The 230,686-nt window shown below is 58.7% G+C and carries 192 protein-coding genes, 1 tRNA gene, 2 other RNA genes, 9 pseudogenes and 1 riboswitch; of the genes and pseudogenes, 92 read left to right on the top strand and 112 right to left on the bottom strand.

All coding sequences use genetic code 11. The annotated features are described in order from the left end of the window. The first annotated feature begins 50 nt into the window (after positions 1-50). The 3 genes from glpA to glpC are packed head-to-tail and all read left to right on the top strand — an operon-like array spanning position 51 to position 4,233. Positions 51-1,724: an anaerobic glycerol-3-phosphate dehydrogenase subunit A gene (gene glpA / locus ACTG2W_RS01020; RefSeq protein ID WP_106843835.1), complete on the top strand. Its 1,674-nt coding sequence runs from the start codon at positions 51-53 to the stop codon at positions 1,722-1,724. Beyond that, a complete protein-coding gene (gene glpB / locus ACTG2W_RS01015; RefSeq protein ID WP_440015976.1) occupies positions 1,714-2,979 on the top strand; it encodes a glycerol-3-phosphate dehydrogenase subunit GlpB in 1,266 nt (421 codons plus the stop codon). The genes glpA and glpB overlap by 11 nt, the downstream gene beginning before the upstream one ends. Before the next feature lie 51 nt (positions 2,980-3,030). Beyond that, positions 3,031-4,233 (top strand): anaerobic glycerol-3-phosphate dehydrogenase subunit GlpC, encoded by a 1,203-nt coding sequence (glpC, locus tag ACTG2W_RS01010; protein ID WP_158111129.1) that lies wholly within the window; start codon positions 3,031-3,033, stop codon positions 4,231-4,233. A gap of 100 nt (positions 4,234-4,333) precedes the next feature. Here the strand turns inward: glpC and ACTG2W_RS01005 are convergent. Next, positions 4,334-15,036 (bottom strand): annotated as a pseudogene (locus ACTG2W_RS01005) (retention module-containing protein). 731 nt (positions 15,037-15,767) lie between these two features. On the opposite strand from ACTG2W_RS01005, the gene nrfA reads away from it, so the two are divergent. The 10 genes and pseudogenes from nrfA to ACTG2W_RS00955 all read left to right on the top strand — a co-directional run bounded on the left by nrfA (position 15,768) and on the right by ACTG2W_RS00955 (position 24,888). After that, positions 15,768-17,204 carry an ammonia-forming nitrite reductase cytochrome c552 subunit gene (gene nrfA, locus ACTG2W_RS01000; protein WP_420093703.1) on the top strand — a complete coding sequence of 479 codons (1,437 nt, stop codon included), beginning with the start codon at positions 15,768-15,770 and terminating at the stop codon, positions 17,202-17,204. Positions 17,205-17,257: 53 nt separating this feature from the next. Next, positions 17,258-17,857, top strand: coding sequence for a cytochrome c nitrite reductase pentaheme subunit (gene nrfB / locus ACTG2W_RS00995; protein WP_106843831.1), 600 nt, complete (start codon positions 17,258-17,260; stop codon positions 17,855-17,857). Next, complete coding sequence (nrfC, locus tag ACTG2W_RS00990) at positions 17,854-18,546, top strand: cytochrome c nitrite reductase Fe-S protein (RefSeq protein WP_440015975.1); 693 nt, start codon at positions 17,854-17,856, stop codon at positions 18,544-18,546. Before nrfB ends, nrfC begins: the two co-directional genes overlap by 4 nt. 87 nt (positions 18,547-18,633) lie before the next feature. Next, positions 18,634-19,587 carry a cytochrome c nitrite reductase subunit NrfD gene (gene nrfD / locus ACTG2W_RS00985; RefSeq protein ID WP_440015974.1) on the top strand — a complete coding sequence of 318 codons (954 nt, stop codon included), beginning with the start codon at positions 18,634-18,636 and terminating at the stop codon, positions 19,585-19,587. 316 nt (positions 19,588-19,903) lie between these two features. Then, the gene (gene nrfE, locus ACTG2W_RS00980) at positions 19,904-21,871 is read left to right on the top strand and encodes a heme lyase NrfEFG subunit NrfE (RefSeq protein WP_106843828.1); all 1,968 of its coding nucleotides are present in this window, start codon (positions 19,904-19,906) and stop codon (positions 21,869-21,871) included. Next, a complete protein-coding gene (locus tag ACTG2W_RS00975; RefSeq protein ID WP_106843827.1) occupies positions 21,868-22,458 on the top strand; it encodes a DsbE family thiol:disulfide interchange protein in 591 nt (196 codons plus the stop codon). The genes nrfE and ACTG2W_RS00975 overlap by 4 nt, the downstream gene beginning before the upstream one ends. After that, positions 22,455-23,659, top strand: a pseudogene (nrfF, locus tag ACTG2W_RS00970) (heme lyase NrfEFG subunit NrfF). Before ACTG2W_RS00975 ends, nrfF begins: the two are co-directional and overlap by 4 nt. 91 nt (positions 23,660-23,750) lie before the next feature. Then, positions 23,751-24,173 (top strand): DUF2268 domain-containing putative Zn-dependent protease, encoded by a 423-nt coding sequence (locus ACTG2W_RS00965; protein WP_272939159.1) that lies wholly within the window; start codon positions 23,751-23,753, stop codon positions 24,171-24,173. 22 nt (positions 24,174-24,195) lie between these two features. Further along, positions 24,196-24,381 carry a DUF2268 domain-containing putative Zn-dependent protease gene (locus ACTG2W_RS00960; RefSeq protein ID WP_272939158.1) on the top strand — a complete coding sequence of 62 codons (186 nt, stop codon included), beginning with the start codon at positions 24,196-24,198 and terminating at the stop codon, positions 24,379-24,381. A gap of 54 nt (positions 24,382-24,435) precedes the next feature. After that, a complete protein-coding gene (locus ACTG2W_RS00955) occupies positions 24,436-24,888 on the top strand; it encodes an NUDIX hydrolase (protein ID WP_106843825.1) in 453 nt (150 codons plus the stop codon). A 97-nt stretch (positions 24,889-24,985) separates the two neighbouring features. Here ACTG2W_RS00955 and phnX read toward each other — a convergent pair whose 3' ends face one another. From phnX to phnW, 3 genes are read right to left on the bottom strand one after another with little or no spacing between them, the layout of a single operon-like run. Next, on the bottom strand, positions 24,986-25,825 hold the full coding sequence (gene phnX / locus ACTG2W_RS00950) for a phosphonoacetaldehyde hydrolase (protein ID WP_106843824.1): 840 nt from the start codon (positions 25,823-25,825) through the stop codon (positions 24,986-24,988). Next, positions 25,818-27,242, bottom strand: coding sequence for an aspartate aminotransferase family protein (locus ACTG2W_RS00945; protein ID WP_106843823.1), 1,425 nt, complete (start codon positions 27,240-27,242; stop codon positions 25,818-25,820). The genes phnX and ACTG2W_RS00945 overlap by 8 nt, the downstream gene beginning before the upstream one ends. Further along, positions 27,242-28,381 carry a 2-aminoethylphosphonate--pyruvate transaminase gene (gene phnW / locus ACTG2W_RS00940; protein ID WP_106843822.1) on the bottom strand — a complete coding sequence of 380 codons (1,140 nt, stop codon included), beginning with the start codon at positions 28,379-28,381 and terminating at the stop codon, positions 27,242-27,244. The genes ACTG2W_RS00945 and phnW overlap by 1 nt, the downstream gene beginning before the upstream one ends. Before the next feature lie 277 nt (positions 28,382-28,658). On the opposite strand from phnW, the gene phnR reads away from it, so the two are divergent. The 5 genes from phnR to ACTG2W_RS00915 all read left to right on the top strand — a co-directional run bounded on the left by phnR (position 28,659) and on the right by ACTG2W_RS00915 (position 35,031). Further along, positions 28,659-29,366, top strand: a complete 708-nt coding sequence (gene phnR, locus ACTG2W_RS00935) for a phosphonate utilization transcriptional regulator PhnR (RefSeq protein WP_005300236.1) — start codon at positions 28,659-28,661, stop codon at positions 29,364-29,366. 120 nt (positions 29,367-29,486) lie between these two features. Beyond that, a complete protein-coding gene (locus ACTG2W_RS00930; protein ID WP_106843821.1) occupies positions 29,487-30,506 on the top strand; it encodes a putative 2-aminoethylphosphonate ABC transporter substrate-binding protein in 1,020 nt (339 codons plus the stop codon). A 272-nt stretch (positions 30,507-30,778) separates the two neighbouring features. Continuing rightward, the gene (locus ACTG2W_RS00925; protein WP_128835603.1) at positions 30,779-31,873 is read left to right on the top strand and encodes a putative 2-aminoethylphosphonate ABC transporter ATP-binding protein; all 1,095 of its coding nucleotides are present in this window, start codon (positions 30,779-30,781) and stop codon (positions 31,871-31,873) included. Then, a complete protein-coding gene (locus ACTG2W_RS00920; RefSeq protein WP_440015973.1) occupies positions 31,870-33,606 on the top strand; it encodes a putative 2-aminoethylphosphonate ABC transporter permease subunit in 1,737 nt (578 codons plus the stop codon). The genes ACTG2W_RS00925 and ACTG2W_RS00920 overlap by 4 nt, the downstream gene beginning before the upstream one ends. A gap of 18 nt (positions 33,607-33,624) precedes the next feature. Beyond that, positions 33,625-35,031, top strand: a complete 1,407-nt coding sequence (locus ACTG2W_RS00915; RefSeq protein ID WP_440015972.1) for an FAD-dependent oxidoreductase — start codon at positions 33,625-33,627, stop codon at positions 35,029-35,031. Between the two features lie 151 nt (positions 35,032-35,182). On the opposite strand, the gene ACTG2W_RS00910 is transcribed toward ACTG2W_RS00915, so the two are convergent. From ACTG2W_RS00910 to sdhC, 9 genes and pseudogenes are all read right to left on the bottom strand, one after another. After that, positions 35,183-36,547 carry an autotransporter outer membrane beta-barrel domain-containing protein gene (locus ACTG2W_RS00910; RefSeq protein WP_106843817.1) on the bottom strand — a complete coding sequence of 455 codons (1,365 nt, stop codon included), beginning with the start codon at positions 36,545-36,547 and terminating at the stop codon, positions 35,183-35,185. A 277-nt stretch (positions 36,548-36,824) separates the two neighbouring features. After that, positions 36,825-37,697: a succinate--CoA ligase subunit alpha gene (gene sucD, locus ACTG2W_RS00905; RefSeq protein ID WP_005346088.1), complete on the bottom strand. Its 873-nt coding sequence runs from the start codon at positions 37,695-37,697 to the stop codon at positions 36,825-36,827. After that, a complete protein-coding gene (gene sucC / locus ACTG2W_RS00900; RefSeq protein WP_005361097.1) occupies positions 37,697-38,863 on the bottom strand; it encodes an ADP-forming succinate--CoA ligase subunit beta in 1,167 nt (388 codons plus the stop codon). The genes sucD and sucC overlap by 1 nt, the downstream gene beginning before the upstream one ends. Positions 38,864-39,034: 171 nt before the next feature. Continuing rightward, on the bottom strand, positions 39,035-40,225 hold the full coding sequence (gene odhB, locus ACTG2W_RS00895) for a 2-oxoglutarate dehydrogenase complex dihydrolipoyllysine-residue succinyltransferase (RefSeq protein ID WP_106843816.1): 1,191 nt from the start codon (positions 40,223-40,225) through the stop codon (positions 39,035-39,037). Positions 40,226-40,258: 33 nt separating this feature from the next. Further along, a pseudogene (sucA, locus tag ACTG2W_RS00890) lies at positions 40,259-43,068 on the bottom strand (2-oxoglutarate dehydrogenase E1 component). A gap of 115 nt (positions 43,069-43,183) precedes the next feature. Then, positions 43,184-43,900, bottom strand: coding sequence for a succinate dehydrogenase iron-sulfur subunit (locus ACTG2W_RS00885; RefSeq protein WP_005333549.1), 717 nt, complete (start codon positions 43,898-43,900; stop codon positions 43,184-43,186). A gap of 16 nt (positions 43,901-43,916) precedes the next feature. Beyond that, positions 43,917-45,682, bottom strand: a pseudogene (sdhA, locus tag ACTG2W_RS00880) (succinate dehydrogenase flavoprotein subunit). 1 nt (position 45,683) lies between these two features. Continuing rightward, the gene (gene sdhD, locus ACTG2W_RS00875) at positions 45,684-46,028 is read right to left on the bottom strand and encodes a succinate dehydrogenase, hydrophobic membrane anchor protein (protein ID WP_106843814.1); all 345 of its coding nucleotides are present in this window, start codon (positions 46,026-46,028) and stop codon (positions 45,684-45,686) included. Next, positions 46,022-46,399 (bottom strand): succinate dehydrogenase cytochrome b556 subunit, encoded by a 378-nt coding sequence (gene sdhC / locus ACTG2W_RS00870; RefSeq protein WP_021231296.1) that lies wholly within the window; start codon positions 46,397-46,399, stop codon positions 46,022-46,024. Before sdhC ends, sdhD begins: the two co-directional genes overlap by 7 nt. Positions 46,400-46,841: 442 nt before the next feature. Between sdhC and ACTG2W_RS00865 the strand changes: the two genes are divergently transcribed. Both ACTG2W_RS00865 and ACTG2W_RS00860 read left to right on the top strand, forming a co-directional pair. Then, a complete protein-coding gene (locus tag ACTG2W_RS00865) occupies positions 46,842-48,128 on the top strand; it encodes a citrate synthase (RefSeq protein WP_005333572.1) in 1,287 nt (428 codons plus the stop codon). A gap of 92 nt (positions 48,129-48,220) precedes the next feature. Beyond that, positions 48,221-48,541 (top strand): DUF4377 domain-containing protein, encoded by a 321-nt coding sequence (locus ACTG2W_RS00860; RefSeq protein ID WP_106843813.1) that lies wholly within the window; start codon positions 48,221-48,223, stop codon positions 48,539-48,541. Between the two features lie 77 nt (positions 48,542-48,618). Here the strand turns inward: ACTG2W_RS00860 and ACTG2W_RS00855 are convergent, their stop codons facing one another. Beyond that, entirely contained in the window at positions 48,619-49,059 is a 441-nt protein-coding gene (locus ACTG2W_RS00855) for an acetyltransferase (protein WP_106843812.1), read from the bottom strand. Between the two features lie 57 nt (positions 49,060-49,116). Next, entirely contained in the window at positions 49,117-49,962 is an 846-nt protein-coding gene (locus ACTG2W_RS00850) for a DUF5718 family protein (protein ID WP_106843811.1), read from the bottom strand. Between the two features lie 338 nt (positions 49,963-50,300). Here ACTG2W_RS00850 and ACTG2W_RS00845 point away from each other — a divergent pair, with 338 nt between their 5' ends. From ACTG2W_RS00845 to ACTG2W_RS00835, 3 genes are all read left to right on the top strand, one after another. After that, a complete protein-coding gene (locus ACTG2W_RS00845; protein WP_069529935.1) occupies positions 50,301-50,693 on the top strand; it encodes an NUDIX hydrolase in 393 nt (130 codons plus the stop codon). A 91-nt stretch (positions 50,694-50,784) separates the two neighbouring features. Beyond that, the gene (locus ACTG2W_RS00840; RefSeq protein ID WP_106843810.1) at positions 50,785-51,279 is read left to right on the top strand and encodes a GNAT family N-acetyltransferase; all 495 of its coding nucleotides are present in this window, start codon (positions 50,785-50,787) and stop codon (positions 51,277-51,279) included. A gap of 310 nt (positions 51,280-51,589) precedes the next feature. Then, a complete protein-coding gene (locus tag ACTG2W_RS00835) occupies positions 51,590-52,708 on the top strand; it encodes a glycerol dehydrogenase (protein WP_106843809.1) in 1,119 nt (372 codons plus the stop codon). Between the two features lie 106 nt (positions 52,709-52,814). On the opposite strand, the gene pdxY is transcribed toward ACTG2W_RS00835, so the two are convergent. The 3 genes from pdxY to ACTG2W_RS00820 form a co-directional block, all read right to left on the bottom strand. Continuing rightward, complete coding sequence (gene pdxY / locus ACTG2W_RS00830) at positions 52,815-53,678, bottom strand: pyridoxal kinase PdxY (RefSeq protein ID WP_019446110.1); 864 nt, start codon at positions 53,676-53,678, stop codon at positions 52,815-52,817. A gap of 172 nt (positions 53,679-53,850) precedes the next feature. Further along, complete coding sequence (locus tag ACTG2W_RS00825; RefSeq protein WP_106843808.1) at positions 53,851-54,627, bottom strand: DUF429 domain-containing protein; 777 nt, start codon at positions 54,625-54,627, stop codon at positions 53,851-53,853. An 84-nt stretch (positions 54,628-54,711) separates the two neighbouring features. Then, positions 54,712-55,275 (bottom strand): VC2662 family protein, encoded by a 564-nt coding sequence (locus ACTG2W_RS00820; RefSeq protein WP_005352548.1) that lies wholly within the window; start codon positions 55,273-55,275, stop codon positions 54,712-54,714. Positions 55,276-55,535: 260 nt separating this feature from the next. On the opposite strand from ACTG2W_RS00820, the gene ybcJ reads away from it, so the two are divergent. Then, on the top strand, positions 55,536-55,769 hold the full coding sequence (ybcJ, locus tag ACTG2W_RS00815) for a ribosome-associated protein YbcJ (protein ID WP_005361116.1): 234 nt from the start codon (positions 55,536-55,538) through the stop codon (positions 55,767-55,769). 33 nt (positions 55,770-55,802) lie between these two features. Here ybcJ and ACTG2W_RS00810 read toward each other — a convergent pair whose 3' ends face one another. The 4 genes from ACTG2W_RS00810 to ACTG2W_RS00795 form a co-directional block, all read right to left on the bottom strand. Further along, the gene (locus tag ACTG2W_RS00810) at positions 55,803-56,276 is read right to left on the bottom strand and encodes a DUF4442 domain-containing protein (protein ID WP_005352552.1); all 474 of its coding nucleotides are present in this window, start codon (positions 56,274-56,276) and stop codon (positions 55,803-55,805) included. Positions 56,277-56,443: 167 nt separating this feature from the next. Beyond that, positions 56,444-58,195 (bottom strand): ABC transporter transmembrane domain-containing protein, encoded by a 1,752-nt coding sequence (locus ACTG2W_RS00805; RefSeq protein WP_106843806.1) that lies wholly within the window; start codon positions 58,193-58,195, stop codon positions 56,444-56,446. Then, positions 58,192-59,928 carry an ABC transporter transmembrane domain-containing protein gene (locus ACTG2W_RS00800; protein WP_106843805.1) on the bottom strand — a complete coding sequence of 579 codons (1,737 nt, stop codon included), beginning with the start codon at positions 59,926-59,928 and terminating at the stop codon, positions 58,192-58,194. Before ACTG2W_RS00800 ends, ACTG2W_RS00805 begins: the two co-directional genes overlap by 4 nt. Before the next feature lie 166 nt (positions 59,929-60,094). Then, positions 60,095-62,899: a hybrid sensor histidine kinase/response regulator gene (locus tag ACTG2W_RS00795; protein WP_106843804.1), complete on the bottom strand. Its 2,805-nt coding sequence runs from the start codon at positions 62,897-62,899 to the stop codon at positions 60,095-60,097. A 187-nt stretch (positions 62,900-63,086) separates the two neighbouring features. On the opposite strand from ACTG2W_RS00795, the gene trxC reads away from it, so the two are divergent. Beyond that, positions 63,087-63,521, top strand: a complete 435-nt coding sequence (gene trxC, locus ACTG2W_RS00790; RefSeq protein ID WP_069555989.1) for a thioredoxin TrxC — start codon at positions 63,087-63,089, stop codon at positions 63,519-63,521. 161 nt (positions 63,522-63,682) lie between these two features. Beyond that, positions 63,683-65,064 (top strand): annotated as a pseudogene (locus ACTG2W_RS00785) (SLC13 family permease). Between the two features lie 63 nt (positions 65,065-65,127). Here the strand turns inward: ACTG2W_RS00785 and ACTG2W_RS00780 are convergent. After that, positions 65,128-67,602, bottom strand: coding sequence for a glycogen/starch/alpha-glucan phosphorylase (locus tag ACTG2W_RS00780; protein ID WP_042083396.1), 2,475 nt, complete (start codon positions 67,600-67,602; stop codon positions 65,128-65,130). Between the two features lie 375 nt (positions 67,603-67,977). Continuing rightward, positions 67,978-68,175 (bottom strand): DUF4250 domain-containing protein, encoded by a 198-nt coding sequence (locus ACTG2W_RS00775; RefSeq protein ID WP_005333612.1) that lies wholly within the window; start codon positions 68,173-68,175, stop codon positions 67,978-67,980. Positions 68,176-68,405: 230 nt separating this feature from the next. Here ACTG2W_RS00775 and ACTG2W_RS00770 point away from each other — a divergent pair, with 230 nt between their 5' ends. Then, positions 68,406-68,891: a cell division inhibitor gene (locus ACTG2W_RS00770; RefSeq protein ID WP_106843803.1), complete on the top strand. Its 486-nt coding sequence runs from the start codon at positions 68,406-68,408 to the stop codon at positions 68,889-68,891. A gap of 160 nt (positions 68,892-69,051) precedes the next feature. Here the strand turns inward: ACTG2W_RS00770 and ACTG2W_RS00765 are convergent, their stop codons facing one another. The 3 genes from ACTG2W_RS00765 to sixA form a co-directional block, all read right to left on the bottom strand. Next, a complete protein-coding gene (locus tag ACTG2W_RS00765) occupies positions 69,052-69,969 on the bottom strand; it encodes a DMT family transporter (RefSeq protein ID WP_106843802.1) in 918 nt (305 codons plus the stop codon). Positions 69,970-70,133: 164 nt separating this feature from the next. After that, complete coding sequence (locus ACTG2W_RS00760) at positions 70,134-70,340, bottom strand: DUF1107 domain-containing protein (RefSeq protein WP_005336998.1); 207 nt, start codon at positions 70,338-70,340, stop codon at positions 70,134-70,136. A 133-nt stretch (positions 70,341-70,473) separates the two neighbouring features. After that, a complete protein-coding gene (gene sixA / locus ACTG2W_RS00755; RefSeq protein WP_101531712.1) occupies positions 70,474-70,941 on the bottom strand; it encodes a phosphohistidine phosphatase SixA in 468 nt (155 codons plus the stop codon). A 162-nt stretch (positions 70,942-71,103) separates the two neighbouring features. Between sixA and ACTG2W_RS00750 the strand changes: the two genes are divergently transcribed. Then, the gene (locus ACTG2W_RS00750) at positions 71,104-73,890 is read left to right on the top strand and encodes an insulinase family protein (RefSeq protein ID WP_106843801.1); all 2,787 of its coding nucleotides are present in this window, start codon (positions 71,104-71,106) and stop codon (positions 73,888-73,890) included. Between the two features lie 331 nt (positions 73,891-74,221). On the opposite strand, the gene ACTG2W_RS00745 is transcribed toward ACTG2W_RS00750, so the two are convergent. Together ACTG2W_RS00745 and ACTG2W_RS00740 are read right to left on the bottom strand one after the other, a co-directional pair. Continuing rightward, positions 74,222-74,869, bottom strand: coding sequence for a thiopurine S-methyltransferase (locus ACTG2W_RS00745; RefSeq protein WP_106843800.1), 648 nt, complete (start codon positions 74,867-74,869; stop codon positions 74,222-74,224). A 281-nt stretch (positions 74,870-75,150) separates the two neighbouring features. Continuing rightward, complete coding sequence (locus ACTG2W_RS00740; RefSeq protein ID WP_106843799.1) at positions 75,151-76,521, bottom strand: leucine-rich repeat-containing protein kinase family protein; 1,371 nt, start codon at positions 76,519-76,521, stop codon at positions 75,151-75,153. 321 nt (positions 76,522-76,842) lie between these two features. On the opposite strand from ACTG2W_RS00740, the gene ACTG2W_RS00735 reads away from it, so the two are divergent. The 12 genes and pseudogenes from ACTG2W_RS00735 to ACTG2W_RS00680 all read left to right on the top strand — a co-directional run bounded on the left by ACTG2W_RS00735 (position 76,843) and on the right by ACTG2W_RS00680 (position 86,188). Further along, a complete protein-coding gene (locus ACTG2W_RS00735) occupies positions 76,843-77,607 on the top strand; it encodes an SDR family oxidoreductase (protein ID WP_106843798.1) in 765 nt (254 codons plus the stop codon). Between the two features lie 51 nt (positions 77,608-77,658). Further along, on the top strand, positions 77,659-78,486 hold the full coding sequence (locus ACTG2W_RS00730; protein ID WP_106843797.1) for a bifunctional transcriptional activator/DNA repair enzyme AdaA: 828 nt from the start codon (positions 77,659-77,661) through the stop codon (positions 78,484-78,486). A 350-nt stretch (positions 78,487-78,836) separates the two neighbouring features. Next, positions 78,837-79,810: pseudogene (locus ACTG2W_RS00725) on the top strand (IS3 family transposase); the annotation flags it as partial. Between the two features lie 357 nt (positions 79,811-80,167). Further along, positions 80,168-80,734, top strand: coding sequence for a recombinase family protein (locus ACTG2W_RS00720; protein ID WP_106843796.1), 567 nt, complete (start codon positions 80,168-80,170; stop codon positions 80,732-80,734). Between the two features lie 1,184 nt (positions 80,735-81,918). Further along, positions 81,919-82,401, top strand: a complete 483-nt coding sequence (locus ACTG2W_RS00715) for a hypothetical protein (RefSeq protein ID WP_128835573.1) — start codon at positions 81,919-81,921, stop codon at positions 82,399-82,401. A 27-nt stretch (positions 82,402-82,428) separates the two neighbouring features. Continuing rightward, entirely contained in the window at positions 82,429-82,686 is a 258-nt protein-coding gene (locus ACTG2W_RS00710) for a hypothetical protein (RefSeq protein ID WP_106843795.1), read from the top strand. Then, complete coding sequence (locus ACTG2W_RS00705; protein ID WP_106843794.1) at positions 82,686-82,949, top strand: acetyl-CoA acetyltransferase; 264 nt, start codon at positions 82,686-82,688, stop codon at positions 82,947-82,949. The genes ACTG2W_RS00710 and ACTG2W_RS00705 overlap by 1 nt, the downstream gene beginning before the upstream one ends. Before the next feature lie 364 nt (positions 82,950-83,313). After that, on the top strand, positions 83,314-84,117 hold the full coding sequence (locus tag ACTG2W_RS00700; protein WP_106843793.1) for a Rha family transcriptional regulator: 804 nt from the start codon (positions 83,314-83,316) through the stop codon (positions 84,115-84,117). A 27-nt stretch (positions 84,118-84,144) separates the two neighbouring features. Next, positions 84,145-84,396 carry a hypothetical protein gene (locus tag ACTG2W_RS00695; protein ID WP_128835571.1) on the top strand — a complete coding sequence of 84 codons (252 nt, stop codon included), beginning with the start codon at positions 84,145-84,147 and terminating at the stop codon, positions 84,394-84,396. Between the two features lie 2 nt (positions 84,397-84,398). Further along, a complete protein-coding gene (locus ACTG2W_RS00690) occupies positions 84,399-84,608 on the top strand; it encodes a hypothetical protein (RefSeq protein WP_106843792.1) in 210 nt (69 codons plus the stop codon). 78 nt (positions 84,609-84,686) lie between these two features. Next, the gene (locus ACTG2W_RS00685; RefSeq protein ID WP_106843791.1) at positions 84,687-85,682 is read left to right on the top strand and encodes a hypothetical protein; all 996 of its coding nucleotides are present in this window, start codon (positions 84,687-84,689) and stop codon (positions 85,680-85,682) included. Between the two features lie 2 nt (positions 85,683-85,684). Continuing rightward, positions 85,685-86,188: an HNH endonuclease gene (locus ACTG2W_RS00680; RefSeq protein ID WP_420093702.1), complete on the top strand. Its 504-nt coding sequence runs from the start codon at positions 85,685-85,687 to the stop codon at positions 86,186-86,188. 83 nt (positions 86,189-86,271) lie between these two features. On the opposite strand, the gene ffs (ACTG2W_RS00675) is transcribed toward ACTG2W_RS00680, so the two are convergent. Further along, positions 86,272-86,365: signal recognition particle sRNA small type (gene ffs / locus ACTG2W_RS00675), an RNA gene on the bottom strand. A 269-nt stretch (positions 86,366-86,634) separates the two neighbouring features. Here ffs (ACTG2W_RS00675) and ACTG2W_RS00670 point away from each other — a divergent pair. Further along, on the top strand, positions 86,635-86,817 hold the full coding sequence (locus ACTG2W_RS00670; RefSeq protein WP_021230269.1) for a hypothetical protein: 183 nt from the start codon (positions 86,635-86,637) through the stop codon (positions 86,815-86,817). A gap of 278 nt (positions 86,818-87,095) precedes the next feature. Here the strand turns inward: ACTG2W_RS00670 and ACTG2W_RS00665 are convergent, their stop codons facing one another. The 8 genes from ACTG2W_RS00665 to ACTG2W_RS00630 all read right to left on the bottom strand — a co-directional run bounded on the left by ACTG2W_RS00665 (position 87,096) and on the right by ACTG2W_RS00630 (position 93,200). Then, a complete protein-coding gene (locus tag ACTG2W_RS00665) occupies positions 87,096-87,902 on the bottom strand; it encodes a hypothetical protein (protein ID WP_016350878.1) in 807 nt (268 codons plus the stop codon). 26 nt (positions 87,903-87,928) lie between these two features. Continuing rightward, the gene (locus ACTG2W_RS00660; protein ID WP_060389232.1) at positions 87,929-88,480 is read right to left on the bottom strand and encodes a recombinase family protein; all 552 of its coding nucleotides are present in this window, start codon (positions 88,478-88,480) and stop codon (positions 87,929-87,931) included. Between the two features lie 240 nt (positions 88,481-88,720). Further along, on the bottom strand, positions 88,721-88,864 hold the full coding sequence (locus tag ACTG2W_RS00655) for a hypothetical protein (protein WP_181281642.1): 144 nt from the start codon (positions 88,862-88,864) through the stop codon (positions 88,721-88,723). Beyond that, positions 88,861-89,001: a hypothetical protein gene (locus ACTG2W_RS00650; RefSeq protein ID WP_181281641.1), complete on the bottom strand. Its 141-nt coding sequence runs from the start codon at positions 88,999-89,001 to the stop codon at positions 88,861-88,863. The genes ACTG2W_RS00655 and ACTG2W_RS00650 overlap by 4 nt, the downstream gene beginning before the upstream one ends. A gap of 5 nt (positions 89,002-89,006) precedes the next feature. After that, on the bottom strand, positions 89,007-89,375 hold the full coding sequence (locus ACTG2W_RS00645) for a DUF2787 family protein (protein ID WP_005345165.1): 369 nt from the start codon (positions 89,373-89,375) through the stop codon (positions 89,007-89,009). Beyond that, complete coding sequence (radC, locus tag ACTG2W_RS00640; protein ID WP_106843790.1) at positions 89,372-89,839, bottom strand: RadC family protein; 468 nt, start codon at positions 89,837-89,839, stop codon at positions 89,372-89,374. The genes ACTG2W_RS00645 and radC overlap by 4 nt, the downstream gene beginning before the upstream one ends. A gap of 837 nt (positions 89,840-90,676) precedes the next feature. Then, positions 90,677-92,407 (bottom strand): Ig-like domain-containing protein, encoded by a 1,731-nt coding sequence (locus ACTG2W_RS00635; RefSeq protein ID WP_440015971.1) that lies wholly within the window; start codon positions 92,405-92,407, stop codon positions 90,677-90,679. Positions 92,408-92,495: 88 nt separating this feature from the next. Further along, on the bottom strand, positions 92,496-93,200 hold the full coding sequence (locus ACTG2W_RS00630; protein ID WP_106843787.1) for an EAL domain-containing protein: 705 nt from the start codon (positions 93,198-93,200) through the stop codon (positions 92,496-92,498). Positions 93,201-93,347: 147 nt separating this feature from the next. Here ACTG2W_RS00630 and ACTG2W_RS00625 point away from each other — a divergent pair, with 147 nt between their 5' ends. Both ACTG2W_RS00625 and ACTG2W_RS00620 read left to right on the top strand, forming a co-directional pair. Beyond that, entirely contained in the window at positions 93,348-94,244 is an 897-nt protein-coding gene (locus tag ACTG2W_RS00625) for a LysR family transcriptional regulator (RefSeq protein WP_106843786.1), read from the top strand. Between the two features lie 515 nt (positions 94,245-94,759). Beyond that, positions 94,760-97,411, top strand: coding sequence for a phage/plasmid primase, P4 family (locus ACTG2W_RS00620; RefSeq protein WP_429103702.1), 2,652 nt, complete (start codon positions 94,760-94,762; stop codon positions 97,409-97,411). Between the two features lie 130 nt (positions 97,412-97,541). Here the strand turns inward: ACTG2W_RS00620 and ACTG2W_RS00615 are convergent, their stop codons facing one another. From ACTG2W_RS00615 to ACTG2W_RS00575, 9 genes are all read right to left on the bottom strand, one after another. Continuing rightward, positions 97,542-98,681 (bottom strand): site-specific integrase, encoded by a 1,140-nt coding sequence (locus ACTG2W_RS00615; RefSeq protein ID WP_106843783.1) that lies wholly within the window; start codon positions 98,679-98,681, stop codon positions 97,542-97,544. A gap of 84 nt (positions 98,682-98,765) precedes the next feature. Next, an RNA gene (gene ffs / locus ACTG2W_RS00610) (signal recognition particle sRNA small type) lies at positions 98,766-98,862 on the bottom strand. Positions 98,863-98,964: 102 nt separating this feature from the next. After that, a complete protein-coding gene (locus tag ACTG2W_RS00605) occupies positions 98,965-99,753 on the bottom strand; it encodes a sulfite exporter TauE/SafE family protein (protein WP_040068144.1) in 789 nt (262 codons plus the stop codon). A gap of 105 nt (positions 99,754-99,858) precedes the next feature. Further along, entirely contained in the window at positions 99,859-101,295 is a 1,437-nt protein-coding gene (arcD, locus tag ACTG2W_RS00600) for an arginine-ornithine antiporter (protein WP_005336921.1), read from the bottom strand. A gap of 358 nt (positions 101,296-101,653) precedes the next feature. Continuing rightward, on the bottom strand, positions 101,654-102,433 hold the full coding sequence (locus ACTG2W_RS00595) for an SDR family oxidoreductase (protein ID WP_440015970.1): 780 nt from the start codon (positions 102,431-102,433) through the stop codon (positions 101,654-101,656). Positions 102,434-102,485: 52 nt separating this feature from the next. Further along, positions 102,486-103,388, bottom strand: coding sequence for a 3-hydroxyisobutyrate dehydrogenase (mmsB, locus tag ACTG2W_RS00590; protein ID WP_440015969.1), 903 nt, complete (start codon positions 103,386-103,388; stop codon positions 102,486-102,488). A gap of 51 nt (positions 103,389-103,439) precedes the next feature. Next, on the bottom strand, positions 103,440-104,552 hold the full coding sequence (locus ACTG2W_RS00585; protein ID WP_440015968.1) for an enoyl-CoA hydratase/isomerase family protein: 1,113 nt from the start codon (positions 104,550-104,552) through the stop codon (positions 103,440-103,442). Between the two features lie 18 nt (positions 104,553-104,570). After that, positions 104,571-105,353: an enoyl-CoA hydratase gene (locus ACTG2W_RS00580; RefSeq protein ID WP_005345131.1), complete on the bottom strand. Its 783-nt coding sequence runs from the start codon at positions 105,351-105,353 to the stop codon at positions 104,571-104,573. A gap of 140 nt (positions 105,354-105,493) precedes the next feature. After that, positions 105,494-106,651: an acyl-CoA dehydrogenase family protein gene (locus tag ACTG2W_RS00575; protein WP_440015967.1), complete on the bottom strand. Its 1,158-nt coding sequence runs from the start codon at positions 106,649-106,651 to the stop codon at positions 105,494-105,496. 319 nt (positions 106,652-106,970) lie between these two features. Between ACTG2W_RS00575 and ACTG2W_RS00570 the strand changes: the two genes are divergently transcribed. From ACTG2W_RS00570 to ACTG2W_RS00530, 9 genes are all read left to right on the top strand, one after another. Then, positions 106,971-108,113, top strand: coding sequence for an isovaleryl-CoA dehydrogenase (locus ACTG2W_RS00570; RefSeq protein ID WP_323891763.1), 1,143 nt, complete (start codon positions 106,971-106,973; stop codon positions 108,111-108,113). Continuing rightward, positions 108,110-109,720 (top strand): carboxyl transferase domain-containing protein, encoded by a 1,611-nt coding sequence (locus tag ACTG2W_RS00565; protein ID WP_335838006.1) that lies wholly within the window; start codon positions 108,110-108,112, stop codon positions 109,718-109,720. Before ACTG2W_RS00570 ends, ACTG2W_RS00565 begins: the two co-directional genes overlap by 4 nt. Before the next feature lie 11 nt (positions 109,721-109,731). After that, positions 109,732-110,586, top strand: a complete 855-nt coding sequence (locus ACTG2W_RS00560; RefSeq protein ID WP_335838007.1) for an enoyl-CoA hydratase-related protein — start codon at positions 109,732-109,734, stop codon at positions 110,584-110,586. After that, positions 110,583-112,553 carry an ATP-binding protein gene (locus ACTG2W_RS00555; protein ID WP_440015966.1) on the top strand — a complete coding sequence of 657 codons (1,971 nt, stop codon included), beginning with the start codon at positions 110,583-110,585 and terminating at the stop codon, positions 112,551-112,553. The genes ACTG2W_RS00560 and ACTG2W_RS00555 overlap by 4 nt, the downstream gene beginning before the upstream one ends. Beyond that, positions 112,550-113,518 (top strand): hydroxymethylglutaryl-CoA lyase, encoded by a 969-nt coding sequence (locus ACTG2W_RS00550; RefSeq protein ID WP_440015965.1) that lies wholly within the window; start codon positions 112,550-112,552, stop codon positions 113,516-113,518. Before ACTG2W_RS00555 ends, ACTG2W_RS00550 begins: the two co-directional genes overlap by 4 nt. A gap of 2 nt (positions 113,519-113,520) precedes the next feature. Next, positions 113,521-113,931: a MerR family transcriptional regulator gene (locus ACTG2W_RS00545; protein ID WP_088869132.1), complete on the top strand. Its 411-nt coding sequence runs from the start codon at positions 113,521-113,523 to the stop codon at positions 113,929-113,931. A gap of 36 nt (positions 113,932-113,967) precedes the next feature. Further along, positions 113,968-114,729 (top strand): substrate-binding periplasmic protein, encoded by a 762-nt coding sequence (locus ACTG2W_RS00540; protein WP_106843775.1) that lies wholly within the window; start codon positions 113,968-113,970, stop codon positions 114,727-114,729. 52 nt (positions 114,730-114,781) lie between these two features. Next, positions 114,782-117,784 carry a DUF748 domain-containing protein gene (locus ACTG2W_RS00535; protein WP_106843774.1) on the top strand — a complete coding sequence of 1,001 codons (3,003 nt, stop codon included), beginning with the start codon at positions 114,782-114,784 and terminating at the stop codon, positions 117,782-117,784. Between the two features lie 224 nt (positions 117,785-118,008). After that, a complete protein-coding gene (locus tag ACTG2W_RS00530; RefSeq protein ID WP_005336948.1) occupies positions 118,009-118,605 on the top strand; it encodes an acetate uptake transporter in 597 nt (198 codons plus the stop codon). Between the two features lie 81 nt (positions 118,606-118,686). Here the strand turns inward: ACTG2W_RS00530 and ACTG2W_RS00525 are convergent, their stop codons facing one another. Next, positions 118,687-119,451 (bottom strand): zinc-dependent peptidase, encoded by a 765-nt coding sequence (locus ACTG2W_RS00525; RefSeq protein ID WP_307896860.1) that lies wholly within the window; start codon positions 119,449-119,451, stop codon positions 118,687-118,689. Between the two features lie 76 nt (positions 119,452-119,527). Next, a complete protein-coding gene (locus ACTG2W_RS00520) occupies positions 119,528-119,965 on the bottom strand; it encodes a GNAT family N-acetyltransferase (RefSeq protein WP_019445255.1) in 438 nt (145 codons plus the stop codon). 348 nt (positions 119,966-120,313) lie between these two features. On the opposite strand from ACTG2W_RS00520, the gene ACTG2W_RS00515 reads away from it, so the two are divergent. Further along, complete coding sequence (locus ACTG2W_RS00515) at positions 120,314-121,813, top strand: alanine/glycine:cation symporter family protein (RefSeq protein ID WP_005360093.1); 1,500 nt, start codon at positions 120,314-120,316, stop codon at positions 121,811-121,813. 70 nt (positions 121,814-121,883) lie between these two features. Here ACTG2W_RS00515 and ACTG2W_RS00510 read toward each other — a convergent pair whose 3' ends face one another. Continuing rightward, complete coding sequence (locus ACTG2W_RS00510; protein WP_106843771.1) at positions 121,884-122,690, bottom strand: crotonase/enoyl-CoA hydratase family protein; 807 nt, start codon at positions 122,688-122,690, stop codon at positions 121,884-121,886. A gap of 168 nt (positions 122,691-122,858) precedes the next feature. Between ACTG2W_RS00510 and ACTG2W_RS00505 the strand changes: the two genes are divergently transcribed. The 5 genes from ACTG2W_RS00505 to ACTG2W_RS00485 all read left to right on the top strand — a co-directional run bounded on the left by ACTG2W_RS00505 (position 122,859) and on the right by ACTG2W_RS00485 (position 129,101). Continuing rightward, entirely contained in the window at positions 122,859-124,631 is a 1,773-nt protein-coding gene (locus ACTG2W_RS00505; RefSeq protein ID WP_106843770.1) for a DUF294 nucleotidyltransferase-like domain-containing protein, read from the top strand. A gap of 2 nt (positions 124,632-124,633) precedes the next feature. Beyond that, positions 124,634-125,260, top strand: coding sequence for a 3'-5' exonuclease (locus ACTG2W_RS00500; RefSeq protein WP_106843769.1), 627 nt, complete (start codon positions 124,634-124,636; stop codon positions 125,258-125,260). Between the two features lie 105 nt (positions 125,261-125,365). Further along, positions 125,366-125,677: a DUF485 domain-containing protein gene (locus ACTG2W_RS00495; RefSeq protein WP_005336970.1), complete on the top strand. Its 312-nt coding sequence runs from the start codon at positions 125,366-125,368 to the stop codon at positions 125,675-125,677. 11 nt (positions 125,678-125,688) lie between these two features. Further along, positions 125,689-127,341, top strand: a complete 1,653-nt coding sequence (locus ACTG2W_RS00490; RefSeq protein ID WP_026035062.1) for a cation acetate symporter — start codon at positions 125,689-125,691, stop codon at positions 127,339-127,341. 167 nt (positions 127,342-127,508) lie between these two features. Further along, on the top strand, positions 127,509-129,101 hold the full coding sequence (locus tag ACTG2W_RS00485) for an ABC-F family ATPase (RefSeq protein ID WP_005336974.1): 1,593 nt from the start codon (positions 127,509-127,511) through the stop codon (positions 129,099-129,101). 250 nt (positions 129,102-129,351) lie between these two features. Here the strand turns inward: ACTG2W_RS00485 and ppiD are convergent, their stop codons facing one another. The 6 genes from ppiD to tig all read right to left on the bottom strand — a co-directional run bounded on the left by ppiD (position 129,352) and on the right by tig (position 137,790). Further along, a complete protein-coding gene (gene ppiD, locus ACTG2W_RS00480) occupies positions 129,352-131,265 on the bottom strand; it encodes a peptidylprolyl isomerase (RefSeq protein WP_181281640.1) in 1,914 nt (637 codons plus the stop codon). Positions 131,266-131,415: 150 nt separating this feature from the next. Then, positions 131,416-131,688 (bottom strand): nucleoid-associated protein HU-beta, encoded by a 273-nt coding sequence (hupB, locus tag ACTG2W_RS00475; RefSeq protein ID WP_005315375.1) that lies wholly within the window; start codon positions 131,686-131,688, stop codon positions 131,416-131,418. Positions 131,689-131,928: 240 nt separating this feature from the next. Continuing rightward, positions 131,929-134,283, bottom strand: coding sequence for an endopeptidase La (gene lon, locus ACTG2W_RS00470; protein ID WP_106843768.1), 2,355 nt, complete (start codon positions 134,281-134,283; stop codon positions 131,929-131,931). Between the two features lie 141 nt (positions 134,284-134,424). Beyond that, entirely contained in the window at positions 134,425-135,699 is a 1,275-nt protein-coding gene (gene clpX, locus ACTG2W_RS00465; protein ID WP_005336977.1) for an ATP-dependent protease ATP-binding subunit ClpX, read from the bottom strand. A 70-nt stretch (positions 135,700-135,769) separates the two neighbouring features. Further along, positions 135,770-136,393 (bottom strand): ATP-dependent Clp endopeptidase proteolytic subunit ClpP, encoded by a 624-nt coding sequence (gene clpP / locus ACTG2W_RS00460; RefSeq protein WP_005336979.1) that lies wholly within the window; start codon positions 136,391-136,393, stop codon positions 135,770-135,772. Between the two features lie 86 nt (positions 136,394-136,479). After that, positions 136,480-137,790 (bottom strand): trigger factor, encoded by a 1,311-nt coding sequence (tig, locus tag ACTG2W_RS00455; RefSeq protein ID WP_106843767.1) that lies wholly within the window; start codon positions 137,788-137,790, stop codon positions 136,480-136,482. A gap of 440 nt (positions 137,791-138,230) precedes the next feature. Between tig and ACTG2W_RS00450 the strand changes: the two genes are divergently transcribed. Continuing rightward, positions 138,231-138,665, top strand: coding sequence for a YccF domain-containing protein (locus tag ACTG2W_RS00450; protein WP_106843766.1), 435 nt, complete (start codon positions 138,231-138,233; stop codon positions 138,663-138,665). A 92-nt stretch (positions 138,666-138,757) separates the two neighbouring features. Further along, complete coding sequence (gene yfbR, locus ACTG2W_RS00445) at positions 138,758-139,348, top strand: 5'-deoxynucleotidase (RefSeq protein WP_021230589.1); 591 nt, start codon at positions 138,758-138,760, stop codon at positions 139,346-139,348. An 87-nt stretch (positions 139,349-139,435) separates the two neighbouring features. Here the strand turns inward: yfbR and lolE are convergent, their stop codons facing one another. The 3 genes from lolE to ACTG2W_RS00430 form a co-directional block, all read right to left on the bottom strand. Beyond that, on the bottom strand, positions 139,436-140,677 hold the full coding sequence (lolE, locus tag ACTG2W_RS00440) for a lipoprotein-releasing ABC transporter permease subunit LolE (protein ID WP_005360064.1): 1,242 nt from the start codon (positions 140,675-140,677) through the stop codon (positions 139,436-139,438). Further along, positions 140,677-141,375, bottom strand: coding sequence for a lipoprotein-releasing ABC transporter ATP-binding protein LolD (lolD, locus tag ACTG2W_RS00435; RefSeq protein ID WP_181281639.1), 699 nt, complete (start codon positions 141,373-141,375; stop codon positions 140,677-140,679). The genes lolE and lolD overlap by 1 nt, the downstream gene beginning before the upstream one ends. Before the next feature lie 88 nt (positions 141,376-141,463). Further along, on the bottom strand, positions 141,464-142,699 hold the full coding sequence (locus tag ACTG2W_RS00430; RefSeq protein WP_106843764.1) for a lipoprotein-releasing ABC transporter permease subunit: 1,236 nt from the start codon (positions 142,697-142,699) through the stop codon (positions 141,464-141,466). A 76-nt stretch (positions 142,700-142,775) separates the two neighbouring features. On the opposite strand from ACTG2W_RS00430, the gene ACTG2W_RS00425 reads away from it, so the two are divergent. Both ACTG2W_RS00425 and mfd read left to right on the top strand, forming a co-directional pair. Further along, positions 142,776-143,351, top strand: coding sequence for a hypothetical protein (locus ACTG2W_RS00425; protein WP_005336991.1), 576 nt, complete (start codon positions 142,776-142,778; stop codon positions 143,349-143,351). 56 nt (positions 143,352-143,407) lie between these two features. Then, on the top strand, positions 143,408-146,875 hold the full coding sequence (mfd, locus tag ACTG2W_RS00420) for a transcription-repair coupling factor (protein ID WP_181281643.1): 3,468 nt from the start codon (positions 143,408-143,410) through the stop codon (positions 146,873-146,875). Positions 146,876-146,975: 100 nt separating this feature from the next. On the opposite strand, the gene fbp is transcribed toward mfd, so the two are convergent. Continuing rightward, positions 146,976-148,010: a class 1 fructose-bisphosphatase gene (gene fbp, locus ACTG2W_RS00415; RefSeq protein WP_005336993.1), complete on the bottom strand. Its 1,035-nt coding sequence runs from the start codon at positions 148,008-148,010 to the stop codon at positions 146,976-146,978. Between the two features lie 382 nt (positions 148,011-148,392). Between fbp and ACTG2W_RS00410 the strand changes: the two genes are divergently transcribed. Beyond that, positions 148,393-150,009: a peptide ABC transporter substrate-binding protein gene (locus ACTG2W_RS00410; RefSeq protein WP_106843762.1), complete on the top strand. Its 1,617-nt coding sequence runs from the start codon at positions 148,393-148,395 to the stop codon at positions 150,007-150,009. Between the two features lie 247 nt (positions 150,010-150,256). Here ACTG2W_RS00410 and ACTG2W_RS00405 read toward each other — a convergent pair whose 3' ends face one another. The 5 genes from ACTG2W_RS00405 to ACTG2W_RS00385 form a co-directional block, all read right to left on the bottom strand. After that, positions 150,257-150,691, bottom strand: a complete 435-nt coding sequence (locus ACTG2W_RS00405) for a YcgN family cysteine cluster protein (protein WP_075112995.1) — start codon at positions 150,689-150,691, stop codon at positions 150,257-150,259. Positions 150,692-150,847: 156 nt separating this feature from the next. After that, the gene (gene pflB / locus ACTG2W_RS00400) at positions 150,848-153,130 is read right to left on the bottom strand and encodes a formate C-acetyltransferase (protein WP_005352571.1); all 2,283 of its coding nucleotides are present in this window, start codon (positions 153,128-153,130) and stop codon (positions 150,848-150,850) included. 46 nt (positions 153,131-153,176) lie between these two features. Next, positions 153,177-154,025: a formate transporter FocA gene (focA, locus tag ACTG2W_RS00395; protein WP_005333620.1), complete on the bottom strand. Its 849-nt coding sequence runs from the start codon at positions 154,023-154,025 to the stop codon at positions 153,177-153,179. 381 nt (positions 154,026-154,406) lie between these two features. Next, a complete protein-coding gene (gene ycaO / locus ACTG2W_RS00390; protein WP_421308791.1) occupies positions 154,407-156,167 on the bottom strand; it encodes a 30S ribosomal protein S12 methylthiotransferase accessory factor YcaO in 1,761 nt (586 codons plus the stop codon). A 193-nt stretch (positions 156,168-156,360) separates the two neighbouring features. Continuing rightward, a complete protein-coding gene (locus ACTG2W_RS00385; protein WP_421308789.1) occupies positions 156,361-157,794 on the bottom strand; it encodes a glycoside hydrolase family 1 protein in 1,434 nt (477 codons plus the stop codon). Positions 157,795-157,960: 166 nt separating this feature from the next. Between ACTG2W_RS00385 and ACTG2W_RS00380 the strand changes: the two genes are divergently transcribed. Then, a complete protein-coding gene (locus tag ACTG2W_RS00380; RefSeq protein WP_337075103.1) occupies positions 157,961-158,824 on the top strand; it encodes a LysR family transcriptional regulator in 864 nt (287 codons plus the stop codon). Between the two features lie 36 nt (positions 158,825-158,860). Here ACTG2W_RS00380 and ACTG2W_RS00375 read toward each other — a convergent pair whose 3' ends face one another. Beyond that, a complete protein-coding gene (locus ACTG2W_RS00375; RefSeq protein ID WP_440015964.1) occupies positions 158,861-159,610 on the bottom strand; it encodes a substrate-binding periplasmic protein in 750 nt (249 codons plus the stop codon). 175 nt (positions 159,611-159,785) lie between these two features. Next, positions 159,786-162,050 (bottom strand): 5-methyltetrahydropteroyltriglutamate--homocysteine S-methyltransferase, encoded by a 2,265-nt coding sequence (gene metE / locus ACTG2W_RS00370; protein WP_120414107.1) that lies wholly within the window; start codon positions 162,048-162,050, stop codon positions 159,786-159,788. Positions 162,051-162,326: 276 nt separating this feature from the next. Here metE and ACTG2W_RS00365 point away from each other — a divergent pair, with 276 nt between their 5' ends. After that, positions 162,327-163,235, top strand: coding sequence for a LysR substrate-binding domain-containing protein (locus ACTG2W_RS00365; RefSeq protein WP_304520838.1), 909 nt, complete (start codon positions 162,327-162,329; stop codon positions 163,233-163,235). 6 nt (positions 163,236-163,241) lie between these two features. Here ACTG2W_RS00365 and ACTG2W_RS00360 read toward each other — a convergent pair whose 3' ends face one another. After that, positions 163,242-164,177: a LysR substrate-binding domain-containing protein gene (locus ACTG2W_RS00360; protein WP_120414105.1), complete on the bottom strand. Its 936-nt coding sequence runs from the start codon at positions 164,175-164,177 to the stop codon at positions 163,242-163,244. A gap of 192 nt (positions 164,178-164,369) precedes the next feature. Between ACTG2W_RS00360 and ACTG2W_RS00355 the strand changes: the two genes are divergently transcribed. From ACTG2W_RS00355 to ACTG2W_RS00340, 4 genes are all read left to right on the top strand, one after another. Next, positions 164,370-165,107, top strand: a complete 738-nt coding sequence (locus tag ACTG2W_RS00355) for an isochorismatase family protein (RefSeq protein WP_041210334.1) — start codon at positions 164,370-164,372, stop codon at positions 165,105-165,107. Between the two features lie 59 nt (positions 165,108-165,166). Continuing rightward, positions 165,167-166,066, top strand: a complete 900-nt coding sequence (locus ACTG2W_RS00350) for a pirin family protein (protein WP_120414104.1) — start codon at positions 165,167-165,169, stop codon at positions 166,064-166,066. Next, a complete protein-coding gene (locus tag ACTG2W_RS00345) occupies positions 166,063-167,322 on the top strand; it encodes an MFS transporter (protein ID WP_120414103.1) in 1,260 nt (419 codons plus the stop codon). Before ACTG2W_RS00350 ends, ACTG2W_RS00345 begins: the two co-directional genes overlap by 4 nt. A 100-nt stretch (positions 167,323-167,422) precedes the next feature. Continuing rightward, complete coding sequence (locus ACTG2W_RS00340) at positions 167,423-168,325, top strand: LysR family transcriptional regulator (protein ID WP_013723653.1); 903 nt, start codon at positions 167,423-167,425, stop codon at positions 168,323-168,325. A gap of 125 nt (positions 168,326-168,450) precedes the next feature. On the opposite strand, the gene ACTG2W_RS00335 is transcribed toward ACTG2W_RS00340, so the two are convergent. Continuing rightward, positions 168,451-169,341, bottom strand: coding sequence for a LysR family transcriptional regulator (locus ACTG2W_RS00335; RefSeq protein WP_005361146.1), 891 nt, complete (start codon positions 169,339-169,341; stop codon positions 168,451-168,453). A 101-nt stretch (positions 169,342-169,442) separates the two neighbouring features. Between ACTG2W_RS00335 and ACTG2W_RS00330 the strand changes: the two genes are divergently transcribed. The 3 genes from ACTG2W_RS00330 to ACTG2W_RS00320 all read left to right on the top strand — a co-directional run bounded on the left by ACTG2W_RS00330 (position 169,443) and on the right by ACTG2W_RS00320 (position 172,853). Further along, positions 169,443-170,081 carry an NAD(P)-dependent oxidoreductase gene (locus tag ACTG2W_RS00330; protein WP_421308783.1) on the top strand — a complete coding sequence of 213 codons (639 nt, stop codon included), beginning with the start codon at positions 169,443-169,445 and terminating at the stop codon, positions 170,079-170,081. Positions 170,082-170,506: 425 nt separating this feature from the next. After that, the gene (locus ACTG2W_RS00325) at positions 170,507-171,550 is read left to right on the top strand and encodes an isopenicillin N synthase family dioxygenase (RefSeq protein ID WP_421308781.1); all 1,044 of its coding nucleotides are present in this window, start codon (positions 170,507-170,509) and stop codon (positions 171,548-171,550) included. 139 nt (positions 171,551-171,689) lie between these two features. Beyond that, positions 171,690-172,853, top strand: a complete 1,164-nt coding sequence (locus tag ACTG2W_RS00320) for a trans-sulfuration enzyme family protein (protein ID WP_421308779.1) — start codon at positions 171,690-171,692, stop codon at positions 172,851-172,853. Positions 172,854-172,962: 109 nt separating this feature from the next. Here the strand turns inward: ACTG2W_RS00320 and ACTG2W_RS00315 are convergent, their stop codons facing one another. The 3 genes from ACTG2W_RS00315 to ACTG2W_RS00305 all read right to left on the bottom strand — a co-directional run bounded on the left by ACTG2W_RS00315 (position 172,963) and on the right by ACTG2W_RS00305 (position 176,219). Next, complete coding sequence (locus tag ACTG2W_RS00315; RefSeq protein ID WP_042052884.1) at positions 172,963-174,627, bottom strand: AMP-binding protein; 1,665 nt, start codon at positions 174,625-174,627, stop codon at positions 172,963-172,965. Positions 174,628-174,725: 98 nt separating this feature from the next. After that, entirely contained in the window at positions 174,726-175,004 is a 279-nt protein-coding gene (locus tag ACTG2W_RS00310) for a YfcL family protein (RefSeq protein ID WP_005333639.1), read from the bottom strand. A 99-nt stretch (positions 175,005-175,103) separates the two neighbouring features. Continuing rightward, a complete protein-coding gene (locus tag ACTG2W_RS00305) occupies positions 175,104-176,219 on the bottom strand; it encodes an ATP-NAD kinase family protein (protein WP_106843754.1) in 1,116 nt (371 codons plus the stop codon). A 120-nt stretch (positions 176,220-176,339) separates the two neighbouring features. On the opposite strand from ACTG2W_RS00305, the gene ACTG2W_RS00300 reads away from it, so the two are divergent. After that, a complete protein-coding gene (locus ACTG2W_RS00300) occupies positions 176,340-177,077 on the top strand; it encodes a TerC family protein (RefSeq protein WP_005352619.1) in 738 nt (245 codons plus the stop codon). 94 nt (positions 177,078-177,171) lie between these two features. On the opposite strand, the gene ACTG2W_RS00295 is transcribed toward ACTG2W_RS00300, so the two are convergent. The 11 genes and pseudogenes from ACTG2W_RS00295 to pspA all read right to left on the bottom strand — a co-directional run bounded on the left by ACTG2W_RS00295 (position 177,172) and on the right by pspA (position 186,802). Further along, on the bottom strand, positions 177,172-177,660 hold the full coding sequence (locus ACTG2W_RS00295) for an OmpA family protein (protein ID WP_005333642.1): 489 nt from the start codon (positions 177,658-177,660) through the stop codon (positions 177,172-177,174). 35 nt (positions 177,661-177,695) lie between these two features. Next, the gene (locus tag ACTG2W_RS00290; RefSeq protein WP_106843753.1) at positions 177,696-178,925 is read right to left on the bottom strand and encodes a diguanylate cyclase domain-containing protein; all 1,230 of its coding nucleotides are present in this window, start codon (positions 178,923-178,925) and stop codon (positions 177,696-177,698) included. Next, complete coding sequence (locus ACTG2W_RS00285) at positions 178,922-179,479, bottom strand: YfiR family protein (protein WP_106843752.1); 558 nt, start codon at positions 179,477-179,479, stop codon at positions 178,922-178,924. Before ACTG2W_RS00285 ends, ACTG2W_RS00290 begins: the two co-directional genes overlap by 4 nt. 189 nt (positions 179,480-179,668) lie before the next feature. After that, on the bottom strand, positions 179,669-181,216 hold the full coding sequence (tyrR, locus tag ACTG2W_RS00280; RefSeq protein ID WP_005333656.1) for a transcriptional regulator TyrR: 1,548 nt from the start codon (positions 181,214-181,216) through the stop codon (positions 179,669-179,671). A gap of 148 nt (positions 181,217-181,364) precedes the next feature. Next, positions 181,365-181,853, bottom strand: a pseudogene (locus tag ACTG2W_RS00275) (4a-hydroxytetrahydrobiopterin dehydratase). A gap of 63 nt (positions 181,854-181,916) precedes the next feature. Next, positions 181,917-182,711, bottom strand: a complete 795-nt coding sequence (phhA, locus tag ACTG2W_RS00270; RefSeq protein ID WP_106843751.1) for a phenylalanine 4-monooxygenase — start codon at positions 182,709-182,711, stop codon at positions 181,917-181,919. A gap of 158 nt (positions 182,712-182,869) precedes the next feature. Further along, a complete protein-coding gene (locus tag ACTG2W_RS00265; protein WP_106843750.1) occupies positions 182,870-183,901 on the bottom strand; it encodes a YcjF family protein in 1,032 nt (343 codons plus the stop codon). Positions 183,902-183,966: 65 nt separating this feature from the next. Then, positions 183,967-185,373, bottom strand: a complete 1,407-nt coding sequence (locus tag ACTG2W_RS00260; RefSeq protein WP_181281638.1) for a YcjX family protein — start codon at positions 185,371-185,373, stop codon at positions 183,967-183,969. Between the two features lie 101 nt (positions 185,374-185,474). Then, positions 185,475-185,879, bottom strand: a complete 405-nt coding sequence (gene pspC, locus ACTG2W_RS00255) for an envelope stress response membrane protein PspC (RefSeq protein ID WP_005333670.1) — start codon at positions 185,877-185,879, stop codon at positions 185,475-185,477. Further along, positions 185,876-186,112: an envelope stress response membrane protein PspB gene (pspB, locus tag ACTG2W_RS00250; protein WP_005333672.1), complete on the bottom strand. Its 237-nt coding sequence runs from the start codon at positions 186,110-186,112 to the stop codon at positions 185,876-185,878. Before pspB ends, pspC begins: the two co-directional genes overlap by 4 nt. A 3-nt stretch (positions 186,113-186,115) precedes the next feature. Then, the gene (pspA, locus tag ACTG2W_RS00245; protein ID WP_106843749.1) at positions 186,116-186,802 is read right to left on the bottom strand and encodes a phage shock protein PspA; all 687 of its coding nucleotides are present in this window, start codon (positions 186,800-186,802) and stop codon (positions 186,116-186,118) included. Between the two features lie 196 nt (positions 186,803-186,998). On the opposite strand from pspA, the gene pspF reads away from it, so the two are divergent. From pspF to ACTG2W_RS00215, 6 genes are all read left to right on the top strand, one after another. Then, a complete protein-coding gene (gene pspF / locus ACTG2W_RS00240) occupies positions 186,999-188,027 on the top strand; it encodes a phage shock protein operon transcriptional activator (protein WP_005333674.1) in 1,029 nt (342 codons plus the stop codon). 108 nt (positions 188,028-188,135) lie between these two features. Beyond that, a complete protein-coding gene (gene sapA, locus ACTG2W_RS00235) occupies positions 188,136-189,731 on the top strand; it encodes an ABC transporter substrate-binding protein SapA (RefSeq protein ID WP_041202111.1) in 1,596 nt (531 codons plus the stop codon). Between the two features lie 2 nt (positions 189,732-189,733). Beyond that, positions 189,734-190,693 carry an ABC transporter permease gene (locus ACTG2W_RS00230; protein ID WP_005333676.1) on the top strand — a complete coding sequence of 320 codons (960 nt, stop codon included), beginning with the start codon at positions 189,734-189,736 and terminating at the stop codon, positions 190,691-190,693. A 35-nt stretch (positions 190,694-190,728) separates the two neighbouring features. Beyond that, positions 190,729-191,622: an ABC transporter permease subunit gene (locus tag ACTG2W_RS00225; protein WP_005333677.1), complete on the top strand. Its 894-nt coding sequence runs from the start codon at positions 190,729-190,731 to the stop codon at positions 191,620-191,622. Continuing rightward, positions 191,622-192,620: a peptide ABC transporter ATP-binding protein gene (locus tag ACTG2W_RS00220; protein WP_005333679.1), complete on the top strand. Its 999-nt coding sequence runs from the start codon at positions 191,622-191,624 to the stop codon at positions 192,618-192,620. Before ACTG2W_RS00225 ends, ACTG2W_RS00220 begins: the two co-directional genes overlap by 1 nt. A gap of 34 nt (positions 192,621-192,654) precedes the next feature. Continuing rightward, positions 192,655-193,440, top strand: a complete 786-nt coding sequence (locus ACTG2W_RS00215) for a peptide ABC transporter ATP-binding protein (protein ID WP_005333681.1) — start codon at positions 192,655-192,657, stop codon at positions 193,438-193,440. Positions 193,441-193,545: 105 nt separating this feature from the next. Here ACTG2W_RS00215 and htpG read toward each other — a convergent pair whose 3' ends face one another. From htpG to ACTG2W_RS00195, 4 genes are all read right to left on the bottom strand, one after another. Beyond that, entirely contained in the window at positions 193,546-195,459 is a 1,914-nt protein-coding gene (gene htpG / locus ACTG2W_RS00210; protein WP_106843748.1) for a molecular chaperone HtpG, read from the bottom strand. A 176-nt stretch (positions 195,460-195,635) separates the two neighbouring features. Further along, positions 195,636-196,238 carry a recombination mediator RecR gene (gene recR / locus ACTG2W_RS00205; RefSeq protein ID WP_005352677.1) on the bottom strand — a complete coding sequence of 201 codons (603 nt, stop codon included), beginning with the start codon at positions 196,236-196,238 and terminating at the stop codon, positions 195,636-195,638. Between the two features lie 184 nt (positions 196,239-196,422). Next, positions 196,423-196,510: transfer RNA gene (locus ACTG2W_RS00200), tRNA-Ser, on the bottom strand. Positions 196,511-196,644: 134 nt separating this feature from the next. Continuing rightward, positions 196,645-197,100: a YbjN domain-containing protein gene (locus ACTG2W_RS00195; protein ID WP_005337119.1), complete on the bottom strand. Its 456-nt coding sequence runs from the start codon at positions 197,098-197,100 to the stop codon at positions 196,645-196,647. Positions 197,101-197,256: 156 nt separating this feature from the next. Here ACTG2W_RS00195 and ACTG2W_RS00190 point away from each other — a divergent pair, with 156 nt between their 5' ends. Further along, positions 197,257-198,594: a flavohemoglobin expression-modulating QEGLA motif protein gene (locus tag ACTG2W_RS00190; protein ID WP_106844485.1), complete on the top strand. Its 1,338-nt coding sequence runs from the start codon at positions 197,257-197,259 to the stop codon at positions 198,592-198,594. 78 nt (positions 198,595-198,672) lie between these two features. Here the strand turns inward: ACTG2W_RS00190 and ACTG2W_RS00185 are convergent, their stop codons facing one another. Both ACTG2W_RS00185 and ACTG2W_RS00180 read right to left on the bottom strand, forming a co-directional pair. Beyond that, complete coding sequence (locus ACTG2W_RS00185) at positions 198,673-199,254, bottom strand: thymidine kinase (protein ID WP_005337121.1); 582 nt, start codon at positions 199,252-199,254, stop codon at positions 198,673-198,675. Positions 199,255-199,345: 91 nt separating this feature from the next. After that, positions 199,346-200,926: a Na+/H+ antiporter NhaC family protein gene (locus ACTG2W_RS00180; RefSeq protein ID WP_058057429.1), complete on the bottom strand. Its 1,581-nt coding sequence runs from the start codon at positions 200,924-200,926 to the stop codon at positions 199,346-199,348. A gap of 88 nt (positions 200,927-201,014) precedes the next feature. Further along, positions 201,015-201,186: riboswitch (Lysine riboswitch) on the bottom strand. Between the two features lie 302 nt (positions 201,187-201,488). On the opposite strand from ACTG2W_RS00180, the gene ACTG2W_RS00175 reads away from it, so the two are divergent. After that, the gene (locus ACTG2W_RS00175; RefSeq protein WP_075115902.1) at positions 201,489-201,893 is read left to right on the top strand and encodes an H-NS family histone-like protein; all 405 of its coding nucleotides are present in this window, start codon (positions 201,489-201,491) and stop codon (positions 201,891-201,893) included. A 69-nt stretch (positions 201,894-201,962) separates the two neighbouring features. Here the strand turns inward: ACTG2W_RS00175 and ACTG2W_RS00170 are convergent. The 5 genes and pseudogenes from ACTG2W_RS00170 to ACTG2W_RS00150 all read right to left on the bottom strand — a co-directional run bounded on the left by ACTG2W_RS00170 (position 201,963) and on the right by ACTG2W_RS00150 (position 204,850). Further along, positions 201,963-202,537, bottom strand: a pseudogene (locus tag ACTG2W_RS00170) (cob(I)yrinic acid a,c-diamide adenosyltransferase). Then, positions 202,534-202,764, bottom strand: a complete 231-nt coding sequence (locus ACTG2W_RS00165) for a DUF3820 family protein (protein WP_005337126.1) — start codon at positions 202,762-202,764, stop codon at positions 202,534-202,536. The pseudogene ACTG2W_RS00170 and the gene ACTG2W_RS00165 overlap by 4 nt, the downstream one beginning before the upstream one ends. 1 nt (position 202,765) lies before the next feature. Next, a complete protein-coding gene (gene queE / locus ACTG2W_RS00160) occupies positions 202,766-203,437 on the bottom strand; it encodes a 7-carboxy-7-deazaguanine synthase QueE (RefSeq protein ID WP_181281703.1) in 672 nt (223 codons plus the stop codon). A 61-nt stretch (positions 203,438-203,498) separates the two neighbouring features. After that, positions 203,499-204,206 (bottom strand): 7-cyano-7-deazaguanine synthase QueC, encoded by a 708-nt coding sequence (gene queC / locus ACTG2W_RS00155; RefSeq protein WP_005359893.1) that lies wholly within the window; start codon positions 204,204-204,206, stop codon positions 203,499-203,501. 20 nt (positions 204,207-204,226) lie between these two features. Beyond that, positions 204,227-204,850: a tRNA-uridine aminocarboxypropyltransferase gene (locus ACTG2W_RS00150; protein ID WP_106844488.1), complete on the bottom strand. Its 624-nt coding sequence runs from the start codon at positions 204,848-204,850 to the stop codon at positions 204,227-204,229. Between ACTG2W_RS00150 and rrtA the strand changes: the two genes are divergently transcribed. Beyond that, positions 204,849-205,442: a rhombosortase gene (gene rrtA / locus ACTG2W_RS00145; protein ID WP_440015963.1), complete on the top strand. Its 594-nt coding sequence runs from the start codon at positions 204,849-204,851 to the stop codon at positions 205,440-205,442. The two genes, ACTG2W_RS00150 and rrtA, sit on opposite strands and share 2 nt — an antisense overlap. Here the strand turns inward: rrtA and pyrF are convergent. From pyrF to cmk, 6 genes are all read right to left on the bottom strand, one after another. Further along, positions 205,417-206,118: an orotidine-5'-phosphate decarboxylase gene (gene pyrF / locus ACTG2W_RS00140; RefSeq protein WP_040069331.1), complete on the bottom strand. Its 702-nt coding sequence runs from the start codon at positions 206,116-206,118 to the stop codon at positions 205,417-205,419. The two genes, rrtA and pyrF, sit on opposite strands and share 26 nt — an antisense overlap. 18 nt (positions 206,119-206,136) lie before the next feature. Beyond that, positions 206,137-207,303 carry a lipopolysaccharide assembly protein LapB gene (gene lapB, locus ACTG2W_RS00135; protein WP_005351163.1) on the bottom strand — a complete coding sequence of 389 codons (1,167 nt, stop codon included), beginning with the start codon at positions 207,301-207,303 and terminating at the stop codon, positions 206,137-206,139. Positions 207,304-207,312: 9 nt separating this feature from the next. Next, entirely contained in the window at positions 207,313-207,597 is a 285-nt protein-coding gene (locus ACTG2W_RS00130) for a LapA family protein (protein ID WP_005337143.1), read from the bottom strand. Positions 207,598-207,755: 158 nt separating this feature from the next. Beyond that, entirely contained in the window at positions 207,756-208,040 is a 285-nt protein-coding gene (gene ihfB, locus ACTG2W_RS00125; protein ID WP_005299934.1) for an integration host factor subunit beta, read from the bottom strand. A gap of 92 nt (positions 208,041-208,132) precedes the next feature. Then, entirely contained in the window at positions 208,133-209,803 is a 1,671-nt protein-coding gene (gene rpsA, locus ACTG2W_RS00120) for a 30S ribosomal protein S1 (RefSeq protein ID WP_005337148.1), read from the bottom strand. A 94-nt stretch (positions 209,804-209,897) separates the two neighbouring features. Continuing rightward, positions 209,898-210,590 carry a (d)CMP kinase gene (gene cmk, locus ACTG2W_RS00115; protein ID WP_019444698.1) on the bottom strand — a complete coding sequence of 231 codons (693 nt, stop codon included), beginning with the start codon at positions 210,588-210,590 and terminating at the stop codon, positions 209,898-209,900. A 248-nt stretch (positions 210,591-210,838) separates the two neighbouring features. Between cmk and ribA the strand changes: the two genes are divergently transcribed. Then, entirely contained in the window at positions 210,839-211,432 is a 594-nt protein-coding gene (gene ribA / locus ACTG2W_RS00110; RefSeq protein WP_106844489.1) for a GTP cyclohydrolase II, read from the top strand. A gap of 81 nt (positions 211,433-211,513) precedes the next feature. Here ribA and ACTG2W_RS00105 read toward each other — a convergent pair whose 3' ends face one another. Together ACTG2W_RS00105 and ACTG2W_RS00100 are read right to left on the bottom strand one after the other, a co-directional pair. After that, positions 211,514-212,470, bottom strand: a complete 957-nt coding sequence (locus ACTG2W_RS00105; RefSeq protein ID WP_106844490.1) for a LysR substrate-binding domain-containing protein — start codon at positions 212,468-212,470, stop codon at positions 211,514-211,516. A gap of 63 nt (positions 212,471-212,533) precedes the next feature. Beyond that, positions 212,534-213,408: pseudogene (locus tag ACTG2W_RS00100) on the bottom strand (LysR family transcriptional regulator). Between the two features lie 95 nt (positions 213,409-213,503). Here ACTG2W_RS00100 and ACTG2W_RS00095 point away from each other — a divergent pair. Then, complete coding sequence (locus ACTG2W_RS00095; RefSeq protein ID WP_106844491.1) at positions 213,504-214,727, top strand: MFS transporter; 1,224 nt, start codon at positions 213,504-213,506, stop codon at positions 214,725-214,727. A 145-nt stretch (positions 214,728-214,872) separates the two neighbouring features. On the opposite strand, the gene ACTG2W_RS00090 is transcribed toward ACTG2W_RS00095, so the two are convergent. From ACTG2W_RS00090 to ACTG2W_RS00070, 5 genes are all read right to left on the bottom strand, one after another. Then, positions 214,873-215,427, bottom strand: coding sequence for a VOC family protein (locus ACTG2W_RS00090; protein ID WP_181281704.1), 555 nt, complete (start codon positions 215,425-215,427; stop codon positions 214,873-214,875). Further along, on the bottom strand, positions 215,421-216,185 hold the full coding sequence (locus ACTG2W_RS00085; RefSeq protein WP_005337161.1) for a hypothetical protein: 765 nt from the start codon (positions 216,183-216,185) through the stop codon (positions 215,421-215,423). Before ACTG2W_RS00085 ends, ACTG2W_RS00090 begins: the two co-directional genes overlap by 7 nt. A gap of 191 nt (positions 216,186-216,376) precedes the next feature. Continuing rightward, positions 216,377-217,018: an oxygen-insensitive NADPH nitroreductase gene (gene nfsA / locus ACTG2W_RS00080; RefSeq protein ID WP_429195653.1), complete on the bottom strand. Its 642-nt coding sequence runs from the start codon at positions 217,016-217,018 to the stop codon at positions 216,377-216,379. 71 nt (positions 217,019-217,089) lie between these two features. After that, positions 217,090-218,655, bottom strand: a complete 1,566-nt coding sequence (locus ACTG2W_RS00075; RefSeq protein ID WP_106844494.1) for an AbgT family transporter — start codon at positions 218,653-218,655, stop codon at positions 217,090-217,092. 143 nt (positions 218,656-218,798) lie between these two features. Then, a complete protein-coding gene (locus tag ACTG2W_RS00070; RefSeq protein ID WP_013723827.1) occupies positions 218,799-220,751 on the bottom strand; it encodes a putative bifunctional diguanylate cyclase/phosphodiesterase in 1,953 nt (650 codons plus the stop codon). Between the two features lie 861 nt (positions 220,752-221,612). On the opposite strand from ACTG2W_RS00070, the gene ACTG2W_RS00065 reads away from it, so the two are divergent. The 3 genes from ACTG2W_RS00065 to ACTG2W_RS00055 are packed head-to-tail and all read left to right on the top strand — an operon-like array spanning position 221,613 to position 224,068. Beyond that, on the top strand, positions 221,613-222,551 hold the full coding sequence (locus ACTG2W_RS00065) for a LysR family transcriptional regulator (protein WP_047438361.1): 939 nt from the start codon (positions 221,613-221,615) through the stop codon (positions 222,549-222,551). Positions 222,552-222,605: 54 nt separating this feature from the next. Continuing rightward, entirely contained in the window at positions 222,606-223,628 is a 1,023-nt protein-coding gene (locus ACTG2W_RS00060) for a response regulator (protein WP_106844495.1), read from the top strand. An 8-nt stretch (positions 223,629-223,636) separates the two neighbouring features. Beyond that, positions 223,637-224,068, top strand: coding sequence for a PAS domain-containing protein (locus ACTG2W_RS00055; protein ID WP_005337175.1), 432 nt, complete (start codon positions 223,637-223,639; stop codon positions 224,066-224,068). 89 nt (positions 224,069-224,157) lie between these two features. On the opposite strand, the gene ltaE is transcribed toward ACTG2W_RS00055, so the two are convergent. From ltaE to ACTG2W_RS00040, 3 genes are all read right to left on the bottom strand, one after another. After that, complete coding sequence (gene ltaE / locus ACTG2W_RS00050; protein ID WP_106844496.1) at positions 224,158-225,177, bottom strand: low-specificity L-threonine aldolase; 1,020 nt, start codon at positions 225,175-225,177, stop codon at positions 224,158-224,160. Positions 225,178-225,289: 112 nt separating this feature from the next. Then, positions 225,290-225,991: a short-chain dehydrogenase gene (locus ACTG2W_RS00045; protein WP_106844497.1), complete on the bottom strand. Its 702-nt coding sequence runs from the start codon at positions 225,989-225,991 to the stop codon at positions 225,290-225,292. 87 nt (positions 225,992-226,078) lie between these two features. Further along, positions 226,079-226,486, bottom strand: coding sequence for a helix-turn-helix domain-containing protein (locus tag ACTG2W_RS00040; protein ID WP_005351138.1), 408 nt, complete (start codon positions 226,484-226,486; stop codon positions 226,079-226,081). Positions 226,487-226,633: 147 nt separating this feature from the next. On the opposite strand from ACTG2W_RS00040, the gene ACTG2W_RS00035 reads away from it, so the two are divergent. Beyond that, complete coding sequence (locus ACTG2W_RS00035; RefSeq protein WP_106844540.1) at positions 226,634-227,533, top strand: aldo/keto reductase; 900 nt, start codon at positions 226,634-226,636, stop codon at positions 227,531-227,533. A 71-nt stretch (positions 227,534-227,604) separates the two neighbouring features. Here ACTG2W_RS00035 and ACTG2W_RS00030 read toward each other — a convergent pair whose 3' ends face one another. Together ACTG2W_RS00030 and ACTG2W_RS00025 are read right to left on the bottom strand one after the other, a co-directional pair. Continuing rightward, entirely contained in the window at positions 227,605-227,886 is a 282-nt protein-coding gene (locus tag ACTG2W_RS00030) for an RNA recognition motif domain-containing protein (protein ID WP_005337180.1), read from the bottom strand. 216 nt (positions 227,887-228,102) lie between these two features. Then, the gene (locus ACTG2W_RS00025; protein WP_106844498.1) at positions 228,103-228,645 is read right to left on the bottom strand and encodes a hypothetical protein; all 543 of its coding nucleotides are present in this window, start codon (positions 228,643-228,645) and stop codon (positions 228,103-228,105) included. Positions 228,646-228,751: 106 nt separating this feature from the next. Between ACTG2W_RS00025 and ACTG2W_RS00020 the strand changes: the two genes are divergently transcribed. The 4 genes from ACTG2W_RS00020 to ACTG2W_RS00005 form a co-directional block, all read left to right on the top strand. After that, a complete protein-coding gene (locus ACTG2W_RS00020) occupies positions 228,752-229,522 on the top strand; it encodes an amino acid ABC transporter ATP-binding protein (RefSeq protein WP_075115892.1) in 771 nt (256 codons plus the stop codon). Beyond that, positions 229,515-230,312: an amino acid ABC transporter permease gene (locus ACTG2W_RS00015; protein ID WP_106844499.1), complete on the top strand. Its 798-nt coding sequence runs from the start codon at positions 229,515-229,517 to the stop codon at positions 230,310-230,312. The genes ACTG2W_RS00020 and ACTG2W_RS00015 overlap by 8 nt, the downstream gene beginning before the upstream one ends. Positions 230,313-230,314: 2 nt before the next feature. Then, positions 230,315-230,497, top strand: a complete 183-nt coding sequence (locus ACTG2W_RS00010) for a hypothetical protein (RefSeq protein WP_440015962.1) — start codon at positions 230,315-230,317, stop codon at positions 230,495-230,497. Then, positions 230,473-230,686 (top strand): transporter substrate-binding domain-containing protein (locus tag ACTG2W_RS00005; protein ID WP_440015961.1); only part of this gene is annotated, 214 nt, incomplete at its 3' end. The genes ACTG2W_RS00010 and ACTG2W_RS00005, both read left to right, overlap by 25 nt.

Raw genomic sequence — 230,686 nt, 5'->3', positions numbered from 1 at the left:
TCAGAAGTAGGCCACACTGGCCTCATCTGGAAGAGATGAGACGGGCAACAATGAAAAGAATAACTACACAAGTCGTCATCATAGGCGGCGGTGCCACAGGGGCCGGCATCATGCGCGATTGCGCACTGCGCGGCATCGACTGCATCCTGCTCGAGCGCGATGATATCGCCGCCGGCACCACCGGCCGCAACCACGGCCTGCTCCACTCCGGTGCCCGCTACGCGGTGACGGATCAGGAGTCCGCCCGCGAATGCATCCAGGAAAACCGTATCCTCAAGCGGATCGCCAGCCACTGTGTCGAAGACACGGGCGGCCTCTTCCTCACCCTGCCGGAAGATGACATCAATTTCCAAACCACCTTTATGGATGCCTGCGCTCTGGCCGGTATCGAAACCCGCCAGCTCGATCCCGGTGAAGCCCTGCGCATGGAGCCCAACGCTAACCCGGCGATGATCGGCGCCATCCATGTACCGGACGGTACGGTCGACCCGTTCCGCCTCGCCGCCGCCAACGTGCTGGACGCCAAAGAGCATGGCGCGCGCATCTTCACCCACAGCAAGGTGCTGGGACTCTTGCGCACTCAGGATCGGGTACACGGCGTCAAGGCGATCAACACTCGCACCGGCGAAGCGTTCGAGGTGGAGTGTCAGGAGGTGATCAACGCCGCAGGCATCTGGGGCCAGCAAATTTGCGAATACGCCGATCTCGGCATCCGCATGTTCCCGGCCAAAGGCTCCCTGCTCATCATGGATTACCGCATCAACCAGTTGGTGCTCAACCGCGCCCGCAAACCGGCGGATGCGGACATTCTGGTGCCGGGCGATACCATCTCCCTCATCGGCACCACCTCCAGTCGTATCGATTACAACAAGATTGACCAGCTCACCGTCGAACCGGAAGAGGTCGAAGTGTTGCTGCGCGAGGGGATCAAGCTTGCCCCCATCATGGCGCGCACCCGTCTGTTGCGCGCCTACGCCGGCGTTCGCCCGCTGGTAGCGGTGGATGGCGACGAGAGCGGCCGCAATATCAGCCGCGGCATCGTGCTGCTCGATCACGCCGAGCGCGATGGCCTCAAGGGCTTCAACACCATCACCGGCGGCAAGCTGATGACCTACCGCCTGATGGCCGAATGGGCCACCGATCTGCTGGCCAAGAAGCTCGGCAACAACAAGCCCTGCCGCACTGCCGAGCTCAATCTGCCCGGCTCGCGGGATCCGGAGAAGGTCTCCGCCCCCGGTCTCTCGGTGCCTGCCGAAGGGTCGGCCCAATACCGCCACGGCGAGCGGGTCATCGCCTTCTTCCGTGACAATCCGAAAGCCAACGCCCTCATCTGCGAGTGCGAAATGGTCACCGCGGGCGAAATTGAATACGCCCTGCGCGAGCTGGATGTAGACAACCTCATCGACCTGCGCCGCCGCACCCGTCTGGGCATGGGCCCCTGTCAGGGCGAGCTGTGCGCCTACCGCGCCGCCGGTCTGATGCAGGAGTACGGCAAGGCCGATGGCCGTCAGGCCTGCGTCATGCTGCGCCAGTTCCTTGAGGAGCGTTACAAGGGAACCCGCCCCGTTCTGTGGGGCGATGCCCTGCGCGAGGCCGAGTTCACCTACTGGATCTACGAAGGGCTGTTTGGCCTGGGGGAATGGACGGCGCCACAACTGGTTGCCGATACCCCACGCGGCTCAACCAGCGCGACCACTCACAAGGAGAGCCGTCATGAAGTTTGACAATATCGTTATCGGCGGTGGCATGGCGGGGCTCTCGGCTGCCCTGCGGCTGGTGGAGGCAGGCCAGAAGACCCTGCTGATGGCATCCGGCCAGAGTGCCCTGCACTTCTCCTCCGGCTCGGTCGATCTGCTGGAAAGCGAGGGAGATCCCCGCGCCGCCCTGCCCGCCTTTATGGCTGCCCATCCGGATCACCCCTACAGCAAAGTCGGAATGCAGAATATCGAAGCGAGTCTGGCCGATCTGCAGCGCCACTGCGCCGAACAGGGATTGCCGCTGGTTCGCCACGACACCAATCACCTGCGCCTGACCCCCATCGGCACCCTCAAGCGGACCTGGCTCTCCCCCGATACCTGTGCCTGCGTGACCGATGCGCCGATCCCGGATGTACTGCTGCTGGCCACCCTCGAGGGCTTTCGCGACTTTCATCCGGCACTGGCGGCCGCCAATCTGGCGACCCATCCGCGTTTTGCCCACTGCCGCATTCTGACTGGCGAAATCCGCCTGCCCCAGCTGGCGGAATTCAGCCGCAATCCCCACGAGTTTCGCTCAGCCGACATCGCCCGTCTGTGTGACAAACATCATCTGGTGGCCGATCTGGCCCGCGAGATCAGCCGCATGGTGCAGGAGAGCGGTGTACCCGGCTGCCGCCATATCGTGCTGCCCGCCTGCCTGTCGCTGGGGCTGGTTGGCCCGCGTCTGGCGGAGCTGGAGCAGCGTACCGGCTGCACCATCAAGGAGGTGGCCACCATGCCGCCATCGCTGATCGGGATGCGGATGCAGGAGGCGCTCAAGCGCCGCTTTATGGCCCTTGGTGGCACCTTCCTCACCAGCGAGCGGGTGCTGGGCGCCCGTTACGAAGGTGACCGGGTGGTCGGCGTACACACCCAGAATGGCGATGATCAGCTGTTTGAAGCCGACAACTTCGTGCTCGCCTCCGGCAGCTTCTTCAGCCGTGGGTTGGAGTCCCGTCTGCGCGGCATTCGCGAACCCATCTTCGATGCTGATGTGCTGAGTCTGGAGGAGCGTGACGCCTGGGCCGGTCGCCGCCTGTTCGATCACCACCCTTTCATGGGCTTCGGGGTCAAGACCGACGACAAGCTGCGGGTGCTGCGTGGCGGCAAGCCGCTCGCCAACCTCTATGGCGCAGGCAGCGTGCTGGCGCACTATGACCCCATCAAGGAGGGGTCTGGTTCTGGTGTCGCCATTGCCACCGGCTGGCAGGCTGCCGGCCATATTCTGGGCGCGGCCCAATGATTACTACGTCCCATATCCCGTGTCTTCATCATCGCCGGGAGGAGAACTGACATGCTACTGGATCACGCCAACCAAACTTTCGATCAGTGCATCAAATGCACCGTCTGTACCGCCTACTGCCCGGTGGCCAAGGCCAACCCCGCCTACCCCGGCCCGAAACAGGCGGGCCCGGATGGGGAGCGGCTGCGGATCAAGAGCCCCGAGCTCTTTGACAGCGCCCTCAAGCACTGCACCAACTGCAAACGCTGCGAAGTAGCCTGCCCGAGCGGGGTGCGCATCGGCGACATCATCGCCAAGGCCAAGCACCAATACAGCGGCTTCAAACCGGGGATCCGCGAGTTCGTGCTCTCCCACACCGATCTGATGGGCAGCATGTCTACCCTGATGGCCCCGGTTGTCAACTTCACCACCGGCCTCAAGCCGATGAAGCTGGTGCTGGACAAGGCGCTGGGGGTCTCCTCCCACCGCGACCTGCCCAAATACTCCCAAGGCACCTTCCGCGGCTGGTACAAGAAGCAAAAAGAATCTCAGTCCCGCTTTGCGCGGCAGATCGCCTACTTCCACGGCTGCTACGTCAACTACAACCATCCGCAACTCGGCAAGGAGCTGGTACAGGTGCTCAACGCCATGAACATCGGCGTGCAGTTACTTGAGCGAGAGAAGTGCTGCGGCGTGCCGCTGATTGCCAACGGCTTCATGGACAAGGCCAAGCAGCAGGCGGCTTTTAATATCAAGCAGATGGAGAACTCCCTGCTGGGCAACGAGATGCCGCTGCTGGCTACCTCCTCCACCTGCGGCTTTACCCTGCGGGACGAATACCCCCACCTGCTGGAGCAGGATAACCACAAGGTACGGGATCGCATCTCGCTGGTGACCCGCTTCCTGTGGAACGAGTTCTACAAGGGCAACAAACCGGCGATGAAGCCGCTCAATCTGCACATCGCCTACCACACCCCCTGCCACATGGAAAAAATGGGGGGCGTCATCTACACCCTCGAATTGCTGCGCGCCATTCCCGGGGTCAAGGTGACGGTACTGGAGTCCCAGTGCTGCGGTATCGCCGGCACCTACGGCTTCAAGTCGGAGAACTACCAGACCAGCCAGACCATCGGCGAAGGGCTGTTTGATCAGATCAATCGCCTCTCCCCCGATCTGGTGATCACCGACTGCGAGACCTGCAAATGGCAGATCGAGATGAGCACCAGCTTCCGCTGTGAGCATCCGATCCACCTGTTGGCACAGGCGTTGGCCTGACTACTCCGGCCCTTGCGGCCGTATAAAAAAACAATCCACGCAGAGATAAACAAAGAGCCGGCAATTGCCGGCTCTTCTTTTTTACGCTTCACACACGCTATCAGGGGTGCTGGATGATCAGGCTATGTTGATCTTCCAGCATGCTCTGCAGGATATCGTGGGACGAGGTGCTGGTGAGATTCCAGCTGGTCAGGTCCACATCCTTCAGGGTGATCTGCTGAGTTATCTGGCCATCACCCGCGGGGGAAACCGAGAGATTCACATCGCTCAGGCCATTGCTCCCCGTGGTCACCGAGGCGGAGAGATGCTTGAGCAGATCATCGACACCATTGCCAGTGAGCCCTTGCAGCATATCAGCCAGATCGATCTTGTCCCCTTGCTCCGGATGGAAGTCGGTGATGGTATCGATGGCGGGCAGCCCCTGACTCCCCTCGTCCCCGTGCTGCCAAACGAAGAGATCGCTGCCAGCCCCGCCGGTGAGAATGTCGTTGCCATGGCCCCCCAATAGACGGTCATCGCCAGAGGAGCCAAACAGCCAATCCCCCTGATCGGAACCGACCAGCTCATGACCACTCTGGCCGTGCACCGTAATGGTCTCAAGGGGCGTACTGACTGTTGAGCCGCCGACACTCGACTCGGCACTGATCCCCAGCACATGGTCACCGTCGCCAAAACCGCTGAAGTAGAGCGGAACCGAGTGATCGGCCGGGATCAGCCAGTCGCCATTGCCATCGGCATGACCGACGCTCTGACCATGCTCGTCCTGCACCTGCGCCCCATTCAGGCCGCTGATGCGGATGGAGAGCTCGCCGGTGGCCGGATTGACCACGCTGGCGTTGATGCCAAGGGGGATAATGGCCCCCTGCAAGGCATGGAACGCATGCTGATCCACCGTCAGACCAGGCATATCCGGTTCGGGAGTGACAGTGATGGTCACCTGATCGGTGTCGCTCAGAGAACCGCCCGCACCGCTATTGCCCTGATCGGAGGTAGTGACGGTAAGGGTATCTTCTCCCCAGAAATCTTTGGCCGGTTCATAGTGCAGGTTGCTTGCCAGCAACTGGTTGAGATCAGCCAGCGACCCCACCAGGGTGATCTCGCTGGTACCCGCCCCCTGCACCATCACGGCACCGGTTGCACCCAGCAAGGTCAGTACACCATGCTCGACACGCAGCACCATGGAGACAGGCGCACTGCCTGCATCCACATCCTTCACGCTGACACCGGATAGCGACAGGGAGCCATCCTCCTTCACCGTCATGCTGCCAGGCAGCTGATTGACCGGGGCATCGTTGACCGGCTGCACCTCGATAGGCAGCACATCGGTATCGCTGAGTGCCCCGCCACTACCCGTGTTCCCCTGATCGTTGGTGACCATGGTCAGGGCGTCATTGCCGTAGAAATCACTGTTGCCCTGATAGGTGACCCCGCCAGAGAGCAAGGCATTGAGATCGGCCAGCGTGCCGGTCAGCACCAGCGAACCGGTGCCGTTGCCGACCACTGTCACGCCGCTGCCAGCAGGCAGCGTCAGGGTGCCATGCTCCACCGAGAGGGTGATCTTGATGGGGCTGTTGCCCGCATCCACATCTTTCACCTGCAAACCGTGGATGACGAAAGGCTGATCTTCCTGCGCGACTTGAGGGGTCGTTGGCAATACGTTGATTGGCGCATCGTTGACCGGGCTCACCTCCACATGGATGGTGCCATTGACCTCGGGGCCAAGGGCGCCGTTGTCGAGGCTCTGGGCGGTGATCTTGAGATCCAGTGCACCGTTGGCATCATTGGTCACCAGCTCGACCGTACCCAGCTTGCCGCCCTCGGTAGTGACCTGCCAGCGACCGCCACCCAGATCAACAACCGTCCCCGCCACGCCATTTGGCAAGCGGATCTCGGCACCATCAGGCACCCCTTCGATAGTGACCCGCACCTGCTCGGGCTTGTTCTCATGCACATTACCCGCACTGCCGCCGGTTGGCTGGGTATCCCGGGTCTCCAGCCCCAGATCAAGAGTAATCACATCCCCTTCGGTACCGCTTGCCTGACCCTGAATGTCAGCGATAAGGGCATCCCCCACCGGATTGACGGTGACGGTAAAGCTGCCACTGGTTTCGAGCGGAATGGTGAGCCCCTTGTCGAGGGTAAAGGCGCTCAGCGACAGCTCCACGGTGCCGCTGAAATCAGCTGGCGGGATCAGGGTCAGCTTGGCAAAATCGGTGCCTACAGGTACTTGCCAGACACCACCACCGTTATTCACGGCAGGGGCCGAGAGGGTGAAACCATCCGGTACCCCCTTGATCTGCAGCGCGACGATCTGCTCCGAGCCATCGTTATCGATAAGGGTTGCGCCAAATCCGGCAAGGTTGACCGTGCCATCCTCGCTCCCGGTGACGCTATGCACTGAGAGCTGGGCCGGATCGTTGACCGGCCTCACCTCAAAGCCGACCTGCCCGCTCCAGCTGCCGCTGTCGGTCACCTGCTGGCCACCAACCAGCGCGGTATCGACGATATCGACCTTGATGTCGAGCGGTATCTGACCGCTGAAGTGCTCTTTGGGCACAAACACCAAATCCTTGAGGGCAGCCACATCGTTGACCACCAGGGTGTTGACCGGCTTGCCACTGCCATCGAGGAAGTAGCCATATTTCGCATCCACCGTGATGGTGACCCGCTCAACGGTTTCGAGACCGCCGCCCGCGATGGAGGGGCTGATATCGGCCAGTTTCACCGAGAGATCGAGGTGGATCTCGCTATCTTCCAGATTGTCCGGCTGTCCATCCTGGTTGGTGTCCTGCACGGTCAGTGTCAGTTCCGGATGCTCGCCACGACCACCATTCACATCGACTACGGGGGCCACATCGACCCTAACCGTGCTGCTGTCAACCTTGATATCGCCACTGGCGGTATCGGTATTCACCACCTTCACCTCAATATTGAGCGAACCGGCAAAGTCCTGTGGCAAGCCAAGGGTCAACCCCTCCAGGCCCGCCAGTGACGGCGGCACCTTGATGACGTACTCACCGGTCGAGATGTTGTACTCGGCCCCGCTGATGGTCACGCCCGCCGGCAACCCCTTGAGGACAATGGTCACCTCGTCGCTCGCCTGGTCGGCGGCGCCGATATGGATCACGCCTTTGAGCTGCTGACCAAAATCAACCCGGATATCCTCCTTGCCCACCAGCACGGCGTTGTCGTCGATATCGACAGTCGCCGCCGGCGTCTTGGGCGTCACTGGCTTGTTTTCAAATTCGGCACTGGTTTCCAGGCTCACTTTGACATGGGCACTGGCATCGCCATCATCGCCCCGGTCGATCACCATGGCATCGATGCGGATCGGTTGAACCTTGCCGACAAACCCGTCCGGCGCATGCAGCTTGAAGCTACCGAGATTGCCCGCCGGCACGATCCAGCTGCCGTTACCGTTGTTGATACCGCCAACCACCACGAACTGATCGCCTGCACCACCGTTCAACACCGGCAGGTTGATCACCAGATAGTCGATCTCCTCCACGCTCGAGGGATCGAGGTCGGTAAAGATGAAGCGTCCACTCAGGTCTATACAGCCCCACTCTGCCCCACGAGAGCTCCACCGCTCTGGGTCAGCACGCCATCGGGCTCCACCACGGCCTGGATATCGACATGCAGATTGCCATCGATCACCTTCTCGGCCATCGCGCCAGAATCCACATCATGCTGGGTCACGGTAACATGGCTCTGGATAGTGGTATCCCGATCGCTATCCTCCGGCGCCTTCACCAGCAGTTGCCCCCCGTTGAGCAGGCTGTCGAGCTGGGCGGCAGTCAGGGTGACCTTGCCACTGACCACGGTCAGCTGGCTCTCCACGCCGCCGACTCGCAGCCAGATCTGGTAGCCATCCTCCACCCCGGAGAGACTCAGCGCCGTGACTTTCTCGGCGCCGTCAGTAAGGGTCGGATGCCAGTCCAGCACGGTGAACTGATCTTCCAGGCCATGGCTGGTCTTGCTGTAGTCGGTGGCGTCAATCTCGGGTTCCACCTTGATATGCAGCGGCACATCGAAGCTCTTGTGGTCGCCATCGTTCTCGGTCACCACCACCTTGGCGATCAGGTTCAAATCCGCCGTGCTGTTATGGGGCGGCTGAATAAGCAGGTTGCCAAAATCGGAGACATCGACTTGATAGGTCGGCTTGCCATGGGCGTCGAGTCCGGCAAAGGTGAGGGTCAGCTCCTTGCCATTGGCATCAAAGACCCGAGCACCTTCCGGCAGCCCTTGCAGCACCACGTTGAGGCTCTCGGAGGTGTCGTGCGGGGTATCGACCCACTCGCCCGAGGTGAGGGTAAAGTTGAGCGGTGCCCGTCCATCCTCACCCACTGTGGTGGCATAGCCTGTCCCTTCGGCCTCCCAGCCAGTATTGCCAAGCTCGAAGTGAGGCTGATCCACCACCCCCACCAGATCCACATGAAGGGTCTGGGAGCCCGTCTCCTTTTCGTTCACCACGGTATGGGTCTGGCCACTGGCATCGGTCAAGGTCGCCGTGTCTTTCACCACCCCCTTGATGGTCAGATCGAAATCGACGTTGCTGTTTTTCGGCGGTTGCAGCTTGAGTTCGCCAATCCGATCAAAAGGAACCTCATAGTAACCGGCTATGTTCTGTGCAACGGCGGAACCACCCAGCAACAAGGTTGCACCGTCAGGCAGACCACTGATGCGGACAAACATCTGCTCGGAGCCATCGAGTTTGTCACCCAGATGAGCAAGGGAGATCTTGCTGCCCAGATCGAGCAGGGTGTCTTCCTTGCCCTGAATGTCACGCACGGTGAGCTTGGCGTCATCGGCCACCGGATTGACGTTGATCACCAGATCAATTTTGTCTCCCTGCGCCGTACCCTGCCCCTGAGCGATCGGGTTCTTCTCGGTGCTGATCGGCGTCACCGACAGCTTGATGTCACCACTGAAATCCTTGCCCGGAACCACAGTCACCTTGTTGATGTTGCCGGCCGAAACTGTGTAGATGCCACTGCTATTTGGCTTGAGCTCGACTCCGTTGAGCATCAGGGTTCCCTTGCCCGCTTCCAGCTTGATCTGATAGGTCAACGTCTCGGATCTGTCTGTATCAGTCAGGCTCGCCTTGACGTCCAGCTTGATACCCGTGCTGTCTTCATTGGTGTCATAGTGGCGAGTGGTGTTGGCTGTGTCCCACAACGGCTTGTCGGCCACGCCGCGCACTGTCACAGCCAGATCGCCCGTTACAGCCGCAGGTGCTGCCCCTTCGGTGACACCGACCTGCAGTTGCACCTGGAAGTGCAGCGGCTGACCGCCAATGCTCCAGCTCGACCAGTTGCTTGAAGGCACAAAGGTCACCCCCTGAGTGGTGTAGTGAACATTATCACTGGTCACCATGGCCGCTGGCGGCACGATAAACCACTTGCCATCAGCCGTGGTGGTGAGGGCAACGCCGTTGTAATAGAAGGTGCCATGGGCATTGGCTGGCGCCTGGATAAGCAACTGATCCACATGCTCACCGCGATCGAAATCGCCAATATCGAGCTGCATGTTGATAGGGATACCCAGCCTCGGGTCTTGCGCCCCCTGATCTTCGTTACCAATGGCTGTGCTAACGGTAAAGCGCACCGCTTCATCCTGCAGATTGAGGGTCAGTGTGCTGTCTGCACGATCGCCATCGCCATCGACCAGATGGGCTGTCACCACCTGACTGAGCTGACTTGCATCGTGATTGAAACCGGCCGCAGGCTTGAAGGAGTAGGACCCATCGGCAGAGATGGTCAGGGTTCCCATCACCTGCTTGCCATCGGGGCTCAGCACATCTTGTATCAAAGAGCCATTGATGGCGTACGTCAGGCCATTGATGGTAATCGACTCGACGCGGGCACCATCCGCACCTTCATTGGCAGTAGGCAGCAGATCGCCGGTCACGGTACTGCTCCCTTCGCTCAGGGTATGTGCCAGCACAGTGCCGATAGGCATGTCATCTTGTACCGTCACGGTCACACTGACGTTCGGACTGCGATCGCCATCATGATCGGTGACAAACAGCGGCACTTCGATGGTCAACTCATCCTTGCCCTGTGCACCGTGATCAAGCTGGCCTACCAGATGGACGCTGTAACTGCCGTTAACATCGAGGTGGACCCAGAAAACGGGTTTGCCCCCCTCGGCCGTAGCCAGATACCAGCCGGTGCTGTGTGCCGCCAGCGTAACCGCTTTGCCACCCGACGTGAGATGATTGGCCTGATTGAATGCAGCCACATCCAGCTCAAGGGAGGCAACCCGATCCGAACCGGCAGTGATGGTCACCTTGCCACTATCGGTTTCTCCACTCTCTGCTGGTGTGGTCCCCGGATGCTGACCGTTCACTGCATCGAGATCAGACTCCTCGACCCGAACCGGTTCAATGGCGGATATGATCGGGTTGATGCCATCAGTCACCGTGACAGTGGCGGTGCCCTGATTTTTGCTGCCATCGCTGTCGGTGACTTCGACCGGAAGGGTCAGCTCCAGCTTGTTGTCTGCACCGTGATCCAGGTTGGTATGCACCGTCACCTGATAACCTATCTCTGCGCTGGTATGAGCGGCGATGGTGGCAGGGGCAGTGGGGATGGACACCGTCATCACTACCAGACCGCCACTGGTCACCGCCTGGAAGGTGTGACCATCGGTGCCAACCGCTTTCCAGGTCAGGGTTTCGCCGTTATGGGGGATGGGCTTGCCACTGGCATCCATGACCTGGCTGGAAAGGGTCAGCCGCACATCAGTCACCGGATCCGAGTCAGCTTTGATGGTGATCTTGCCGCTGGCTTGCTGATCATCCGCCGTCTGGTTATTGGCGGCGCCATCGAAGCGCCCTTCATTGAGGGTCACTCCGGTCAGGGTGAGGGTCGGTTTCCCCCCTTCCCCAATCTGGATATTGAGGGTGCCGCTGGTGCTGTCGTTGTTGCCGCCCGCCTTGTCGTAGTCGTTGACGATCACCTTGATGGGCAGCTCGGTCACGGCGTTGCTGCCCTGATGAAGCCCCTGATAGAGGGTCACCTGATAGTCAAACCCGTTCTTGCCCGCCTGCTCGAGGCTGCCAATCAGCTTGACGTCGAACACCTCGACCCGCTGGCCATCCACCATCACATACCCCTTGAGCAGCTGGCTGCCCGGGATCAGCGGGTCACCATCAACCAGCTCGTACTGCACCGGTTTACCCAAGGCGGTCAGCGCAGGTTGTTCGCTGGCATCGGCAAAGGCCACCTCCACCACCCGATCCGACCCGGCTTGCACATCGAAGTGACCGGTTTGGCTCAGGCTGTTGCTGCCGGTGAGGTCCCCCTCATCCAGGGACACGCCTTTGCCCGGGATAAAGCTCGGCGCCTTACCATCCACGGTGGTGAGCGGCAACGTGGTACCGATGCGATCGCCATCCTTGTCGGCCAGGGTGATGGCCAGCGGCAGGTTGAGGGATTCACTTCCCTTGTGATCCAGCTCGCCGCTCAGGGTGACCTTGGCGGTGACGCTCCAGTTGCCGTTGTTATCGACCAGGCTCAACTCGGCGCGCAGCACCACCAGCCCACCGGCGGTTCCGACCAGTTGGCCGGTCGCGGGATCAACGACGAAAGTGACCGGGTTACCGTGGCTGGTGAGTCCGGTCAGGGTGCTCTGGATAACGGCGATATCAAAGCCAAGGGAGTTGGGGTCAAGGGCATCGCTGCCGTGCGCGACCGAGAAACTCATGGTGCTGACGGCAGCCGTCTCCCCTTGCGCCATCTCGGTGATGGTGGTGCCAGTCACTGCGGAAATGGTCGGGTTGGCGCCATCCCCCACCGCCACGGTAATGGTAGAGGAGACCTTGTCACTATCGCTGTCGAGCAGGGTAAAGCCCGCCTTGAGCAGGCTGTCGGCACTGCCCTGATCCAGCGGTTGATGGAGGGTGAAGCTGTATTTGCCATCGTTGCCGAGGCTCAGCTCAAACACCAGCTTGCCATCTGGGGTACGCCCCTCGATACGATGATCGGCCACCGTGATGGTCACGGCCTGCTTGCCCGAAGTGAACCCTTGCAGCCCAGGCTGATTGGCGTCGAAGGTGATGCTGGCCAGCGGATCGCTGCCCGCGGTGATAGCCAGATCGCCGTTAAGGGTCTGGCCCTGCTGCCAGTTGCTATCTTCGGTGAGCGTGAGGGAGACAGGATCGACCTGCGGCAAGGCACCGTCGGTAATGGTGATATTGAGGGTGCCGAGGTTGCTCTTGTCACCGTCAAAATCTGAGCCCTGTACCTTCAGGCCAAGGTTGAGGCTGTTGGTCGCTTCCGGTTCGTCAAACACCCCGGTCAGGGAGACACTGTATTTGCCATCCAGTCCGATGGTAACGGTGAGGATTGCCTTGCCCTGCCAATCCTTGACGATCAGCTGGTTGTCCTGAACCTCGTAAGTCGTCGCCTTGCCCTGGCTGGTGAGCCCCGCCAGCGCCGGTTGGTTAGCCTCAAAGTTGAGGGAGACCAGACGATCGCTGCCCACCGTCACCGGCAGCTGACCATCGATGCTCTGGTTGCCCCCCTCTTGCAGGGCGACCCCCTTGTCGATGCCCAATGCGGGATCACTGCCATCATTGACAGTCAACGTCAGGTTGGCACTGGTGCTGTCGCCATCGATCTCGTTGGCGCTAACCTGCAAACCGAGGGAAAGCGTGTCGCTGCCCTGATGATCGAGCGGGCCGGTGAGGGTGACCACTACCCGACCAGCCAGATCGCTGCCCTGCTGCTGCGCATTCAATTCGGCGCGCAGCACCTCCACCCGTTGGCCACTGCCATCCAGGTAGTAACCCACCAGGGTGCGATCATCGGCAAATTCAAAGGTCAGCGGATGACCATCGCTGGCAAGACCCGAGCCGTTGAGGGTAGTCAGGGTGCTGCTCTGATTGCTGAACACCAGCGAATCCACCAACAAAGGATCGACACCGTGTTTGACTACAAAGCGACTCTCACCCACTACGGCAGCACCGTTGATAAAGGCATCTTCGGTCAGGGTAATGGGCGGGAGATCAACGTCAAAGTTGGGCGGATTGCTGTCCACCAGATTGATCACCAGCGGCGCCTTCACCAAATCGCCGTCGCTGTCTCGATATTCGAGGTTGAACGGCAGGCGCAACACGTCCTGACCGTGATCCAGGCTTTGACTCCAGACGATGCGGTAACTTCCGTCATTGTTGAGGGTCAGGGTGAAGACAGTCGCCCCACCAGCACTGGCGGTCAGGGTCTGACCGTTGATGGTGTAGCCAAGAGGCGCGCCATGGCTGACGAGCCCCAGCCCTTCCAAGGCACTCTGATCAGCGGAGAACTGGACTTGCAGATTGCCATCCTGGCCAGCACCGGTATTTAGACTACCGGTCGCGGTGATCGGGCCACCGGCCAATCCGGCTTCGGAGAGCGTCAAGGTTTCGCTCTGACCGATCAGCGGCGCCCCATCGCTGGCGCTGTTGCCCGCCAGATCGGTGACACTGGCACGCACTTCAAAGGATTGATTGATACCGGAGAGATCAAGACTGCTCACCTGCCAGCGGCCATCGGCCCCCACCAGTGCCGAGGTGGTCAGCAGCGGCTGGCCATTGCTGTCAACAAGTGTGATGGTGACACTCTGACCCGCTTCCACATTGCTGGTGGAACCACTCAGGATGGCGCTGCTGTTGCCAAACAGGGCTGCGGAATCGAGATCATCGATATCGATAAAGGCCTGGGTATCGACATTGATAACAAGGGTATCGCTGGCGCGGTTGCCGGCAATATCCACGGAATTGACCTGAAACTGGTACTGGCCATCGGCCAGGGTCTGCGGCAGCTGATATTGCCAGTTACCGGCGGCATCCACCGTCAGGATGGTGAGCACGCTGCCGCCAAGGCTCAGGGTTACGGTGGCGCCGGGCTCCCCCTTCCCTTGCAGCAGCGGGGTATTGTCACGGGTCAGATCATCGGTCTGGCTGGCGCCGGTGTCGCTCTCATCGGCGAGATCGAGGGTAATGGTGGTGATGGTATCGAGCAGGGTCTGTCCGGTATCACTGGCGTTGTTGCCCGCCTGATCCTGGGTATTAGCCACAATCTGCAACGGGCCATCCACCAGCTTGCCGGTCACATCGCCAAAATTGGCTTCCCACACCAGGCCGGGCAGCACCACGGTCGTCACCGTCAGTGAATTTCCCGCCTGATCGATAAGGGTCACAGTGACCGGCTGGCCCACCTCCACATCATCCACCACACCACGAATGATGACGCCAGCCGCTTCATCGGCGTTGATAATGTTGTCGCTGGTTTGGGGTTCGGTGATGGTGATGGCGGCAAAGAAATCACGCTCTTCGGAAAACAGCAGCTCATCGCCCACAGATTGCACCGCATGATCGGTATCAAAACCGGCCTCGGCCAGGGTGGCATCATTGGTACGATCGACCACCACAAAACCACCCGAGCTGGAACCGGCAACACCACCTATATTGCCAGCGGCTGCGGCAGCGTTACCGGCGGCGGTCTCCTTGAACAACTCGGTCGGGTCGATACCCTGACGGATCGCCTCTTGCAACGAGGCCAGTTCCGGATCGGCCGGTTGTCCATCAACTGCAGGTTTGGCGGGCACTGGTTTGGCGGCCATATCTTGCTCACCAGCAGGCTCACTGCCCGGCTTGGCTAGTTGAAAGTGGCCCCCTTGGGCAGCTTGCAGGCGATCCCCCGGCTGCAATGCCATCCCCACCTTTGCTCGTATGACAGATCCATCTGCACTGATGACAAACACGGAGCCCTCGAGTTGGGTGATCACCGTGGACTTTTCAATTTGCAACTCTGCCATACAACCTCCAGCAAAACCTTAACCACCAACATCAGTACCTACAGGGTACTTGTCTGTTCAATAATCATACCGCACCGCACCAGACTAAGTGGGTCTTTTCGCTATTTTCGACAATGATTGCCATAAAATGGCCATAACTTACAAGATTGTGCATCTAACAGGCCTTTTTAAATGAAATGAGATTTGGATGACCCCAATCGCATCACCTTTATTAACAGGTCTATCAGACTCCATGTGACTATTTCTGTCGTTTGACGATAAATCCACTGCAGCTTCAATAAATGGATCATAATCCGAAGGTCAAAAGCTCACACCACAACACCGATAATTTGCATATTTAGTCAATTATTGGCATAAGTCATTGCCAGAATCTATGAACAATACGGCAGCAATCAGGATCAGCAGCAAAAAGTGCCAGTACGTAACTGTATCGATCAAACTCCTGCCATCGAATGCTCGGCAGTTAACAAGAAGTTGAGTTTCCATAAAATTTAATCCAGATCTCATTTCAGCGATCAATCCTGTGCACCAATTGATCTGGCACAACTCTCCCTCCGATAAATCATCATTAAATTTACCTATTTGTTAGGGTAACCCTCGAGCAATCATATATTGCGCGGTTTTATTCACCCGCAAGCGAATGTCTGCCCACCCCGCCCGACGGGGGGAAGATCCACACCAAGATGGAACGGGTCAGACGAGACCAAAACATTTATCTGGGAGTGATAAACGTGGGTTCACAACACAGGCATATCAAACTGGGCCTCGCCGCCCTGCTGCTGACCAACTGGCTTGGCACCAGCGGCTGGGCACTGGCTGATGACGCAACCACCAAGGGCAAGATAGAGGCGCGCAGCGAGCTGTTCGCCAAGGATCACGCCGATCAGTTCACCAGCTGGCAAGCCACCAGCGAGAGCAAGGAGCGCACCGATGCGCTGGCGGAAGATCCCAATATGGTGGTGCTGTGGGGCGGTTACCCCTTTTCCAAGGATTACAACAAGCCGCGCGGTCACTTCTATGCGCTGACCGATGTGCGCGAAACCCTGCGTACCGGCGCCCCGAAAACAGCCGAAGATGGCCCCCTGCCCATGGCCTGCTGGAGCTGCAAAGGCCCGGATGTGGCCCGCGTCATCGACGAGAAGGGTGAGGATGGCTACTTCAAGGGGATGTGGGCAAAAGGCGGGCCGGAAGTAGTCAACACCATCGGCTGCGCCGACTGCCACGATACCGCCTCGAAGGAGTTCAAGGAGGGCAAACCTGCCCTGCACCTCTCCCGTCCCTATGCCGATCGGGCCATGACCGCCATCGGCAAGCCGTTCAAGGAGCAGGGGCGCTTTGATCAGCAGTCCCAGGTGTGCGGCCAGTGCCACGTGGAGTATTACTTCAGCGGCCCCACCAAGGCGGTCAAATTCCCCTGGGACAAGGGCACCACGGTTGAGCAGATGGAGGCCTATTACGATGAAATCGGCTTTGCCGACTGGACTCATGCCCTCTCCAAAACCCCCATGCTGAAAGCCCAGCATCCCGAGTACGAAACCTGGCGCGCCGGCATTCACGGCCAGAACAACGTCGCCTGTGTCGACTGCCACATGCCCAAGGTGCAGAACGAGCAGGGCAAGGTCTACACGGATCACAAAGTGGGGAACCCCTTCGATCGCTTCGAGCAGACCTGCCGCAACTGCCACACCCAGAGCAAGGAGATGCTGCAAGGGATCGTCAAACAGCGCAAAGAGGCGGTGATCGAGACCAAGCTGAAGGTCGAGAAGCAACTGGTACACGCCCACTTTGAAGCCAAGGCGGCCTGGGATGCCGGCGCCACCGAGGCAGAGATGAAGGATATTCTGCAGGACATCCGTCACGCCCAGTGGCGATGGGACTACGCCATCGCATCCCACGGGGTGCAGATGCACGCCCCCGAAGTGGCCCTCAAGGTACTTGGCAGCGCGCTGGATAAAGCCGCTGACGCCCGCACCAAGCTGGCGCGCCTGTTGGCCAGCAAGGGGATCAGCCACGAGATCGCCATCCCCGACATCTCCACCAAGGAGAAAGCGCAAGCGGCCCTTGGCATGGATATGAAGCAGTTCAACAGCGACAAGGCCCAGTTCCTCAAGACCACGGTCCCCGCCTGGGATGCCGAGGCCAAAGCGGCCGGACGGCTGGCACAGTAACGGCGCCTGCGGGCCCGGCGCCAAGTCGGGCCCGCAGCGGATGGAGGCTTCCTATGGGTGATTTAACGATGGATTTTTTACGACTGATGCTGATGGCAGCCATGCTGCTCACCAGCCTGCAGGGTCAGGCGGCCGAGCCGGCAGCAGCCCCTGTTCCAGCTACACATGAGGTGGAATTTTTACGCAATCCCGACAAGGCCTGCACCGACTGTCACAAGGAGCAGAGCGAGGGAATGCACGGCAAGCATGGTCAGGCGACCAATCCCAACAACCTCAAGCCGGTGACCTGCACCAACTGCCACGGCCAGCCCTCCCCCCAGCACCGGGAAGGGGTCAAAGATGTGATGCGCTTCAGCCACAGCCTGAAGGATAAAGAGAGCATCAAGCTTTATCCCATCAGCGAGCAGAATGGAGTCTGCATGAGCTGCCACGAGCCCAAACCACTGCGCGAGGCGCTCTGGGCCCACGACGTGCACGCTACCAAGCTCACCTGCACCAGCTGCCACCAGTTGCATCCGGCCAAGGAGCCCATGGTGGGGATCCCGGAAAAATCCCGCATCAAGCTCTGCGTCGACTGTCACAGCAAGCAGCATGAGGCCAGCAAGGCCCGGCAGGAGCAGTCCAAACCGGCTACCGGCAAGGAGGCATCATGAGCTGCTCTCGCCGTGACTTTATGGCGGGCATGGGCGCAGGGGCCCTTATCATGATGACGGGGACTGCTAGTGCCAACACCCGCTCCCTTGCCACCCCCCTTGCCCATAGCCAGACCATCGACGGGGTCCGCTATGGCATGATCCACGATGAGACGGCCTGCATCGGCTGCACCGCCTGCATGGATGCCTGCCGGGAGGTGAATCAGGTGCCACAGGGGGTCTCGCGCCTCGAGATCATCCGATCAGGCCCGGTCGGTGAATTTCCCGACGCCGAGTACCGCTTCTTTCGCAAGTCCTGCCAGCACTGCGACAACGCCCCCTGCGTGCATGTCTGCCCCACCGGCGCCTCCCATATCCGCAAGGAGGATGGCATCGTCGATGTCAACGCGGATCTCTGCGTCGGCTGCATGTATTGTCTGGCCGCCTGCCCCTATCAGGTGCGCTTTATCAACCCTGTGACCCGAGTGGCAGACAAGTGCGACTTTTGCCGCAAGACCAACCTCGCGGCGGGCAAGGAGCCGGCCTGCGTGGAATCCTGCCCCACCAAGGCGCTGGTGTTCGGCAATCTGGATGACCCGGACAGCCCCATCGCCAAACGGCTGGTGAAGGAGACCACCTATCGCTACAAGCAGGCGCTCGGCACCTCGCCCAAGATGTACCGCGTGCCCAAAGGGGAGATAACGTCATGACCATGCAAGCGGCATTTCACTACCCTTCCCTTGTCTGGGAATTTGTCCGATCGCCATCTACCGCAGTAACAGAGGGAGGAATGGATCATGTTGCATGACGCATTTCACTTCCCTTCACTTGTCTGGGACTGGCCCATCGCTATCTATCTCTTTCTGCTCGGCATCTCCGCCGGGGCCACCACCCTCTCGGTGCTGCTGCGCCGCAAGGGGGCCGGCAGCGAGAGCGGCATCATCAAGGCAACCGCCATTCTGGCGCCAGCGAGCGTGATATTGGGGCTGCTCATCCTTATCTTCCATCTGGCCCGCCCCTGGACCTTCTGGAAGCTGATGTTCCACTACCAGTTCGACTCCGTGATGTCGATGGGGGTCATGCTGTTCCAGCTCTATATGGTGGTGCTGTTCGCCTGGCTGGCTGTGGTGTTTCGCACCGAGATCGAGACAATGCGCTGCCGGTTGCTGAAAGAGAAGTTCGCTTTTGTGGATGGGCTGATTGGCTGGCTTGCCCGCATCGAGCGGCTGCTGGCGCCGCTGTTGCTGCTGCTCGCCGTGCTGCTGGGGGCCTACACAGGCTTTCTGCTCTCGGCGCTCAAGACCTATCCGCTGTTGAACAACCCGGTGCTGCCGGTGCTGTTTCTGGTCTCGGGCATCAGCTCAGGTATCGCCTCCACCATCTTGCTGGCGGTGACGCTCTTCAAGGAGAACCATCACAGCCAGGGGGTGAGCTTTGTGCACCGCTTCGAGCGGCCGGTACTGGCGGTGGAGGTGTTGCTGCTGGTCTGCTTCTTTACCGGCCTCTACTTCGGTGGCGGTCAGAAAGAGGTGGCCATGTGGGCCGCCATCGGCAGCGGCTTCTGGGCTCAGGTGTTCTGGCTCGGGGTGGTGGGGATCGGCATGCTACTGCCCCAGCTGCTGGCCCTGCTGACCCCGGCCCCCCTGCGGGAGCGAAACGGCCATCTGGTGCTGGTCTGCAGCTTGACCTTGGTGGGGATCCTGCTGCTGCGCTACTTCGTGCTCTATGCCGGCCAGATGACGGTAGTTTAAAAACCGGTTCACGCTCCTGTTGCGAGGCCGTGATCAAGGCTCATGTGCTGCTCGGAATCCTCATGTATTCACATACACTCCGGTTCCTGCGCTGCTCTTTACCTTGCTGACGACCTCTCACGACGGATCGTGAACCGGTTATTGAAACTGGGGATAAGCGCCAGCCACCCTCGGGTGACTGGCGCTGGTTTGTTGCTGGCCCAATGAATTTCTGGTGATGCCACACCCGTTGCTTGGCAATGTTCTCCGCCAAAGGGAGACGACGCGGCGTGTGTGCCATGACATGAATGAGATCAAAGATTGAACCGGAGGTTGTGTGCTGGCGGAGCTCGGCTATCTCTCACTGTTGCTGGCGGCGGCACTCTCTTTGCTGCAGGGCACACTGCCCTGGCTGGGATTACTGCTCGCCTCACGCCCGCTGCTCGGCTGCGTAAAGCCGCTGGCCCTCCTGGTCGCGCTCCTGCTCGGGGCCTCCCTGCTGCTGCTCGCCAGCTGCTTTGGCCAGGATGATTTCACCGTCAGCTATGTGGCCCAGCACGCCAACAGCGCCCTGCCCCTTGGCTTCAAGCTGGCGGCGGTGTGGGGCGGCCACGAGGGCTCCATGCTGTTCTTCGTGTTTGCGCTGGGGCTGTGGGGCGCCCTGGTGGCCCTTTGCTCCAGGCGGGTCGATCCGCTGATCACAGCCCGGGTATTGGCCATAATGGGGCTGATCGTCGGGCTGTTCGGCCTCTATACCCTGATCTTCTCCAGCCCGTTTGACCGCCAGTTTCCGGGGCCGCAGGAGGGGCGCGATCTCAACCCCATGCTGCAGGATATCGGCCTTATCATCCACCCACCCCTGCTCTATCTCGGCTACGTCGGCTTTGCGGTCAACTTCGCCTTCGCCATGGCGGCGCTCCATTCGGGCAGACTGGATGGCGCCGTTGCCCACTGGAGCCGCCCCTGGGCGCTCGGCTCTTGGGTGTTTCTCACCGCCGGTATCGTGCTGGGCTCTTGGTGGGCCTATTACGAACTGGGCTGGGGCGGCTGGTGGTTCTGGGATCCGGTAGAAAACGCCTCCCTGCTGCCCTGGCTGCTCGGCACTGCATTGCTGCACGCTCTTGTCGTCTGCGAGAAGCGCGGCGCCTACGGCCACGCCGTGCTGTTGCTCTCCATCTTCACCTTCGCCTTGAGCCTGCTCGGCACCTTTGTGGTGCGCTCCGGGGTGCTCACCTCGGTGCACGCCTTTGCAGTCGACCCCAGCCGCGGCCTCACCCTCTTGTTACTGCTCGGCTTGCTATTGACCTGCGCCCTCACCCTGTTTGCCCTGCGGGCGGACATTCGCGCCCCCTATGCCCGCTTTGGCTTGCTGTCAAAAGAGGGGCTGCTCGGCGCCGCCATCCTGCTGCTCTGCGTGGCCTGCGCCAGCGTGCTGCTCGGCACCTTCTACCCCATGGTGTTCCAGTCGCTCCATCTGGGTTCGCTCTCGGTGGGCGCCCCCTATTTCAATACCATCTTCGTGCCGCTGGCCCTCTGCCTGATGGCGCTGATGACCCAGCTGCCGCGCCTGCGCTGGCAGCAGCTTGCGCCACATTCCCGACTCAACGCTCTGTTGCCGCCGCTGTTTGGGCTGCTTGGCGGCGGGCTCATTAGCCTTGCCTATCTGGAACAGGGATCGTTTTCCGGTAGCTGGATTGGCATCCTCGCCAATATGGTGAGCCTCTGGCTGATGGCCAGTCTGTTGCTCCCGCTCTTGCAACCGACGTCGTTGCGCGAGCTCACCCTCAATCGGCTCGGCAGCTTGCTGGCCCACCTTGGGGTAGCGGTGTGCGCCCTTGGCATCGCGCAGGTGAGTGACCACAGTCAGGAGGGGGGCACTGTGCTTGGTGCCAACCAACCCTACCAACTCGGCGCCTTCGAGTTTCGCTATGAGGGGCGCGAGCCGGTGATCGGCCCCAACTATACCGCCGAGCGGATCACGCTTAGCGTGCACAAGAACGGTAAAGAGGTGGCGCGGCTGACGCCGGAGCGGCGCCATTACAGCGTTCGCACCATGAACATGAACGAACCCGGCATCGCGTGGGGAATGTTCGGCGATCTCTACGTGGTACTGGGTGAGAAGATGGGACCAGATGCCTATGCCATGCGGCTGCACTACAAGCCGCTGGTGCGCTGGATCTGGTTCGGCGGCCTGTTGATGATGGCGGGCGGCACCCTGCGCCTGCTCGCCCGTTGCCCCTTGCTTGCCTCTCGTTCCGTTGCGGTTCGCACCTCCCATCAACGGCTCGAACAGGAGGCGTTATGAGATCCCGCCTGCGTCTCTTTCTTCCCCTGCTCCTTACTCTGGGGCTCGGCACTCTGCTCTGGCTCGGCCTTGGCAACAATCCATATAGCCAAGATGAAGCGACGCTCGGGCGTACCCTGCCTGCGTGGCAGAGCGACAATCTGCTGGACGGGAGTCCGATCCAGACCGCCAGCCTCAAGGGCGAACCCTTTGTCCTTAACGTCTGGGCCAGCTGGTGCGCCAACTGCCGCGCCGAGCATCCGCTGCTGGGTGATCTGGCCAGCGCCGTGCCCCTCTACGGCCTCAACTACCGGGACAAGGGAGACGCCGCCCGAGCCTGGCTCGCACAGACGGGCAATCCCTATCGCGCTGTGCTGGCCGACCCCGACGGCCGACTCGCGCTGGAGCTCGGCGTCTACGGCACGCCGGAAACCTATCTGTTTGACGCCGATGGCGCCCTGCTTGCCCGCCATACCGGCGAGCTCACCCAGAACATCTGGCAACGCCAGTTTGTCCCGCTGCTGGACAAGGCGCGAGCGGATGCGCAAATGAAGGCCGCCACTACTGCACCAACTATTGCAATATCAGCTCGGGAGACACAGCCATGATGCGCCGTTCTCTTGCCTGCACCCTGCTGGCCCTCGGCATGCTGCTGAGTGCAACTGCATATTCCAGCGGGGTCGATACCTATCAATTTCGCCACCCCGAGTTGCAAAACCGCGCTCAGGAATTGGCCCGCGCCCTGCGCTGCCCCCAGTGCCAGAACCAGAATCTGGTGGAGTCCAACTCCCCCATCGCCCGAGATCTGCGGCTAGAGGTCTACCGCTGGGTGGACAAGGGACAGTCTGATGAGCAGGTGATCGCCCGCATGACGGAGCGCTTCGGCGATTTCGTCCGCTATGATCCCCCCTTAAAGGCCAGCACGGCGCTGCTGTGGGGCGGCCCCCTGCTACTGTTGGGGCTGGCGCTGTTGATCCTGTTTCGCCGCCTGACGCGCACAAAGGCGCAACCCATCCCTGCCGTTAAGGCCATCGTTGAGGCCTCCCCTCAACCCGCGGCCGATCCGCGCAGCGAATTGAATTTGCTGATCATGCACGGGGAGCAGACAGGCCTCTCCCCCGACCAACCACTCTACAGGGAGCTAAGCGCCGCCCGCCTGGCCAACGCCATCCCGGCGGCTGAGCTGACCCTGCGCGCGCAACTGGCCAGCCAGCATGACAATCGCGGCCGCAATCATCGGCACGGGCGGGCCTTGTTGCTGCTTGGCATCATGGCATGCGTAGCCGTTGCCGCTGTGTATCTCAGCACCGGCCGCTATCAGGCATGGCAGGATTATGCATCCCGTCCCGATCCGCTGGCGGGGTTGAGCCCGCGGGATCTGCAGGACAAGGAGCTGGGGAGTCTGCATCAGAAGCTTCAACGCAGCCCCGCCGATCTCGACAGCTGGGCGGCGCTCGGCCAGCTCTATCTCTATCGCGGCGAATATGACAACGCCCTGCTCGCCTACCAACGTCTCGCTCTGCTGGAGGGGGGGCCAGCGCGGCGACTCAAGCCGCGCAAGCCACCGTGCTCTACTATCAGGCGGGCCAGCAGCTGACTCCCGAGGCAACCCGCCTGCTGGAGAGCGCCCTCAAGCAGGACGCGGGGGAAGTGAGCGCCCTGATGCTGCTCGCCTCCGATCACTTCCTGCATGGCCGCTACAGCCAGGCCATTGCGCTGTGGCAGCAACTGCTCGATGGCGAGCGCCCTCGCATCAACCGGGCTGCACTGATCGAGGCGATCCAGACGGCAAGCATAATTGGCGGGTAACCCCTTGATTGAAGGAGGGTAATCGTGGTGATATGGCGCCGCGACCACGCAAGTGGCTCAGCCCCCTCTTTCAATAGACAAGGATGTCTGGATGCAACTCACCCTGTTAAACGACTCGGGCAAATTCGATGGGCTCGATGACACCATTAGGCACGTCTTTGCCGAGACGGCGCACAAACTGAATGCCTTGTTCGATCTCTCCCAACTGGATGTCACCTTCAGCCCTTTTGCCGAGGGGGATGCTCCCGGCTCGGGTATCGGTGGCTGGGCCATCAACATGTATCGAATAGAACTCCAGCTTGATCTGGAACGGCCCGATATCAAAGAGGTGATCATCACCGAATTGCCTGCCGTGCTGGCCCACGAAGTCCACCATATCGTGCAAAAGAAGAACAAGGTGGAAGCAGAAACACTGGCCGAAAACCTGATTTTTGAAGGGCTGGCCTGCTACTTTGAGCAGAGGTTCAATGGTGGCACCCCCCCCCTCGCTGTTCAAGGCGTCTCAGCACCATGACTGGCAAGCGCTCCTGGCAGAGATGACGCCCCATCTGTCCAGCAAGCAGTTCAACTTTTTTGACTTTTTCTACTGCCGTGATAACCGGCCATTTCCCAAATATGCCGGTTACTGGGTGGGGTTCAATCTGGTGGCCAACTATCTGGCCAAAAATGGCCTGAATGAAATAGAGGTCATGGGCCTGCCCGCCGAGGCGTATTTCAATTAACACGCCTTCACACTGTTCATGGCTATCACAGAGCCCAAACCCGGAGAGAAGATCATGATCCCCATTCGCTGCAAGGCCGTCTCTGGCGTTGCCCTTACCACTGTCGATGGCGAAACCAAATTGCTGGTGATGAAACGGGTCAAGGGGGGCTTCTGGTGTCATGTGGCAGGCACGGTGGAGGCGGGTGAAACCGGCTGGCAGACCATTATTCGGGAGTTTGGCGAAGAGACGGGGATCAGGGTCACCGAACTCTACAACGGCCAGTATCTGGAGCAGTTCTACGAGGCGAGCTTGAATACGGTGGAGGTGGTGCCGGTCTTTGTGGTCTATTGCCCGCCCAATCAGGAGGTGACCCTCAACGACGAGCACACAGACTATCGCTGGTGTTCTCTGACCGAAGCCAAGGCGCTGGTGAGTTTCCCCGGCCAGAAGGCGCTCTACGACCATATCTGGCACCACTTTGTCGACAACGCCCCTTCTCCCCTGATGCGGGTCGATATCCGCTGACCGCGCACGGCTTCCCCCTGTAAATACAACACGCCCCCGGATGGGGGCGTGTTGTATCTAAACCAGCCAAGCGCTTTTGATAGACCAAGCAGATGGCCTACGGCCGATCGCCAGCCGCCAGACGGCGGTTGATATCGGCGATAACCGGGGCGATGTCGGCCAGGGTATCAATCACATAGTGTGCCCCCGCCGCCCGCAGTTTGGCCTCGGCCGGTGCGCGCCGGGCGGCGATCTCCGCCTCGCTCATGGCGGCAAACTCTTCCCAAGTGGCACCAAATTCGTTGCCGGAAACCGACAATCCCACCGTCCACATGCCCGCGTTAAGCCCTTCGCTGATACCCGGCACGGCGTCATCCACCTTGATGCAGCGATGCACCGCACTCACTCCGAGCTCAATTACGTTGGCCAGCGCCATCCAGGGACCGGGGCGACCACCGGCTTTGAGGTCATCGGTGGCGACCCAGTGATCCGGCCGATAGCCGTGATCGGCCGCCGCAGGTACCAGCGCCTCCATCACCGGACGGGGGTAACCGGAACAGGAGCCGATTCGCAGCCCCTGCCCCCGCAAAGCATCCAGCACCGGCAGCACACCGGGGATGGGGGCGGCAAAGCGGGTCACGGCGGCAATCTGCAGCGGCATAAAGGTGTGATAAATGTGGTCCACCTCGGCGTGGCTCATAGGATGGCCGAAGCGAGCCTGCCAGCGCGCATCCACCGAGGGCAGACGGCCCAGCGCGGCGATATGATCCCACTTGCCAAGGCCCATGGGCTGGCGTGCTTCGTCCAGAATCACGGGGAAGTCATAGGCGCGGGCGAAGGCCTCGACGAAGATGGAGGTGGGGGCGAAGGAGCCAAAATCGACGACGGTGCCGGCCCAGTCGAGGATCAGCGCCTCTACGTCGGTGATCGGATCTACAGCAATCTGCAAGTCAGTCATGGTGGTGTTCCTGTTTCGGTGAAAGTGCGATCTCGCCCAATGCGCGATCGAGAATAGAAATGGCGCGCACCAGATCGGCGCGGGCGATATTGAGCGGTGGCGAGAGCTGGATGACGTTCCCCTGGGAGACCTTGAAGCTGAGCCCCAGCTCCAGACAGCGGTAGAGCAGCCGCTCGGCGGCCTGGCTATTGCGGGTGCGGCTCTGGTGATCGACCACCAGATCGAGCGCCCACAGGAGGCCGATACCGCGCACCTGCCCGATCAGCGGGTGACGTTCGGCCAACTTGCCGAGCTCGGCCGCCATAAAACGGCCATCCTCCTGCGCTTTTACCAGCAACCCCTCTTCGCGGATGGTCGCGATGGTAGCGAGCGCCGCCGCGCAGCCGATAGGGCTCTTCTCGTGGGTGTAGTGACCGAGCGAGATGGCCGCAGCCTGATTGAAACGGTCGCGGGTAATGAGAGCCGCAAACGGTACCACCCCGCCCCCCAGCCCCTTACCCAGACAGATGATGTCGGGTTCGATGCCGAACTCTTCAAAGCTGAACCAATTGCCGGTGCGCCCCAGGGCATTGGGGATCTCGTCGACAATCAGCAGCACCTTGTGGCGATCGCAGATCTCCCTTACCCGCTGCCAGTAGGCCTTCGAGGGCACCTGTACGTCGGTGTTGCGGATGGGCTCGGCGATAAAAGCGCCGAGCCCCCCCTCCTTCTCGATGACGTACTCCAGATAATCGGCGTAGTGCACATCATCCCCCTCCCCGCGATACCAGACGCCTCGATAACGGGTGGGCGGCGGGATGCGCTCCACTCCGGCCATCAAGGGGCCCATGCCGGCGCGAAAACAGGCCTCGCCGCCGACCGAGATGGCATCGAGGGAGGCGCCGTGAAAGGCATCCCACAGGGACACCACCTTGCTGTTGCCGGTGATGAAACGGGCGAGCTTCAGGGCAATCCCCACCACCTCGCTGCCGCCGGGGGCGAACAGCACCCTGTTGAGATCGCCGGGGGCCAGTTCGGCCAGAGTGCAGGCGCAGTCGATGGCAACCTGATGGGTGTAGCGGCGGGGCGCAAACGGCAGATCGGCAAGTTGCTGCTGCACCGCGGCTACCACCCTGGGGTGACCGTGCCCCAACTGATGGACGCTGTTGCCGTGAAAATCGAGGTAACACTTGCCCGATACGCTGGTCAGCCAGCTCCCCTGCGCCCCCTCAAGCAGATCGAGACAGGGGGTGGAGAGGGCCTGATGGAGGAAGTAGCGGCTATCCTCCGCCAATCCGGCCTGTACCTCTTCGCTCTGACCTGCCCACCAGAACGCCCGCCCCTCGCCAAGGTTGATATCCCCTTCGCTGTCGGCGCGGCCGCTGCCGTGCAGCTTATGGTCGTGCTGAACGCAACCGTGAGGCGCCATGCTGGTCATCACGCAGCCCCCTGCCAGTAGCAGGCGCTGGCCATGGCGGCGAGCAGATCGCGCACCCGCTCAGGGGTCACATCACCGATATTGCCGATACGGAAGCAATCGGCTTGCGAGACTTTGCCTGGATAGATGACAAAGCCCTGCGCCTTGAGCCGCTGGTAGAAGTCGGCGAAGCGGTAGTCCGGGTGGGTCGGAGAGTAGAAGGCGGTGATGATGGGAGATTGCCACTGCTCGGGCAGCAGCGGCGCAAAGCCGAGGGCAGCCATCCCCGCCACCAGGGTGCGCTGGTTCTCGCTGTAGCGCTGATGACGGGCAGCAATGCCCCCCTCTTCGTCCAGCTCGCGCAGGGCCTGGGCAAAGGCAAGCACGGTATGGGTGGGCGAGGTAAAGCGCCACTTGCCCCCCTGCTGCTCCATGGTCTGCCACTGGGCGTGCAGGTCGAGGGAGACCGAGCGGGCGCGACCGGCGCAGGCCGCCAGCGCAGCGCGGCGGGCGATGACGAAGCCAAAGCCCGGCACCCCCTGAATGCACTTGTTGGCCGAGCTGATAAGAAACTCGATGCCAAGTCGCCCCATGTCGATGGGGATGCCGCCAAAGCTGCTCATGGCATCGACGATCAGGCGGATGCCGCGGCGCTGGCAGAGCTCAGCTACCTCCTCAAGGGGGTTGAGCATACCGGTGGTGGTCTCGCAGTGCACCATGGCCAGATGGGTGATCTCGGGGTGGCGCGCCAGTATCGACTCGATGGCGGCGGGCTCCGGGCGGGTCGTCTCGCCGCAATCGAGCTCGTGGTGGCGCAGGCCAAGGCAGCGGGCCATCTCCCCCATGCGGGCACCGTAGGCGCCGTTGTTGATGATCAGCAGACACTCATCGACGCCTATCGCCGAGCCCAGCACGCTCTCCACCACATAGCTGCCACTCCCCTGCAGCAGCACGGCGCTGTAGTCACTTTCATATTCAGGGCCAGTGGCGAGGCGCACCAGCTCGCGGCGGATGGGCTCCACCACCCCCTGGTTGTAGTCCGCATCCCAGGTACAGCTGTCTTGCAGCATGGCGGCACGCACAGTCGCGGTGGTCGAGAGGGGGCCCGGGGTCAGCAGCAGGTAATCGACGGCGGCAGGGGCCGCAGGAATATGGGTCATGACTTCGCTCCTTTTGGTATATACCAGAATGAGCGCATTGTGGGTAACTCCCCCGTCAAGGTCAAAGGGGTGGCGCTACGTGCAACAAAAAATTCATTTTCAGCGCCGGGATCGCGATAATCTAGGAGGCCTGAACAACAGGGGCGATGCTGGTATCTACCAACGCATGTTGATGTTGCCGTGTAACGACCGGGTAGATGACCTGCCCTGTGCCCAGCCCATTGCCCAACTCATTGCACAACTTATTGCACAACTTATTGCAAAACCAGGGATTTTCATGAGCAAACCGCAATATCTGCAGATCAAGGATGCCCTCGCCAACCAGATCCTGGCGGGGGGTCTGGCCCCCAACGACAAGCTCCCCTCCGAGCGCCTGCTGGGAGAACTCTATGGCACCACAAGAGTCACCATCCGCGAGGCGCTGGTGCAGTTGGAGGCGAACGGCCTTATCTATCGGGAGGATCGCCGCGGCTGGTTCGTCACCCCGCCACGCTTTCGCTTGAACCCCAGACGCACCTCCAACTTTCACCAGATAGTGCGGGAGCAAGGGGGTGAGCCGCGTACCGAGCTATTGGAGAAAAGCCGCCAGGCGGTGCCGCCCGCGTTGATGGCGCAGTTGCAGCTCAAGCCGTTCGACAGCCTGTTTCTGCTAAAACGTCTGCGCTACGCCAACGGACGCGCCATCTGCTACTGCGAGAACCACTGCCTGCCAGAGCGGGTGCCCGGCCTGCTGGAGCTGGATCTCAACGGCAGTCTGACCGAGATCTACCAGGCCCATTACGATCTCCACTACGCCCGCATGCAGGTGCGTTTCTTCCCCACCGCCCTGCCGGACGAGGTGGCCAAGGCGCTGGGAGCCACTGCCGGTCTGCCCGCCCTGCGCCTTGAGCGACTCAACTTCGATCAGCACGGCCGGGTGCTCGACTTCGATCTGGAGTACTGGCGCCACGACAGTCTGGAGATAGAGGTGGATACTCAGGATTAGTCACGGATAAATCAGGAACGGCAAAACGTCACGGGGCTGTCACGGTCACGTCATAAAGATCCCCTAGCCTCTCTCTCGACCAATCTGGTTTATACCAAACCAATTTAACTGGAGAAGAGGATGAAACAGGGAACCCATCTGCTGGCCGCCGCCGTGCTGGCTGCCATGACCGCCCCGGCACTGGCCGCGACCGATCTCACCGTCTACACCGCCTTCGAACCGGAGCAGCTCAACGAGCTGAAAACCGCGTTCGAACGCCAGCATCCGGATATCAACATCAAGTGGGTGCGTGACTCCACCGGCGTGGTCACCGCCCGCTTGCTGGCAGAAAAAGCGCAGCCCAAGGCGGATGTGGTGTGGGGACTGGCCGCCACCAGCCTGATGCAGCTCGATCAGCAGCAGATGCTCAATGCCTATGCACCGAAAGGACTGGAGAAGCTCGACAGCCGCTTTCGCGACAGTAAGGCCGAGCCGCACTGGATCGGTCTGGACGCCTTCTTAAGCGCCATCTGCTTCAACAAGGTAGAAGCGGAGAAACAGGGGATCCCGGCCCCCACCAGTTGGGCCGACCTCACCAAGCCCATCTACAAGGGCAAGGTGATCATGCCCAACCCCAGCTCCTCCGGCACCGGTTACCTGAGCGTTGCTGGCTGGCTGCAGACCATGGGCGAGCAGCAGGGCTGGCAATTCATGAACGGCCTGCACCAGAACATCGACCGTTACACCCACTCGGGCTCCGCCCCCTGCAAGCTGGCCGCCAGCGGTGAAACGGTGATCGGTATCTCCTTCGACTTCCCGGCTACCAGCCTCAAAGCCAAGGGTGCCCCCATCGAGGTGGTGTTCCCGAAAGAGGGGTCGGGCTGGGATATGGAAGCTGCCGCCATCATCAAGGGCACCCCCAAGCTGGATGCCGCCAAACAGCTGCTCGATTTTGCCGCCACCGAACAGGCCAACGCCCTCTACAACAAGTCGTTCGCCGTGGTCGCCATCCCCGATGTAGCCCAACCGAGAGCGGGCTATCCGGCGGATATCAAAGGCCAGATGATCGACAACGACTTTAGCTGGGCAGCCCGCGAGCGTAACGCCATCCTGGCCCAGTGGAGCGCCAGCTTCGACGGCAAGACCGAAGCCAAACAGTAAGCGTGAAGGGCGGCGGTTTGTTCACGCCAGACACACCGCTGCCAATAAACTGCCAGTCGAAGGCCAACAGCTGTTGGCCTTCGCTTTTTGGTTTTAACTTCCCGAGTGTGTAGTGCCTTCAATTAGCGATGCTTAGTCCATCCACACAGGGCCCAACCACTTGCTGGCGACCCGATCTCATTTGACTGTCATCAAGCTGTCATCCCCCGATCACCTGACCGTCACACTTCACCCGCAAACTGGTATATACCAAATCAGTAGCGAGTCGAACCATGACCCAGCCCTATCTGGACATTCAACATCTCAACAAGCAGTTCGGTGCTTTTCAGGCCCTCAAGGGGATCTCTCTGACCATTGAGCCGGGGGCGTTTATCTGCTTTCTCGGCCCCTCCGGCTGCGGCAAGACCACTCTGCTCAGAGCCATCGCCGGACTGGATCTGCCGGACAGCGGCGAGATCTGGCAAGGGGGGAGCAATATCTCCCGCCTACCGCCCCAGGAGCGCGATTTTGGCATCGTGTTTCAGTCCTATGCTCTCTTCCCCAACCTGACGGTGGCCCAGAACATCGCCTTCGGCCTTGAGAATCAGGGGTTGGCGCGGGATCTCATCAAGGAGCGGGTGGACCACTGGCTGGGGCTGGTGGATCTCACTGCCCAGTCCCACAAATACCCGAGCCAGATCTCCGGCGGCCAGCAGCAGCGGGTGGCGCTGGCCCGGGCCTTGGCCCTCTCCCCCGGTCTGTTGCTGCTGGACGAACCGCTCAGCGCGCTGGATGCGCTGGTGCGCACCCACCTTCGCAGCGAGATCCGCGCCCTGCAGCAGCGCCTTGGCATCACCACCATCATGGTGACCCACGATCAGGAAGAGGCGCTGACCATGGCCGATCGCATCGTGGTGATGGAAGGCGGCCGCATCGTGCAGGTGGGCACTCCGCAGGAGATCTACCACCAGCCTGCCAGCCGTTTCGTGGCAAGCTTTGTCGGCACCATGAACTTCCTCGACACCCTGGTGCTGAGCCCTACTCAGGTGCGCCTAAACGAACAACCGCTGACTCTTGCCAACCTGGCGGCGGCCGGCAGCAAATTGCAGGTGGCGATCCGCCCCGAGGCAATCACCCTGAGTGCGCCGAGCGAGCCATATCTTGGCCAACATGGCGTTGAAGCAACCATCGATCAGGTGGAGTTTCTCGGCGCTGCCCAGCGTCTTATCTGCACCGCCGACACCTATCTGGGCCCGCAGCAAATTCTGGTGGAGCGCCCGACCCACGAGCTGCCCCGCCACGAACAGGGTGGCTGGCGCAGCGGCATGCGCTGCTCGCTGCACTGGCCCGCCGCGGCGATGCAGCTGTTTGAAGGAGATCGCCCATGACAGCCCCCTTTGCGACCTCCTCCCTGTTGCCGCCAGCGACAGCTCGCCAAGACTCTCGTTGGTCGCGGCTTTGTCGCGGCTGGAGCCGGGATCAGCTGCTGCAACTGATCCTGCTGGTGCTCGGCATCGCCCTGCTCACCGGCGGTCTGCTGCTGCCGCTGCTCACCATGCTGCAAAAGAGCCTGCAGGATGAGAACGGACTCTGGGTGGGCCTTGCCAACTTCAGCGCCTACTTCGACTCCCCTCATCTGGGGCGCACCATTGGCAACACCCTCTGGCTCGGGGTGCTGATCACCTCGCTGGTGGTGACCCTCGCCTTTGGCTACGCCTATGCCCTCACCCGCACCTGCATGCCGGGCAAGCCCCTGTTTCGCCTCATCGGTTTGATCCCGCTGTTGATGCCCTCCCTGTTGCCCGCCATCAGTCTGGTCTACTGGTTTGGCAATCAGGGGATCGCCAAGGGGCTGCTCGGCGGCGAGAGCATCTACGGCCCCATCGGCATCGTCATTGGCCTTGGCTTCTGGTGCTTCCCCCACGCCCTGATGATCCTTATCACGGCGCTCGGCCAGAGCGACGCCCGCCTCTATGAAGCCTCCCGGGTGCTGGGCAGCAGCGGCTGGCGCACCTTTGTCACCGTCACCCTGCCTACCGCCCGTTATGGCCTGCTCAGCGCAGCCATCGCGGTCTTCACCCTCACCATCTGCGACTTCGGGGTTGCCAAGGTGATTGGCGGCCAGTACAGCGTGCTGGCCACCGACATCTACCGGCAGGTGATCGGGATGCAGAACTTCTCGCTGGGCGCCGTTGCCAGCGTCACCCTGCTGCTGCCGGCGCTCGTGAGCTTTGCCCTGGAGCACAGAGTGCGCAGCAAGATGCAGGAGCAGAGCAGCACCAAGGCGGTGCCCTATCAGCCCAAACCCCATCGGCTGCGTGACCTGCTGGCGCTCGGCTGGTGTACCCTCTGGGCCCTGCTGTTTCTGGCGCTGGTGGGGATGGCGGTTTACGGCTCCCTGGTGCAGTTCTGGCCCTACAACCTCGAGCTGACGCTGGATCACTACGCCTTTGACAGCAATAGCGTCTACGGCTGGCAGCCCTTTACCAACACCTTGCAGCTGGGCCTCTATACCGCGCTTATCGGCACCGTGCTGGTGATGGTGCTGGCCTGGGCGCAGGAGAAGGGGCGCCACTTTGCGCCGCTGCGCCAATTGCTACATCTGCTTGCCATGCTGTCGCTGGCGGTGCCCGGCATGGTGCTGGGGCTGGGTTATATCTTCTTTTTCAACGGCAATCCGCTCTTTGGCGGCCTATACGGCACCCTGCCGCTGATGGTGCTCTCCTGCGTCATCCACTACTACACGGTGGGCCATATGACGGCGCTGACCAGCCTCAAGCAGTTGCCCAAGGAGCTGGAGCTGGTGGCCATCTCATTGCGCATTCCGCTCTGGAAGGCGTTCTGGCGAGTCACCCTGCCCGCCTCCCTGCCCGCGCTGCTGGAGATCTTCATTTACCTGTTCGTCAACGCCATGACCACCACCTCGGCGGTGATCTTCCTCTACTCGAGCGACAGCGTGCTCGCCTCCATCGCCGTGCTCAACATGGAGGATTCCGGCGATACCGCCGCGGCTGCCGCCATGGCCACCCTGATCCTGCTGGCCGCCGCCACCGTCAAGCTGCTCCAGCTCTTTTTGAGCCGCGCCCTGCTGGATCGCACCCAGCGCTGGCGCCACCAATAACCTTATCGAGGAGTCATCATGTCCACTCTCCCCTTCTGGCTGGCCGAAGCGCTCGCCGCCGAACAACCCGCACCGCCCACGCCCCTAGTCGGCAACCACGAGGCCGATGTCTGCATCGTCGGTGGCGGCTTTACCGGGCTGTGGAGCGCCATCGCCCTTAAACAGGCCGAGCCCCACCTGCACGTCATAGTGCTGGAAAAAGATCGCTGCGGCAGCGGCGCCTCCGGGCGCAACGGCGGCTGTTTGCTCACCTGGTCGGCCAAGTATTTGACGTTAAGGCGCCTCTTTGGCGAGCAGCAGGCAGCCTGGCTGGTACAAAGATCCGAGCAGGCGGTGCACGAGATCGCCCACTTCTGCGAAACGCACAACATAGAGGCAGAGCTGAGGGTCGAGGGCACCTGCTACACCGCCACCAGCGAGGCCCAGCGTGGCCTGATGGAGCCGGTATTGCGGGAGCTACAGCGCGCAGACCTTAACCAGTGGCAGGCGATTGAAGAGGGTGAACTGGCGAGCCAGTGCGGTTCCCACGTTCATCTGGAGGGGCTCTACAGCCCCCACGCGGGCTCGGTGCAACCGGCGCTCTTGGTGCGCGGCCTGCTGCGGGTAGCGCGGGAACTGGGGATCGAGGTCTATGAGCACTCCCCCATGCAGCGCCTTGAGGCGGGCCAGCCAGCGCGGGTGCAAACACCGCAAGGTGAGGTACGTGCCCGCAAGGTGGTACTGGCCCTCAACAGCGCCATGGTGCAGCACTTTCGCGAGTTTCGCCGCAGTATCGTGCTGGTCTCCTCCGATATGGTGATAACCGACCCCGCGCCGGATACACTGGCTGCCCAGCAGCTTGAGCACGGCCGCAGCGTGGTGGATGGCCGCACCTTTGTCCACTACTACCGCTCCACCCCGCAAGGGCGGCTGATGCTGGGCAAGGGGGGCAACACCTTCGCCTTTGCCAACCGCCATCTGGCCGAGTTTGATGCCCCCAGCCGTTATCTTGCCCCCCTCACCCGCACCCTGCGCCGCTTCTTTCCGGCGCTTAAAGAGGTGCCCATCGCCGCCAGCTGGTGCGGCGCCTCCGACCGCTCGGTAGATGGCCTCCCCTTCTTCGGCCACTGGCGAGGGCAGCCCAATATCGTCTATGGTCTCGGCTACTCCGGCAACGGGGTGGCGCAGAGCTGGATGGGCGGACAGATCCTGGCGGCCCTGGTGAGAGACGAGATGCGAGAGGAGGACAAGCCGTGGCGCGAATGCGCCCTGGTCAGCGGCCCGCGTGGCTATTTTCCGCCCGAGCCATTTCGCTGGCTGGGCGCCATGGCGGTGCGCAACGCCATCCGGCGCAAAGAGCGGGCGGAAGATGAGAACCGCCCGGTGGCCTGGTATGACAAACAGCTTGCCAAACTTGCCGATGCAGCGGGCAAGGCGGATAAATAAGTTATTGCACTTGACCTTGATATTGCACCAGGCTCTAACGCTTGGCCTCTCAGGCGACCTCATCGTGGATGAGCTATCCACATCTTCATCGGCAATCATCCATAACAATGTGCTGACCAGAAGGTCAGCACATATATAGTTACAACACTAATTAAAAATTCACTGCGGCGTTAAATCTAATATCCCAGAGGTCAAGGTCCTGACGCCCGATACTGTAATAACCGGTGATAACTTCAAAACGCTGATGACGCTGAGGGGCTACCGCCAGTGCAATCCGTGCAGATCCACTCCACGGGGTCGTACTTTCCATTGTTAGATTTTCATTCAGGATCTGACCATCATTGGGACGCTCAATATCATAACGAACCCCAAGACGCAGGGCCGGTATAATTTGAACACCATCGGTTGTGGTGAAAATACGACTGATATCCCCTGATGCTTCACTGGTGGCATATTCAAAAGAGTTTTCATTAACCCGCAATGTCACGTTATAAATCAGGTTTGCATAAGGCAATGAGCCTGTGTAATCAAACGCATCGGATTTATTGTGACTGTAAAAGAGGGCAAGCTTGGGCCGCAGCAGATATTCACCAACGTCGTAGCCACCGGTCAGGTTGGCTGAGATCAACCCGGTCGTTGTCTTGAAACTCCCTTTAAGGACATCGAGTTCGGTATCGTTATCAGTTCGTCCCCATGCAGCCCAGCCATCCAGCAGCCAGTGCGTATCCAGCCTATAGCCACCATATGGCCCAACAAAGAAGCTGTCCCCCTCATTTCGTACCGAACTGCCAAACGTGCCAAGAGAGGTTTTGCTATTGGCAAATGCAATACCGCCCAGCCCGTCTTTACCAAGGGATCTGTGTATACCGATCAAAAAGCTGTTGGCATGTCCAGATGTGTCTATCTCGTTACGATCATCGGAGACTCCGGTATGGCGTACATCAGTCCATACCTGCCACAACCCCTTTTGACTGGCAATATCTTCAAATTGGTCAAGCCCGACAACGACACGATCTGAAATACTGAGGGAACCGCTCAAATAGCCCATCAAGGCATCTGCACTGATACTGGTCACAATATTGCGGATCGGGTCACTCCCCCCGCCGGTTCCGCCACCAGTGCCACCGTTACTGTCTCCCCCATCGATCGGGGGAATATTTGGAAATACCGGATTGGTCTGGTTTCTCGAATCGAGGAAGCAGTTGAAAGAACCATCTGCATTGAGGAGATCCAGTTTGTGAGTCCCGTTAAGGTCATCAAGTACTACAGGTGAGACACTCAAGTGCAACGACGCGCGGTTTGCATTCCAACTATCGATTTCAGATACCCCGGGAGCAGAGAGGCGAAAATTACCGCCGGAACCTGGACTTGAAAGCCATAGTGATACCGAATTGTCAGCCGAACGCCCAAGAAACTCTAGATGCTGCCCCGGTTGCCTGTTCGGGCAATCCGCCGCCCATGCTGTTGGCAAGCAGATACTGGTAAGGCAGCCAATTCCCAAAATACGTGAAATCATTATGTCCTCCTGACACTACGTTATCTCACTGACATCCTTGCATGACTTTTAGCATTACCCACAAACAGGTCACTCGATGCAATGGGTAAAGGAACAAATCAATCTGACAAGTTCAAATCGCAGACTATTTTAGTATCCACACTGTTTCTGGTCTCCTGTAATAAAATTCGTTTAGCGCCTGACTCGCGATGATTGATTAAATCAAACCACTTTAAAACCCATAAAAAAAGCCGCCCATTGGGCGGCATTTTTATTAGAGATAACGGGCTAACAGGAATTACCAGCCGGTCACTTCGCGCAGAGCCTTGCCGATATCGGCCAGGGAGCGGACGGTTTTCACGCCAGCATCTTCCAGCGCAGCAAATTTCTCGGCGGCGGTACCCTTGCCACCGGAGATGATGGCGCCAGCGTGGCCCATCCGCTTGCCGGGAGGCGCGGTAACACCGGCGATATAGGAGACCACCGGCTTGGTGACGTGAGCCTTGATATAGGCGGCCGCGTCTTCCTCGGCGTTGCCGCCGATCTCGCCAATCATCACGATCGCTTCGGTCTGCGGGTCGTTCTGGAACATCTCCAGAATGTCGATAAAGTTGGAGCCCGGGATGGGGTCGCCACCGATACCGACGCAGGTGGACTGGCCAAAGCCCTCGTCAGTGGTCTGCTTGACCGCTTCGTAGGTCAGGGTGCCGGAGCGGGAGACGATGCCCACCTTGCCCGGCTTGTGAATGTGGCCCGGCATGATGCCGATCTTGCACTCACCCGGGGTGATCACACCTGGGCAGTTGGGGCCGATCATCCGCACGCCGGTCTCTTGCAGCTTCACTTTGACGTCCAGCATATCCAGCGTCGGGATGCCTTCGGTGATGGTGACGATGAGCTTGATGCCCGCGTCGATCGCTTCCAGGATCGCGTCCTTGCAGAACGGTGCCGGCACATAGATGACGGTGGCGGTGGCGCCGGTCGCTTCGACTGCGTCACGGACGGTGTTGAACACCGGCAGGCCCAGATGGGTGGTGCCGCCCTTGCCCGGGGAGACGCCGCCGACCAGCTGGGTGCCGTAGGAGAGCGCCTGCTCGGAGTGGAAAGTACCCTGACCGCCGGTAAAGCCCTGGCAGATGACTCGGGTGTCCTTGTTGATCAGTACGCTCATCAGTTGGCCTCCGCTGCTTTGACGACTTGCTGCGCGGCATCGGTCAGACTCTTGGCCGCAATGATGTTGAGGCCGCTCTCGGCCAGCTTGATACCACCCAGCTCGGCGTTGTTGCCTTCCAGACGGACCACGACGGGCACCTTGACCCCCACTTCCTTGACCGCACCGATAATGCCTTCCGCGATCATGTCGCAGCGCACGATGCCGCCGAAGATGTTGACCAGCACCGCTTTGACGTTGCTGTCGGAGAGGATGATCTTGAACGCCTCGGTCACCCGCTCTTTGGTGGCGCCGCCGCCGACGTCAAGGAAGTTGGCCGGCTTGCCGCCGTGCAGGTTGACGATATCCATGGTGCCCATGGCCAGACCCGCGCCGTTGACCATGCAGCCGATGTTGCCATCGAGGGCCACATAGTTGAGCTCCCACTGGGCAGCGTGCGCTTCGCGGGGGTCATCCTGTGACGGGTCGTGCATTTCGCGCAGCTTGGGCTGACGATAGAGGGCGTTGGCGTCGATGTTAATCTTGCCATCCAGGCAGTGCAGGTTGCCCTGCGCGGTGATCACCAGCGGGTTGATCTCCAGCAGCGCGAAATCGCAATCCAGGAACATTTGGCCCAGACCCATGAAGATCTTGGTGAACTGTTTGATCTGATCGCCGACCAGACCCAGTTTGAAGGCCAGTTCGCGGGCCTGATAAGCCTGCGGACCCACCAGCGGATCGATAGCCGCCTTGTGGATCAGATGGGGGGTTTCGTGGGCGATCTTCTCGATATCCACGCCACCTTCGGTCGAGGCCATGAAGACCACGCGGCGAGAGCCACGGTCAACCACGGCGCCCAGGTAGAGCTCTTTGGCGATGTCGGTGCAAGATTCCACCAGGATCTTGGTGACCGGCTGGCCGTTGGCGTCAGTCTGGTAGGTCACCAGATTTTTGCCAAGCCAGTTTTGGGCAAAAGCACGGATCTCATCCTTGCTCTTGGCCACTTTCACGCCGCCCGCTTTACCGCGGCCACCGGCGTGTACCTGGCATTTGACGACCCAGGTATTGCCGCCAATCTTGTCGGCCGCTTCGGCCGCTTCTTGTGGGGTAGCACAGGCATAACCTTCGGAGACCGGCAGGCCATACTCGGCAAACAGCTGTTTTGCCTGATATTCATGCAGATTCATAGATGCTCTATCCGTGTTGTAGGTATTTCCGTCCGGGGCTGGTGTTTCTCAATCCCCTGTGAATGGGGGCCTGGGCGGCCCCTCGTTATCTTTCAATCGCTCGGGTATTACTCAAACGTCCAGCAGCACATACGGCTCGGGGCACAAACCCCTTGCCCGGGTGCCACAGGCTTAGACGTCCAGCAACAGACGGGTCGGGTCTTCCAGCAGCTCCTTGACGGAGACCAGGAAGCCTACCGATTCGCGTCCGTCGATGAGACGGTGATCATAGGAGAGCGCCAGATACATCATCGGCAGGATCTCGACCTTGCCGTCAACGGCCATCGGACGATCCTGGATCTTGTGCATGCCCAGAATGGCGCTCTGGGGCGGGTTGATGATCGGGGTGGACATCAGGGAGCCGAACACGCCACCGTTGGTGATGGTGAAGTTGCCGCCAGTCAGTTCATCCACGGTCAGCTTGCCGTCACGGCCCTTGCCCGCCAGATCCTTGATGGCCTTCTCGATGTCCGCCAGGCTCATGTTGTCGCAGTCGCGCAGCACCGGCGTCACCAGACCACGGGGGGTCGAGACGGCGATGCTAACGTCGAAGTAGTTGTGGTAAACCACGTCATCGCCATCAAGCGCCGCGTTCACTTCCGGATAGCGCTTGAGGGACTCAACTACCGCCTTCACGTAGAAGGACATAAAGCCGAGCTTGATGCCGTGCTTCTTCTCGAAGATCTCGCCGTACTGCTTGCGCAGATCCATGATGGGCTTCATGTTGACTTCGTTGAAGGTGGTCAGCATGGCGGTGGTATTTTTCGCTTCCAGCAGACGCTCGGCAATGCGCTTGCGCAGACGGGTCATCGGTACCCGCTTGTCGGTGCGACCACCCAGCGGGGCAACCTTGGCTGCCGGGGCTGCAGTTGCGACCGGTGCGGCTGCCGCAGGCTGGCTCTTGGCCTTGATGAAGGCTTCCACATCATCCTTGGTGATGCGACCACCCTTGCCGGTACCGGTCAGCTTGGTCACGTCGATGTCGTGCTCACCAATCAGGCGGCGCACCGAGGGGCTCAAGCCATCTGCACCATCATCGGCCACCGCTTCAGTGGGTTTCTCTTTGGTCTCTTCACCGGCCACCGGGGCTGCGGTGAGGATGGCAATCAGTTGACGGGACAACACGGTCGCCCCTTCCCCTTGCAGAATATCCCCCAGCACACCGGCTTGCGGTGCCGGCACTTCCAGCACCACCTTGTCGGTCTCGATGTCGACCAGCACTTCGTCACGGGCAACCATATCACCCGGCTTCTTGTGCCAGGTGGCAATGGTGGCATCCGCCACTGATTCCGGCAGGTCCGGTACCTTGATCTCGATAGTCATCTAATCAGTTCCTTGTTACTTCTTGTTCAGGGCTTAGGCCAGAGTAAGGGCATCTTCCACCAAGGCTTTCTGCTGCTTGGCGTGGACGGACATGTAACCAACGGCCGGTGAGGCTGACGCAGGGCGACCGGCATAACGCAGGGTGGCTCCGGCTGGCAGCACGCCATCGTAGTGGTGACGGGTGCAGTACCAGGCGCCCTGGTTCTGCGGCTCTTCCTGACACCAGACAAAGTCGGTGACATGGCTGTAATCGGCCAGAATGGCGCGCACTTCCTCTTCCGGGAAGGGGTAGAGCTGCTCGATCCGCACCAGTGCCACATCTTGCTGCTCGGCCTTGCGACGGGCATCGAGCAGGTCGTAGTAGACCTTGCCGGAGCAGAACACCACACGCTTGACTGCTTTCGGATCCAGCGCATCGATCTCGCCAATGGCATTCTGGAAAGTACCTTCCGCCAGCTCTTCAAGCTTGCTCACCGCCAGCGGGTGGCGCAGCAGGGATTTGGGCGTCATCACGATGAGCGGACGGCGCATCGGACGCACTACCTGACGACGCAGCATGTGGAATACCTGTGCCGGGGTAGAGGGCACGCACACCTGCATGTTGTGCTGGGCACACATCTGCAGATAACGCTCCAGACGGGCGGAGGAGTGCTCCGGCCCCTGCCCTTCGTAACCGTGCGGCAGCAACATGGTCAGGCCGCACATCCGCCCCCACTTCTGCTCGCCGGAGGAGAGGAACTGATCCACCACGACCTGGGCGCAGTTGGCGAAGTCGCCGAACTGGGCTTCCCAGATGGTGAGGCCGGCCGGCTCGGCACTGGCGTAGCCATATTCAAAAGCCAGAACCGCGTTCTCGGTCAGTACCGAGTCGTAAATCTCGAACGGCCCCTGCTCGTCGTGCAGGTTGCACAGCGGGGTGTAGGTGCTGGCGTCGGTCTGGTTGTGCAGCACGGCGTGGCGATGGAAGAAGGTGCCACGGCCGGAGTCTTCACCGGTAAAACGGATGCGGGACCCCTTGTCCACCAGAGTGGCGTAGGCCAGGGTCTCGGCAAAGCCCCAATCCACCAGCTTCTCGCCGGCGGCCATCAGACGGCGGTCTTCGTAAATCTTCTCGACCTGGCGCTGCAGCACATGGGTAGCCGGATACTGGCTCACCCGCTCGCCGAGGGCTTTGAGGTGATCCATCGGCACTGTGCTGTCATAGGCCATGTTCCAGTCGTGGCCAAGATAAGGGGTCCAGTCGACGGAGTGTAGCTCCATCGGCCGCCACTCCTTGCTCACCCGCTCGCCGCGATCCAACGCTTCGCGATACTCGTTGACCAGTTCGGTCGCCCGCTCCTGGGCGAGGCTCCCCTCGGCCACCAGCTGATCGGCGTAGATCTTGCGCGGGGTCGGGTGCTGCTTGATCTTCTGGTACATCAGCGGCTGGGTTGCACTCGGCTCATCCGCTTCGTTGTGACCGTGACGACGGTAGCAGACCAGCTCGATCACCACGTCGCGTTTGAAGGTGTTGCGGTAATCCAGTGCAATCTGGGTAACCAGCACCACGGCTTCCGGATCATCCCCGTTGACGTGCAGCACCGGCGCCTGCACCGCCTTGGCGATGTCGGTGCAATATTCGGTGGAACGCAGGTCACGGATATAGGAGGTGGTGAAACCGACCTGGTTGTTGATGACGATGCGCACCGTCCCACCGACGCCATAGGCACGGGTTTGTGACATGTTGAAGGTCTCGGCCACCACGCCCTGACCGGCCATGGCCGAGTCACCGTGAATGGTGATGGGCAACACGCTGGAGCCATCTTTGTCACCGCGACGATCCATCCGGGCACGCACCGAGCCGATGACCACAGGGTTGACGATCTCGAGGTGAGAGGGGTTGAACGCCAGCGCCAGGTGGACGTTGCCACCCGGGGTGGCGAAGTCGGAGGAGAAGCCCATATGGTACTTCACATCACCGGTCCCCAGGATTCACCATGCTTGCCGGCAAACTCGTCGAACAGATCCTGAGCGCGCTTGCCCAGCACGTTGATCAGCACGTTGAGGCGACCGCGGTGGGCCATACCGATAACGGCCTCTTTGCAGCCCTGCTCACCGGCGCGACGGATCAGCTCCTTGAGCATGGGGATCATGGCGTCGCCACCTTCCAGCGAGAAGCGCTTGGCTCCCGGGAACTTGGCGCCCAGATATTTCTCCAGCCCTTCGGCGGCGGTCAGGCTCTCGAGGAAACGGGTCTTCTCTTCGAGGGTGTAGCTCCCCTTCCCTTCAATGGATTCGAGACGCTGTTGCAGCCAGCGCTTCTCTTCCGTGGAGGTGAGGTGCATGTAGTCGGCGCCGATGGAGCCGCAATAGGTCTTCTTCAGCGAGGCGTAGAGGTCGGAGAGCACCATGGTCTCGCGACCGATGGCGTAGGAGCCCACATTGAAGGTGGCCTCCATATCTGCGCCCTGCAGGTTGTGGAACGCGGGATCCAGTTCAGCGACGGTTTCACGCTGCCACAAGCCCAGCGGGTCCAGATTGGCATTCTGGTGACCACGGAAACGGAAGGCGTTGATCAGCTGCAATACCCGCACCTGCTTGGCATCCACTTGCGGATCGGAGACGGGGGCACTGTAGCGAGAGGGATCCTTGGCCAGACGACGGAAATAATCGCGGACCTGGGAGTGGGGTTGTTCAACCGCATGGCCATTGACCTGGGGCAGCTCGCTAAACAGGCTGCGCCACTCGTCGGACACGGAGTCAGGATTTTCCAGGAAGGATTCGTACAAATCCTCGATATAGCTTGCATTCGCACCAGCCAGGTGAGATGACTCCAACCAGGCCTTCATCACGCCGTTATGCATTTCTATCCCTTGTACTTCTTGTTACTGCTGCGCAGCTTGTAGGGGTCAAATAGCCATCCTGCCATGGGTCGGATGGCTATCCAGAGGTCGGGCCAGCACCTGGCCGGCCCTGATACTAAACAGCCCGATTGAGCAACATCGACTTGATCTGGCCAATCGCCTTGGTCGGGTTCAAGCCTTTCGGACAGACGTTCACGCAGTTCATGATGCCATGGCAGCGGAACACGCTGAATGCGTCGTCCAGATTCCCCAATCGTTCGGTGGTCGCGGTGTCGCGGCTGTCAGCCAGCCAGCGGTAGGCGGCGAGCAGCCCGGCCGGACCGATGAACTTGTCGGGATTCCACCAGAAGGAGGGGCACGAAGTGGAGCAGCAGGCACAGAGAATGCACTCGTACAGGCCGTCAAGCTTGGCGCGCTCTTCGGGGGATTGCAGGTGCTCACGCACCGGCGGCAACTTGTCATCATTGATGAGGAAGGGTTTGACCTTCTCCCACTGGGTGTAGAACTGGGTCATGTCGATCACCAGATCACGGATCACCGGCAGGCCGGGCAAGGGGCGGATAACGACGTTATTGCCCTTCTTCAGCAGGTCGGAGAGCGGGGTGATACAGGCAAGACCATTCTTGCCATTCATGTTGAGACCGTCTGATCCACAGACCCCTTCGCGGCAAGAGCGGCGGAAGGCGAGCGTGGGATCCAGCTCTTTCAACTGGATCAGTGCGTCGAGCACCATCATGTCGGAACCTTCAGGAATATCAAGACGATATTCCTTCATATGGGGGACGTTATCAACATCCGGATTGTATCTGTAGACAGAGAATGTGACGTTCATAGGGCTGGCTCCGCAATCAGTAAGTCCGGACCTTGGGCGGGAACGCCTCACGGGTCTTGGGTGACATGTTGACAGCGCGACGGGTCATGGACTCGGTGTCCGGATGATAGAGGCTGTGGCAGAGCCAGTTCTCATCGTCGCGATCCGGGAAGTCGAAGCGGCAGTGAGCACCGCGACTCTCGGTACGGAAGTTGGCGGCAACCGCCGTGGCAAACGCCGTCTCCATCAGGTTGTCCAGCTCCAGGCACTCGATGCGCTGGGTGTTGAACTCTTTGGAGGTGTCATCCAGACGGGCTGACTTGAGGCGCTCGCGGATAACCTTGAGCTCGGCCAGCCCTTCTGCCATCGCCGCACCTTCGCGGAATACGGAGAAGTTGTTCTGCATGCAGCGCTGCAGGTCTTTGCGGATCTGCACCGGGTCTTCCCCGTCACGGCAATTTTCCCAGCGGTTGAAGCGGGCCAGTGCGGCATCCAGATCCGACTCGGAAGCATCGCGGCCGTGATCCATCTCGCCCAGGGTGTTGACCAGATGCATGCCGGCAGCGCGGCCAAACACCACCAGATCCAGTAGGGAGTTGCCACCCAGACGGTTGGCACCGTGTACGGAGACGCAGGCAATCTCGCCCACCGCAAACAGACCGACCACCGGTACATCGTTGCCGTTCTTGTCCTGAGTCAGGCACTGGCCATTCACGTTGGTCGGCACGCCGCCCATCATGTAGTGGCAGGTCGGGATGATCGGGATCGGCTCTTTGACCGGATCTACGTGTGCGAAGGTGCGAGAGAGTCGCAGATGCCAGGCAGACGGGATTCCAGCACCTCTTTGCCGAGGTGATCCAGCTTGAGCTTGATGTGCGGGCCCCAGGGACCATCGCAACCGCGACCTTCGCGGATCTCGATCATGATGGAGCGGGCCACCACGTCGCGACCGGCCAGATCCTTGGCGTTGGGGGCATAACGCTCCATGAAGCGCTCGCCATCTTTATTGAGCAGATAGCCGCCTTCACCACGGCAGCCTTCGGTTACCAGCACCCCTGCCCCGGCGATGCCGGTCGGGTGGAACTGCCACATCTCCATATCCTGCACGCCGACGCCAGCGCGCAGCGCCATACCGACACCGTCACCTGTATTGATGTGGGCGTTGGTGGTGGACTGGTAGATACGACCGGCACCGCCAGTCGCCAGCACGGTGGCCTTGGCCTTGAAGTAGACCACTTCACCGCTCTCCATGTCGATGGCGGTACAACCCACCACATGGCCATCCTGGTTTTTCACCAGATCCAGCGCATACCACTCGGAGAAGACGGTGGTCTTGTTCTTGACGTTTTGTTGGTAAAGGGTGTGCAGCAGGGCGTGACCTGTACGGTCGGCCGCAGCGGCAGTACGGGCAGCCTGCTCGCCACCGAAATTCTTGGACTGACCACCAAACGGACGCTGGTAGACAGACCCGTTGTCGAAACGGGAGAAGGGCAACCCCATGTTCTCCAGCTCATAGATAGCCTCGGGGCCGGTTTTGCACATGTACTCGATGGCTTCCTGATCACCGATGTAATCGGAACCTTTTACCGTGTCATACATATGCCACTGCCAGTTGTCATCGTGGGCATTGCCCAGCGCAACCGTGATCCCGCCCTGGGCGGAAACAGTGTGAGAACGGGTTGGAAAAACCTTGGACAACAGAGCGCAGCTCTTGCCGGACTGGGCAATCTGCAGCGCGGCGCGCATACCGGCACCACCGGCACCAATCACCACCGCATCAAATTCACGAGTTGGAATAGTCACCTTACACACCCCACAGCACGACGAAACCCGTCATCAGATAGACAAACAGCACCACGACCAGGGCAAATTGCAGCGCCCCGCGCAGCCCTACCGGCTTGATATAGTCAGTCAGCACCTGCCACAGACCAATCCAGGCGTGGATCAGTACGCAGAGCAGGGTCAACAGGGTGAATACCTTGGTGAATGTTTTGGCGAAGAAGCCTGACCACACCTCGTAGGTGATGTCGTTGAACGCGACAAAGCCCACCAGATAGAGGACATAACAGGTCATGATGAGGGCGGTGGCGCGGATCAGGATGTAATCGTGAACGCCGCTGCGCCCGAAGGTTGCAGAATTGGTTACCATACAAGCACTCCCGCCAATACAGCCAGGATCGCGGTGATCACGAATGCCACGCGGGCGCTCTGATTGCCGGATTCCAGCTCTTCCCAATAGCCCATATCCATGACCAGATGACGCAAGCCGCCCACAATGTGGTATGCCAGCGCAGTCAGGATCCCCCACAGCACGAGTTTGACCAGGAAGTTGTCCATGATGGCAACCACGGTTGCAAACCCTTCGGGAGAGGCGAGTGAAGTACCAAGCATCCACAGCAAGATGCCCAGTGCAACAAAGGTAATGACCCCTGAAACACGGTGCAGGATGGATGCAATGGCAGTGACAGGAAAGCTGATCGTCTGTAGGTCGAGGTTGACCGGTCTCTGTTTGTTTTTCACGCTTGCCCACTCAGCTCCATTGAGCACGTTAGTTATTGTTTTAACTCACACTTGAGGGCACGGAATGGTGATTGTTGGTTTTTTGTTACCAAAACACTCTGAAAAAGCCAAAACGCGAGTTTTCGGTTTCACATCAGGCTTTGCCAAAGCGTTTCAAACACCCGCAGCCATGACCCACGTGGCGCAGTATATCGGCGGCCTTAACCGAAGACAATCAATTAGCTACAAAGAAAACACAAAACCGCAAACTCGATCGCATATTTAATTTAACATTTCATTAATGCCATTAATGGGGTTTCAGCAAAATTGACATTGATAAGGAACTCTGTTTCAAATAAGGCGCTCCAGCCACTTCGGTATGGGTAACAACCTTTGCCAGCGTCATAAAAGTCGTAATAGAGTAGGACTGGAACCAAATTATAAAGAGCAAAGGAGACGTGCTATGGCTGATAAGATAGCCACCCTACACCTGCCCGGAAAAGATCCGGTCGAACTGCCGATCCTCTCCGGCACCATCGGCCCGGATGTTATCGATGTCAGAAAATTGGGATCACAGGGGTATTTCACCTTTGACCCCGGTTTTATGGCCACCGGTTCTTGCAAATCTGCCATTACCTACATTGACGGGGATCAGGGTGTCTTGCTGCACCGTGGTTACCCCATCGCCCAGTTGGCCACCCAGGCCACCTATCTGGAAGTCTGCTATATCCTGCTGTACGGCGAAGCGCCGACCAAGGCCCAATATGCCGAATTCGAACGCCTGGTCACCCGCCACACCATGGTGCACGAGCAGATCGCCTTCTTCTTCCGCGGCTTCCGTCGTGACTCCCACCCCATGGCCATCATGTGCGGTGTAGTCAGCGCCCTCTCCGCCTTCTATCACGATGCCCTCGACATCAATAACGAGCAGCATCGCGAGATCTGTGCCTTCCGTCTGCTCTCCAAGATGCCGACTCTGGCAGCCATGTGTTACAAGTACTCCATCGGCCAGCCGTTCATGCAGCCGCGTAACGCCCTCTCCTATGCCGGTAACTTCCTGCACATGATGTTTGGCGTGCCGACCGAAGAGTACAAGGTCAACCCCATCGTTGAACGCGCCATGGATCGAATCTTTACCCTCCATGCGGATCACGAGCAGAACGCCTCCACCTCCACCGTTCGTCTGGCTGGTTCCTCCGGTGCCAACCCGTTCGCCTGTATCGCCGCGGGGATCGCCTCCCTGTGGGGACCGGCCCACGGTGGTGCCAACGAAGCCTGCCTGCGCATGCTGGAAGAGATTGGCTCGGTGGATCGCATCCCCGAGTACATCGCCAAGGCCAAGGACAAGAATGATCCGTTCCGTCTGATGGGCTTCGGTCACCGCGTCTACAAGAACCACGACCCCCGTGCCACCGTGATGCGCGAAACCTGCCACGAAGTACTGACCGAGCTGCAGATCAAGGATCCGCTGCTGGACGTGGCCATGGAGCTGGAACGTATTGCGCTCTCCGACCCCTACTTCGTCGAGAAGAAACTCTACCCGAACGTAGACTTCTACTCCGGTATCATCATGAAGGCGATCGGCATCCCGATGAGCATGTTCACCGTGATCTTCGCCATCTCCCGCACCATCGGCTGGATTGCCCACTGGAACGAGTTCCACTCAGACCCGGACAGCAAGATTGGTCGCCCACGCCAGCTCTACGTAGGCCACCCGCTGCGCGAGTTCACTCCACTCGAGCAGCGCTAACCACTGCGCTGATATGGTTTGTTACAAAGGCGGTCATTGACCGCCTTTTTGTTTGCCGCTCTAATGCCCCCTTTCGCGTTAAGGAGTCCATTATGAAACCACTGTTTATCAGCGCAGCCTTGCTGCTGACCGCCTGCCAGAGCACCCCCGCCTCGTCACAGGGGGAGACCCTCTATATCAACAGCCAGTTGGTCGATTGCGTCGGAGTTGGCCCAATGCAGTGCATGCAGGTTCGCAGTGATGAGCAGCAGCCCTGGACGCTGTTCTACCAAAATATTGAAGGTTTCCAGTTCGAGCCTGGCTATCGCTACCAGCTCACTGTCAGCAAGGAGCAGCTCACCGATGTGCCGGCCGATGCTCCCTCCGTGCGCTATCAGCTGATCCAGGTGGTGAACAAGGTCGCCAGCAAGTAACAAACACGATCAAAAAAACGGGGGATGGCTGATGCCCCCCCCGTTGGTTTATGGGTACTGCGCCTCATCAGGCACGATCAGGTCGGCGCCAGCGCCATATGCAGCAGCGGATAGGGCTTGCCCTGACCATCCAGCGGCGAACGACCCGTCACGGTGAATCCCATCTTCAGATAAAAGCCCACCGCCTGTTCGTTCTGCTCGTTGACGTCAACCTGCGTCGCGCCGCACTGGCTGATGGCATGTGCCACCAGCAAACGCCCCACACCACTGCCGCGCGCCTCGGGAGCCACAAACAGCATCTCCAGCTTGCCCTCGTACACTCCGCTAAAACCCGTAATCTGCCTCTCTTTTGTGCGGACACTGTGCAGTGTCACCGCATCGAAGTAGTGCTCCAGAATAAGCGGTTTAAGCGCGAGGATCTCGGCCTCTGGCAGGAAGTGGTGGGTCGCCCGCACCGAGGCCTCCCACAGATCGATCAGGGCCGGATAATCAGCCCGGGATACCGGAACAATCGTCATGAAATGACTCGATATGATAACCAGCGGGAAGAGACACCTTCCCGCTGGCAACGGTGATTAACGCGCCTGCACCGCCTGCAGCAGCACCGACATATCAGCGCCAAAGTTGCGGCTGCAGATCGCTTCGCGAATATCCGCTTCGCTATAACGGCTGCCCGGATAGACCACCACGCAGGAGGTGTCGCCCGGTTTGAGGAAGTGGGTCTCGCCAAACGGGGTATAGCGGGTGGCACCGATACTGATGAGCGCATGGGGAGGATGTCCCGCCTGCGCCAGCAGTCCCTGAATGTGCTCCGCCGGCCCTTCATCCTGCTGATGATTGAACTTGTCGATGGCCCAGTCGAGCAGCTTGCCGTGGAAGTAGCTGTAGTCGATGGCGGCGCTGTCTACCCCGTAGGCGTGCAGCTCGCCATCGCGCTCCAGATAGCAGGCGATACGATAGTCATCGAGCTCGCAACCAGCTGCAAAACTGGAAAGCGGCAGCAGCTTGGCCGCCAACCCCTTGCTCTCTTCGCCCCAGTTCTTCTTCTCGCTGATCTTCTTGGCGTTGGGACGACGGATGGAGCAGTCGTTATAGGCACCAAAGGCGCGGGGATGGATCGCCACCACCTGCTTGCCGGCATACTCCAGCTCGCACCAGAGGGCTACTTCCGGCTCGATCTGCACCTTCTCGTCACCGCTGACCGCCGCTTCCGGCAGGAAGATCGCCTTGTCGCTCAACGGGAATACCCCGAGCTGACCCGGATGGCCCGGCACAAAGAAGGGAAACAGCGCCTTGGGCGCCGTGGTGTCGCGCACGACTACCGCTACGAAGTCCGATGCTTCGCCCGCCTGCTCCAGATGACCGGCGAAATTGCCCGCGACCCCGAGTCCGATAAACTTGCTCTCTGCTGCTATCTGCATCTTGCTCACCTGCATCTTGCCAACGCAAGGTAGCAGGCTCGTCGCCTACTACCGCTAAAGTGGCAAGATTAAACCACAAGGACCCCGCCTTCGCCCAGTCCGGCCCTGTAGTGATGTGCGCCAGTGCGCTTTTTTAGGGACGAGAAGGCTGTGGTGAACCAGCCATTGCGCACTCATTCAGCTACGCGGTCACCGCGTTGGAAACAGTGCGTTTCCGGCATCTCCCCTCTTTCTCCTTGGGACTCAACTTCATCTTTGTTAGGCTGCCGGCATGCAAAACAACTGTGCGCTTGAATGCGCCACTGCTCATCACGGCAACCCCATTGGAGAGAAAACGGATGATAGACAAACTCGCCTGGCTCACCTTTAAAGATCAGCAACTGCTCTGCGCCCGCTCCCACGGCAAGGGCATCTATTACATCCCGGGCGGCAAGCGGGAACCGGGCGAGAGCGACGAGGCGGCGCTGATCCGCGAGATTGAGGAGGAGCTGGCTGTCACCCTGCAACCCGACACCCTGCGCTTTGCCTGCGAATTCAACGCCCAGGCCGATGGCAAACCGGCAGGTGTCGAGGTGAGACTGCGCTGCTACACCGGCGAAGCTAGCGGCACCCCAATCGCCTCGGCCGAAATTGCCGAGCTGCGCTGGCTCGATAGCTCTCACCTCGATGAGCTCTCCCCCGTCTCCCGCCTGCTGTTTACCTGGCTGGTTGAGCAGGAGCTGATCCGCTGACTAGCCGTACTCGCGGCGAGCATAAGTACCTACCGCATATGAACCAACGGTGGCAATCAGCCACATAACATCGCAACGACAAGGATGTCAGATGGATATTGTGGAAGTTAATAGCGCAGCGACCTACCAAAGCGCGCTCATCGCCCTGCTGCAAGATTGTGTCGATAGCGGCGCCTCGGTCGGTTTTTTACCGCCGCTGACCACGGAGGAATCTACCCGCTACTGGCAAGGAGTTGAAGCTGATCTGGCGGCAGGTCACCGCAAGCTGTGGCTTGCCCTTGAGCAACCACAGATTGTGGGAGCGGTTCAGCTCGCGCTCTGTGGCAAGGCCAACGGTCGCCACCGGGCCGAAGTGGAAAAATTGATGGTACTGCAAACGGCGAGAGGTAAAGGTGTCGGTCGTGCGCTGATGCTAGCAATGGAACAAGGCGCCCATGCCGCGGGCCGTTCGCTGCTGGTGCTGGATACTCGCGCCGGTGATGTGGCCTCCCACCTCTATCGTCAACTCGGCTATCTGGAGGCGGGCCAGATCCCGAGCTTTGCACGCAACGCCGATGGCTCCCTTGCTGCGACCGTCATCTTCTAAAAACCGCTCTGACCATCCCCTATCCCTTATCCAAATACAGCAGGGCCGCACCAAGCGGACCTGCTTGTTGCCAGCGTGACTGTTTGTTGCAGCAATATGGCTTGCGACGGATTGCCACGATACGGCCATTGCTCCTGCATGTCTCAACACCGCCAATTGCTCGCCCCAAAATACAACCAAACAAACAGAAAGATTAATTAATGATTAAAACGCCCCCCTTTTCTTCTTCATCTATTGCCTCATCAGGCGTATCGTGAGAGACCCATTTGATAATCAAATCTATGTTGTTCACTGCCTTGAGGAATAATGGATGCCCACTTTGCCCCGTACAGTTACCTCCCCCAAAAAGTTCATCATCGGTCAACACCTTCTCCCACAACTCCATGAGCACGTTAAAGATTTTGGTGACTATGCGTTGCTCATCAGCGATGAGTTCATTCTGGAGCGGGTACGGGAAGAAGCTTTGGCGGGGCTCCTGCAGGCAGGCCTCAGGGGAGTGGTCGACAAGTTTCGCTACGAATGCACCGAACAGGAGATCCACCGCCTGACCCACCTTGCAGAGCAATATGGTGCGAACGTGATTGTCGGGATCGGCGGCGGCAAGACGCTGGATGTCGCCAAGGCCGTGGCCTTCTATCTGCGCCGTCCGGTTGTGCTGTTCCCGACGATTGCCTCCACGGATGCCCCCTGTACGGCGCTGGCGGTGATCTACAACCAGGCGGGTGAATTTGAACGCTATCTGTTCCTGCCGCAAAATCCGGACGTGGTGCTGGCTGACACGGCCATCATTGCCGCCGCCCCTCCCCGCTTCTTTTCCGCAGGCGTTGGCGATGCCCTGGCCACCTATTTCGAGGCGCGCGCCTGCTATCGGGCGGACGGGCTCAATCTGGTCGGCAAGCGCCCTTCACGCACTGGCCTTGGTCTGGCACAGCTCTGTTACGAGCTGCTTGGTGAGAACATCGAGCTGGCCATGGATGCGATACGCCACCATGTCTCGACTCCGGCGCTGGAGCAGGTTATCGAGGCCACCATCTACCTCAGCGGGGTCGGCGCAGAAGCCGGTGGACTGGCCGCAGCTCATGCCGTCAACAACGGCATGTCACTGATCCCGGAGCTCCATCGTGCCCAGCATGGCGAGAAGGTGGTCTTCGGCCTGCTGACCCAACTCGTGCTTGAGCGCGCCCCACAACATGAACTTGATGAGGTGTTTCGCATCATCGACTGTGCAGGTCTGCCCATGACGCTGCAAGAGCTGGGGCTCACCCACTTTGATGAAAGCGAGTGGCGCAAGGTGGCGCAGCTGGCCTGCGATCCCCTCGATACCATGGGCAACATGCCGATGACAGTGAGTGAACAGGATGTCTACGCCGCCCTGGTAGCGGCCAATGCCATGGCTGAGCGTTATCGCCTCCGCCATCCCCGCATCTGATTGCTTGCCGCACTAAATAGGCAAACAGTAAAAAGGCTTGCCCATTGGCAAGCCTTTTTCATCTGCATCCCACCCCTTGTCGGGATAGACGAAAGTCCGCGTTGACTCAGGGCAGTTTCACCGCTCGCACTGCAACCTCTGGCAGGGCGAAGGCATCTTGCGCGGCGATGAGTTGCAGCTCGTAAGCCTGCTGGCGCCAGGTCTCCTGCAGCACCGCATCCACCGAGGCGTTGGTGCGCTCGAACGCGCTGACCGCATCGTGACCGGCCAGCAAATTGGCCAGCATCAGGGCGCTGATAAGATCGCCAACCCCCACCGGCTGGCGGGCAAAGTCATAAAGCGGACGGGCAATCAGGTAATCCCCTTGCGGGGTGGCCAGCAGCATCTCGAAGCGGCTGGAGTCCTGCGCCGCACGACCGAGATGCTTGACCAGCACCAGCTTGACGCCGCGGGCCAGCAGCTGATGGGCTGCCGCGCGGGTCTGATCCAGATCAGCCAGATGGGTATCACAGAGGGTCTCCAGCTCCAGCAGGTTGGGGGCCATCATGTCGGCCACCGGCAACGCCTGCTCGGTCAGGAAACGGGTGACGCCGGGAGCGACGATACACCCCTTCTCCGGATGACCCATCACCGGATCGCAGAAGTAGATGGCATCGGGGTTGGCCGCCTTGACGGCGTTGACCACGGTCAGGATTTCGTCCCCCTGCTCGGCGGAGCCAAGGTAGCCGCTCAGCACGGCGTCACACTGGCTCAACACCTCGATATTGCCCAATCCTTTCACCAGCGCACTGATATGACCCGCCGGCATCGCCATCCCCTGCCACCCCTGGGCATATTGGGTGTGGTTGGAAAACTGCACCGTGTTGATGGGCCATACATCCATACCAAGGCGGCGCATGGGGAAGACGGCAGCGCTGTTGCCGGCACAACCAAAGACCACGTGGGACTGAATAGAGAGAACGGATTTCATCGGGAATACCACAGCAAAGGATCAGCAAGGTGGGCAATATATCGGATGAAGATAACGATGCGCCACCTTGGCGCGGGATGAACAGGCAATTTCCTGACTAAAGACAGGTTTTTTACGCCATTTGGCCCACGTCGACAAGGTGAGCGGAGCCATGATGCGCCGCGTCCGTCCGTCACATGCCGCTCTGCTCTACAGCATGACGGGCAAAGTGATAGATCCATCCCTCATCACACGGCATGTCACCGGGTGGAGAAATAAGCTCAGGTAATACCGTCACCTTGCCACCAGCGGCATATTGCAGCGCCATCAGGGCGCAGAGCGCCGCATCATAGCGATCGGTGCCGACCAGCACATCCGCAGGCAGCAGCGCCGCCAGCTCGGGCCGTGCCGGGGCGGCCTTACCGCCCACTTTGGCCAATGCTGGATAGACCTCCAGCACGGCACGACTGGCCTTCGGGGCAACGGTCGGCACCAGTTGCAGATCCGAGAGCCGCGGCAGCATGGAGAGCGCCAGGGTTGCATTGTTACCGAGCCGATCGAAGGTGGCCGACAGCGGCTTCTTGCAGTACTGCTGATACAGCCAGCGCTCGCAGTCGCGATAGGCATAGGGGTTGTCTATCTCCCGCTCGGGCACGGCGCAGCTGTGTGGCTGGCCGTTGAGCAGATCCCGCAAGGCGCGGGGAAAGGCGAGCGGCGCATCGATACCGAGCGCCAGTTGCGGGCAGGCTTCTACCTGCATCAGGGTCAGCTCATTTTGCAGGGCGGGACGCAGCAGAGCGGCCAGATCTGGCGCCACCCGCGAGCTCAGACGAAACAGCGGCGACACCCCGAGCCAGTGCAGGCGGTTGGATTCGGCCTGCCAGCCCACCACGGCCACCGCCTGGGCACTGCCCTGCCAGCCACGCACATCCCAGCCGATCCCGATTGCGCTCATCTGCCCTGCCGTCATCAATTACCTCTGTTCGCCTGTCACAAGTTGCAAGAGGCACAGGGTAATCAGCAGATGCCTTTAACGCAAAGCGAACTGCCTTGGTCAGAACGATTTCTGGAAGTTCACCAGCGGCAGAATGGGGAACACGCCGTTGGCGGCATAGTTGGCCAGCCCGATCTGCAAGCCATCGAGGTGCTTGGTCGCATTGATAAAACCAATCTGGAAGGTGGTGCGCTCGGCATAGTTAACGAAGCCGACGTTGGCCAGCGCATTGCCCTTGGCGATATTGACCGCCCCCCAGTTAAGCCCCTGCACATTGTTGGTCAGGTTGACCAGCCCCAGATTGACGCCGGTATCCTGCCCTTCGTGCCAGTTGATGGCGTTGATGGCGACCCCGCCAAACTGGTGGCGCACCCGACCAGCCCCCAGGAATACCCCGAGCTGCAGGCCGCTGAACTGATCCACATCAGAGAGGGCGAAGATCGGCAGATCAATACCCTTCACCTGACCGGTCCGACCGTAGAGCAGCGAGGCGCGCGCTCCTTCCACCTGATGGGACGCGGGCAAATTGACCCCGGGCAGCGAGACCTGCACCGGAGTACTGGCCTGCGCAACACCGCACAGAGTAAGGGCGCTGCATGCCAGCAGCAGGCGGGAGAGTGTCATGGAAAGTTCCTTGGGCCATTGAGAGTGGCCCGATCCTAACAGTCAAGGGAGAGTGTGGGCACACCAGCAGGGACGAGGTGCGTCACGATACGTCACGGGTGGCCCTCTCACCTCTCCATCAGGTCTTGCGAAAGCGCCACCTTAAGGACAATCGGCCACTTTTTCGCAGCGAGTGGCCCCTCTTCCTTTCTTTGCCTGAGCGAACTGCCTAAAATAGTCGCCCTGCTGTATCCGGCATTCATCCATCTAGAGGATTTCCCATGGAGACGTTTCTGCTCGAAGGTCACCCCTTCGTTGCCTTGTGTGACCTTATCAAACATCAGGGGTGGGCCGATTGTGGCGGCGCCGCCAAAGCCCTCGTTGCCGAAGGGCTGGTCGAGGTGGACGGTCAGGTCGAGACCCGCAAGCGCTGCAAGATCGTGGCCGAACAGGTGGTCAACTTCAACGGCATGAAGGTCGTGGTGAAAGAGGGCGTCAGCCCGGAGATTGGCTAAACCCGGTTCAGGGAGCCACTCTCCGGCAACCCGCTAGCTGGCCTTGATCGACAGGGTCAGCACAAAACGCGCCATCGCCTCATCCCCGTTCAATGACGGACAGGTGGCCACCACCCGGATGGGGCGATTGATGCGCTGACCGCTTGCCAGCGATTCATCGATCATGGCGTCAATCTCCTCCCCCGCTGCGCAGTCGAACTGCACATCCCCCTCCGGTCGTTTCAAAAACTCCCCCTGCACATCCTTGAAGGCAAAGTGCACCTTCTTGCGCCGCTGCCGCCCCTTCTCCATCACCAGTAGACCACCTACCAGATCGGCGCCGGTCGCCAGCGCGCCAAAATACATGCTGCCCAGGTGGTTGCGGGTACGCCAGCCAAGGGGAATGCGAATGCGCAGCGCCTTGGCGTTCATCTCTTCGATGATCGGGGCACAAAACCCGATGACGGGAATGTAGCGCCAGGCAAACAGCCGAAGCGCCAGATTGGCTTTGAAGCGTTGCAAATCCATATGCGAACTGATCCGATGAGTTAATGTAAACAACATGTTGCCTGCATCTACGCCATTCGACAAGCACAGGGATCACGGTTACGACCTTTTGCCCAACCCAAAAAAACAGAGGGAACCGCACCGGTTCCCTCTTTTCGTTCATGTCGCCGTTACAGCAAATGTGCCGCTCAGGCGCGCTTCTCTTCCAGCCAGGCCCCCTGACTCTGCATCTCGAACAGCTGGGCATAATGGCCGCCGAGGGCCATCAACTCACCATGGGTACCCCGCTCATTCACCTGACCGCGGGAGAGCAGCAGGATCTCGTCCGCATCGACGATGGTCGAGAGGCGGTGGGCGATGGCGATGGTGGTGCGGCCACGACGGGCAGCAGAGATCGCCTGCGACAGCGCCAGCTCGGTCTGGGAGTCCACGCTCGCCGTCGCTTCATCCAGAATGAGGATACGCGGATCCCCCACCAGCGCGCGGGCAAAGGAGAGCAGTTGCCGCTGACCGGCGGAGAGGTTCTTGCCTCCCTCCTCCATCAGGGTGTTGATCCCCTGTGGCAAGCTGCGCACAAACTCGGCCAGCTGCACCTCGCTCAGCGCCTGCCAGAGCCGCGCGTCGTCTATTCCGGCCCGACCGAGACGCAGGTTTTCCGCCAGAGTGCCGACGAAGATAAAGGGATCTTGCTGCACCAGCCCGATGCTGCGGCGCACCGCCGCCAGCGACAGGGTATCCAGTGCGTGCTCATCGAAGCGGATCTGCCCCTGATCCAGCGGATAGAAGCCCATCAGCAAGCTGATGATGGTGGACTTGCCGCTGCCGGTATGGCCCACCAGCGCCAGCATCTGGCCCGGTTTTGCGGCAAAGCTGACCTCCCGCAACACCTGCTGCTCGCCATCGTAGGAGAAGCTCACCCGCTCGAAACTGACCCGCCCTTCCAGCGGGATCATCTCGCCCTCGGTGCTTTCGCGGGTTTCATCGAGCAGAGCAAAGACCCGCTCCCCCGCCACCATCGCCTGCTGCAACTGGTTGAGCTGGTTGGTCATCTCGATGAGCGGCTCGATCATCCGCCCCAGATAGCTGATAAAGGCGTAAAGCACCCCTACCTGAATAGCACCCGCGTGGCTCCCCCCCTCATGGGCAAACAGCGCCAACAGGCCGATCAGCACCATCATGTAGAAGAGATCGATGAGCGGACGCAGCAAAATGCCGTTGATCTTGAGGCTCTTGATCCGTGCCGACCAGTGTTGCTGGTTCACCTCGGCAAAGGCGTTGGCAAAGTGGCGCTCCTGCACCATCGCCTGGATCACCGGCATCCCCTGCAGCGACTCGTTGAGGCGGCTGTTGATGTCGGAGAGCAGACTGCGGGTCGCTCGCACCACCGGCACGCTCAGTTTCTGGTAGAGCCACATCACCCCACCCACTGCGGGCAGCAGCAGGGAGCAGACCAGCATCAGCCGCAGATCCAGCAGCGCCATCGAGATGAGGATGCCGCACAAGAGCACCACTTTTTGCACCAGCAAGCCGATCACCTGCACATAGAGGTTCATGATCGCCTCGGTGTCGTTGGTGATGCGGGAAATCAGCGAGCCGGAGCGATGCTTGTCAAAGTAGCGGGCCGGCAAGCGGATGGCGGTGGCAAACACCTGCTCGCGCAAGGTTTGCACCACCGCCTGGGCGATACGGTTAAAGCGCAGGGATTGCAAATAGAAGCCCGCCGCCGAGAGTACCTGCAAGCCCAGATAGCCCGCTGCAATCAGGGCTATGGTGGGCAGCACGATATTGCGAGGCGCCAGATAGTCATCGATAAAGAGCTTGATCAGCAGCGGCCCGGCCACTTCGGCGCCGGTGGCGAGCAGCAGGCAAATCCCCGCCTGGATCAGCCAGCGAGGATACTGGGCGCAGTAGGCGAGCAGTCGTTTAATGGTCGGATTCACAGGCTCTCCTCCACCGCTTCTTCGAGACGCTGATAACGCACCATATCTGCATACCAGCCATTGTGCGCCATCAGGGCACCGTGATGACCTCGCTCGCTAACGGCCCCCTGCTCTAGCACCAGGATCTCGTCGGCCTGCTCCACCGCCGTCATGCGATGGCTGACCAGGATCAGGGTGCGACGATGGGCTTTGAGGGCATGCAGAATTTGCTGCTCGGTGTGGGCATCTACCGCCGAGAGCGCATCATCGAGCACCAGAATGGGCGCATCCAGCAGCAGGGCGCGGGCAATGGCCAGCCGCTGTTTCTGGCCGCCGGAGAGGGTCACCCCTTTCTCCCCCACCTCGGTCTCATAACCCTTGGGGAAACGCACAATATCATCGTGGACACAGGCAATGCGCGCCACCCGTTCGACCTCCTCGCGGATCGCATCGGGTTTGCCCAGGGCGATATTGGCGGCGATAGTGGTGGAAAACAGGAATGGCTCCTGCGGCACATAGGCAAACTGGCTGCGCAGTGTGGCGAGCGGCAGCTGGTCAATCGGAACGCCACCCATGACAATCGAACCGTGAGTCGGATTGGCAAGGCGCATCAACAGCTTGAGCAGGGAGCTCTTGCCTGCCCCGGTGCGCCCCACCACCCCGAGCATCCCCCCTTGCTTGAGGGTAACGTCGATATCCGCAAGCAGGGTGCGCTGCTCGAGTTGATAGCTCACCCCTTTGATCTGCAAAGGAAAGGCAGAAGTAAACGCGGCCGGCTGGGCGGGCTCTTCGATATCGCTGCGCTCCCCCAGCAGGCTTTCGATACGGGAGTAGGCGGCGCTGCCCCGCTCGATGATGTTGAACAGCCAGGCGATGGCAAACATCGGCCAGATCAGCTGCCCAAGGTACATGGTGAAACTGGTGAGCTCACCCAGGGTCAACTCACCCTGCAGCACCAGCACACTGCCCCCCGCCACCGCGAGGAAGTAGGAGCAACCGATACAGAGATAGATGACCGGATCGAACTTGGCATCGATGCGGGCCACCGCCATATTGCGCTCCCCCGCCTGTTTGGTCAGCTCGGCAAAGCCTTCATCTTCCAGCGATTCAACCGCATAGGATTTCAACACCCGCACGCCGGAAAGGGCCTCCTGGGTCTTGTTGTTGAGCCTGGAGAAGGCCCCTTGCGCCGCCTTGAACTGGGTGTAGATCTGGGTGCCGAAGCGGTTCATGAAATAGGCCATCACCGGCAGCGGCAGCAAGGAGACCAGCGTCAACTGCCAGGAGTACTGGCTGCACATGATGGAGAGCACCAATACCCCGACCATGATGGAGTCCACCAGAGTCAGCACCCCTTCGCCAGCGGTCATCTCCACCGCCTGAATGTCATTGGTGGCATGGGCCATCAAATCGCCAGTACGGTGGCGCTGATAAAAATCGGGGCTCATCCGGGTGAAATGGCTGAAAAGGCGATTGCGCAACACATAGGCCAGACGGTAAGAGGCACCAAACAGCATCACCCGCCAGACGTAGCGCAGCAGATAAATCAGCACACCCAGACCAAACAGCCCCGCCAGATAGCGCATCAGGGTACCATTGTCGAGACCACCCTTGGTGATGCCATCCACCACCCAGCCCACCACTTTGGGCGGAATCACGGTCAACAGGGCCACCATCAGCAGCAGGGAGATGGCGGCCAGATAACGGGGCCACTGCTCCTTGAAAAACCAGCTCAATCGTAAAAATACGCTCACACCACCAACCTTTAGCGCTCTCTGCCCGTGACCGCTCCAAGGAGCGGCCATCAGAGAAGCCACGCAGAAATAGAAGAATGAAAACAATCGCCTCCGGCTGGAGGCGATTCGAACGAAAGCTCATCATATCCCGAACCGGGATGGTTGAGAATAATTACTATTTAATTCACTGTGACATGCGATCATCCCCTGATGAATAGGGATTATACGAATTTTCATGCTGCTCACCGGTCAACAGGAAGTGTGACACCTCTTCCCGGGTCTGGCTGAACACCTGTTGCAACTGCTCCAGATCTGACTCGCTTAGCACCTCGTTTTGCCGCAGGCGCCACTCCAGCTCGCCAGCCACCAATTGCAGACGGGCCGCCGAGATATTGGCCGACACCCCCTTGAGGGTGTGCAGCAGCTTGCTGGCCACCTCGGGCTGCTGACGGCGCAGGGCGGAGCGGATCTCCCACAGGTCGTCCTTGTGTTCCGACATGAACAGCTTGAAAAGGATCTGCAACGCCTCCTTGTCCTGCTCCAGCCGCTTGAGGGCATCCTGCAGATCGAGGATCCCGATCATGTCCGGCGGTTTAACCTCCATGATCCCCGCCTGCTCTACCCCTTGCGGCTTTACCCACTGCAGCAGGTTGTTGTAGAGATCCAGCTTGCTCACCGGCTTGGTGACATAGCCATTCATCCCCACCCCCAGGCAACGCTCCTTGTCACCGGGCATGGCGCTGGCGGTGAGGGCAATGATGGGCACATCGTGTTTGTCGACCATCTTGCGGATCTGGCGGGTGGCATCGAGTCCGTCCAGCACCGGCATCTGCAAATCCATCAGGATCACGTCAAAAGGCTGCTCGGCGACCCGCTCCACCGCCTCCCGACCATTGCTGACCACACACACCACCGCATCGACGCGCCGCAGATACTCGATGATGAGCTGCTGATTGACCCGGTTGTCTTCCGCCAACAGCACTCGGGTACCCTGCAACAGGGATTTGAAGTGTTGCTGATCCCCCTGTGCCTCGGCCTTGCGCAGGTTGAGCTCGTAAGAGCTACCGTTGAGCAGTTCGTCCACCTTGGCCAGCAGGGCATTTTCGGTCATCGGTTTGGGCAGAAAATGGGTCAGCCCCATGCTGTCCATCCGGGCGTGCAGCCCCTCTCTGGCCCAGGCGCTGATCATCAGGATGGGGATCCGCCGCCACTGGCTGTGCTGATACATCTCCAGCGCCAGATCGAGCCCATCCTCCTGACCCATGCGCCAGTCGAGGATCGCCAACCGCAGATTCGGTCCCTCTTCACGGAGCAGCTGACGGGCACGGGAAAGGGAGTTAACCGGCAGCACCCGCACTCCCGCGCGAGTCAGAATGTCCCGGGCCAGATCCAGCACCAGTTCGTTGTCATCCATCACCATCACCAGCGGCTGGTTTTCGAAGAAGACTTTCCGTCCAGCCACGCCGTAGACCGCCTGCGCCATCGGGATATCGAACTTGAACAGAGAGCCGACGCCAGGCTTGCTCTCTACGGTGATCCGCCCCCCCATCAGCTCCACCAGCCGCTGGGAGATATTGAGCCCAAGACCCGAGCCGCCATATTTGCGGGTATTGCCCGCCTCCAGCTGGGTAAACGCCTGAAACAGTTGGGTCTGCTTCTCTTCGGCAATGCCGATGCCGGTATCGCGCACACTGAAGCGGATCCGCATTGGGTGAGGATTGGCCAGCTCGATGCAGACTTCGACTTCACCGCGTTCGGTAAACTTGATGGCATTGTTCACCAGATTGACCAGCACTTGTCCCAATCGCAGGGGATCCCCACGCAAGAAGACCGGCACCTCCGGTGACTTGCGAATAACCACCTCCACGTGTTTGCGCTCCGCCAGATCGGCAAACATGCCCGCCAGCGAATCGAGCTGCTCGCTGAGATCGAAGTCGATCTCCTCCAACGTCAGCTTGCCTGACTCCACCTTAGTCAAATCAAGGATGTCGTTGATCAGCAGCAGCAGGGTATCGGATGAGGATTTGATCTTGCCCAGATAGTCCCGCTGTTGTTGATCCAGTTCAGTCTGCAGTGCAAGCGAGCTAAAACCTATAATGGCATTCATGGGGGTGCGGATCTCATGGCTCATGTTGGCCAGAAAATCGCTTTTGGCCTGGGCCAGCAAGCCGGTCTGGCGCGACAACTCGCTCAGCTTCTGGTTGCGGCGCCACAGGGTGAAGGCCACCAGCGCAAAGCAGATCAAGGCCCCGCACAACACCATCAGATAGAAGCGGTTCATCAAAGAGGAAGCGCGCTCCAGCTTGTCGAGTTTCCAGCGCACCAGACTCTCGATCACATGCATGTCGATGAGCTGGTAACGCAAGGTGTGATAAGCAATCACCTGCTGGCTCATCTCCTTGCTCAGGCGGATCAGGGTGGCGATCTCCGGCAAGTTGCCATAACGGGATTGCAACTGCTGTTGCAGCTGGTCCAGCGTAGTCTGTTCACGTTTGTCCCAACTGCGCTGCAGATAGTTGCTCAGTTGCGCCAACTCCTCCAGGTCGCGATGGAGAGCACTGTCTGACGGGCTTATCCCCCGCACCTTTTTAATCTGGGCCTGCAGGGGCGCATTGAGGTACTCGATAGCCATCTCAATGGCATGAAGCCTGGCCAGCGCCATCAGATAGTTGTCCATGTCATCAAGCAGAGCCTGGGAAAGGTCGTCTTGCACCAGCTCGGGATCGCTTCTGACTTCCCGTACAAAACCGTCAAGGGTGATGGATAACTGGTTCAGGCGCTGCTGGACATTGCTGTCATTGGCCTGCTCCCGCCCAAGCAGATAGAGGGTATCGGCGTTGATCCTGTTCAGCACCACCTCGGCCGCTTCGTTCAGGTTGTGGGCCTGCTGCTGCTGACTGAGCGACTGCCAGCAGTAGCCCGAAAAGGCAAGCAGCAGGGCAACAATCAGCCCTGGCACAGCACGGTTTTTCCGTGATCCTTTATTCATCCCGTCTCGACTCTCATCTGGTGGTCGCTGAATTATCCGGTCAGGCAATGAACCCAGGGGGAATTATCCACTCCCGCTGGGCACTGTGTTACCGTTATTGCTCTGATATTTCGCTATTGTTTCGCGATTGCTTCATTCTGGCTTTTCATCATATCCCCGGCCAGAGCTGATTTAGAAGGAACCAATTATGTCATTTATCACTACTTATTGTAGCCACTGCTTTACCAGGAACCGCCTGCCCGTTACCCATATCGATACATCTGCCAAATGCGGGCGCTGCAAAGCCCTCCTGTTCAGCCAGACCCCTTGCCTCGGGAAGGCGGATAACTTCGATACCCTGATCAACTCAGATATCCCGGTCGTGGTCGATTTCTGGGCCAGCTGGTGCGGCCCCTGCCAGCAGTTTGCTCCGGTATTTCATGAGGTTGCCCATGAACTCGAACCACGGATGCGCTTTGTCAAAGTCGATACCGAGCAGCAGAGCACCATTGCCGCCCGTTACGCCATTCGCAGCATCCCCACCCTGATGGTCTTCAAACAGGGTAAACTGGTGAACCAGATAAATGGATCCTTGCCCAAGAACATGTTCAAGCAGTGGCTGGAACAGTTCATGGATGTATGATTTATATTTCGCACATGTTTTATTTATGTGTTCATTTCCTCATTTTTATCAATGAGTATGTGAGTAGAGGCTGATTTTCAACATGTGAGTCTGTTTCAAACAAGTGAATGGATGTAATCTCGGCAACACAAAAACAACCATAAATTAACCGAGAGAACATTATGCACACATCAGCTGTACCCTCTGCTCCATCTCGCTGGCTGGACATCAAATCAGGGATCGTCATCCTGGATGTTTTGCTACTTTGTGCCATGCTCGCCTGGCTCCCGTTTGACCCCATGGTCAACAAGGGGCTGGGCATTCTGGTCTTTATCGCCATCCTCTGGCTGACCGAAGCACTGCACGTCACCATCACCGCGCTGCTGGTACCCCTGCTGGCTACCGTGCTCGGGGTGTTTGACATGAGCAAATCCCTCACCGATTTTGCTAACCCGATCCTGTTCCTCTTTTTTGGCGGTTTCGCCCTCGCGGCAGCCCTCTCAAAACAGGGACTGGATACCCTGATGGCAGGCAAGGTGATGCACCTGGCAAATGGTCATCTGGGTTGGGGCGTGATCCTGCTCTTTACCATCACAGCCGCCATGTCGATGTGGATCAGCAACACCGCTACCACCGCCATGATGCTGCCACTGGCGATCGGTATGCTGGCACGCCTCGACAGCAAAAAGAGCGCGCCACCTTCGTCTTCGTATTGCTGGGGATCGCCTACAGCGCCAGTATCGGCGGCATCGGTACCCTGGTGGGTAGCCCACCCAATGCCATCGCAGCCGCCCAGATGGGGATTGGCTTCACTGACTGGATGAAATTCGGTGTTCCAGTAGTGCTGATCCTGATGCCCTGCGGCATTGCCCTGCTCTATCTGGTAACCCGCCCGCGTCTCAGCCACCGCGTCGAGATCCAGGATGTCACCATCAACTGGACCCGCGAGCGTAAAGTGACGCTGGCAATCTTCCTGACCACCGTTGTGCTCTGGATCGGCTCACAACCCATCTCCAACGCCTTTGGCGGTATTCCGCAACTCGACACCCTGATTGCCATGGGCGCCATCGTAGCCATCGTGGTCAGCCGTGTCGCCAGCTGGGATGACGTCAACCAGAACACCGACTGGGGCGTGCTGATGCTGTTTGGCGGCGGTCTGACCCTGAGCGCCATTCTCAAGGCCACTGGTACCAGCGCCTTCCTGGCCAGCCATCTGTCGGCCGTGCTCTCCAACGCCAACATTTTTGTCGTGTTGCTTATGCTGGCCGCCTTCGTGGTGTTCCTGACCGAGCTGGTCTCCAACACCGCCACCGCCGCGCTGTTGGTTCCCCTGTTTGCCGGTGTCGCCGAGGCGCTGGGTGTATCACCTGTGGTGATGTCTGTGTTGATCGCTATCGGTGCCTCCTGTGCCTTTATGCTGCCAGTCGCCACGCCGCCCAATGCCATCGTCTTTGCCAGTGGCCACATCCGCCAGAGGGAGATGATGAAAGCCGGTATGGCTCTGAACGTGGTCTTTACCGTGCTGCTCGCCCTGCTGGCCTACTTCGTTGGCGATATCCTCTGATCCAGCTCCCCCCAATAAACAAAAACCCCCGCATTGCGGGGGTTTTCTCATTTATGAATCCGATTAGCCGATGTTGCAGGCCTTCAGATCCCAGATCCGATCCACATAGTCCTGAATAGAGCGGTCGGAGTTGAACTTGCCCATGGTGGCCGAGTTGATGATGGCCTTCTTCGCCCACAGTGCCGGATCCCGATACCAGGTATCGATCAGCTTGTGTGCATCCGAGTAGGACTGGAAGTCCGCCAGGGTCAGGTAAGGGTCTCCCCCTTCCAGCAAGGAGCGCTTGATGGAGGCCAGCTCACCCGGACGGCCAGGCGTGAAGTAGTCGGTATCAAACCAGTCCAGCACGGCTTTGAGCTCGGAGTTGGCATAGTAGAAGTCGTACGGGTTGTAACCACGCACCTTCAGCGACTTCACTTCGTCCACGTTCAGACCGAAGATGGCACAGTTTTCGGCACCCGCCTCTTCAGCGATCTCGATGTTGGCTCCATCCAGCGTCCCGATGGTGATTGCACCGTTGAGTGCCATCTTCATGTTGCCGGTACCGGATGCTTCATAACCTGCAGTAGAGATCTGTTCGGAGACATCTGCTGCCGGGATCAGCTTCTCGGCCAGACTCACGCGGTAGTTCGGCATGAACACCACTTTCAGCTTGCCCTGGATACGAGCATCGTTATTGACCCGATCCGCCAGCTTGTTGATGGCATAGATGATGTCTTTGGCCAGCTTGTAACCGGGCGCAGCTTTGGAGCCGAAGATAAACACGCGTGGGTGCATGTCATAGTCCGGGTTGGCCAGCAGGCGACGATAGAGCGCCATGATGTGAATAAGGTTCAGCTGCTGGCGCTTGTACTCGTGCAGACGCTTGATCTGAACGTCAAAGATCGCCTCGGCACTGACATCGATACCGGTTTCGTCTTTGATGACCTTGACCAGCTTCTCTTTGTTGTGACGCTTGATGGTCATGAACTGCTGCTGGAACGCCTTGTCGTCGGCAAACTTCACCACGCCACGCAGTTTGTCCAGTTGCAGCGGCCACTCCTTGCCCACTACTTCGTTGTAGAGGCCAGCCAGTTCCGGGTTGCACGCCAGCAGCCAGCGACGCGGGGTCACCCCGTTGGTCACGTTGCACATTTTTTCCGGCCACAGCTCGGCATACTCGGGGAAGAGATCTTCCTTCACCAGCTTGGAGTGGATCTCGGCCACACCGTTCACTTTGGACGAACCGATCACGCACAGGTTGCCCATGCGAACCTTGCGCACATCTCCCTCTTCGATGATGGAGAGCTTGGCCTTGATGGCATCGTTGCCCGGCCACTTGGGCTCCACCAACTCGTTCAGGAAGCGGGCGTTGATCTCGTAAATCACCTCCAGATGGCGAGGCAGTACTTTCTCGAACAGGCTGACCGACCACTTCTCCAGCGCTTCCGGCAGCAGAGTGTGGTTAGTATAAGAGAAGACCTGATAGCAGATAGCCCAAGCGGCATCCCAGTTCAGATCTTCCTCGTCAACCAGCACCCGCATCAGTTCCGGGATGGCGACAGTCGGGTGAGTATCGTTGAGCTGAATGGCAATTTGCGCGGCAAAGTTGCTGAAGTCACTGCCATGGACCCGCTTGTAGCGGCGCATGATGTCCTTGATGGAGCAAGCACAGAAGAAGTACTGCTGGATCAGACGCAGCTCTTTACCTGCATCGGTCTCATCGTTCGGATACAGCACCTTGGAGATGGTCTCGGCCTGGGCTTTCTCAGCCTGGGAGTCGATGTAACCACCGGCGTTGAACACGTCCCAGTCGAAAAACTCGGAGGCGCGGGATTCCCACAAACGCAGGATGTTGACGGTGTGACCGCCAAAACCGACCACCGGAATATCCCAAGGCACCCCTTTAATCTTGCGACCGGCGTGCCATACCTTCTTCAGGCCGCCATTGTCACCAAACACGGTCTCGACGTAGCCATAGAGCGGCACTTCTTGCACCGACTCGGGGCGGCAGATCTCCCAGGGGTTGCCATATTCACGCCAGGAGTCCGGACGCTCGATCTGGCGGCCATCCTGGATTTCCTGACGGAACAGACCGTGTTCGTAGTGGATACCGTAACCAACCGCCGGATAGTTCAGAGTGGCCAGCGAGTCGATAAAGCAGGCAGCCAGACGACCCAGGCCGCCGTTGCCAAGTGCCATGTCCGGCTCTTGTTCGCACAGGTCGGTCAGTTCCAGACCGAGTTCGCCCAGCGCCTCTTCGCAAGTCTTGTAGAGGGAGAGGTTGTGCAGGTTGTTGGAAGTCAATCGTCCCATCAGGAATTCAGCAGAGAGATAGTGAATCGCACGAGTATCTTTCTTGAAATGAGTCTGCTGAGTGCGGGTCAGGCGCTCGTACACCTGTTCATTGACAGCCGCAGCAGTGGCTTTCCACCACGCTTCGGGAGAGGCTTTCTGTTCGCTTGTTCCCAAGGTAGAACGCAGGTGACGCACGATACTCGCCTTGAGCTGATCTTTATCCAGTTGGAGATCCTGGTCTGTCTTCTTCTTGGTAGCCATAAACCATATTCCTTCGTTACAAATAAAATTGTTATCCCGCTTGCGGGACCGGCGCTGTTGTTATCTCAAAATATGTACCGGCGTGAGAATACTAACTAAAGCGGCAGAATTAAAAGTTAACGCAAGTCACACTTTAACCGATAAAAACAGCCTGAAAAGCTTGAAAACCCTTTCCTTTAATTGATCGCATAAAAACAAACATTTCCTTTATTATCATGAACTTAATGAAACAATAAAAATATTCTGGCATGAATAGGTTTTCAGAGATTGCCAAGCCTTGAAAATCCCTGAAAATAGGCAGCAAGACGGCACATTGAAACCGGTTTCAATGTGCCTGAAAAATTACCGTATAAATATGAAGCAATCATTGCACCCTTAAAGATGTGCTTTGAACTGATTGCTCAATGGATCGTAATGGTACCCAATCTGATCCAGACGTCCTGCCAACTGCTCTTCACTCATATCGTAATAGGCCAGCAACTCCTCCAACCCGTCACACTCAAGCCTTAGCTTCTCATTGATGATGCCCAGCAAGATGTTGGCATCAAGACGTTGCAAGGTACTGATATCCATGGCGGCACCTCCTGTAAATGACCTGTATAACCATGGGCGGTTACACAAGGTTTGTCCATAGTACGAAAAACACCCAACCAGCTTTATATTAAATAGTGTTTAAAAACATAACCTTACTAACGACACATGCCAACACCATCACATTTTTCAGCAAAAACACCTTGTCACTGCCACAGGATAGAACTACTGTATGCGCATACAGCTTGGATATTCATACAGGAAGCCCATATATGAACCAGCCCCTGCACTCACTGCCCTTTGCGATGAATCGTGTCATGAGCAAGCCCTGGCCAACCAGAACCGCCTGCAAAGCGGAGTTGGCTCATTATGGTGTGACTATCCAGTCTGATGATCAGTTTCTGAGCGAGCTGACAAAGCTTGGGGAGGCTCATACCGGCTGGATCTTGTTGATCGCCCCGCCGGGACGCCCCACAGTCAGCCGTCTGGAAGAGCGAGGTATCGATCCCAAGAGAGTGCTGGTGGTACATAGCCCCAAAATCAAGAACTGGCAGCAAACCCTGGAGCGCAGTCTGGGCAATGGTCACTGCGCCGCTGTATTTACCTGGCTGCCTGAGCAGATCGAGCTGGATCACGTCAAGCTGCAGCGACTGGGACAGCAATCTGGCGTACTCACCCGCTTCTTTGGCGCGAAACGGACTAAACTCGGCACACCTCTGCTGGCCTATTCAGAGCAAGATATCTATCTAAATCACTAAGTTAAAATTTGGCCCATTATTGGGCATGGCTGCAACGACAAAGCCATTGCCATCATTACTCAGTAAAATCCCAGCAAAATGAAAAGCGCCTGCATTGCTGCAGGCGCTTTTCATTGTCGGCCAAGCGGGCCATTGGGCCCATCTACGCTTTCGCGCAAGATTACTCTTCGGGGCAGGGTGCCAACACCACCCGGCGGCGACCCATCGCCACCGGACGCACCAGCAACTGTGCCAACAAGACACCCAGCAGGGTCAGCCCACCCCCGATCAGGTGATAGCTGGTCAACCGCTCACCCAGCAGGGTGATGGCAAGGCCAGCCGTCATCACCGGCAGCAGGTTCATAAAGATGGCGGTACGGTTGGCACCGAGCAGGGCGATACCCTGCATCCAGAGCCAGGGCGAGAGCGTCGAAGTGGGGATACCGGCATAGAGGATCAGCCACAGGGCCCGCCCATCTGGCCACTGGCCATCCACCAGCAAAAAGAAGGGGGTCAGGATCACCACACTGCAAATCACCTGACCGTAGAGCAGCGACCAGTTGTCGAGCCCCAGATCCCACTTCTTGAGCAGCACACTGTAAAGAGCGTAAGTTCCCGCCGAAATCAGCATATAGACAGAGCCGATATGAATGCCTTGGGTAAACAGCCGGGTCGGATCCCCCTGCCCCAGCAAGATAGACAAGCCTAGGATGGAGAGCAGCGCCCCCAGTACAGCGCCCCAGGTGGGCCGCTCGCGCAGCAGCCAGATGCTGAACAACACGGTCAACAGCGGCGTCAGACCCATCATCAACCCCATCTCGGTGGCTCCCAGGGTTTGCGCCGCGTAGTAACCAAAAGTCTGGTTGAGCACCATGCCCAGCGAGGCCAGCATGGCGATCTGCCAAAGGCCAGCGCGCAGACGGGCACGCGCACGCCATACCCGACGGGCCAGAAACGGACTTAATACCAGAGCAGCCACCACCCAGCGCGACCAGGCCAAGGCTGCAGGAGACAAAACGCCAACCGCCAGTTTGCTGACGATGCCATTGCCAGCCCAGATGGCAATGCAAGAGAAGGGAAACAGAAAGGCAAGGGGCATGAGAGGATCCAGACCGAAGAGACAACAGCGGGCCAGTATAGGGGGCGATGGGAAAGAAACAAAGGTGTGGGCCTGAACAGCCACATGGTGAACGCCAGTCGCCAGAAACAAATATGCCCGCAAAAGTGCGGGCATATAAGTGCAGAAACAGGTTCAGAAGCGCATCACGCGGCATCCATGTGCAGTCTGGAGATCAGCTCGTTGACCTCGGTGACTGTCTGGCGGTGGGGAATATCCGCCGGATTCGGCATCAGCAACAAACCGGATTGGAAATCAAACCGCCCCCGACCATGGATGTAAATCCGACCTTTAAAGAAGGTTTTGACATGCTTTGCCACCATCAGTGGCAGGTACTTCTTGAACACTCTCATCGTTTGCAACCTCTTGCAGTTGTATCCGTATGACAGCAGCTTCTGCGAATTAATTCCGTAAAATATTTATAAAAATCCGGAAAACTCGCCCATCTCTTCCCAAAAAATTCAATCTATAACTTTTTATTAACTTTTAGCCTATTGTATGTGGCCCTTCGAGCCAGAGCAAGGTTCCTTTGCCATCGTGCCACTCGATACAGGCGATCCCTGAGGTGGCGAACATGGGGGCTCCTGCGGCCGGGCAGAGGCTTTGCACCAGATAACCCACCAGCGGCAGATGGCTGACCATCAGGATCTGGTCATGTTGCTGCGCCAGGGTGGTGAGGTAGCTGGCCACGAAAGCGGGATCACCGTAAGGGGTAATGTCGCCACTCTCTTCAACGGCTGCTGCGTCAGGCAATTCACTGCATATGGCTTGCCAGGTCTGGCGTGCCCGCAGATAGTTGCTGTGGATCACCCGATCCAGCGGGCCAATCAGCTGAGGCGCCAGCCAGCGGGCCATCTGGATAGACTCTTCAATACCCTGCTCGGTCAATGGACGCTGTTCATCTGTTTTCGCATTCATGCCAGCCTGGCCATGACGCATGATATAGATCTTCATTACAACCTCGCCCAACGGGCCTGTTTTGATAGCCGGGGGATCTTACCCCGCCACGGGAGTGGAAACAATTGCGCTACCTCTCAGAAAAGGGTTTGCCTGACGGGATAGCGGGGTCGATAATCATGTTTAAATTCAAATAAATCCAACGTGAGTCACACGCCAATGAGCCCATATGCCAGTCCCAATGACCATCGGCAATACCATTTTCTGGAGCTGGCCAACCGGCTCAGGGTCTTGTTGATTTGTGATCCCGACACCGACAAATCTGCCGCCTCGCTGGCGGTCAATACCGGCCATTTTGACGATCCCGCCGACCGGCAGGGAATGGCCCATTTTCTGGAGCACATGCTGTTTCTCGGCACCTGCACCTACCCCAAGCCTGGTGAATACCAGCAATTTATGAGCCGTCATGGCGGCAGCAACAACGCCTGGACCGGCACCGAATTCACCAACTTCTTCTTCGAGATCGACAACGGCTTCTTCGAAGCAGGGTTGGATCGCTTCTCCCAGTTCTTTATCTGCCCCACCTTTGATCCGAAGTGGGTGGACAAGGAGCGCAACGCGGTCGACTCCGAGTATCGCCTCAAGCTGCAGGACGACATGCGCCGCAGCTATCAGGTGCATAAAGAGACGGTCAACCCGGCGCACCCCTTCTCCAAATTCTCGGTGGGCAACCTCGATACCCTGGCCGATCTGCCGGGACGGGATCTGCGCTCCGACCTTATCCGTTTTTACGAAAGCCACTACAGCGCGGATCGCATGGCGCTGGTGATGATCTCGCCGGAATCCATCGATACCCAGTTGCAGTGGTGCTGTCGCTACTTTGCTCCCATTTTGAATCGCAATTTGGGAACCCCGACCCTCACCATGCCGCTCTACCGGCTCGACGATCTCGGCGTGCGCATCCACATCAATCCGGTCAAGGAGACCCGCAAGCTTTCGCTCAGCTTCCCCCTGCCCAATGTGGACGAGTTTTACGACAAAAAGCCGCTCACCTTCCTGAGCCATCTGATTGGTTATGAGGGGGATGGCAGCCTGCTCTCCCTGCTCAAGGCGAAAGGCTGGGTCAACCAGCTCTCGGCGGGCGGTGGCATCAGCGGCGCCAATTTCAAGGATTTTGGCGTCAACTTCGGCCTCACACCTCTGGGCCTTGAGCATGTGGACGACATCCTCGCCGCCCTGTTTGGCTATGTGAAACTGATCGGCCGCGAAGGGCTGCAGAGCTGGCGCTACGACGAAAAACGGACCGTGCTCGAATCGGCGTTTCGCTTTCAGGAGCGCGGCCGCCCCCTCGATACGGTGTCAGGGCTGGTGCTCAACCTCTTTAGCTACAAACCAGAGGATCTGCTCTACGGCGACTACATGATGCGCGAATATGACGAGGGGCTGATCCGCCGCTTCCTCGCCAAGCTCACCCCGCACAATTTGCGTATCACCATCACTGCGCCGGAAGTGGCGACCGATCGGCTGGCCCGCTGGTATCAGACCCCCTACAGCGTGACGGCCATTACCGAGGCCGAGAAAATTCGCTGGCAACAGAGCGAGCCGGACTCGGCGCTGGCGCTGCCCAAGCCCAACCCCTTTATCAGCAGTAGGCTCGATCCGCGCACACCCGAGCTTGCCGCCGACATGCCCGCCTGTCTTATCGATCGCCCCGGTTTTCGCCTCTGGCACCTCCATGAGCACCTGTTCAGCGTGCCCAAGGGCAATCTCTACATCTCCATCGATAGCGAACATGCGGTCAAAAATCCGCGCAATATCGCCATGGCGCGCCTCGCCGTGGAGCTGTTGGCCGACCATCTCAACGCCCTCACCTATCCGGCAGAGCTGGCGGGGCTGGGTTACCAGATCTATGCCCATCAGGGGGGCTTTACCATCAACCTGAGCGGCTTTGCCGACAAGCAACCGCTGTTGCTCGACATGATCCTCGGCAACCGCACCCTGGGGTATCCGGATCCGGGTCGCTTCGCCGAGATCAAGGAGCAGCTCATCCGCAACTGGGACAACCAGTCCAAGGCGCGCCCCATTTCCCAGCTCTTTAACCAGCTCACCAGTTTGCTGCAACCGAACAACCCGCCGTTCGAGCAGTTGCTGCGCCACCTGCGCACCGTCGAGCTGGAGGAGATGCCAGGCTTCGTGGCCCAGCTGTTTGGCGAGGTGCATGTCGAGGCGCTGGTGCATGGCGACTGGACTGCCGCCGAGGCGCTGGAGCTGGCCGCCCTGATGGAGCGCCACCTGAGCGACATCAATGGCACCAGCAGCAAGCCGAGCGGCGAGACCCGTCGTCCGCTCATCTCCATTCAGGACAGGGGCACCCTTATTCGCGAGCAGGGTTGCGATCACGAAGACTCGGCACTGCTGGTCTACTACCAGTCCCGCACCACCCGAGCGCGGGATCTCGCCTGCTTCACCCTGGCGAACCACATCATGTCCTCTACTTTCTTCCACGAGCTGCGTACCCGTCAGCAACTGGGGTATGTGGTGGGTGCCGGCAACCTGCCCCTCAATCGCCACCCGGGCCTGATCTTCTATATCCAGTCGCCGGTGGCAGGGCCGCAGATCCTGCTCGATGCGGTGGAGGAGTTTATCGACCTCTTCCCGCTCGCCATGCTCGAATTTACCGAGCAGCAGTGGCAGGAGAGCAAGGCGGGGCTGCAAGCCCAGCTGAGCGAGCGGGATGCCAATCTGCGCAGTCGCGGCCAGCGGCTGTGGGTCAGCATCGGCAACAAGGATCTGGGGTTTGATCAGCGCGAAAGAGTCTGCGATGAGGTGGGCAAGTTGAGCCGCGCCGATCTGGTGCGCTTTATCACCCAACTGCGCTCGCGCACCTCCGATCGACTGATCCTCTGCAGCTATGGTCAGGGGCACGAACATGACGAGCGGATCACCGGCCAGTTTATCGACGATCCACGGGCATTTCGGCTCAATGCCGCCACCTTCGAGGCCTGATCAGGCCTCGACATCCCCCGTTTTTCCTTCCCACCGCAAATCACAGACAATAAAAAGCCGACCCATCGGGGTCGGCTGGAAAAACCATAACAATTGCGACCAAAGCCGCCAAAAGTGAACATGAGCGTGAAAATCAGACACTGAGTTGCTGATCAGCAAGCGGGACAGACCCGATACTCGCTTTGCAATGCCAACAGTGATTGAGAAACAGCCTCATATTAGGCACTCCCCCCGTCAGTCACGTTGATCTACGTCAAAGGAGGTAGCGAAGAGCGCACAGCCCGACGATTTGTCGGCGCAGATCACCCTTTGGCCGCCCGTTAGCTGCCCGTTAACCCCGGCGAACCAGTCGGTAGGCCACCTCATCGAAGTAGGAGAGCTGACCCGACAGCACCCGCGGGTGATCCACCTCGGCGGCGCGCCCCAACACCTCGATACGAAAGTCCCGTTCGAACAGCGCCCGCACTTCCATCTCCCCCACCGAGAAGGGGGGCTGACTCTGCTGCTCCGGCTGATATTCAAGGGTCACCAGCAGGATCTGGCCACCGGTCTCGACCAGCGAACTGATCAGGGCTGCATACTGGCGGCGCATCGCGGTCGGCAGGGCGATCAGCGCCGCGCGGTCATAGACCAGCCGGTAACGGCGACCCAACTCGGGGGCGGCGAAAAAATCCCCCTGAAAAATGCGCAGGCTGTCCACCTGATGGCACTGATAAGGGCCCACTTCACTCACGGTCGCGGCGAGCTGGTTTTCACTGAAGAACTGGCTGACGGCAAGGCTCGATAGCTCGAAACCGTCGACCGGATGGCCCTGAGCGCTCAGCCAGAGCATGTCACGGGACTTGCCGCACAGGGGAACCAGCACCGGCTCGTCCGCTTGCTGGGCTGACCACCAGGATTGCAGCCAGTGGTTGAAGTCCGCCTGATGAAAGCCAATCCGGTTCTCTTCCCAACGCTGATGCCAAAACGCAGCTTCCATCGTTATTACCCTTCTGTACTAAAGATGCCTCAATATCACAACTTAACCGGCACCGCGCAACCCTCTGCCCTCCCCTTTTTGCCGCGCTGCCTCTGCGTGTATCGGGCGAATGGCGGGACGTCCCCTTGCCCTGCGCCTCGCAGTCGCAATGATCGCTATTGGGTGCGTTTATAACGGACAAGGCATACCAACTCATGCAAAAACGTCATGGGTGTATGGCGATGAATGAATAAAGGGAATGACGTTGGCAGGCCAAAACCTGCCTGCCAACGCCAGAAAGATCACGACAGCGTGGCGCAAGCGGCCGCCAGCTGACGCTCGATATAAGCAAAATCGGGACGATCGGCGGGGAGTTCCGAGAGACAGGCCGCTTTGAGCTGATGCAACCCATCGAGCGGTGAGTCTTGCGTATCGCAATGGGCAAACAGCTCCTCCAGCAGGCAGCCAAAGGCGCGCACTTCCAAACGCTCAAGGCCCACGGCCCGCTCGCGGTCGCAGCGGTCATATAAGGAAGCGGCGCCAAAATCCCCCAGCAGGGCGTGGGCCGGAGCGTCAGGCCCGCGGGCAAACAGGATATTGTGGCCGTAGAGATCCCCGTGCATGATGCCCGCGCGGTGCAGATGGCCCGCCACCGAGGCGATGCCATGGGCCATCGCCAGCGCATCTGGCACACTCAGGCGCAGCCCCTCGGGATAGATATCCCGGGTGCAGGAGTCCAAGCTCGGCGGCCCGGCCAGATTGGCAAAGGCCGGGTCGATCAGCTCCATCACCAGCGCCGGAATGCCGGAGGGGTGATCCGCCACCTTGCCCATCACCTTGATAAGGTTGGGATGAGTGCCCGCCGCCAGCGATGCCGCCATCTCGCAGCGGGGCAACCCGTCGCTGGTCACCGCCCCCTTGAACAACTTGACAGCCACCTGACTGGCATCGCCTCTATCGCTCGCCTGAGTCACTTCATCAGAAGGATTAGCCACAAGGGTGGCGCGATGGATAACGCCGGATGCCCCCTGACCCAGCAGCTCGCCCAGCGCCAGCGTTTCCCAGGCAAGGGGAGCGACATGGGCATCATCGATAGCCCGCGCCTCCTCCCCTTCGCTAAAGGGGTTACCGGAGTAGGCAAGCCAGGAAAGGCGCGGCAGCGAGAGCAGCCACTCGGGGAAGCGTTCGATGCGATTGGCGGCGATGCGCAGCAGCTCCAGCTTGCGGCAATTGGCAAGGCTGGCGGGCAACTCGCGCAGGCGGTTGCCCGCCAGCATCAGCTTTTGCAGGGCGTCGCACTGGCCCAGCTCATCGGGCAGCTGCTCAATTGCGTTATCGGTCAGGATCAGCCAGCGCAAACCGGCGGGCAGCGCCTTGGCCGAGACGGTAGCAATCCGGTTGGCCTTAAAACCCACCATGGTGAGCGCCGGACAACGTCCCAGTACCTCGGGCAGCTCGGTAAAGCGGTTCTCGGAGCAGAAGATAATGCGCAGTTTGCCAAACCCGGCCAGCTCGTCGGGGATCGTGCTTAGCTGGTTGCCGGTCAAATCCAGCACCTCCAGCGTCTCTTTCAGGCTCAAAATCTCGGTGGGGAACTCCGTCAGGTTTTCAGAGAGCTTCAGATGGCGGGCACCGCACAGTTTACCTGCGCGCAGCTGTTCCAGAGTATGCATAACCGTTTCTCAATCCTGATGATCTGCCTGATGGCGTTGCCAGCCATCAGCGCGCGCCGAACCCGGGTCCGGCGATTTTAAAGGGGGGCATTATAAAGAATTCGGGGCGCAGTTCGCCCCTTTTGTTGCCGCAAAGGCCTGTATCGACATGTAGCAAAACGAGTTGGAGAGAAAGAGAGCAAGATTCGGGTCGTTCCAGCGAGGAGTGGTTGCCATAGTGGGGGCCAAACCCAAGTCGGTTGGAACCTATTGGAGTTCCAACCCACAGCCAACCCTGTGCCCCACTGATTTGGCGCACAACACACCTGCGAGGGAACTGCCATGTCATTACTGTCCAACAAGGTCGCCATCATCACCGGCGCCAGCTCCGGCATCGGTCGCGCCAGCGCCATCCTGTTTGCCCGCGAAGGGGCCAGCGTCGTCGTCGGCGCCCGCCGCCAGCCCGAGCTGGACTTGCTGGTGGAGGAGATCCGCCATGAGGGGGGCCAGGCGGTGAGTCTGGCGGGAGATGTGAAAAGCGAGACTTACGCCCACGATCTGGTGGATCTCGCGTTAACCCGTTTCGGCGGGCTCGATATCGCCTTCAACAACGCCGGTACCACAGGCATGCCGGGCAGCGTAGAGGAGCTTGAGCTGACGCAGTGGCAGGAAACGCTGGATACCAATCTCACCAGCGCCTTTGTGGGGGCCAAGTACCAGATCCCCGCCATGCAGGCTCGCGGCGGTGGCTCGCTTATTTTTACCTCTACCTTCGTCGGCCATACCCTGGGGCTGCCCGGCATGGCGGCCTATGCGGCGAGCAAGGCGGGCCTCATCGGCCTGACCCGGGTGCTGGCCGCCGAGTATGGGGCACAAGGGGTGCGGGTCAACGCCCTGCTGCCGGGAGGCACCGACACTCCCATGGGGCGGGCTTTTGCCAATACGCCAGAGAGCCTCGCCTTTGTGCAGAATATGCATGCCCTCAAACGGCTGGCCCAACCGGAGGAGATCGCCCGCTCGGCCCTTTATCTCGCGTCCGATGCATCCAGCTTTACCACCGGCATTGCCCTGCTGGCCGATGGTGGGGTATCAATTTGTCGCACATGATGTTGTCGCCCCCAACACACTGCGACCGCAAACTTATCGTGAGAACGCCTTATGTCTGATTACGCCCGCATCGCCGATGCCATCCGTTTTATCGCAAGTCAGGTGGAGCGACAGCCCACTCTGGACGAGATAGCGGCGCACGTTCACTTAAGTCCCTTTCACTTCCAGCGGCTGTTCAGCCGCTGGGCCGGAGTGACGCCCAAACGCTATCTGCAGGTGCTGACCCTGGAGCGGGCCAAGGTGCTGCTGCAGGAGTCGCGCCCACTGCTGGAAGTGGCCGATACTCTGGGCCTTAGCAGCGGCTCGCGGCTCTACGATCACTTTGTGCAGCTCGAAGCGGTAACGCCGGGCGAGTACAAACAGCGCGGGGCCGGGCTGGTTATCGATCACGGGGTGCACGACACCCCCTTCGGTCAGGCATTCGTCGCCCTGACCCAGCGGGGGGTGTGCAACTTTTCGTTTCTCGATGAAAAGGCCCCAGAGGCGCCACTGGCCGCCCTCGCCCAGCACTGGCCTGCGGCAACGCTGCAAGAAGCGCCATCACGCACCCTGAACGTCATCAACACCATGTTCGATGGCAGCAAGGCGCCGGATCGCCCTATCTCACTGCACGTGAGCGGCACCAACTTTCAGATCAGCGTCTGGCGGGCGCTGCTGCAGATCCCGCCCGCCAAGGTGGTGAGCTACGCCCAGGTGGCGAGCGCCGTCGGCAATCCCAAGGCCGCCCGCGCCGTGGGTCTGGCGGTGGGCGCCAACCCCGTCGCCTTGATGATCCCTTGCCACCGGGTCATCCAGCAAAACGGCAAACTCGGCGGCTATCACTGGGGCGAGATCCGCAAACAGGCGATACACGCTTGGGAAGCGGCGAGGTATGAGTGAAGGTGGCCTTTTCTGCTCGCCTGATGGGGGAGAAACAGAACTGTTGGTAGTGAGTCAGCAGGCAATCAGGCTGCGCCAGACAGCGTGCGGCGATATAAAGCGGGGAGACCTGAAGAGTCGGGGCGCAAATCGCCCCTTTTATTGCTTTGGCAAGACATGGCGCTTAGCAACAACACCACCCCAGCGGATTGACGAAACACGTAGGGTGCAATAAGCGCAGCGCATTGCACCATTTTCAAAGCGACTTTTGTGCAAGATATGAAGAAAAGTAGAGGTACTACGATACTTGTTGTACAGAGATGGAGAGGAACGAGGCGTGCACCGTTGGCCGTCTTGAGTTTCTGGTCTGGCCGTCCACTGCGAATATTCAGGAGCTGGAAGCCTGTATCAATCGACTCGAACGTGAAAAGGACATTCTAAAAAAGGCTACTGCTCTCTTGATGGCAGATGAGTTCACACGTACGCGCTGATAGACCGACTAAGGGAGCAAGCCCCCATCACTCTGGTCTGCTGCGCTTTCGATGTTCCAACATCCTGTTTTTACGACTATCTGGCTCGCAGGCGGACGATTAACCGTGAGCGCATGCGGCAGCGCGGTGAGTTACGCCGCTTGTTCAAAGAGAGCAGGTGCTCGGCAGGCAGCCGCGCCTTGATGTCGATGATGAGGGAGTTGGGGTATCAGATTGGTTGATTTAAAGTACGTAACCTGATGAAGGAAGCCAGGTTGGCATCCAAACAGCCGGGCGCACACCGTTATAAGGTGGCGCAGTCTGAACGACCGGACATTCCCAATCTGTTGGCCCGCGAATTTGATGTCCAGCAACCCAATCAGGTGTGGTGTGGCGATATCACCTACGTCTGGGCAGGTGGTTGTTGGAATTACCTGGCCGCAGTGCTCGACCTTCATACCCGGCGGGTCGTGGGCTGGGCGATGTCTGATAAACCTGATGCAGAATTGGCAATCAAAGCACTGGAGATGGCCTATCAGCAGCGGGGTTGCCCATCCGGTGTGCTGTTTCACTCTGACCAGGGCAGCCTATATGGCAGCCGGGCATTTAGGCAACGAGTGTGGCGCTATCGCATGACCCAGAGCATGAGTCGGCGTGGCAACTGCTGGGATAACGCCCCGATGGAGCGGTTGTTCAGAAGCCTGAAGTCAGAGTGGCTCCCGGCTATGGGATATATGAGCTTGCGAGAGGCGAAGCGGGATATCAGTTACTACCTGATGGCTCACTACAACTGGCGGCGTCCACATCACAACAATGACGGGATACCGCCAGCAAAAGCCGAAGATCGGCCTAACCAAGTGTCCGGATTTAGTTGACCACTACAGTATTGCTTGGGTCAGGGGCGCAGAAGAGCCGACTTTAAAATAGTCCGGACTTCTCTGGGGTGTTCTGCCCTGCCCTGCCCTGCTTCGAGTTTCCCCCATAGGGCCTAGGTGGCTTGTAAATACCTGACTGAATGAGAGGAACTGAGCAGATGCACTAGGAAAGAGCAGGCATCCAGAGGGCTAACAATGTGCTAGGTGAGCTGTCTAGCTGGTGTCATCAAACATCCGTATGTTGACACCAGATAGCTAATATCACTGGAGGTATCAACTAAATAGCAAGATAGACTTGTTGACACCAGATGCATTAATGATACCATTAGATGACACCACATCTTTTGGAGCTTAACTATGTCCCGCATCTTTGCTTACTGCCGCGTATCTACTATAGAGCAGACTGTCGAGAACCAAGTTCTTGAGATTGCTAAGCGTGGATACATTGTAGAGCCTAACCGGATTATCCCTGAGACCATATCAGGCTCGACCCAAGCCAGCACTCGCCCAGAGTTCAAGAAGCTGCTGGAGAAGATGGAGAAGGGCGATACCTTGGTTGTGCTGAAGCTAGACCGACTGGGCAGGGATAACATTGACGTTCAGACAACTATCAGCAACCTGACCGAGCAGGGGATAAAGGTTGTTTCCCTTGACTTGCCTGTGTCTGACCTGACATCACCAGAGGGAAAGCTCATGCTGCAACTAATGGGCGCCTTTGCCGAGTTCGAGCGCAACCGCATCAGAGAGCGCACTCAGGAGGGCTTACAGCGAGCCAAGGCCGAGGGCAAGCAGCTAGGCCGCCCAGTTGCTACGGACACCACTGAGGAAGTCCAGCGAGCCAAGGCGGATGGCCTGAGCCAGAGCAAAGCTGCCGAGAGACTGGGGCTATCCCTTGCAACCGTAAAGCGTCACTGGAACAAGTGAGCAGTGGCACGGCTAGGGGCCGTCATTGGGCCATAGGCAGCTTGAGGCGGCCAGCCCCTTGTCAGTGCATCAGGTGACAGAAGAAGTGCAGAGAGGGCCGTAGGCTGCTCTCACATGAAGCACGCCACTGACGTTCAACACTGGGTATCTGTCTGCACGTTCTACCTGTTCCCGACTGCTTGCCAGCCACTCCTCCCTACCCTCCAGACAACCCTCCATCAAGCCTCCTGCCACACCCTGAGCCGTTCCATTCTTCGGCTATGCCATGACATGCCCAGAGACGAAGGCGAGCCCTGAGCCCTCCCTGTGCGTCTCTTGTGTACTCCAGTAGACACCCGATGAATTGCACACAATAGATAGAGGCTGCCGAGCAGCAGCTTGAATACAACCGAATAAATATGCTCTATTGTCGAGTAAATGATTAAACACACACAATAGATATGACGCTAGAAATAGACCGCATGGCCAGCCCCTGCTGGTCAGGATTCATACAGCTGCAAGACCTGCCCGATGAGGGCTGAGCTACCGCAAGGTAGGCTTTCTCCATAAGCGCAATGGAGCAGCACAGAGACTTGAGCAAACCGTCTGTAACAAGATGGAGTGCTCATATTGATTAGAGTTTAGAAGAGACGGCATACCCAATTAAGTTGGATTGCTTGAGCGTAATGAACCGGCGCTTCTTCCTTTGGCTAATCAGTACCCAGATACAGCTACCACAGCCCAGCACCCTGCTGCAAGTTGATTGGTAACGAATATAGATGATACAGAGAATTGAGGCCCCTCTGTCACTCGCTATATTCGGGCTGTATCTGGGAGGCTTTGGTACTAGAAATAATAAGAAGAGTAAGAGCATTAAACTCATATACTCTTCTTCTTTATATTTCTTTTCTTTTCCCATCGTAGATGGAAAGCCATAAGTAATCTTTAGTAACCACTAGAGGTTTATATCGCACACCTGTCATGCAATATGGAATAGCTAACAACCTGCCATTCTCAAGAATGGTAACTCTCCATGCAAGCATGGGAAAAGAAAAGAGATATACGATGCAAGAGAAAGACCATAACATCAATAGCCTTATCGGCTGTTCCTGCTGGAGGGCTATACATGACTTATAAACTTACAGAATTACCGTCACTCCATGATTTGCTTTCCCGCATCGAGAAACTTGAGAAGGAGTTAGCAAATGTATCAACTAAATGAAATCCCAGAATATCGATTAGTATGGAGTAGCATATGGAGTAAAACCAGACCTAAACCAGAAATTGGTAATCTGCCACATGGCTTTACAGTTTGCGAAGAATGGCGAGAGTTATCTGATTTTGAACCTTGGTTCGAAGCAAACAAGATAGATGGCTATGAGCTAACTTGTGACATTTACGATAAGGACAATAAGCATTATTCACCAGATACAGTTTTATTTGTTCCACCACAACTAGCTATCTTACTTAGAAATAGAGGATCTGGACTCCCTATTGGTGTTTGGAAACATGGTGATGATTATCATGCAACTTACTGGTTTGGACAACGCCATTCTCTAGGTGGCTTTGTAGATGAGCCAAGTGCATGGAAAGCTTATGGACTACATGAGCTTAATAGATACCGAGGGAAGATAGCTGATGCGTTATATAACCACATCGAGAAGCAAATCACATTAGGTATTCGATAAGAAACCGCAACTTATAAGGAGCCCAATATGGCCATTAAAATGACTAACCCTGTAGCAGCACAGGCAGAGAAAGCCGCTGCATCTAGCAATCCTCAAATCCCTTCTCGCATGACCAAGGATGTCTATCAAGAAATGATGTCTCATCCGGCATATAAAGCAAACCTTAACTTTGCACAAAAGGTTGACCAAGTTCGTCGCAACTCAATTGGCATTGAACAGCGTGAATATGAAATTCAGCTTCGTAATGCTGCCCTCGGTCAAACTAATCTGCGAGGTGGTAAATAATGCCTGTAACTGGAGATAAGATTGGAAAGAGCGTTCAGACCTTTTCTGTTTCTGGTGCAGCGAATGCGCTAGTTACCGAGGTGAACCTCAAGAGTGCCACGCACCCCATCAATATTAAACACCTGTCCGGCAAGTACCCTGGCTGCTATGTCGCTGTGAAGTTGGCATCTGGCAAGATTACATTTGCTGTAGCTCAAGGTGATGCACCTACCGATGCATGGTCAATCCTTAGCCTAGTGGCTACCGATGTCGTACCCGTCTGATAAGGATCGCCAGTGGCTCAACAAGGCCAAGCAGTTACTGGCCCTTGCCTTAGCGTGGTCGAGGTTTCCCCTGCTCACATACACCCTCTGGTGGGCAATACAGCGCATTGCTAACAGGGGCAGCTAATGGCCCAACGATGGGAGCCAAACGCTATTAAACACACACAATAGAACAAGCACCAGAAAGCCTAATCGTTGCTGCTTCACCTCTGGCTGCTTGTTCACCCAATGACCCCGCAAGGTCATACATTCGACCGCTGAAAAGTCGTTGTCCTTCCTGCCCTCACGGTTACCGAGTGTAACGGTGGTCGAGGCCGGAGAGGGATGCGGCTTGAAAGGGCAACTACTTTTGAGGAAGTTACACATGAAGACCAAGATGAGTAAGACAGAGATGCTGGCAGCGATTAACCAGCAGCATGGGACGATGATTGAGCTGGGCCTTGATGGCGAGAATGCTGTTATCAGTTTGGTTAAGATTGCCGAGATTACTGGTCGTCGGCACGATGATTTGCTAAAGCGTGCTCGTTCATTCATTGCTGAACAGAAGTTAGGAGGGCTCGGAAATAATTCCGAGTCACCTTTCCGGTATGAGCTTACATCGTATGTGAATCAGCAAGGTAGAGAGCAGCCAACCTATAACCTTAACCGAGAGGCTTTCTACGACTTCACTCTGTCGATGAACGGAGAGAAAGAAGATGCAATCCGGAAGACTTACATCATTGCCTTCAAGGCACTTGAGCAGATGGCATTGGATGAAGCTCACCATGAAGTTGCTGACCTTCGATTGAAGTTGGCCCAGAAACTGGACACTGAGCAGTTAAGGGCCATTGCTCAAGAGATGGTGTGGCGCAAGGTAATTCCTAGCCGATGCTCTCGGGCTGATGCCTATCGTTGGCTCAAGGCTAACAGTGAAGACTTTCAAAGTTATTTCCGCACAATGAAAGAGTTTAACGAGGCTCTACATTGGGCTGAGATTATCTATTCTGAAAAAGGGAAAACTTGGCACGAGACTTGTGGTGATATAGCACTGAATAATGGTGTAGTTATTGAGGCATCCTTAACTAGGCAAGGTCACAAAGGCTCACCCCACCTAACTGCTTATGGAATCTTGTATATCCAAAAGAAAGCCAGTCAGTTGCACTCCCACTATATCAAGCATCGCCAGTAATAACCAAACTCATCTAGGAGATTCATAATGTTTAATAGTAAATATGTAGCCATTGTCAGCCTGCCATCAAATGAAGATTGTGAAATTGATTACGACATCTTTGAGGCTGATAGCTGTGACATCCGAATTGATGGCTCACTCCTTATTACCCTGCATGGTAAGCAAACCTGCTTGCTAGATTCTGGGTGCTGGTCTAACGTTTCTCTTGCCCCTGCATCTTCAATCAGTTGCAATAAGCCGAAAGATAATTCATTCCTGAGCAAAGACTTTCAGGAGTGATAATGGATAACGGCAAGCTCTTTAAGATAGAAGAAGATTTTCCAGATGACTTGCCAGCATCCACAATTAAGATGACAGAAATACCTAGCACAAGATGGGGGGTTAAAGGTAAACAGCTTTTACCAGAGACTAACCTAGGCCTTAGGAATATCTACCTCATTGCAGCACAGCAATACATTGAATACTGCAAGTCTCAGACACAACCAAGTTAACCACTATTATTTCCCTGCAACTCAGGTGCTCTATTTTCATCTGGGTTTTCTTATTCCATTTATTCAAGGAGACCGCACATGTCCTTTATCAATCTCGACCACAACACCCAGAAGCAAGTAATCATCAACATCCTGAATGCTAACCGAGCAGATATTAAGTCTGAGGCACTCGGCAAAGATTCCATGTCTATCGCCTCTTCTCTCTCCCCTATTGAGCTGCGCCATGATGGCGTTAACTTCGACCGTAACACCGTAGTCGATACTCTTGATTTCGAGATTCGTTGCCTACAGGTGACTGGCAAGTACAGCCATGATTCTGGCTTCCTGCCGAGCACCGAAGGAAAGACCCCAGCCCAATGGCTGATTGAGCTGGTAGCCCTTCGCCGTAAGGTTGATGGCTTTGCCAAGCCTGCCCGCACAATTGAGGAATGTGACCAACCCGCTGATAAGCGATTCGTTGAGAAGTTCGCTGGGTGGCGAGCACCGTTGCTTGTATCCCTGCACCCCACTTGGGCATCTTCTGTCTACAAGTGGCTGGCTGATGGCTCCGAATCTGACTATGCAAAGGTTCTGCGCTTCGATGCTGAGGCACCCAAGCAAGCCCTCGCTGACCTGAAGAAAGCGGCGGAAGCTAAGAACCCTGTTGCCGCTCATCGTCTGGTGACTACTGCCATGCACTCTGTGCGCCTGAGCCCTGCTGAAATTGAAGCGAACTATGCAATCATCAAGGCAGCTAGCATCACCCAGCCTGTCTACATGGAAGTTGAAAGCCAACTGTTCGGCATTGTAGGCACCCAGCAACTGCAAGTATCCCTTGCCAAGTATCTGGGCATCGACACCGAGAGCAAGCTGGGCCACCTGAAAGAGACTGTCTTTGCACAGAACAAGGCAGACTTTGATGCGCTGGTGCAGAAAGAGCTTGATGACGAACGAAAGGCAGCAGAAGCTGCAGCCCGCCAGTCAGAGATTGAACAGGCTATGTCACTGTCTGAGAAACTGGAGAAGGCCCGAGCTGCTGTAGCCGCAGGAACAGCAACCAAAGAGGAACTGGCCCTGTTCATGGCTAATTCCTGATTATGGTAACAGTAACCCAAATCAAGGGGGCGCTTTCACTGGCGCCCCAGTTTGCTAGGGGCGGTTCTGGCTTGGTCTGGCTAACAGGCCCGCGATGCGGACAGATGGCAGGGACAAGAACGAACCACGGTTACTATCAGGTTAAGTTCAAGGGGGAGCGCCTATATGCTCATCAACTGGTTGCCATGCTGGCTGACCTCAAGGACTGGAGATTACCAAGACGTGAGCCACTGAGATTTTGCATTGACCATCTAAACGGAATTAGGGATGACAACAGGCCAAGCAACCTTAGAGTGGTTACATATCGTCAGAATGCAGCCAATCAACAGTGCTACCGAGAGGGCAAGCTAATAGGTGCATGGTTTGAGAAACGAACTAGGAGATGGCGGTCACAGATAAGGGTGAAGGGTAGCCGGATTTGCTTAGGGACTTTCCCAACAGAGAAGGCTGCACACTGTGCTTATGTGAAGAAGTTAGGTGAACTTGGCATGACCTTAGCGAGCTGATAATCTTTGTAGGTCATCCACATAAGTTGGATCACCTAGCAGATATACATGCTAAGTAATTGATATATAAAGAAAAGTGGTGGCCCTACCAGCCACATCCCGGCACTCGAGTCCCCCGCCTTGGCTGCTACCTTCCGGTCCTGACCAGGTCGACGGGTTATCAATGCGAGCCCAAATAAATCAGGCACTTGGGGATGGAACTGATTGCCATCACAGTGTTCTGAAACCTCAACAAGCGAGAATCCGCCGGAAGTACGGTCATCCACATCAAGTGGACATGCTTAAGTTGGTAACAAACAGGCCAATCCTACCCGCCCTCTCCCGTACACTGCAAGCACCTCATTACAGGCCCCACCCCCGCCCTCAGCAGCTCAACAATCAACCCAATATTGAGCAAAATGAAATCTAATGGTAACTTTGGGTCTCACTTAAACCCGAGGTGACATATGGCTACGAACACAGGCAAAGGCTATCGACAAGGTTCCGTCAACGACCGTACCCAAGTTCAGAACCCGGTTAATGGGAACTGGACGAAACGCGATACGGATAGCGGCAAGTTTATCGAGCAGAAACAAGGTGGGGAGCCCTTCAAAGGGGTAGCCAAAGAAACCGACAACCGCCGGAAGTGAGTTTATCGATGACCGACCAGTGTTCTTGTGGCCAGCCCCTCAACCATTCAGTTGTGTTCCATCAAAACGGGCAGAAACTCAAAAGCTGCCCGAACTGTTCAGAACAGGCTGGCGTTCATGTGTTCTATCGGGCAGGAGAATTCGGATTCAGACGGATGGCTGGTGTAACCAGGATACAATCATGGTGCCGTGGTTGCCGAGCCAAGCACCGCTACCGGCTTGATGCCTTGCATACCTGCTAAAGAAAAGGAGCTCTGATGTGAGCTCCTTCAAGTCTACTAGGCCAGAATCGCCACTGCCGGAAACAGCAGAAGCAAATGGAACACCAACAGGATCGGGGTAGGATAGCCCTGTGCCTTCCCTAGCGCCTCTTTCGCCTCTTCTGCAAGGTTATCGCTGTTGCGGTAACTGGGGATCAGGAAGAGCAGAGCCAAGCCAATGTAGACCATCACTTGGCCTGCCAATATCCATGAATCGTAACCCATTGAGGACAGCTGCTCTGCTGTCTTGGCTTTCACATCAAAGCCCCGCCCATAGACCTCTGCATTAATTCTCGAATGTTCGGCAAACATTGTGAACCACGCTGACCGCTCAATGCTTAGGAACCACCCAAGGATCACCCCTGCAGCTGTCATCGCTACGGTCGCTACACCAATCATACGGCTCAGTGGGTCTGTGAGTGCGGCTGCCTGGAGGCGTTTCTCGTAGCCAATAAAGACCAGAATGGCCCAGTGCAATGTCCCAACGACAACTGTGCTCATGATGAGCCATAGCCCTGCTTTGTAGTTAATGCTTAACCCCATTCGAGGCAGCAGAAACTGCCAGGCGAGCACGAGAAGTGCCGTCAGCCACAACCCCCACAGGTGAGCCCTCAGCATGCCCGAGAGATAGGCGTTATAACTGCAGATCCCGCCCCGCAGATAAGGGTTGTTGTTGACCTCGCTTGAATTGGACGGAAGTTCCAGTCGCACAGATTGCTTTAGCCAATCGCGATAGCGGGCCCACTTACCTGCGACCTGTGCCGATGCAGTTTCCCGCTGCTCGAAGAACCGGCCGGACTCTTGTTTCGTCTTCTCTTGTTCCATGTCGTTTTCCTTGTTGTCAAAACTATTCATTCGCCAGACAGTCCACGCAAGATCCGCTGCACACTGGAGAGACTGATCCCCGTTCGACGTGCGATTTCGGCCTTGGCTAGTCCCCGTTCAGCGAGTGACAGCACCTCCTCCCCTTTAGCCATGGCGGTCGGCTTGCGACCTTTGTAGACCCCACGCTGTTTTGCCATAGCAATCCCTTCTGCCTGACGCTCCAGCATCAGCTCCCGCTCAAACGTGGCGATGGCACCGATCATGGTTAACATCAGTTTTCCGGTAGGTGTCGAGGTATCGATACCCAGATTCAAAATCCTCAGAGCAACCCGCTTAGCGTGCAGGTACTCCGAGATTTCCAACAGATGGCGAGTGTTGCGAGCCAAACGATCCAGCTTGGTCACCATCACCACGTCTCCCTCACGAACAAAATCCAGCATCAACGCGAGCTGCGGGCGGTCATCCTTGGCCCCGCTCACCTTCTCCCTGAATATCTTGCTGCACTCGGCCAGTGCCTGAAGCTGGGCATCCAGGCTCTGCCCCACAGTGCTGACACGTGCATATCCCACCAGTGCCATGGTCTCCTCCTGGTCAATAGGGCAAGGTACACTGACGCGACCGGTCAGAAGGTCGAAAGGAACCCATATGACCGGCAAAAAGTGGCACTTTCGCTCGCGTCACACGGGCTTGGTCTATTGACCTGTGCCAGTGATACAAATGAAAACGGGCCGCTCCGTGATGGAGGGCCCGCAGGGGTAGTCAACCAGATGCTCTGGCTGCTCTATCTATTGGTCATGCAGGGTGCCGACCGGGGGATCTCAATGACGTGTCGCCCCGCCCGGCATCCGTAATACCTTGGCCAGCTCCTCGGCGTGAGTCTTGTCACGGGCGATTAGGCGGATCATCAGGGTTCCCCCTGCAATGGCAACCAGCGTCACCGAGGTCAGGATCATTTTGTTCATAGGTAGTCCTCTTCGTTCATGTTGTAGAAGTGTGGCGGCATGTAGCGGGCCATCATCGCGTTGACGATGACAGACGCGAACGCCGTCAGGGCTGCTTTCAAGGCGTCCAGCAGCAGGGCTTTCGTGAAGTCGTTCATTTCGATTACTCAGGGGTTATCTTCAGGCGGTAGACCTCCATCCGGTGATAGTCGAGAAAGTTCCTCTCCCAGAGCCGGTAGAGGTCCATGGTGGTGGCCAGCGGCCGCTCTCCACACCAGAGCTGGGAGGCCAGCCCGGCGTTGAAGTCAAAATCGAGATCCTTGACCAGCTCGCCACCGAGGTAAGTGAACTCGGTGACGTAGGCCATCCCCCAGCTCCCAGCCCGTTTCTCCAGACGGATTTCGACCGGACGGTAACCGCCCGTGTCGGCGGAATAATCGGGACTACGGAAGTTGAGAGTCAGGGCGGTAGCATCGGGGTGGAGGTCGATTAACTTGGCGAACAGGGCCTGTAGCGGTTTGGATGGGGTCATAGCAGTCTCCTGTCGGCAAACGAGACGACGTCGTGCTGTCCCACCACAAAGTGGTCGAGCACTCGCACGTCTACCATCTCAAGCAGATCCTTGAGACGAGTGGTAATCGCTTTGTCTGCATCTGAAGGGTCGACCATACCGGAGGGATGATTGTGGGCCAGAATGACCGCTGCGGCGTTTTTGTTGAGGGCCGCCTTGACCACCTCACGGGGGTGAACAGTGCCCGCATTGATGGTGCCGAAGAACAGCTCCTGGTAATCGAGCAGTCGGTGTTGATTGTCGAGCAGCATGACGGCGAACACTTCCCGCTCGTACTCCCCCATCTTGAGCCGAAGGAAGTCTGCTGCCGCTTTGGGTTGAGTGAATACATGGCCCAGATGCCGCTGTCGGCTTTCCAGAATCGCCAATGCCTGATTGATGATGTGATCGCCCTGTCCGGGGTGATCGTCGTAGTGGTGTGACATAACAGTAACCTCGCGTCGTTTGGGTACATGAGTTACTTATGCCAGTATATTTTCCAATTATTGGAGCCGTTCGAAATCGATATAACAAGCGTATGCGAAATATATAAAAACTCTCATATTTTAAGATCTAAATCACGGATTTAACTATAACCAGATGATAGCTTTGACATCGTGGCGAAACATACTTTAAACTTTAGAGTAGTAGTTCGCTGAACCGATAATAAAATAACAAATTAATACTAAAATCTCTTTTCTGGAATGTGCAAACATCATGTAAATCATGTCACTAATCATACATGGGAGACATAGTATGGAATATAAATGCATCATTCCATCTCAATTTGAAGAGTTTGGTTTTATAATCGAAAAGCCGAATCAAAACCATGAGGTTACTCTCACTAAGACCCCCATCATTGGGTATTGCATCTATCTATCAGAGACGAAGAACGAAGAGATTAATGTATTCACATTACCTCTATGTACGGTCGGTGAAAATCGTGATCCTACGTTCATTCAGCGCTACGACAGGACATTCACAGATGTGAATGGAGAACAGCAATTTTATTCCTTGATCGAAGTTATGTCTTATTATGGTTACGAGCCAGACGACCTAGAGACTCCCTTTCCACTAAATTCTAACGACCTATCTAAATATATCTGGCGACCACAGAGAAATCCAACCGACAACTCGCCACAGATTTAACACCATATAGAAGAATAAATAGACCCTATCCTTAACAAAGGATATGGGTCTATCTAAATTATTGAATCATAATCACATCAATATCAACATAGCAGTCTGTAGCTCCAAGAACAAACTAACTTAGTTTTAATTCACTATTGAACACATGTAACATAACTATAATATGTATCACGTCCATGCCCAATGGTAACACCATTACGAAGATGAACATTATAATGCCCCTTTGAGGTGGCAAAAGTTGATGTCCAATAAACGACATCTGTTTTCCATCCAAGCAAGGTATTGACTTTATTGTCCGGATATGACGTGTATAATGTCTCTAATTCAATTCTAGTCGGTAATCGCCAGCCAGTCTCCAACTCCGTTGCACAATAATCATTCGCGCTAACCCAATTTCGAAAAACAAAATCCGGTACAGAAAACTTTCCCACAGAATCCACTACGACCCATTTATTTATCTCAACTGAGACACTATTACTTGTAATACCATCTTTACTAGCCGTAATGGTTGTTCTTCCGGCCTCACTCCCTCTTAGCAAGCCTTCTTGGCTTATCGTAGCAAGGTTTACATCTTCGACAAGCCAAGCAACTGAGTTAGTAATATCTCCCGTAGTACTATCACTGTATGTGGCAGTTGCTACTAATTGCAGACTTTGACCCTTCGCGATAGAAATCGTGACAGGTGTGACCTGAATTGAGTTTATCACTGCATCCGTTATCTCAACTGAGACACTATTACTTGTAATACCATCTTTACTAGCCGTAATGGTTGTTCTTCCAGCCTCACTCCCTCTTAGCAAGCCTTCTTGGCTTATCGTAGCAAGGTTTACATCTTCGACAAGCCAAGCAACTGAGTTAGTAATATCTCCCATAGTACTATCACTGTAGGTGGCAGTTGCTACTAATTGCTGACTTTGGCCCTTCGCGATAGAAGTTGTGACTGGTGTGATCTGAATTGAGTTTATCACTGCATCCGTTATCTCAACCGAGACACTATTACTTGTAATACCATCTTTACTAGCCGTAATGGTTGTTCTTCCGGCCTCACTCCCTCTTAGCAAGCCTTCTTGGCTTATCGTAGCAAGGTTTACATCTTCGACAAGCCAAGCAACTGAGTTAGTAATATCTCCCATAGTACTATCACTGTAGGTGGCAGTTGCTACTAATTGCTGACTTTGGCCCTTCGCGATAGAAGTTGTGACTGGTGTGATCTGAATTGAGTTTATCACTGCATCCGTTATCTCAACCGAGACACTATTACTTGTAATACCATCTTTACTAGCCGTAATGGTTGTTCTTCCGGCCTCACTTCCTATTATCAAGCCCTCTTGGCTTATCGTAGCAAGGTTTACATCTTCGATAAGCCACGCAACTGAGTTAGTAATATCTCCCGTAGTACTATCACTGTAGGTGGCAGTTGCTACTAATTGCTGACTTTGGCCCTTCGCGATAGAAGTTGTGACTGGTGTGATCTGAATTGAGTTTATCACTGCATCCGTTATCTCAACTGAGACACTATTACTTGTAATACCATCTTTACTAGCCGTAATGGTTGTTCTTCCGGCCTCACTCCCTATTAGCAAGCCCTCTTGGCTTATCGTAGCACTGAGTTCATTACTTGAGTACCAAAATACTTGCTTTGTGATTTTTTCTGTAGTGCCATTCTCATAATAAGCCATTGCAATAAATGGTTGAGAACCACCCTTTGCAACTTTAATATCACTAGTCCCTAAATTAATTAACGGGTGCGGTGTAATAGATATTTTCTGTAGTGCGCCTTTATTATCACCACCTTTATTTTCATCTCCACAAGCGCCCAAAAAAATGACAAGAAAAATTGACAAGATAATTTTTACGCCAACCATTTATAAAATCTCATACACTGTACCATTCATTATTTTTACATTAAAAAAACACTAAACTTGGAGGTAAAAACACAAGAAATACATAGTTTCAACAAATAATAATTTCCTTCCATAAATACCCCTGTCCAAGTGTACTTCCAGATTTGATAGAAAATTCATGCTGCTCTTTTGTTTCAATGCCTTCCATTATAATATTTTTTGTTATCTTAGATATGTAAGAATCTTTGTTTAAAAAATCATAGTTGCCCATCAAAAAAACCTTCCAAAAATACTTCCTATCAACCTTCACCCCTTCAATGTAATTACTGTTTATCACGAGAGGTCGGCCATAATAATCATCAATCCAGATACCAACTCCCATATCCTGCATTTTTTCAAAACATTTTTTTTCTGCATCACTTAATGGAGCACACAAATCATTAAATTCAGAGCAATCGAATTCCAAAGACATCTCATAAGTTCTGCAAAATGGTATAAGCATAGAAGTGAAATCATTGTCACTGACTAAGCTTCGCCTTATGTTAAAGTAGAATACTTTCCCAGAATATATCTCTGGATGCTGACCCACCCATTTTTGAATTACTTCAAATTGCCTTATCAAAATCGATAAAAACTCATCATCACTAAGAACAGCAAAAGTGCTTTCATAATCAAATCCATTAACTAAACCAACATTATATACTTCATCAACTTTTGATAAGACCTCAAAGCCATGAACTATACAATTTTTTAATGCAACTATTGGTTCCAGCCTAACGGACATATCTATATTATTAACAAGATATAAGCCCATCACTACTCCTGTATTGTTCAGCTCAAACTGAATCCTATTGACTTCTATTGATAATATGACAATGTACTAAAACACATTCAATCTACGTTTAATTGCAAGTGTGTTCAATAGCAAAAAATCAAAAACACTATTCGGAATAACTAAAAAATGCTTGATAATCTTAATGTATTTTTAACCATTGTAGAGAAAGGGAGTCTTTCTGCCGCAGCTAGAGAACTTGGATTGTCTCCTGCAACTGTATCTGAGAGATTATCCGCATTAGAGAGGTTTTATGAAGTTTCATTAATTCAAAGGACAACTCGCTCGATAAGACTGACAAATGAAGGCAGGCTTTTAGAAGAGGATAGTCGGAGGCTTTTACAGGATTTTGACCTGATAAAATCCAGATTGAGAGATCAAAATGAATCCGCGTCAGGCGTAATAAAGATAAGCGCCCCTATTGACTTTGGCTTATCCAGATTAGTACCGATGTTAGAGTCATTTACATCCTCAAATGAAAACATTGTAATTGACCTAAACTTAACTGATGAATATGAGGATCTTATAAGCAAAGGCATAGATTTGGCTGTTCGTTATGGGAACTTATCCGATAGCACACTTCGTAAAAAACTTCTCGCTGTAAATCAGAGAGTTGTTTGTGCATCTCCTGAATATTTAATAAAGAATGGTGAGCCAAAACATCCGAGCGAACTCATTAAACATGACTGTTTAGCTATGCGTTTTGGGTCTTATACAGAAAAACGCTGGGATTTCTCTGAAGATGGAAAACTTTTCACCATGGATTTAAATTGTAAAAAGTTAAGTAACAGCGGCTATTTGATCAGACATTGGTGTTTGCAAGGAAAAGGTATTTGCCTTAAATCTATATGGGATGTAGATGATGACATTCGTAATGGAAGACTTGTTGAAATATTATCTACATATAGGCAACCAACTAATAGCCTTCAACTTGTATATCCATTTTATGGAAGAATGCCAATTAGAATAAGGATGCTTATTGAACACATATCTAACTGTTTCACTGAACTGAAAAAAATAGCTTAACAGCGACTATAAATCCTAGACTTCGCTGGCAGAAGGTTTATCTTACCTTCAAACTACTGGCATAAGTTTCTACGATAGCTTATATCGAAGAGATACATACATATAACAACATAGTTATAATATAACTTTTGAAAAAATATTATACAATTAAACGTTTATGTTCAAAATGTCATGAAGTAGTCACAGGGATGGTGACTACTTCATTCTAATTACTTGGGTCACACTTCCAGAAAATCCCTTCATGATATTTATGAAAATAATTCATATTTAAAATTTCACGTAGTTAACAACAAAAACTCGATTACAGACCAGAATGGGGCTGAATACAACGATTGTATTACATCGGCTAATCCGTATAGTCGGGGTTATCGGCGGGCCGACGCCCCCGCACATGCACCTTGGCTCACGCCATAAGCCCTCGGGGGGCGCCAATTACCCGACCTGATTACCGCCGCTTGGAACGCCTACACAACTGATTTTAGTTCCACAGCAGCGGTCATCGAAGGAGAGACACCATGTCTCAAACCCAACAAGTTGACCTTGAATTTGCCTTGGCCGATGCTGGCCACTCCCTGACTATCGACTTTGCTGCCATCAAAGAGCACTTCCCCATTATGGATGTCGCCTCGGCCCTAACCGGGCAAGACGTCAAGAGAGTCGGCTGCAACACCTATCGACTGGACGATGCCAGTTGCCCACTGTGCGGCCATAACGACTGCTTCACCCTCTATCCTGACGACGATAGGTTTAAGTGCTTTAGCTGTGATGAACATGGGGATGTGCTCGATCTGGTCGTCAAGTGCGACAAAGCCCGTAGCCCTGCTGATGCAGCCCGCTTGCTTCTGCTGGGCGAACTGACCGTCACCCCGACCGTTCGCAAAGTGGTGAAGCTGGAGCAGCCGATCTACACGGCCCCACCTGCTCGCCTGCAAGAGCTCTTCAAGCTGGCCGCCAACCACTATCAGACTCGCCTGGATTTAGACGAACTGATGGAGCGGCGTGGACACTCTGAGGAGGTGTTGGTGGGGTTGGATATCGGCTTCTCCGGTGGCCTGAACAAGGCTCTGAAGGATGCCGGGTTCAGCCAAGAGGAGCGGCTGGCCTCCGGTCTGGTCAAGCCCCGCAAGGATGCCCCTGAGCAGCTTCGCGACTTCTTCCCGAGTGGCGTCTATGTGTTCCCGCACTTCGACCGCAACGGACAAGTCAGTCGCTTCACCTTCAAGGATCCAAACAAGGGTCAGCCGTACCAACTGCCGAGCCGTCATTGGCTTAACGGGGTTCAGTTCTACGGGGAAGATAGTCTGAATGCCCCTGGCCCTGTCGCCCTGGTAGAGGGAGAGAATGACCGACTGTCGCTGGTGGACGCCGGTTGGCCAGGCCCTGTGTTGGCTACCATTGGCACGCTGTCACAGACCCAGCTGGAGTGGCTGAAGCGTGAGCTGACTGACCGTGACGTCGTCACCTTCTTCGACACTGATGAAGCTGGCGACAAGTACCGTTCCAAGGTGGCTCGGCTCGGCCTCAAGCTGACTCAGGTCAAGCTGCCGGATAGCGTCAAGGACATCGACGAATATCTACACGGCGACAACCCGTTGCCTCTAACCGAGCTGGTGGCGTCATTCACTCTGGTTGAGTCTGTGGCTGAAGCCGAAGCCGAAGCCGAAGCCGAAGCCGAAGCCGAAGCCGTTCAGGACGATGATCAGCAGCCGGAAGTCGTCAAGGTCATGCCACGTACTGCCATCTTTGAAAACGAGCTCAACGATTCAGCCAACGCCGAACGGTTTGTGCAGATGCACGGGCATAACCTGAAGTTCGTCCCTGAGTTAGGTGGCTTTATCCACTTCGATGGTACGCACTGGACCCAGAATGACTTGATGCCCATGACCCTTGCCCAAACCGTGGGCAAAGAGATCCAGGAAATCGGGCAGGCCCTGATCAAAAAGGCGTGCAAGAAAGAAGAGTTCGCCTGGGCATATTCGGTACACAGACACGGTTCTAGCAGCCTTAACCGGGCAGGTATTCAGAACATGCTGGAGCTGGCCAAGCCGATGATGACGGCAAGACTGCACGAGCTGAACGCCAATCCGATGCTGTTGGGCACGGCCAATGGTGTCATCGACCTGAAGTCGGGTCGCCTGTTGGCACCGAGACGGGCATTCATGATGACCCACCACAGCCCAGTGGCCTATGACCCGACCGCCACCTGCCCACGATGGGAGCAGTTCATCGGCGAGATCACCTGTGGTGATGCCGAGTATGCGGCCTTCCTGCAACGTTGTGTGGGCTACTGGATCACCGGCCGCACCGACGAACAGCTCCTGTTCTTCCTCCACGGGGGCGGCTGCAACGGCAAGAGTACCTTCATGTCGGTCATCCAGCAGTTGCTGGGAGAGTTCAGTCGGCAGATCAGCAGTAACGTCTTGCTGTTCAACCGCAACGGCAATAACGGGCCGAACCCGTCCCTGACCAAGCTGGTGGATGCACGTCTCGTGGTCGCCAACGAGCTGCCAGAGGGTTCTCGCATGGATGAGAACTTGGTGAAGGCCATGACAGGGGATGACGTGATTGTCGCTCGTGCTCCCTACGCCAAGAAGGAGATGGAGTTCCACCCATCCTTCTCTCTGGTGATGGTGGGCAACCACAAGCCCGAGATCCGCGATACCAGCAATGGCATGTGGCGTCGGATGCTGATGCTGCCTTTCAATGCCGCCTTCACGAAGGCACAGCTGGACCCCATGCTGATGGAGAAGCTGCGGGCCGAGATGCCCGGCATTCTGAACTGGGCCATCCAGGGCTGCCAGATGTGGCAAGAACAGAGACTCAAGGCATCGATTCCTGCTCGCCTCAAGCAGGATGTCGAGACCTACCGTGCTGAGTCGGATATGGTCGGCTGCTTCCTGGAAGAGTGCACACAGGCCAGAGCAGTGGCCAAAGTACCCATGAGTGAGGTCTATGCAGTCTACAGCCGCTGGGCACAGCAGAACGGTGAATGGGCCATGAAGCAGTTGGCCCTCAAGAAGAAGCTGATTGAGAAGGGCTTTGCTGTCCCCCGCTACAACAGCAAGGCAACCGTCATCGGGTTGACCCTGCTCGATAGCGAGATGGCGGGCATGACGGTCTCAACCCACCGAGAGCAGCCGGAGACAGGAGCGAACTACACAGTATAACGAATGGGGGGCCTGTGGGCCCCTCTGCCGTTTTTGACTTTCCCGTTTTGCCCGCCAACAACGGAAAATGGACCAAACCAAACAGTCAATCTGCCGAAGTTTCAGCATCTCGGCAGACCCATCCTTCCCTTTATCCGGCATCAGCAAAGGATGAAAGGGCCGCCTCTATCACCTCTTTGAGCTTCTCCAGCGAGACATCCCCTCCGTATCGGTCATAGCTGATCGCCCCGTTGGTGTGACCCAGGATCGCCGCCGCATACTGCAATGGCACTCCGTGATCTTTGAGGGCTGTTCCCACGGTATGCCGCAGGCTGTGGAAGTCCTTATCTAGAGGGCGATGGCGGCTAAACCACTGCCCCCACAGGTGGCTGTATCCATCCTGGCGATGTGGCAGTTCAGGGAAGAGGCGTCCCCCTATCCTCCCCTTCACAAACTCGATGAAACCGTTCTGGAGGAGGTGTCGATGGAGAGGAACCAGACGAGCACTGTTGGCCGTCTTGAGTTTCTGGTCTGGCCGTCCACTGCGAATATTCAGGCACCATATACCGTCAACCTGTTGCACATCATCGGCATAGAGCTGGCAGATCTCGTTGGCTCGAGCCCCGGTGAACAGCCCCAGCAGAACAATCCACCTACGGTGGGGCTCTTGCTGCTTAGCCCACCCGATAAACTTGCGACGTTCTTCCGCTGTGTACCCACTTCGTGAGTTCACCTCCTTGGCTCGCTGTAGCTTCAATCCGGCGAAGTGATTGATGACCCCATCCTGATGGTTAGCCAGCCAGTTAAACAGCAGGGAGAGCTTCTGGAGATACTTGTTGATCGTCGTTGGGCTTTTGCCGGAGTTCAGCAGGTCCTCCTTGAACTTGACCACATCCGCTTTCGCATAGTCAGCGGCCGGTCTATCACCCAGCGCCTTGATGAAGCAGCCGATGTAGTTCTTCTGGTTGCTGAGCTCTTTCGGTGCCCAGGAGAGGGCCTTCTCTTTCAGATAGCGGTCACTCAAGACCGACAGGAGCGGAGCAAGCGGTTTGGCCGCCGGAACAGCAGGCTTGATATGCGGCTGAGGTTGAGGGTTCTCTGGCTCGCTTGCGGATTGTACGACTGGCTGAGCTCTGGAACGCACACAGGCAAGCAGTTTCGCAACAGCTGCACGGGCCGTCAACTTGTCTCGGGTATGCAGGGATTTTTTGATCTCTTTACGACGACCACAGGGGAGCGTGGTGACTTTCCGGTAATACCAGATGCCGTGGGGACTGAGCCAGAGATTCATCGATGAGCTCCTCGTCGTCCACACAAAGTGGATGACCAAGGGCTTTAGGAAGCTAACTTATTGAATTGCAGAAACAAGTGGTGGCCCTACCAGCCACATCCCGGCACTCGAGTCCCCCGCCTTGGCTGCTACCTTCCGGTCCTGACCAGGTCGACGGGTTATCAATGCGAGAGGACCAATAGGACCACCGGCGAGGAGAATAGGCAAACTGGGCGTTCAATGCAACGGCTTTCTACCATCCAACAGATCGTTTGCCTTATTTTTCAACAATCTGCCGAATGAATCAGCTAAACAGCATAAATTTCGCCCCCACCAGCAGCATCAGCAGAGCAAATGCCTGCTTGAGGCGTCTTGGTGACAATCGGTGTGCCAGCTTGGCACCAAGGCGGGCGAACTGGGTACTGGTCAGCACAATGCCCAGCAGGGCGGGCAGATAGATGTAGCCCACACTCCACTCGGGCAGATCCGCATGCCCCCAACCCGCATAGAGGTAGCTGAGGCTCCCCGCCAGCGCGATGGGCATGCTGCAGGCGGCTGAAGCCGCTACCGCATTGCGCATTGGCACCGAGTTCCAGCTCAGATAAGGGACGGTCAACGAGCCACCGCCAATACCAAACAGCGCTGACATCCAGCCAATGATGGTACCGGCGATGCCTGTGCCGAGCGCCCCCGGCATATGGCGCTCCGCTTTGGGCTTGAGATTGAGCCCCATCTGTAGCGCCATGCTCCAGGCGAAGCAGCCGATAATGATATTGAGGGTACTGGCACTGAGCAGATTGGCCGTCATACCACCGAGCCAGGCACCAACCAGCATGCCCGCCCCCAATCTGCGGATCATCACCCAATCGACGGCGCCCGCTTCCTGATGTGCTCTAAGCGAGCTGAATCCGGTAAAGATCATGGTGGGCAACGAGGTGCCAAGGGCCAGATGAGTAATGATTTCAGGGTCGATGCCCTGGGCGCGAAAGGTCATGACCAGCACGGGGACAATGATAAGACCGCCGCCGATCCCGAACAGTCCCGCCAGCATACCGGCAAAGGCGCCCAGCAGGAGGTAACCCATAAACAGCATAAAAATTCCTGTGTTAAACAAAAACTGGCCAACACGGCCGGGCAAGAGTGGATATCTGCATGAAAAAAAAGAGATGGCGTGAGGGCCATCTCTTCATTGTGCCGGTTAGTGCAGTGGAATGGTACCGTCCATCACCTTGTAGAAGGCCAGTACGGCACAGCCAAGCAGGGCCGCCGTCATCCCCTGCTCCAACCGGTTAAGGCCGCGCAGACCGTGATGCTGACGCGCCTTCCAGTAGATGAAGATGCCCGGACTATAGAGCAGCGCCACCAGCAACAGGTACTCCACACCGGCTGCGTAGACCAGCCAGCAGCCGTAAACCGTCGCCACCAGGGCCAGCAGCAGGTCACGCTTGCGCTGATGGGGTTGACCCTGATAAGTCTCCCCTTTCAATGCCAGCTTCAGGCCATAAGCGCCCGAAAAGACGTAAGGCACCAGCGCCGCCGAGGTTGCGATGTTGACCAGCGCCAGATAGGTGCTGCTCTGGAAGTAGATGATGATCAGGAAGATCTGCACCAGACAGGTGGAGCACCAGAGGGACACCTGCGGCGAGCCGTTCTTGTTCTCCTTGGCAAACCAACCCGGGAACACACCGGTCTTGCCTGCGATGTAGGGCACTTCAGCGGCCAGCACGGTCCAGCTGAGCAGCGCCCCCATCACTGACACCACCAGACCAATGTTGATAAGCCAGGCGCCCCAGGGGCCGACCACTGCCTCGAGGATCATGGCGGTCGAAGGGTTCTTGAGCGCCGCCAGTTGCGGCTGGCTCATGACACCAAGCGAGAACAGGGTCACCATCACATAGAGTGTCAGGGCGCCGAGCAGCGCCAGCACGGTGGCACGGCCCACATCCTTGCGATGACGGGCACGGGCAGAGACCACCACGGCCCCTTCAATCCCGATAAAGACCCAGAGGGTCACCTTCATGGTGGACTTGACCTGATCCATGACGGAGCCCAGCTCCATGTTGTTCTGGCCCCAGATATCAAGAGTGAAGGTATCCATGTTGAAGGCCAGCAGGATCGCGACACAGAAGACGATGAGCGGCACCATCTTGGCGATGGTGGTGACGATATTCACCAGTGCAGCAACCTGTACCCCGCGCAGCACCAGCGCATGCACTGACCAGATCAGGATGGAGGCCAGCGTGATGGCCACCGGCGTATTGCCGTCACCGAAGATGACGTTGTCAGGCGTATCGAAGAAGTAGCTCAGGGCGCTGAACACCACGATGGCGTAGGAGACGTTGGCCAGCAGTTGGCAGAGCCAGTAACCCCAGGCGGCGTTGAAACCGATAAAATCGCCGAAACCGGCTTTGGCATAGCTGAAGATACCGCCATCGAGATCAGGGCGGCGCATGGAGAGGTTCTGATAGACCAGCGCGAGACAGATCATGCCAAGACCGGTGATGGCCCAACCCAGGGCGACCGCCCCGGCACTGGCATGCGCAGCAATGTTTTGTGGCAGACTGAAGACCCCGGCGCCGACCATGGAGCCGATCACCAGCGAAATGAGGGCGCCCAGCCCTAGTTTCTTGTCCATTTCAATCCTGTTTATTTAGGCGGCGGCAGAGCGTCCGTATTCATACTGCGCGCAATATGGGAGGGGCTGGGAATCCTGACCCCGTGAAAAAGGCGGCAACTATATTGCATGACTATTCCGACCGCAATCCCTCGTCCCGTCAATCATGCACCGCCTTGACCACGCGCAATTTTACAGCACTGACCCATATGGCCTGTGAGCTGGCTCAAATTAACCAAGACCCATTGATATTTCTCATTTTTCTGCCAACACAACCTGACTCGCATGGTTCCTATGCATCGCCATTCAGGCACTCTCTGTATAAATAATCTGCATAAAAAAGCCCCGGTGGAAACACCGGGGCCCATTATGTAAATCCCTATAAACGCAAACCGCCATCCAGTTCAATCATCCGCCCCGACAGATAGTCGTTGGCAAAAATAAAGCTCACCGTCTCGGCCAGCTGTTGCACCTCGCCAAGGGTGCCGACCGGAATGGCCTGCTGCATCCGCGCCATCGCCTCCGGCTTCATCGCCGCCGTCATGTCGGTGGCAAACACCCCGGGGGCAATCCCCATCACCCGAATGCCATGGCGCGCCAACTCCCGCGCCCAGGTCACCACCAGCGAGGCAACCCCCGCCTTGCTGGCGGCATAGTTGCTCTGGCCAATATTGCCGGCGCGGGCGATAGAGGAGATGTTGATGATGACGCCCCCCTGCCCCCCTTGCGCCATCAGCGCCGCCCCCTCGCGACCGCAGAGGAAGGTACCGGTGAGGTTGACGTCAATCACGCTCTGCCACTGGGCCAGCGTCATCTTCTCCACCAGCTCACCCTCTTTCACCTTGATCAGCATGCCGTCGCGCAGAATGCCGGCGCAGTTGATAAGACCGTGCAGCACCCCAAAACGCTCCTTGATGGCAGCAAAAACCGACTCAACCTCGGCTTCGCTCGCCACATTGCAGACAAACAGCTCGCACTGGCTATCTTGATCGCACTGATCATTCTGGCTGCGCACCATGGCGGCGGTCGCCTCCAGATCGGCGCGATTGATGTCGAGCAGTGCCAGCGTCGCCCCCTGTGCGCCCAGGGCCAGCGCAATGGCCCGTCCCAAGCCACGTCCGGCGCCGGTAATAACGATGACCTTATCTTTGATATCCATCAATGCTCCTTGTAGCTGGTCGAAGGGAGATGCCTTGAAGAGAGGTGGCCCGTCAGGCGGGATCCTGTTTATCCAGATAGAGTTCGACGATGCTGGAGAAATCGCGGCTCCCCTGCCCCTTAGCGGCATGCAGGTTGAACAGGTTGCGGGCCAGCGCCCCCATGGGCACCGTACTGTGGCCATGCTCGGCCAGCGCCATGGCCAATCCCAAATCTTTCACCATCAAACGGGTCATAAAGCCCCCCTGATAGTTGCGGGCGGCAGGGACATTCTCCATCACCCCGGGCCAGGGGTTGTAGCGCTCCAGACTCCAGTTGTTGCCGGAGCTCTTGCCCATGATGGTGGAGAGCACGGCGGGATCCAGCCCCTCCTTCACCCCGAGGGCCAGCGCCTCGGCAGTGCCCGCCATATGGATCGCAAGCAGCATGTTGTTGCACATCTTGGCGATCTGCCCGGCACCCAGCGCCCCGGCGTGAAACAGGTTCTGCCCCATGCAGGCGAGCAAGGGTTTTGCCGCCTCGAAATCTGCCGCGTCGCCGCCAACGATAAAGGTGAGCGTCCCGGCGGCCGCACCGGCGACACCGCCCGATACAGGGGCATCGATAAAGCGCAAACCGCGGGCGCGGGCCGCCTCCCCGACCTGACGGGCAGAGTCGACATCGATAGTGGAGCAGTCGATCACCAGTGCGCCAACCGGCAGGGCTGCCAGCAGATCCTGCCCCTCAGACAACCAAAGGTCGCGCACATGCTCCCCCGCAGGTAGCATGCTGATCACCACCTCGCAGCCGGTCACCGCCTCACGGGCATCCCCCGCGGCTATGCAGCCAGCGGCGATAGCGCGCTCAATGTTTTGGGCAACCAGATCAAACACCTGCACCGTATGCCCGGCCCTGGCCAGATTGGCCGCCATGGGCCCCCCCATGTTGCCGAGCCCGATAAACCCTATCCTTGTCATCCCGCTTGCTCCTTGCGTTGCTGATGGCGGCTTCCGCCGGTTGCCAAGATGTTATTCCTTGCAGGCCAACGGATTGCGCCCCTGAGGCCAGCGATAGAAATCATTCAGCCACTCCCCCTCCGGTGGCAACTGTTGCCAGCGGGGATCTTTATCCTTGTCGATCAGCAGTGCCCGCACCCCTTCCACAAAATCCCCCTTCAGCACGCAGTTGACCGAGAGGGTCAGCTCCTCGGCAAATACCTCTGCCAGTGAGTTGCGGCGAGCCTGCCAATATTGACGCCACAAAATGGCGCGGCTGATGGGGCTGCCGGTGCGGCAGAGCTTCTGCGCCTGCTGGAGTAACGTCTCCTGTTCATCGAACTGAGCTTCGAACAACCGCGCCAATACCCCATGCAACGTGCGCCCCGCCAGCAGGGCATCGATCCTCTGTTGATGGGGCAGCAGCACAGGCGCTGGCAAGCGGGCCGCCACCTCACCATGCAACCCCGTGAGCAGCAGATCGATCTGCTCACGGGGATCACCACTGCCAGTCCAGTCGAGCACGGCGAGGCGTAATAACAGCGCACTGCGCTCGCCACTGGCGATGGCGTGATCCGCCAACCCAACCCCAAGGGCATCTGCGCCATTAAAGCGGGCGCCAGTCAGACCGAGCCAGAGCCCGAGCCGCCCTGGCATCCGGCTTAAAAACCAGCTCGCCCCCACGTCGGGGTAGAGGCCGATGGTCACCTCCGGCATGGCAAACAGGCTTCTTTCGGTGACAACCCGAAAATCGGCTCCGGCAAACAGGCCAATGCCTCCCCCCATGCAGATACCGTCCGCCACGCAGATCAGGGGCTTGCGGTAAGAGTGGATGTGGTGGTCGAGCCGGTACTCCTGCTCGAAAAAGTCGCGGGCATATTCGAACAGTTCCGATCCGCTTGCCTCCTGCTTGCGGTAATAGAAGGAGCGGATATCGCCACCGGCACAAAATGCCTTCTCACCCGCCCCCTGCAGCAGCACACAGACGATGGCGGGATCCTGCTCCCAACGGGTCAGCGTCTGTTGCAGGATCTGGATCATCGGCAGGCTTAATGCGTTGAGAGACGCAGGGCTGTCGAGGGTCAACACCCCGATCTGATGGCCATCTTCGGTGGGATAACAGCTAACCTTGACCGGCTCACTCATAAACGGCTCCGTATGGATTTATTCTGTTGGGCCATATTGCCAGCGCGGTAAGCGTTTCTCCAGGAAGGCGGCCACCCCTTCACGCTGGTTGGCATCGCTAAAGAGATCGAGAAACAGCGCACGCTCAAGGGGCAAGGCGGCATCCCGCGGGCCACTGCGGCCCTGATTGATCAGGGTTTTGCAGGCGCGCAGGGCGCTCGGGCTCTGGCGCTCCACCAGATGGGCCATCTGGTGCGCCGCCTCCCACGCCTGACCGGTTTTCACCACCTCCTCCACCAGCCCCATCTCGTAGGCCAGCGAGGCACTCACCTTCTCACCGCAGAGGATCATCCGCTTGGCCCAGCCCGGCCCCACCAGCTCGGTCAAACGCTGGGTGCCACCGGCACAGGGAAGCAAGCCCACCGAGGCTTCCGGCAGTCCCAGCAACGCCTGCTGCTCGGCGATGCGGATATCACAAGCCAGCGCCACTTCCAGCCCACCGCCCATGGCATAACCATTGATGGCGGCGATACTGACGCCGTGAAAACGAGCCAGCGCCTCGAAGGCCTTGCCAAAGGCCTCGGCTACTTCGCGGGCCAGCTCGACATTCCCCTCGACAAACATATTGAGGTCGGCACCGGCGCAGAAAAATTTGTCGCCCGCACCACGGATCACCAGTGCCACCACATCGGGACGACTGTCGAGCTCCACCATCATCTGCAAAAAGGCCTGCAGGCTGGCGAGGGTCCAGGTATTGGCAGGGGGATGGTCGAGGGTGATATAGGCCACGTGGCCATGATATTCGAGTCTGATCCTTGTCATAACATTGTCCTTGTCGATGAAGCTGCTGCCATGATGACAGGCTTGAATGACGCCAACCTGTGGCTGGCTCACAAAGCCGAAACCGGCATGGCACAGTGCAAATCGGGTGGCAGGCAACACACCCTTGATGCGACCACCGGTTAGCCCAGCGACAAACCGGGATCGGCCAGCAGGCGGCGCGCGATGATGAGTCGCATCACCTCGTTGGTGCCCTCCAGAATGCGGTGTACCCGGGTATCGCGCAGGTAGCGCTCGAGCGGATACTCGCGGATATAACCATAGCCGCCAAAGAGTTGCAGAGCCTCATCACAGATTCGATAACCCACATCGGTGGCAAACCGTTTGGCCATGGCACACCAGGCACTCTTGTCGGGTGCCCCGCGATCCAGCTTGTCGGCGGCCTGACGTACCAGCAGGCGGGCGGCAGCCAGCTCGGTCGCCATATCGGCCAGGCGAAACTGCACGCTCTGGAATTCGCTGATCGGGTGACCAAATTGCTGGCGCTGCTGCACATAGGCCAGCGCATCGTCCAGCGCCTGCTGGGCTGTGCCCACCGAACAGGTGGCAATATTGATGCGCCCCCCATCGAGGGCCTGCATGGCGAACTTGAATCCTTCCCCCTCTTCGCCCAACCGATAACAGGCAGGAATGCGAACCCCGTTGAAAACAACCTCCCGGGTCGGCTGGCTGTTCCAGCCCATCTTCTCTTCTGCCTTGCCATAGCTCACGCCGGGGGCATTAGCCGGCACCATAAAGGCTGAGATCCCCTTCGCACCTTCACCACCGGTGCGCGCCATCACCACCAGCACATCGCTGCTGCCCGCGCCCGAGATAAAGACCTTGGTTCCCTCAATAAGATAATTGTCACCCTCGCGCACCGCCCGGGTCTTGAGGGCCGCCGCATCGGAGCCAGCGCCCGGCTCGGTGAGGCAATAGGAGCCCAGCAGCTCACCGCTGGCCAGTTTGGGCACCCACTCCTTGGCAACCTCGGTGGGCAGCCAGCTGCCCAGCATCCAGCTCACCATGTTGTGGATAGTCAGATACGCCGTGGTCGAGGTACACCCCATGGCGAGGCGCTCGAAGATGAGGCTCGCATCGAAGCGAGGCAGCCCCAATCCGCCAAACTGCTCCGGGGTATAGAGGCCACAAAAACCTAGCCCGGCCGCCTGCTTGATGGTCGGGATCGGAAACTCATGCTCCTTGTCCCAGCGAGCGGCATGGGGTTTGAGCGCCTCATCGGCAAAGGCGGCGGCCGCCTCCACATACGCCTGTTGATCATCGGTCAGGGTAAAATCCATCTAGTCGTTCACTCCCTTGTTGCCCCACGCTTATTTTCCCGCGCTTACTTTCCTGAGTTAGTGCTTTATGACGCGGCGCCCACACACTGGTCATTCGGATCTGCCACTATGGCGCTGTTGTCGTGGTAGCTGATAACGCTCTCACTACCACCGCTTTATCGACACACAACAGATTAACAATTGATTTACGTTTACGCTAACGTAAACTTGTGGCAGAAGTGAAGTACAAAAATGGACCGACCACTGCCAGCCGTAACGCCGAGTCAGCCGGTCGAACCAACCTTCCTACCCGACTGTCATATCCGCAAGGAGAGCATGGATGCAGATGGATGAGACCCTGAATGCCCTGACCGAACAGGTTGCGGCCTTCTGCCAGAAAGTGATCGCCCCGCGCGCCAGCGAGATCGATCAGAGCAACGCCTTTCCCCGTGATCTCTGGCCCCGGATGGGTGAACTGGGGCTGCACGGCATCACGGTGGCGGAGGAGTATGACGGGGTGAACCTCGGCTATCTGGCCCATGTGCTGGTGATGGAGCAGGTAAGCCGCGCCAGCGCCTCGGTCGGCCTCTCCTACGGCGCCCACTCCAATCTCTGCATCAATCAGATCCACCGCCACGGCACGGCGGAGCAAAAAGCGCGCTACCTGCCCCCGCTGGTGAGCGGCGAGCATGTGGGGGCGCTGGCCATGAGCGAACCGGGCGCCGGGTCCGATGTGGTCAGCATGCGCCTCACCGCGGAGAGCGAGGGCGATCACTTCGTGCTGAACGGCAACAAGATGTGGATCACCAACGGCCCGGATGCCGACACCTTCGTCATCTATGCCAAGACAGATACCAGTGCGGGCCCCAAAGGAATTTCTGCCTTTATCGTTGAAGCCGGCACTCCCGGTTTTTCTACCGCCCAGAAGCTCGACAAGCTGGGGATGCGCGGCTCCAGCACCTGCGAGCTGGTGTTCGACAACTGCCGAGTGCCACAGGAAAACCTGCTGGGCACCCTGCACGGCGGGGTCAAGGTGCTGATGAGCGGGCTCGATTACGAGCGGGTGGTGCTGGCTGCGGGCCCCCTTGGCATCATGCAGGCCTGCATGGATGTGGTGCTGCCCTATGTGCGTGAGCGCAAGCAGTTTGGTCAAGCCATCGGCGAGTTCCAGCTGGTGCAGGGCAAGCTCGCCGACATGTATACTCGCCTCGCCAGCAGCCGGGCGCTGGTCTACTCGGTGGCGAGCGCCTGCGATCAGGGTCGCACCAGCCGTAAAGATTGCGCCGCAGCCATCCTGTTTGCCGCCGAAAACGCCACCCAGATGGCCCTCGACGCTATCCAGCTGCTCGGCGGCAACGGTTACATCAACGAATACCCCACTGGCCGCCTACTGCGGGACGCCAAACTCTACGAGATCGGCGCCGGCACCTCGGAGATCCGCCGCTGGCTCATCGGCCGCGAGCTGATGGGAGAAAATGCATGAGTCGTATCCACTCCCGCCTCGACACGGCGAGCCCGGAATATGCGGCCAATCGGGCCGCCATGCAGGGGCTGGTCGATGATCTCCATGCCCGCATTGCCGAGATCGCACAAGGGGGCGGCGCGGCCAACAACTCCCGCCATCAGGGCCGTGGCAAGCTGCTGCCCCGCGAGCGCATCAATCAGCTGCTGGACCCGGGCTCCCCCTTTCTCGAACTGTCGGCACTGGCCGGCTGGCAGGTCTATGATGAGCCGGTGCCCGCCGCCGGCATCATCACCGGCATCGGCCGGGTCTCTGGGCGCCTGTGCATGCTGGTGGTGAATGACGCCACCGTGAAGGGCGGCACCTACTACCCGCTCACGGTGAAAAAACATCTGCGCGCCCAGGCCATCGCCGAGCGGCTGCGCCTCCCCTGCCTCTATCTGGTGGATTCCGGCGGCGCCTTTCTGCCAATGCAGGACGAGGTGTTCCCCGACCGGGATCACTTTGGTCGCATCTTCTATAACCAGGCCCGCATGTCGGCCCAGAATATTCCCCAGTTGGCGGTGGTAATGGGGCTCTGCACCGCCGGCGGCGCCTATGTGCCCGCCATGGCGGACGAGTCGATCATGGTCAGGGAGCAGGCCACCATCTTTCTGGCCGGCCCGCCGCTGGTCAAGGCCGCCACCGGCGAGGAGATCAGCGCCGAGGCCCTGGGTGGCGCCGAGGTGCACTGCGCCCACTCCGGGGTGGCTGATCATATGGCCCGTGACGATGCCCACGCGCTGGCCATCGCCCGAACCCTGCTCACCCATCTGGGCAGTGACCATGTTCCGCTCTCGGGTTTGGCATCGACCTACGATGAGCCAAGCTACCCGATAGAGGAGCTCTACGGTCTGGTGGGCACCAGCCTCAAACGCCCTTACGACGCCCGCGAACTGATCGCCCGACTGGTGGATGGCTCTGACTTTGACGAATTCAAGGCGCTGTTCGGCACCACACTGGTGACCGGCTTTGCCCGTATTTGCGGCATGGAAGTGGGGATCCTCGCCAACAACGGCGTGCTGCACAGCGACAGTGCCCAGAAGGGGGCCCACTTTATCCAGCTCTGTAACCGGCGTGCCATCCCGCAGCTCTTTTTGCAGAACATCACTGGCTTTATGGTGGGCAGCACGGCAGAGCGCGAAGGGATCGCCAAGCACGGCGCCAAGCTGGTCACCGCAGTGGCCTGCAGCCGGGTGCCCAAGATCACCCTGATCGTCGGCGGCAGCTTTGGTGCTGGCAACTACGGCATGTGTGGCCGCGCCTATGAACCCGATTTTCTCTTTAGCTGGCCCAACAGCCGCATCTCTGTCATGGGTGGCGAACAAGCTGCCGGAGTGCTGGTGCAGGTGCGTCGGGACAAGCTGACTGCCGAGGGCAAAGATTTGAGCGAGCAGGAGGCGGCCGCCATCCGCGCCCCGGTGATCGAGCAGTATGAGCGCCAGGGTCACCCCTACTACGCCAGCGCCCGCCTCTGGGATGATGGCGTCATCGACCCGGCCCAGAGCCGCACCGTGCTGGCGCTGGCACTGGCCGCCTGTCAGGGTGCCCGCATTGAACCCGAGCAGTGCGGCATCTTCCGGATGTAAGGAGCAAGCATATGTCCGATCCACTCACTTCCCCTGCACTCAGCTCGTCAGCCCAGAACCCGTTTCGGCTGGAGCGGCACGGTCCGCTGGCCGAGCTGGTGCTGTCGCGCCCGGCCCACCACAACGCCTTTGATGCCGACCTGATGCTGGGGCTGCTCGACTGCCTCGATGACCTGGCCCATCTCCATGGTCACTCACTTGCCGAACGCCCCCACGCTCTGCTGCTGCGGGCAGAGGGCAAACACTTTTGCGCGGGCGCCGATCTCAACTGGATGCGCAATCTGGCCCACGCCGATTTCGAGCACAATCGCGAAGATGCCCGGGTACTGGCGCGGCTGATGCAGACCCTCGATGAGCTCCCCTTCCCCACGGTGGCGCTGGTGCAAGGGGCCGCCTACGGCGGGGCGCTGGGGCTGATCTGTGCCTGCGATCTGGTGCTGGCCAGCGATGATGCCCGCTTCTGCCTCTCAGAGGTGAGCCTGGGTCTGGTGCCTGCGGTGATCAGCCCCTACGTGGTGCGCACTATGGGGATGCGTCAGGCGCGCCGCTACATGCTCAGTGCCGAGCCGTTCGATGCCATTACCGCCTGTCGGCTCAATGTGGCACACCAACTCTGCAAACCGGATCAACTGCTGGCGGAGGGACGGGCACAGGCCTTGCGTCTGTGCCGCAACGGGCCAGAGGCAATGAAAGAGACCAAACGGCTGCTGGCGGCGATAGAAGCCCATCCTTCCCGCCTGCACGAAGAAAAAACCGTCGAGACCATCGCCCGGGTTCGGGTGGGGCTCGAAGCCCAGGAGGGGATGCAAGCCTTCTTTGACAAACGCCTTCCCGCCTGGCGTCCCCGTTTCAAGGATGAGACATGACCCATCACACTCAGATTAAACGCCTGCTGATTGCCAATCGCGGCGAAATCGCCGTGCGCATCATCAAGACGGCGAAACGCCTCGGCATTCACACCATCGCCCTCTACTCCGATGCCGACGCCCACGCCATGCACACCCACCTGGCCGATGAGGCCTGGCATCTGGGGCCCGCACCGGCCAGAGAGAGCTATCTCGACACAGGTAAGGTGCTGAAGATTGCCAAAGAGGCGCGCGCCGATGCCATCCATCCCGGTTACGGCTTTCTGTCGGAAAACAGCGATTTTGCCACCGCCTGCGAACAGCGCGGCCTGCGCTTTGTCGGCCCAAGCGGCGCCGCCATTCTCGCCATGGGCGACAAATCGGGCGCCAAGGCGCTGATGCAGGCTGCCGGCGTACCTGTGCTGCCCGGCTATCACGGCACGGATCAACGACCAGACTTCTTGCGCGATCAGGCGAGCCAGATTGGCTTCCCGCTACTTATCAAGGCGGCCAGTGGCGGCGGTGGCAAGGGGATGCGCCGGGTCGATCAGCTGGCCGACTTTGACGAGTCGCTGGCGGCAGTCAAACGGGAAGCCAAGGCTGCCTTTGGTGACGATCTTGTGCTGCTGGAGCGCTATCTGCCCCGGGCTCGCCACGTGGAGGTGCAGGTCTTTGCCGATAGCCTCGGCAACGCCATCTATCTGGGGGACAGGGACTGCTCCTTGCAGCGACGCCATCAGAAAGTGATCGAAGAGGCGCCCGCCCCCGATATCCCTCCGGCTCTGCGCCGCGCCATGGGGGAGGCAGCCGTGGCCGCAGCCAAAGCCATCCATTATCAGGGGGCTGGCACCATCGAGTTCCTGCTCTGCAAGGATGAGTTCTTCTTTATGGAGATGAACACCCGGCTGCAGGTGGAGCATCCGGTCACCGAAGCGGTGACCGGGCAGGATCTGGTGGCCTGGCAACTGGCCGTGGCCGAAGGCAAGCCGCTGCCACTCACTCAGGAGGAAGTTGTGCTGCGCGGCCATGCGGTGGAAGCGCGCCTCTACTCCGAGGATGTGGCGGCCGGTTTTCTGCCTGCCAGCGGGCCTATCCACTGGCTGCAGTGGCCGGATGACGTGCGCATCGACACCGGCGTTACCGTTGGCGATGAGGTGAGCCCCTATTACGATCCCATGATCGCCAAGCTGATCGCCCACGGCCAGAGCCGCACCGAGGCGTTCGCCAAACTGGCAGATGCGCTGGCGGCACTGGATCTCGGCCCGCTGGTGCACAACGGCCCGTTGCTGCTGCGCCTGTGTGAAGAGCCCGACGTCATGGCCATGGGCCACCATACCCAGTGGCCCATTCCCACCACAGCACAGCCCATTCCTGAGCTCGCCTGGCCGCTGGCAACCCTCTGGCTGGCGAGCCGCCCTGCGGGCACCTCCCCCTGGCAGCAAGCCTGCGGATTTCGGCTAGGGCCGGTTCGCTGCTGGACAGCGGCGGTGCGCATCGGTGATGAGCACCGGGTATTGACCCTTCACGATCATGGCAGCCAGTTTGAGTGGCAAGGGGAGACTCATTGCTACCAGAGAGGTGACGATCATATCCGGCTGCAGCAGGGTGGCTGCTGGCAACAGATCCCCATTCAGACGGTCGCAGGCCCGGAGGCAGCCTTCATCATGACCCTGGCGGGCCAGCGCATCCGCTTCGCAGCCGATGATCGGCAGCACAGCCACCACCATGATCAGGCAAGCGAGAAGGCGCAGGGCGCCATCGCCCCCATGCACGGCATAGTGGTAGCCGTGCTGGTCGAACAGGGACAAGCGGTCAACAAGGGGCAACCCCTGCTGGTGCTGGAGGCGATGAAGATGGAACACCAACTGCGTGCAGAGCAGAACGGGGTAATTGAAGCCCTGCAGTGCAAACAGGGCGAACAGGTAAGCCAGGGGGCCGTGCTGGTGCGCTTTGCCGAAGAGATAGCTTCACAGGAGGATCACCCATGAACCGATCACAGGACGTCCGTGACGACAGGGTCAGTCTGGTGGAGATGGGGCCGCGCGATGGTCTGCAAAATGAAGCCGCGCCCCTCTCCCTGGTGCAACGGCTGGAGTTGATCCAGCGCCTTACCGACAGCGGTCTGCAACGCATCGAGGTCGGTGCCTTTGTATCGCCCAAAAAAGTGCCGCAGATGGCAGACTCCGCCGCACTTTTTCAGGCACTGCCGCGCAAGGGCTCAACCCGTTACGGCGCTCTGGTGCCCAATCTGCAAGGCTTGCAGGCAGCCATTGCCGCCCGCGCCGACGAGATTGGCCTCTTCACCGCCTGCTCCGACGGTTTTACCCGGGCCAATATCGGCATCAGCGTGGAGGAGTCGCTGGTGCGCTTCGCCCCGCTGGTGCAGGAGGCTCGCCGCCTCGGCATCAAGGTGCGTGGCTACCTCTCCACCGTCATCGCCTGTCCGTTCGATGGCCCGACCCGCCCGAAACGGGTCGCTGCCATGGCCGAGCAACTGCTGGATCTCGGTTGCCACGAAATTTCGCTGGGGGACACCATAGGCGTTGGCACCCCGGGCACGGTGGCCCCCATGCTGGATGCGGTGCTGCACGAGATCCCGGCGGGGCGACTCGCGGTCCATTTTCACGACACCTACGGCCAGGGGTTGGCCAACCTGCTACCCGCGCTGGAGCGCGGCATTCGCACCATCGACTGCTCGGTGGCGGGACTTGGCGGCTGCCCCTATGCGCCGGGCGCCTCCGGCAATGTGGCGTCAGAAGAGGTGGTCTACCTGCTACACGGCCTTGGCATGACGACGGGGGTGGATCTCGACAAACTGGCGGCCACCGGCCAGTGGGTGAGCGAGCTGCTCGCTCGCCCCAACGGCTCGCGGGTCGGTCAGGCCCTGCACGCCAATGCCGAGCGGCTGCGTGCCCGCCTCTGCCAGCCACACGCCCAGCAACAGGAGTCATGACCATGTCCCGTTCCCTGCCCGGCAAGGAGATCACCTACAGCATTTCGGAGCTGGCCCACGAGTTCGATGTCACGCCGCGCACCATCCGCTACTACGAGGATGAGGGGCTGCTCACCCCGCTACGGGAGGGGCAAACCCGCATCTACAGCCATCGGGACAAGATCCGACTCAAGTTGACCCTGCGCGGCAAACGGCTGGGGTTTAGCCTGGCCGAGATCCGCGAGCTGTTCGATATGTACGACACCGACAAATCGAGCAAAACCCAGCTCCACTCCATGATCCAGCTGATCGAGGCAAAACGCGGCGCCCTGCGCCAGCAACTGGAGGATATCCAGATGGTGATGGCCGAGCTGGAAGCCGCCGAACAGCGCTGTGTTAATTCCCTTAACAGCTTGAAAAGCGGCGCAGATTAACCGAATCTGGGAGCAAGCTATTGCCCTGGGGATCCCATGAGATATTGGTGCTGGTTTTTGCTCTTGTTCAGCCTCTCTGGCTGGAGCCATCCCCTCATCAAGGTTGGTGGATACCCCTATGCCCCCTTTGTGGTCAAACTCCCCGATTCCCGCTATGAAGGACTGACGCTGGATCTTATCGACCAGCTCAATGCCGTACAGAAAGAGGTGACCTTCGTCTTTGTCCCTACCTCGGCCGCCAACCGTTACAAGGCGCTCGATCTGGGCCGTTTCTCGCTGATGCTGTTTGAAGACACCAAGTGGGGCTGGGACACCGATAAATTCAAGATGACAACCCCCTTCCTCGGTGGTGGCGAGGTCTATGTGGCCCTGAACAAAGCGGGCCGGGATCAGCGCTTTTTTGACGATCCTGCCAGCCATCACCTCATCGGGGTGACCGGCTATCACTACGGCGTCGGCCAGTTCAATGCCGATCCTCTCTACCTGCAGCGCAAGCTCAATATCACCCTGGTCAAAGACAACGTCAGCGCCCTGCAAGCGCTACTCAAAGGGCGCGGCGAGGTAGCCATTCTCAACGTTTCGTACCTTAACCAGTATCTGCAGGCCAATCCCGACACAGCCGACCAGCTGCTGATCTCGCAAAAATGGGATCAACAGTATCAACACCGCGCCATCCTTCACCCTGAGGCCCCCATTACCCCTGCCCAGCTGGAACAGTGGCTGGCAGTGCTGCAACAAAAGGGTGAACTGGATCGCCTTTGGACAAAGTACGGCGTACAACAGCACGCAACCCCATGATTACTATCCAGCTTTTCTGTACCATGGCGGGAACCAAATGGGAGTGCACCAAATGAATACCACCGAGCCCGCGTCCCCCAAGCTCCGCTTGCTGCGCTACCTTGCCTACGCTTTCCTGCTGCTTCTTATCCTGATGACCCTGCTGCTGTGGCAAACCCCCCGTCTGGTCCAGCGCTATCTGCCCGGCTGGCTGGCTGAGCACTATGGCCTGCAACTGACGCTGGGAGAGATTGACGTAGGGCTGCGCAACCCTTCTCTCACCCTCGGCGCGACTGCCCTGCTCGATGCCAAGCAGCAGCCCATCATCCGTTTTGAGCAGCTCTTTATCACCCCCGACCTGCAAGCCAGCTGGCAGCAGAAAGGGGTCGTGCTTTCCGCCGTCACCCTGACCAAACCCATGGTGCTGCTGCAACGGCTGACAGACAAAAAAGGGGATGTTCGACTCAATCTGACCGATGCGCTGGCCACCCTGCTCACCCCTGCGCCCTCCCCCGAGCCCGAAACAGCCAGCGCCCCGCTGCTGGTCGATATTGCCAGCGTCAATGTCACTGACGGGCATGTGCGCTATCAGGATCAGCGCAAGGAGAGCGAACCCGGCTGGTTGCCGCCCCTCAATCTGGAAAAAGTGACCCTCAAGCTCGATAACCTGCGCACCGAGGCAAATCACCCGACCGCCTATCAGCTGAACGCCGCCATCAACGGCAAAAGCAGCCTCGCTGCCCACGGCAAACTCGATGTGATGAGCGGCATGGGTCAGGGTAAGGTGAGCCTCAAGCAGGTCGACCTGAAACCCTTCGCCCCGCTCTGGGCACCCTATCTCAAGCTGGATCTGGCCAAGGGCCACGCCAATGCAGAGCTGGAGTACCAGCTTAAAGAGGGCAAGCAAGGGGTACTGTGGCAATTGTCCAAAGGCAAGCTGACGCTGGACAACTGGCAGCTTAAAAAACACAAGGGCGACGAATTTGCCCGCTTCGGCCAGTTGGCCCTTAGCGAGCTGGCGGTCGATGGCCAGAAACAGTCGCTCCAGATCGGCAAGGTGACCCTGCAACAGCCCCTGCTCAAGGCCACCCTCAACCCACAGCAGGAGCTTGATCTGGCTGACTTGCTGATTGAACAGGCTCCCGCCAAGCCCGTCAAAGGGGCCCACGCCGCAAACGAGGTGGCCAACAATGCGGCGCCCAAGTCGGCACAACAAGCAAAGACAGCCGGTAACAGCAAGAAGCACGGGGCAGACAAACCCTGGCAGTGGCAGATCAAGCAGATCCTTATCGACAAGGGCGATCTCACTCTCACCGAATCGAGCAGCGGCAAACCGCAGGCACGCCAGCTCTCCGGCCTCAAGCTGGCATTGGGGCCACTGGGCAGCAAGGGGGAGCAACCGAGCAAACTGACTCTGGCCACCCAGTTCAACCAGAGCAGCCCCCTCGCCTTTGATGGCCACCTGACCCTGACTCCTTTCACCTTAAGCGGCGACATCAACCAGCAGGGGCTGCCCCTGACGCTGGCACAGCCCTATCTGGCCGATCTGGTACGCATTAAGGTGCAAAACGGGCTGCTGAGCAGCAAGACCCGCCTTGATCTCGCCACCACCGCCCAGGGAGATCTCAGCAAACTGACCCTGCAGGGGGGGCTCGATATCAACGGGCTCAAGGTGGTCGATCGGGCAGACAATCAGCGGCTGCTGGAGTTCAACACCCTGGCTCTCACCGGTCTGACGTACGACGGCATCAGCCAGCAGATGCGGATCAAGGACATTGCTCTGAACAAGCCCTTCGCCCGCATCGAGATCAACGAAGATGGCACCACCAACCTGCAACAGCTGCTGTTGCCGCAACCGGCGGCAACCAAAAGTACTCACGCGACGGCAGGCAGCAAGGCTCCCGACTTTCGTTTCACCATCGACCAGCTGCGCACCGAGCAGGGCAACCTGCGCTTTGCTGATCGCAGTCTGAGTCAGGATTTTGTGGCCGATATCGCCTCGCTGGGCGGCCAGAGCCGCCATATCAGCAATATTCCGGGGCAACGCTCCGATCTCGCCTTCAACGGCAAGGTGGATCGCTATGCGCCGGTGACCATTCGCGGCGGTACCAACCTGCTGGTCGCCAACCCTATCCTCGACATCGCGGTCGCTTTCCACAATCTGGAGCTCACCACCTTTACCCCCTACTCGGGCACCTATGCCGGTTATGCCATCGACAAGGGGCAGCTCTCCATGAAACTGCACTACAAGCTGGAGGGCAATCGGCTGGAGGGGGATAACGACATCACCATCAAGAAGCTGCAACTGGGCGAGAAGATCAAGAGCGATCAGGCCAAGGATCTGCCGCTGGGGCTGGCCATCGCCCTGCTAAGCGATGCCAACGGGGTGATACAGATGAACCTCAAGGTGAAGGGCGATCTCGATCAACCGGACTTCAGCATCGGCAATATTTTCTGGGATGTGCTGGGCAACACTCTGAGCAAGGCGATCACCTCCCCCTTCTCCCTGCTCGCCTCGCTGGCCGATGGCACCGAAGATCTCGACGAACTTCCCTTCCTGCTGGGGGATCCCGATCTCACCCCCACACAGCAGGAGAAACTGGTCAAGCTGGCGCAGGCCCTCAAGGATAGACCCAAGCTCAGCATGAACATTCGCGGCAAGGTCAACTTCAACGAGGAGCGCCCCATCCTGCAACGGCAAAAACTGGAGCGGGTACTGGCCAAGCTCACCGGCAATCAGGCGGATCTCGACCTGCTGGAACAGGACCCCGCCCTGCAAGAGGCGCTGGCCCAAGCCTATGAAGAGCGCTTTGGCGAAGATCTGGATGATCTGGCCGATCGCCTCCATCTGGATGAAGAGAGCGCAGCACTGCGGGCCCAGGCGGTGATCCTGCTGCGGGATCAGCAGCTCATCACCGCCAAATCCCTGCGCAATCTCGCCATGCGCCGGGCGCAAAATACCAAGGAGTTTCTGGTCGACAGCCAGGGGATCGCCCCGGAGCGGCTGTTCGTGCTCGACAGCCAGGTCAAGGAAGAGGACAAGGAAGCCAAAGTGATCCTGACACTGGATCAGTAAGGCCGCCGCACTGCGCAAAAGCGTAAGAAAAATACAACCCCTCAACTATTTTGACACCTTTTGCTCACCAAACAGCCTGTCTTGGTGAGCATTTGGCCTCTGATGCAAATAATCACGTAGTTTTTTTACGATTTATCCCCCTTGCCCCCTTGCGGGCGCGCCACAGCCTGCCTAAAATCGCGCGTCTTTTGTTAACCCCCACCTCTATTTTTGGAGAACGCCACGTGAGCGAAAAATTGGCCAACCCTGCCCCTCTGGGTCTGATGGGTTTCGGTATGACCACCATCCTGCTGAACATCCATAACGCAGGTTTCTTCCCCATCAGCGCCATGATCCTGGCCATGGGCCTGTGCTACGGCGGCATCGCCCAGATCATTGCTGGCATCATGGAGTACAAGCGTGGCAACACCTTCGGTGTGACCGCGTTCACCTCCTACGGCCTGTTCTGGCTGAGCCTGGTGTTCCTGCTGATCATGCCGACCATGGGTCTGGCCGAAGCCACTCCGCACGCCTACATGGGTTGGTATCTGCTGATGTGGGGCATGTTCACCCTGTTCATGCTGGTTGGCACCATCAACTACCCGCGCGCCAAGCAGTTCGTGTTCGCCTCCCTGACCGTGCTGTTCTTCCTGCTGGCCGCCCGTGACTTCACCGGCAGCACCCTGATCGGCACCATCGCCGGTTTCGAAGGCATCATCTGTGGCGCCAGCGCCATCTACCTGGCCATGGCCACCGTGATCAACGAGCAGTTCGGCCGCACCGTGATGCCGATCGGCGATCACAAGAAAGCCGCCGCCGTACAGCTGAAAGCCGCTGCCTGATAGGCAAGCCACTCAGATTGTGAAAAAGGCACCCTCGGGTGCCTTTTTGCTATCTCGAATAACCATTCAACCGATCGGTTATCAGCTAAGTGACCCGGCGTCCACCTCCCCCGCCAGCAAGCGGGTCGCGGGAAAACGCTGCGCGGGATCCTGGCTAAAGAACTGGCTCAGTTGCCGGTATACCGCGGGATAGACCTGCTGCAGCCGCAGCGGATCAGTAAAGAAGCACTCGCAGCTGACGGCAAAAAACTCCGCGGGATGTTCGGCAGCATAGGGATCGATATCGGTCACTTCGTCCCGATCAAGCTGCTGGCACAGCGTATCGAAGGCGCTCTGAAATGCCTGTTGCCACAGCAGGCTGCTCATCTGCCCCGGCAACGGCGGCGCGCCGTCCGCCTCACCGCCCAGCATGTCGAGCTTGTGAGCCAGCTCGTGGATCACCAGATTAAAGCCGTCCCAGTCACCATCCTGCTGCAGTTCGCTCCAGGCCAGCACCAGCGGCCCTTGCGGCCAGGATTCACCAGCGTTCTCCTCTTCAAACTCGCTCACCAGCCCGAACTCATCCTGCACCTCCTGACGCCGGGTGACGGGTTCGGGAATGATGATGATTTCGTGAAAGCCGCGATACCAGTCGATACCGAGATGAAGAATGGGCAACGCCGCCTGTAGCGCCAGCACCGCCTGTTGGCGTGGGCTGAGCTCGACCCCGATCAGGGTCAGGGTCTTGCGCTTGAGCAGCTGTTGCCCCAAGCCGATAAGCGTTGTCTGCTCGGTGTCGCTGAGCCCTTGCAAGATGGGCACTGCCGCCAGCGCCTGACGCCACAGCGCCAACTCATCCTCACTCATGGGCGTTTGCGGGCGACCACCCAGCCATTTGAACCATCCCAGCACGCCTACTCCTTCTTTTGATGCAAACAACAGGTCACAACAGTTTGACGAACCGTTTCGGCCGCTCCTGATAATCCTGCGCCAGATAGAAACGGTGGGCCGCCTCGCGCTTGAGGCTGCTGGATAGCTCCAGCTGGGCGCAACCTGCGGCCCGCGCCATCGCTTCTGCTCCTTTGAGCAAGGCTGCGCCCACTCCCGCCCCTCTTGCCCCTTCATCGACAACCAGCGCCGAGATCAGGCCCCAAGCTGGTGCAACATGCAGCGGTGCCAGCTTGTGCCACACCAGCACGCCAACCACCTTGTCGGCCAGGGATGCGAGCAGCACAACGCTCGCGGGATCCGGCGCCAACAGGCGCGCCGTCACGTCAGCGCCTTCGGCAGGATACCCCAATTGGGTGAACAGGTGGGCGATGGCGCTCCCGTCGTCGGCCTCGGGGGGACGGATCGTCAACGTCTCAGGGTCATTTTTCATTGTTGGCCTCATGTTTGCTTTCCATTGTGTTACGCCCGTCACATTGTCCGGCGCAGATCAACAAGGAGGATCTCATCTTTACTCATAGAAAACGCTGCCTGCCATTATCCCCCCACCCTTGTCAATTCACAAATTTGCAACAAGGCAACATTTTTCGCTGGGAAGCACCGATACAACTCGATATGTTACAAGCCATGCATGGCGCGTGTTTGCGCTCTGCTTAACCCCTCAACCTCGCGCTCATTTGTTAACTGGATTGTTAACAAACAGGGCCGAAAACAGTGACAGAGAGCGAGGCCAAGATCTCGCCAAGACAGCGCCACAAACACAACAAAGGAGTTGTTGTACATGAATGAAATCGTCAATGCCATCAATGGTGTAATCTGGAGCCCTGCGCTCATCTACCTGTGTCTGGGGGTCGGTCTTTACTTCTCCCTGCGCACCCGTTTTTTGCAACTGCGTCATATCAAAGAGATGGTGCGCCTGATGTTTGATGGCAAGAGCACCGATGCCGGTGTCTCCTCCTTCCAGGCGCTGGCCATGACCCTGGCTGGTCGCGTTGGTACCGGTAACATCGCCGGTGTGGCCACCGCCATCACCTTCGGTGGCCCGGGCGCCCTGTTCTGGATGTGGATGGTTGCCTTCCTCGGCGCCAGCTCTGCTTTCGTGGAGTCCACCCTAGGTCAGGTTTACAAAGAGAAGATCAACGGTGAATACCGCGGCGGCCCGGCCTTCTACATCGAGAAAGGGCTTGGCATGAAGTGGTACGCCTGGACCTTTGCCATCGCTACCGTCTTCGCCTGCGGCGTGCTGCTGCCGGGCGTGCAGGCCAACTCCATCGGTTCCAGCCTGCAGACCGCCTTTAATATCGATCCGAACGTCACCGCCGCCGGTCTGGCGCTGCTGCTCGGCTTTATTATCTTCGGCGGCGTCAAGCGTATCGCCAGCTTCGCCAGTACCGTGGTGCCCTTTATGGCGCTGGGCTACATCATCGTGGCTTGCGTCATCATCGCCCTGAATATCGGCCAGCTGCCGGGCGTGATCCTGCTGATCTGGAAGAGCGCCTTCGGTCTGGATGCCGGTTTCGGTGCCATTCTGGGTCTGGCCATCATGTGGGGGGTAAAACGCGGGGTCTACTCCAACGAAGCCGGTCAGGGTACCGGGCCGCACGCCTCCTCTGCGGCGGCAGTGAGTCACCCGGCCAAGCAGGGTTTGGTTCAGGCGTTCTCCGTCTATATCGACACCCTGTTCGTCTGCTCCGCCACCGGCTTTATGCTGCTGATCACCGGGCTCTATAACGTACAAGGGCCGGACGGCGCCGCTATCTACACAGGTATTGCCGGTATCGCAGCAGGCCCGGGCTATGTGCAGACCGCTATGGAGAGCATGATGCCGGGCTTTGGCAGCATTTTCGTGGCCATCGCGCTGTTCTTCTTCGCGTTCACCACCATCGTTGCCTACTACTACATCGCCGAAACCAACATCGCCTACATCAACCGCAAGATAAATCGCCCCTGGCTCACCTTCTTGCTGAAGATTGCGCTGATGGCTGCCACCGTCTACGGCACCGTCAAGACGGCGGATCTGGCGTGGGGCATGGGTGATATCGGGGTTGGCCTGATGGCATGGCTCAACATCATCGCCATCCTGCTGCTGCAAAAGACCGCCTTCACCTGTTTGAAGGATTATGAAGCGCAGCAGGCACAAGGTATTGACCCCGTATTCCACCCGGAGAAGCTCGGCATCAAGAACGCCGATTACTGGGTGGGCAAGCGATCCGAAGAGAACCTTGAGCGGGAGAAATCGGGCCATCAGTTCGAACCGGATCAGGATCGCAAGACCTCCTGAACCAGAACGACATAAAACATCAATAGAAATGGCAGCCTCGGCTGCCATTTCTTTTTCCTGTCACCTCATCTCAGAGCGGATTGCGGCGCGGCCCGAAGGGCAGCCGCCAGCGAAACAGGCTGTTAAGGGTGGCCCGCCACTGATTGGGTCGCCCCAGGATCTGCTTTTGCAGGCGGGTCTCCTCTTTGAGCATGGCTTCATCGCTGCGGGCCCAGGCCTGGCTGTAGAGCTGCTTGATCCCCGCCAGGGCATCGGGCGACTTGGTGATGAGGGTGCGGGCAAACTCCCGCGCCTCCACCAGCGGATCGGCGCAGACCCGGCTCACCAGCCCGAGGGATTTGGCCTCGACGGCATCGAGCTCACGCCCGCTCATGGCCAGCTCCATGGCGGTATCCAGCCCCATCAGGTTGCGCATGGTGACACTGCCACTCATGTCGGGAATGATCCCCCACTTGATCTCCATCACCGAGAAGCGGCAATCGGGGGTGCTGAAGCGAAAATCAGCGCCGAGCGCAATCTGCAGACCACCGCCAAAACAGACCCCCTGGGTGACTGCAATCACCGGCATCGGCAGCTGGTGCCAACCATAGGCAACCCGCTGGGCCAGATTGGTCGCCTCGTCCGCTTCACGCTTGAGAATATCGAGCGCCGCCACCGGCTGTCTCAGCATGGATTTCACATCCAGCCCAGCGCAGAAGGCCCGCCCCTCGCCGTGCAGGATCACCGCCCGCAGCCCCTTGTGCCGGGCGAGTTGCGTCAGCGTCTCGTCGATGGCGCTGAACATGGCGCGGTCCAGCGAATTAAGTTTGTCCCCCCGCGTCAGCATCACTTCGGCAATCCCGTCGTGGATCTCGCACTTGACCCTTGGTTTTTCCATCTCCCTTGTCCTCTCCTTGATCCCTGAAACTGACTCACTGGTCATACCACCAAGTTATCAGAGTGTGAACAGGCGGTACAGCTGAGACTAAAGTCGGCTGGTCGCCTCCCCCTCCCTTTGTCACACTGGGAGCTGCATGAGTGCCGCAAGCCAGCAGAGGACGCTGTCATGTCAACCCTGTTCAATTTTGCCAGACCACCGTTCGACCGACTGGGCGAGGAGGCGCGCGAGCGGCTCTCCCGTCACCTTTCGCTCTGCTATTTTCGGGCCGGGGATCTGCTGCTAAAAGAGGGGGACGAGCCTCCCGGCCTCTATCTCATCATCAAGGGGGCGGTGGAAGAGTCGGCCCCTCACCACCAGTTTGGTGATTACGGGGTCGATGACCTGTTCGATGTGCGCGCCCAGTTTGATGGCCGCTGCCGCCACCGCTTCACCGCGCTGGAAGATAGCCTCTGTCAGCTCATTCCTCGCCACACCTTTCTTTCGCTCTGTGAGCAGGATCCGCAGTTTGCCAGCTACTTCACCGCCAATCTGGCCGAGCGTCAGCGCCAGCAAGAGCAGCGCGAACAGCTGGGTCAGAAGAATCTGGCGGAATTTATCCTGACCCGCATCGAACCCGGCCACCTGCAGGCACCGCTTATCGTCGACAGCAAGCTGTCACTGCTGGCGGCGACCGAAGCCATGGTGAGCAAGGGAACCGATTGCCTGCTCTACCCGGCCCACGACGGCTCCCTCACGCTGGCAACCCGCAAGACCTTGCTCCACGCCCTGACCCTCAAGGGATTGCCGCTGACGGCGCCCCTCTCGGTGCTGACCCCCACGCCCCTGATTGGTCTGCCGCTGGAGAGTTATCTGTTTGATGCCCTGCTGCTGATGACCCGCCATCGCATCAAGCGACTGGTGGTGTGGCGCGGCAACGAGGTGGCGGGGATCCTGCAACTGACTCAGGTGCTGGGGCTCTTCTCTACCCACTCCCACGTGCTGACCCTGCGCATTGCCCGCGCCGACAGCCTGCCGGCACTGGAGGCGGTGGCCCGCGAACAGCAACAATTGACCCGCTCCCTGTTTGCCCAGGGGATCCACACCGCCTTTTTGATGAAGCTCATCGCCACCATCAACGAGCAGCTGATCGCCAAAGCCTTTGCGCTGGTGATCCCCCCCGAGGTGCAGGATAAGGTCTGCCTGCTGATGCTGGGCTCGGAGGGGCGCGGCGAGCAGATCCTCAAAACAGATCAGGACAACGCCCTGATCCTGCCAGATGGGCTAGCATGGCCAACCCAGGCAGCCGCTCTCGCCGAATTCAGCGCCCTGCTGGAACGCCTCGGCTACCCGCTGTGCCCCGGGCAAGTGATGGTGAACAATCCGGCCTGGGTGAAAACGGGCAGCGAGTGGCAAAGCGCCATTGCCAGCGCCTGCACCACGGCAAAGGAGGATGAGCTGCTCTGGCTCGCCACCTTGGCCGATGCTCACCCCATCGCGGGGGATCGACAGCTCCATCTGCCGGTTGCCAGAGCGCTGCGCGAACAGTTGGCGGACAGACGGGATCTGCTGGCGGAGATGGTGCGACCGGCAGTGGCCTTCCATGCCCCGCTAACCCTCTTTGGCAGGCTGGAGCAGCCACCGGAAGGGCTGGATCTGAAGCGGGGCGGCCTGTTTCCGCTGGTGCACGGCATCCGGATGCTGGCCCTTGAGGCAGGCATTCTGGAGACCTCAACCCTGGGGCGTATCGATGCGCTGGTGGCCGCCGATCGGCTCAGTGCCGACTATGGCAGCAATCTGGCGGAGGCGTTCCGGCTCTTTATCCGGCTGAGGCTGCGCAGCCAGCTCAAGGGGGGCAATAGTCGGGTGCAGACAAGCGAGCGGGATCTGCTGCGTCAGGCGCTGCATCAGGTGAAGAAGTTCCAGCAGTGGCTCACCTTGCACTTTCGTCTGAGACAATAGACATGTTGAGCCGCGCTCGACGCTACTGGTATGGCCATGCGTTCCGAACGGGCGAGTTCGCGCCGCTCTTTGCCACCCCACCGAAAGATGAACGGATCGCCCTCGATTTCGAGACCACCAGTCTCGATCCCGAGCAGGCCGAGATCGTCTCCATCGGGGCGGTGCGCATTCAGGGTAACCGGCTGCTGACCGGCGAGGCCCTCGCCATCAAGGTACAGCCACCGGCCAGCCTGACCAGCCAATCGGTGGTGATCCACGGTCTGCGCCATCAGGATCTGCAACAGGGGATGGAGCTGGAAGCCGCGCTGCGCCTGCTACTCGACTTTATCGGCCCCCGTGAACTGGTGGGCTATCACATCGCCTACGACCTGCGCATTCTCAATCTCGCCTGCCAGAAATTGTGGGGATTGACCCTGCCCCAGCGAGGGATCGAGGTAAGCCAGCTTTATCATGACCACCTCTATCGCCGCTATCCCGATGCGGCCATCAACCTGCGTTTAAGTTCCATCTGCAGCCACCTTGAACTGCCATCCCTGCCCGCCCACGATGCCCTTGCCGATGCCACCACGGCCGCGCTCATCTATCTGCGCCTGACCTGCGGCTCGCCGCTGGCTTATCCCAAAGTCTAATTGTCGACAAATAACATTTAATTCACATTTTGCTTACATGAGCGGATTGCCTGCTCGTCGGGGTTACCCCATCCACCGCTGACACTCATGTCATGGAGAACTGCAATGGAACAGCAAAGCTATCTGAGGATCCAGCAAGATCCCAACTTCCAGGAGCTGGTCGCCAAGCGCCAGCGTTTTGCCTGGGCCCTCTCGGCTCTGATGCTGGGACTCTACCTGGCGTTTATTCTGCTCATCGCCTTTGCCCCCGGTTGGCTCGGCACCCCGCTCAGCGACAGCACCACCGTCACCCGTGGCATTCCGGTCGGGGTGGGACTGATCCTCTCCTCCTTCGTATTGACCGGCATCTATGTGTTTCGGGCCAACGGCGAGTTTGACGAGCTGAATCAGAAGATCCTCAAGGGAGTGCAGTCATGAGCGCAAAAAGCATGAAAGGCAAATGGCTGCTGTTGGCCTCACTGGCCTCCTCCCCCCTGCTGGCAGCGGATGCGCTGACCGGCGAAGTACAACGCCAACCTCTCAATGTGTCGGCCATCGTGATGTTCGTGGTCTTTGTGGCCGCTACCCTGTTCATCACCTACTGGGCCTCCAAGCGCAACCGCTCGGCTTCCGACTACTATGCGGCCGGTGGCCGTATCACCGGCTTCCAGAATGGTCTGGCCATCGCCGGTGACTATATGTCCGCCGCCTCCTTCCTCGGGATCTCCGCGCTGGTCTACACCTCCGGCTACGATGGCCTGATTTACTCCATCGGTTTTCTGGTGGGCTGGCCCATCATTCTGTTCCTGATCGCCGAGCGGCTGCGCAACCTTGGCAAATATACCTTTGCCGATGTCGCCTCCTATCGTCTCAAACAGACTGAAGTGCGCACCCTCTCCGCCTGCGGTTCGCTGGTGGTGGTCGCCCTCTACCTGATTGCCCAGATGGTCGGTGCCGGCAAACTGATCGAGCTGCTGTTTGGCCTGCAATACCATGTGGCCGTGGTGCTGGTCGGTATCCTGATGGTGCTCTACGTGCTGTTTGGCGGCATGCTGGCCACTACCTGGGTGCAGATCATCAAGGCAGTGATGCTGCTCTCCGGTGCCAGCTTCATGGCCATCATGGTCATGAAATCGGTCAACTTCGATATCGGTGCCCTGTTTAGCGAAGCGGTCAAGGTGCACGAGAAAGGGATCGCCATCATGAGTCCGGGTGGCCTGGTTGCTGACCCCATCTCCGCCATCTCGCTCGGTCTGGCATTGATGTTCGGTACCGCCGGTCTGCCCCATATCCTGATGCGTTTCTTCACCGTGAGCGATGCCAAAGAGGCGCGTAAATCGGTGTTCTACGCCACCGGCTTTATCGGCTACTTCTACATTCTCACCTTCATCATCGGCTTTGGCGCCATCTTGCTGGTGAGCACCAACCCGGCCTTCAAGGACGCCACCGGCGCCCTGCTGGGCGGCACCAACATGGCGGCAGTCCATCTGGCCAATGCGGTCGGTGGCAGCCTGTTCCTCGGCTTCATCTCCGCCGTGGCATTTGCCACCATTCTGGCGGTAGTTGCCGGATTGACCCTGGCCGGTGCCTCTGCGGTCTCCCATGACCTCTATGCCAGCGTGTTGAAGAAGGGCAAGGCTAACGAGACCGATGAACTGCGCGTCTCCAAAATGACGACTCTGGTGCTGGGTGTGGTTGCCATTGGTCTGGGGATCCTGTTCGAGAAGCAGAACATCGCCTTCATGGTGGGTCTGGCCTTCTCCATCGCCGCCAGCTGCAACTTCCCGGTGCTGTTCCTCTCCATGTTCTGGTCACGCCTGACCACCCGTGGCGCCGTCTACGGTGGCTGGCTGGGGCTGGTGAGCGCAGTGACCCTGATGATCCTGGGTCCGACCGTGTGGGTGAAAGTGTTGGGCCATGCCCAGGCCATCTTCCCCTACGAATACCCTGCCCTCTTCTCCATGGGGTTGGCCTTCGTCGGGATCTGGTTCTTCTCCATCACCGACAGCTCCCAGAACGCCGCCGACGAACATGCCAAGTTCCTGCCGCAGTTCGTTCGCTCCCAGACCGGGCTGGGTGCCTCTGGCGCCACCTCCCACTAACAGATCAAGTTCATACTTCCAAGCCGGCCTCGCGCCGGCTTTTTTTATTGCCCATCAATCGGCTGCACGCCCCGCTTGCCCCGATCAAGATCACACTTCTCGCTAAAACTTTCAGGGGATCTGTGCCATAATGCGCGCCATTTGACAGACCAATCGGGACACATACCTTGTTAAGTAGCAACAACATCACCATGCAGTTCGGCGCCAAGCCGCTGTTTGAGAACATCAACGTCAAGTTTGGCGGCGGCAACCGCTATGGCCTTATCGGCGCCAACGGCTGTGGCAAGTCCACCTTTATGAAGATCCTCGGCGGTGATCTGGAGCCCACTGGCGGTAATGTAAGCCTGGACGTCAACGAGCGCATCGGTAAGCTGCGTCAGGATCAGTTCGCCTACGAAGATATGCGCGTACTGGACGTGGTCATGATGGGTCACACCGAGCTGTGGGCGGCCATCGCCGAGCGCGATGCCATCTACGCCAACCTCGAAGCGACCGACGACGACTACATGAAGGCCGCCGAGCTGGAAGGTCTGGTCGCCGAGTATGACGGCTATACCGCCGAGTCCCGCGCAGGCGAACTGCTGCTGGGTGCCGGTATTCCCATCGAGCAGCACAACGGTCCAATGAGCGAAGTGGCCCCAGGCTGGAAACTGCGGGTGCTGCTGGCACAGGCGCTGTTCTCCAACCCTGACATCCTGCTGCTGGACGAACCGACCAACAACCTGGATATCAACACCATTCGCTGGCTGGAACAGGTGCTCAACGAACGTGAAAGCACCATGATCATCATCTCTCACGACCGTCACTTCCTGAACTCCGTCTGTACCCACATGGCGGATCTGGACTACGGCGAGCTGCGCGTTTATCCGGGCAACTACGATGACTACATGCTGGCCGCCACTCAGGCGCGCGAGCGTCTGCTGGCCGACAACGCCAAGAAGAAAGCCCAGATCGCCGATCTGCAATCCTTCGTCTCCCGTTTCAGTGCCAACGCCTCCAAGTCCAGCCAGGCGACCTCCCGCCTCAAGCAGATCGACAAGATCAAGATTGAGGAAGTGAAGGTCTCCAGCCGTCAGAACCCCTTCATCCGCTTCGAGCAGGAGAAGAAGCTCTACCGCAACATTCTGGAGATCGAAGGCCTGTCCAAAGGTTATGGTGAGGCGCCCCTGTTCAAGGGCCTCAACATGATGCTGGAAGTGGGTGAGAAGGTCGCCATTCTGGGTACCAACGGTATCGGTAAATCGACTCTGATCAAGACGCTGGTCGGGGATCTGGCACCGGATACCGGTACCATCAAGTGGTCCGAGAACGCCCAGATCGGTTACTACGCTCAGGATCACGCCGAAGATTTCGACACCGACCTCAACGTGTTCGACTGGATGGCCCAGTGGAAACAGGATAACGAAGACGAGCAGGCTGTGCGCTCCGTATTGGGTCGTCTGCTCTTCTCCCAGGACGACATCAAGAAGCCGGTTAAGGTGCTCTCCGGTGGTGAACAGGGCCGCATGCTGTTCGGCAAGCTGATGATGCAGCGCCCCAACATCCTGATCATGGATGAGCCGACCAACCACCTGGACATGGAATCTATCGAATCCTTGAACCTGGCACTCGAGATGTACAAGGGCACCCTGATCTTCGTCTCCCACGACCGCGAATTCGTCTCCTCTCTGGCGACCCGCATTCTGGAGCTGAGCGAAGATGGTATCCGCGACTTCGGCGGCACCTACGAGGATTACCTGCGCACCCAGGGCGTGGTATAACCCCGCACCTGCGCAAGTGCGCAATGCAAAACCGGCACTCAGGTGCCGGTTTTTTTATATCCCGTTTTTAGACGACTGAGATGGCGTATAACCGCGGTGTGACTACACGCCACAGAACAGAGCACAGGGCACAGGGCACAGGGCACAGGGCACAGGGCACAGGGCACAGAGCTTGAGTCTCCTCCTCTTGCCTACAGATAAAAAAACGGCTCCATCAAGGAGCCGTTTTCAATGGATTGCGCAGTGCCGATTACTCGACAGTCGCTTCCACACTGGTGAAGTACTCGATCTTGGCCGCTTTGCGCAGCTCGTCGATCAGAGACTTGTAATCCACTTGGGCTTTGCCCTGACCCAGCTGAGCTTGCAGCATGGCGGCCATGCCGGATGCGGCGGCAGGTACGTTGACCTTGTCCAGCGCAACCACAACGCGGTCACCATTGGTCTCGGCAACCAGAGCCACACTCGGCTTGCCGTCGATCGGATGGGGCAGCGTGAACGCCTGAGCAATCAGGTTCTGATCCAGCTCGCGATCGAAGCGGGCAACCCCTTTGTGGGTCTCCACTTTCAGACCGAGTGCAGTCAGATCGGCGGTGATGCTCTCACCGACTTTCAGCTTGTCCAGCAGGCCCTGGGCCTTGCCACGGGCCACTTCGCTAGCCTTGTCATGCTTGATGGCGGCAATCACCTGCTCTTTCACCTCAGCCAGCGGCTTGACCGCTTTGGGCTTGTGACCAGTGATGTGCAGCACCAGCGCCTTGCCGTCAGCCAGCTCGATCACGTCGGAGTTGGTGTTGTCATCGCGCAGCTGTTCGGAAAACGCCACGGAGAGCACCTTGGGATCGTTCAGCGGAGCCGGAGCAGTCGCCTGGGTGAAGAAATCGGAAGATTGAACCTTCATCCCCATGGCATCAGCGGTCAGATCCAGCGAGTCCGGGTTTTCGAAGCTGTTGTCAGCCATCTTCTGCTGCTCGGCGAAGAACTTCTCCTTGGCCTTGTCAGCTTGCAGACGAGTGATGGTCTCTTCTTTCACATCGGCAAACGGCTTGGTCTGGGCTGCTTCAACCCCCAGCAGCTTGATGATGTGGAAACCGAACGGGCTCTTCACCACGCCGGAGAGATCGCCAGCCTTGTTCAGGGCGAACGCGGCTTTCTCGAAGGCCGGATCCATCACCCCTTTCTCGAACCAGTCCAGCTCGCCGCCTTTTTGGGCAGAGAAGGTATCGGAAGAGTCCGCCTTGGCCAGCGCAGCGAAATCATCACCCGCCTTGGCTTTGGCCAGCACGGCTTCTGCTTTCTGCTCGGCCGCTTTCTCATCCTTGCCAAACGGGATAAGGATGTGAGCCACGTGGCGACGCTCGGCACGCTGGAACAGATCCTGGTGCTGATCGTAGTAATCCTGGGCATCCTGCTCGGTGACCTTGATATCCTTGGCGAGGTTGGCAGCGTCCAGCAGCAGATAGTCGACCTTGACCTGCTCGTCGTTCATGAAACGGGCGCCATTGGTCTTGTAGTACTGCTCCAGCTCGTTGTCGGAGACCTGAACGTCAGCCATGTAGTTGGCGGCAGCCAGACGCACCAGACGCAGATCGCGAGTCTGGTTGTAGAGCTTGTCGAGCTGCTCCGCTTCGCCCTTGAGGGAGAATTCGGTGCCCAGCAGGGCGCTCATCAACTGTTGACGCACCATGTCCTGACGCAGGGAGTCACGGAACATTTCAGGAGTCATGCCGGCACGACGGATCAGCTGCAGATAGCGGTCATTGTTGAACTTGCCATTCTCGGCAAACTCCGGCATGGCCACGATGGCTTGCTTGATCTGTTCATCGCTGATGCGCAGACCCAGTTCACGGGCCTTGCTGTCCAGCAGAGCCTGATCGATCAGCCGATCCAGCACACCGCGACGGAACTGTTTCATGTAATCGGGGTTCGCGGCCAGCTGGCTGAATGCCTCTCCCATCTGGGATTCCATGCGGGCGCGCTCGTTACGGTAGGCATTTTCCAGTGCCGCAGCACTGATCTCGGTGCCATTGACGGTGGCGGGGGCGGTACGGGCCGGGCCGTTCAGGTAACTACCTACACCAGCCAAGGCAAAGGAGAGGATGATCAGACCCAAGATAACCTTGGCTACCTTGCCCTGCGCCCCTTCGCGTAGTTTATCCAACATCATGTTTGTACTTATGCTCCCGAACTCGATGGGCGTAAACAATAAAAAGGCGCACCGATTGCGATGCGCCTTGGTCAATCAGTATGAGAGAAGACTCTCTAACTTGTCTGGTCTGCGACCAAGGACGGTAGCCGACGGATATCAGCGACCGACTTAGTTAACAGCGTCTTTCAGGGCCTTACCGGCTTTGAAGGCAGGAACTTTACCAGCAGCGATTTCGATGGTCGCGCCAGTCTGCGGGTTACGGCCTGAACGGGCAGCACGCTCGCGTACAGCGAAAGTACCGAAACCAACCAGAGCAACCTGGTCACCCTCTTTCAGCGCTTCACCAACAGCATCAATGAAGGCATCCAACGCACGGCCAGCGGCAGCTTTGGAGATATCGGCACCGTCTGCAATCTTGTCAATCAGTTGAGATTTATTCACTCTTATATTCCCCTTTTATCAAACACCGCTGCGGCGCTGATTTCCCTGGCCACAACAAGTGGAGGTTTTATAGCAAGCCTCCTGATCAGTTGCAAGTGACAATCTGGCGCAAACCCGCGCCACACAACGCATTGCGACTCATCACGAGTACCCGATCGGTGGTCAAGGCTACTTCCGTTATCGGGCGCATGCAAGCCTTAACCACCCGCCGAATGCGCCAAATTTGCGGCGCATCAACATTTACACGACAGAAACGCGCTCAAACCCCTGTGGATTGTCCTGCAACGCCAGTTCCAGCACCTCGTCAATCCAGCGAACCGGATAAATTTCAAGGTCTTGTTTGACGTTTGCCGGGATCTCCTCAAGGTCACGCTCGTTCTCTTTCGGAATAAGCACTCGCTTGATGCCGCCACGATGGGCTGCCAGCAACTTCTCCTTGAGACCACCGATGGGCAGCACTTCGCCGCGCAGGGTGATCTCCCCTGTCATCGCCACATCAGCACGAACCGGATTACCGGTCAAGCTGGAGACCAGGGCGGTACACATGGCGATACCGGCGCTCGGACCATCTTTCGGGGTTGCCCCTTCCGGTACGTGCACGTGGATATCGCGCTTCTCGTAGAAGTCGGCGTTGATGCGCAGCTTCTCGGCACGGGCTCGTACGACCGTCATGGCCGCCTGGATGGACTCCTGCATCACGTCACCAAGGGAACCGGTATAAGTGAGCTTGCCCTTGCCCGGCATGTTGGTGGTCTCGATGGTGAGCAGGTCGCCCCCCACTTCGGTCCACGCCAGACCACATACCTGACCAATCTGATTCTGGTCGGTCGCCTTGCCGTAATCGAAACGCTGCACCCCGAGGAACTCCTTGAGGTTGGCCTGATTGACCTGAACATGCTTGATGCTCTTGTCCAGCAGGATGCGCTTGACCGCCTTGCGACAAATCTTGGAGATCTCGCGCTCCAGACTCCGCACCCCCGCCTCGCGGGTGTAGTAGCGGATCACTCCGACCAGGGCAGAATCTTCGATGGTGATCTCGGACTCTTTCAGGCCGTTGCGCTGGATCTGCTTGGCAACCAGATGCTGCTTGGCAATGTTGAGCTTCTCATCTTCGGTGTAACCGGAGAGGCGGATCACTTCCATCCGGTCCAGCAAGGGGCCCGGGATGTTCATGGAGTTGGAGGTAGCCACGAACATAACGTCCGACAGGTCATAATCCACTTCCAGATAGTGATCGTTGAAGCTGTTGTTCTGCTCCGGATCCAGCACTTCCAGCAAGGCGGATGCGGGATCGCCGCGCATGTCCGAGCTCATCTTGTCGATCTCGTCGAGCAGGAACAGCGGGTTCTTCACGCCGACTTTCGCCATCTTCTGGATAAGTTTGCCGGGCATGGAACCGATATAGGTACGGCGGTGACCGCGGATCTCCGCTTCGTCACGCACCCCACCCAGAGCCATCCGCACATATTTGCGGCCTGTCGCCTTGGCGATGGATTGGCCCAGCGAGGTCTTGCCCACACCGGGAGGCCCAACCAGACAGAGGATGGGGCCCTTGAGCTTGTTCACCCGCGCCTGTACCGCCAGATATTCGAGGATGCGATCCTTGACCTTCTCTAGGCCATAGTGATCGGCATCCAGCACCTCTTGCGCCTTGCCAAGGTCTTTCTTGACCTTGGATCGCGCCTTCCACGGCACCTGTACCATCCAGTCCACATAGCTGCGAACCACGGTAGCCTCGGCGGACATGGGAGACATCATCTTCAGCTTGGCAAGCTCGGCCTGGGCCTTTTCACGGGCATCTTCCGGCATGCCAGCCTCTTCAATCTTGCGATTGAGGGCTTCAAACTCATCCGGGCTATCTTCCAGCTCACCCAGCTCTTTCTGGATGGCCTTCATCTGCTCGTTGAGGTAATACTCGCGCTGGCTCTTCTCCATCTGCTTCTTGACGCGAGTACGGATGCGCTTCTCGACCTGCAGCAGGTCAATTTCCGACTCCATCATCGCCATCAGGAATTCGATGCGCTCGGAGACCGAGACAATCTCCAGCACCTTCTGCTTGTCTTCCAGCTTGAGCGGCATGTGGGCCGCCATGGTGTCAGCCAGACGCGCAGCATCGTCGATCGCCGAGATCGAGGTCAGTACCTCGGGCGGGATCTTCTTGTTGAGCTTGATATAGCCTTCAAACTGGCCGATGGCGGAGCGAACCAGTACTTCCTGATCCTTCTCCTCAATGGCTTGGGAGGGGATGTACTGGGCCTCGCAGACAAAGAAATCCTTGTCGTCGATCATCCGCTCCAGGCGGGCACGCTGTCCCCCCTCTACCAGCACCTTGACGGTGCCGTCCGGCAGCTTGAGCATCTGCAGAATATTGGCCACTGTCCCGACGGTGAAGATCTCCTCCACCGTTGGCTCATCGGTTGACGCATCCTTCTGGGCCACCAGCAGAACTTTCTTGTCCTGCTCCATGGCCGCTTCCAGACAGCGAATGGATTTTTCCCGCCCCACAAAGAGTGGAATGACCATGTGGGGATAAACCACCACGTCACGAAGAGGCAGGACGGGAATCTCGATGCGTTCTGAACGCTCTAGGTTCATATATGTCCTCTCGGCTTGTTATACCGTTGGCAAAGCGCTTGGCTGAGTATATGGGGGCGCTGAGATGAGATTCAATCGCCGAAACCGTAAAAAGCATGAAAGGGGCAAAAAGCCCCTTCCATTTGATTAAAAATCAGACATTTACTCTGATGCAGCAGCCTGAGTTTCGGGATTTTCGTAAATCATCAAGGGCGCAGAGTCCCCTTTGATCACGGTCTCGTCGATCACCACCTTGCTGACCCCTTCCAGAGAAGGCAGGTCATACATGGTATCCAGCAGCACGGCTTCCACGATGGAACGCAGACCACGAGCACCGGTTTTACGCTCCATCGCCTTGCGGGCAATGGCGTTGAGCGCATCGTCACGGAACTCCAGCTCAACCCCTTCCAGATCGAACAACGCAGCGTACTGTTTGGTCAGCGCGTTTTTCGGCTCTTTCAGGATCTGGATAAGCGCGGATTCGTCCAGCTCGGTCAGGGTCGCGACCACCGGCAGACGGCCGATGAACTCGGGGATCAGACCATACTTGATCAGATCTTCCGGCTCTACCTTGGCGAAGGTCTCGCTCAGGGTGGCCTTGGCATCCTTGGATTTCACCTCGGCGCCAAAACCGATACCGGTTCCCTTCACGGAACGCTGCTCGATCACCTTGTCCAGACCGGCAAAGGCACCGCCACAGATGAAGAGGATCTTGGAGGTATCAACCTGCAAGAACTCCTGCTGCGGATGCTTGCGACCACCTTGCGGCGGCACGGAAGCGATGGTCCCTTCGATCAGCTTGAGCAGTGCCTGCTGTACCCCTTCCCCGGAGACATCGCGGGTGATGGAGGGGTTGTCCGACTTGCGGGAGATCTTGTCGATCTCGTCGATGTAGACGATGCCACGCTGAGCCTTTTCTACGTCGTAGTCGCACTTTTGCAGCAGCTTCTGGATGATGTTCTCCACGTCCTCGCCCACATAACCGGCTTCGGTCAGGGTGGTCGCATCGGCCATGGTGAACGGCACATCCAGCAGACGAGCCAGAGTCTCGGCCAGCAGGGTTTTACCGCTACCGGTCGGGCCAATCAGCAGGATGTTGGATTTGCCGAGCTCAACACCACTGTTTTCGCCGCTGTTGCGCAGACGCTTGTAGTGGTTGTAGACGGCTACAGCCAACACCTTCTTGGCGTACTCCTGCCCGATCACATAGTCATCGAGATGAGCGCGGATCTGATGAGGGGTCGGCAGCTCGTTACCATCGCGCTTGGGAGAGATCTCGCGGATCTCTTCGCGGATGATGTCGTTGCACAGCTCGACGCACTCATCACATATGTAGACGGAAGGGCCAGCGATCAGCTTGCGCACTTCATGCTGGCTTTTGCCGCAAAAAGAGCAGTAGAGCAGCTTATCACCCTCACCCTTGCGTTTCTCTGTCATTCAGCAACCTCGTTTTATCAATAGAGGATGGATCGGCCTGTTGAGTTTACAACAGACCGGGACACCCTGCTCAGCTACGCTGGCTCAGGACACCGTCTACCAAACCATAGGCCACAGCCTGCTCGGCGGACATGAAGTTGTCACGATCGGTGTCACGCTCGATGGTAGCCATGTCCTGACCGGTGTGGAACGCCAGGCGCTCGTTCAGGGTATTTTTGATCTTCAGGATCTCCTGGGCGTGGATCTGGATATCAGATGCCTGACCCTGGAAGCCACCCAGCGGCTGGTGGATCATCACGCGGGCGTTAGGCAGGCAGAAACGCTTGCCCTTGGCGCCACCGGCCAGCAGGAAGGCACCCATGGAGCAGGCCTGCCCCATGCAGACGGTGCTGACATCCGGCTTGATGAACTGCATGGTGTCATAGATAGACATGCCCGCAGTCACCGAACCACCCGGCGAGTTGATGTAGATATAGATGTCCTTGTCCGGATTCTCGGACTCGAGGAACAGCAACTGGGCAACCACCAGATTGGCCATGTGATCTTCAACCTGACCAGTCAGGAAGATCACCCGCTCTTTCAGCAGACGGGAGTAAATATCGTAGGAACGTTCACCCTTGGCAGTCTGTTCGACCACGATGGGGACCAGCGCATTGCTGGGAGAATCGGTCATATCGTTATAGTTCTTGTACATAAGGCATTGTCCCTAAAATAAAATGGCCCGAGTGGAGATCACACGAGCCATTATACTTAACAGTCTTGACCTTAAGTCAAATGTTCTTAGGCAGCGGCGCCAGACTTGTTGATCACTTCGTCAAAGGCAACTTCTTTTTCGGTCACTTGCGCTTTGGACAGGATCAGGTCGATGGCTTGATCTTCTACTGCCAGGTTACGAACGCCGTTCAGCATCTGTTCGTTCTTCTGGTAGTACTCGATCACTTCCTTCGGATCTTCGTAGGCAGTCGCCATGGACTCGATGATGCTGTTTACACGGGCATCGTCAGCCTTGATCTCGTTGGTACGGATCACGTCACCCAGCAGCAGGCCTACGCGTACACGACGCTCGGCTTGAGCCTGGAACAGTTCAGCCGGCAGCTCGGGAGCGTTGCCGCCCTGGAAGCCACCGAAGCGCTGCAGAGCCTGCTGACGCAGTACGTCGATCTCTTGAGCAACAGCTGCTTTCGGCAGGTCGATTTGGTTGGCTTCAACCAGACCGTTCAGAACCTGCTCTTTCACGCTGTTTTTCAGGGCTTGAGCCAGTTCGCGCTCCATGTTCTTGCGCACTTCGGCTTTCAGCTCTTCAACAGAACCGCTTTCGATACCGAAACGCTTCACGAACTCTTCGGTCAGCTCAGGCAGGATCTGCTCTTCAACCTTGATCAGCTTGGAAGCGAACTTGGCCTCTTTGCCTTTCAGGTTTTCAGCGTGGTAGTCAGCCGGGAAGGTCACTTCGATGGTGAACTCGTCGCCCGCTTTCTTGCCCAGGATGGCGTCTTCGAAGCCCGGGATCATGCGACCAGCGCCCAGCACCAGGTTGAAGCCTTCAGCTTTGCCGCCGTCGAACTCTTCACCGTCGATGGAACCGACGAAGTCCAGGGTCACACGCATGCCATTGGCAGCGGCAACATCGGCATCAGCCCAGGTAGCGTGCTGCTTGCGCAGGGTGTCGATCATGTTGGCCAGATCTTCATCCTTCACGGTCGCAACCGGCTTCTCGACCTTGATGGTCTCGAGACCAGCAACTTCGAACTCCGGGTACACTTCGAAGGTGGCGGTGAATTCGAAATCCTGACCTTCCTGGATCTCTTTCGGATCCATGGTCGGGGCACCGGCCGGGCTCAGTTTGTTTTCGATGATGGCTTTGATGAAGTTGCTCTGCATCATTTCATCAGCAACGCGGGCGTGAGCCATGGCGCCGAACATCTTCTTGATGATGGCAACCGGAGCCTTGCCAGGACGGAAACCGTCGATGCGACGAGTTTTGGCCAGGCCATTCAATTCTTTACGCACAGCGGCGTCTACGGTAGCGGCCGGTACAGTGATGGTAAGACGGCGTTCCAGACCCTGGGTTGTCTCTACAGAAACTTGCATTCTTCTACCTCGTTCAACTCAGCACTGTGTGCTGACCCTTATTGCCCCTGGGCAAAGCCCGGAGTCTTCCTGTTTATAAAGACAACAATATGTCTTTGTGATGAGAAAATATGACGCGGCATTATAGCGGCGCACTTTGGTCGAGTCGAGCCACACATCCCCCACATTGAGCAGCGTGAAAGCACAATTCGTGCAAAACTGCCCTTTATATGGGGAGAGAGGCACCCGACTTCAACTATCCGATGGCAATAATTTTGCGTTTGCTCACCTTTTTTCATCCGAACGCCGCTTTATTGCCCATCTTTCGCCGAAAAACAGCCCACCGTTGCGGGCGGCGACTCAATTTGACCAGCCAAATGGCGATTGGACCAATCAACCATTGCGTCCCTACCCCTCCCTCGTTATGGTGGCAACCAAATTGATGATCTGGAGTCACTCACATGGCCTTTTTCCGCTTCTTGTTCAATCTGCTCTGGTTTGTACTGGGAGGTGTCTTTATGGGCCTGGCCTGGTGGCTGGCCGGTCTTGTCTGCTTTATCTCGCTAGTAGGCATCCCCTGGGGACGTGCCTGCTTCGTGATCGGCACCTTTACCTTCTTCCCGTTTGGCAAGCAGGCGGTCAACCGCAAGACCATAACCGGCCAGAGCGATATCGGCACCGGCACTCTGGGGCTGATTGGCAATATCCTCTGGTTCGTGCTGATCGGTGTCTGGCTCGCCATCGGCCACATCGCTTCCGCGCTGGCCTGCTTCGTGACCATTATCGGTATCCCGTTCGGTATCCAGCACCTCAAGCTGGCACTCATCAGTCTGGCGCCCATCGGCCAGATGATTGTGACCAACCAAGAGGCGGAATCGGGCCGCTATATCCGCTAACTACGGGAAATGCGCGGGCAGACGCTGCCCTGCAACGAAAAAAAGGGCAGACTAGGGTCTGCCCTTTTCTATTCTCTTTTGTTGAGGCCATCATGTTACCCAGCCACTTTTTCGCCAATCTCGCCCGCATGAAACTCATCTACCGCTGGCCCCTGATGCGCAACATCCAGCCCGAAAATATCGCCGAACACAGCCTGCAGGTCGCCATGGTGGCCCATGCCCTCGGCATCATCAAAAACCGGCTGTTTGGCGGCAGCGTGAATGCCGACCGTGCCGCGGTGATGGCCCTCTATCACGACAGCAGTGAGGTGCTGACCGGCGATCTGCCTACCCCGGTCAAATACTTCAACCCCGAGATCGCCCGCGAGTACAAGAAGATCGAGCTGGCCGCCGAACAGCGTCTGCTCGGCATGCTGCCGCCGGAACTGGTGGAGGACTTTCGCCCCCTGCTCGATTCGGCAGCCCAGGATGGCGAGCTGGCCAGGCTGGTCAAGGATGCCGACACCCTCTGCGCCTATACCAAGTGTCTGGAGGAGATCAACGCGGGCAACCGGGAGTTCGAACCGGCTCGCAAGCGCCTTGAAGCCATGCTGGCAGCCCGGATGAGCGAGGAGATGCGCTACTTTATCGACACCTTCGTGGCCAGCTTCTCCCTGCCGCTCGATGAGCTGAACGCCCACTAAGCCACGTCACTCGACCTCAAAACAGAAGGGCCCGCCGGTTTGCACCGGCGGGCCCTTCGTTCTTTATTGCGCATTAGATGCAACGCATCAGTGACCCAGCTCGCGGGAGGGTACCAGACCGCTCGCCCGCCAGGCGGGATAGAGGGTCGCCACCAGACTCATCAGGATGGCGGCGCCCGTCACGATGAGCAGGTCCTGCATATGCAACTCGGTCGGCAAGAAGTCGATAAAGTAGATATCCGGATTGAGGAAGCGATGGCCGATGAGCTTTTCGACAACGCTCAGGATCTGGGTCAGCTTGCTCGAAAGCAGCCCGCCCAGCAGGGCGCCAAGCAGCGCACCGGCCACGCCGTTGACCATGCCCTGAATGACGAAGGTAAGCCGGATCTGGCCGGGGCTCGCCCCCATGGTCTTCAGGATGGCGATCTCGCTGCGCTTCTCGTTCACCGCCATCACCAGAGTGGAGACGATGTTGAAACAGGCGACGGCCACCACCATCAGCATCACCACATACATGACGGTACGCACCATCTGGATGTCCTGATAGAGGTAGCCCTGGCTGTTCATCCAGCTGCGGATGTAAACATGATGAGGGAACTGCTGCGCCGCGGCTACGGTGATGGATTGCGCCTTGAGCACATCGCTCACCCGCAGGCTGAAGCCCTCCACATCGCTGCCCATACCAGTGATCGCTTGCGCATCGGCCAGATGCATAAAGCCGAGCAACCCGTCGAGCTGACCGCCGATCTCCAGCAGCCCCACCACGGTCAGGGCTTCGCGCCGGGGATTCTTGATCCCGGTCTGATCACCCCCTTGTGGCAACAACAAACCAAGAGTGTCACCCACCTTGACGCCCAGTTTGTCGGCAATGGTCTTGCCAAGGATCACCCCACGCTCACCCGGTTGCAGCTCACGCAGGCCGCGGCCCGTCATGTATTTGCCCGCATCCGACAGATTGGCTTCCAGCTCCGGCAATACCGCGCGCAGTTGCACCCCCTTGAGGGCGGAGCCGTGCTCCAGCAGGCCATTGAGGCGAATGACCGGCGCAGCGGCCTCGACGCCCGGTTGGGCCAGCAGGTAGTCACGCAGACGGGGCCAATCCGGCAACGGCCGCTCGACGGCGTCCAGCTCACCTTGCGGCACCACGGAGAGCACCCGATCTTTGAGCTCCCGCTCGAAACCGTTCATGGCGGAGAGGCCCAGGATCAGCGCCATCACCCCGAGGGCGATACCGATCAGGGAAGAGGCAGAGATAAAGGCGATAAACCCGTTGCGACGGCGGGAGCGGCTGTAACGCAGGCCCAGAAAGAGGGGCAGCGGTTTGAACATCAGGCAACCTCCGCCATCACGCCGCTCACCAGGGTCACCCGGCGATGGAGCTTGGCCGCCAGGCTCAAGTCGTGGGTCACCACCACAAAGGCGGTGCCCAGTTCACGATTCAGTTCACACAGCAGTTCGTACACCGCAGTGGCACTGGCGTGATCCAGATTGCCGGTGGGTTCGTCCGCCAGCACCAGGCTCGGTTCGTTGACCAGCGCCCGGGCGATCGCCACCCGCTGACGTTCGCCACCGGAGAGCTCGGAGGGACGGTGGTTCAAGCGATGGGAGAGCCCCACCCGACCCAACATTCTGGTCGCCTTCTCGGTGGCAACCGCCACCGACTCACCGGCGATCAGCAGCGGCATGGCCGCATTTTCCAATGCACTGAACTCGGAGAGCAGGTGATGAAACTGATAGACGAAACCCAGCTCGCGGTTACGAAAACGGGCCTGGGTGCGGCTATCCCAATGGTGGATATCCTCCCCCTTGAACAGCACGGCGCCGCTGGAGGGGTTGTCCAGCGCCCCCATCAGATGCAGCAAAGTGGTCTTGCCGGAGCCCGAGCTCCCCACCACCGCCAGCATTTCACCGGGCGCGACACAGAGATCGATCCCCTTGAGCACCTGAGTCTCCAGTTCCCCCTCTTTATAGACATGATTGAGCGCATGGCAGCGCAGCAGAGGTTCACGGGATACGGCTTCATTCATAACAGGGGCTCCACTTGCCTCAGTAACAACGCTGGCACCCGCAACAACGGGGGCACCAGTCACAACAGAAGATGCATTATTCACGGCATTACTCATAACGCAGCGCCTCGGCCGGTTTCACCCGCGCAGCGCGTGCCGCCGGATAGAGGGTGGCACTGAAGCTCAGCAGCACGGCGCCCAGCAAGATGGTGATGACCTGAGCCGGCTCGACAATCACCGGCAGGCCACTGCCGCCCGCCGCCATATAGAGGTTGAGCCCCACCGCATTGAGCAGAGGGTTGAGACCCAAGGAGAGCGCAAGGCCTGCCAGTCCGCCAAACAGGGCGCCAATCACCCCGCTGGAGGCGCCAAGCACCATGAAGATTTTAACGATCCCTGATTCACTCATGCCCATGGTGCGCAGGATGGCCACTTCGCCCTCCTTGTCCGTCACCACCATCACCAGCGCGGAGAGGATGTTGAAGGTAGCGACGGCGATGATCAGCACCAGCATCAGCCCCATCATCCGTTTTTCCATGGCGACCGCTTGGAACAGCTCGCCCCGCTCGCGGCGCCAATCCTGCCACAGCAGCCCATCCGGCAACGGTGTCTTGATCACCTCGTCGGCGGCAAAGGGATCATCGAGCCAGAGGCGAATGCCACCGACGGTTTCTGTCGGCAAGCGCAGCAGCCGCTGGGCATCCCCCAGCGCGATCAGCGCAATCTGGTTATCCACATCAGCGCCGACCCCGAAGATGCCGGAGACGGTAAAGAGGCGCTGGGCCGGTACCCGGCCAAACGGGGTGAAGCGGGTCCCTTCGGTCAGGATCAGGCGAACCTGATCGCCGATGGAGGCATTGAGGCGGCGTGCCACCCCCTGCCCCAGCACGATGCGGTAGTGACCCACCTGCAGGGTATCGAGTCGCCCCCCCAGCATCTGGCTATGGAGGATGTCATCCTTGGGCCACTTAGCAGGGTCGATCCCCTGCACGCTCACCCCGGTCAGCTGGCCGGGGCTTTGCAGCATTCCTTCGCTGTCGAGCATGGGGGCCGAGGCGACCACATGGGGTAATTTGGCCAGATCAGGCAACCCTTGCGGGTCGGCATCAATGCGGCCAGCCTGATTGGTCACCACCACATGGGGGATCACCCCGAGGATGCGCCCTTTGAGCTGCCCTTCGAAACCGTTCATCACCGAAATGACCACCATCAGGGCGGCAACCCCGATGGCGATGCCAAAGGTAGAGAACAGGGAGATAAATGAGACGAAGCGATTGCTGCGCTTCGAGCCCGCATAACGCAGGCCGATGGCCAGCGAAAGGGGCTGAAAAAGTCCGGTCTTCAAGGATATGTACGTTGCCAACAAAATAAGATACCGGATAATAAAGGGAAACCGTCCATGACAACAAGGGATAGCCTCCATGCAGGAACAGTTCTTCAGCGTCACTCATGCCACGCCGGTCAATGTGATCCCCATGCCGGCCGACTTCCACCTCCCCTCGCTGGAGGAGCTGGACGCTGAGCTGCCGGAGCCCTTTCGGATCTCTTCGGCCATTACCTCCATCGATCTGGTGACCACCCGCCTGCTGCGCAACCAGAACGAGTCGATGCACGATCTGATCGAGATCGTCAATCAGCAGTCCCGCAAGATCGACATGATCATGGGCTATGTGCTCTCCCTGCAGGACCATCCGGAGCAGCGCTTTCACACCCTGCGCTTCGGGGCTGGCCAGCTCACCTACCTGCACCCCTATCATGATCACGGGGCTGCGCCGCACCTGCACCAGATAGTGCGCCTCAAGATCTTCCTGCGGGAAGAGGCGGCCGCCATCTACTGCTATGGCCAGGTCAAACAGCTCGACGGCGGTGAACATGGCACCCATGTGCAGCTCGACTATGTGCGGATCCGCGAAGATGACCGTGAACTGCTGGTTCGTGCCAGCCTCCACGTGCAATCGAAACAGCTCAAGCTGCGCGCCCAAGAGCGTCAGCGCTAACCATAGCGAACGTCAGCGATAGATAACGTCAACGTTAAAAGAATCGAACCATGCCAATGAAACTTCCCGCCTTGCCCGCCAAAGCGGGCCAAAAGATCGCGCTCGGCCAGCTGGTCGGCAGCAGCCTCTCGCTGATTGCAGCCCGTCTCACCAGTGAAGCCAAGGGGCCGGTACTGCTTATCACCGCCGATACCCCGAGCGCCCTGCGCCTGGAGCAGGAGCTTCAGTATTTGCTGGCAGACAAGCAGCTAGCCGATCAGTCCGCCCCCGTATTGCTGTTCCCCGATTGGGAGACCCTGCCCTACGACACCTTCTCCCCCCATCAGGACATCATCTCCCAGCGGCTCGAGACCCTCTACAAGCTGCCGCAGATGAACAAGGGGGTACTCATTGTCCCCATCTCCACCCTGATGTTGCGCTGCGCCCCCCGGGTCTATCTCGACAAATACAGCCTGATGGTGAAGGCCGGCCAGCGCCTCAACCTGCAACAGCTGCGCGGACGCCTGGCCGAGGCGGGTTATGTGGCGGTGGATCAGGTGCTGGAACATGGCGAATTTGCCGCCCGCGGCTCCCTGCTCGATCTCTTCCCCATGGGCAGTAGCAGCCCCTATCGCATCGACTTCTTCGACGATGAAGTGGACTCCATCCGCCCATTCGATCCCGAAACCCAGCGCTCCAGCGAACCGGTCAAGACGGTCAGCCTGCTGCCCGCCCGGGAATACCCCACCGACGAGGCGGCCATCGAACTGTTTCGCGGCCAGTTCCGCGAGCAGTTCGAGCTGTCGCGGGCCGAGGGATCCGTCTATCAGGAGGTGAGCAAGGGACGCTGGCCCGCCGGCATCGAGTATTATCTGCCGCTCTTCTTCAACCAGACCGCCAGCCTGTTTGACTACCTGCCGGAAGAGACCCTGCTGCTCACCGTGGGGGATATCTACCCCGCCGCCCAGCGTTTCTGGAACGATATCGGCCAGCGCTATGAAGACAGACGCTGGGACAACACCCGCCCACTGCTGCCACCGGCCCAGCTCTATCTGCCGGTGGAGCAGCTCTTTGCCTCTCTAGGCCAATATGGCGCGGTGCGGCTGCAAGAGGCCGCCACCGCCGGTGATGCAGGTCAGCACGATCTACCTATCTCGGCGCTGCCGGATCTGCAACTCGATCACAGCAAGGAGCAACCCTTGCTGGCGCTCAACCAGTTCCTCCAAGGCTTTGCCGGGCGCACCCTGTTTGCGGTGGAATCCGAAGGGCGACGGGAGGTGCTCGGCGATCTGCTGGCGCGTATCTCGCTGCAACCTAAAGAGTTCCCCTCCCTCGACGCCTTTATGGCGAGCCCGGATCGCCACGGCCTGCTGGTTACACCGCTTGAGCGTGGCTTCCTGTGGCAGGAGGTCGGTCAGGATCCATTGGCGCTGATCACCGAGACCGAACTGCTGGGCGGCAAGGTGCGCAGCAAGCGGGCGCGGGAGAAGAGCAAGAACCTGAGCTCCGATGCGGTGATCAGAAACCTGGGCGAGCTGACCCAGGGGCAGCCAGTGGTCCATCTGGATCACGGGGTCGGCCGCTATCTGGGACTGGAAACCATCGACGCCGGTGGCCTGCCCACCGAGTTTTTGACCCTCGAATATGCCGGCGGCGACAAGCTGTTCGTGCCGGTCACCAGTTTGCACCTTATCAGCCGCTACACCGGTTCTGATAACCCGCCCAGCCACAAGCTCGGCGGTGAAGCCTGGAGCAAGGCGCGGCGCAAGGCGGCGGAGAAGGTGCGCGACGTGGCAGCCGAGCTGCTCGATGTCTATGCCCACCGCGCCGCCCGCGCCGGTTTTGCCTTCAAGCACGACAAAGAGGCCTATCGCCAGTTTGCTGCCAGCTTCCCATTCGAGGAGACCGACGATCAGCTCAACGCCATCAATGCGGTGCTGGGGGACATGTGTCAGGCCAAGAGCATGGACCGACTGGTGTGCGGCGACGTGGGTTTTGGCAAGACCGAAGTGGCGATGCGGGCGGCGTTTGTGGCCGTGCATGGCGGCAAACAGGTCGCCGTGCTGGTGCCCACCACCCTGCTGGCGCAACAGCACTACGACAACTTCCGCGACCGCTTTGCCAACTGGCCGGTGCGGGTCGAGGTGCTGAGCCGCTTCCGCTCCGCCAAGGAGCAGAGCGCTGTGATGAAAGAGCTGGCGGAGGGCAAAGTGGACATCATCATCGGCACCCACAAGCTGCTCGGCTCCGAACTCACCTTCAAGGATCTGGGGCTGCTCATCGTCGATGAGGAGCACAGATTCGGGGTGCGCCAGAAGGAGAAGATCAAGGCACTGCGGGCCGATGTGGATATCCTCACTCTCACCGCCACCCCCATTCCGCGCACCCTCAACATGGCGATGTCCGGCATGCGGGATCTCTCCATCATCGCCACTCCGCCCGCCAAGCGGCTCGCCATCAAGACCTTTGTCCGCCAGCACGAACCGGCGGTGGTGCGCGAGGCGGTGCTGCGTGAACTCAAACGTGGCGGCCAGGTCTACTACCTGCACAACGACGTCGAGAGCATCGAGAAGTGCGCCGCCGATCTGGCGGAACTGGTACCCGAGGCCCGCATCGGCATCGCCCACGGCCAGATGCGCGAGCGCGACCTTGAGCGGATCATGTCCGACTTCTACCACCAGCGCTTCAACCTGCTGGTCTGCACCACCATTATCGAGACCGGTATCGACGTGCCGAGCGCCAACACCATCATCATGGATCGGGCGGATCACTTGGGTCTGGCCCAACTGCACCAGCTGCGGGGTCGGGTTGGCCGCTCTCACCATCAGGCCTATGCCTACCTGCTCACCCCCCATCCCAAGCTGATGACCAAGGATGCGGCCAAGCGGCTGGAGGCGATCGCCTCGCTTGAAGATCTCGGCGCCGGTTTTGCGCTGGCGACCCACGATCTGGAGATCCGTGGCGCGGGCGAACTGCTCGGCGATGATCAGAGCGGCCAGATCGAATCGGTCGGCTTCACCCTCTACATGGAGATGCTGGAGCAGGCGGTCGAGGCGCTGAAAAATGGCAAAGAGCCATCGCTGGAGCAACTGATGAGCCAGCACACCGAGGTGGAGCTGCGCCTGCCTGCGCTGCTGCCGGATGACTATATTCCGGACGTCAATATGCGCCTCTCCATGTACAAGCGGATCGCCAGCGCGGCAGACGAGCAGGAGCTGCGGGAGCTCAAAGTGGAGCTGATCGACCGCTTTGGCCTCTTGCCGGAGGCGACCAAAACCCTGCTGGAGCTGGCTGCCTTCCGTCAGCGTGCCACCGCCCTTGGCATTCGCCGGGTGGAGATGAGCGAGCGTGGCGGCTATCTCGACTTCACCCAGGAGACCAAGGTCAATCCGGCCTATCTGGTCAAGCTGCTCTCCAGCCAGCCACGGGTCTACAAGATGGACGGGCCGACCCGGCTGCGCTTCCAGGTGCCGACCCAGGATCGTGCGATGCGCCTGAAACTGGTGGATGGTTTGCTGGCTGATCTGGCCAACAACAGCCTGTGAATATCTGCAACGCTGGCGGCGAGCCAGCACGATAAAGCCAACTAAAACGGGAGCCAAATCGGCTCCCGTTTTTTATTCGCTATCAGTCAGCTGCGTACTATCAGCCCTGGTTAGCTGGATCCTCATGGGCGGAGAACTCGCGCATAAAGGCCTCGGCCCGCTCCACCATCTTGGTCGAGCCAACGAAGTAAGGGGTGCGCTGGTGCAGCGCGGTGGGCTGGATATCCATGATCCGGCCAAAGCCGTCGGAGGCCTTGCCACCAGCCTGCTCCACCAGAAACGCCATCGGGTTGCACTCATAGAGCAGCCGCAACTTGCCATTCGGCGAGTTGGTGCCGGACGGATAGATGTAGATGCCGCCCTTGAGCAGGTTGCGATGGAAATCAGAGACCAGGGAGCCGATATAGCGGGAGGTGTAGGGTCTGTGGGTCGCTTCGTCGCGCTCCTGACAATATTTCAGGTACTTCTTCACCCCGTCCGGGAACTTGATGTAGTTGCCCTCGTTGATGGAGTAGATCTTGCCCTCTTCCGGAATGCGGATGTTCTCGTGGGAGAGGCAGAAGCAACCGATGGAGGGGTCGTAGGTAAAGCCGTTGACGCCAAAGCCGGTAGTGTAGACCAGCATGGTGGAGGAGCCGTAGACCACATAACCGGCGGCGACCTGACGGTTGCCCGGTTGCAGGAAGTCCTCCAGGGTCACCGGCGAACCCTGCGGGCTCAAACGGCGGTAGATGGAGAAGATGGTCCCGACCGAGACGTTGACGTCGATATTGGAGGAGCCATCGAGCGGGTCGATCAGCACCACATACTTGGAGTTTTTGGAGAGTGGTGAGTCAAAGGCGACGAAGTCCTCTTCCTCTTCCGAGGCCATGCCGCACACCTCGCCGCGCGCTTCCAGCGCCGCCTTGAAGCGTTCGTTGGCGTAGACATCCAGCTTCTGCTGCACCTCGCCCTGTACGTTTTCAGCGCCCATGGAACCGATGATATCCGCCAGTCCCGCCTTGTTGATCTCCCGGTTCACCACCTTGGCAGCAAGGCGGATCGAGCTGAGCAACGAGGTCAGCTCGCCGGTCGCGGTAGGATAATCCGCCTGCTTTTTGACGATGAACTCACCCATGGTGATCATGTTTCGCATTTTTGTTCCTTTAGATCGCATCCGTTGGCATTGAAAACGTTTGCAGGCATCGGCAAAAAAAATGCCGATCACCGGCGGCCTTGATTTGTAACCTAATGTAACGTCTGTTTTTTGTTTTTGCAGCGAATTAAGCGGCCTATTAAATAGACTATTTCGCCTCACGTTATGGTAAAAGACGCGTTTTATTCGGTTTCATTCGATAAGTTTCGGCCCCTTAATTCGTGGCAATAACCTGCTGCGAGCCATGATCCGACTGGCCTTGGGCCATTAAAAATGGAGTCTGATGGGCCTGCTGCTCCCTTAGCCATTGCCTCTTGAGATCCGATCGCCAATCCAGCACACTGATTTCGCTTTGGAAGCAAATAAAACTCAAGGATTATCAATGAACAAGACTCTCATTGCCGGCATGGTAGCCGGACTGTTTGCCCTTCCCGCCTTGGCTGCCCAGGTGCCTGCCGGTACCAAGCTGCTGCCGGATGCCCAACAAATCTACGTGACCAATATCGGCACCGAACCCACCACCATCGACCCCCAGCTGGTAGAAGAGACCGCCGGTAGTGCCATCGTCAACGATCTGTTTGAAGGGCTCTATGAGCTGGATAATACCGGCAAGATCAAACCAGCAGGCGCCGTCAGCTACGAGGTCGACAAGACAGGTACCGTCTACACCTTCAAGCTGAGGCCCGAGGCCAAGTGGTCAAATGGTGAACCGGTCACCGCCGCCGATTATGTCTACGGCTGGCAACGGGCGGCCGATCCCAAGACGGCCTCCAACTACGCCTGGTTTATCGAATTGACCGGTGTGGTCAATGCAAGGGAGGTGACACAGGGCAAGAAGAGCCCGTCAGAGCTCGGGATCAAGGCGCTCGATGACTACACCCTGCAGGTCACCCTGAAAAATCCGGTTCCCTTCTTCCTGAAGACGCTGGCCCACTACACCACGTTCCCGGCCCCCAAGGCCACCATTGAAAAATTCGGCAAGGATTGGGTCAAACCGGGCAATATCGTCTCCAACGGTGCCTTTGTACTCAAGGAGTGGACCCCCAACGAGCGGCTGAGTGCCGAGCGCAATACCCACTACTGGAACAACCAGCACACCGTCCTGAACAAGGTGATCTATCTGGAGATCGTCTCGGAAACCGCCGCCTACAACCGCTATCGCACCGGTGAACTGCACTACACCACTTATCCGCTGGAGCAGTACAAACAGCTCAAGAGCAAGAGTCCGGAAGAACTGGTCAGCGTCCCCACGCTGGCCAGCTATTACTATGTCTTCAATACCCAGCGCAAACCGTTCGATGACCCGAAAGTACGCAAGGCGCTCTCGCTCGCCATCGACCGGGAGACCATCACCGACAAGATCCTGGGACAGGGACAAATTGCCGCATATAGCTTCACGCCCCCCATTGTGGACGGTTTTGAATTGAAAAAACCGGCCAGCCAGCTGCAGAGCAAAGAGGAGCGGATCAAGCAGGCCAAAGCCCTGTTGGCCGAAGCGGGCTATGGCCCGGACAAGCCACTCACAGTGGACATTCTCTACAACACCAACGAGAGCCACAAAAAGATTGCGCTGGCCGTCTCCTCCATGTGGAAACACAACCTGGGGGTCACTGCCACCCTCAACAACATGGAGTGGAAGACCATGGTCTCGGCACTCAACGAGGGGGATTTCGGGGTTAGCCGCTATGGCTGGAACGGGGATTATAACGATGCCTCCACCTTCCTCGACATCATGACCTCCAGCAGCAGCGCCAACAGCGGCAAGTGGTTCAACAAGGAGTACGACGCCCTGCTGGCCAAGGCCCACGACTCGCTGGATCCCGCTGAACGCAATGCCCTGTATCAACAGGCAGAGGCACTCATTGATGCGGATGCCCCCATCGCCCCCATCTATTTCTCGGTCAAATCAAGGTTGCTCAAACCTTTCGTGAAAGGCTATCCCCACCTTAACCCGCAGGATGTGGTCTACAGCAAGGAGCTCTATCTGGTTGCCCAATAGACACTGACTGAACAGATCAATCAGACTTGCTGACCTTTGTTGTTGTGATGGTCAAGAGAGGCAGCTTCAAGTCCAGGTAATCTGAGTTGGACCGCTGATATCTGCAACAAGCGAACGCCAGAACCGCCTTCTGAACGACAAAACCCCCGATACGCTGCATCGGGGGTTTTGAGGTAGAAAACACAAGCTAAAAATGGGTGACGTTTTCAGCTTCTAGCTCAGGCCACATTGCACTTGATCACTTGGCTCAACTGGCCCAAGTGATTATGTGATCAATCCACTCACCAGCCTGCTCCTCGTGAACCACTTTGCCACGTACAGATTGACCCGCCTGATGCATGGCAGAACGACTGCCGGTCAGCAGCGGATGCCACTCTGGCAGAGTATCCCCGTCAGCCAGTAAACGATAGGCGCAGGTAGAGGGGAGCCAATCATATTCGGCAATCTTGTCGTGAGTTATCTGCAGACAGTCAGGCTCTTTTTTGAAGCGATTAAGATAATCGGAACACTGGCAGGTCTTGGTATTGAGCAGGTTACAAGCCACATTGGTGAAAACCAGTTCATCTGTATCTTCATCAATGAGCTTGTTAAGGCAACATTTACCGCAACCATCGCAGAGGGATTCCCACTCGGATTCAGTCATCTGCTGCAGACTCTTGGTCTGCCAAAAGGAGGATTGCATCATACCGCTCACTTAATATGCCTTCTCAAACGCGTGGTTATACCTATTGTCATCCTGAGTTTCAAGGTTGGCATTGTCCACGGAGTTCTTTAGCAATAAAAACCAAACATAAAAAAACCGACGCCTTGGCGCCGGTTTTTGCTCACTATGTCTCGATTACAGAGAAGCAGTGAAGGTACGGGTGATGACGTCTTGCTGTTGCTCTTTGGTCAAAGAGTTGAAGCGAACGGCATAACCGGATACGCGGATGGTCAACTGCGGATATTTCTCCGGGTTTTCCATGGCGTCCAGCAGCATTTCACGGTTCATCACGTTAACGTTCAGGTGCTGACCACCCTCTACGTTGGATTCGTGGTGGAAGTAACCGTCCATCAGGCCAGCCAGGTTGGCTTTCTGGGCTTCCATATCTTTACCCAGTGCGTTCGGAACGATGGAGAAGGTATAGGAGATACCATCTTTAGCGTAAGCGAACGGCAGCTTGGCTACGGAAGTCAGGGAAGCAACAGCACCCTTCTGGTCACGACCGTGCATCGGGTTTGCACCCGGGCCGAACGGAGCACCAGCACGACGGCCATCCGGGGTGTTACCGGTCTTCTTGCCATATACCACGTTGGAGGTGATGGTCAGAACAGACTGGGTAGCAACAGCACCACGGTAGGTATTCAGCTTCTGAATCTTCTTCATGAAGCGCTCAACCAGATCACAGGCGATATCATCGACGCGAGCGTCGTTGTTACCGAACTGCGGGTATTCGCCTTCGATTTCGAAGTCGATGGCAACGCCATCTTCGTCACGAATCGGCTTGACCTTGGCGTACTTGATGGCAGACAGGGAGTCAGCGGCTACGGACAGACCAGCGATACCACACGCCATGGTGCGATATACGTCACGGTCGTGCAGCGCCATCAGAGAGGCTTCGTAGCTGTACTTGTCGTGCATGTAGTGGATGATGTTCAGCGCAGCAACGTATTGCTTGGCCAGCCAATCCATGAAGTGGTCCAGACGATCCATTACGTCGTTGTAGTCGAGGTACTCGGACTTGACCATCTCGGTTTTCGGACCGACCTGGATCTTGAGCTTCTCGTCCATACCACCGTTGATTGCATACAGCATGGTTTTGGCCAGGTTGGCACGAGCACCGAAGAACTGCATCTGCTTACCAACGATCATCGGGGATACACAGCAAGCGATGGCGTAGTCATCGTTGTTGAAATCCGGACGCATCAGATCGTCGTTCTCGTACTGAACGGAAGAGGTCTCGATGGATACCTTGGCACAGTACTTCTTGAAACCGACCGGCAGCTTCTCGGACCACAGGATGGTCAGGTTCGGCTCAGGGGACGGGCCCATGGTGTACAGGGTGTTCAGCATACGGAAGCTGTTCTTGGTAACCAGAGTACGGCCATCAACGCCCATACCAGCCAGGGTCTCGGTCGCCCACATCGGGTCGCCGGAGAACAGTGAATCGTATTCCGGAGTACGCAGGAAGCGAACCATACGCAGCTTCATGACCATGTGGTCCATCAGCTCCTGGGCTTCTTGCTCGGTGATCAGGCCTTTTTGCAGGTCACGCTCGATGTAGATATCCAGGAAGCTGGAGGTACGACCGAAGGACATGGCTGCACCGTTCTGGGACTTGACTGCCGCCAGGTAGGCGAAGTAGGTCCACTGTACGGCTTCTTTGGCGTTCTTGGCCGGTACGGAGATATCGCAACCGTACTTGGCAGCCATCACCTTCATCTGTGCCAGGGCACGGTGCTGCTCGGAGATCTCTTCGCGCAGACGGATGGTAGCTTCCAGGTTGACGCCGTTTTCCAGGTCAGCTTGCAGGGACTTGAACTGGGCCAGTTTGTCGGCCATCAGGAAGTCAACACCGTACAGGGCAACACGACGGTAGTCACCGATGATACGGCCACGGCCGTAGGCATCCGGCAGACCGGTGATAACACCAGACTTACGGCAGTTCAGGATGTCTTTGGTGTAAACGTCAAACACGCCCTGGTTGTGAGTCTTGCGGTATTCAGTGAAGATCTTCTCGACCATCGGGTCCAGTTGACGACCGTACACTTCGCAAGAAGTTTTAACCATCTTGATACCGCCGTTGGCGATGATGGCGCGCTTCAGCGGCTTGTCAGTCTGCAGACCAACGATCTGCTCCAGGCTCTGATCGATATAACCGGCATCGTGTGCGGTAATGGTGGAGGGCAGGTCAGTATCAAAATCAACCGGCGCATGAGTGCGGTTCTCGATTTTGATCCCTTCCATGACCTTGTCCCACAGCTTGGTGGTCGCTTCGGTCGCGCCAGCCAGGAAGGACTCGTCACCTTCATACGGGGTGTAGTTCTTCTGGATGAAGTCACGGGTGTTGACAGAGGTCTGCCATTCACCGGCTGCGAAGCCTTCCCATGCTTTTTGGAACTGTTCGTTAAGTTCTGCCATTTTTCATTACCTCACACGGTATTGATGTAGTATCCCGCAATCATCCTTAATGATGACGACGGAAGATAAACCAGTAAGTCAGACCAACCATCACGCCACCACCGATGATATTGCCGATGGTCACGGGGATGAGGTTGTGTAGGACAAAGTTGGATACGGTCAGGTCAGCAAAGGTTGCCGGATCCTGGCCGATGGCCTGCCAAAATTCCGGACTAGCCACGCTGTGGATAGCGATACCAACCGGAATCATAAACATGTTTGCGATGCTGTGCTCGAAACCTGATGCAACGAACATGGCAACCGGCAGCAGCATAACCACTACCTTGTCAGTCGCGCTGCGGGCACCAAAGGCCATCCAGGCAGCAAGACATACCATCAGGTTACAGAGGATACCCAGCGCCACCGCTTCAAAGAAGGTGTGGTGAATTTTGTGTTGGGCCACTTTGAGGGCGTTAAGGCCCCACTGACCGTCTGCTGCCGTGTACTCGGCAGAAACGATGATCAGCGCCACCATGAGCAGGCCGCCAATCAGGTTGCCGAAGTAGACCAGACCCCAGTTCTTGAGCAGCTGAGCCCAGCTGATGCGATTGGCAGCCTTGGCCACCAGCGTCAGGGTGGTGGAGGTGAACAGCTCGGCTCCGAGCAGCACACAAAGAATAAGTCCGAGAGAGAAGCAGAGACCGCCCACCAACTTGGCCATACCCCAAGGCATGGAGCCGGTTCCGGTCGTCACTGTGATGTAGAAGATAAATGCGATGGCGATGAAAGCGCCTGCGGTGATGGCCAGTGGAATGACCTTGTATGCCGGCTTGGTAGCCTTGGCATAGGTGATGTCTTCAGCCAGTGCAGCGATGGCTTCGGGCTTGAGACAATCGAATGGAGATTCAGCTTTCAATTATTTTCTACCTGAATGTTTTGCCTGTTGAAATCATAACAAAGGGCCAAATAGCCAAAATTGACATTGATCAAGTTTATCAGAGTGCGAATGTAATTTTACTACAAATATTTTAGTGCGATGGCTACGCCACTTTACACCAGGTATCAGCTGAAACAGAAATATCACATTTTTAATGCAATGATTTTAAAGAATTTATTCCAGAGCATGGAAATATGGTATTGGCAAGATATCTTTGCAGTTCAACAGCACATCCCCTGCCCTGCCATCAACTCCCTTAGGGGTATTTTTTGTTTTTTATTTCATCTTTGAATAACAATCCCGTGCTTTGCCGCACGATAAACAGAAGGGGCCACACGGCCCCTTCCTTTACAGCAACAATCACGCCCAGTGATGGGCTCGCTTGGCCTTCTGCAGCTTCTCGTAGGCCGCCAGCAGCTTCTGGTGCAGCGGGAACTGGGAGAGCGACAGGTCGGCCGCCTCCAGACCGTGGAAGCGAGCTTCGCCACTGGCGTTGGCCCATGCCTGTGCCAGCGTCTCTTCGCCATACATGCGGGTGAAGACGGCGCGATACTGCTCCGGATCCCGCTCCTCGTCGAGGAACAACTCGACGCAGGCACGCAGGGCGCGGTAGTAGCTAGCACGCTCGGCAGTGAACACCGACTGGTTGAACTCCATGGTCCAGTCGATGAGATCCAGTGCGGTCTCCAGCTCACCGGCGGCCAGCGCCAGCATGGCTTTCAGCTCGCCAACGCGCAGGGTGTGCAGCGCGGTCCCCTTGGCAGCGGCGATGCCCAGCAGCTCGCGTACACGGGTGCGCTCGTCGTGCCCCTCTTCATCCAGTTGATCAAACAACGCCATGTACTGCTCGGCATCCCAATCAAGTGATGGCAGTGCCAGGATCACTTCGCGCAGGTTGGCGCCCATGTTGTTGTTGGCCAGCAGCAGATCTTCGGCCGGATAGATGTCGGACATGCCCGGCACCAGAATGCGGCAGGCGTAGACACCTAGATGCTCGTAGTCGGCGATATAGACCGGCTGCTCCAGCTCATGGAAGATGCCGATCAGGTGATCGAACTCCTCCTGCGAGGAGCCACGGAAGTCCCAGTCGGCAAACTCGAAGTCCGCATCCTGCTTGAACAGATCCCAGCTGATAAGGCCCGAGGAGTCGATGAAGTGGGTCTCGAGGTTGTGGTGATCCGCCACCTGCTCGTTGTCGAATGACGGCGGCACAAACACGTCGAGATCCTTGAGACCGCGGCCCTGCAGCAGCTCGGTGACGGTACGCTCGAAGGCCACTTCGAAGCGCGGGTGGGCACCGAAGGAGGCAAAGCAGGTGCCATTGCTCGGATTGAGCAGCACCACGCAGATGACCGGATAACGGCCACCCAGTGAAGCATCGAAGCTGTAAATGGGGAAGCCTTCCGCTTCGAGCGCCGCGATGGAGGCGGCAATCCCCGGATAACGGGCAATGACCTCGCCCGGGATCAGCGGCAAGCTGATGGCCTCGGCGATGATCTTGTTCTTCACGTGGCGCTCGAACACCTCGGAGAGCGCCTGGGTGCGCGCTTCAGTCTTGGTGTTGCCAGCGCTCATGCCGTTGGAGACATAGAGGTTGCCGATGATGTTCATCGGGATGTAGACGGTCTCGTGATCGGACTGACGCTCGAACGGCAGCGCGACGATACCGCGCTCTTCGTTGTTTGACTGCAGATCCACCAGCATGTCGGCAGTCACTTCACCATCCGGGTTGTAAAACTTGCGGGTGAAGCTGTCGAGCAGACCGACCGGGAACTGGTCACCCTCGATGGGGAACCACTTTTCGTTCGGGTAGTGAACGAAAGCGCCGTTGGCGACCTGCTCGCCCAGATAGAAGTCGGCGAAGAAGTAGTTGGTGGAGAGACGCTCGAAATATTCGCCAAGGGCAGACGCGAGGGCCGCCTTCTTGCTGGCACCCTTGCCGTTGGTAAAGCAGAGGGCGCACTCTTTGTCGCGAATATGCACCGACCAGACGTTCGGCACGGGGTTGAGCCAGGAGGCCTCTTCAATATCAAAGCCCAAGGCTTGCAGCTTGGTCTGGAAGCGTTCGATGGAGTCTTCCAGCGCCGCGTCCTTGCCGGGAATAAAAGTGTGGTCAGTCATCACGATATCCTGATTTTTATTGGCTCATGTTCGGCCGCAGATAATAGCAGGGGTCGGCGGCTTTGGCAGGACAAAAATCAGCAAACAGGGATGAGTCGCACGTTGAGAAACCGGCTTATCCCCGCTCCCCCGTCACAAACAGCGCGGGCCCGGGGATTGCCCGGGCCCGCTGGTTACGCGACGCGATACATCGTCAGAGCTGCTTGCCCTGGCTCGCAATCACCTGGCTGTACCAGTGGAAGCTCGCCTTCTTGATCCGGCGAAGGGAGCCCCCCTGCTCGTCACGCTCCACATAGACGAAGCCGTAACGCTTCTGGTAGCCGTTGAGCCAGCTCAGGATGTCGGTGAACGACCAGGCGCAGTAGCCGAGCAATTCCACCCCATCCTGCATCGCCTCCTGGCACGCCTTGACGTGGCTGCGCAGGTAATCGATGCGGTACTCATCGTTCACCTTGTCGCCCGCCTCCAGCTTGTCGAACTCGCCAAGACCGTTCTCGGTGATCATCAGCGGCAGACCATAGCGGGAAGAGAGGCGACGCAGGGCGATACGCATCCCGGTCGGGTCGATGGCCCAGTCCCAGTTGCTGGTCTCAAGGTGCGGATTGGGCGCCGTCTTGTAGAGGCCGGGGATGCCGCTGGACGGGGTAGTGCCCTTCTTGCCGGTGGTGTTGATCCGCTGCAGGGTCTGACCGCCCAAGGGGTTATCTGTGTAGGTCAGGGTGTAGTAGTAGTTGACGCCGATGTAGTCTGGCGTCCCCTCGCGCAGCAACTCCATATCGCCCGGCAGGATCTCGGGCGCCTCGCCGTTTGCTCGCAAGTAAGCGAGCGACGCCTGGGGATAGCGGCCAAAGCAGTAGGCATCGAGCCACCAGAGGTTGCTGAACTCCTCGGCGTTCTCATAGGCCAGCATATCTTTCGGATCGCACGACGCCGGATAGGCAGGGGAGTAGGCAAAGCTCGGGCCGATGAGGCCATTTGGCACATGCTGGCGAAAGGCCTTGATCACCCGGGCATTGGCCAGAAACGCGATGTGGTTGGCGGCAAAAAAGCGCTTGCGATCCTGCACAGCGGGCGGATGGGTGCCGAGCTGATAGGCGTTGGTCAGGTTGTAGTTCTGCTCGTTAAGCGACACCCAGTACTTCACCTTGCCGGCAAAACGCTGATAGAGGGTCACGCAGTAGCGCTCGAAATCCTCGATAATGCGTCGGTCTTCCCAGCCGCCGTACTCATCTTGCAGCGCCTGCGGCAGATCCCAGTGATAAAGGGTCAGCACCGGTTCGATCTGGTGGGCCAAGAGGGTGTCGATCAGCTTCTCGTAGAAGGCCAGCCCCGCCTCGTTCACCTCACCGCGACCGGTGGGATAGATGCGCGGCCAGCTCACCGAGAAGCGATAGGCCTTGAGCCCCATCTCTGCCATCAGCGCCACGTCCTCTTCCATGCGGTGGTAGTGATCCACCGCCACATCGCCGTTGCTCCCCTCAAAGGTCTTGCCCGGCAGCTTGGTGAAGAGATCCCACACCGAGGGCCCCTTGCCATCGGCATTCCAGCCTCCCTCCACCTGATAGGCGGCGGAGGCGGCGCCCCACAGAAAATCGCTCGGGAAGTCGTTGAACTTGTGGTGATGCATCTGGTGTTGCTCCTTCTGCGCTGATGGTGTCAGCCATCTCTGATAACTCGGCGCCCCCTGTCTGGGCGCCCGAAATGAATTGGCATAAGCATCCATCACTTCTAAAATTCCGTCCAATGACAAATTTGACCACTCAACATTCCCAACAGGAATGAAAGGAGCCCTGATGGAGCTACGGGATCTGAAAGCCTTCGTCACCCTGGGGGAGGTACTGCACTTCGGCCAGGCGGCGGTGCGCCAGCATGTTACCCAGTCGGCCCTGAGCAAACAGATCAGGCGGCTGGAGGAGGAACTGGGCGGTGAGCTGTTCGAGCGCAACGCCAGCACCACTCGCCTCACCGGACTGGGCAGGGCGCTGTATGAGGATGCCCGCGCTGTGGTCATCCAGAGTGAGCAGCTCTCGCGCACCGCCCGCGACGTGCTGGCGGGCAATGTCGGCACCCTGCGTATCGGCTTTGGCGTAGCCACCAAGATCCTGGTACCCGCCGCCATCGCCCGCTTTCGCGCCGAGCGGCCGCAGGTGACCATAGAGCTCAACGATCTCTCCACCCACCACCAGCTACTGGCGCTCAGTGAAGGCAAGCTGGATCTCGGTTTTTGCCGCCTGCCCGCCCCCAAGGGGTGGCACGCCCTGCCGGTGGTCGAAGCCCACTTTGTCGCCGTGCTGCCCGCCAGCTATCGCGATGTGAGGGAGTTGGCGGATCTGGTGGACAAGCCGCTGGCGATCCTGCGTCGGGACAAGGCGCCGTCGTTTTACGATCACCTGATGAACTATCTGGCCCAGAGCGGGCTGCGTTTTCGCGATATCCAATACGTCAACGACTTCGCCGCTGGCGTCGCCACCGCGGCGGCAGAGATCGCCTGGACCCTGGTCCCCTCCTCCACCACCATAGAGCACCCGGATGTGCTCACCCTCCCCCTGAGAGACGGGGAAGCCTGCTGGACCATTGGCCTTATCCGTCCGCCCCACAGCAAGGGGCCCTTGATCGACGCCTTCTGGGCAACCATCGCCGATATGACGCCAAAATAGACACGCCCTTGGCAAACAGCAGATGACGGCAACGCATCAACGATAGCGTTCGACGATACGCGCCAACTCGCCGCTTTGTCGCAGCTGTTGCAGGGCACTGTTGAACTCGGTTATCCGGGTATTGAAGCGGGAGTGTTTGCCGATGCAGATATTGAACGGGGTAGAAGCAAGCTGCAGCGGCACCTCGACCACCAACCCGGAGAGACCCAGCTGGTTGAGTTTGAAGCGTGCCACCAGTGGGTCGGTCACCATCAGGTCCCCCCGACCCGCCGCCAGCATTTTGAAGACATTATCAACATTGATGGTGTGATGAACGGTGAAACCCGCCAGGTTCTCCTTGCCCCAACCGTTACCGAAATAGTCGAGAAAGGTAAGCGATTTGAAGTCGCTCAAGCGGCTGGCACGCTGAAAATCGCTCATCCGGGGGTGGCCAAGCCGGGTAAATACCGTCAAAACCGTCGTGGTAACGGGCTCCTCCACCACCAATGTGTAAGAGCGGCGCTCCCGGGTGGCGATGGTGACAAAGCCATCGGCCTGCGCCATCCGCACCAGTTTTTGCGCCCGTTGCCACGGATAACCTTCATGGCGCACCCGCAGCCCCATCTGCGCTGCCACCCGATCCATCACGTCTATCATCAGCCCGCGCATCCTGCCCTGTTCGTCACGCCACGAATATGGGGCAAAGTCGTCAAAGTAGACCATCTTCAACTCGGCCGCTGGCGCCGCCCATGCACTCTGCCACATCAGCAATCCCCACAGGATTGCGCTCCCCAGACTGACTCTCATGGCCGCGACTCCATCCACTTCTGCCAACTCTGAGCCTAGTGCAAAGCGGGCTGCGGCAAGGTTCAGGATCCAGTGGAAAAGTGGCCAACGAAAAAAGAGAGAGGAAGCAATGGCTTCCCCTCTCTCGTTCGTTTGTCAGCACGCCACCTTACCGATGGCGGTCACGGCTAGCCGGTTACGCCAGCTCGGCCCGCAGCGCCCTGGTGGCATCGACCATCACCTTGAGGGCGGCCTCAGTCTCTTCCCAGCCCCGGGTCTTGAGGCCGCAATCCGGGTTGACCCAGAGCCGCTCGGCCGGGATCTGCTTGGCCGCCTTGCGCAGCAACCCCTCAATCCAGCTCTGGCTCGGCACGTTCGGCGAGTGGATGTCGTAGACGCCCGGGCCAATCTCGTTGGGGTAGTTGAAGCGTTCGAACGCTTCGAGCAGCTGCATCTGGCTACGGCTGGTCTCGATGGTGATCACATCCGCATCCAGCGCCGCCACCGCCTCGATGATGAGGTTGAAATCGCTGTAACACATGTGGGTGTGGATCTGGGTGCGGTCCGCCACCGGGCTTGCGCTCAGACGGAAGGCCCGCACTGCCCAGTCGAGATAAGCCTGATGATCCTGCTTGCGCAGGGGCAAGCCTTCGCGGATCGCCGGTTCGTCGATCTGGATGATCTTGATGCCAGCGGCTTCCAGATCTGCCACCTCGTCACGAATGGCCAGCCCGATTTGCAGGGCAGATTGCTCGCGGCTCACGTCTTCGCGCGGGAAGGACCAGCAGAGGATGGTCACAGGGCCAGTCAGCATCCCCTTCACCGGCTTGTCGGTCAGGCTCTGGGCAAATCGGGTCCATTCGAGCGTCATGGGGGTCGGGCGGTCGATGTCGCGGGTGATCACCGGCGGCTTGACGCAGCGGGAGCCATAGCTCTGTACCCAACCGAAGCGGGTGATGGCAAAGCCATCCAGCAGCTCACCGAAATACTCCACCATGTCGTTGCGCTCGGCCTCACCATGAACCAGCACGTCCAGCCCGATGGCCTCCTGACGCGCGATGGCATCGCGGATCTCGGCCTGAATGCCCGCCTCGTAGGTGCTGTCATCGATGCGACCGGCGCGCCAATCCTGCCGCAATACCCGGATCTGCGAGGTCTGCGGGAAGGAGCCGATGGTAGTGGTGGGCAGCAGCGGCAGCTTGAGATCCGAGCGCTGCAGCTCGGCCCTGACCGGATAGGGGCTGTGGCGCTCAAAATCGCTATTGGTGAGGCTGGCGAGCCGTGACTGCACCGCTTTTTTGTGCACCCGGCTGTCGGACTCCCGATCGACGATGGGCTGGCTGTAGGCGGTGATTTTGTCGAGCTCGCCCCCATCCAGATACTCTCTGAGCAGCCCCAACTCGAAACATTTTTGCAAGGCGAAGGCGAACCAGCTGCGGGTCTGGGGATCCAGCTCCTGCTCCTGGGTCAAATCCACCGGGCTGTGCAGCAATGAGCAGGATGAGGCCACCCAGAGCCGCTCGCCGAGTTTGGCTTTCAGTGCCTTCAGAGTCGGCGCCAGCTTGGCCAGATTGGCGCGCCAGACGTTGCGGCCGTTGATCACCCCGGCGGAGATAACCCACTGGGCTGGCAGATGCGGCACCAAGGTCTCCAGCTGCTCGGGGGCGGCCACCAGATCCAGATGCAGGCCATCCACTTTCAGGCTGGTGATGATGTCGCGCTGATGAGCGACCGAACCGAAATAGGTGGTGAGCAGCAGCTTGCAAGGGCCAGCCAGACGCTCGTAGGCGTTGAGGTAGGCCAGCCGCCACTCGTCCGGCAAGTCCAGCGCCAGCGCCGGTTCATCGATCTGCACCCACTCCACCCCTTGGGCGGCCAGTTTGGCCAGGATCTCCTGATAGACGATGAGCAGGCGATCGAGCAGTTCAAGGCGGGAGAAGCCGCTCTCTTTCTCCTTGCCGAGCCAGAGGTAGGAGACCGGTCCCAGCAGCACCGCCTTGACCGGCAGCCCCAGCGCTTTGGCCTCTTCCACCTCGTCAAACAGCTGGCTCCAGCCCAGCTTGAAGCGCTGATCACGGCTGAATTCCGGCACCAGATAGTGATAGTTGGTGTTAAACCACTTGGTCATCTCGGCGGCGGCCGCCGCCGGGCCGGTCGGCGCACGGCCGCGGGCCACCCGGAACAGGGTGTCGAGATCGGTCTCGCCATGACGGTGACGGGCAGGCACCGCATCCACCAGCAGGCTGGTACCGAGCACCTGATCGTACCAGGCAAAGTCGCCCACCGGCAGCAGATTGACCCCGGCGCCGTGCTGGGCCTGCCAGTGGCGCTCACGCAGCGTCTTGCCCACGGCAACGAGTTCGGCCTGAGTGGTCTCGCCACGCCAGTAGGATTCGAGGGCAAATTTCAGCTCGCGCTTGGCGCCGATACGGGGGAAGCCCAGGGTGTGTGCTCGTGTCATAGGTTCATTTCCTTATGCTCATTCATCTGATGGGAAACTGGATGATTTAGCCATCCAGATGTTTACACATCCAAAATGACAAGATAAGGTGACGCTGGCTATTGAATCCTCTTCAACTGGCTCTCAAATAATCCTCAACTGACCGCCAATCAGGTTCACCGCGAGGATACAGAGGCCGATTTTTACAGGTGCAAGAGGTGCCGGAGTCAAGAAGCGCTGCAGGCCACCGCCGACCGTAACCTCAGCGCCATACGCAATCTCACAAGGAGCCATCTTATGGCAGTGCCAAGCAATGCAGGGATAGAGATCAAACACTTGAAAACATTGACCGCGCTGGCCGAGCAGGGCTCGCTGGCCGGTGCGGCGCTGACCCTCAACCTTACCCAGTCCGCCCTCTCCCACCAGCTCAAAGAGCTGGAGACCCGCCTCAATCTGGAGCTCTACCTGCGCAAAAGTCGCCCGCTGGTACTGACCGCAGCCGGCAGCCAGCTGCTCGCCCTCGCCCGTCAGGTACTGCCCGCTCTGGCCCAGACCGAGAAACAGTTGCAAGCCCTGCAGAGCGGCGATGCGGGCAGGCTGCATCTGGCGCTCGATTGCCACAGCTGCATCCAGTGGCTGCTGCCGCTGTTGCCCGATTTTCGCCGCCAGTGGCCCGGGGTGGATCTGGAGGTGGAGTCGGTGCCGGGCTTTGATGCCATCAATGCCCTGCTCGGCGGCCAGCTCGACCTGCTGCTCACCTCGGACGTGCAGGCCCGCGGCGATCTCCACTTCGAGCCGCTGTTTGCCTTCGATCTGACTCTGGTGATGGCGCCGGATCATCCCCTCTGCCACCAGAGCCGCATCGAGCCGGGCGATCTGGGGGCGGAGGTGCTGCTGGTCTATCCGGTGGAGCGCAGCCGCATGGATATCTTCAGCCGCTTTTTGCAACCCGCCGGGGTGGAGCCCGCCCGTTGCAAGCCGGTGGACAACACTTCTGTGATGCTGCAGATGGCCGCAGCCGGCCTCGGGGTTGCCGCCCTGCCGCGCTGGGCCAGCGAGGAGTTTGTCAGACAGGGAATGCTCTGCGCCCGCCCCCTAGGGAGCGGTATTCGTCGCCATATGTACGGCGCGGTGCGGGCCGCCGATCGGGATCAAGCCTGCCTGCAGAGCCTGTTCGAGCGCATTCGCCGCAAGATGGAGGGATAGCTCTCCTCAGCGTGGCTGACCAACCTCTGCCAGCAGAGCAGGCAACTGCGCCTTGATAAAGTCGATGAGGGCCCTGACCGCCGGTGACAGACCGCGCCGCGCGGGATAGAGCATCACCAGCTTGCCATCTTTGGGACGCCACTCGGGCAGCAGTTGTTGCAGCCGCCCATCCGCCAGCTCATTCACGCAGGCGTAAAGTGGCAAGCCCACCATCCCGAGCCCCGCCAGCGCCGCCTGTTTGAGGGTTTGCACATTGTCGCTGCGCAGCAGCACATTGACCGCCACCTCCTCACTCTCCCCGCTATCGTGCCGCAGCCGCAGCAGGTCAGCCTGACGCTCCAGCGAGCTGAAAAGCAGGGCATCTTCTCCCTCCAGCTGGCGCGGATGCATCAGTGCACCGTGGCGGGAGAGCCACGCCGGGGTCGCCAGCACGCCCCACTGCACCGTGCAGAGCGGCACCTGCACCAGACTGGAGGGGGCCTGCTCGAAGGCCACCCCGCGGATCACCACATCCAGCCCCTCCTCCAGCAGATCCACCTGCCGATTGCTGGCTTGCACGGCGAGCCTCACCTTGGGGTATTGGGCCATGAAAGCGGGCAGCAAGCGGGCAAGCAGCGCATCGGCCATGGTAATGGGCACGCTGATGCGCACCAGACCGCTCGGCTCCTGCTGCCGTTGCCGCACAGCCGCCTCTCCCGCCTGCGCTTCGGCCAGCATCGCCTGACAGTGGCGATAGAGCACCTCACCGGCATCGGTCAGGCTGAGTTGGCGCGAGGTACGTTGCAGCAGCCGGGTATCCAGCCGCTCCTCCAGCAGCCGGATCCGGCGCGAGATCCGCGACTTGGGCACGCCAAGCGCCCGCGCGGCTGCAGTGAATCCCTGTCGCTGCACCACATGGGTGAAGAGATAGAGATCATTCAAATCAAGTTCCAGTGGTGTCATCGAGCAGCCTTGGTCAGGGTGAGGTGCATTCACATCGTTCCACGAATGGAACGATAAGAACCTATTTCACCAGATTGTCGCCATTTTTGCAGCCATCATAATGGCCCTGTTCCCATCAGACGGTTGCTGCTCGGGCAATCCGCCCCACCAGCAAGGGCCGTTTGACTGTTCCGATATCACAAGGAGTTCACCATGAAACTGCGACAAATCTGCTCTGCCACCCTGCTCGGTCTGGCGACCCTGACCGCCACGCTGGCCACCACAGCGACACCGGCCATGGCCGCCGAGGCTGCCAGCCATCCGACCGTATCACCCAACCGCTATCTGGAAATGCTCTCCCGAGACAATGCGGTACTGCTGCTGGTCGACCATCAGGTCGGCTTGCTGAGCGGCGTGCGCGACACCACGGTGGGCGAACTCAAGCACAACGTGGTGGCGCTGGCCAACGCCGCCCGCGCCCTCGGCGTGCCGGTGATCGTGACCGCTACCATGCCCGATGGTATGTGGGGCCCCACCATGCCCGAACTGACCAGTGCCCTGCCGGATGTGAAGGTGATCAACCGCACCGTCATCAACGCCTGGGACGATCCCGCCGTGCGCGCCGCCATTGAGAAGACCGGCCGCAAACAACTGATCATCGCCGGGGTATCCCTCGAGATCTGCGCCAGCTTCCCGGCCCTCTCTGCCAAGGCTGCCGGCTATGATGCCCGGGTGGTGCTCGATGCCTCCGGCACCTTCAACGAAGCCAAGCGCACCACTGGGCTGCAACGCTTGCTGGGGGCCGGTATCCCGGTCACCGACTACGCCTCCGCCGCGGTCGAGATGCTGCGCAGCAACGTCGACCCCAAGGCGCACGATGTCTACAGCGCCCTCGACATGCCTTTCGCCACTCTGGTGTGGCAGATGCAAGAGGGTGCCAAGAAGTCGTAACTCGCCCCGCCTTCGGTCAGATGACCGAAGGCTTCTTTTGTCTTCAAGAGGTTATATCGATGACCAGACGCCTGACGCTCTCCGCCCCCGTCAAGGGCCAACCGCTGCGCATTGGCAGCGGCTTTGCAGCCAGCCATTTTGGCGAACACTTTTTCAACGGTCTGATAGACCCCGTGGTGATGGTGGATCACTTCCAGATGACCGCCCCCACCTTCGAGCCCCATCCCCACGCCGGGATCTCTGCCGTCACCTATCTGTTCGAGGACTCGACGAGCCCCCACGTCAACTACGACTCCCTCGGCAATCAGGGCCCCATCGAACCGGGGGCACTCCACTGGCTGGCGGCCGGGCGCGGGGCCGTACATACCGAGCAGCCGGAAGGGGCATCGCCCTATGTCCACGCCCTGCAGATCTTCGTCAACCTGCCTGCCCGTCAAAAGATGATGTCGCCTTTTGCCGTCCACGCAGCCGCTGCCACCATCCCCGAGTTTCATAGCGAAGGGGTGCGAGTACGGGTGGTCGCAGGCCACAGCAACGGGATAACGGCACCACACTCGGCAGAGCTGCCCCAACCCTTTACCCTGCTCGATGGCCATTGCGCGCCCGGCAGCCGCTTCACCCATCTGCTGGCGGCAGGCTGGAATGCCATGATCTATCCCCTGACCGGGTCGCTGACTTTGCAGGCTGAGGGAGAGCGGCACCTCATCCCGGCAGGTCACGGGATGGGTGTCAGCCTCTCTGCCGAGGGCGGCGAGGCGGTGGCTCTGCAGCTTGAGGCCACCGAGCCCTGCCACTTCGTGCTGCTCTCAGGCCAGGCGCTCAATGAAACCCTGGTCAAACATGGCCCCTTCGTCATGAACAGCCACGACGCCATTGCAGATCGGCTGCATGCCTATCAGCGCGGCGAATTTGGTCAGCTCAACGATGAGTGGCTGCGCAACGGCCAATATCGGCCATGAGCACGCTCGCTGGCTACCAGCCACAAAGCACGCGCTGGCCTCTGGTCTTCCTCGCCATTTTTGCCGGTGCCAGCGGCGCCCTCTGCCTTGGCAAAGTGCCCGCCGTACTCGGCATACTGCGCAGCGAGCTGGGGCTGACACTGGTCGAAGCCAGCTATCTCGCCTCAGCTTTCAATACGCTGGCGATCCTCTTCAGCCTCTTTCTCGGCCTGTTGCTGACCCGCTGGAGTGGGCGGCAAACCGGGGTTGTCGGGCTTTTGGTTATCGTCACAGGCGGTGCGTTGGCGCTGCCCGCCACCGGGCTGGCCATGATGCTGCTGTCGCGCATTGTCGAGGGGATTGGCTTTTTGCTGGTCTCGGTGGCCATGCCCGCCTTTATCGTAGCGGTGACCCGGGAGGAGGATAAACGGCTGGCCATAAGCCTGTGGGCAGTCAACCTGCCTCTCGGGGCAGCGGCGGGTATGCTGCTCACCCCCTGGCTCACGGCACAAGGTGGCTGGCGACTGGCCTGGCTGATCCTGATGATCCCGCAACTCTCTGCCCTGCTGCTTCTGCTCGCCAGTCGCTCAGCAGATAAACTGCGGGTCTGGGCATCCCAAAACTCGATCAACTCGGGCCACCCGCTACGCCAACTGACGGTGCTCCGGCAGAAGGCACTCTGGCGCTACGGGTTGGCGTTCACGCTCTACAGCCTGATGCTCTGGGCGCTCTTTGTCTGGCTGCCAACCATGTTGCAAGGCAGCCCCGGGATTGGCCAAAGCCAGATCGCCCTGCTTTCGGCGCTGGCGGTGGTCGCCAATATTCCCGGCAACCTGATGGGGGCATTGCTGCTGCGCCGGGGCGTGGCACGAGATCGGCTCATCAGCTGGGCACTGGGTCTGATGGCGCTGTGCGGCATGCTCGCCTTCTGGCCCGGCCTGTCGCCGTGGTGGGCCTATGGATTGTGCCTCGTCCTCTCCCTTTCGGGTGGCATGGCGCCGCCAGCGATCCTCTCGTCTGCGCAGGGAGTGAGTCAGGGGCCGGTGCAACTGGCCATCGTGCAGGGCTTTTTTGTCCAGCTCGCCAACCTCGGTCAGCTGCTGGGGCCTTTGCTGCTGGCGGCCCTGATGACGGACAGCGGCCATTGGGGGAGCGCTCGCTGGCTCTTTCTGGGCGGCTTGCTGCTGGTCGCGCTGCTCTATGCCGCGGGCCACCTGCCGGACTCAAGCATGGCTGCGAAACAGGCTCGATCGCATTCGCGGCAAGATGGAAGATGACGAATAGAGAGGGAAACATCACAGTTATCGCAGGGAATGCTGGCCGGACAAGAGGCTGTTCAGTATGTTAACTGTTTAATCATGCTTAACGGTAGCCACCATGTCTCAAGTCGATCTCAATCTCTTTCGCGTCCTCGATGCGGTGATCCGCTATGGTGGTGTCACCACGGCCGCCGAGATGATGGAGATGACCCCCTCGGCCATCAGCCAGGCCATCAGCCGCCTGACCAGCCTGGTGGGCGAGCCGCTGTTTGTCCGCCAGGGACGCGGCATCACCCCCACGGCGCGAGCGCTCAGTCTGCACCACGAGATCATGGTGCCGCTGCACGACATGGAGCGCAGCCTGCAGCGCACCGATCTCTTTGATCCCCAGACCAGTCGGCGCACCTTTCGCATAGCGGGGGTGCCCGATATCGATATCTTCTTCCTGCCGGAGCTCAACAACCTGCTGCAGACCCAAGCCCCCAACTGTCAGCTGGAGTGGAACACCCAGGTGCAGGACGAAGCCCTGCGCCAGAACAGCCTCTATCTGCACAGCGTTGATCTGGTGCTGGCCACCAAGCCGATGGCGGAGCAGGGGATCGAAAACGAGCAGATCATGTCCCAGGCCCTGCGCATCGCCTGCCGCAAGGATCACCCCAGGATCCGCCAGGCCCCCGACATGGCCACCTTCTTCAACGAAAAGCACGTGGTATTGCAAACCAGGCGGCTCGACAGCTTGCTGCTCAACACCCTGACCAAGGCGCCGCTGCCGCCGCGCCAGATTGCCTACGAGAGCGACTCCCTGCTCACCGCTCTTCATCTGGTGAGTCGTACCGACTGGCTCTGCGTCGCCAGCCAGTGGCACATGGAGAAGCTGGGGCAGGCGCTGGATCTGGCCAGCTATCCCCTCCCCTGGCTCTCGGAGGATTGCCCCGTCTACATGAGTTGGCACAAGAGCTCCGGTCAGGATACCGGGCTTAATTGGCTCAAAGATCAGGTGCGGGCCGTCAGTTCGTTTTAAGGATGCTTAACAGTCAAGCATGCCCATCTCCTCATCCGGGCTATCGCTCTTCTCGACAAACCACCTTATGGATAATCCCCCCTTCAGGATAATCGGGGGCCTTTTCTCAACCATTAAGGCGCAGCTCATGACGACATCGTCGTGCCGAAATAGCTGCGCAGTGCCTCCACCACCCGCCGCACTTTCTCCGGGATCTCCCGCTGCGGCGTGATGGCGTGGATCTCCATCGGTGCCACCCGAAAACCGGGCAACAGTTCGAGCAGACGCCCTTGCGCCAGATCCTCGCCAATCTCTCCCTCCGGTTGCAGCGAGATCCCCTGCCCCGCCAGCGCAAACTGGCGCAAGGGCAACACGTTATTGCAGAGCACCTTGGCCTTGAACCTCACCCTGTGCTCCCCCCCCTTCTCATCCTGCAGCAGCAAACCGTTGCCCAGCATGTCGCCGCAAAGCCAGTCGTGGGTGGCCAGATCGGCGGGCGTGCGCGGCGTCCCCTTGCGCGCCAGATAGGCGGGGGCGGCGCAGAGCAGCATCCGGGTTTGCCCCAGTTTGCGGGCCACCAGAGTCGAATCGGGCAAAGTGCCGACCCGCAATGCCACGTCGATCCGCTCAGCAATGAGATCCCGTTTCTCGTCGTCGGCGATGATCTGGATAGTGAGGCCGGGGTGGGCCTGCAGCAGCGGTGAGAGGGCCAGAGCCAGCGGCTGGCCCGCCATCCCCACCGGGGCAGTGATCCGCACTTCACCGAGCAGGGCGTCGCGCACCTCCGAGAGGCGCAGCTCGGTCTCGCTCAGGGTCTGCTGCAACGCCCGGCACCCTTGCCACACAACCTCTCCCGCCTCGGTCAGACTGAGGCGACGGGTGGAGCGATGGAGCAGGGGCAGCCCGAGCAGGCTTTCGAGCTGGCTGATATGCTGACTGACGGCAGAGGGGGTCATGCCAAGGGATTTAGCCGCCCCTGTCATGCTGCCCGCCTCCACCACGGCAGCGAAGATGGCGTAACGTCTGAGCTGTTCCATTATTAAACCCAGCTTATAAGTGAATGCATTTTTGAGGTGATTATTAAATCATAAATGGCGGCGTAGGATAGCCCCATTCCAACAGTGAAGGAGAGTTCCCCATGAAGATTGCCCTGATCGGTGCCAGCGGTTTTGTCGGTTCAGCCATCCTGAACGAGGCCGTCAGCCGCGGCCATCACGTCACCGCCATCGTCCGCGATGTCAGCAAGGTGGCCGCCCATCCGCAGGTCACCGCCGTGGCGGTGGATGCCCAAAACCCGCAGGCATTGGCCGAGGTGCTCAAGGGGCACGATCGGGTGATCAGCGCCTACAACCCGGGCTGGACCACACCGGATATCTACGACCAGTACCTCAAGGGCGCCAACGCGATCGTCGCAGCAGCCAAAGCGGCCAACAGCTGGCTGCTGGTAGTAGGTGGCGCCGGCAGTCTGGAGGTTGCCCCCGGCGTGCAACTGGTGGATACCCCTGAGTTTCCGGCCGAGTGGAAACAGGGGGCGCTGGCGGCCCGCGACGGTCTCACCGCCCTGCGTCGTGAAACCACCCTCGACTGGCGCTTTGTCTCTCCCCCGGTGTTCCTCGAACCGGGCGAGAAGCGCGGAGGCTATCGGATTGGTGGCGATCAGGTGCTGTTCAGCGGCGAACAGCCTGTCGGGATCACCGCCGGTGATCTGGCTGACGGTGTGCTGAACGAGGTGGAAAAACCGGCTCACCAGCGCCAGCGCTTTACCCTGGGTTACTGAGAGCCAGCAATCGGTTAAGGCCAGAATGCACGGTCACTCACCTGCGCAGCCGGTCAGGTGAACACCCGCTCAACCAGAAGGGAGGCATCCGCCTCCCTTCTGTTTTGGCCATTTTCTGTTTTGGTCATTTTTGCCGCTGGTAACTTACCTCTGGTTATCACTCTCCCCCTCATCGTTGCCCCTTTACCTCGCAATGGCTGCGCAAAAAACCTTCAGCCCATCAGGCGCCGAATTCCATTTCGAATTTTGTATATAACTAAGAATAATTTGTTGTTTCCGTCTTATAACACCGAACAGTAGCATCCCCTTTATCCCAGATGGCGCCACACTGTCGCGCCATCCCGTTTGCCGCTTATCAGGTCTGCCAACAGCGGAGGCAGTGCAAGAGATGGCGCCAGAGATAACGAAAGAGTGAGGAGGTGCACATGGAACATTCACCACTGCCGATCATCGATCTGGCTGCCCTCAACGGGGCACCCGAGGTGCGTCGCCCTATGCTGGCCCGCCTGGCCGTGGCCGCCCGCGACGTCGGCTTTTTCTATCTGACAGGGCATGGCCTGAGTGACGCCGAGCAACGAGAGACTCTGGCGCTGGCAGAGCGCTTCTTTGCCCTGCCGGAGCAGGAGAAGCTGGCGGTGCAGATGGTCAACAGCCCCCACTTTCGCGGCTACAACCGGGTCGGTGCCGAGCTGACCCGAGCGCGGCCGGATCTGCGGGAGCAGTTCGATATCATGAATGAGGCGCAACCCCTGCCTGCGGACCTGATCCGTGAACCATGGCAGCGGCTGATCGGCCCCAACCAGTGGCCGACCGCCCTGCCAGAGATGAAAGCCCATCTGCTGGCGTGGCAGGATCGGCTGAGCGATATCACCCTCACCCTGCTGGCCGCTTTTGCCGAGGTGCTGGAGCAACCGGCCAACGTGTTTGACGACAGCATCCGCGGCGCCCCCTACCAGCACATGAAGCTGATTCATTACCCGGGGCAAGAGGCGGGCGGCAGCAGTCAGGGAGTCGGCGCCCACAAGGATCCCGGCTACCTGACGCTGGTGATGCAGGACAATCACTCGGGGCTTGAGGTCGAGACGGCCGACGGCTGGATCTCCGCGCCCCCCCTGCCGAGAGCGCTGGTGGTCAATATCGGCGAGCTGTTGGAGCTGGCCTCCAACGGCTATCTCAAGGCGACCCTACATCGGGTGGTAAGCCCGCCGCCCGGCGTATCGCGCCTCTCCTGCGCCTTCTTTATGGCGGCGCGGCTCGATGCCACCGTGCCACTGCTCAGCCTCTCCCCCGAGCTGGCAGCACAGGCGCAAGGGCCGGAGAGTGACCCGACCAATCCGCTCTTCTATCAGGTGGGGGAGAACGTGCTGAAAGGGCGGCTGCGCTCCCACCCGGATGTAGCGGCGCGGCACTATGGGCCGGTGGAACCCGCTCGCCTCCCGCGCACTGAAAGCGAAGCGATAACGGCCTAAGCAGCGCAGAGATCCGCCGGCGGGTATATGCATAAGCCACAAGCAGCATGGATATACCCGCCCAGACAAAACACAACATGTAACGAACAACAAAACACAACCAGTCATGGTCAGAGCCTGGCCATCACGGAGCAACACGATGAAATTCAAGACCATGAGCGTACACAGCGGCCAGCGGATCGACCCCCAGACCGGCGCCCTCACCACCCCGCTCTACCAGAGCAGCACCTTCAGCTACTTCAACGCCCAGGCAGGCAAGGAGCGCTTTGCAGGTCAGGCCCCCGGCTTTATCTACAGTCGCTTTGGCAACCCCACCACTGCCGAGCTGGAGCAGAAACTGGCGGCGCTTGAAGGTGCCGATGAAGCGCTGGTGGTGGCGAGCGGCATGGCGGCGGTGAGCGCCATCATGTATGCCCTGGCCGACAGCGGCGATGAGGTGGCCTATATCGGCCCGCTCTACGGCGGCACCGATGCGTTCCTCAAGCAGACCTTCAGCCGCGCCGGTATCAAGATCACCGCTTACGAGAGCGACCGGGATCTGCTGGCCAATATCCGCCCCGCCACCAAGGTGGTACTGTTCGAAACCCTGACCAACCCCACCCTCAAGGTGGTGGATCCGCGGCTGGTGGTGGAAGCGGCCCGCAAGGTGGGCGCCATCACAGTGTGTGACAACACCTTCCTCACCCCCTACCTGCTGCGTCCGCTGGAGCTCGGGGTCGATGTGGTGATGCACAGCGGTACCAAATATCTGGGCGGCCACGGCGACATCATCGCCGGGGTGGTGGCGGGCTCCCACGCCCTGATGAAGTCGATCCGCACCGTGGCCCTCAAACATATCGGCTCCCCCATAGGCCCGCAGGAGGCCTACCTGCTGCAGCGTGGGGTCAAGACCCTGCCCCTGCGGATGGATGCCCACCTGCACAATGCCCAGAAAGTGGCCGAGTTTCTGGCCGCCCATCCGGCGGTGAAGAAGGTGATCTACCCGGGGCTTGCCAGCCATCCGGGCCACGATGCCCTCGGCGCCTTCGCTAGCGGCTTTGGCGGCATGGTGAGCATTGAGCTGGAAGGCGGGTTTGAGCGCTGCGCCACCCTGCTCGATAACCTGCAACTGTTCGTGCAGGCGGTGAGTCTGGGGGATCTCGAGAGTCTCGCTTGCCATCCGGCCAGTACCACCCACGCCGCCATGGACGAGGCGAGCCGCCTCGCTGCCGGAGTCAACGACGACCTCATCCGCTTCAGCATCGGGGTGGAAGATGCGGACGACCTGATCGCCGATCTGGCCGCCGCGCTGGCGCAGATCTAACCGGGCGCGCTTTTACTCGCCGACAAAACAGCGGCGAGTGATATGCCTCAAACACAACAACGGCCCATCAAGGGCCGTTGTTGTTTGTTGCGCTATGGAAAGACGGGATTTACTCCTCCCACACCACCACCTGGGATGAGGGCCAGCGATCCCCGACCTGGGCGTACTTTTGCTCCAGCAGGTGACGCTTGATCTTCATGGTGGGAGTCAGCACGCCGTTCTCGATATTCCAGGGGGTTTTCACTACCAGAATGCCGCGAATTTTGGCATGAGATTCCAGCTGATCGTTGACCCGTACCCGCGCCGCTTCCAGTCTGGCGTTCACCTCCTCCCGATTGCCCTTCATAGCGCTCTCGGCCAGTTGCACCAGCGCAATGGGCTGCGGCATGCCGTAACCAATCACGCAGAGCTGTTCGATAATGGGCTCCTGCCCCAGCAGTCCCTCGATGGGCACCGGCGCCACATACTTGCCCTTGGCGGTCTTGAACACATCCTTCATCCGGCCGGTGATGGTGAGATAACCCTCCTTGTCCAGCTTGCCCATGTCGCCGGTGTGGAGCCACCCCTCGGCATCGATGGCCTCGGCGCTGTGCTCGGGATCCTTGTAGTAACCCAGCATCATCCCTTCACAGCGGCAAAGGATCTCCCCCTCGTCGGAGATCTTGATGGTCACTCCGATCCCCGCCTTGCCGACGGTGCCGATCTTGTCGGCGCGGAACGGGTAGTTGATGGTGGAGTAGGCGTGGTTCTCGGTCATGCCCCAAGCTTCAGTCACCTTGAGGCCGATGCTCAGATACCACTCAAGCAGCGCAGGGGAGACAGGAGCGGAGCCGCAGCCGAGTACACGGGCCTGATCCAGTCCCAACCCCTTTTGCAGCTTGCGTTTGATAAGGCCGGAGATAAGCGGGATCTTGAGCAGCAATTCGAGTTTCTTCTGGGGCAGCTTCTCGTGGATCTTGATGCGGAACATGGCCCACAGCCGCGGCACCGAGATAAAGACGGTGGGACGGCAGCGTTTGACATCTTCGATAAAGGTGTCGAGGGATTCAGGGAACGCGATGGTAGCGCCGCCATAGAGACTGCCGCCGTAGATGTAGACCCGCTCGGTAATGTGGGCCAGCGGCAGGTAGGAGAAGCCCCGATCGGCCTGGCTCAGGCTCACCGTCTCCACCAGTTTTTCGCACGACCAGGCGTAACGCTCGACGCTCAGCATGGCCCCTTTCGGCTTGCCGGTACTGCCGGAGGTGTAGACCAGACTCAGCAGGGAGTCAGGAGCCTGCACCGGGCTGTCAGGGATCGGCTCGTGCGCCTCCAGCAGATCGTCCCACTGGTGGCTGGCCGGCATGGTGTCATAGGGGAAGGCGATGCGCAGCAGATCGGCGGGTACGCCAGCCTCCTGACTCTTCCAGTCATCCAGCTTGCCGACGAAGATCGCCTTGGCCTCGCTGTGGCGCAGCACATATTCGATGGTGTCGACGTTGGCAGTCGGGTAGATGGGCACGCTCACGTATTGCCCCATCTGCATCGCCAGATCGGCGATAAACCACTGGGCGCAGTTCTTGGAGAGCAGCGCCACCTTGTCACCGGCCACCAGACCGAGGTGACGCAAGGCCGTCACCATCCGCCGCGCTTCATCGGCCACTTCACCCCAGGTGAAATCGACATATTCGCGGTTGATGGTTTGACGCAGGTAGGTTCGATCAGGACACTGCCGCTCCCAGTGATAGAGCATCTCGAGCGGCAGTTTATTGGCAATGCGTGAGGAGGAGGCCATAGTTTAATCCCTGAAACAAAAGGCGAAACTTATTATTAACCTTTCACTAACTTCAGGGGAAGGATAAACTCAAACTTCAGTTTGAATTGTGTATCCGATCAAGCTTCTGCGTCTTGTTGCAAACGACTCCACATCGCCTGCACCAGTTTTTCATCCTCTTCAGAAAGCTCACCTTGCAAGATCGCCTCGTTGAGGCTGCGCAGCACATAGCTCTTGACGTCCCGCACCAGGGTCTTGCCTTCCAGCTCGGCCCGGGCAACCGCCAATGAGATATGACCTCGCAGGTAACCCCCCGCAAACAGCTCATCGTCGGTCGCGGTGGCAACCATGCTGTCGATCAGTCCCAACAACTTGTGCTCAAAATCGTGAATCGTCATGTAACGCAGCCTCATTTGCGGCAAAAAATTCGGGGGTATGGAACCGCAATCCGGTTGATTGCAGCTCTCTGGCGCCAGGCCAGCAGCGTCCTTGGCGTCCTATTCCGGGTTGGCCACCGGGTAGATGACCTGATCCTTGTATCCCGTGGTTATTCGCAGATAACCACGCAACGCCCGGTTTAATTCGGGATCATCGGTGTCCACCAGCAGCGGCCTGCCCGCAAGGGCGGCAAGCTTGGCTTTGGTTGCCAGCACCTGGATATTGTCCAGCCCGACACACCGAATCACCTCAGGACTCAATTGCTGATTTCCGCGCCCGAACAGATGTCCCTGTCCGCCTATCAGGGTAATGATCAGTCGGCAGCGACGGCCGCGGATCCGGGTCAGGATCTCGGCGGCGCTGAGATCCTGCCCGATAAGTCGGCCATTTTCCACCAGATCCACACCGAGCAAAGTATTTTCCAGACCGAGCTCAGCCATACAGGCTGCCACCGTGCTGCCGGAGCCCATCAGATAGAGGGTATCAGGCTCCATCTGCTCGACCACACCGGCGGCGAGATCCGCCAACACCAGCTCTTCGGACTCCTTGCCCCCCTGCTTGACCGCCTGCACATAACGCAGATCACCGGGCACCTTCAGCTGGCCGTAGTGGCGGGCCCGCACCTTGCCCGCGCGAAACGCCTCCTCGTCGATGTCGCGCACCTCGGCATCGATCAGGCTGAGCAGTTCCCCTGCGATCATCCGCGCCACCACCCGCCCGCTGGCGGCGGGGGTCACCCCGTAGACGCCGGAGTGGATCTTGCACCCCGCGGGAATGCCGAGCACATGGCAAGACTCCCCCACCGCGGCGCAGATATCCCGCGCCGTGCCATCGCCACCGGCAAACAGCAGCAGATCGACCCCGGCTTCGCGCATCAGCCCGGCGGCGTGGCGGGTATCATCGGCCGAGGTGCTCTCCCCGGCCGGTTGATAGATGACCCGACAGGGCAACCCCAACTCGCGGGCCACCGCCTCCCCCATCTCTCCCGCTACCGTCAGCAGTTCAAACGGGACGCTCAGCTCGCACAGTGGCAACAGAGCTTGCCGCGCCCGATCCTGCGCTTTGGGCACGGCACCACGAGCAAGCGCCTCGGCTACCACGCCGTCACTGCCCTTGAGCCCCACTGCGCCGCCAATCCCGGCGACCGGATTAATAATGAACCCTAATCGAAACATGCCAGCCTCCCTTGCGATGGCCACCATTTTTATCTTTTCCCCCCTCTGGGACAAGCAGTGGCGCCCCTGCTAGAATGCGCTGCTTCAATTTTCCAACCAATTTTCAACCAAGGTTCAATCATGCTGGAATGGGTTCTTGATCCCTCTGCCTGGGTCGCACTCGCCACCCTTACCCTGCTCGAAATCGTGCTGGGCATCGACAACATCATCTTTATCTCCATCCTGGTAGGTCGCCTGCCGGAGGCGCAGCGTCAAAAAGCGCGCATTCTGGGTCTGGGGCTCGCCATGGGTACCCGGATCCTGCTGCTGCTCTCGCTGGCCTGGGTGATGCGCCTCACCGATCCGCTCTTCACCGTGCTGGGTGAAGCCATCTCCGGCCGCGATCTGATCCTGCTGCTGGGAGGCCTGTTCCTCATCGGCAAGAGTGCTCACGAGATCCACGTCACCCTGGAAGGGGCGGCCGAGCCGGAAAGCGTCAGCAAAGCGGCCTCGGGCTTTATCAGCACCCTGATCCAGATCGCCATCCTCGATATCGTCTTCAGCCTCGACTCGGTGATCACCGCGGTCGGCATGGCCGATCACGTGCCGGTGATGGTGCTGGCCATCATGATCGCCGTCTTCATCATGATGTTTGCCGCCAAATCCATCGGTGATTTTGTCGATGCCCACCCCACCATCAAGATGCTGGCCCTCTCCTTCCTCACCCTTGTTGGTTTCGCCCTGATGGCCGAGGGGATGGACCTACACATTCCGAAGGGCTACATCTACTTCGCCATGGCCTTCTCGCTGGTGGTGGAGATGATCAACATCCGCCTGCGCAGCCATCACGACAATAACGGGCAAAATAGCGCGCAGTAACCCTGCCCCACATGCCCTCGCGACCCCAGCTGTCGCGATCAAAAAGAGCGCCGGTCGGGCGCTCTTTTTTATGGGTAACGAAACGATGAAAGGGTTATTGATCGCTGATGACGATGGCAACCCGGCGGTTGGCGGCCCGGCCCTCTCTGGTCTTGTTATCCGCCAGCGGCATGGTCTCGCCACGGCCATGGATCTCCAGATTGGCTGGCTTCATGCCGACCGAGACCAGCACATCGGCTACCGACTGGGCCCGCTTCAGGGAGAGCTGCTGGTTGTAGCTGCTCTCGCCGGTATTATCGGTGTGGCCATCCACCCGCGCCTTGTCCAACCCTACGCCAAGCAGTGTTTTACCCAGTTTTTCAACGGATTGGCGAGTCTGGGGATTGAGCGCCCCCACGTTGTTGGCAAACAGCACCCGGTTGGCCAGATCCAGCGTCCACCCCTCATCGGTCAGATAAAAGCCCTGCTCCTTGAGCACGGCGATCTGCTCCGGGGTCAACCCCTTGGGGGCGCTCTGGCAACCGGCCAGCAGTGACAACATCAACCCCAGCAGGGTCACTTTCAACAGGTGGGTGATCTTCATGGTTTGCTCCTTGTTTATGTTGTTATTCTTGCCAGTCAGGCGATGGTTTGCTGTTCACTGCGGCGCGCCCGTTTCGCCAGATACATGGCTGCATCGGCCTGATCACACAGCACGCTGGCACTCATGCCCGCCTGATAGACGGCAAAGCCGACACTCACCTCTGCCACCAGCTGACGACCGTCACGCAGCGCCACCGGTTCGCTCATCGCCTGCTGGATGCGGCCAATCACCTCTTCCACCTCATGCTGTCGCTGGAGTGAACCAACCAGCACCGCAAACTCGTCACCACCGAGGCGAAACACCAGATCATCCGGACGCAGCTGATGCTGCACCCGTCTTGAGAGCGCGATCAGCACATCGTCACCGGCGTTGTGCCCCAGCGTGTCATTAATTTGCTTGAAGCGATCGCAGTCGAGATAGAGCAGCGCAAACCCCTCTTGCTCGCCGAGGGAGATGGCCTGCGCGAGCCGCGCTTCAAACAGGGCGCGATTGGGCAGTCCGGTGAGGGCATCGTGGGTAGCCTGATGGAGCAGGCTGGCATTTTCGCGGGCCTGCTGGGCCTGCCAGGCTTGCAGCTCGTCAAGCAGGGAGTTGAAGTCATCCCCCAGCTCGTTAATCTCGACGATATCGGCCGGTGGCGCCCGCATCCCCAGGGTGCGCTGTCGGCGTACCGAGTGGGCGACAAGTGCCAGTTTGCGCAGCGGTGCGGTGATGGAGACCTGCATCCGGTCAGCCACATAGAGTGCCACCATGGCGCTCAGCATCAGGCAAACCACCATCACCAGCAGCGCCGAGAGCAAGAACAGCAGCAGGTATTCACCGTGGCCCCGCAGCTCGATGGTGGCGATCTGCTCACCACCCCGCAGCATGGGGAGTTTGACAGGCCCCGGCATCAGCAGTTGGGCCAGATAGTCTTCGAGCGTCACCAGCGGGTTGCTTCTGGGGCGCTCCCAACTGGCGAGCAGCTGACCATTGGTCAGTACGATAGTGGCTTGGGCCACCTCTTCCTTGGCAACGATACCACTGAGCGCCTCGCTCGCCGCCTCCTCATCATGGAACACCACCGCCGCCTCGGCGCTGTAGCTGATGGCGCGGGCTACCAGCTCCAGATTGTGGTCGGCGTAAAAACGCACTACCAGCAGGGCCACCAGTGTAAAAAAGAGTCCCGCCACGCTGACGGCTGTGATGGCGGCCACCAGATGGGTTCGCCCCAGGCTCTGACGCAGGGTCAGACGGCGGGGAGCCGCGCTCACCTGTCGTCTCATGGGACCCCCTTGTCGGCATGGGCCAGCTTGAGCACGGCGGGATGCACCCGCACGCCGCTCAGGGCCAGGGCATCGAGGTTCACTTTAAACCGCACCCGCACGCTGTCCGGCGAGGTCTGCAGGCAGAACACCGAGCTGGTGGAACAGTCGTGGTTGTATTCGCTGATGCTGAGCACTGGGTGTCCCTGCAGGCGGGCAAACAGCGCAATCCGGGTCGGCTCGTCGAGCACTCCCAGATAGAGCACATCGCAGTGATCGCTGATGGCCGGATCGCTCGCCTCGTAACGATGGACCTGCACGGTGCGCCCATTGGCCTGACGATCGATGGTAAAGAGGGCGCCGGCATATTCGGTCGGCGCCGCCACACACATGCGCAGCACCGCAGGCTCGGTGGGCCAGCGGGTATAACTCATGATATCGAGCACCAGCTCCCTGACCGCCGTCGCCCGGCTCTCTGCGGCCGTTTCCGCCAGCGCGCGGGGCAACAGCAGGCCAAACGCAATCAACAGGAGCGCCAGACGGGCAGTTAAACGGGGGGAAAAGAGTAACAGCATGATCGGGAGGTGGTCGCCTTGACAATACCGCTGCTATGGCATTGCGGTTCGGGTAGATGAACCCAGATAGTAAGTTGGCTGACTCTGGCCTGACAAGTCTCACCCCGCCATCAACTACCGAGTTCGTGTAAAGAAAACGGAGAGCCCGTCTGGTAACGGGCTCTCTGGTGGCAGGCAACAAGACGGAAATCACTTCTTGCTGATGCCGTATTCCCGCAGCTTGTTGGCGATGGCGGTATGCGACACGCCCAGGCGTTTGGCCAGCTGACGGGTCGACGGGAAGGCGGGATAGAGCCGGGCCAGCAGCTGGCTCTCGAAGCGCTTCACCGCATCGTCGAGATTCCCCTCAAACCACTCGTCGATCAGCGGCATGGTATCGGCCGCCACCGGCAGGTCGATCTGCTCGGGCCCCAGTTCATCCCCTTCCAGCAGGGTCATGGCACGGTAGAGACAGTTGCGCAGCTGACGCACGTTGCCCGGCCAGCGGTAGGCGGTCAGGTAGTCGGCCATGTTGCGGGTAAAGCGCGGACGGGGTCGCTGCAATTCGCTGGCAAAGCGGGAGACAAACTGCTGGGCCAGCACCATGATGTCCGCCTTGCGCTCGCGCAGGGGGGGCAGCGCCAGACTGAGCACGTTGAGGCGGTAGTAGAGATCCTCGCGGAAGGTTCCTTCGTGCACCAGATCCAGCAACTGCTTCTGGGTGGTGCAGATGAAACGCACGTTGACCTTCACCTCCTGCTCGTCACCGACCCGGCGGAATACCCCATCCTGCAACACCCGCAAAAACTTGGTCTGCAGATGGGGAGACATGTCGCCGATCTCGTCCAGCATCAAGGTGCCGCCGCTCGCCAGCTCCAGCACACCGCGCTTGCCCTCGGTGTTGTTGCCAAAGGCGCCGGGGGCATAACCAAACAGCTCGCTCTCGGCCACGTTATCGGGCATGGCGGCGCAGTTGAGGGCCATAAAGGGGTGGCTGGAGCGCAGGCTGGCCCCGTGACAGGCGCGGGCCAGCAGCTCCTTGCCGGTGCCGGTCTCGCCGACGATCAGCAGCGGCGCATCCTGCATCGCCAGTTTGCGCGCTTGCGACAGCACCTCTTTCATCTTGGGGCTCTCGGCCTGCAGATGCTCGAAGCCCCCCACTTCCACCGCATGAAGCGCGCTGAAATGCAGGCCGACCCGACGGGCAGATTTGAGCACCACCACGGCCCCGGCCAGCGCCTGCTTGCCGCGGGCTTCTGCCACGAACAGCGGCATCAGATCTGCCAGATACTCTTCGCCATTGAAACTGAGCTTGCAGGTCTGCGGCTTGATCTCGCTCGCCTCCAGCCAGCGGGTGAAGGAGAAACCCTTGACCAGCGAACCGAGCGCCACGCCGCGCACCTCCTCCACCGGCAAGCCGAGGGTGGTGAGGGCAGACTGGTTGGCCTGGGTCACCTTGCCCTTGCTGTCGAGGGAGAAGACCAGATCCGGCAGCGCCTTGAGCAGCGCCTCGATCTCGTGGTGCTCTCGCTCGGAAGGCATGTAGGGGATAGTCTTGACGTCGTAGACGCCGGGAATACGGCGGATCTCCGGCATCAGGTGCTGAAAATCACTGAACTCCAGCTCGGGAAAGTTGAGATAGATGATGCCTGAGGTATCGATTTCGATGCCGCGCAGATCGATATTGTGCTCCACCAAGCGGTCGAGCAGTTCCCGGGTCAGGCCCAGGCGGTCTTCACAGCTGACTTCAAGACGCATTCGGGACACACTTCCTAGCTAACTCTATGAATGAGCGGATAATACAGTCTCGATCCCCCCAGTGCGAGCGCCAGCCCATAAAAATGCGGGCCTGCCCCGCTTTCGCAGGCAGGCCCGGGTCAACCGATGACGCTGGTGTGGGGTGCGATTACCGAAGCAACTGATCGGTGCGCGCCGCCATGATGAAGTCGTTGCGATGCAAACCGCCGATCTTATGCATCCACCAGCTGACGGTCACCTTCCCCCATTCAGTCAGAAATGCAGGAAGGGGGATACTCCGCCTCAACCTGTTCTCAGATTATCTGGGCAATTGGTCTGTACGCGCAGCCATGATGAAGTCGTTGCGGTGTAATCCGCCGATCTTGTGGGTCCACCAGCTGACGGTCACCTTCCCCCACTCGGTCAGGATCGCGGGATGATGGAACTCCGCTTCCGCCAGCTCCCCCAGGCGGTTGGTAAAGGCCAGCGCTTCCTTGAAGTTGCGAAACGTAAATTCCCGCCGCAGTTGCAGCGCCCCCTCCTCCACCAGCGGCTGCCAGTCGGGAATAAGCTGCATCAGCTCGCGCAGCTCCTCATCGCTCACCTTGGGGGCATCGGCGCGACACGCTTCACACTGTTGGCTGGCCAGTTCGGACATGGGTTACTCCTGCTTGAATTAATGAAAAATTAATGACAATGAAATAGGGTTGTTTGCTTTTGGTCAGCTCGCCTGTTTGCCAGCAGGAACCTCAAAACGTGGCGGATAGAGGCCAAGCCGACTGGCCTCCGCCAGAGCAGCCATGATCTCCTCCCCAGTCAACTGGTAGAGATGATCGAGACTCGGCAGCACAAAATAGGTGGGCTGCATGATGTCGATGCGATACGGGGTGCGCAGCACGGTCAACAGATCGAAGGGTTGCAGCAGCGGTTTGCCACAGAGGGCATAAGCTGTCTCGCCGATGGAGGAGAGAATGCCGCCACCGTAGATACGCAGCCCGTCCGGCGTTGCCAAGAGGCCAAACTCCACGGTGAACCAGTAGAGCCGCGCCAGAAAAACCCGCTGCTCCTTGCTCGCCTGCTGCCCCAACTGACCGTAGAGGTGGGTGAAGTGGGCAAAGGCCGGATTGGTCAGCATGGCGCAGTGGCCGAAGATCTCGTGAAAGATATCGGGCTCTTGCAGGTAGTCGAGCTCGTCCCGGCGCCGGATAAAGGTGGCCACCGGAAACTGGCGATTGGCCAGCAGGGCGAAGAAGCGATCGAACGAGATAAGCGCAGGCACCGCCGCCACCGACCAGCCGGTCGCAGGCTGCAAGACGGCGTTGATCTCGGCCAGCTGGGGGATGCGATCACGGGGCAGCCCCAGTCTGTCGAGACCGGCCAGATACTCGTTACACCCCTTGCCAGCAAGAGCGGCGAACTGACGTTCGATCAGGATCTGCCAGGTGCCGTGCTCTTCGTGGCTGTAGTGGATCACCCCGTCAGCATCCGGCTGGTGGGCGGTGTAAAAGGTTGCCATAGCGGTTCCATCCTCTGGCGCCACATCAAGGCGCCTTGCCGTTTCATCACGATTTCACTGTAACGAAATGGCAACAAAAAAAGCAGCCGACCCATGAGTCGGCTGCCTGAAACAGTTGTAAATAAATTGTGACAACCGCTATTAATCTCCAGCAGCCATCAAGGCTTATTGAGATACCCCGCCAGCTGGCCGATCAGCCGCTTGCGCAGCTCACCCAGTTTCGGCTTCTCGTCCGCACACCAGGGCAGCGGTCGGCAAGCCTCTATGGTGCGCAGGCCAAGGCGGGCGGTGAGCAGACCGGCACCCACCCCTTGCGCCGCGCGGGCAGAGAGCTTGGCGGCAAACTCGGCGCCCAGCAAGTCCATCCCCACCTCGGTCACCAGCTCGGTGGCACCGGCGTAGAGCATGTTGCGAAACACCTGACGGATCAGACGTATGCGGCTCCAGTAGCCAAGTTCGATGGCGTAGACATCGGCGATATCCTCGATCATCCGCAGGTTGCGCCACAGCATCAGCATCATGTCGACGGTAGCGAGCGGACTCAGCGCCACCAGCACAGCGGCCTCCCCCGACCATTTGGCCACCCGCGCCTGTGCCAGCTTGTCGCGCTCGCCGAGCACCAGCTGGCTATAGAGAGTCAGCACTTCCCGATCGCTGTGGCTCTCATCGAGCTGGGCCAGCCAGGTTTGATACCCTTCGCGCCCCTTGTCGCCACTTTTGACCGCCAACCCTTCGCAAAAGGCCTGCCCCTGCCCGACTCCCTGATGGGCCAGCAGATCTTCTGCTCGCGAGCGCACATCCTGACGCCGCTTGAGGGTGCGCAGCCGCAGCCACTCGCGCCCCACCACGCTGGCGGTCCCCGCCGCCACCAGCGCCGAGGCCGCCAGCCAGGCGCTGCCCCAGAGCGGGGTGGTGAGGAATTGATCGTAAAGAAAGGCGCCATACTGGCCCAACGAGAGCAGACCGACTGCCCCCAGCCCCCACGCCAGCAGCCGATGGCGGCGGCGCGGTTTGCTGACGAGGGCGCTCTCCACCTCGGTGAACTCGTCCAGCTCATCTAGACGCTCGAAACTCGCCTCCTCCAGCCGCTGGGCTGGTGCGGGCGGTCGCTCGTCACTGGCCACCGTCAAGGCAGGCTCAAGGATCACCTTGCCCTGCAGCGGTGGCCGCTCTTTTATCTGATCGTTCATCGCCTTGTTCTCCTGAAAACAGTCTCCTGCGGGCGGCGCAGGAAACAAACCCGAGCCGCACACCGTTATTCGAGGTGATCCCCGAGCAGAAACTCCAGCGCCGCATCGAGCCGGATATGGGGCAGAGCCTGATGGGCGCTCATAGGCATAGGGCGAAACGCCTGAAAATCAAAACCCTGACTGTTCCACCACTGCGCAGGGGGAATATGGGGCGGCACCTCCCCGGGGAACAGCAGCAGCGGCTCACCGCTCAGGCTGGTGCCGCGGATGGCGGGGAACTCGCGGCCATTGGCCACCCCCTTGCCCACCTCGGTCGCCTTGATGGCGGCGAGCGCCAGACACTCGGTGGTGATCCCCTCAAAACGGGCCTGGCCGCGGCCACTGCGCACCAGATGCTGCAGCAGTGAGACCATGGGCGCATGCTGTTCGGGGGTGACGTGATCGGCCTTGCTCGCCACAAAGAGCAGCTTGTCGATACGGGGCGAAAAGAGCCGCCGCCACCAGTTGCTCTTGCCGTAGGCAAAGCTCTCCATGATGCGGGCGATGGCCTGCTGCATGTCGCCAAAGCTGGCCGCCCCGGCGTTAAGCGGCTGCAGGCAATCCACCAGCACGATCTGGCGATCAAAGCCGGCAAAGTGCTGCTCATAAAAACCCTGCACCAGATGCTGCTTGTACTGCTCGAAGCGCTGCTTGAGAGTGGCGTAAAGGGTGCCATCGGCGGGCTCGCCGACAGGCATCTCCCACACCCAGGGGACAAACTGCAGCATGGGGGCACCGGCATACTCCCCCGGCAACACGAAACGGCCGGGCTGGATCAGGTGCAGCCCCAGCTCCTGTTTGCAAGCATGCAAGTAGGCAGTGTAGCGCTCGGCCAGCTCAGCCACCGGCCGCTCTTCGAAGCGCTGATCGGCCTGCCACCCGGGGGTCAGCCAGCTGGCGGCGAGTGCCTGCAGCTCTGGGCGACGAAGCTGCTCGCGCACCTGTTCGCTCCACTGCTCGTAGCTCATCTCAAGGAGCGGCAAGTCGAGCAGCCACTCCCCGGGGTAGTCCACCAGATCCACGTAGAGGGTGGAGATCTCCCCCAGATGCTTGCGCAGAGGGTGACGGGTGCGATAGCGGATTTCGAGGCGCACTTCGGCCACGCCGCGGGTGGGCTCGGGCCAGGCAGGTGGATCGCCAAACAGGGAGTCGAGGCCACGCTCGTAGGCAAAGGTGGGGATGTGGGCATTGAGCTGCGGCACCCGGCGGGCACCGAGGATGCGCCCCTGACGCAGGGCATCCCACAACGGCAAACGGCCGTCGATGGCCGCGTGTTCCAGCTGGTTGACCAGCGCCGTGATAAAGGCGGTTTTACCGCTGCGAGAGAGGCCGGTCACCGCCAGCCGAATATGGCGATCCCGCACCCGGTTCACCACGTCGTTCGCCTTGTGTTGCAGGCGAGTCAACTTCTGTTCCAGTTTATTGAGTATCAAGGCTTGACCCGTTCTCCCTTGGTGGTTGCATCTGGATAGCTGGTGTCGATGGTGGCGCATCACGGGAGGCGCCGCCATCGACATGGGGGCTTCAGCAAGCACTACAGCTTGCGAAATTCCCGCTGCAGGGTGAACTCCCTGGAGGTCACCAGTTTCTCGATCCGCTGAACTCTGGGCTCCAGCGCGTCAAGTTCCTGCGCGATGCGGCCCAGCGCCTGATGCGGGGTGATCCCCGCCTGCCAGCTGCGGGCCTTCATCCGCACCTCGGCAAAGTCGGCGTCCTCTTGCGAATAGAGGGTGACCGGCTTTTTGTCGAGCAAGAACCAGGCGGCGATATAGGCGGTGAAGGTGATGAAACCGGCGAAGATAAGGCCACTGATGGCGAGCAGCCGCACGATCCAGGTCTCCACCCCGAAATACTCAGCCAAACCGGCACAGATCCCGGCTATCTTGCCACGCTGGGGATCACGATAGAGGTTACGCCCTTCACGACTGACACTGCTCATACCTTGTTCCTCCAACCGGGTACTTCCGCATCCAGAATCGACTCCAGCGCGCCCACTCGCTCCTGCATCTTCTCGGTGCGAGCCAGCAGCCCTTGCAGCTGTTCCCGCTCGCTATCAGCAAGACCGGCGCCAATCCGCCCCTTGGCACGATAGTGCAGCACCAGCCAGATGGGGGCTACCACCACCATGAAGACCACCATGGGAACCATCAATACGCCCAGCAGATCTTCCATCTGTTACTCCCCCTGTTTGCCTTCGCTTTTGCTGTCGCCCTGGCCCAGCTTCTGGCGCATGGCTTCCAACTCGCGGCTTATCTGATCGTCCACTTCCAGCTCGGCAAACTGCTGCGCCAGCGCCTTGTCGGACTGTCCCAGATCGGCGCGCGCTTCCATTTCGTCGATGCGACGCTCCATCCGCTCAAACTTGCTCACCACCGCCAGGCTCTCGCCACGGGCTACCTGGCTCTGCACATTGAGACGGCTGCTGGCCGCTTCGGTGCGAATGGCCATCGCCTTTTGACGGGCGCGGGCATCTTCCAGCTTGGCTTCGAGCTGGCGGATCTCCTCACCCAGCTTCTCGATGCCGCTGTCGACCGCCTGCTGCTCGCGGTAGAGGGTCTCTGACAACTCGGTCTGTTTCTTCTTCTCGATAAGGGCCGCGCGGGCCAGATCTTCACGCCCTTTGGTCAGGGCCATCTCGGCCTTGGCTTGCCACTCGTCGACCCGCTCCTGATGACGGGCGACCTGACGGCCAATCTCTTTCTGGCTGGCGAGGAAGCGGGCCAGATTGGAACGCTCCTTGACCAGCTCGTCCTCCATCTCCTGGATGATCAGGCGCACCATCTTCTGGGGATCTTCTGCCTTGTCGAGCAGGGCCGTCAGGTTGGAATTGATGATGTCGGCCAGACGGGAAAAAATACTCATGATTGCACTCCTGTTATTGGCATGGCGTTGTTTCTCCATTGACAATGGCAACTTGTGTGCCAATCTGGAACAAAATTTAACTTGTTGATTTATATGGGGCAGAATAGCCGGATTGCAAGATGCCTCGCGCAAGTGATGATTAAAATCACCAACTTTTGGTAAGATTGACCAGCTTTTACAACTGACAGGGATCACTATGACCACGGCCACGGAAAGCCTGCTGGGGGAATCCAACGCATTTCTCGAGATCATTGAGCAGGCCTCACGGCTCGCCCCGCTGCGCAAACCCGTGCTGATCATCGGTGAGCGGGGGACGGGCAAGGAGCTGATCGCCCACCGCCTACATTATCTCTCGGCGCGCTGGGATCAAAGCTTTGTCACCATCAACTGCGCCACCCTGAGTGAGAGCCTGCTGGAGACCGAGCTGTTCGGTCACGAAGCGGGGTCGTTTACCGGTGCAGCCAAGCGCCATCAGGGCCGCTTCGAGCGGGCCGATGGCGGCACCCTATTCCTCGACGAGCTGGCCACCACCAGCGCCCGGGTGCAGGAGAAGCTGCTGCGGGTCATCGAGTATGGCGAGTTCGAGCGGGTGGGTGGGGCCAAGCCCCTCAAGGTGGATGTGCGACTGGTCTGCGCCACCAACGAGGATCTCCCTGCGCTGGCCGACAAGGGGCAGTTTCGCCACGATCTGCTCGACCGGCTCGCGTTTGATGTGATCACCCTCCCCCCCTTGCGGGAGCGGCGGGAAGATATCCTGATGCTGGCGGAGCACTTCGCCCACAGCATGACCCGGGAGCTGGGCTATCCGCTGTTTGCCGGTTTCTCGCGCAAGGCGACCCAGTTGCTGCTGGATTACCACTGGCCGGGCAACGTGCGGGAGCTGAAGAACGTGGTGGAGCGAAGTATCTATCGTCAGGGCAATCCCCAGCTGCCACTCTCGACCCTGGTGCTCAACCCGTTTGATTCCCCCTGGCGACCACAGGTCACGCAACCTGCGCAAGAGGCCCGAAGCGAGGTACAATCTGCATCCCCCCTCGCCTTGCCGCTCGATCTCAAGCAGGCGGTGGCGGAGTACGAGATTAATTTACTCAAGCAAGCGATGCAGCAATCCCAGTATAATCAGCGCAAAGCCGCTCAACTGCTGGCCTTAAGCTATCACCAGTTCCGTGGCATGCTACGCAAATATCAGCTGCTGGATGGCGATAACGATGCAGAACAAGAGTGAAGGAGCGCGGTTGATGCCGACTCCAGCAACACGCCAGCCTTCGCGCTGGCACATTTGTATCAAAACGTGCGTACAAAACCCCTATAAGAACATGGTTCAACAATGAGAATGCTCACACCCTTGCTGCTGGGTCTGCTGGTACTGGTCACCGGCTGCCAGAAGCAACCCGAGGCCTCCAAAACCGGACTCATCTATTGTGCTGAGGGCTCCCCCCTCTCCTTCAATCCCCATGTTTCCAACTCCGGGGTGACACTGGATGCCAGTGCCCGTCCGCTCTACGACCGCCTGCTGGAGGTGAACCCCAACACCCTGGCGCTGGAGCCGGCGCTCGCCACCAACTGGCATGTCAGCGAGGATGGCCTCACCTATACCTTGACCCTGCGCAAGGGGGTGACGTTTCACCATACCCCCTGGTTCAAGCCCACCCGCACCTTCAATGCCGATGACGTGGTCTTTACCTATGCCCGTCAGCTTGACGAACAGCACCCCTATCACAATGTCTCCGGCGGCGATTACCCCTACTTCTACAGCCTGGGGCAAGATCTGCTGATCAAGCGGGTGAGCAAGAAGGGGCCGCAGACGGTGGTATTCGAGCTGAACCAGCCGAACGCCTCCTTCCTCGCCACCCTGGCCAGCGACTATGCGGTGATCCTCTCCGCCGAATACGCCGAGCAGATGTTGCAGGCGGGCACGCCAGCCCTGCTGGATAGCCGCCCCATCGGCACCGGGCCGTTCAGCTTCAAGGAGTATCGCCACAACGAGTTCATCCGCTATCTGCGCCACCCTGGCTACTGGGGCGGCGATGCCAAGATTGAACAGCTGGTCTACGACATCACCCCCAAATCCGCCAAACGGCTGGCCAAGCTGCTGACCGGCGAGTGCGACGTGATGAGCACCCCTTCCGCCAGCCAGCTCTCGGTGATCAAGCAAAATCCGGCGCTGAGCCTCTCGGTCCAGTCGGGGATGAACGTGGCCTTTTTGGCCCTCAATACCCGCAAGCCGCCGTTCAACAACGTCAAGGTGCGTCAGGCCATTGCCAGCGCCATCAATATCGACAACCTGCTTCAGGCGGTCTATTTCGATACCGGCCTGCCCGCCAACAGCCTGCTGCCGACCCTCTCATGGGGGTACAACCCCAGCCTGCCCGAGCGCAAACCCGACCTGAAACGGGCGCGTCAGCTGCTCAAGGAGGCGGGTCTGGAGAAAGGGTTCGAGATGCAGGTGCTGGTGCAACCGGACGCCCGCCCCTACAACCCGGATGCGGTCAAGACCGCCCAGCTGATCCGCAGCGATCTGGCCAAGGTCGGGATCAAGCTCAAGATCGTGCAACGGGAGTGGCCGGTGATCGAAGGCCGCCTCACCAAGGGGCAGTACGACAGTCTGCTCTCCGGCTGGATTGCCGACAACGCCGATCCGGACAACTTCTTCCGCCAGCTGCTGAGCTGCTCGGCAGTGGAGCGCGGCAACAACTACAGCCGCTGGTGTAGCCCGGCCTTCGATCAGTTGCTGGATGATGCGGTCACCACGCCCCAGCTCTCGTTCCGGCTGCGCAACTACTACTATGCCCAGACCCTGCTTAACGAACAGCTGCCGCTGATCCCGCTGGCGCACGCCTTGCGTACCCAGGTCAGCCGCAGCGACATCGAGGGCCTGACGCTGATGCCCTTTGGCGGCACCTCCTTCAACCAGGCTCACAGGGAGTAAGCATGCTTCTATACACCTTGCGCCGCATCAACCTGCTGCTCATCACCCTGCTGGCGCTGACCTTTGTTGCCTATCTGCTGGACTATCGGCTGATCGGCCATCAACTCAGCTTCTGGAGCGGCTACCCCGATTTCCTGCGTCGCATTTTCGCAGGTGACCTGGGGCTCTCCAGCGTCTCCGGGCTACCGGTGCTGGACGAGATCCGCCACTACTTCCCGGCGACCCTCATCCTCTGTCTGGCGGCGTTCGCCATCTCACTACTGGTGGGGATCCCTCTCGGCACCCTGGCGGCCCTGTCCCAGGGCAAGACGCTGGATCTCTCCATCATGACTGCCGGTCTTATCGGCTATGCGGTGCCGGTGTTCTGGCTGGCGCTGCTGGTGGTAATGCTCTTTTCGCTGGATCTCGGCTGGTTGCCAGCCTCCGGGCAGATCAGCCTGCTCTACGACGTCCCCCCCATTACCGGCATCGCGGTGATCGATGTGCTGCTCAGCAACGAACCCTGGCGGCAAGCGGCGCTGCACGATGCCCTGCGCCACCTGATCCTTCCGTCATTGGTGCTGGCGGTGGTGCCCACCACCGAGGTGATCCGCCATGTGCGCAGCTCCCTCATCGACGTGATGAAGCAGAACTACATCAAGGCGGCAGCGAGCCGGGGCCTTTCCAAAGCGCAGATCGTCTGGCGCCATGGTCTGAAGAACGCCCTGCCGCCGGTACTGCCGCTGCTGGGTCTGCAGCTAGGCAGCGTACTCACCTCCGCCATGATCACCGAGGTGGTGTTCGAGTGGCACGGGATCGGCCGCTGGCTCATCAGCAGCATCGCCCTGCAGGATTACGCCGCCATTCGCGGCGCGACCCTGGTGGTGGCCAGTTTCGTGATCCTGACCAGCGTCAGCACCGAGTTGCTGACCACCCTTATCTATCCGGCACGGCGCAAAGAGTTGTATGCCAAACAAGATTGAACGCGCTCATGGCGTGACCAGGAGCCAAGTATCCTATGCAAGATAAATCGAACATCTATCCCGAGCTCAAGATCCTCTCGCCCCTTGAGCAAACGTGGGCCTCCTACAGCCGCAATCCGCTGGCGATGGCGGGGCTATGGTGCTTTTTGCTGTTGCTGCTCATCACGCTGGTGGGGCCGCTGGTCGTCCCCTATGGCATAGATGAACAGCACACCGACAAGCTGCTGCTGGCCCCCTCCTGGGCGGCGACCGGCAACATCGACTACTTCCTCGGCACCGACGATCTGGGGCGCGACATGCTCTCCCGGCTGGTGGTGGGGGCGCGCCTCACTTTCGGCTATGCGCTGGTCGTGGTGGTGATCGCCATGGTGGTGGGCTCCGCCATCGGTATCCTCGGCGGGATGAGCAAGGGACTTAAATCGAGCGTGCTGCACCACCTGCTCGATACCCTGCTCTCCATCCCCTCCCTGCTGATGGCCATCATCATGGTCGCCATCATGGGGCCAGGTTTTGGCAATACCCTGATAGCCATTACCCTGGCGTTGATCCCGCCCTTTATCCGGGCCACCTACAACGCAGTACATGCCGAGATGCAGAAGGAGTACATCACCGCCAGCCGCCTCGATGGCTCGCCCCCCTTCCGGATCATGCGTCTGGCTATTTTGCCCAACATTGTCGAAACCCTGGTGGCCCAGACCACCCGCACCTTGTCGGCAGCTATTCTCGATATCTCGGCAGTCGGTTTTCTTGGCCTCGGCGCCCAATCTCCCCAACCGGAGTGGGGCACCATGCTGGCCGATTCGAGCGACCTTATCTATCTCGCCCCCTGGACAGTCACCCTGCCCGGCATCGCCATCCTGTTCAGCGTGCTGGTGACCAATTTAGTTGGTGAAGGCATTCGCGAAGCACTCAAAGAGGGGAACGACTGATGCCGCTGCTCGACATACGCAATCTCACCATCGAGATAGATACCCCGCAAGGCAAGGTCAAGGCGGTGGACAAGGTGAGCCTGACCCTGACCGAGGGGGAGATCCGCGGTCTGGTGGGTGAATCCGGCTCCGGTAAAAGTCTGATCGCCAAAGTGATCGTCGGCATCGAGAAGGACAACTGGACGGTACGTGCCGACCGGATGCGCTTCAACGACATGGATCTGCTGACCATGGCCCCCAAGGAGCGCCGTCGCATCATGGGCCGCGAGATCGCCATGATCTTCCAGGACCCCATCAGCTGTCTCGACCCCTCCGAGGAGATCGGCACCCAGCTGGAAGAGGCGATCCCGACCGATTCGTTCGAGGGACAATTCTGGCAGCGCTTCCAGTGGCGCAAGAAGAAGGCCATCGCCCTGCTGCACCGGGTAGGCGTCAAGGATCACCGCAAGGTGATGCGCGCCTATCCCCACGAGCTGTCGGATGGCATGTGCCAGAAGGTGATGATCGCCATGGCCATTGCCAACCAGCCGCGTCTGCTGGTAGCCGACGAGCCCACCAGCGCCATGGAGTCCACCACCCACTCCCAGATCCTGCGACTGCTGGACAAGATGAACAAGCTGGGTAATACCACCATCCTGATCATCAGTAACGATATCGCCGCCATCGCCAACCTGACCGATACCATCAACGTGATGTACTGCGGCCAGATGGTGGAAGTGGGCACCCGGGAGCAGATCCTCGAGACCCCGCATCACCCCTATACCGATGCCCTGCTCAAATCGATCCCCGACTTTGACAAGCTGGTGCGCCACAAATCGCGCCTCGAGACCCTGCCCGGCGTCATCCCGCCGCTGCAACACCTGCCCATCGGCTGCCGTCTGGGGCCGCGCTGCCCCTACGCCCAGAAGCAGTGCGTGCAGACTCCGTTGATGAACAAGATCAAGGGCCATCAGTTCAGCTGCCACTTCCCGCTGAACATGGAGGAGCCGAAAAAATGATGACCGTTAATGCCCCCATGAAGGAGCCCCGCTTGTGATCGAGCCATCCCTGTTGCAGGTCAGAGGCCTTAGCAAAACCTACCAGAACCGCACCGGTCTGTTCCGTCGTCAGGCGGTGGAGGCGATCAAGCCCCTCTCGTTCGATCTCGAAGTGGGTCAGACCCTCGCCATCGTCGGCGAAGCTGGCTCCGGCAAGAGCACCCTCGCCCGCATTCTGGCTGGCATGATCGAGCCCACCAGCGGCGACATCGCCATCGACGGCCAGCTGATGGTGCATGGCGATTACCAGACTCGCTGCAAACTGCTGCGGATGATTTTTCAGGATCCCAACACCTCGCTGAACCGCAAGATCCGGGTCGGCCAAATTCTGGAAACCCCGCTGCGTCTCAACACCGAGATGACCGAGGAGGAGCGCCGCGAGAAGGTGGTGCAGACCCTGCGTATGGTGGGGATGCTGCCGGATCACGCCCTGTTCTATCCGCAGATGCTCTCCTCCGGTCAGCAGCAGCGGGTGGCGCTGGCGCGGGCGCTGATCCTCAACCCCAAGATAGTGGTGGCCGATGAGGCGCTCTCCACCCTGGATATCTCGGTACGCTCCCAGATCATCAATCTGCTGCTGGAGATGCAGGAGACCATGGGACTGAGCTATGTGCTGGTAGCCAACGACTTGGGCATCGTCAGCCATATCAGCGACGAAGTGCTGGTGATGCACGAAGGTCGGGTGGTGGAGCGCGGCAAGACCCTCAAGGTGTTTGCCGATCCCCAGCATGAGGTGACTCGCCGTCTCATCCAGAACTACAACAACGAATACCGCAAATAGAGAGGCGCTGGCCGCCTCCCTCACCGCTGTGTTTCGACGAGCTCACACGGCGGGATCAAAAAAGCCCACTGCATGCAGTGGGCTTTCTGTTACCGGCGTTGCTGCTTAGGCTTGCAGCAACAGACGGTTGATGCGGGAGACGAAGTTCGCCGGATCGTTCAGCCCGCCCTGCTCGGCCAACTGGGCCTGTTCGTGCAGCAGGGTGACCCACTCACCGAACAGTGCCTCGTCTTCAATGGTGTCGAGTTTCTTCACCAGCGCGTGATCAGGGTTGAGCTCCAGAATGTACTTCTGCTCCGGTACCGGCTGGCCGGCTGCACGCATCAGCTTGATCATCTGGGTGCTCATACCGTAAGCGTCGGTGACGATACAGGAGGGGGAGTCGGTTAGACGGTGAGTGACACGCACCTCTTTCACTGCATCACCCAGGCTCTTCTTGACCCGCTCCACCAGACCGGCGTTGGCCTTCTCGGCCTCCTCCTGCGCCTGTTTGGAGGCTTCGTCTTCCAGATCGCCGAGATCCAGTTCGCCACGGGTGACGGAGATGAGCTGCTTGCCGTCGAACTCGGTCAGGTGGCTCATCAGCCACTCGTCCACGCGCTCCCACATCAGCAGCACTTCGACACCCTTCTTGCGGAAGATCTCGAGATGCGGGCTGTTCTTGGCAGCGGCATAAGAGTCGGCGGTGATGTAGTAAATCTTCTGCTGACCTTCCTTCATGCGGCCAACGTAATCCTCGAGAGAGACGGTCTGGGCTTCGCCCTCACCAGCGGTGCTAGCAAAGCGCAGGAGCTTGGCGATCTCTTCGCGGTTGGCGTAATCCTCGGCCGGGCCCTCTTTGAGCACGTTACCGAACTCTTTCCAGAACTTGGCGTACTTCTCGGCATCATCTTTCGCCAGCTTGGAGAGCATGGTCAGCACGCGCTTTGAGCAAGCCTTGCGCAGGGAGGCGGTCACCTTGTTGTCCTGCAGGATCTCGCGGCTGACGTTGAGAGGCAGATCGTTGGAGTCCAGCACCCCTTTGACGAAACGCAGGTAGGTCGGCATAAACTGCTCGGCGTCATCCATGATGAAGACGCGCTGTACGTAGAGCTTCAGACCGTGCTTCTGCTCGCGGTTGTAGAGGTCGAACGGTGCGCGGGCCGGTACGTAGAGCAGGCTGGTGTACTCCTGCGCCCCTTCCACCCGGTTGTGGCCCCACAGCAGCGGATCTTCAAAGTCGTGGGCGACGTGCTTGTAGAACTCCTGATACTCCTCGTCCTTGATATCTTTCGGGTTGCGGGTCCAGAGTGCCGTGGCGCGGTTGACCTGCTCCCACTCACCCGGGGTGCCGACGATGGTCTCACCATCCTCTTCGCGATCCGGGGTGCCTTCTTTGTACATCTCTACAGGCACGCTGATGTGATCGGAATATTTGCCCACCACGGAGCGCAGACGCCAGTCGTCGAGGAACTCGTCCTCTTCGGCGCGCAGGTGCAGGATAACGTCGGTTCCGCGACCCTCTTTGGTCACGTCAGCCACAGTGAAGGAGCCTTCCCCTTCCGATTCCCACTGTACGCCCTGCTCCGGAGCAGTACCGGCGGCACGGGAGACCACGGTCACCTTGTCGGCCACGATAAAGGCGGAGTAGAAACCGACCCCGAACTGGCCGATCAGCTGAGAATCCTTACCCTGATCGCCGGAGAGGTTTTTGAAGAATTCTGCGGTGCCGGACTTGGCGATGGTACCCAGGTGCTCAATCACCTGATCACGGGTCATACCGATCCCGTTATCGGAGATGGTCAGGGTACGCTTCTCTTTGTCCACCACCAGACGCACACGCAACTGGCCGTCGTTTTCGAACAAAGAGGCATCGGAAAGCGCCTTGAAGCGCAGCTTGTCCGCCGCATCGGATGCGTTGGAGATCAGCTCGCGCAGGAATACTTCTTTGTTGGAGTAGAGGCTGTGAGCCATCAGGCTCAGCAGTTGTTTGACTTCAGTCTGAAAGCCGTGGGTTTCGGCATGAACACTTTGGGTCATGGACCAATCCTCAGAAACATCGGGTTGAACATATGCCCAACCTAGATGGGGACGGCCAATCAAATATCAAGGGGCGAGTGTGCAATCCCGCTCACTCGCCCCTTTAAATCCGCTCAAACGGCTATTTCTTACCCAGCGCGACCGCTATTAATGCGGGGAAACTGGCTGGCACCTTGCTATTTCAAGCGTTGGCGCCCCATCAGGGAGTGGGAGAGCGTGGTGCCATCCACCAGCTCCAGCTCGCCCCCTACCGGCACCCCGTGGGCGATGCGGCTCACCTCTACCCCGGCGGTGCGGGCCATATCGGCGATATACCAGGCGGTGGCATCCCCTTCAATGGTGGGATTGGTGGCGAGGATCAGCTCGCTGATGTGCTCTTCCTTCAGACGGCGCTCGAGAATATCGAGCCCCAGCTCCTCCGGGCCTATGCCGTCCAGCGGCGACAGATGGCCCATCAGCACAAAGTAACGACCGGAAAACTGACCGGTCTGCTCGATGGCCGCCACGTCCGCCGGGCTCTCCACCACGCAGAGCAGGCCATTCTCTTCCCGCTTGGGATTGGCGCAGATATCGCAGCGGTCATTCTCGGTAAAGGTGCGACAGTGGCTGCAGTGGCCAATCTCGGTCAGGGCGCGAGAGAGCAACTGGGCCAACCGCAAACCGCCGCTGCGCTCACGCTCGAGCAGGGTAAAAGCCATCCGCTGGGCAGACTTGGGCCCCACCCCCGGCAATACCTGCAGGGCTTTCATCATCTCATCGAGCAGGGGACTGAACTTCATAACACTCCTTACACGGGCCTGCCTCTCGCCACCACCAGGGCCACGACGGGTCAGCAAAACAGGATAACGCCATTGGCGCAGGACTATACCCGAGCCCGCCGCCCATCGCCATCGGCTTGCCCACAGCGCTCGCAAAAAACCGGATAGCAAAAAGCCCTGATGTTTCCATCAGGGCTTTGCAAGTTGGCGGTGAGGGAGGGATTCGAACCCTCGATACGTTGCCGTATACACACTTTCCAGGCGTGCTCCTTCAGCCACTCGGACACCTCACCAAATTTTGGTCTGTGGTTTAACGTGTTCAGCCAACACGGTGTTCGCTACGCTGTTGCGCTGGAACGGGGCGTAATTTAGGGGAAAGCCCCGCCCGCGTCAACGGCTTTTTTCACCTGGCGAACCGTTCGAACACTTAATGCACAGATTCCGGTGCGACCTGGATTTCCGGCAGGTTGAGGAAGCCGGAACGTTCGCATTCGGCAACCAGTTCGTGGGTGGCAGCGATGGTGCTTTGCACGAACAGCAGGAACTGCTCGACGCTGAGTCCGGCCTTGGTAAAGACGGTGTGGCCGACCACCAGCCGCGGCAGGTTGTCATCGATGATATCGAGAAACACCTTGAGGGAGGGGTACTGCATATTGAGTCGGCCCAGTTCGGCAACCAGCGGCAGCATTGCGGAGGGGCGCACTTCCAGCTCGGAGGAGAACAGCAGGCCTTCCTCTTCCACGAAGATCCGGCTCTCCTGAATACCATCGACCGACTGCAAAGAGACAATGTGGATACCGTGACACTGGTCGCAGACATAGTGCTCGATACGAGCCTGTTGCAACCAACGCATTATCATTTCGGAGCTGGGGATATTCATCATTTCCACGACAAGATTGGGATCAAGGGGCGCAGTCTAAACCAATTTGCTATCAACAAAAAGCACGCCAACCCGATAACCCTGCGGCTCGCTTTTTTGGCAAGCGCTATGCATATACTCAGCCAAATCCACGATGACGCTTGCCCCACAGGGGGCCCCATGACTATCCAAGAAAAGTATCGCCTTCATCTGAAGTCACTCTCGGATGAGCTGCTCACCCTGCAAAAACCCATCCGCATTCTGGATGCCATCAAATGGCCACGCCATCTGCAGGATCGCTTTCTGGCAAGCGGTGGCAGGGAGCTGCCCGCTATCGACAGGCACTTCTATGATGCCCTCCCCCTCGGCTTCGATCCGCGCAACAAGTATCTGGAGCTCAAGGAGCTGCGGGACCGGATCCGCAGAAAACTGGGGCCACAGGACGATCTTGGCCGGATCCTGCAAGAGACGGTCGATCAGTACATGGTGGTGATCGAGATGCTGCGCCAGCGCGGCCAACCCGATTTTCAGCGTTACAGCCAGCTGCTTTATGGCTCTGCCAGCGATCACCTGCGTGGGGATCGCAAGACCCTCAAGGAGCTGGGCGCCCGCCTGTGCGATATATTCTCCCTGCCCGGCGCGCGCCATCTGGTGCGCCCCTACCCCAAGGAGTTCGAAGGAGAAGCCGCGGTCGCCAAACTGCAGGGCAAGCTGTCGAGCTACTTCAGTGACGGCACTGTGCAAGTGAAGCTGAGCGATGGCATCGTCTCCGATGCCGCTGCCGGTGGCGACTACATCAAGCTCAACTCCCACGCCCGTTTCTCCGAGCTGGATTTGCAGGTACTGGAGGTACACGAGGGGTGGGTCCATGTCGGCACCACCCTCAACGGTCGCCAGCAGCCTTATGCCACCTGGCTGAGCGCCGGTTCACCGCGGATCACCGCCTGTCAGGAGGGGCTGGCCGTCCTGATAGAGACCCTCACCTTCAGCTCCTTTCCGGATCGGGCCAAGCGTATCTCCGATCGGGTGATGGCCATCGACATGGCCGAGCGCGGCGCCGATTTTATCGAGGTGTTTCAGCACTTCGTGCAGCAGGGCACCAGCGAGCACGACGCCTACAAGATCACCCAGCGGGTCTTTCGTGGCGGCATGGTGGGCGGCGGCGCCTGCTTTACCAAGGATCTCTCCTACGTGCGTGGCTATGTGGAGACGGTCAACTTCATCCGCAGCGCCGTACTGGAAGGGGTGCCCGAGATCCTGCCGATGCTGTTTGTCGGCAAGGTGACACTGGATGACATTCCGGTGCTCTATCAGCACTATCTGGAGGGGCTGATCGCCGCTCCCCGCTATCTGCCGCCGATGTTTCGCGATCTCACCGGCCTCTATGTCTGGTTCGGTTTTGCCTCCGGCATGTCACTGGTCGATATCGGCCGGGTACAGCACCATTTTCGCCAGCTGTTTCAACACCTGCCGGTGGCCGACCCCATCATTGCGCCGGTAGATATCGAGATCGACTGAACATCAGAGAAGCAAGCAGGAAAATAAAAAGGGCGCCAGATTGGCACCCTTCTCGACTATTCAGATATCGCAGCCGACTTACTTGTAGGCCCGACCTTCGAGATAGTGCTTGCGACAGAGCGACACATAGCGATCGTTGCCGCCGATCTCCACCTGTTCGCCATCACGCATCACCTGACCCGCTTCGTTGACCCGGGAGTTCATGTGAGCCTTGTTGCCACACCAGCAGATGCTCTTCAGCTCTTCAAACTTGTCGGCCAGACAGAGCAGATGGTAGGAGCCCGGGAACAGCTCGCCGCGAAAATCGGTCTTGAGGCCATAGGCCATCACCGGAATATCCTGCTCATCGACGATGCGGGCCAGCTGGTAGACCTGCTCACGGGTCAGGAACTGGGCCTCGTCCACGATGAAAACATCGATATGTTTCTTCGCATGGCGCTCTTTCACCATTTCAAACAGATCGCAGCTGTCGCTGAACACGTCCACCTTCAGTTCAAGGCCAACCCGGGCACTGATCACCCCGACCCCGAAACGGTCATCGATGGCTGGCGTCATCGCCAGAGGATGCATGCCCCGCTCCAGATAGTTGAAGTGCGCCTGAATGAGCTGGGTGGATTTGCCTGAATTCATGGTGGCAAATTTGTAGTGCAGTGAAGCCATGATACTGTTCCGAAACTGAATTTATGGGGCGCATGCTAACCAAAGCCCCTGACAAAACCAAGGGGCCCGCGGGCCCCTTGCTCTATAAATGTTACGCGGTGGCCAGCACTGGCCGCGCTTTGGCCTTTTTCAGGTGATAGCCGGTAAAGAGCACGAACCAAAGGGCACTGACACTGAAACCGGCCAGGCTGGAGTGCATCAAGCCCATCGCCAGGTAACCCATGGCCGCACCAAAGGCGATGGCCAGTGCATAGGGCAGCTGGGTCATCACGTGATCGATGTGATGGCAACCGGCACCGGTGGCAGAGAGGATGCTGGTGCTGGAGATGGGTGAGCTGTGATCCCCGAACACCGAGCCAGCCAGTACCGCAGCCAGCATCGGCAACATCAGGCTGATGTCGCTGGCGGCGGCCATGTCACCGGCCAGCGGCAGCATGATGCCGAAGGTACCCCAACTGGTGCCGGTAGCAAACGCCATGGCACAGGAGAGGATAAAGACCACAGCAGGCAGCACTTCGATCGGCAGGTTACCGTTAGCCAGCGAAGCCAGATACTTGCCGGTCTCCACGTCGCGCACCACGGCACCTATGGTCCAGGCAAACAGCAGGATGTTGATGGCTGGCAGCATGGCCATGACGCCTTGCGGAGCGGCTTTGATCCAGTTTTTGGCACCCAGCTTCAGGCGCATCGCCAGACCGATGGAGACCACCAGACTGCACAGGGCACCGTAAACCAGCGAAGAGCCGACGTTGGTGTTTTCGAACGAGCCGAGCACGCTGAACGGCAGTCCTTTCTCGCTCAGCACCGCGGCACCGGAATCGATCATGAAATAGATGGTGGCCGCAGTCAGGGTCAGGATCGGCAATACCATGTCGATCATGCCGCCGTTGCTCTCTTCCGGGCTCTCCATATCCAGACCGATAGGGCGGCCCTTGGACTCATCCCACAGCTTGCCTTCCAGCGCCCACGCTTCGTGTTGACGCATCGGGCCGATATCGAGTTGGAATGCAATCACCACCAGCACCATGATCAGGGTGAAGACGGCGTAGAGGTTCATCGGGATCATCTCGACAAATGCCGCGATGGGGCTCTGTTCGGTCAGACCGTGGGCCGCCATGATGCCGCCCACCAGGGCGATGATATAGGCGCCCCAGGAGGAGATGGGCATCAGCACGCAGACCGGCGCCGCGGTGGAGTCCAGCAGATAGGCCAGTTTGGCACGGGAGATCTGGAAGCGGTCGGTCACCGGACGGCAGATGGCCCCCACCGACAGGCTGTGGAAGAAGTCATCGATAAAGAAGGCAAACACCATCATGCCAGTCAGGGCTTTGGCGCCCTTGCGGGTCTTGGCACGACGCTCGGCCCACTCGGCAAAGGCACGGGTCGCCCCGGAGACGCTCATCAGGCTGATGAGGCCACCCAGCAGCAGCATAAACAGGATCATGTTGACGTTGTCACGATTGAGCGCGCCATCGACCCAGAAGATCTTGAGCACGGTATTCAACATGTAATGCAGGGATTCGAGGGGTGAAAACTGATTGAGCAGCAAACTGCCGGTGACGATGCCCACACCAAGGGACAGCAGCACGCGGCGGGTCATGATCGCCAGCGCGACAGCCAACAGGGGGGGAAGAACGGACCAACCGGAGTCGGCGAAATGACTAATGTCCATGATCTCTTTGCACCTAAAGATTACAGGTGGAGATCTACCGAGAGGATCTAAAGAAACAAAACCTATGGGGAGGTCATACTCCTCAGCCCCTTCAGGTAGCGCTCCATAGTGGATGACTATGGCAGTCCTGCACCTATTAGATGCAGAACCAGCAGCCCGGTATGATGGCCTGGCCACTTCGGCGCTGACTCCTTTCCTTGTGCATCACAGGCATCACCCTCCGCACAAATACTCATAGGCAGCGCGCCTCTACTTAAAGGTATTCGCCGCACATTTTATCGAGATGGCAGCTTATAGCAAGTTTTTTGATTAAATAGTCACGATAAACATATCAAGGTCGGAAAATGGTAGTCAAATGATGCAACAACGCCAGCTTTGACGCTATTTTCACCTATTGCGGCTTCATTGGCATCCAATCACCAAGCCTATTGCAGGCCATATTAAATATCTGTATTGATGTTCCCCACGGATATTATATTTAACCCGGCTTGACTTATTTAAATCACCAAGCAAGAATCTGCTGGAACATAATATTTTTCTCTGACTCGACGTGGTAACTCCTATGAATGAATTTTTAAAGGTACTGCTTAATATCCGCAGTCTGCGTGCGACCTGCCGCGAGCTTTCTCTGGAACAACTGGAAGAGGCACTGGAAAAACTCTCTACTATCGTTGCTGAACGTCAGCAGGATGAAGCTGCCGAGCGTCAGGCCCGTGAAGAGCATCTGCGGAAAATTAACGAATATAGCGAAATGCTGAAAGCCGCCGGTATTGACCCGGCAGAATTGGTAAGCGCTGTCGCCACCAACCCCGGCAAATCAGAAAAAGCCAAGCGGGCGCCACGTCCTGCCAAATATCGCTATCAGGATAATGGCGTAGAGAAAACCTGGACCGGCCAGGGCCGTATGCCTTCGGTCATTGCCAGCGCAGTGGCAGCAGGCAAATCACTGGAAGACTTTGCTATCTGATCTCAATCTCGTTGCTAATAAAAAACCTCGCCAAGGCGAGGTTTTTTATTGCCGCTTAAACGTGAAATATCAGATAGCTGATTGCGGGCGATCTGCTGCCTTGACCCATAGCACTTCACGCTCCCCTGCCACGCAAATGAGATAGCGGGCAACGGTAAAGAACCAGTCACTCATCCGGTTCAGATAGGGCAGCACCTCGGGATTGACCCGCTCTTCCCGGCTCAATGTCAGCAGCAAACGCTCGCAATGACGCACCAGAGTACGCACCACATGTGCTTGCGCCGCGGCACGGGAACCACCGGGCAATATAAATTGGCGCAGCGGTGGCAATGGCTCGCTATAACGATCTATCTGCTGTTCAAGGCGAGTGGTCCAGGCGGCATTAACTTGCCAAATTGATTCATTCTGGGCGTCGCTGGAGAATGCCAACTCCCCCCCAGATCAAACAACTCCTGTTGCAACAGCTGTAAATCAGCCAATAAGCCGACCTCTTGCGACGGGACGTCACAAATCAGCAAGCCAATATGGGAGTTGAGCTCATCGATATAACCGTAGGTCTCGACCCGCAAATGATCCTTGGGCAATGGGATACCATCGGCCAGCCGGGTCATGCCCTTGTCGCCCTGCCTCGTATATATTCTCATACCGACATCCTGTTAATAATGGGAATAATCATGGACTCGAGTCCATTGAGTTTGATTTCGTAAGCCAACGCCAGCGTCTGGCCCAATTTACCCGCCGGAAAACCGCTGCGCGCCATCCACACCAGATAGGGCTCGGGAATATCGATGATACGTCGACCCTGATATTTACCGTAAGGCATCTTGTTGGTCAGGGTCAGCAGCACCTGTTCGTCGGATAGCCAATCCATATTAATCGATATCCAGATATTTATGAGTCTGGATTGAGAGTCGCCAGTTACGCGCGATACAGGTATCCATCGCCAATTGGGTGGCCCTTGGCTTCTGGCTGATCGGCTGCAAGGCAATGACCACATCAGGGCGTAGAGTAGCAGTAGCGAGCAGCGTATCCAGCTCTTCAATATGGTGCTCGGTGGCCACCGGATGCTTGATCTCGTTGGCCCGCTCCAGCGCCGAGACCAGCACAGGCAGCCCCCCTTTCATGCCAATTTTGGGGGAGACGGTCACCCAGGTCTGCTCATGGGTCTTGATCTCGCTGGTGCCACTGGTTTCAATCTGCACCTGATAACCCGCCGCCAGCAGGGCAGACGAGAGTTCGTGCAGATCGTAGAGGCAGGGCTCGCCACCGGTGATCACCACATGGCTCGCCTGATAACCCAGGTCGGTAAAGCTCTTGATAATCTGCGCGGTGCTAAGTTGGCTCCAACAATCGGATTCGTTGGAGCGATCCAGCACCGCCGCCTTGCCCACTTCACGAGCCGGATCAACAACCCAAGTATGACGGGTATCGCACCAGGGGCAGCCCACCGGGCAACCCTGCAGGCGAACAAAGATGGCGGGCAGGCCGGTAAAGATGCCCTCCCCCTGGATGGTCTGGAAAATCTCGTTGATTGGGTAGTGCATCTCGATCACGGCTTGTTGCAAAAGTCGCGGATTATACCCCAAGCCACGACAAGACGCAGGCTCACTCTGCGCTTTTCTCGCCCAGCCCGGTTTTCTCAAACAGTCTGGCCATAATGCCCGCCTTGTCGGCTAGATAGTTGTTCAGGCCGCGACTGCGCAGTTCACACGCAGGACACGTGCCGCAACCGTCACCGGCAATGCCGTTGTAGCAGGTCAGGGTCTGCTGGCGCACCGTGTCGAGGTGACCATAGTGATCCGCCAGTGCCCAGGTCTCGGCCTTGTCGAGCCACATCAAGGGAGTTTCAAAACGGATGCCGCGATCCAACCCCAGCGACACCGCCTGATTGAGGGCCTTGACGAACTCGTCACGGCAATCGGGATAGCCGGAGAAGTCGGTCTCGCAGACACCGGTGATCACAGCTTCGGCGCCCACCTGATAGGCATAGATGGAAGCCAGGGTCAGGAACAGGATATTGCGACCCGGCACGAAGGTGTTGGGCAGCCCGTTATCCTGCAGCTCGCAGCTGACCGGGATGTCGTCACGGGTCAGGGCAGAGACCGCCAGCTCATTGAGCAGCGTCACATCCATCACCTTGTGGGCGGCGATCCCCAGAGCACTGCCCAGACGACGCGCGGTGTCGATCTCTTCCCGATGGCGCTGGCCATAGTCGAAGGTGATGGCGTGCACTTCATCATACCGGGCCAATGCCTGTACCAGACAGGTGGTGCTGTCCTGACCGCCACTGAAAACCACGACTGCTTTTTTCATCTTGATAACTCCTTCAAATGTCACGCGCGGCGGCCTTCGGCAAAGTCCTGCCACTGGGTATTCAACCGGTTAAACAGGGTCAGCAAGGGCGTATAGTGCTCCGGCCTCCCCTCCCACAGGGACAAGAGGTGATAGCCCGCCTCTATGGTAGAGAGGGCATCGGGAAAGGGTTTCTTACGAATGGCATATTGACCGGCAATGGCACCAATGCCGATGCGGGGCAAGCGGGCCAGTGCCGGGTTGCTCTGCAACATGCGATAGGCTTTGCGCCAGGTGCCGTCAAGCAAGATAAAGGCGACGGATGCGGAGCCAGAGGATTCACTCTCCCACTGTTGGCGAAGATCGGTCAGCGAAATAGCATCCTCATCCGGCCAGAGTAGATAGCAGCGACGGGAAAGATCTGCAAGCAACCCATTGAGCCACTCATCGCGGGAAAAGTCCTCCCCCACATGGATCTCGCACTGTTGCAAAGAGGCCGCCAGCAGTGCCGCGGTCCCCTTGGGATGTGCCACCTCGTTGGGGTGCTGCAAGATGTAGAGGGGCGTGTGATTGTCAACCGGCACAATATAATCGCACAGGCAGGCTTTGAGGGCTCGGGTGCAACGTGTACAGTATCGACTGTTCTTGTCGTTGGACTGTTTCATGTTGTCAGACAAATCTGGATTGCTCTGGGTTATCACGCTCTCTCTCACCAGCTTGCTACTCTTCTTTACCGTTCCCAATCTTCAGCTCTCCTTCGATCGGCCCTTGATCGCCGGGGGCGAAGGGTGGCGGATCATAACAGGCAATCTGGCTCATACCAATCTGTGGCACCTGCTGCTCAATCTGGGCGGCCTCGCCATCCTCTATAGCCTGTTTCGCGACTATCTGGGTGGGGCTCGCCTGCCGCTGCTGATGTTGCTGCTCTGGCTGGCAGTGGGCTTGGGGATCTGGTGGTGGTGCCCGCAGACCCAGTGGTACATGGGACTATCCGGCTCGCTGCATGGTCTGTTTGTCTGGGGGGCAATGCAGGATATCCGCCACGGACGCCGCACGTCGGGCTGGCTACTGTTGGCAGGGATGGGGCTCAAGCTGGCGATGGACTTCTACAACGCAGGAGAGAGCCCGATATCCACCCTGATCAATGCCAAGGTACACATCGGCTCTCATCTTATCGGGGCAGGTGCAGGCCTGTTGCTCGACCTGCACCGTGTATCACTGAGTGAGCCTGTTACGCACCAACCAGCTCGGCATTGATGCTGGCCAGCATGGCGGCCGGATCGGCAGCCTGCGTAATGGGGCGACCGATAACCAGATAATCGGACCCCGCCTCGACCGCCGCTTTCGGTGTCATCACCCGGCGCTGATCCCCAGCCGCTGAACCGGTCGGGCGAATACCCGGGGTCACCAGCTTGAAATCTTCGCCCAGCAAGGCTTTCAACTCATGGGCCTCGTTGGCAGAGCAGACAACCCCATCCAAGCCGGATGCCTTGGTCAAGGTAGCCAGCCGGATCACCTGCTCGGCAGGGCTCACATCCAACCCGAGGGGGATCATGTCGGACTGCTCCATGCTGGTCAGCACGGTCACGCCGATAAGCAGGGGGGCCTTGTCGCCATAAGGCAGTAGCGCCTCTTTGGCGGCACGCATCATCCGCTCACCACCACTGGCATGCACGTTGACCATCCAGACACCGAGCTCGGCACTGGCTGCCACCGCTTTGGCAACGGTATTGGGAATATCGTGAAACTTCAGATCCAGAAAGACATCGAATCCCTTGGCCACCAGCTGGCGTACAAACTGCGGGCCAAACAGGGTAAACATCTCCTTGCCTACCTTGAGACGGCACTGGGCCGGAGAGATACGTTCAACGAACGCTAAGGCATCTGCCTCGTGCTGATAATCCAGCGCTACCAGTACTTTGGGATCTTGCATCTCACATCCTATTGCTTGTTATTCACCGTCCAGACCGCGGATCGGCTTGATGGAACCCCACTGGCGACAAGACGGGCACTGCCAGAACAACGAGTGAGTGGCAAAGCCGCACTGCCGACACTTGTGGGTTGACTTGATTTTTATCTGCTCGCCGACCAGCTGTTGCAGCAGTTCGAGGCTCTCCTTGGCAGGCCCCTCCTCCGCACTGGCCAGTTGAAAACCCACCAACTGGTAAAAACCTTTCATCGAGGGATGACGACGCAGCTGACGCAGCACCAGTGAACGGGCCTGGCTCAGGCCATCACGCTCTTCAACCAGCTTGGCAAGGGCCAGGGTCACGCTGACACCGGCGTGATCTTCCACTGCCTTCTCAAGCAGCGGGATCAACGCAGGCGTGCGCCCCAACTGCTGATAGCACTCGAGCAATTTGGGCATCGCCTCGGAGGCAAAGTCGATATCCTGCTCGAACACACGCAGCAGCTCCTTGCTGGCCTGCTCATACTCCCCTTCCGCCATGGCAAGCTCAGCGAGGCGCAAACTGGCCCGGGCACATGCCGGATTGATACTGAGCGCCCGTTTGAGCTTGGCCAGCCCCTCCCCTTTATTGCCCTCACGCAGCGCGATCTCGGCTTGTTCGCAATAGAAATGGGAGATGGGGTCGGCCAGCTTCTTGCCCTGGAATTTTTGCAGACGCACCGCCACATCGATGGCTTTATCCCAATCCCGCAACTGCTGATGGATGATCAACAGCTGTGCCAGCGCCGTCTCTTCAAAATCGCTGTCGTCACACAGCTCATTCCAAAGCGCTTCCGCCCGGTCCAGCAGACCAGCAGCCAAAAAGTCGCGCGCAAGCTCCTGCAGGGCAAGCTGGCGCTGCTCCCGGGTCAATTGGCGGGTTACCAGGTTCTGGTGGATCTTGATGGCACGATCGACCTCCCCACGCTGGCGAAACAGGTTGCCGAGGGAGAGGTGTGTTTCGATGGTTTCACTGTCCACCTCAAGCAGTTGGATAAAGAGATCCACCGCCTTGTCGGATTCATCGGACAGCAAATAGTTGAGGCCCGCCACATACTGGCGGGAAAACTGGTTACTCTGTTTTTGGGTGTCCTGGCGAACACTCCTGCGGCCCATGTACCAACCATAACCGGCGGCGATGGGCAACAGCAGGAAAAGCAGTTCAAGCATTGAGGAACATTATTCCTTACCCGGTGACCGGGCCAGCTCCAACTCGCGGGATTGACGACGCATGGTGCGGTTGAGGGTGCGGTTTTGCATTTTCAGGCGCAGGAACAGCAGGCCGAATACCAGCCAGCCCAGCAAAAAACCGCCAGCGAAGAAGAAGCCCAACAGCATGGCAAGTGAAAACTCACCCTGAGCGATCAGGTAATTGAACTGAACCAGCTGGCCATTTTGTGAGCCCAGCGCCAGGGTCAGAACAAACACCAGCACCAGCGGAATGAGGGCCAAAATACGCTTCATAAGAGCTCCCTGTCAGTATCTAATGAGAGGCTGATTATCCTTAAAATCGCAGGCAGACTCTAGAGTGAATGGGAAAAGAGTTTAAGAAACAAGACGATTGGCACAGGAATCGGTGCCAAAAAGAAAAAAGGCATACCCGAGGTATGCCCATTTCTGCATTATTCAATGATGTTGACGCGCTCGCGCAACTCTTTACCAGGTTTGAAGTGCGGGACATATTTCCCGGTCAGTTCAACCTTGTCCCCAGTCTTGGGGTTGCGGCCCACACGGGGCGCACGATAGTGCAGTGAAAAACTGCCAAATCCGCGGATTTCAATCCGGTCGCCGTTTTGCAAGGTCGACGCCATCTGCTCAAGGATCTCCTTGATGGCGGCTTCGACATCCTTGGCCGGCATATGCATGCGGCTGGCTGCCAGTTGTTCGATGAGATCTGATTTGGTCATAACGTTAAATCTCCTTCCCCGATCACATGCAATATTCATTTTGCCAGGATAAAAAAGGGCGGCGCAATGCCGCCCTTTTCTTGCATCAAGGATTACTCACCCTTGGCGGCTTTGAACGCTTCCATCATAGCATTGCTGAACACAACTTCTTCTTGCTGGTTCAGGTTATCGATAGCAACACGCTCATCAGCCTCGTCCTTAGCACGGACAGACAGGCTTACGGTGCGGTTCTTACGATCAACGCCCATGAATTTAGCTTCAACTTCGTCACCAACAGACAGCACCAGAGTGGCGTCTTCTACACGGTCACGAGCAGCGTCGGAGGCACGCAGGTAGCCTTCTACGCCATCAGCCAGTTCGATAACGGCACCTTTGGCATCAACCTCGGTAACCTTACCCTTCACGATAGCACCTTTCTTGTTGTCAGCCAGGTACTTGTTGAACGGGTCTTCTTCGATCTGCTTGACACCCAGGGAGATGCGCTCACGCTCCGGATCCACTTGCAGAACAACGGCTTCGATCTCGTCGCCTTTCTTGAATTCACGCACGGCTTCTTCGCCCTGGTTGTTCCAGGAGATGTCAGACAGGTGAACCAGGCCGTCGATGCCGCCATCCAGACCGATGAAGATACCGAAGTCAGTGATGGACTTGATCTTGCCGGAAACACGGTCGCCTTTGGCGTGAGTTTCGGCAAACAGCTGCCACGGGTTGGATTTGCACTGCTTCAGACCCAGGGAGATACGACGACGCTCTTCGTCGATGTCCAGAACCATCACGTCAACCACGTCGCCAACGTTAACAACTTTGGACGGGTGGATGTTCTTGTTGGTCCAATCCATCTCGGATACGTGTACCAGGCCTTCAACGCCTTCTTCGATTTCAACGAAGCAGCCGTAGTCGGTCAGGTTGGTCACGCGGCCAGACAGACGGGTGGTCTCCGGGTAACGCTTGGCGATAGCAACCCAGGGATCTTCGCCCAGCTGCTTCAGACCCAGGGATACACGGGTACGCTCGCGGTCGAACTTCAGAACCTTGACAGCGATCTCGTCGCCAACGTTGACGATTTCGGAAGGATGCTTAACGCGCTTCCACGCCATGTCGGTGATGTGCAGCAGGCCGTCAACACCGCCCAGATCTACGAATGCACCGTAGTCGGTCAGGTTCTTGACGATACCCTTAACTTCTTGACCTTCTTGCAGGTTAGCCAGCAGGCTTTCGCGCTCGGAGGTGTTCTCGGTCTCGATCACGGCACGACGAGAAACAACAACGTTGTTGCGCTTCTGGTCCAGCTTGATGACTTTGAACTCGAGTTCTTTGTTTTCCAGGTGAGCGGTGTCACGGATCGGACGCACGTCAACCAGAGAACCCGGCAGGAAGGCACGGATGCCGTTCAGTTCAACGGTGAAACCACCCTTGACCTTGCCGTTGATGATACCGATAACGGTAGCTTGCTCTTCGTAAGCCTTCTCAAGCTGCAGCCAGGCTTCGTGGCGCTTGGCTTTTTCGCGGGACAGCTTGGTTTCGCCGAAACCATCTTCGATAGAGTCCAGAGCCACGTCAACGGTGTCGCCGACGTTGATTTCCAGCTCGCCCATGGCGTTCTTGAATTCTTCAGCCGGGATAGCGGACTCGGATTTCAGACCGGCGTCAACCAGTACGAAACCGTTCTCGATAGCAACGACAGTACCCTTGACGATGGAACCTTGACGGGTTTCAACGGCGTTCAGGGACTCTTCAAAGAGTTGAGCAAAAGATTCGATCATTGTTTATGTCACAAATGAAACATCCACTTGCAATCCGGCACAAGCGGGGCTGTTTTAAATAATCTGCGCCTTCCTTGGTGCAGACGACCGGATGTCAGCTTGCGCTGGCATCACCAAGTTGTTGCTCTGCATAGGCGAGCACTGTTGCCAGCACTTCATCTATGGTCATGGCGGTAGAGTCTACCACCAGAGCATCTTCTGCCGGTTTCAGGGGGGCAGTAGCGCGATTTCTGTCGCGATCGTCACGTTCCCGAATCTCGGTTAAAAGACGCTCAAAGTTAACATCAAAGCCCTTATCTTGCAACTGCTTATAGCGACGCTGGGCCCGTTCTTCGGCACTGGCGTCGAGGAAAATCTTCACCTCGGCCTCGGGAAAAACCACGGTACCCATGTCACGACCATCGGCAATCAGACCCGGGGCCTGACGAAATGCCCGCTGACGGCGCAGCAAGGCTTCGCGCACCCGGGGGAAGGCGGCGATTTTACTGGCAGCATTACCCACTTCTTCGGTGCGGATGGTGCGGGAGACATCTTCCCCTTCCAGGATCACCTTGACCAGATCGCCCTCAACCTGAAATTGCACATCCAGATTGGCAGCCAGTGGCACCAGTGAGGCTTCACTGTCCAGCTCTACATCGTGATGCAGGGCGGCCAGGGACAACACCCGATAGATGGCGCCCGAGTCCAGCAAGTGCCAACCCAGCTTCTCAGCAAGCAGCTGACACAAGGTGCCTTTACCTGCACCACTGGGGCCATCAATTGTCATTACGGGGGCCATCTGAGGCATAACTTCTCTCCTGCACTGTGTTGCTCCCATCCCGAAGGGGTGGGTTAATGGGCGCCGATTATACCCGAATGTGGTGAGCCTGGCAGTCATCAATCCGCACAAAGGGCCAAAACCCCGCCGGACAGCTGTGCTTGTATCTCATTTGGAGATTTCATTAAGCAATGCAGGGACTTGTTCTTATGGTCGTTCCTGACAAGGCGCGCTAAACTGGCCCCCTTTTTTGAGCCGTTAGTAGTAAGGAGCAACCTATGAGCAGCGTTACCCTCGTGGCCAAATCCAACTTGCCAACCCCCTGGGGCACCTTCACGCTGGTAGGTTTTCAGGAAACCGGCACAGGCAAAGATCACGCCGCACTGGTGATGGGCGACATTACCGGTGAAGAGCCTGTGCTGGGCCGGATCCACTCAGAGTGCCTGACCGGCGACGCCCTGTTCAGCCTGCGTTGTGACTGCGGTTTCCAGTTGCAGGCGGCCATGGAAAATATCGCCAAAGCCGGTCGTGGCGTGTTGCTGTATGTGCGTCAAGAGGGCCGTGGCATCGGCTTGCTCAACAAGATCCGCGCCTATCACCTGCAGGATCAGGGGGCCGATACCGTGGAGGCCAACGTAGCCCTTGGTTTCGCCGCCGATATGCGCGACTACACCATCTGCGCCGATATGCTCAAGCAGCTTGAGGTCAAGTCTCTCAAACTGATGACCAACAACCCGCGCAAGATGAAAGCCATGGAATCCTTCGGTATTCCGGTGGCCGAACGGGTACCGTTGCAGGAAGGGCGCAATCCCCACAACGAGTTCTATCTGTCGACCAAGGCCAACAAGCTGGATCACATGCTCAAAAAATGAGCCTGCATTGACGAATGCCAGATAGTCAAACGCCTCCCAATCGGAGGCGTTTTTCTTGGAACGACCACACATCAACCCTGGCTATAGCTGTGGTACGGTCAGATTGGCCAGCAGAGCTTCAAGCTCTTCGCCAGTGCGGGCAGCACAGTATTGTTCGACCCGCTCGCGGGTCAATTGCGGCGCGAGACGTTCAATCAGATCGTAGAGATAGCCGCATAAAAATGCCCCTCTGCGCAACCCGATAGCGGCCACACAGCCTGGTAGCCAGGGCGCCGTTTTGAGCACCAGATCGCCATCGCGCTGGGGCTCCCAGGCAAAAGTTGCCATCACCCCGATGCCCATCCCTTGTCTGACATAGGTCTTGAGCACATCGCTGTCGCTCGCACAGCAGGCGATCCGGCTCTCGGCATGAGCGCAATCAGTGCCATGAGCTGTGGAGAGCGCCCTTCCATCGGTCACCAATGCAAACTCCACCAGCTCGGCCGAGGTCAGCGATGTTGCTTTGGCCAACGGATGATCCTTGGGTAGCACCAAGCCCCGTTGCCACTGAAAAGAGGGGAGCATGAGCAGATCGCTCCCCTCCTCCGGTTCATCCGCCAGCAGCAGATCGGCCGCGCCATCATGCACGGCTGCGCGGCACTGCGCCGCACTCCCTTGCATCACAGTTACGGCAACTTTGGGAAAGCGGGCCATGAAACCCTTGAGGATGGCGGGCAGAATATAACGGGCTTGCAGATGAGTGGCGGCAATGGTGAGGGTTCCCTGCTCCGGATGCACATGCTGCCTGGCCATGACCTTGATGGTGGCGACCTTGTCCAGCACCTCCGCGGCCACTTTGATCACATCACGACCTATGGGGGTGATTTGGGTCAAGTGTTTGCCGCTGCGCTCGAAGATCTGGATCCCCAGCTCATCCTCCAGCATCCGCACCTGTTTGCTGATCCCGGGCTGGGAGGTAAAGAGGCTCTCGGCGGTGGCCGACAGATTCAGCCTGTGGTTGGCCACCTCGACGATATAGCGCAATTGCTGCAATTTCATGGTGTAGCCCTCAAGCGAACCCACCGTTAATAGTAACAAACTTTCAGCAATGGCCCGCCGCCATCAGGCCGGGCGATCCTTAAGTAGAAAATCGCGCAAGGCACGGTTGGCCATGGAGAGCGGATCGCCACGCCGCCACGCCACGCAGAGATCGAGATAGATGGGCGGGTCGAAGGGCACGCCACTCAGATCTGGCTCCTCTTCCAACACCATCCGCAAGAAGGTGGTCACCGCAAAGCCTTGCCGCACCACCGCCTTGAGCAGAGGGATAAGATTGCTCTCGAAGGCGATATCGGGTTCAACGCCCAGGCTCTGGGCCAGCGCCTCCATATGCTCCCGGTGATAAAAGCCACGGCGAAACAGCGCCAGCTCCTGAGCGAAAAACTGCGAGAGGGTGACGGCCGATGCGCCACGCAAGGGGTGATCGTCCCCCACCACCATCAACATCTCTTCGCTCAGCAGATGTGCCCCCTCAATGGCGGGGGGAGATCACTGGTGATGAGAATGGCCAGATCGAGGGAGCCATCCACCATCCGGCTGAGCAGCTCACGGGTGCCGGCCTCTTCGACCCGGATCTTGAGGCCGGGATAGCGATGCTTGAAGGCCATCAGACGAGGGGGGAAATAGTAGGAGCCCATCATGTAGGGGATCCCGATCCGCACTTCCCCCCGCTCCAGCCCCTTGAGCTCGGCCATCTCGGCCTCGGCCTGATGCATCTGCAACAACAAGCGCTCGGCATGGCGACAGAGCACCTCTCCCTCCGGGGTGAGCCGTACCGCCCGATCCTGTCGATCAAACAGGCGCAATTCGAGCTGCTGCTCCAGCTTGGCGATGGCCATGCTGATGGCCGGTTGTGCCACATGCAGACTGTTAGCTGCCTTGGTAAATGAGCCGGCATCCCTGACCGCCAGCAGATAGGTGAGCTGTTTCAGATCCATGTATCAATTTATCTTATGAGATAGATAACTTAAATATATTATATTTATAACCGCAAGGGCTCTACCCTGACCAAAAGTAGTCAGGACAATACGCAATGATTGAAGTTGGAAGTCGCGAGTGGATACGTGCAACCCAGGCCCTCAGCCTGGGCTCTTTTCTGGTGTTTCTGAATCTCTACCAGACCCATCCCCTGTTACCCCTGATCGCCGAGGTCTTCTCGGTCAACTCCCTCTCGGCCAGCTGGACCCTGGCAGGATGCACTGCTGGCCTCGCCGCCTCCCTGCTGATCTGCGCCAGACTGGCGGATCGCCATGGCCGTCGGCAAGTCATGCTGGGTACCCTCACCCTGGCGATCCTGCTCTCACTGTTAATCCCGCTGGTTGAGCAGTTTGGCACCCTGCTGCTGCTACGCATCCTGCAGGGCGCGCTGCTGGCAGGACTGCCCGCGACCGCGATTGCCTATATGGGGGAAGAGTTCAGCAAACGGGCGCTGCTCTCGGCGGTGGGTGTCTATATTGCCGCCAACTCCCTCGGTGGCATTGCCGGTCGGGTGGTCGGCGGTCTGTTGGCGGGCTGGTTTGGCGACTGGCAGCATACCTTTCTGGGGATCGGTGTAATCAGCCTGTTACTGCTGCCGCTGGTCTTCTGGCTGCTGCCCCATCAGACCCGCTTTGTGGCGAGCGCCCCCGTTCGCGGCCAATTTGCTCGCGCCTTGCAACAACACCTGACCAATCCCTTGCTGGTAGGGGCCTATCTGATTGGCGGCCTCAACTTTATGGTGTTTCTGAACCAGTTCAGCTACCTCACCTTCTTGCTGGCCAAGCCCCCCTTCTCCCTGCCCACCCAATGGCTCGGCATGCTGTTTCTCACCTATCTCTCGGGGACTGTAGCCTCCTCACTGAGCGGCCGCTTTGCCAACCACTGGGGGGCACAACGCATGCTGCTAGTGGGGATCGCGCTGATGGCTATCGGCAGTCTGTGGCTGCTGCAAGCTAGCCTGCTCGGTATCCTGAGTGGCTTGCTGATCTCCAGCTTCGGCTTTTTCCTGGCACACGCCTGCGCCAGCGCCTGGGTCGGTCATCATGTCGAACACAACCGCGCCCTCGCCTCCTCCCTCTATCTGGTGGCCTACTATCTGGGAGCCAGTCTGGGTGGGCTTTACCTGCACCCGTTCTGGGAGCAAGGCGAGCTGGTCGGTCTGGTCATGGGAATTGAACTGGTCCTCATCCTGACGGCGGGCTTGAGCCTCTGGCTCGGCCGTCTCAAGCAGCGAAGCCAGTCGCCACTGCCCGCCCAGCAACCCCACCGACACGGGTAATTGGTTCAGCGCAAACAGGGTCACTCACGAGCAGATGGCGATCTCGCAACCCTGCACCGCCAGATAACAAAAGGGGTCACACCGGTGACCCCTTTTGCTGTGTTATTCAAGAGCCTGTCAGGCTCGCACCGCATTTAGAGCAGGATCACTCCTGATCGAAATAATCCGCAGGCACCGCGACCACTGCACCGGTCTCCACCTCTTCGGCGATCACCTCAGCCAGCGAGCGCAGATGAAACTTGATCTGTCCGGAGGGCAACATCAGGCCAATATCGGGGTTGCGGGTATCCTGCATGTTGCCGGTTTTGAATGGCAGCTCGGGATAGCACGCTACCAGATCTTGCAGTGAAGTGACCACCAGCTCGATATGTTCCAGCCCCGCCTGATGGGCGCGACCCGGTTTCGGCGCTGCCAGCTCGATACAGGGTACCTGTACCTCACCAGCCAACAGCGGCTGATGCAACTGATAAGTGGCGATGGGACGTCCGCCAATCATACCCTCCACCAGCAAGGTACCTGCCTCAGCCAGCACAGCACATAGCGCGCGGTACTCCTGCAGGGTAGCCGCCCGATAACAGAGGTGATCGACCGTTGGCTGTGAAATTGTGACGCCAGTGGCGGCCAGTTCGGCCAACAGCTGAGAAACAAATGGGGCCATTGGCCCCAGTGTGGAATCGAGTGGATGGGACATGCTTACCATTTCTTCTTGGGTTGAAACAAGACATCGAGCTCGTCGGCTTCCTTGTCCTTGATGTTTTGCAGATCCTGCGCGCTATTTTGCTGCTGCAGCTCTTCAAGCTCCTTGAGCCCCTGACGCATATCTTCTTCACGGGCCAGCAGATAGGGATCCTTGTCGCCCACGCTCGCCATGGCCGACAGACCCTTGGTATAGAGCTGGCGGCATGTACCATATTGGCCCTGAATGCGGGCATCCATCGCCCGCTTGACCAGATTGGAGATGTTGATCTTGAGCTGCATCAGCTCGAGGCGGCGCTCTTCCTGAGCAAATCCCTGAGGGTCAATCTTGCCCTTGTTGTGCTCGACCCGCAGCACGGCCCGCATCTTCTTGACCAGCTGCAGCATCTGGATCGCCTGACGATCGGACTCCGGGGTCTTGAACTGCCCCTCATCCTGCACGCTGTAGTTCTCCTGCACATTCTTGATCTGGGTCTGTACATCAACGATGCGCTGCTTGATCTGATTGTTCGGCATCACCTGGGCGATAGCGCGATAGGCATCGAGGATCCGGTGCTGCAACAGCAACACCATGTTCTTGGAGAAAGGCACCAGATTGACGTTCAGCAACACCTCTTCGGTCTCGTCAGCCACCGTCTTGTGTCTGGCAACGGCGTGACGCTTGTCCGCCTCTGCCTTCTGCTTATATTGCTGCACCACGTTATAGGCGATAACCAAAAACAGGAGTGCGCCAATAGACAGCAATACCAAAGTTAAAATCATAGGATGTCCAAACCCCTGTTCCTATCCAATTGCGTGATCCTACAACAGCTTACCCACTTAAGGTAGCCTGCAGATCCCCCCTTGCCCACGATTTGTCACCAAGCTGTGCCCCCGGTCTCAGGGAGAGATTGCAGGATCAGGGGATGATGACCATGACGGTCACCTCCCCATAGTATCGCCCATCAGCGCCATTACTTGAGGTTAAAGCCCCGCGATTGCAGGAATCCCAGCATGAAAGGGCGGGACTCCTTGCCCAGAATGGCGCGGATCTGGCCGCTCCAGGTCTGCTGCTTGTTGTTGCTGCTGCGGGCCTGATAGTAGTCCGCGATCTGCTGATCGTACCGGGCCAGCAGGTCGCGATCCAGCTCGTGCTGGTAGCGCTCCTGATGCACCACCAATCCCCTGGGCAGACGGGGTTTCTGCTCCGGCTGCTGGGCAGGATGACCAAGGCAGAGGCCAAACAGCGGGATCACCTGATGGGGCAAGCCGAGCAGTTCGCTCACCTCGGCCGGATGGTTGCGAATGCCGCCGATATAGACCCCGCCCAGCCCCAGCGACTGCGCCGCCAGCAAGGCGTTTTGCGCCATCAGGGCGCCGTCGATGGCACCGATCAGCAACTGCTCCGCATAGGGTTGATTGCCCGCCAGCATGGCCAACTGCTGACGCGCCTCGGGCTCGCAGACTCGCACAATACTGGTCACCTGCAAAAAGCTCGAGGTCGAGGCTGACTGGGCGGCGGCGAGTATGGCATCCAACTGCTGCGGTGCGATCGGCTCGGCAGTGAACTGACGAATGGAGCGATGGGAAAGGAGAAGATCGATGGTCTGATTCATGGCACCTCCAAAATGAGGTAACACCATAGCGAAAAAAACGAGGGAGCCCAAGGCTCCCTCGCACACCCAGCTTAAGGGGCCGGATAGACGTAAGGGGCTTGCAACCCGAGCGGGAAGCCGAGCGCCCAGTAGAGCAGCAGGAAAATCGTCCAGCTCACCAGGAAGGCCAGCGAGTAGGGCAGCATCATGGAGACCAGGGTACCGATCCCGGTGCTCTTCACATACTGCTGGCAATAGACCACCACCAGCGGGAAGAAGACCATCAGCGGGGTGATGATATTGGAAGCAGAATCCCCGACCCGATAGGCCGCCTGGGTCAGCTCGGGGGAGATCCCCACCGCCATCAACATGGGTACCAGGATCGGGCTGATCAGCGCCCACTTGGCGGAGGCCGAGCCGACTACCAAATTGACGGTGGCGGTGAGCAGGATCATCCCGACGATAGTCACCTCACCGGGCAGCGCCAGCGCATGGAGCACTTCGGCACCGGAGAGGGCCAGCAGGGTGCCCAGATTGGAGTCACCAAACGCCTTGATAAAGAGCGCGCAGAAGAAGGCCATCACCATGTAGGAGCCCATCTTGTTCATGGTGGCCGCCATGGCATCGATCACATCCTTGCCACTCTTGAAGCTGCCTGCGACAAAGCCGTAGACAATCCCGGGCAGGATAAAGAGCAGGAAGATGAGCGGCACTATGGACTTCATCACGGGTGCAGCGAAGGTGGTAAGAGAGCCATCAGCAGCACGCAGCGGTGAGTCGCTCGGGGAGAGCGCCAGCGCCAGCAGCACGATAGCCGCCAGCATGGCAAAACCGGCCCAGTTGAAGGCTCGGCTCTCTTGCGCGCTGTAGCGCCCCATCTCGTCGGCACTCTCCAGATCCTCGTTGAGCGCCACATGCTTGAGGCGCGGCTCCACCACCTTTTCGGTGATGAACCAGCCGACACAGATGATCAGCAGCGAAGAGGCACCGGTAAAGATGATGTTGCACAGGGTGTTGACCATGTAGTCAGGATCGAGCAACTGAGCGGCGGACTGGGTAAAGCCCTGCAGCAGCGCATCCCCGCCGGAGGGCAGGAAGTTGGCGGCAAAACCGCCGGAGACACCGGCAAAGGCAGCGGCGATCCCCGCCAGCGGATGGCGTCCGGCAGCGTGGAAGATGATGCCACCGATGGGGATCACCAGCACATAACCCGCATCTGCGGCGGTGTGGCTGACGATCGCTACCAGGATCAGCATGGGAGTGAGAAAACGGGCAGGCGTCACTTTCAGCAACTTTTTCAGACCGGTATTGATAAAACCGGACTGCTCGGCCACCCCGACCCCGAGCATGGCCACCAGCACGATCCCGAGCGGGGCAAAGCCGGTAAAGGTGGTCACCATGGTGGAGAGAAACTCGGCCAGACCGGCACCGGTCAGCAGGTTGTTGACCACTACCGCCTCCCCGGTACGGGGATTGACCAGATCAAACTGGAATTGTGACAACACCCAGGAGCCGACCCAGACGATCAGCAAGGCGTAGAGGAACAGCATGGCGGGGTCGGGTAATTTGTTCCCGGCTTTCTCGACGCCATTGAGGAAACGGTTCAGCCAACCTTTGGGAGGGCTGGCCGGACGGTCATTGACAGCAGCATGACTCATTATTGCGATACTCCTTTCCCTAGAAACGAGGTCGCATGCTAGCAATTCCAGCCAATCCGTCTCATGACCGATCGCAAAAGAATGATTAATTTTGATTAAATATTGCGGAATAAAATCCCAAGTTGTGGCCTAACGCACACTTGTTACTCTGCCATCACGGCATCTAGCAGTGGATAACGCCCGACCTGGCACTCCACCACAAAACCGCTCGCCTCGACTTGCGCCACCGTCAGCGGCTTGCTGAACAGATATCCCTGGAACACATGGCACCCCTGGGTCTGCAGGGCGGCCAGCTCGTGAGGCTCCTCCACCCCTTCCGCCATGATCCCCAACCCCAGATTGGTGGCCATGGCCGCAGTCGCCCGGATCACCGGCAAGTTGAGACCGACCACGAAGGAGCGATCCAGCTTGATGTTGTTGATCGGCAACCGGTTGAGATAGGCCAGCGAGGAGTAGCCGGTACCGAAATCATCGATGGCAATCTTGATCCCCTGCTCGCTCAAATCATCGAGAATGCCGAGGCACCCCTTCATATCGAGCATCAGCACGGTTTCGGTCAGCTCCAGCGTCAACAGGGAGGCATCCACCCCGTGCAGCTCCAGCTGCTGGCGAACTTGCCCGGGCAAGGCCGACGAGAGCTGGAAACCGGAGAGGTTGACGGAGACCGGCACCCGCTGATGGAAGCGCTTCTGCCAGCTGGCGACCTGTGCCAGCGCGGTGGAGAGCACCCAGCTGCCGATCTCGCGGATCAGCCCCATCTCTTCGGCCAGCGGGATAAACTCCACCGGCGACACATGGCCGAGCACCGGGTTGTACCAGCGCAGCAGCGCCTCGTAACCGATCAGACGCCGTTTGGCGGCATCGACCTGCGGCTGGTAACAGAGGCTCAGCTCCTGGCGGCCGATGGCCTTGGCCAGAAACTGTTTGAGATTGAGCTTGCGCTGCAGGGTCTGCTGCATGCTGGGGGTGAAACGCTGCCAGCGCAGCCGCCCCATCTGCTTGGCCTGATACATGGCCATATCGGCACGGGTGATGAGGTTGTCCCCGTCATCCGCATCATCGGGATAGATGGCGATACCGATACTGCCGCCGATGGTCACCTCCGGCAGCCCGCTCAGTTGCAGCGGCTTGGTCATCTGGGAGAGCATCTGATCGGCCACCTCTTGCGCCCGATCCCCCTGATTGCCCAGCGGCACCAGTGCTGTGAATTCATCGCCACCGAGGCGAGCCAGCTCCACATCCCGCGGGCAAATCTGTTTGAGGCGACCGGCGACCCGCTCCAGCAGGCGATCTCCCGCCTTGTGGCCGTAGTTGTCGTTGACCAGCTTGAAGTTGTCCAGATCCATGAACACCAGCGCGAAACGCTCCCCCAGCCCGCAATAGGCCTCAAGGGATTTCATCAAGCCATACCGATTGAGCAGGCCGGTCAGGGAGTCGTGCCAGGCGAGGTGGCGATGCTCCAGCTCCTCGAGCTTGCGATCGGTAATATCCCGCATGGTGAGCAGAATGCGGGCCCCCTGCTGGATATAGCGGAACTGATACTGGAACCAGCGCATCCCCTTGAGGGTACGGCACTCCCCCTCGGTCACCACTTCATCGAGACGGGAGAGCTTCTGGTAGAAGCTGTCATCATTGCCGGAGAAAACCTGGGAGAGCTTGGCGATCTGGTGGCCGAAACACATTTCGAAGTGATAGTTGCCACTCTCGAACACACCATGGCTATCGAACAGGCAGGCAAGGGTATCGCCGGTTGCCAGCGACGACTCCTGATAGAGGGTATCGGAGTCGAGCACCGCTTCGGTCATCATCATCAGCCTGCCAGCCAGTTGAATACCAGATAGGCGCAGATAGATCTGCTTCTTGACCCCCTTTGGGGAGAGGGTCCACCACTCGTTGTAACTGCGCCCCTGCTGAAAATCACCCAGATAGCGCTGCAGCAGCAGATCGATGGCGGTTGCCATATCGGCAGAGAAGTCGCGGGAGCAGAGTTCGTCTAGAGACGTCGCCTCCCACACGGAGAGCGCGGCGCTGTTTGCCCAGAAAATATGGTGATGCTCGATGTCATAAACCCAGATCGGGGTATGCAGAACATCCATCGTCTTCAGTAACCGTTCGTCAAGCGTATTCATCTGGTCAAGGTCATTCATGCTGGATGGTCACTGGTTAACCGGAAAACAGATCTGGCAAACCGCTAGCTGCAGAATGCAAGGTGCAAATACCTCTCGGCCATTATCCCTTTTCACATAGCCAAGAGCGGACAAAACTATTTCAGATATCAACAACAGGGCAGCCCGTACGGCAATACTACAAAGGACTCAGCCAAGGACCCTGTTAATCCAAGCAAATCATATAGTCGATTTTTAACTTTTTTCCCCAGTAAAAACAAGCACTAAGAGCTATCCACTCGAGACCTTGAAAGAGCAATTGCATATTTGCTGCGACAAATTTTTTATTAACATTTAAATCAATGGTGGAAATAGTCATCACTCTCTGTCACAAAGCTTCCATTAATTAACCAAGCGGATGGATAAACAGCCAAAAAAACGCCAAAACGGACAAAAATAGTTCACTAAGGCGGAATTGATATACCCCAAATTCATTTTTCAACAGGCAATGAGCAAAACCCGAATATATGATCTGCATCACATTGGCAGTGGATGGCAAACCACCCCGGCTGAGTACGCAGAGCAACCCGGTGCCCTTCCATCAGGTTGCAATATCGGCCTTCGCCTGCGGTTATAGCGGAACAAATCAGGGAATATGGCAAACATCACTGCCGCAGTACCATTTGGCATCGTGCCGGAATAATCACCAGCTCGGGGAAACTGAGATGACGGGCGGGTGGAGAACTGGTATCAACAGAAATCGAATCCAGATCAATTAAACGCTGAATTACCCTTGCCAACCCGGAACGCTCTTTTTATGGTTGCCCCCTTGTTACACCCAGAACAGCGTTTATGAAGCACATCGAAGAGTTCTACCTGTTCGTCAAGGTGGTGCAAGAGGGAGGATTCTCCCACGCTGCAGCCGCACTGGGCATGCCAACAGGCACCATCAGTCGACGCATTTCCCAGCTGGAAGAGCAACTGGGTTGCTCCCTGCTACATCGCTCTACCCGCAAGCTCCGCCTTACCGATGATGGCCTCAGATACTACGAACGTCTCTGCACGCCACTCGCACAAATCGAGCAGGCCACCAGCGAGATCCAGGGTCAAGAGGCCGACATCACCGGGCTTATCCGGGTAGCGGCGCCCATCGCGCTCTCCAACACCATCCTCATCGATATGCTGGCCGAATTCGGGCTGCACTATCCCGAGGTACAGTTCGATATCACCCAGACCAATGATCACCAGCACCTGTTCGACAATGATCGGGACCTGGTGTTCTTCAACGGTGAGCTGCCCCAGTCGCTGCCCAATGCGATCTGTCTCGGCCATATCGAGTACGGCCTGTTTGCCTCACCACTCTATTTGACCAAGAAGGGCACCCCCTCCCATCCCAACCAGCTGGAAGAGCATGATCTCATCTACTGCTGGCCTCACCAGCACTGGCAGCTGACCGACAAGGATGGCCAGAGCGTCTGCATCAAACGCAGCGCCAAACTGACCGTCAACCAGACCCAGGCCGCGGTACGCGCAGCCCGGCGTCATCTGGGGATCGTCAACGCCCCGCTGCACTATCTGAGCAGCTTCCTCCATGACGAGCAGCTGGTGCCGGTACTGACCGACTGGCAAACCGGCAATCGCCCCTTCTACATGTTGTGTTGCCAGCACCAGTTCGCTCCGTTGCGTGTTAAGATGTTCGTTGAATTTGTTGAAAAATACTCAGCACGCTATCGCAATCGGCAGTGGGACAACCAATTTTCACAAGGTGATAGCCTCACCCATTGCATCTGACCGTTAGCGGGCCACACTTATAGCATCCCTTGCCAACAGAGCCTGCCTAACGCCATGAATGTATTGATATGTGATGACTCCGGGTTCGCCCGCAAACAGCTGGCGCGGGCGCTCCCGGCCGACTGGAAAGTCGATTTGCACTACGCAGCCAATGGTCTCGAAGGGATCGAACAGGTGCTGATGGGTCATGGCGATCTCATCTTCCTCGATCTGACCATGCCGGAAATGGACGGTTACGGCGTGCTGGAGACCCTCCAACGGGAGGGTCTACGCAACAAGGTGATCGTGGTCTCCGGGGATATCCAGCCAGAGGCCTATCAACGGGTCATGGGGCTGGGGGCGCTCGATTTCATCAAGAAACCCGCCGCCCCAGAAACCCTGCTCGCCCTGCTCAAAAAGCATGATTTCTGGAGTGCCGCCCCAAGCGGTCAAGCAAGCGCCCCCGAGCTGCAGCCAAACGGCGTTGTAGCCGATGCAGGCGTCAAGATCACCCCCGAAATCCGCGATGTCTATCAGGAGCTGGCCAACGTCTCCATGGGTCAGGCCGCCGACTTGCTGGCTCGTCTGCTCAACGCCTTCGTGGTGCTGCCCATCCCCAACGTCAACGTGCTGGAAGTATCAGAGTTGCATATGGCCCTCTCGGCCGCTGCGGATTCAGATACCCTCTCCGCCGTCTGTCAGGGGTTTATCGGAGCGGGGATCGCCGGTGAAGCGCTGATCCTGTTCCATGACTCCAGCTTCAAAGATTTGGCCAAGCTGATGAACCATCAGGGGACGCTGGATCGCACCGCCGAACTGGAGCTGCTGATGGATACCTCCAACGTGCTGATCGGCGCCTTCCTGCGTGGCTACGCCAACCAGCTCGACACCCCCTTCAGTCAGGGACACCCGGTGGTGCTCGGCCAGCACAGACCCATCAACGAGCTGATCAACACCAACAAGAGTCGCTGGCGCCGCACGCTCGCCATCGAGATCAACTACCGGATCCAGGATTACGCGGTGCAGTGTGATCTGCTGCTGCTGTTTACCGAAGATTCCATCGCCACCATGAACAACAAAATCATGCACATGCTCTAGGAGTGACTATGGAAATCCGTGAATTTCATTGGCTGATGAACATAGTCCAGAACCTGGACGTAGGCTTGGTTGTGCTCGACAAGGAGTACAAGGTACAGGTGTGGAACGGCTTTATGGAGAGCCACAGCGGCCGACTGGCCAGTGACGTGCGCGATGGCGTACTGTTCGAGCTCTTCCCCGATGTGGACAGAGCCTGGTTCGAACGCAAGGCCAACATGGTCTTCAAACTCAACAACCGCGCCTTCAGCACCTGGGAGCAGAAGCCCTATCTGCTGCGTTTCTCCAACTACCGCCCCATTACCGGCTCGGCCCCCCACATGTTCCAGAACCTGACCCTGGTGCCACTGGCCGATTTCGGCGGTCAGGTGACCCACATCGCGGTGATGATCTACGATGCCACTGATGAGGCCATGCTGATGAGCGGCCAGCGGCAGGCTTGAGCTTGCAGCAAATAACAGAGGGCGCCGCGGCGCCCTCTGTTATTTCGGTATGAACAGGTCTTGGTATAACCTCTACCTCACCAGCCGTCTCAACGCGCCCCGAGATACTCGGTGAAGGCGTCGATCACCTCTTCAATATCGTCATCGTTGATTTGCAGATGGGTCACCAGCCGCAGCTCGCCGTAACCGGAGAAGAGGATCCCCCGCTCCTTCATAAAAGCGAGCAGAGGGGCCGATTCCCCCTCCCGCAGCCGCAGGAACACCATGTTGCTCTGCACCAGCGAGAGGTCGAGCTCGATGCCCGGGAGTGCAGCCAACCCTTCGGCCAGCCGTTTGGCACGGCGGTGATCATCGGCCAGACGGGTCACATGCTGCTCGAGGGCAAACAGACCGGCTTGCGCCAGAATCCCCGCCTGACGCATGCCACCCCCCAGCATCTTGCGTAGGCGGCGCGCACGGGCGATGAAATCGTGGCTGCCCACCAGCAGCGAGCCCACCGGTGCGCCCAACCCCTTGGAGAGACAAATCGAGATGCTGTCAAACGGTGCAGCGATCACCCCGACCGGGGTCTCGCTGGCCACGGCGGCGTTAAAGAGCCGGGCGCCATCGAGATGAAGCTTCAAGCCGCGATCGGCAACGAATGCCCCCATCTCCTGCAGATAGGAGAGCGGCAGCACCTTGCCGTTGTGGGTGTTCTCAAGGCAGATCAGGCGAGTCTGGACGAAGTGGGCATCATCAGGGGCCAGCGCAGCCTTGATATCATCGAATGCCAGCGTGCCATCGCGCTGCATCGGCAAGGGTTGCAGGGCTACGGAGCCCAGCACGGCACTCCCCTGCGCTTCATAGCGATAGATGTGAGCGGCGTTGCCGAGGATAGCCCCCTCACCGCGCTGACAGTGGCTCATCACCGCCAACAGATTGGACATGGTGCCGGACGGCACAAACAGCGCCGCCTGTTTGCCCAGCAATCTTGCCCCAAAGGCCTCCAGCGCGTTGACGCCCGGATCTTCACCATAGACATCGTCACCGACTGCGGCGTGGAGCATGGCTTGACGCATGGCGTCAGTAGGCTGGGTGACGGTGTCACTTCGTAAATCGATATAGCGCATGAGATCCCTCCTGAAACAGGAGAGTGACGTTAGCCATGCGCCCCTCGCTTGGCAAGGGGCGCATGAGCAGAATGTGAAGCCAATAGACGTCCATAGAACCCGCAGGCGGGATTTACCAAGGCAGCGGCTGACCTTTGAGATCCAGCAGCTGACCCGATTGGGTCAACGATAACCCCTCGATGAGATTGAGCAGCTTCACCGCCACCTCGGCAGGCTCCTGCAATTGCTCCGCAGGCAACTCGCTCAGAAAGGGGGTATTCATCGGGGAGTCCATCAAGCCGGGCGCAACGGCCACCACCCCTGCTTGCGGGAAACGCTGCGTCCACTCAAGGGCCAGGGTTTTCACCCCCATGTCGAGGGCCGCCTTGCTCATCCGGTAGCTGTAACGTCCCCCCTCCAGATTGGCGGTGATGGAGCCCGCCAGATCAGAGATGGCACAGAGCCACAGCGGATGGTCATTGCCCATCAACCGACTGAAACGGGCAGCCAGCGCCAGCGTTGGCCAGGCATTGGCCAGCAGGCTGTCGCACAGCCACTTGGGGTGCACCTCTTCGACCCGCCGCTCTGGCATAAAGCTGACATCGTGCAACAGGCCGATGGTGTTGATCACCACAGTGGGAAGCGGATCGGTGTCGTAGAGGGTAAACAGGGCGTCGAACGAGATGGCGTCCACCTCTTGCAGCGGGAAGAAAGCCCCCATCTCGATCCCTTTTGGATAGGTGCGCCCGGCAAGAAGGAAGGACTCCCCCCTTGCCATCAGCTCTCTTGCCAGCGCCGAGCCCAGCGCACCACTTCCGAGGATCAAGTAGCTCATCGCCCATTCCATGGAGACTTATCTTGCTTAGAGCGTATCAGAATAATCAACCGGCCGTGACACGACCAAAGGGTAATATGCCCCTCATCACGCTTCCCCCAGATGGCGACCAAACTCCCGCGCCAGCGCCAAGTCGAGAAAACCGTCCGCTTTCTTGTGGGTGCGCAAAAACTGGTAATAGGCGAGCAGGGTGACCAGTGCCTCCTCATCGGGCAGCCCCACCCCGGGTTGCTGCTCGCCCAGCAGTAGCTGCGCCGCTGCCAGCGCCTCCCTGTCTACCACTTCCGCCTGACGGTAAAGATAACCGCAGCCGGTTGCCAGCCACTCCAGCGAGCAGTTGGCCCCCATGGCGATCTGGTTGGCCCGCGCCAGGCCAGGCTCGGCTCCCTTCAAATATTTGCGGATCAGCGCTTCACTGAGCCCAACCTTGCGGGCAAACGCGCTCACGCTCATCTCCCCGATCAGGCTCTGCAAGCGCTCGGCAAATCCTTCCATCCAACTCTCTCTCCTACTCTGCGATCAGAACCAAAGTTCGAATCATGCCATTGCCCATTATTGCTTTGCCAGCCACATGAGGCCAAGATGCCCGCAGTCATCTATGTTGCACATCGTTTTGGCATCGTGTTTTTCAAGGAGTCAACCATGTCTGTATCCCGTGTCGCCCTGCATCCGCAAGGCCCCACCTTCTCTCGCCTCATCATGGGTTACTGGCGCCTGATGGAGTGGCAGCTCTCTCCGGCCGCTCTGCTCGATCTGATGAAATATCATCTGGATCTGGGGGTCACCACCATCGATCACGCCGATATCTATGGTGGCTACCAGTGCGAAGAGGCCTTTGGTCACGCCCTGCGCCTCGAGCCTTCCCTGCGCAGCCGGATAGAGATCGTCACCAAGTGCGGTATCGCCCTCACCGCCAAGCCGGAGCATGCTCTCAACCACTACAACACCGGCAAGGACCATATCATCGCCAGCGCCGAAGCCTCGCTGCGTAAGCTCGGCACCGACCATCTGGACCTGCTGCTGATCCACCGCCCAGATCCCCTGATGAACGCAGATGAAGTGGCCGACGCCTTTATCACCCTGAAACAGGCGGGCAAGATCAAGCACGCCGGGGTATCCAACTTCACCGCCCGGCAGTTCGAGCTGCTGCAATCGCGCCTCCCCTTCCCGCTGGTCACCAACCAGCTGGAGATCTCGCCGCTTCATCAGGAAGGGACCCTCGATGGTACCCTGGATCAGTGCCAGCAGCTTGGCATCAAGCCGATGGCCTGGTCATGTCTCGGCGGCGGCCGACTGTTCAGCGATGACGCCTATGCCCCGCTGCGTGCCGAACTGGAGCAGGTCCGTCAGGAAGTGGGCGCCCAGACTATCGAGCAGGTGGTCTACGCCTGGGTAATGATGCTGCCAAGCCAGCCGCTGCCATTGATTGGCTCCGGCAAACGAGAGCGGATTGCTGCCGCCGTGGCCACCGAATCCATCGTCCTCAATCGCCAGCAGTGGTTCCGCATCCGCAAGGCGGCGCTCGGTTACGACGTCCCCTGATCACAGCAAAACGTCCAGAAACAAAAACGGCATGGGGGAAACCCATGCCGTTTTTTTATTGCCGAGGTACCTTAGCGGTGGCGCTGTTGCGGGCGACCACGGGGAGCATCTGTCTTCGGTTTGGCCTGGTTGACGGTGATGGTACGGCCACCGACTTCTGTGCCATGCAGACCAGCGATGGCCTTTTCGGCATCACCATTGACCGGCATTTCAATAAAACCAAACCCCTTTGACTGGCCGGTATCGCGGTCGATGATGATATCAACCTTGTCGACCTGTCCAAACTGGCTGAACAGGGTTTTCAGTTCGTCGGCCGTCATCCGGTACGACAGATTTCCTACGTAAATCTTCATGCCATCCACTCTCGATTCAAGGTGCCTTCTCTATGCAATTCCCAGCATAACGGTAAGGGCACAACCCCTATGCCGGACCTGCCATGGCTTCATGCCGTGGCCTTCTCCACACTGTCGTCAAGTGATTGATCTCTTGGGTTAACAGTGCAGACAAGATCAATTCGAGTCACTGGCAGTATCTGAGCTTTGCCGGGAATTGTCGAGAAAATAGTCGACTCAGGCCGATTGCAGATCTGACAACCGTTGCGTCAGCATCCGGCGACCGTGCCAGGCCCGTTTAAAGCCGAAGCGATAGACAGACGGGCTCACCAGATGCAGCTCCCCCGCCTTGAGATCCAGCAAGGCCATGGCCGCCGCCAGCTCCTCTTCACTCAGTTGCAGATCGAGGCTGAAGTCGAGCCACTGGCCGTCGTGACCCACTCGCCTCTCTCGTTCGAGCGCCACCAACTGACTGCGGGGCAGTGCCAGCGCTTCATCCTTGTTGCCATTGAGCAAATAGATATGCTGTTCATCCCACCCCAGCTCCGCCAGGCGCCAGGGCTGCCAGCTGCGGGGAAGCGACACCATGATCCCGGTGATGCCACCAAAGACCACGCCCACCCAGTTGAGCAGCGCCATGGCGCCCCAACCATCCCACAAGGAGGCCGCCACCACGCCCCAACTCACCAGCAACAGCAGAAAAATGACGCAGCGATAGCGAACCGCTGGCGGCATCAACAGCTGCACCTGGGAACCAGCAAGCAAGGATGTAATACGCATGAAAAGCTCCTGTCATCACGAAATGGCGCCATTGTGAATAGCCATCAGGGTGCTGACAAGGGGGTTTTCTTTGTCATCCCCCTATAAAATCAATACCATGGCGTAAATGATTCTCAGTGGAACCCGCTTCTTGACCAGCTCGCAACCCTGTGTGCGCTTTTGTGGCGTTGACAAATTCTATGGCGATTTTCAGGCTCTTCATCACATCGATCTCACCATTGAACGTGGAGAGAAGTGGGTTATCTGTGGCCCGTCAGGCTCGGGAAAATCGACCCTGATCCGCACCATCAACGGGCTGGAGGGGATCGACGACGGCCAGCTGTTCCTGTTTGGCGAGCCGGTGACCCCTTCCTACCTGCGCCGCCTGCAAGGTCGGGTTGGCATGGTGTTTCAGCAGTTCAACCTCTTCCCCCATATGACGGTGCTGGAAAACCTGATGGTGGCGCCGGTGCATACCCTGGGGTTGCGCCCCCAGGAGGCCAAAGCCCGGGCGCTCGGGCTGCTCGAGCGGGTGCGCATTCAGGCACAGGCCGACAAGTACCCACACCAGCTCTCCGGCGGCCAGCAGCAGCGGGTCGCCATCGCCCGCTCCCTCTGCATGCAACCCGAACTGATGCTGTTTGACGAGCCCACCTCCGCCCTCGACCCCGAGATGATCCGCGAAGTGCTCGATGTGATCCGCGAGCTGGCTGACGAGGGGATGACCCTGATCTGCGTTACCCACGAGATGGGCTTTGCCCGTCAGGTGGCGGATCGGGTGCTCTTTATGGATGAAGGGAAGATTATCGAGTCTGCCCCGCCCGCCCAGCTGTTCAACGCCCCCCGGCACCCGCGCACCCGGGCCTTCCTCGAACAGGTGCTCAGCTATCATGGCTAGGCTCAATCGCCCCCGCCTGCTTGGCTGGTTGTCAGGCACTGTGATGCTCTCTGCGCTACTGGGCTGGGCGCTCTATAGCGGCGCTCGCCAGATGGGCTATGAGTGGCAGTGGCCGCGGGTGTTGCCCTTTCTCGGCGAGTGGGATGAGGGGAACTTTTATGCTGGCCCCCTGCTAAACGGCCTGCTGGTCACTTTGCAGGTGGCACTGCTCAGTCTGCTGGGCACTCTGGCGGTCGGGGTGTGCGTGGTTAGCCTGCGGCTGCTCCCCTCCCGGCTCGGCCCCTGGCTCGCCATCGCCTATCTGGCGCTGGTGCGCACCACGCCCCAGTTAGTGCAGCTCTATATTCTCTATTTCTTGCTGGGCCCCATGCTGGGATTGGCCCCCCTTGCCTGCGCCGTGTTGAGCCTCTCCCTCTATCAGGGCGCCTTCACCGCCGAGGTGTTGCGTGCAGGTGTACAGGCCATTCCCAAAGGACAGTGGGAGGCAGCCCAGTCGCTTGGCTTGTCACGGGCCATCACCCTGCGCAAGGTGATCCTGCCCCAGCTGGTGCGCATCACCTTGCCGCCGCTCACCAACGAGCTGGTCTCCCTTATCAAACATTCGGCGCTGGTGAGTGTGATCGCCATCTTCGATCTAACCAACGAAGGGCGTACTCTGGTTGCCGATACGTTTCTGACCTTTGAGGTGTGGTTTACCGTAGCTGCCCTCTATTTGCTGTTAACCCTGACGCTGTCAGCCTGTTCGCGGGCGCTGGCCCGTCACCTGAATCCGGATCAACAAGGACGCTAACCATGAATTTATCGTTCAAAACCGCCCTGTCGGGCGCTGCCCTGCTACTGACAAGCCTGCTCACTCCCGCATTGGCACAAACTGCCCCTTCCGACACCCAGGCGCAGATCGAGCAGAGCGGTACCCTGCGGGTCGGCATGTCCACCTTCGCCCCTGGGCGATGCGCGACAAGCAGGGGGCCCTGATCGGTTTCGAGATTGACGTGGCCCGTCGCCTCGCCACAGATAACGGCTGGCAGGTAGAGTTCGTGCCTACCGCCTGGGATGGCATCATCCCCTCCCTGCTGGCGAAAAAGTATGACGTCATCATCGGCGGCCTCACCATCACCCCCGAGCGGGAAAAGAGCGTGCGTTTCACCCAGGCCTACTCCCATT

The sequence above is a fragment of the Aeromonas sp. 96A genome (assembly GCF_051919165.1).
GTDB classification, from domain to species: Bacteria; Pseudomonadota; Gammaproteobacteria; order Enterobacterales; family Aeromonadaceae; genus Aeromonas; species Aeromonas veronii.
Note: the sequence above shows the minus strand (reverse complement) of the source record. Positions and strands in the feature narration are given on the sequence as shown.

Bases quoted from the DNA above. Each gene is read 5' to 3' on its own strand.
- glpA (WP_106843835.1), top strand. From the start codon at position 51: ATGAAAAGAATAACTACACAAGTCGTCATCATAGGCGGCGGTGCCACA.
- glpB (WP_440015976.1), top strand. From the start codon at position 1,714: ATGAAGTTTGACAATATCGTTATCGGCGGTGGCATGGCGGGGCTCTCG.
- glpC (WP_158111129.1), top strand. From the start codon at position 3,031: ATGCTACTGGATCACGCCAACCAAACTTTCGATCAGTGCATCAAATGC.
- nrfB (WP_106843831.1), top strand. From the start codon at position 17,258: ATGGGTGATTTAACGATGGATTTTTTACGACTGATGCTGATGGCAGCC.
- nrfC (WP_440015975.1), top strand. From the start codon at position 17,854: ATGAGCTGCTCTCGCCGTGACTTTATGGCGGGCATGGGCGCAGGGGCC.
- nrfD (WP_440015974.1), top strand. From the start codon at position 18,634: ATGTTGCATGACGCATTTCACTTCCCTTCACTTGTCTGGGACTGGCCC.
- ACTG2W_RS00975 (WP_106843827.1), top strand. From the start codon at position 21,868: ATGAGATCCCGCCTGCGTCTCTTTCTTCCCCTGCTCCTTACTCTGGGG.
- ACTG2W_RS00965 (WP_272939159.1), top strand. From the start codon at position 23,751: ATGCAACTCACCCTGTTAAACGACTCGGGCAAATTCGATGGGCTCGAT.
- ACTG2W_RS00960 (WP_272939158.1), top strand. From the start codon at position 24,196: ATGACGCCCCATCTGTCCAGCAAGCAGTTCAACTTTTTTGACTTTTTC.
- ACTG2W_RS00955 (WP_106843825.1), top strand. From the start codon at position 24,436: ATGATCCCCATTCGCTGCAAGGCCGTCTCTGGCGTTGCCCTTACCACT.
- phnX (WP_106843824.1), bottom strand. From the start codon at position 25,825: ATGACTGACTTGCAGATTGCTGTAGATCCGATCACCGACGTAGAGGCG.
- ACTG2W_RS00945 (WP_106843823.1), bottom strand. From the start codon at position 27,242: ATGACCAGCATGGCGCCTCACGGTTGCGTTCAGCACGACCATAAGCTG.
- phnW (WP_106843822.1), bottom strand. From the start codon at position 28,381: ATGACCCATATTCCTGCGGCCCCTGCCGCCGTCGATTACCTGCTGCTG.
- phnR (WP_005300236.1), top strand. From the start codon at position 28,659: ATGAGCAAACCGCAATATCTGCAGATCAAGGATGCCCTCGCCAACCAG.
- ACTG2W_RS00930 (WP_106843821.1), top strand. From the start codon at position 29,487: ATGAAACAGGGAACCCATCTGCTGGCCGCCGCCGTGCTGGCTGCCATG.
- ACTG2W_RS00925 (WP_128835603.1), top strand. From the start codon at position 30,779: ATGACCCAGCCCTATCTGGACATTCAACATCTCAACAAGCAGTTCGGT.
- ACTG2W_RS00920 (WP_440015973.1), top strand. From the start codon at position 31,870: ATGACAGCCCCCTTTGCGACCTCCTCCCTGTTGCCGCCAGCGACAGCT.
- ACTG2W_RS00915 (WP_440015972.1), top strand. From the start codon at position 33,625: ATGTCCACTCTCCCCTTCTGGCTGGCCGAAGCGCTCGCCGCCGAACAA.
- ACTG2W_RS00910 (WP_106843817.1), bottom strand. From the start codon at position 36,547: ATGATTTCACGTATTTTGGGAATTGGCTGCCTTACCAGTATCTGCTTG.
- sucD (WP_005346088.1), bottom strand. From the start codon at position 37,697: ATGAGCGTACTGATCAACAAGGACACCCGAGTCATCTGCCAGGGCTTT.
- sucC (WP_005361097.1), bottom strand. From the start codon at position 38,863: ATGAATCTGCATGAATATCAGGCAAAACAGCTGTTTGCCGAGTATGGC.
- odhB (WP_106843816.1), bottom strand. From the start codon at position 40,225: ATGACTATCGAGATCAAGGTACCGGACCTGCCGGAATCAGTGGCGGAT.
- ACTG2W_RS00885 (WP_005333549.1), bottom strand. From the start codon at position 43,900: ATGAACGTCACATTCTCTGTCTACAGATACAATCCGGATGTTGATAAC.
- sdhD (WP_106843814.1), bottom strand. From the start codon at position 46,028: ATGGTAACCAATTCTGCAACCTTCGGGCGCAGCGGCGTTCACGATTAC.
- ACTG2W_RS00865 (WP_005333572.1), top strand. From the start codon at position 46,842: ATGGCTGATAAGATAGCCACCCTACACCTGCCCGGAAAAGATCCGGTC.
- ACTG2W_RS00860 (WP_106843813.1), top strand. From the start codon at position 48,221: ATGAAACCACTGTTTATCAGCGCAGCCTTGCTGCTGACCGCCTGCCAG.
- ACTG2W_RS00855 (WP_106843812.1), bottom strand. From the start codon at position 49,059: ATGACGATTGTTCCGGTATCCCGGGCTGATTATCCGGCCCTGATCGAT.
- ACTG2W_RS00850 (WP_106843811.1), bottom strand. From the start codon at position 49,962: ATGCAGATAGCAGCAGAGAGCAAGTTTATCGGACTCGGGGTCGCGGGC.
- ACTG2W_RS00845 (WP_069529935.1), top strand. From the start codon at position 50,301: ATGATAGACAAACTCGCCTGGCTCACCTTTAAAGATCAGCAACTGCTC.
- ACTG2W_RS00840 (WP_106843810.1), top strand. From the start codon at position 50,785: ATGGATATTGTGGAAGTTAATAGCGCAGCGACCTACCAAAGCGCGCTC.
- ACTG2W_RS00835 (WP_106843809.1), top strand. From the start codon at position 51,590: ATGCCCACTTTGCCCCGTACAGTTACCTCCCCCAAAAAGTTCATCATC.
- pdxY (WP_019446110.1), bottom strand. From the start codon at position 53,678: ATGAAATCCGTTCTCTCTATTCAGTCCCACGTGGTCTTTGGTTGTGCC.
- ACTG2W_RS00825 (WP_106843808.1), bottom strand. From the start codon at position 54,627: ATGACGGCAGGGCAGATGAGCGCAATCGGGATCGGCTGGGATGTGCGT.
- ACTG2W_RS00820 (WP_005352548.1), bottom strand. From the start codon at position 55,275: ATGACACTCTCCCGCCTGCTGCTGGCATGCAGCGCCCTTACTCTGTGC.
- ybcJ (WP_005361116.1), top strand. From the start codon at position 55,536: ATGGAGACGTTTCTGCTCGAAGGTCACCCCTTCGTTGCCTTGTGTGAC.
- ACTG2W_RS00810 (WP_005352552.1), bottom strand. From the start codon at position 56,276: ATGGATTTGCAACGCTTCAAAGCCAATCTGGCGCTTCGGCTGTTTGCC.
- ACTG2W_RS00795 (WP_106843804.1), bottom strand. From the start codon at position 62,899: ATGAATAAAGGATCACGGAAAAACCGTGCTGTGCCAGGGCTGATTGTT.
- trxC (WP_069555989.1), top strand. From the start codon at position 63,087: ATGTCATTTATCACTACTTATTGTAGCCACTGCTTTACCAGGAACCGC.
- ACTG2W_RS00780 (WP_042083396.1), bottom strand. From the start codon at position 67,602: ATGGCTACCAAGAAGAAGACAGACCAGGATCTCCAACTGGATAAAGAT.
- ACTG2W_RS00775 (WP_005333612.1), bottom strand. From the start codon at position 68,175: ATGGATATCAGTACCTTGCAACGTCTTGATGCCAACATCTTGCTGGGC.
- ACTG2W_RS00770 (WP_106843803.1), top strand. From the start codon at position 68,406: ATGAACCAGCCCCTGCACTCACTGCCCTTTGCGATGAATCGTGTCATG.
- ACTG2W_RS00765 (WP_106843802.1), bottom strand. From the start codon at position 69,969: ATGCCCCTTGCCTTTCTGTTTCCCTTCTCTTGCATTGCCATCTGGGCT.
- ACTG2W_RS00760 (WP_005336998.1), bottom strand. From the start codon at position 70,340: ATGAGAGTGTTCAAGAAGTACCTGCCACTGATGGTGGCAAAGCATGTC.
- sixA (WP_101531712.1), bottom strand. From the start codon at position 70,941: ATGAAGATCTATATCATGCGTCATGGCCAGGCTGGCATGAATGCGAAA.
- ACTG2W_RS00750 (WP_106843801.1), top strand. From the start codon at position 71,104: ATGAGCCCATATGCCAGTCCCAATGACCATCGGCAATACCATTTTCTG.
- ACTG2W_RS00745 (WP_106843800.1), bottom strand. From the start codon at position 74,869: ATGGAAGCTGCGTTTTGGCATCAGCGTTGGGAAGAGAACCGGATTGGC.
- ACTG2W_RS00740 (WP_106843799.1), bottom strand. From the start codon at position 76,521: ATGCATACTCTGGAACAGCTGCGCGCAGGTAAACTGTGCGGTGCCCGC.
- ACTG2W_RS00735 (WP_106843798.1), top strand. From the start codon at position 76,843: ATGTCATTACTGTCCAACAAGGTCGCCATCATCACCGGCGCCAGCTCC.
- ACTG2W_RS00730 (WP_106843797.1), top strand. From the start codon at position 77,659: ATGTCTGATTACGCCCGCATCGCCGATGCCATCCGTTTTATCGCAAGT.
- ACTG2W_RS00720 (WP_106843796.1), top strand. From the start codon at position 80,168: ATGTCCCGCATCTTTGCTTACTGCCGCGTATCTACTATAGAGCAGACT.
- ACTG2W_RS00715 (WP_128835573.1), top strand. From the start codon at position 81,919: ATGTATCAACTAAATGAAATCCCAGAATATCGATTAGTATGGAGTAGC.
- ACTG2W_RS00710 (WP_106843795.1), top strand. From the start codon at position 82,429: ATGGCCATTAAAATGACTAACCCTGTAGCAGCACAGGCAGAGAAAGCC.
- ACTG2W_RS00705 (WP_106843794.1), top strand. From the start codon at position 82,686: ATGCCTGTAACTGGAGATAAGATTGGAAAGAGCGTTCAGACCTTTTCT.
- ACTG2W_RS00700 (WP_106843793.1), top strand. From the start codon at position 83,314: ATGAAGACCAAGATGAGTAAGACAGAGATGCTGGCAGCGATTAACCAG.
- ACTG2W_RS00695 (WP_128835571.1), top strand. From the start codon at position 84,145: ATGTTTAATAGTAAATATGTAGCCATTGTCAGCCTGCCATCAAATGAA.
- ACTG2W_RS00690 (WP_106843792.1), top strand. From the start codon at position 84,399: ATGGATAACGGCAAGCTCTTTAAGATAGAAGAAGATTTTCCAGATGAC.
- ACTG2W_RS00685 (WP_106843791.1), top strand. From the start codon at position 84,687: ATGTCCTTTATCAATCTCGACCACAACACCCAGAAGCAAGTAATCATC.
- ACTG2W_RS00680 (WP_420093702.1), top strand. From the start codon at position 85,685: ATGGTAACAGTAACCCAAATCAAGGGGGCGCTTTCACTGGCGCCCCAG.
- ACTG2W_RS00670 (WP_021230269.1), top strand. From the start codon at position 86,635: ATGGCTACGAACACAGGCAAAGGCTATCGACAAGGTTCCGTCAACGAC.
- ACTG2W_RS00665 (WP_016350878.1), bottom strand. From the start codon at position 87,902: ATGGAACAAGAGAAGACGAAACAAGAGTCCGGCCGGTTCTTCGAGCAG.
- ACTG2W_RS00660 (WP_060389232.1), bottom strand. From the start codon at position 88,480: ATGGCACTGGTGGGATATGCACGTGTCAGCACTGTGGGGCAGAGCCTG.
- ACTG2W_RS00655 (WP_181281642.1), bottom strand. From the start codon at position 88,864: ATGAACAAAATGATCCTGACCTCGGTGACGCTGGTTGCCATTGCAGGG.
- ACTG2W_RS00650 (WP_181281641.1), bottom strand. From the start codon at position 89,001: ATGAACGACTTCACGAAAGCCCTGCTGCTGGACGCCTTGAAAGCAGCC.
- ACTG2W_RS00645 (WP_005345165.1), bottom strand. From the start codon at position 89,375: ATGACCCCATCCAAACCGCTACAGGCCCTGTTCGCCAAGTTAATCGAC.
- radC (WP_106843790.1), bottom strand. From the start codon at position 89,839: ATGTCACACCACTACGACGATCACCCCGGACAGGGCGATCACATCATC.
- ACTG2W_RS00635 (WP_440015971.1), bottom strand. From the start codon at position 92,407: ATGGTTGGCGTAAAAATTATCTTGTCAATTTTTCTTGTCATTTTTTTG.
- ACTG2W_RS00630 (WP_106843787.1), bottom strand. From the start codon at position 93,200: ATGGGCTTATATCTTGTTAATAATATAGATATGTCCGTTAGGCTGGAA.
- ACTG2W_RS00625 (WP_106843786.1), top strand. From the start codon at position 93,348: ATGCTTGATAATCTTAATGTATTTTTAACCATTGTAGAGAAAGGGAGT.
- ACTG2W_RS00620 (WP_429103702.1), top strand. From the start codon at position 94,760: ATGTCTCAAACCCAACAAGTTGACCTTGAATTTGCCTTGGCCGATGCT.
- ACTG2W_RS00615 (WP_106843783.1), bottom strand. From the start codon at position 98,681: ATGAATCTCTGGCTCAGTCCCCACGGCATCTGGTATTACCGGAAAGTC.
- ACTG2W_RS00605 (WP_040068144.1), bottom strand. From the start codon at position 99,753: ATGCTGTTTATGGGTTACCTCCTGCTGGGCGCCTTTGCCGGTATGCTG.
- arcD (WP_005336921.1), bottom strand. From the start codon at position 101,295: ATGGACAAGAAACTAGGGCTGGGCGCCCTCATTTCGCTGGTGATCGGC.
- ACTG2W_RS00595 (WP_440015970.1), bottom strand. From the start codon at position 102,433: ATGGATATCAAAGATAAGGTCATCGTTATTACCGGCGCCGGACGTGGC.
- mmsB (WP_440015969.1), bottom strand. From the start codon at position 103,388: ATGACAAGGATAGGGTTTATCGGGCTCGGCAACATGGGGGGGCCCATG.
- ACTG2W_RS00585 (WP_440015968.1), bottom strand. From the start codon at position 104,552: ATGAGTGAGCCGGTCAAGGTTAGCTGTTATCCCACCGAAGATGGCCAT.
- ACTG2W_RS00580 (WP_005345131.1), bottom strand. From the start codon at position 105,353: ATGACAAGGATCAGACTCGAATATCATGGCCACGTGGCCTATATCACC.
- ACTG2W_RS00575 (WP_440015967.1), bottom strand. From the start codon at position 106,651: ATGGATTTTACCCTGACCGATGATCAACAGGCGTATGTGGAGGCGGCC.
- ACTG2W_RS00570 (WP_323891763.1), top strand. From the start codon at position 106,971: ATGCAGATGGATGAGACCCTGAATGCCCTGACCGAACAGGTTGCGGCC.
- ACTG2W_RS00565 (WP_335838006.1), top strand. From the start codon at position 108,110: ATGAGTCGTATCCACTCCCGCCTCGACACGGCGAGCCCGGAATATGCG.
- ACTG2W_RS00560 (WP_335838007.1), top strand. From the start codon at position 109,732: ATGTCCGATCCACTCACTTCCCCTGCACTCAGCTCGTCAGCCCAGAAC.
- ACTG2W_RS00555 (WP_440015966.1), top strand. From the start codon at position 110,583: ATGACCCATCACACTCAGATTAAACGCCTGCTGATTGCCAATCGCGGC.
- ACTG2W_RS00550 (WP_440015965.1), top strand. From the start codon at position 112,550: ATGAACCGATCACAGGACGTCCGTGACGACAGGGTCAGTCTGGTGGAG.
- ACTG2W_RS00545 (WP_088869132.1), top strand. From the start codon at position 113,521: ATGTCCCGTTCCCTGCCCGGCAAGGAGATCACCTACAGCATTTCGGAG.
- ACTG2W_RS00540 (WP_106843775.1), top strand. From the start codon at position 113,968: ATGAGATATTGGTGCTGGTTTTTGCTCTTGTTCAGCCTCTCTGGCTGG.
- ACTG2W_RS00535 (WP_106843774.1), top strand. From the start codon at position 114,782: ATGAATACCACCGAGCCCGCGTCCCCCAAGCTCCGCTTGCTGCGCTAC.
- ACTG2W_RS00525 (WP_307896860.1), bottom strand. From the start codon at position 119,451: ATGAGTGAGGATGAGTTGGCGCTGTGGCGTCAGGCGCTGGCGGCAGTG.
- ACTG2W_RS00520 (WP_019445255.1), bottom strand. From the start codon at position 119,965: ATGAAAAATGACCCTGAGACGTTGACGATCCGTCCCCCCGAGGCCGAC.
- ACTG2W_RS00515 (WP_005360093.1), top strand. From the start codon at position 120,314: ATGAATGAAATCGTCAATGCCATCAATGGTGTAATCTGGAGCCCTGCG.
- ACTG2W_RS00510 (WP_106843771.1), bottom strand. From the start codon at position 122,690: ATGGAAAAACCAAGGGTCAAGTGCGAGATCCACGACGGGATTGCCGAA.
- ACTG2W_RS00505 (WP_106843770.1), top strand. From the start codon at position 122,859: ATGTCAACCCTGTTCAATTTTGCCAGACCACCGTTCGACCGACTGGGC.
- ACTG2W_RS00500 (WP_106843769.1), top strand. From the start codon at position 124,634: ATGTTGAGCCGCGCTCGACGCTACTGGTATGGCCATGCGTTCCGAACG.
- ACTG2W_RS00495 (WP_005336970.1), top strand. From the start codon at position 125,366: ATGGAACAGCAAAGCTATCTGAGGATCCAGCAAGATCCCAACTTCCAG.
- ACTG2W_RS00490 (WP_026035062.1), top strand. From the start codon at position 125,689: ATGAAAGGCAAATGGCTGCTGTTGGCCTCACTGGCCTCCTCCCCCCTG.
- ppiD (WP_181281640.1), bottom strand. From the start codon at position 131,265: ATGATGTTGGATAAACTACGCGAAGGGGCGCAGGGCAAGGTAGCCAAG.
- lon (WP_106843768.1), bottom strand. From the start codon at position 134,283: ATGAACCTAGAGCGTTCAGAACGCATCGAGATTCCCGTCCTGCCTCTT.
- clpX (WP_005336977.1), bottom strand. From the start codon at position 135,699: ATGACAGAGAAACGCAAGGGTGAGGGTGATAAGCTGCTCTACTGCTCT.
- clpP (WP_005336979.1), bottom strand. From the start codon at position 136,393: ATGTACAAGAACTATAACGATATGACCGATTCTCCCAGCAATGCGCTG.
- tig (WP_106843767.1), bottom strand. From the start codon at position 137,790: ATGCAAGTTTCTGTAGAGACAACCCAGGGTCTGGAACGCCGTCTTACC.
- ACTG2W_RS00450 (WP_106843766.1), top strand. From the start codon at position 138,231: ATGGCCTTTTTCCGCTTCTTGTTCAATCTGCTCTGGTTTGTACTGGGA.
- yfbR (WP_021230589.1), top strand. From the start codon at position 138,758: ATGTTACCCAGCCACTTTTTCGCCAATCTCGCCCGCATGAAACTCATC.
- lolE (WP_005360064.1), bottom strand. From the start codon at position 140,677: ATGTTCAAACCGCTGCCCCTCTTTCTGGGCCTGCGTTACAGCCGCTCC.
- lolD (WP_181281639.1), bottom strand. From the start codon at position 141,375: ATGAATGAAGCCGTATCCCGTGAACCTCTGCTGCGCTGCCATGCGCTC.
- ACTG2W_RS00425 (WP_005336991.1), top strand. From the start codon at position 142,776: ATGCAGGAACAGTTCTTCAGCGTCACTCATGCCACGCCGGTCAATGTG.
- mfd (WP_181281643.1), top strand. From the start codon at position 143,408: ATGAAACTTCCCGCCTTGCCCGCCAAAGCGGGCCAAAAGATCGCGCTC.
- fbp (WP_005336993.1), bottom strand. From the start codon at position 148,010: ATGCGAAACATGATCACCATGGGTGAGTTCATCGTCAAAAAGCAGGCG.
- ACTG2W_RS00410 (WP_106843762.1), top strand. From the start codon at position 148,393: ATGAACAAGACTCTCATTGCCGGCATGGTAGCCGGACTGTTTGCCCTT.
- ACTG2W_RS00405 (WP_075112995.1), bottom strand. From the start codon at position 150,691: ATGCAATCCTCCTTTTGGCAGACCAAGAGTCTGCAGCAGATGACTGAA.
- pflB (WP_005352571.1), bottom strand. From the start codon at position 153,130: ATGGCAGAACTTAACGAACAGTTCCAAAAAGCATGGGAAGGCTTCGCA.
- ycaO (WP_421308791.1), bottom strand. From the start codon at position 156,167: ATGACTGACCACACTTTTATTCCCGGCAAGGACGCGGCGCTGGAAGAC.
- ACTG2W_RS00385 (WP_421308789.1), bottom strand. From the start codon at position 157,794: ATGCATCACCACAAGTTCAACGACTTCCCGAGCGATTTTCTGTGGGGC.
- ACTG2W_RS00380 (WP_337075103.1), top strand. From the start codon at position 157,961: ATGGAGCTACGGGATCTGAAAGCCTTCGTCACCCTGGGGGAGGTACTG.
- ACTG2W_RS00375 (WP_440015964.1), bottom strand. From the start codon at position 159,610: ATGAGAGTCAGTCTGGGGAGCGCAATCCTGTGGGGATTGCTGATGTGG.
- metE (WP_120414107.1), bottom strand. From the start codon at position 162,050: ATGACACGAGCACACACCCTGGGCTTCCCCCGTATCGGCGCCAAGCGC.
- ACTG2W_RS00365 (WP_304520838.1), top strand. From the start codon at position 162,327: ATGGCAGTGCCAAGCAATGCAGGGATAGAGATCAAACACTTGAAAACA.
- ACTG2W_RS00360 (WP_120414105.1), bottom strand. From the start codon at position 164,177: ATGACACCACTGGAACTTGATTTGAATGATCTCTATCTCTTCACCCAT.
- ACTG2W_RS00355 (WP_041210334.1), top strand. From the start codon at position 164,370: ATGAAACTGCGACAAATCTGCTCTGCCACCCTGCTCGGTCTGGCGACC.
- ACTG2W_RS00350 (WP_120414104.1), top strand. From the start codon at position 165,167: ATGACCAGACGCCTGACGCTCTCCGCCCCCGTCAAGGGCCAACCGCTG.
- ACTG2W_RS00345 (WP_120414103.1), top strand. From the start codon at position 166,063: ATGAGCACGCTCGCTGGCTACCAGCCACAAAGCACGCGCTGGCCTCTG.
- ACTG2W_RS00340 (WP_013723653.1), top strand. From the start codon at position 167,423: ATGTCTCAAGTCGATCTCAATCTCTTTCGCGTCCTCGATGCGGTGATC.
- ACTG2W_RS00335 (WP_005361146.1), bottom strand. From the start codon at position 169,341: ATGGAACAGCTCAGACGTTACGCCATCTTCGCTGCCGTGGTGGAGGCG.
- ACTG2W_RS00330 (WP_421308783.1), top strand. From the start codon at position 169,443: ATGAAGATTGCCCTGATCGGTGCCAGCGGTTTTGTCGGTTCAGCCATC.
- ACTG2W_RS00325 (WP_421308781.1), top strand. From the start codon at position 170,507: ATGGAACATTCACCACTGCCGATCATCGATCTGGCTGCCCTCAACGGG.
- ACTG2W_RS00320 (WP_421308779.1), top strand. From the start codon at position 171,690: ATGAAATTCAAGACCATGAGCGTACACAGCGGCCAGCGGATCGACCCC.
- ACTG2W_RS00315 (WP_042052884.1), bottom strand. From the start codon at position 174,627: ATGGCCTCCTCCTCACGCATTGCCAATAAACTGCCGCTCGAGATGCTC.
- ACTG2W_RS00310 (WP_005333639.1), bottom strand. From the start codon at position 175,004: ATGACGATTCACGATTTTGAGCACAAGTTGTTGGGACTGATCGACAGC.
- ACTG2W_RS00305 (WP_106843754.1), bottom strand. From the start codon at position 176,219: ATGTTTCGATTAGGGTTCATTATTAATCCGGTCGCCGGGATTGGCGGC.
- ACTG2W_RS00300 (WP_005352619.1), top strand. From the start codon at position 176,340: ATGCTGGAATGGGTTCTTGATCCCTCTGCCTGGGTCGCACTCGCCACC.
- ACTG2W_RS00295 (WP_005333642.1), bottom strand. From the start codon at position 177,660: ATGAAGATCACCCACCTGTTGAAAGTGACCCTGCTGGGGTTGATGTTG.
- ACTG2W_RS00290 (WP_106843753.1), bottom strand. From the start codon at position 178,925: ATGAGACGACAGGTGAGCGCGGCTCCCCGCCGTCTGACCCTGCGTCAG.
- ACTG2W_RS00285 (WP_106843752.1), bottom strand. From the start codon at position 179,479: ATGCTGTTACTCTTTTCCCCCCGTTTAACTGCCCGTCTGGCGCTCCTG.
- tyrR (WP_005333656.1), bottom strand. From the start codon at position 181,216: ATGCGTCTTGAAGTCAGCTGTGAAGACCGCCTGGGCCTGACCCGGGAA.
- phhA (WP_106843751.1), bottom strand. From the start codon at position 182,711: ATGGCAACCTTTTACACCGCCCACCAGCCGGATGCTGACGGGGTGATC.
- ACTG2W_RS00265 (WP_106843750.1), bottom strand. From the start codon at position 183,901: ATGAACGATCAGATAAAAGAGCGGCCACCGCTGCAGGGCAAGGTGATC.
- pspC (WP_005333670.1), bottom strand. From the start codon at position 185,879: ATGAGCAGTGTCAGTCGTGAAGGGCGTAACCTCTATCGTGATCCCCAG.
- pspB (WP_005333672.1), bottom strand. From the start codon at position 186,112: ATGGAAGATCTGCTGGGCGTATTGATGGTTCCCATGGTGGTCTTCATG.
- pspA (WP_106843749.1), bottom strand. From the start codon at position 186,802: ATGAGTATTTTTTCCCGTCTGGCCGACATCATCAATTCCAACCTGACG.
- pspF (WP_005333674.1), top strand. From the start codon at position 186,999: ATGACCACGGCCACGGAAAGCCTGCTGGGGGAATCCAACGCATTTCTC.
- sapA (WP_041202111.1), top strand. From the start codon at position 188,136: ATGCTCACACCCTTGCTGCTGGGTCTGCTGGTACTGGTCACCGGCTGC.
- ACTG2W_RS00230 (WP_005333676.1), top strand. From the start codon at position 189,734: ATGCTTCTATACACCTTGCGCCGCATCAACCTGCTGCTCATCACCCTG.
- ACTG2W_RS00225 (WP_005333677.1), top strand. From the start codon at position 190,729: ATGCAAGATAAATCGAACATCTATCCCGAGCTCAAGATCCTCTCGCCC.
- ACTG2W_RS00220 (WP_005333679.1), top strand. From the start codon at position 191,622: ATGCCGCTGCTCGACATACGCAATCTCACCATCGAGATAGATACCCCG.
- htpG (WP_106843748.1), bottom strand. From the start codon at position 195,459: ATGACCCAAAGTGTTCATGCCGAAACCCACGGCTTTCAGACTGAAGTC.
- recR (WP_005352677.1), bottom strand. From the start codon at position 196,238: ATGAAGTTCAGTCCCCTGCTCGATGAGATGATGAAAGCCCTGCAGGTA.
- ACTG2W_RS00195 (WP_005337119.1), bottom strand. From the start codon at position 197,100: ATGATGAATATCCCCAGCTCCGAAATGATAATGCGTTGGTTGCAACAG.
- ACTG2W_RS00190 (WP_106844485.1), top strand. From the start codon at position 197,257: ATGACTATCCAAGAAAAGTATCGCCTTCATCTGAAGTCACTCTCGGAT.
- ACTG2W_RS00185 (WP_005337121.1), bottom strand. From the start codon at position 199,254: ATGGCTTCACTGCACTACAAATTTGCCACCATGAATTCAGGCAAATCC.
- ACTG2W_RS00180 (WP_058057429.1), bottom strand. From the start codon at position 200,926: ATGGACATTAGTCATTTCGCCGACTCCGGTTGGTCCGTTCTTCCCCCC.
- ACTG2W_RS00175 (WP_075115902.1), top strand. From the start codon at position 201,489: ATGAATGAATTTTTAAAGGTACTGCTTAATATCCGCAGTCTGCGTGCG.
- ACTG2W_RS00165 (WP_005337126.1), bottom strand. From the start codon at position 202,764: ATGGATTGGCTATCCGACGAACAGGTGCTGCTGACCCTGACCAACAAG.
- queE (WP_181281703.1), bottom strand. From the start codon at position 203,437: ATGCACTACCCAATCAACGAGATTTTCCAGACCATCCAGGGGGAGGGC.
- queC (WP_005359893.1), bottom strand. From the start codon at position 204,206: ATGAAAAAAGCAGTCGTGGTTTTCAGTGGCGGTCAGGACAGCACCACC.
- rrtA (WP_440015963.1), top strand. From the start codon at position 204,849: ATGTTGTCAGACAAATCTGGATTGCTCTGGGTTATCACGCTCTCTCTC.
- ACTG2W_RS00150 (WP_106844488.1), bottom strand. From the start codon at position 204,850: ATGAAACAGTCCAACGACAAGAACAGTCGATACTGTACACGTTGCACC.
- pyrF (WP_040069331.1), bottom strand. From the start codon at position 206,118: ATGCAAGATCCCAAAGTACTGGTAGCGCTGGATTATCAGCACGAGGCA.
- lapB (WP_005351163.1), bottom strand. From the start codon at position 207,303: ATGCTTGAACTGCTTTTCCTGCTGTTGCCCATCGCCGCCGGTTATGGT.
- ACTG2W_RS00130 (WP_005337143.1), bottom strand. From the start codon at position 207,597: ATGAAGCGTATTTTGGCCCTCATTCCGCTGGTGCTGGTGTTTGTTCTG.
- ihfB (WP_005299934.1), bottom strand. From the start codon at position 208,040: ATGACCAAATCAGATCTCATCGAACAACTGGCAGCCAGCCGCATGCAT.
- rpsA (WP_005337148.1), bottom strand. From the start codon at position 209,803: ATGATCGAATCTTTTGCTCAACTCTTTGAAGAGTCCCTGAACGCCGTT.
- cmk (WP_019444698.1), bottom strand. From the start codon at position 210,590: ATGCCTCAGATGGCCCCCGTAATGACAATTGATGGCCCCAGTGGTGCA.
- ribA (WP_106844489.1), top strand. From the start codon at position 210,839: ATGAGCAGCGTTACCCTCGTGGCCAAATCCAACTTGCCAACCCCCTGG.
- ACTG2W_RS00105 (WP_106844490.1), bottom strand. From the start codon at position 212,470: ATGAAATTGCAGCAATTGCGCTATATCGTCGAGGTGGCCAACCACAGG.
- ACTG2W_RS00095 (WP_106844491.1), top strand. From the start codon at position 213,504: ATGATTGAAGTTGGAAGTCGCGAGTGGATACGTGCAACCCAGGCCCTC.
- ACTG2W_RS00090 (WP_181281704.1), bottom strand. From the start codon at position 215,427: ATGGTAAGCATGTCCCATCCACTCGATTCCACACTGGGGCCAATGGCC.
- ACTG2W_RS00085 (WP_005337161.1), bottom strand. From the start codon at position 216,185: ATGATTTTAACTTTGGTATTGCTGTCTATTGGCGCACTCCTGTTTTTG.
- nfsA (WP_429195653.1), bottom strand. From the start codon at position 217,018: ATGAATCAGACCATCGATCTTCTCCTTTCCCATCGCTCCATTCGTCAG.
- ACTG2W_RS00075 (WP_106844494.1), bottom strand. From the start codon at position 218,655: ATGAGTCATGCTGCTGTCAATGACCGTCCGGCCAGCCCTCCCAAAGGT.
- ACTG2W_RS00070 (WP_013723827.1), bottom strand. From the start codon at position 220,751: ATGGATGTTCTGCATACCCCGATCTGGGTTTATGACATCGAGCATCAC.
- ACTG2W_RS00065 (WP_047438361.1), top strand. From the start codon at position 221,613: ATGAAGCACATCGAAGAGTTCTACCTGTTCGTCAAGGTGGTGCAAGAG.
- ACTG2W_RS00060 (WP_106844495.1), top strand. From the start codon at position 222,606: ATGAATGTATTGATATGTGATGACTCCGGGTTCGCCCGCAAACAGCTG.
- ACTG2W_RS00055 (WP_005337175.1), top strand. From the start codon at position 223,637: ATGGAAATCCGTGAATTTCATTGGCTGATGAACATAGTCCAGAACCTG.
- ltaE (WP_106844496.1), bottom strand. From the start codon at position 225,177: ATGCGCTATATCGATTTACGAAGTGACACCGTCACCCAGCCTACTGAC.
- ACTG2W_RS00045 (WP_106844497.1), bottom strand. From the start codon at position 225,991: ATGAGCTACTTGATCCTCGGAAGTGGTGCGCTGGGCTCGGCGCTGGCA.
- ACTG2W_RS00040 (WP_005351138.1), bottom strand. From the start codon at position 226,486: ATGGAAGGATTTGCCGAGCGCTTGCAGAGCCTGATCGGGGAGATGAGC.
- ACTG2W_RS00035 (WP_106844540.1), top strand. From the start codon at position 226,634: ATGTCTGTATCCCGTGTCGCCCTGCATCCGCAAGGCCCCACCTTCTCT.
- ACTG2W_RS00030 (WP_005337180.1), bottom strand. From the start codon at position 227,886: ATGAAGATTTACGTAGGAAATCTGTCGTACCGGATGACGGCCGACGAA.
- ACTG2W_RS00025 (WP_106844498.1), bottom strand. From the start codon at position 228,645: ATGCGTATTACATCCTTGCTTGCTGGTTCCCAGGTGCAGCTGTTGATG.
- ACTG2W_RS00020 (WP_075115892.1), top strand. From the start codon at position 228,752: ATGATTCTCAGTGGAACCCGCTTCTTGACCAGCTCGCAACCCTGTGTG.
- ACTG2W_RS00015 (WP_106844499.1), top strand. From the start codon at position 229,515: ATGGCTAGGCTCAATCGCCCCCGCCTGCTTGGCTGGTTGTCAGGCACT.
- ACTG2W_RS00010 (WP_440015962.1), top strand. From the start codon at position 230,315: ATGAATTTATCGTTCAAAACCGCCCTGTCGGGCGCTGCCCTGCTACTG.